Annotated in this window: 182 protein-coding genes, 5 pseudogenes and 1 riboswitch (2 of these 188 running past the window's edge); of the genes and pseudogenes, 101 read left to right on the top strand and 86 right to left on the bottom strand. The window is 64.5% G+C overall.

Annotated features, from left to right (window positions below):
• Nucleotides 1-210, top strand: partial view of an SLC13 family permease gene (locus WBP06_RS23615; RefSeq protein WP_395334516.1) — the final stretch only. The gene continues 1551 nt to the left of window position 1, outside the view; 210 of the gene's 1761 nt are visible here — the last part of the coding sequence; its start codon lies beyond the left edge, outside the window; it ends in the stop codon at nt 208-210.
• 65 nt (nt 211-275) lie between these two features.
• Here WBP06_RS23615 and WBP06_RS23610 read toward each other — a convergent pair whose 3' ends face one another.
• Nucleotides 276-1217: a LysR family transcriptional regulator gene (locus WBP06_RS23610; RefSeq protein WP_395334514.1), complete on the bottom strand. Its 942-nt coding sequence runs from the start codon at nt 1215-1217 to the stop codon at nt 276-278.
• 114 nt (nt 1218-1331) lie between these two features.
• Nucleotides 1332-2222 (bottom strand): aldo/keto reductase, encoded by an 891-nt coding sequence (locus WBP06_RS23605; RefSeq protein WP_395334511.1) that lies wholly within the window; start codon nt 2220-2222, stop codon nt 1332-1334.
• A 176-nt stretch (nt 2223-2398) separates the two neighbouring features.
• On the opposite strand from WBP06_RS23605, the gene WBP06_RS23600 reads away from it, so the two are divergent.
• The 7 genes from WBP06_RS23600 to WBP06_RS23570 all read left to right on the top strand — a co-directional run bounded on the left by WBP06_RS23600 (nt 2399) and on the right by WBP06_RS23570 (nt 7369).
• Complete coding sequence (locus WBP06_RS23600; protein ID WP_395334509.1) at nt 2399-2809, top strand: cupin domain-containing protein; 411 nt, start codon at nt 2399-2401, stop codon at nt 2807-2809.
• A 21-nt stretch (nt 2810-2830) separates the two neighbouring features.
• Nucleotides 2831-3826 (top strand): aldo/keto reductase, encoded by a 996-nt coding sequence (locus tag WBP06_RS23595; protein WP_395334507.1) that lies wholly within the window; start codon nt 2831-2833, stop codon nt 3824-3826.
• Between the two features lies 1 nt (nt 3827).
• A complete protein-coding gene (locus tag WBP06_RS23590) occupies nt 3828-4595 on the top strand; it encodes a glucose 1-dehydrogenase (protein WP_395334505.1) in 768 nt (255 codons plus the stop codon).
• 53 nt (nt 4596-4648) lie between these two features.
• Nucleotides 4649-5389, top strand: coding sequence for a carboxymuconolactone decarboxylase family protein (locus WBP06_RS23585; RefSeq protein ID WP_395334503.1), 741 nt, complete (start codon nt 4649-4651; stop codon nt 5387-5389).
• A gap of 71 nt (nt 5390-5460) precedes the next feature.
• Nucleotides 5461-5886: a cupin domain-containing protein gene (locus WBP06_RS23580; protein ID WP_395334501.1), complete on the top strand. Its 426-nt coding sequence runs from the start codon at nt 5461-5463 to the stop codon at nt 5884-5886.
• A 92-nt stretch (nt 5887-5978) separates the two neighbouring features.
• On the top strand, nt 5979-6887 hold the full coding sequence (locus WBP06_RS23575) for a LysR family transcriptional regulator (protein WP_395334499.1): 909 nt from the start codon (nt 5979-5981) through the stop codon (nt 6885-6887).
• A gap of 29 nt (nt 6888-6916) precedes the next feature.
• Nucleotides 6917-7369 carry a putative quinol monooxygenase gene (locus tag WBP06_RS23570; RefSeq protein ID WP_395334497.1) on the top strand — a complete coding sequence of 151 codons (453 nt, stop codon included), beginning with the start codon at nt 6917-6919 and terminating at the stop codon, nt 7367-7369.
• Nucleotides 7370-7814: 445 nt separating this feature from the next.
• On the opposite strand, the gene WBP06_RS23565 is transcribed toward WBP06_RS23570, so the two are convergent.
• On the bottom strand, nt 7815-9326 hold the full coding sequence (locus tag WBP06_RS23565) for a hypothetical protein (protein WP_395334495.1): 1512 nt from the start codon (nt 9324-9326) through the stop codon (nt 7815-7817).
• 288 nt (nt 9327-9614) lie between these two features.
• Here WBP06_RS23565 and WBP06_RS23560 point away from each other — a divergent pair.
• A pseudogene (locus tag WBP06_RS23560) lies at nt 9615-9911 on the top strand (transposase); the annotation flags it as partial.
• A 37-nt stretch (nt 9912-9948) separates the two neighbouring features.
• Here WBP06_RS23560 and WBP06_RS23555 read toward each other — a convergent pair.
• The 5 genes from WBP06_RS23555 to WBP06_RS23535 all read right to left on the bottom strand — a co-directional run bounded on the left by WBP06_RS23555 (nt 9949) and on the right by WBP06_RS23535 (nt 16260).
• A complete protein-coding gene (locus WBP06_RS23555) occupies nt 9949-10878 on the bottom strand; it encodes a response regulator (RefSeq protein WP_395334493.1) in 930 nt (309 codons plus the stop codon).
• The gene (locus WBP06_RS23550; RefSeq protein ID WP_395334491.1) at nt 10862-12412 is read right to left on the bottom strand and encodes a hybrid sensor histidine kinase/response regulator; all 1551 of its coding nucleotides are present in this window, start codon (nt 12410-12412) and stop codon (nt 10862-10864) included. The genes WBP06_RS23555 and WBP06_RS23550 overlap by 17 nt, the downstream gene beginning before the upstream one ends.
• 202 nt (nt 12413-12614) lie before the next feature.
• Nucleotides 12615-12950, bottom strand: a complete 336-nt coding sequence (locus WBP06_RS23545; protein WP_395334489.1) for a 2Fe-2S iron-sulfur cluster-binding protein — start codon at nt 12948-12950, stop codon at nt 12615-12617.
• Nucleotides 12947-13486 (bottom strand): CopG family ribbon-helix-helix protein, encoded by a 540-nt coding sequence (locus WBP06_RS23540; RefSeq protein WP_395337567.1) that lies wholly within the window; start codon nt 13484-13486, stop codon nt 12947-12949. Before WBP06_RS23540 ends, WBP06_RS23545 begins: the two co-directional genes overlap by 4 nt.
• A 293-nt stretch (nt 13487-13779) precedes the next feature.
• Nucleotides 13780-16260, bottom strand: a complete 2481-nt coding sequence (locus WBP06_RS23535; protein WP_395334487.1) for a TonB-dependent receptor — start codon at nt 16258-16260, stop codon at nt 13780-13782.
• Nucleotides 16261-16586: 326 nt separating this feature from the next.
• Between WBP06_RS23535 and WBP06_RS23530 the strand changes: the two genes are divergently transcribed.
• Nucleotides 16587-17579, top strand: a complete 993-nt coding sequence (locus WBP06_RS23530) for a sterol desaturase family protein (RefSeq protein WP_395334485.1) — start codon at nt 16587-16589, stop codon at nt 17577-17579.
• Between the two features lie 133 nt (nt 17580-17712).
• Nucleotides 17713-18360, top strand: a complete 648-nt coding sequence (locus WBP06_RS23525) for a hypothetical protein (RefSeq protein WP_395334483.1) — start codon at nt 17713-17715, stop codon at nt 18358-18360.
• A gap of 69 nt (nt 18361-18429) precedes the next feature.
• Here WBP06_RS23525 and WBP06_RS23520 read toward each other — a convergent pair whose 3' ends face one another.
• The 4 genes and pseudogenes from WBP06_RS23520 to WBP06_RS23505 all read right to left on the bottom strand — a co-directional run bounded on the left by WBP06_RS23520 (nt 18430) and on the right by WBP06_RS23505 (nt 21048).
• Nucleotides 18430-18576, bottom strand: a complete 147-nt coding sequence (locus WBP06_RS23520; protein ID WP_395334481.1) for a hypothetical protein — start codon at nt 18574-18576, stop codon at nt 18430-18432.
• 148 nt (nt 18577-18724) lie between these two features.
• Nucleotides 18725-18901 (bottom strand): annotated as a pseudogene (locus tag WBP06_RS23515) (tetratricopeptide repeat protein); the annotation flags it as partial.
• Between the two features lie 103 nt (nt 18902-19004).
• Nucleotides 19005-19985, bottom strand: a complete 981-nt coding sequence (locus tag WBP06_RS23510; protein ID WP_395334479.1) for an MBL fold metallo-hydrolase — start codon at nt 19983-19985, stop codon at nt 19005-19007.
• 7 nt (nt 19986-19992) lie between these two features.
• Nucleotides 19993-21048 (bottom strand): hypothetical protein, encoded by a 1056-nt coding sequence (locus WBP06_RS23505; RefSeq protein WP_395334477.1) that lies wholly within the window; start codon nt 21046-21048, stop codon nt 19993-19995.
• Nucleotides 21049-21340: 292 nt separating this feature from the next.
• Here WBP06_RS23505 and WBP06_RS23500 point away from each other — a divergent pair, with 292 nt between their 5' ends.
• On the top strand, nt 21341-21679 hold the full coding sequence (locus tag WBP06_RS23500) for a UrcA family protein (RefSeq protein ID WP_395334475.1): 339 nt from the start codon (nt 21341-21343) through the stop codon (nt 21677-21679).
• Between the two features lie 588 nt (nt 21680-22267).
• Here the strand turns inward: WBP06_RS23500 and cls are convergent.
• From cls to WBP06_RS23485, 3 genes are all read right to left on the bottom strand, one after another.
• Nucleotides 22268-23665, bottom strand: coding sequence for a cardiolipin synthase (gene cls, locus WBP06_RS23495; RefSeq protein WP_395334473.1), 1398 nt, complete (start codon nt 23663-23665; stop codon nt 22268-22270).
• Between the two features lie 73 nt (nt 23666-23738).
• Nucleotides 23739-24212, bottom strand: a complete 474-nt coding sequence (locus WBP06_RS23490; protein WP_395334470.1) for a MarR family winged helix-turn-helix transcriptional regulator — start codon at nt 24210-24212, stop codon at nt 23739-23741.
• Between the two features lie 91 nt (nt 24213-24303).
• The gene (locus WBP06_RS23485; RefSeq protein ID WP_395334468.1) at nt 24304-26211 is read right to left on the bottom strand and encodes an FAD-binding monooxygenase; all 1908 of its coding nucleotides are present in this window, start codon (nt 26209-26211) and stop codon (nt 24304-24306) included.
• A 209-nt stretch (nt 26212-26420) separates the two neighbouring features.
• On the opposite strand from WBP06_RS23485, the gene WBP06_RS23480 reads away from it, so the two are divergent.
• A complete protein-coding gene (locus WBP06_RS23480; protein WP_395334466.1) occupies nt 26421-27068 on the top strand; it encodes a DsbA family oxidoreductase in 648 nt (215 codons plus the stop codon).
• Nucleotides 27069-27292: 224 nt separating this feature from the next.
• Here WBP06_RS23480 and WBP06_RS23475 read toward each other — a convergent pair whose 3' ends face one another.
• The 5 genes from WBP06_RS23475 to WBP06_RS23455 all read right to left on the bottom strand — a co-directional run bounded on the left by WBP06_RS23475 (nt 27293) and on the right by WBP06_RS23455 (nt 33610).
• Nucleotides 27293-28396 (bottom strand): acyltransferase family protein, encoded by a 1104-nt coding sequence (locus WBP06_RS23475; protein ID WP_395334464.1) that lies wholly within the window; start codon nt 28394-28396, stop codon nt 27293-27295.
• Between the two features lie 23 nt (nt 28397-28419).
• Nucleotides 28420-29544, bottom strand: coding sequence for a glycosyltransferase (locus tag WBP06_RS23470; RefSeq protein ID WP_395334462.1), 1125 nt, complete (start codon nt 29542-29544; stop codon nt 28420-28422).
• Nucleotides 29545-29558: 14 nt separating this feature from the next.
• Complete coding sequence (locus WBP06_RS23465; protein ID WP_395334460.1) at nt 29559-30938, bottom strand: glycosyltransferase family 4 protein; 1380 nt, start codon at nt 30936-30938, stop codon at nt 29559-29561.
• A 51-nt stretch (nt 30939-30989) separates the two neighbouring features.
• Nucleotides 30990-32237 carry a DegT/DnrJ/EryC1/StrS family aminotransferase gene (locus WBP06_RS23460; RefSeq protein ID WP_395334458.1) on the bottom strand — a complete coding sequence of 416 codons (1248 nt, stop codon included), beginning with the start codon at nt 32235-32237 and terminating at the stop codon, nt 30990-30992.
• Between the two features lie 146 nt (nt 32238-32383).
• Nucleotides 32384-33610: a cell wall hydrolase gene (locus WBP06_RS23455; RefSeq protein WP_395334456.1), complete on the bottom strand. Its 1227-nt coding sequence runs from the start codon at nt 33608-33610 to the stop codon at nt 32384-32386.
• Nucleotides 33611-33805: 195 nt separating this feature from the next.
• Here WBP06_RS23455 and WBP06_RS23450 point away from each other — a divergent pair, with 195 nt between their 5' ends.
• The gene (locus WBP06_RS23450) at nt 33806-35146 is read left to right on the top strand and encodes a glycosyltransferase family 4 protein (RefSeq protein WP_395334454.1); all 1341 of its coding nucleotides are present in this window, start codon (nt 33806-33808) and stop codon (nt 35144-35146) included.
• A gap of 30 nt (nt 35147-35176) precedes the next feature.
• On the opposite strand, the gene WBP06_RS23445 is transcribed toward WBP06_RS23450, so the two are convergent.
• Genes WBP06_RS23445 through WBP06_RS23420 form a run of 6 tightly spaced genes read right to left on the bottom strand, consistent with a single transcriptional unit; the run spans nt 35177 to nt 42033 of the window.
• The gene (locus WBP06_RS23445) at nt 35177-36511 is read right to left on the bottom strand and encodes a glycosyltransferase family 4 protein (protein ID WP_395334452.1); all 1335 of its coding nucleotides are present in this window, start codon (nt 36509-36511) and stop codon (nt 35177-35179) included.
• A gap of 58 nt (nt 36512-36569) precedes the next feature.
• Nucleotides 36570-37535, bottom strand: coding sequence for a hypothetical protein (locus tag WBP06_RS23440; RefSeq protein WP_395334450.1), 966 nt, complete (start codon nt 37533-37535; stop codon nt 36570-36572).
• A gap of 19 nt (nt 37536-37554) precedes the next feature.
• Nucleotides 37555-38508 carry a CpsD/CapB family tyrosine-protein kinase gene (locus tag WBP06_RS23435; protein ID WP_395334448.1) on the bottom strand — a complete coding sequence of 318 codons (954 nt, stop codon included), beginning with the start codon at nt 38506-38508 and terminating at the stop codon, nt 37555-37557.
• On the bottom strand, nt 38505-40073 hold the full coding sequence (locus WBP06_RS23430) for a GumC family protein (protein ID WP_395334446.1): 1569 nt from the start codon (nt 40071-40073) through the stop codon (nt 38505-38507). The genes WBP06_RS23435 and WBP06_RS23430 overlap by 4 nt, the downstream gene beginning before the upstream one ends.
• Nucleotides 40070-41299 carry a hypothetical protein gene (locus WBP06_RS23425; RefSeq protein ID WP_395334444.1) on the bottom strand — a complete coding sequence of 410 codons (1230 nt, stop codon included), beginning with the start codon at nt 41297-41299 and terminating at the stop codon, nt 40070-40072. The genes WBP06_RS23430 and WBP06_RS23425 overlap by 4 nt, the downstream gene beginning before the upstream one ends.
• Entirely contained in the window at nt 41296-42033 is a 738-nt protein-coding gene (locus WBP06_RS23420; protein ID WP_395334442.1) for a polysaccharide biosynthesis/export family protein, read from the bottom strand. Before WBP06_RS23420 ends, WBP06_RS23425 begins: the two co-directional genes overlap by 4 nt.
• A gap of 377 nt (nt 42034-42410) precedes the next feature.
• Between WBP06_RS23420 and WBP06_RS23415 the strand changes: the two genes are divergently transcribed.
• The 3 genes from WBP06_RS23415 to WBP06_RS23405 are packed head-to-tail and all read left to right on the top strand — an operon-like array spanning nt 42411 to nt 46566.
• Entirely contained in the window at nt 42411-43325 is a 915-nt protein-coding gene (locus WBP06_RS23415; protein WP_395334440.1) for a WecB/TagA/CpsF family glycosyltransferase, read from the top strand.
• 59 nt (nt 43326-43384) lie between these two features.
• Nucleotides 43385-44893, top strand: a complete 1509-nt coding sequence (locus WBP06_RS23410; protein WP_395334438.1) for a hypothetical protein — start codon at nt 43385-43387, stop codon at nt 44891-44893.
• Nucleotides 44890-46566 (top strand): O-antigen ligase family protein, encoded by a 1677-nt coding sequence (locus WBP06_RS23405; RefSeq protein ID WP_395334437.1) that lies wholly within the window; start codon nt 44890-44892, stop codon nt 46564-46566. The genes WBP06_RS23410 and WBP06_RS23405 overlap by 4 nt, the downstream gene beginning before the upstream one ends.
• A gap of 25 nt (nt 46567-46591) precedes the next feature.
• Here the strand turns inward: WBP06_RS23405 and WBP06_RS23400 are convergent, their stop codons facing one another.
• On the bottom strand, nt 46592-47977 hold the full coding sequence (locus tag WBP06_RS23400) for an oligosaccharide flippase family protein (RefSeq protein ID WP_395334434.1): 1386 nt from the start codon (nt 47975-47977) through the stop codon (nt 46592-46594).
• Nucleotides 47978-48233: 256 nt separating this feature from the next.
• Here WBP06_RS23400 and WBP06_RS23395 point away from each other — a divergent pair, with 256 nt between their 5' ends.
• The 6 genes from WBP06_RS23395 (at nt 48234) to WBP06_RS23370 (ending at nt 63590) form a co-directional block, all read left to right on the top strand.
• Entirely contained in the window at nt 48234-49439 is a 1206-nt protein-coding gene (locus WBP06_RS23395) for a glycosyltransferase family 2 protein (protein WP_395334432.1), read from the top strand.
• Nucleotides 49436-50380, top strand: a complete 945-nt coding sequence (locus WBP06_RS23390; protein ID WP_395334430.1) for a glycosyltransferase family 2 protein — start codon at nt 49436-49438, stop codon at nt 50378-50380. Before WBP06_RS23395 ends, WBP06_RS23390 begins: the two co-directional genes overlap by 4 nt.
• Nucleotides 50381-50530: 150 nt before the next feature.
• The gene (locus WBP06_RS23385) at nt 50531-55267 is read left to right on the top strand and encodes a MupA/Atu3671 family FMN-dependent luciferase-like monooxygenase (RefSeq protein ID WP_395334428.1); all 4737 of its coding nucleotides are present in this window, start codon (nt 50531-50533) and stop codon (nt 55265-55267) included.
• Nucleotides 55268-55271: 4 nt separating this feature from the next.
• Nucleotides 55272-61793 carry an SDR family NAD(P)-dependent oxidoreductase gene (locus WBP06_RS23380; protein WP_395334426.1) on the top strand — a complete coding sequence of 2174 codons (6522 nt, stop codon included), beginning with the start codon at nt 55272-55274 and terminating at the stop codon, nt 61791-61793.
• Nucleotides 61790-62848 (top strand): glycosyltransferase family 2 protein, encoded by a 1059-nt coding sequence (locus WBP06_RS23375; RefSeq protein WP_395334424.1) that lies wholly within the window; start codon nt 61790-61792, stop codon nt 62846-62848. Before WBP06_RS23380 ends, WBP06_RS23375 begins: the two co-directional genes overlap by 4 nt.
• Nucleotides 62841-63590 (top strand): 4'-phosphopantetheinyl transferase family protein, encoded by a 750-nt coding sequence (locus WBP06_RS23370; protein WP_395334422.1) that lies wholly within the window; start codon nt 62841-62843, stop codon nt 63588-63590. The genes WBP06_RS23375 and WBP06_RS23370 overlap by 8 nt, the downstream gene beginning before the upstream one ends.
• 42 nt (nt 63591-63632) lie before the next feature.
• On the opposite strand, the gene WBP06_RS23365 is transcribed toward WBP06_RS23370, so the two are convergent.
• From WBP06_RS23365 to WBP06_RS23355, 3 genes are all read right to left on the bottom strand, one after another.
• Entirely contained in the window at nt 63633-63863 is a 231-nt protein-coding gene (locus WBP06_RS23365) for a response regulator transcription factor (RefSeq protein WP_395334420.1), read from the bottom strand.
• Between the two features lie 282 nt (nt 63864-64145).
• Nucleotides 64146-64979 (bottom strand): LuxR C-terminal-related transcriptional regulator, encoded by an 834-nt coding sequence (locus WBP06_RS23360; protein ID WP_395334418.1) that lies wholly within the window; start codon nt 64977-64979, stop codon nt 64146-64148.
• A gap of 416 nt (nt 64980-65395) precedes the next feature.
• Nucleotides 65396-65965 carry a CHAP domain-containing protein gene (locus WBP06_RS23355; protein ID WP_395334416.1) on the bottom strand — a complete coding sequence of 190 codons (570 nt, stop codon included), beginning with the start codon at nt 65963-65965 and terminating at the stop codon, nt 65396-65398.
• Between the two features lie 360 nt (nt 65966-66325).
• Here WBP06_RS23355 and WBP06_RS23350 point away from each other — a divergent pair, with 360 nt between their 5' ends.
• Nucleotides 66326-66502: a hypothetical protein gene (locus WBP06_RS23350; RefSeq protein ID WP_395334414.1), complete on the top strand. Its 177-nt coding sequence runs from the start codon at nt 66326-66328 to the stop codon at nt 66500-66502.
• Nucleotides 66503-66579: 77 nt separating this feature from the next.
• Here the strand turns inward: WBP06_RS23350 and WBP06_RS23345 are convergent, their stop codons facing one another.
• On the bottom strand, nt 66580-67758 hold the full coding sequence (locus tag WBP06_RS23345) for a class I SAM-dependent methyltransferase (RefSeq protein ID WP_395334413.1): 1179 nt from the start codon (nt 67756-67758) through the stop codon (nt 66580-66582).
• 499 nt (nt 67759-68257) lie between these two features.
• On the opposite strand from WBP06_RS23345, the gene WBP06_RS23340 reads away from it, so the two are divergent.
• The 3 genes and pseudogenes from WBP06_RS23340 to WBP06_RS23330 all read left to right on the top strand — a co-directional run bounded on the left by WBP06_RS23340 (nt 68258) and on the right by WBP06_RS23330 (nt 70930).
• On the top strand, nt 68258-69661 hold the full coding sequence (locus WBP06_RS23340) for an aldehyde dehydrogenase family protein (RefSeq protein WP_395334410.1): 1404 nt from the start codon (nt 68258-68260) through the stop codon (nt 69659-69661).
• A gap of 8 nt (nt 69662-69669) precedes the next feature.
• Nucleotides 69670-70038, top strand: a complete 369-nt coding sequence (locus WBP06_RS23335; protein WP_395334407.1) for a gamma-glutamylcyclotransferase family protein — start codon at nt 69670-69672, stop codon at nt 70036-70038.
• Nucleotides 70035-70930 (top strand): annotated as a pseudogene (locus WBP06_RS23330) (bestrophin family protein). Before WBP06_RS23335 ends, WBP06_RS23330 begins: the two are co-directional and overlap by 4 nt.
• 135 nt (nt 70931-71065) lie before the next feature.
• Here WBP06_RS23330 and WBP06_RS23325 read toward each other — a convergent pair.
• The 7 genes from WBP06_RS23325 to WBP06_RS23295 form a co-directional block, all read right to left on the bottom strand.
• On the bottom strand, nt 71066-71770 hold the full coding sequence (locus WBP06_RS23325) for a glutamine amidotransferase (protein WP_395334405.1): 705 nt from the start codon (nt 71768-71770) through the stop codon (nt 71066-71068).
• Nucleotides 71771-71787: 17 nt separating this feature from the next.
• Nucleotides 71788-71946 carry a YezD family protein gene (locus tag WBP06_RS23320; RefSeq protein ID WP_395334403.1) on the bottom strand — a complete coding sequence of 53 codons (159 nt, stop codon included), beginning with the start codon at nt 71944-71946 and terminating at the stop codon, nt 71788-71790.
• Between the two features lie 16 nt (nt 71947-71962).
• Nucleotides 71963-72916 carry a sulfate/molybdate ABC transporter ATP-binding protein gene (locus WBP06_RS23315; protein ID WP_395334401.1) on the bottom strand — a complete coding sequence of 318 codons (954 nt, stop codon included), beginning with the start codon at nt 72914-72916 and terminating at the stop codon, nt 71963-71965.
• Entirely contained in the window at nt 72913-73752 is an 840-nt protein-coding gene (gene cysW / locus WBP06_RS23310) for a sulfate ABC transporter permease subunit CysW (protein ID WP_395334399.1), read from the bottom strand. Before cysW ends, WBP06_RS23315 begins: the two co-directional genes overlap by 4 nt.
• Entirely contained in the window at nt 73749-74600 is an 852-nt protein-coding gene (cysT, locus tag WBP06_RS23305; RefSeq protein ID WP_395334397.1) for a sulfate ABC transporter permease subunit CysT, read from the bottom strand. The genes cysW and cysT overlap by 4 nt, the downstream gene beginning before the upstream one ends.
• A 44-nt stretch (nt 74601-74644) precedes the next feature.
• Nucleotides 74645-75661 (bottom strand): sulfate ABC transporter substrate-binding protein, encoded by a 1017-nt coding sequence (locus WBP06_RS23300; protein ID WP_395337566.1) that lies wholly within the window; start codon nt 75659-75661, stop codon nt 74645-74647.
• A gap of 358 nt (nt 75662-76019) precedes the next feature.
• Nucleotides 76020-76613, bottom strand: coding sequence for a hypothetical protein (locus WBP06_RS23295; protein WP_395334395.1), 594 nt, complete (start codon nt 76611-76613; stop codon nt 76020-76022).
• Between the two features lie 319 nt (nt 76614-76932).
• Here WBP06_RS23295 and kdpF point away from each other — a divergent pair, with 319 nt between their 5' ends.
• The 4 genes from kdpF to kdpC are packed head-to-tail and all read left to right on the top strand — an operon-like array spanning nt 76933 to nt 81412.
• Nucleotides 76933-77022, top strand: a complete 90-nt coding sequence (kdpF, locus tag WBP06_RS23290) for a K(+)-transporting ATPase subunit F (RefSeq protein WP_395334393.1) — start codon at nt 76933-76935, stop codon at nt 77020-77022.
• Nucleotides 77023-77035: 13 nt separating this feature from the next.
• The gene (kdpA, locus tag WBP06_RS23285; RefSeq protein WP_395334391.1) at nt 77036-78739 is read left to right on the top strand and encodes a potassium-transporting ATPase subunit KdpA; all 1704 of its coding nucleotides are present in this window, start codon (nt 77036-77038) and stop codon (nt 78737-78739) included.
• Nucleotides 78740-78749: 10 nt separating this feature from the next.
• A complete protein-coding gene (kdpB, locus tag WBP06_RS23280; RefSeq protein WP_395337511.1) occupies nt 78750-80798 on the top strand; it encodes a potassium-transporting ATPase subunit KdpB in 2049 nt (682 codons plus the stop codon).
• Nucleotides 80799-80809: 11 nt separating this feature from the next.
• A complete protein-coding gene (gene kdpC / locus WBP06_RS23275; protein WP_395337510.1) occupies nt 80810-81412 on the top strand; it encodes a potassium-transporting ATPase subunit KdpC in 603 nt (200 codons plus the stop codon).
• A 175-nt stretch (nt 81413-81587) separates the two neighbouring features.
• Here kdpC and WBP06_RS23270 read toward each other — a convergent pair whose 3' ends face one another.
• A complete protein-coding gene (locus tag WBP06_RS23270; protein ID WP_395337509.1) occupies nt 81588-82979 on the bottom strand; it encodes a PLP-dependent aminotransferase family protein in 1392 nt (463 codons plus the stop codon).
• Between the two features lie 92 nt (nt 82980-83071).
• Here WBP06_RS23270 and WBP06_RS23265 point away from each other — a divergent pair, with 92 nt between their 5' ends.
• Genes WBP06_RS23265 through WBP06_RS23255 form a run of 3 tightly spaced genes read left to right on the top strand, consistent with a single transcriptional unit; the run spans nt 83072 to nt 84271 of the window.
• Nucleotides 83072-83512, top strand: a complete 441-nt coding sequence (locus WBP06_RS23265; protein WP_395337508.1) for a DUF983 domain-containing protein — start codon at nt 83072-83074, stop codon at nt 83510-83512.
• Nucleotides 83505-83810 carry a hypothetical protein gene (locus WBP06_RS23260; protein ID WP_395337507.1) on the top strand — a complete coding sequence of 102 codons (306 nt, stop codon included), beginning with the start codon at nt 83505-83507 and terminating at the stop codon, nt 83808-83810. The genes WBP06_RS23265 and WBP06_RS23260 overlap by 8 nt, the downstream gene beginning before the upstream one ends.
• Nucleotides 83811-83815: 5 nt before the next feature.
• Entirely contained in the window at nt 83816-84271 is a 456-nt protein-coding gene (locus tag WBP06_RS23255; protein ID WP_395337506.1) for a c-type cytochrome, read from the top strand.
• Nucleotides 84272-84277: 6 nt separating this feature from the next.
• Here the strand turns inward: WBP06_RS23255 and WBP06_RS23250 are convergent, their stop codons facing one another.
• The 3 genes from WBP06_RS23250 to WBP06_RS23240 form a co-directional block, all read right to left on the bottom strand.
• On the bottom strand, nt 84278-85831 hold the full coding sequence (locus tag WBP06_RS23250; protein WP_395337505.1) for an alginate export family protein: 1554 nt from the start codon (nt 85829-85831) through the stop codon (nt 84278-84280).
• A 393-nt stretch (nt 85832-86224) separates the two neighbouring features.
• Nucleotides 86225-86764: a lipocalin family protein gene (locus WBP06_RS23245; RefSeq protein WP_395337503.1), complete on the bottom strand. Its 540-nt coding sequence runs from the start codon at nt 86762-86764 to the stop codon at nt 86225-86227.
• 218 nt (nt 86765-86982) lie between these two features.
• Nucleotides 86983-87729, bottom strand: coding sequence for a TetR/AcrR family transcriptional regulator (locus WBP06_RS23240; protein ID WP_395337502.1), 747 nt, complete (start codon nt 87727-87729; stop codon nt 86983-86985).
• A 76-nt stretch (nt 87730-87805) separates the two neighbouring features.
• Here WBP06_RS23240 and WBP06_RS23235 point away from each other — a divergent pair, with 76 nt between their 5' ends.
• Nucleotides 87806-88672 carry an aldo/keto reductase family oxidoreductase gene (locus WBP06_RS23235; RefSeq protein ID WP_395337501.1) on the top strand — a complete coding sequence of 289 codons (867 nt, stop codon included), beginning with the start codon at nt 87806-87808 and terminating at the stop codon, nt 88670-88672.
• Nucleotides 88673-88885: 213 nt separating this feature from the next.
• Nucleotides 88886-89473 carry a hypothetical protein gene (locus WBP06_RS23230; protein WP_395337500.1) on the top strand — a complete coding sequence of 196 codons (588 nt, stop codon included), beginning with the start codon at nt 88886-88888 and terminating at the stop codon, nt 89471-89473.
• A gap of 269 nt (nt 89474-89742) precedes the next feature.
• Here WBP06_RS23230 and WBP06_RS23225 read toward each other — a convergent pair whose 3' ends face one another.
• Nucleotides 89743-90732: a cytochrome-c peroxidase gene (locus WBP06_RS23225; protein ID WP_395337499.1), complete on the bottom strand. Its 990-nt coding sequence runs from the start codon at nt 90730-90732 to the stop codon at nt 89743-89745.
• 7 nt (nt 90733-90739) lie between these two features.
• Entirely contained in the window at nt 90740-91315 is a 576-nt protein-coding gene (locus WBP06_RS23220) for a homogentisate 1,2-dioxygenase (RefSeq protein ID WP_395337498.1), read from the bottom strand.
• A gap of 109 nt (nt 91316-91424) precedes the next feature.
• On the opposite strand from WBP06_RS23220, the gene WBP06_RS23215 reads away from it, so the two are divergent.
• Nucleotides 91425-93488, top strand: coding sequence for a TonB-dependent receptor plug domain-containing protein (locus WBP06_RS23215; protein ID WP_395337497.1), 2064 nt, complete (start codon nt 91425-91427; stop codon nt 93486-93488).
• A 19-nt stretch (nt 93489-93507) separates the two neighbouring features.
• Here the strand turns inward: WBP06_RS23215 and WBP06_RS23210 are convergent, their stop codons facing one another.
• From WBP06_RS23210 to WBP06_RS23195, 4 genes are all read right to left on the bottom strand, one after another.
• Nucleotides 93508-96708, bottom strand: a complete 3201-nt coding sequence (locus WBP06_RS23210; protein WP_395337496.1) for an efflux RND transporter permease subunit — start codon at nt 96706-96708, stop codon at nt 93508-93510.
• 4 nt (nt 96709-96712) lie between these two features.
• Nucleotides 96713-97855: an efflux RND transporter periplasmic adaptor subunit gene (locus tag WBP06_RS23205; RefSeq protein ID WP_395337495.1), complete on the bottom strand. Its 1143-nt coding sequence runs from the start codon at nt 97853-97855 to the stop codon at nt 96713-96715.
• Between the two features lie 5 nt (nt 97856-97860).
• Nucleotides 97861-99123, bottom strand: a complete 1263-nt coding sequence (locus tag WBP06_RS23200; protein WP_395337494.1) for a TolC family protein — start codon at nt 99121-99123, stop codon at nt 97861-97863.
• Nucleotides 99124-99301: 178 nt separating this feature from the next.
• On the bottom strand, nt 99302-99631 hold the full coding sequence (locus WBP06_RS23195; protein WP_395337493.1) for a hypothetical protein: 330 nt from the start codon (nt 99629-99631) through the stop codon (nt 99302-99304).
• A 227-nt stretch (nt 99632-99858) separates the two neighbouring features.
• Between WBP06_RS23195 and infA the strand changes: the two genes are divergently transcribed.
• The 5 genes from infA to WBP06_RS23170 all read left to right on the top strand — a co-directional run bounded on the left by infA (nt 99859) and on the right by WBP06_RS23170 (nt 107893).
• Nucleotides 99859-100128, top strand: coding sequence for a translation initiation factor IF-1 (infA, locus tag WBP06_RS23190; protein ID WP_395337492.1), 270 nt, complete (start codon nt 99859-99861; stop codon nt 100126-100128).
• Between the two features lie 751 nt (nt 100129-100879).
• On the top strand, nt 100880-101566 hold the full coding sequence (locus WBP06_RS23185) for a cold-shock protein (RefSeq protein WP_395337565.1): 687 nt from the start codon (nt 100880-100882) through the stop codon (nt 101564-101566).
• Between the two features lie 480 nt (nt 101567-102046).
• Nucleotides 102047-104080, top strand: a complete 2034-nt coding sequence (rpoD, locus tag WBP06_RS23180) for an RNA polymerase sigma factor RpoD (RefSeq protein WP_395337491.1) — start codon at nt 102047-102049, stop codon at nt 104078-104080.
• Nucleotides 104081-104839: 759 nt separating this feature from the next.
• Nucleotides 104840-107143, top strand: coding sequence for a catecholate siderophore receptor Fiu (locus tag WBP06_RS23175; protein ID WP_395337490.1), 2304 nt, complete (start codon nt 104840-104842; stop codon nt 107141-107143).
• A 72-nt stretch (nt 107144-107215) separates the two neighbouring features.
• A complete protein-coding gene (locus WBP06_RS23170; protein WP_395337489.1) occupies nt 107216-107893 on the top strand; it encodes a Fe2+-dependent dioxygenase in 678 nt (225 codons plus the stop codon).
• 56 nt (nt 107894-107949) lie between these two features.
• Here the strand turns inward: WBP06_RS23170 and WBP06_RS23165 are convergent, their stop codons facing one another.
• The 3 genes from WBP06_RS23165 to WBP06_RS23155 all read right to left on the bottom strand — a co-directional run bounded on the left by WBP06_RS23165 (nt 107950) and on the right by WBP06_RS23155 (nt 112349).
• On the bottom strand, nt 107950-108576 hold the full coding sequence (locus WBP06_RS23165) for a glutathione S-transferase (protein WP_395337488.1): 627 nt from the start codon (nt 108574-108576) through the stop codon (nt 107950-107952).
• A 96-nt stretch (nt 108577-108672) separates the two neighbouring features.
• Entirely contained in the window at nt 108673-109995 is a 1323-nt protein-coding gene (locus tag WBP06_RS23160) for a glycoside hydrolase family 1 protein (RefSeq protein ID WP_395337487.1), read from the bottom strand.
• Nucleotides 109996-110006: 11 nt separating this feature from the next.
• Nucleotides 110007-112349, bottom strand: a complete 2343-nt coding sequence (locus tag WBP06_RS23155) for a TonB-dependent receptor (protein WP_395337486.1) — start codon at nt 112347-112349, stop codon at nt 110007-110009.
• 168 nt (nt 112350-112517) lie between these two features.
• Here WBP06_RS23155 and WBP06_RS23150 point away from each other — a divergent pair, with 168 nt between their 5' ends.
• Complete coding sequence (locus WBP06_RS23150; protein WP_395337485.1) at nt 112518-113162, top strand: TetR/AcrR family transcriptional regulator; 645 nt, start codon at nt 112518-112520, stop codon at nt 113160-113162.
• A gap of 26 nt (nt 113163-113188) precedes the next feature.
• Here WBP06_RS23150 and WBP06_RS23145 read toward each other — a convergent pair whose 3' ends face one another.
• The gene (locus tag WBP06_RS23145) at nt 113189-114451 is read right to left on the bottom strand and encodes a dipeptidase (protein WP_395337484.1); all 1263 of its coding nucleotides are present in this window, start codon (nt 114449-114451) and stop codon (nt 113189-113191) included.
• Nucleotides 114451-115143 carry a helix-turn-helix domain-containing protein gene (locus tag WBP06_RS23140; RefSeq protein ID WP_395337483.1) on the bottom strand — a complete coding sequence of 231 codons (693 nt, stop codon included), beginning with the start codon at nt 115141-115143 and terminating at the stop codon, nt 114451-114453. The genes WBP06_RS23145 and WBP06_RS23140 overlap by 1 nt, the downstream gene beginning before the upstream one ends.
• A gap of 127 nt (nt 115144-115270) precedes the next feature.
• Here WBP06_RS23140 and WBP06_RS23135 point away from each other — a divergent pair, with 127 nt between their 5' ends.
• From WBP06_RS23135 to WBP06_RS23100, 8 genes are all read left to right on the top strand, one after another.
• A complete protein-coding gene (locus WBP06_RS23135) occupies nt 115271-117325 on the top strand; it encodes a serine hydrolase domain-containing protein (RefSeq protein ID WP_395337482.1) in 2055 nt (684 codons plus the stop codon).
• Nucleotides 117325-118323 carry a dipeptide epimerase gene (locus tag WBP06_RS23130; protein WP_395337481.1) on the top strand — a complete coding sequence of 333 codons (999 nt, stop codon included), beginning with the start codon at nt 117325-117327 and terminating at the stop codon, nt 118321-118323. The genes WBP06_RS23135 and WBP06_RS23130 overlap by 1 nt, the downstream gene beginning before the upstream one ends.
• Nucleotides 118320-119582, top strand: a complete 1263-nt coding sequence (locus WBP06_RS23125) for a peptide MFS transporter (RefSeq protein WP_395337480.1) — start codon at nt 118320-118322, stop codon at nt 119580-119582. Before WBP06_RS23130 ends, WBP06_RS23125 begins: the two co-directional genes overlap by 4 nt.
• 93 nt (nt 119583-119675) lie before the next feature.
• Nucleotides 119676-121916 carry a TonB-dependent receptor gene (locus tag WBP06_RS23120; protein WP_395337479.1) on the top strand — a complete coding sequence of 747 codons (2241 nt, stop codon included), beginning with the start codon at nt 119676-119678 and terminating at the stop codon, nt 121914-121916.
• A gap of 27 nt (nt 121917-121943) precedes the next feature.
• Nucleotides 121944-122987, top strand: coding sequence for a DUF1611 domain-containing protein (locus WBP06_RS23115; protein WP_395337478.1), 1044 nt, complete (start codon nt 121944-121946; stop codon nt 122985-122987).
• A gap of 13 nt (nt 122988-123000) precedes the next feature.
• Nucleotides 123001-124101: a hypothetical protein gene (locus WBP06_RS23110; RefSeq protein WP_395337477.1), complete on the top strand. Its 1101-nt coding sequence runs from the start codon at nt 123001-123003 to the stop codon at nt 124099-124101.
• Entirely contained in the window at nt 124098-125696 is a 1599-nt protein-coding gene (locus WBP06_RS23105) for a serine hydrolase (protein ID WP_395337476.1), read from the top strand. The genes WBP06_RS23110 and WBP06_RS23105 overlap by 4 nt, the downstream gene beginning before the upstream one ends.
• On the top strand, nt 125693-127417 hold the full coding sequence (locus tag WBP06_RS23100; RefSeq protein WP_395337475.1) for an amidohydrolase family protein: 1725 nt from the start codon (nt 125693-125695) through the stop codon (nt 127415-127417). Before WBP06_RS23105 ends, WBP06_RS23100 begins: the two co-directional genes overlap by 4 nt.
• 96 nt (nt 127418-127513) lie before the next feature.
• On the opposite strand, the gene pip is transcribed toward WBP06_RS23100, so the two are convergent.
• The 5 genes from pip to WBP06_RS23075 form a co-directional block, all read right to left on the bottom strand.
• A complete protein-coding gene (pip, locus tag WBP06_RS23095; protein WP_395337474.1) occupies nt 127514-128470 on the bottom strand; it encodes a prolyl aminopeptidase in 957 nt (318 codons plus the stop codon).
• Nucleotides 128471-128536: 66 nt separating this feature from the next.
• Nucleotides 128537-129421, bottom strand: a complete 885-nt coding sequence (locus tag WBP06_RS23090) for a 3'-5' exonuclease (protein WP_395337564.1) — start codon at nt 129419-129421, stop codon at nt 128537-128539.
• Between the two features lie 177 nt (nt 129422-129598).
• Nucleotides 129599-132451 carry a TonB-dependent receptor plug domain-containing protein gene (locus WBP06_RS23085; protein ID WP_395337473.1) on the bottom strand — a complete coding sequence of 951 codons (2853 nt, stop codon included), beginning with the start codon at nt 132449-132451 and terminating at the stop codon, nt 129599-129601.
• A gap of 332 nt (nt 132452-132783) precedes the next feature.
• Nucleotides 132784-133527, bottom strand: a complete 744-nt coding sequence (locus WBP06_RS23080; protein ID WP_395337472.1) for a GGDEF domain-containing protein — start codon at nt 133525-133527, stop codon at nt 132784-132786.
• A gap of 11 nt (nt 133528-133538) precedes the next feature.
• A complete protein-coding gene (locus WBP06_RS23075) occupies nt 133539-134030 on the bottom strand; it encodes a hypothetical protein (protein ID WP_395337471.1) in 492 nt (163 codons plus the stop codon).
• Nucleotides 134031-134240: 210 nt separating this feature from the next.
• Nucleotides 134241-134457: riboswitch (cobalamin riboswitch) on the top strand.
• A 173-nt stretch (nt 134458-134630) separates the two neighbouring features.
• Here WBP06_RS23075 and WBP06_RS23070 point away from each other — a divergent pair.
• The 4 genes from WBP06_RS23070 to cobJ are packed head-to-tail and all read left to right on the top strand — an operon-like array spanning nt 134631 to nt 137924.
• Nucleotides 134631-135776, top strand: a complete 1146-nt coding sequence (locus WBP06_RS23070) for a cobalamin biosynthesis protein CobG (protein WP_395337470.1) — start codon at nt 134631-134633, stop codon at nt 135774-135776.
• A complete protein-coding gene (locus WBP06_RS23065; RefSeq protein WP_395337469.1) occupies nt 135776-136405 on the top strand; it encodes a precorrin-8X methylmutase in 630 nt (209 codons plus the stop codon). Before WBP06_RS23070 ends, WBP06_RS23065 begins: the two co-directional genes overlap by 1 nt.
• Nucleotides 136402-137133 carry a precorrin-2 C(20)-methyltransferase gene (cobI, locus tag WBP06_RS23060; RefSeq protein WP_395337468.1) on the top strand — a complete coding sequence of 244 codons (732 nt, stop codon included), beginning with the start codon at nt 136402-136404 and terminating at the stop codon, nt 137131-137133. The genes WBP06_RS23065 and cobI overlap by 4 nt, the downstream gene beginning before the upstream one ends.
• Nucleotides 137130-137924 (top strand): precorrin-3B C(17)-methyltransferase, encoded by a 795-nt coding sequence (gene cobJ / locus WBP06_RS23055; protein ID WP_395337467.1) that lies wholly within the window; start codon nt 137130-137132, stop codon nt 137922-137924. The genes cobI and cobJ overlap by 4 nt, the downstream gene beginning before the upstream one ends.
• Here cobJ and WBP06_RS23050 read toward each other — a convergent pair.
• Nucleotides 137888-138649, bottom strand: coding sequence for a cobalt-precorrin-6A reductase (locus WBP06_RS23050; RefSeq protein ID WP_395337466.1), 762 nt, complete (start codon nt 138647-138649; stop codon nt 137888-137890). The genes cobJ and WBP06_RS23050 overlap by 37 nt on opposite strands.
• Between WBP06_RS23050 and cbiE the strand changes: the two genes are divergently transcribed.
• The 10 genes from cbiE to WBP06_RS23000 all read left to right on the top strand — a co-directional run bounded on the left by cbiE (nt 138648) and on the right by WBP06_RS23000 (nt 151934).
• The gene (gene cbiE, locus WBP06_RS23045) at nt 138648-139856 is read left to right on the top strand and encodes a precorrin-6y C5,15-methyltransferase (decarboxylating) subunit CbiE (RefSeq protein ID WP_395337465.1); all 1209 of its coding nucleotides are present in this window, start codon (nt 138648-138650) and stop codon (nt 139854-139856) included. The two genes, WBP06_RS23050 and cbiE, sit on opposite strands and share 2 nt — an antisense overlap.
• Complete coding sequence (locus tag WBP06_RS23040; protein ID WP_395337464.1) at nt 139853-140221, top strand: cobalamin biosynthesis protein; 369 nt, start codon at nt 139853-139855, stop codon at nt 140219-140221. Before cbiE ends, WBP06_RS23040 begins: the two co-directional genes overlap by 4 nt.
• Nucleotides 140218-141003, top strand: a complete 786-nt coding sequence (cobM, locus tag WBP06_RS23035; protein WP_395337463.1) for a precorrin-4 C(11)-methyltransferase — start codon at nt 140218-140220, stop codon at nt 141001-141003. The genes WBP06_RS23040 and cobM overlap by 4 nt, the downstream gene beginning before the upstream one ends.
• Nucleotides 140984-141763, top strand: a complete 780-nt coding sequence (gene cobF, locus WBP06_RS23030) for a precorrin-6A synthase (deacetylating) (protein WP_395337462.1) — start codon at nt 140984-140986, stop codon at nt 141761-141763. Before cobM ends, cobF begins: the two co-directional genes overlap by 20 nt.
• A gap of 127 nt (nt 141764-141890) precedes the next feature.
• On the top strand, nt 141891-142994 hold the full coding sequence (locus WBP06_RS23025; protein ID WP_395337461.1) for a MucR family transcriptional regulator: 1104 nt from the start codon (nt 141891-141893) through the stop codon (nt 142992-142994).
• 510 nt (nt 142995-143504) lie between these two features.
• The gene (locus WBP06_RS23020; RefSeq protein WP_395337460.1) at nt 143505-145649 is read left to right on the top strand and encodes a putative bifunctional diguanylate cyclase/phosphodiesterase; all 2145 of its coding nucleotides are present in this window, start codon (nt 143505-143507) and stop codon (nt 145647-145649) included.
• Nucleotides 145624-147447: a diguanylate cyclase gene (locus WBP06_RS23015; RefSeq protein ID WP_395337459.1), complete on the top strand. Its 1824-nt coding sequence runs from the start codon at nt 145624-145626 to the stop codon at nt 147445-147447. Before WBP06_RS23020 ends, WBP06_RS23015 begins: the two co-directional genes overlap by 26 nt.
• A 236-nt stretch (nt 147448-147683) precedes the next feature.
• Nucleotides 147684-148271: a (2Fe-2S)-binding protein gene (locus WBP06_RS23010; RefSeq protein WP_395337458.1), complete on the top strand. Its 588-nt coding sequence runs from the start codon at nt 147684-147686 to the stop codon at nt 148269-148271.
• Nucleotides 148268-150535, top strand: a complete 2268-nt coding sequence (locus tag WBP06_RS23005; RefSeq protein WP_395337457.1) for a molybdopterin cofactor-binding domain-containing protein — start codon at nt 148268-148270, stop codon at nt 150533-150535. Before WBP06_RS23010 ends, WBP06_RS23005 begins: the two co-directional genes overlap by 4 nt.
• Before the next feature lie 58 nt (nt 150536-150593).
• Nucleotides 150594-151934: a c-type cytochrome gene (locus WBP06_RS23000; RefSeq protein WP_395337456.1), complete on the top strand. Its 1341-nt coding sequence runs from the start codon at nt 150594-150596 to the stop codon at nt 151932-151934.
• A 68-nt stretch (nt 151935-152002) separates the two neighbouring features.
• Here WBP06_RS23000 and WBP06_RS22995 read toward each other — a convergent pair whose 3' ends face one another.
• From WBP06_RS22995 to WBP06_RS22980, 4 genes are all read right to left on the bottom strand, one after another.
• Nucleotides 152003-152839 (bottom strand): alpha/beta fold hydrolase, encoded by an 837-nt coding sequence (locus WBP06_RS22995; protein WP_395337455.1) that lies wholly within the window; start codon nt 152837-152839, stop codon nt 152003-152005.
• A 112-nt stretch (nt 152840-152951) separates the two neighbouring features.
• Nucleotides 152952-153611 (bottom strand): hydrolase, encoded by a 660-nt coding sequence (locus tag WBP06_RS22990; protein WP_395337454.1) that lies wholly within the window; start codon nt 153609-153611, stop codon nt 152952-152954.
• Between the two features lie 254 nt (nt 153612-153865).
• The gene (locus WBP06_RS22985; RefSeq protein ID WP_395337452.1) at nt 153866-154351 is read right to left on the bottom strand and encodes a hypothetical protein; all 486 of its coding nucleotides are present in this window, start codon (nt 154349-154351) and stop codon (nt 153866-153868) included.
• Nucleotides 154352-154511: 160 nt separating this feature from the next.
• Nucleotides 154512-155585: a hypothetical protein gene (locus tag WBP06_RS22980; RefSeq protein ID WP_395337450.1), complete on the bottom strand. Its 1074-nt coding sequence runs from the start codon at nt 155583-155585 to the stop codon at nt 154512-154514.
• Between the two features lie 165 nt (nt 155586-155750).
• On the opposite strand from WBP06_RS22980, the gene WBP06_RS22975 reads away from it, so the two are divergent.
• Nucleotides 155751-156239, top strand: a complete 489-nt coding sequence (locus WBP06_RS22975) for a DUF4136 domain-containing protein (protein WP_395337449.1) — start codon at nt 155751-155753, stop codon at nt 156237-156239.
• An 82-nt stretch (nt 156240-156321) separates the two neighbouring features.
• Here the strand turns inward: WBP06_RS22975 and WBP06_RS22970 are convergent, their stop codons facing one another.
• The 3 genes from WBP06_RS22970 to WBP06_RS22960 form a co-directional block, all read right to left on the bottom strand.
• Nucleotides 156322-156903 (bottom strand): outer membrane protein, encoded by a 582-nt coding sequence (locus WBP06_RS22970; RefSeq protein WP_395337448.1) that lies wholly within the window; start codon nt 156901-156903, stop codon nt 156322-156324.
• Nucleotides 156904-157033: 130 nt separating this feature from the next.
• Entirely contained in the window at nt 157034-158203 is a 1170-nt protein-coding gene (locus WBP06_RS22965; protein ID WP_395337447.1) for an amidohydrolase family protein, read from the bottom strand.
• Entirely contained in the window at nt 158200-159660 is a 1461-nt protein-coding gene (locus tag WBP06_RS22960; RefSeq protein WP_395337446.1) for an amidohydrolase family protein, read from the bottom strand. Before WBP06_RS22960 ends, WBP06_RS22965 begins: the two co-directional genes overlap by 4 nt.
• Before the next feature lie 87 nt (nt 159661-159747).
• Between WBP06_RS22960 and WBP06_RS22955 the strand changes: the two genes are divergently transcribed.
• The 5 genes and pseudogenes from WBP06_RS22955 (at nt 159748) to bglX (ending at nt 165371) form a co-directional block, all read left to right on the top strand.
• The gene (locus WBP06_RS22955) at nt 159748-160614 is read left to right on the top strand and encodes a LysR family transcriptional regulator (RefSeq protein ID WP_395337445.1); all 867 of its coding nucleotides are present in this window, start codon (nt 159748-159750) and stop codon (nt 160612-160614) included.
• Between the two features lie 158 nt (nt 160615-160772).
• Entirely contained in the window at nt 160773-161756 is a 984-nt protein-coding gene (locus WBP06_RS22950; protein WP_395337444.1) for a LacI family DNA-binding transcriptional regulator, read from the top strand.
• A gap of 210 nt (nt 161757-161966) precedes the next feature.
• A pseudogene (locus WBP06_RS22945) lies at nt 161967-162392 on the top strand (acyltransferase family protein); the annotation flags it as partial.
• Between the two features lie 49 nt (nt 162393-162441).
• Nucleotides 162442-162993, top strand: a complete 552-nt coding sequence (locus WBP06_RS22940; RefSeq protein WP_395337563.1) for an acyltransferase family protein — start codon at nt 162442-162444, stop codon at nt 162991-162993.
• A 68-nt stretch (nt 162994-163061) separates the two neighbouring features.
• Nucleotides 163062-165371 carry a beta-glucosidase BglX gene (gene bglX, locus WBP06_RS22935; RefSeq protein WP_395337562.1) on the top strand — a complete coding sequence of 770 codons (2310 nt, stop codon included), beginning with the start codon at nt 163062-163064 and terminating at the stop codon, nt 165369-165371.
• A 30-nt stretch (nt 165372-165401) separates the two neighbouring features.
• Here the strand turns inward: bglX and WBP06_RS22930 are convergent, their stop codons facing one another.
• Together WBP06_RS22930 and WBP06_RS22925 are read right to left on the bottom strand one after the other, a co-directional pair.
• On the bottom strand, nt 165402-166934 hold the full coding sequence (locus tag WBP06_RS22930; protein WP_395337443.1) for an MFS transporter: 1533 nt from the start codon (nt 166932-166934) through the stop codon (nt 165402-165404).
• 177 nt (nt 166935-167111) lie between these two features.
• Nucleotides 167112-168173 (bottom strand): LacI family DNA-binding transcriptional regulator, encoded by a 1062-nt coding sequence (locus WBP06_RS22925; protein WP_395337441.1) that lies wholly within the window; start codon nt 168171-168173, stop codon nt 167112-167114.
• Nucleotides 168174-168417: 244 nt separating this feature from the next.
• On the opposite strand from WBP06_RS22925, the gene WBP06_RS22920 reads away from it, so the two are divergent.
• From WBP06_RS22920 to WBP06_RS22900, 5 genes are all read left to right on the top strand, one after another.
• A complete protein-coding gene (locus WBP06_RS22920; RefSeq protein ID WP_395337440.1) occupies nt 168418-171219 on the top strand; it encodes a TonB-dependent receptor in 2802 nt (933 codons plus the stop codon).
• A gap of 250 nt (nt 171220-171469) precedes the next feature.
• The gene (locus tag WBP06_RS22915) at nt 171470-173284 is read left to right on the top strand and encodes an alpha-amylase family glycosyl hydrolase (protein WP_395337439.1); all 1815 of its coding nucleotides are present in this window, start codon (nt 171470-171472) and stop codon (nt 173282-173284) included.
• Nucleotides 173285-173306: 22 nt separating this feature from the next.
• Complete coding sequence (locus WBP06_RS22910; protein WP_395337438.1) at nt 173307-174899, top strand: alpha-amylase family glycosyl hydrolase; 1593 nt, start codon at nt 173307-173309, stop codon at nt 174897-174899.
• 222 nt (nt 174900-175121) lie between these two features.
• Nucleotides 175122-177203 carry a glycoside hydrolase family 97 protein gene (locus WBP06_RS22905; RefSeq protein WP_395337437.1) on the top strand — a complete coding sequence of 694 codons (2082 nt, stop codon included), beginning with the start codon at nt 175122-175124 and terminating at the stop codon, nt 177201-177203.
• 120 nt (nt 177204-177323) lie between these two features.
• The gene (locus tag WBP06_RS22900) at nt 177324-178391 is read left to right on the top strand and encodes a PepSY-associated TM helix domain-containing protein (protein ID WP_395337436.1); all 1068 of its coding nucleotides are present in this window, start codon (nt 177324-177326) and stop codon (nt 178389-178391) included.
• Nucleotides 178392-178432: 41 nt separating this feature from the next.
• Here the strand turns inward: WBP06_RS22900 and WBP06_RS22895 are convergent, their stop codons facing one another.
• The 3 genes from WBP06_RS22895 to WBP06_RS22885 all read right to left on the bottom strand — a co-directional run bounded on the left by WBP06_RS22895 (nt 178433) and on the right by WBP06_RS22885 (nt 182871).
• Nucleotides 178433-179821 (bottom strand): ATP-binding protein, encoded by a 1389-nt coding sequence (locus WBP06_RS22895; protein WP_395337435.1) that lies wholly within the window; start codon nt 179819-179821, stop codon nt 178433-178435.
• Nucleotides 179811-180485 carry a winged helix-turn-helix domain-containing protein gene (locus WBP06_RS22890; protein WP_395337433.1) on the bottom strand — a complete coding sequence of 225 codons (675 nt, stop codon included), beginning with the start codon at nt 180483-180485 and terminating at the stop codon, nt 179811-179813. Before WBP06_RS22890 ends, WBP06_RS22895 begins: the two co-directional genes overlap by 11 nt.
• 265 nt (nt 180486-180750) lie before the next feature.
• The gene (locus WBP06_RS22885) at nt 180751-182871 is read right to left on the bottom strand and encodes a TonB-dependent receptor (protein WP_395337432.1); all 2121 of its coding nucleotides are present in this window, start codon (nt 182869-182871) and stop codon (nt 180751-180753) included.
• 311 nt (nt 182872-183182) lie between these two features.
• Between WBP06_RS22885 and WBP06_RS22880 the strand changes: the two genes are divergently transcribed.
• The 4 genes from WBP06_RS22880 to WBP06_RS22865 all read left to right on the top strand — a co-directional run bounded on the left by WBP06_RS22880 (nt 183183) and on the right by WBP06_RS22865 (nt 187373).
• The gene (locus WBP06_RS22880) at nt 183183-183572 is read left to right on the top strand and encodes a hypothetical protein (RefSeq protein ID WP_395337430.1); all 390 of its coding nucleotides are present in this window, start codon (nt 183183-183185) and stop codon (nt 183570-183572) included.
• Nucleotides 183573-183595: 23 nt separating this feature from the next.
• Nucleotides 183596-183928 carry a hypothetical protein gene (locus WBP06_RS22875; RefSeq protein ID WP_395337428.1) on the top strand — a complete coding sequence of 111 codons (333 nt, stop codon included), beginning with the start codon at nt 183596-183598 and terminating at the stop codon, nt 183926-183928.
• Between the two features lie 74 nt (nt 183929-184002).
• The gene (locus WBP06_RS22870; RefSeq protein WP_395337426.1) at nt 184003-186024 is read left to right on the top strand and encodes a TonB-dependent receptor; all 2022 of its coding nucleotides are present in this window, start codon (nt 184003-184005) and stop codon (nt 186022-186024) included.
• 146 nt (nt 186025-186170) lie between these two features.
• A complete protein-coding gene (locus tag WBP06_RS22865) occupies nt 186171-187373 on the top strand; it encodes a phospholipase D-like domain-containing protein (RefSeq protein WP_395337425.1) in 1203 nt (400 codons plus the stop codon).
• A gap of 49 nt (nt 187374-187422) precedes the next feature.
• Here the strand turns inward: WBP06_RS22865 and WBP06_RS22860 are convergent, their stop codons facing one another.
• The 3 genes from WBP06_RS22860 to WBP06_RS22850 are packed head-to-tail and all read right to left on the bottom strand — an operon-like array spanning nt 187423 to nt 190420.
• Nucleotides 187423-188556: a CobW family GTP-binding protein gene (locus WBP06_RS22860; protein WP_395337424.1), complete on the bottom strand. Its 1134-nt coding sequence runs from the start codon at nt 188554-188556 to the stop codon at nt 187423-187425.
• Nucleotides 188553-189176 carry a DUF1826 domain-containing protein gene (locus WBP06_RS22855; RefSeq protein ID WP_395337423.1) on the bottom strand — a complete coding sequence of 208 codons (624 nt, stop codon included), beginning with the start codon at nt 189174-189176 and terminating at the stop codon, nt 188553-188555. Before WBP06_RS22855 ends, WBP06_RS22860 begins: the two co-directional genes overlap by 4 nt.
• The gene (locus WBP06_RS22850) at nt 189173-190420 is read right to left on the bottom strand and encodes a GTP-binding protein (protein ID WP_395337422.1); all 1248 of its coding nucleotides are present in this window, start codon (nt 190418-190420) and stop codon (nt 189173-189175) included. The genes WBP06_RS22855 and WBP06_RS22850 overlap by 4 nt, the downstream gene beginning before the upstream one ends.
• A 62-nt stretch (nt 190421-190482) precedes the next feature.
• On the opposite strand from WBP06_RS22850, the gene WBP06_RS22845 reads away from it, so the two are divergent.
• The gene (locus tag WBP06_RS22845) at nt 190483-190923 is read left to right on the top strand and encodes a MerC domain-containing protein (RefSeq protein WP_395337421.1); all 441 of its coding nucleotides are present in this window, start codon (nt 190483-190485) and stop codon (nt 190921-190923) included.
• A gap of 80 nt (nt 190924-191003) precedes the next feature.
• On the opposite strand, the gene WBP06_RS22840 is transcribed toward WBP06_RS22845, so the two are convergent.
• Nucleotides 191004-193151, bottom strand: coding sequence for a methyl-accepting chemotaxis protein (locus tag WBP06_RS22840; protein WP_395337420.1), 2148 nt, complete (start codon nt 193149-193151; stop codon nt 191004-191006).
• A gap of 466 nt (nt 193152-193617) precedes the next feature.
• On the bottom strand, nt 193618-194280 hold the full coding sequence (locus tag WBP06_RS22835; protein WP_395337561.1) for a GntR family transcriptional regulator: 663 nt from the start codon (nt 194278-194280) through the stop codon (nt 193618-193620).
• A 106-nt stretch (nt 194281-194386) separates the two neighbouring features.
• Between WBP06_RS22835 and WBP06_RS22830 the strand changes: the two genes are divergently transcribed.
• The 5 genes from WBP06_RS22830 to WBP06_RS22810 are packed head-to-tail and all read left to right on the top strand — an operon-like array spanning nt 194387 to nt 199254.
• Complete coding sequence (locus WBP06_RS22830; protein WP_395337419.1) at nt 194387-194986, top strand: amino acid synthesis family protein; 600 nt, start codon at nt 194387-194389, stop codon at nt 194984-194986.
• 2 nt (nt 194987-194988) lie between these two features.
• The gene (locus WBP06_RS22825) at nt 194989-195819 is read left to right on the top strand and encodes an alpha/beta fold hydrolase (protein ID WP_395337418.1); all 831 of its coding nucleotides are present in this window, start codon (nt 194989-194991) and stop codon (nt 195817-195819) included.
• Nucleotides 195816-197294 (top strand): aldehyde dehydrogenase, encoded by a 1479-nt coding sequence (locus WBP06_RS22820; RefSeq protein WP_395337417.1) that lies wholly within the window; start codon nt 195816-195818, stop codon nt 197292-197294. Before WBP06_RS22825 ends, WBP06_RS22820 begins: the two co-directional genes overlap by 4 nt.
• A gap of 14 nt (nt 197295-197308) precedes the next feature.
• Nucleotides 197309-197818: a flavin reductase family protein gene (locus WBP06_RS22815; RefSeq protein WP_395337416.1), complete on the top strand. Its 510-nt coding sequence runs from the start codon at nt 197309-197311 to the stop codon at nt 197816-197818.
• The gene (locus WBP06_RS22810) at nt 197815-199254 is read left to right on the top strand and encodes an NAD-dependent succinate-semialdehyde dehydrogenase (RefSeq protein ID WP_395337415.1); all 1440 of its coding nucleotides are present in this window, start codon (nt 197815-197817) and stop codon (nt 199252-199254) included. Before WBP06_RS22815 ends, WBP06_RS22810 begins: the two co-directional genes overlap by 4 nt.
• A gap of 91 nt (nt 199255-199345) precedes the next feature.
• On the opposite strand, the gene WBP06_RS22805 is transcribed toward WBP06_RS22810, so the two are convergent.
• Genes WBP06_RS22805 through WBP06_RS22795 form a run of 3 tightly spaced genes read right to left on the bottom strand, consistent with a single transcriptional unit; the run spans nt 199346 to nt 201080 of the window.
• The gene (locus WBP06_RS22805) at nt 199346-199741 is read right to left on the bottom strand and encodes a carboxymuconolactone decarboxylase family protein (RefSeq protein WP_395337414.1); all 396 of its coding nucleotides are present in this window, start codon (nt 199739-199741) and stop codon (nt 199346-199348) included.
• Entirely contained in the window at nt 199731-200036 is a 306-nt protein-coding gene (locus tag WBP06_RS22800) for a DUF1330 domain-containing protein (RefSeq protein WP_395337413.1), read from the bottom strand. Before WBP06_RS22800 ends, WBP06_RS22805 begins: the two co-directional genes overlap by 11 nt.
• A 6-nt stretch (nt 200037-200042) precedes the next feature.
• A complete protein-coding gene (locus WBP06_RS22795; protein ID WP_395337412.1) occupies nt 200043-201080 on the bottom strand; it encodes an LLM class flavin-dependent oxidoreductase in 1038 nt (345 codons plus the stop codon).
• A gap of 123 nt (nt 201081-201203) precedes the next feature.
• Between WBP06_RS22795 and WBP06_RS22790 the strand changes: the two genes are divergently transcribed.
• The 5 genes and pseudogenes from WBP06_RS22790 to WBP06_RS22770 all read left to right on the top strand — a co-directional run bounded on the left by WBP06_RS22790 (nt 201204) and on the right by WBP06_RS22770 (nt 208193).
• Entirely contained in the window at nt 201204-202601 is a 1398-nt protein-coding gene (locus WBP06_RS22790; RefSeq protein ID WP_395337411.1) for a purine-cytosine permease family protein, read from the top strand.
• 23 nt (nt 202602-202624) lie between these two features.
• A complete protein-coding gene (ribB, locus tag WBP06_RS22785) occupies nt 202625-203761 on the top strand; it encodes a 3,4-dihydroxy-2-butanone-4-phosphate synthase (protein ID WP_395337410.1) in 1137 nt (378 codons plus the stop codon).
• Nucleotides 203762-203863: 102 nt separating this feature from the next.
• Nucleotides 203864-205156 (top strand): hypothetical protein, encoded by a 1293-nt coding sequence (locus WBP06_RS22780; protein ID WP_395337409.1) that lies wholly within the window; start codon nt 203864-203866, stop codon nt 205154-205156.
• 959 nt (nt 205157-206115) lie between these two features.
• Nucleotides 206116-207353: pseudogene (locus WBP06_RS22775) on the top strand (mechanosensitive ion channel family protein).
• A 3-nt stretch (nt 207354-207356) separates the two neighbouring features.
• Complete coding sequence (locus WBP06_RS22770) at nt 207357-208193, top strand: hypothetical protein (RefSeq protein ID WP_395337408.1); 837 nt, start codon at nt 207357-207359, stop codon at nt 208191-208193.
• A gap of 163 nt (nt 208194-208356) precedes the next feature.
• Here the strand turns inward: WBP06_RS22770 and WBP06_RS22765 are convergent, their stop codons facing one another.
• The 4 genes from WBP06_RS22765 to WBP06_RS22750 form a co-directional block, all read right to left on the bottom strand.
• A complete protein-coding gene (locus WBP06_RS22765; protein WP_395337407.1) occupies nt 208357-208557 on the bottom strand; it encodes a ferredoxin in 201 nt (66 codons plus the stop codon).
• Nucleotides 208554-209858, bottom strand: coding sequence for a cytochrome P450 (locus WBP06_RS22760; protein ID WP_395337406.1), 1305 nt, complete (start codon nt 209856-209858; stop codon nt 208554-208556). The genes WBP06_RS22765 and WBP06_RS22760 overlap by 4 nt, the downstream gene beginning before the upstream one ends.
• Nucleotides 209859-210326: 468 nt before the next feature.
• On the bottom strand, nt 210327-211790 hold the full coding sequence (locus tag WBP06_RS22755; protein WP_395337405.1) for a GH1 family beta-glucosidase: 1464 nt from the start codon (nt 211788-211790) through the stop codon (nt 210327-210329).
• 35 nt (nt 211791-211825) lie between these two features.
• A complete protein-coding gene (locus WBP06_RS22750; RefSeq protein ID WP_395337560.1) occupies nt 211826-214144 on the bottom strand; it encodes a TIM-barrel domain-containing protein in 2319 nt (772 codons plus the stop codon).
• A gap of 538 nt (nt 214145-214682) precedes the next feature.
• Between WBP06_RS22750 and WBP06_RS22745 the strand changes: the two genes are divergently transcribed.
• From WBP06_RS22745 to WBP06_RS22715, 7 genes are all read left to right on the top strand, one after another.
• Nucleotides 214683-216014, top strand: coding sequence for a TolC family protein (locus WBP06_RS22745; protein ID WP_395337404.1), 1332 nt, complete (start codon nt 214683-214685; stop codon nt 216012-216014).
• Entirely contained in the window at nt 216011-217042 is a 1032-nt protein-coding gene (locus WBP06_RS22740; protein ID WP_395337402.1) for an efflux RND transporter periplasmic adaptor subunit, read from the top strand. Before WBP06_RS22745 ends, WBP06_RS22740 begins: the two co-directional genes overlap by 4 nt.
• Nucleotides 217042-220089 carry an efflux RND transporter permease subunit gene (locus WBP06_RS22735; protein WP_395337401.1) on the top strand — a complete coding sequence of 1016 codons (3048 nt, stop codon included), beginning with the start codon at nt 217042-217044 and terminating at the stop codon, nt 220087-220089. The genes WBP06_RS22740 and WBP06_RS22735 overlap by 1 nt, the downstream gene beginning before the upstream one ends.
• A gap of 78 nt (nt 220090-220167) precedes the next feature.
• Nucleotides 220168-221145 (top strand): efflux RND transporter periplasmic adaptor subunit, encoded by a 978-nt coding sequence (locus tag WBP06_RS22730; RefSeq protein WP_395337399.1) that lies wholly within the window; start codon nt 220168-220170, stop codon nt 221143-221145.
• Nucleotides 221145-224249 (top strand): efflux RND transporter permease subunit, encoded by a 3105-nt coding sequence (locus tag WBP06_RS22725; protein WP_395337398.1) that lies wholly within the window; start codon nt 221145-221147, stop codon nt 224247-224249. Before WBP06_RS22730 ends, WBP06_RS22725 begins: the two co-directional genes overlap by 1 nt.
• Complete coding sequence (locus tag WBP06_RS22720) at nt 224246-225631, top strand: efflux transporter outer membrane subunit (protein ID WP_395337397.1); 1386 nt, start codon at nt 224246-224248, stop codon at nt 225629-225631. Before WBP06_RS22725 ends, WBP06_RS22720 begins: the two co-directional genes overlap by 4 nt.
• A gap of 24 nt (nt 225632-225655) precedes the next feature.
• Entirely contained in the window at nt 225656-226330 is a 675-nt protein-coding gene (locus tag WBP06_RS22715; RefSeq protein WP_395337395.1) for a response regulator transcription factor, read from the top strand.
• A 250-nt stretch (nt 226331-226580) separates the two neighbouring features.
• Here WBP06_RS22715 and WBP06_RS22710 read toward each other — a convergent pair whose 3' ends face one another.
• Entirely contained in the window at nt 226581-226802 is a 222-nt protein-coding gene (locus WBP06_RS22710) for a hypothetical protein (protein ID WP_395337394.1), read from the bottom strand.
• On the opposite strand from WBP06_RS22710, the gene WBP06_RS22705 reads away from it, so the two are divergent.
• On the top strand, nt 226792-227718 hold the full coding sequence (locus WBP06_RS22705; RefSeq protein WP_395337393.1) for a sensor histidine kinase: 927 nt from the start codon (nt 226792-226794) through the stop codon (nt 227716-227718). The two genes, WBP06_RS22710 and WBP06_RS22705, sit on opposite strands and share 11 nt — an antisense overlap.
• An 11-nt stretch (nt 227719-227729) precedes the next feature.
• On the opposite strand, the gene WBP06_RS22700 is transcribed toward WBP06_RS22705, so the two are convergent.
• Nucleotides 227730-228509 (bottom strand): class I SAM-dependent methyltransferase, encoded by a 780-nt coding sequence (locus WBP06_RS22700; protein ID WP_395337392.1) that lies wholly within the window; start codon nt 228507-228509, stop codon nt 227730-227732.
• 87 nt (nt 228510-228596) lie between these two features.
• Between WBP06_RS22700 and WBP06_RS22695 the strand changes: the two genes are divergently transcribed.
• Nucleotides 228597-229082 carry an Rrf2 family transcriptional regulator gene (locus tag WBP06_RS22695; protein WP_395337391.1) on the top strand — a complete coding sequence of 162 codons (486 nt, stop codon included), beginning with the start codon at nt 228597-228599 and terminating at the stop codon, nt 229080-229082.
• On the opposite strand, the gene WBP06_RS22690 is transcribed toward WBP06_RS22695, so the two are convergent.
• Nucleotides 229025-229957, bottom strand: coding sequence for a LysR family transcriptional regulator (locus WBP06_RS22690; protein ID WP_395337390.1), 933 nt, complete (start codon nt 229955-229957; stop codon nt 229025-229027). The genes WBP06_RS22695 and WBP06_RS22690 overlap by 58 nt on opposite strands.
• Nucleotides 229958-230083: 126 nt before the next feature.
• Between WBP06_RS22690 and WBP06_RS22685 the strand changes: the two genes are divergently transcribed.
• On the top strand, nt 230084-230686 hold the 5' portion of the coding sequence (locus tag WBP06_RS22685; RefSeq protein ID WP_395337388.1) for an SDR family oxidoreductase. The gene runs 171 nt beyond the window's last position; only the first 603 of its 774 coding nucleotides appear in the window; the start codon lies at nt 230084-230086; the stop codon falls past the right edge of the window.

Raw genomic sequence — 230686 nt, 5'->3', positions numbered from 1 at the left:
GATCTGGGCTATCGCCCCGATGCCTTCCTGATGGCCACCGCGATTGGCGCCGGCTGCGATTTCCTGACGCCGATCGGTCATCAGTGCAACACGCTGGTGATGGGGCCGGGCGGCTATCGCTTCACCGACTATGCCCGGCTGGGCGCGCCGCTTTCGTTGCTGGTGCTGATCGTGGGGCCGCCGCTGATCATCGCCTGCTGGCCGCTTTAGGGCGGCGGCGTCAGACCGCGGTTCCGGGCCGTGAATCTCAGGCCGTGAATCTCAGGCCGTGAATCTCAGGCCGGGCCTCGCCGGGGCCGGCTGGCCGCGATCACGTTGCGGGCGATTTCCTCGAACGTTTCCCCGATGATCGGCCGCGCGGCTTCCACGTTGCGGCTGATGTAGACGGGCAGCACGCCCGGGTTTTCGAATTCCAGGAAGCGCACCGTGTCCGCATGGGGCTGCATCGCCGTGAAGCTGTCGACCAATGCCAGTCCCATGCCATTGGCCACGAAGGCCACCGCCGTTTCCGCGAAGCGGACATAGGTGGCGACTTCCAGTTCCTCACCGGCATCGGCGAACATGTCGGCGATGATCCGGCCATGCGGCGTATCGCCCCGGAATGACTGGATGCGTTCACCCTGGATATCGGCCACGGTCACCTGCTCACGCCCCGCCAGCGAATGATCGGCGGGCACCGCGCAGACCATCCGCCCGCTGCCGATACGGCTCGACAGGATATTCGGATGATCGATGGGAAACACCGTCAGCGCATAGTCGCCGCGCTGAAGGGCAAGATAATCGTCCGCCTGCTCCACCGAGAGAATGTCGAACTGGATGGTGAGGCCCGGATAATTGGCCGTCAGGCGAGAGAGCATCTGCGGCACCACCGAATGTCCCAGCGAGGGAGAGGCGCCGACGCGGAACGTCCGGTCGCTGCCCTTGGCCAGGCGCTGGATGACATGTTCCAGATCGGCAAAGCCCTTGTAGACGTGCTCGATCTCCTCGAACAGCGCCCGTGCCTCCTGGGTGGGCACCAGCCGGCCGCGCGTGCGGTCGAACAGGCGGAAGTGCAGGCGATCCTCTATATGCGCCAGCATCCGGCTGAGGCCGGGCTGCGATGTGCCCAGCATCCGCGCCGCGCCGCTCACCGTCTTGGTGATCATCACTGCGCGGAATATCTCGATCTGTCGGATCGTCAGCGGCTGGAAGTGCGAAGGGATCGGGTGGCTTTCCAAATTACCTCAGAGATTGAGGTAATTGTAGGGCTGTCACGGGCCAGGGAGGTTTTCAAGAAAAAATACGATGCAAACAGCGATACAGGTTTGCGGTCGACGTTGCATCTCAGTCGTTCAATGCCGTGCGTCCGGATGCCGCTTCTTGCCGAAGACAGGAAACGCGCTCGCCGCGCCGTAGTCCGTGTTGTCCGCAAGCTTCAAGGTTTCCATGTCCGCGCCGGAAATCTCGAAGTTCAGCGCCGCATTGCTGCGCATGTGATCGACGTTGGTCGTCTTGGGCAGAGGCAGCAGTCCGAGTTGCAGGCAGTAGCGAATGCATAGCTGTGCGATGCCCACTTCGTATTTCTCGGCCAGCGCAGCCAGCCGGGCGTTCTGCAGGACGGCCCCGTGGGCGACGGGCGAATAAGCCTCTACCAGCATGCCCTTGCTGCGGCTGTAGTCGATCAGATCGAATGGTGTGTTGCCGACATGGGCGAGGATCTGGTTGACCATCGGCGCGACGGTGCCGTTGTCCAGCAGGTTGTCGAGATCTGCCCGCTCGAAGTTGGACACGCCGATGGCGCGAAGTTTGCCGGCGGCGTAGGCGTCCTCAAGCGCGCGCCACGCCTCCAGGTTGCCTTCGTCGAACCGGGCGCCATCGCGAAACTCCGCCCAGGGCTGCGGACTATGAATCAGCATCAGGTCGACATGATCGACGCCCAACGTGTTGAGCGAAGTATCGATGCGCTGCTTTGCGTCGTCATAGCTTTTGGATTCAGCGGCAAGCTTGCTGGTGAGGAACACGTCGTCCCGCGCCATGCCGCCGACACTCAGAGCTGCGCGCAGACCTTCGCCGACACCGCGCTCGTTGGCGTAAGCTTGTGCGGTATCGATATGGCGATAGCCGACGCCGATCGCATCGCGCACGATCGAGACAACGGCGTCATCCGCAATGCGCCATGTCCCGAGGCCCAGCTTCGGGATCTCCACGCCGTTCGGAAGGGTAAATGTCTCTTCGAATATCATGGCTGGTTCCTTCGGTTCGCGGACACACGCCAAGAATAATTCCGCCAACTCTACAACACACCATGAGATTATCTCAACGTCGCATGGCAGCGATCTCATGACACACGAACGGCCCTTTCGTGTTCTTATTGCCGACAATGGAACACCGCTTCCGCCCGGTCATGAAAGGAACCGCAATGTATCTCAAGCGCGCTGGCAGCCAGCCCTCTCAGGTGGGCTCCGCAGAATTCTTCACCGGCACCGTGAGGATCGATCCGCTGAACGCACCGCCGGAACCCGCCCGCCACAGCTGCGCGGCGGTAACCTTTGAGCCTGGCGCCCGCAGCGCCTGGCATACCCATCCGTTGGGGCAGACCCTGGTCGTCACTGCCGGTTGCGGATGGACCCAGTGCGAGGGCGAGCCGATCGTCGAGATCCGCGCGGGCGACGTGATCTGGTGTCCGCCCGGCCACAAGCACTGGCACGGCGCCAGCCCGACCACCGCGATGACCCATATCGCGATCCAGGAGGCGCTGGACGGCAAGAACGTCGTCTGGATGGAGAAGGTGACTGACGCGGAATACTTCGCCGGTCCTCCCCAGAACTGATCAGAAAGTAGGGGAATTCACATGCAACAACGCGAACTGGGCGCAAACGGCCCGAGCGTGTCGACCATCGGTCTGGGCTGCATGGGCATGAGCTGGTCCTACGGCCCGCCCAAGGATCGGCAGGAGATGATCGCCCTCATGCGCAAGGCCGTGGAATGCGGCGTGACCTTCTTCGACACGGCGGAGGTCTATGGCCCGCGCCTCAATGAGGATCTGGTGGGCGAGGCGCTCGAACCCTTCAAGGGGCAGGTCTTCATCGCCACCAAGTTCGGGTTCGAGGCTGCTGCCGGCGATACGAACCGCTGGAGCCGGCTCAACAGCCGCCCGGAACACATCCGGAAGGTGGTGGAGGAATCGCTGGCCCGCCTGCGGGTCGATGCCATCGATCTCTATTATCAGCACCGCGTCGATCCCGATGTTTCGATCGAGGATGTCGCAGGGGCGGTGAGGACCCTGATCGAGGAAGGCAAGGTCAAGCATTTCGGCCTGTCCGAAGCCGGCGTCGCCACGATCCGCCGCGCGCATGCCGTCCAGCCGGTGGCAGCGCTTCAAAGCGAATATTCGCTCTGGTGGCGCGAACCGGAGGATGAAGTGATTCCGACGTTGCTGGAACTGGGCATTTCGCTCGTCCCGTTCAGCCCGCTGGGCAAAGGGTTCCTGACCGGTGCCCTAGGGGCCGACGCGGCGTTCGGTAGCGACGATTTCCGCAGCACGGTCCCGCGCTTTCAGGCAGAGAACATCAAGGCCAACCAGGCGCTGGTGGACGTCATTCGCCGCTTTGCGGCCCAGCGGGACGCAACCCCTGCCCAAGTGGCGCTGGCGTGGCTGCTCGCCAAGCAACCGTCGATTGTCCCGATTCCCGGCACCACGAAAGTGGACCGGCTTATCGAGAACCTGGGCGCTGCCACACTCGTCCTTTCGACCGACGATGTGGAGACGCTGGAGGCTGCATCCAGTCAGCTCCGCATCGCCGGGGACCGTTACTCGGCAGCGCAGGCCGCAATGGTGGGGCGCTGACATGACCGTGCATTATGACTTCTCTGGGCAGGTCGCTTTCGTCACCGGTGCGGGCAAGGGCATGGGGCTGGCCGCCGCGCAGGCCTTCGCCCGTGCGGGCGCCGCCGCTCTGCTGGCGGATATCGACGGCGAACTCGCCGAAACCGAGGCCGCCAAGCTGCGCGATGCGGGACACCGCGCCATTGGTGTCGCATGCAACGTGGCCGACGAAGCACAGGTGGCCGCCGCCGTCGATCGCGCCATGGCAGAGTACGGCCGGCTCGACATGGCATTCAACAACGCCGGTATCCAGGTGCCGCCCAGCGATGCCGCCGATGAGCCCGCGGAAAACTTCGACCGCGTGAATGCCGTCAACCTGCGCGGCGTCTGGGCCTGCATGAAGCACCAGCTTCGCCATATGCGCGCGCAGGGTTCGGGCGTGATCGTCAATTGCTCGTCGCTCGGCGGGCTGGTCGGCCTGCCCAGCCGTGCAGCCTATCACGCGTCCAAGCACGGCGTCATCGGCCTGACCAAGAGCGCCGCTCTCGAATACGCGCCGCGTGGCATCCGCATCAACGCCGTCTGCCCCGGCACGATCGACACCCCGATGGTTGCCGAAATGCTGGAGGGCCAGCCGGACGCAATGGCCGAAATCCTCACGATGCAGCCGATTGGGCGCCTTGGCCATGCGGACGAGGTGGCACAGGCCGTGCTCTGGCTATGCAGCCCGGGCGCCAGCTTCGTCCTCGGCGTTGCGCTGCCGGTCGACGGCGGCTTCGTCGCACATTGATCGGCGCCTTCCCGATGCGCCTCCTTCTCCCCGCCATGACAGGACTGATCCTCATGACCAACCCGGTTCAAGCCCAGCAGCCCCATGTCGAAGGCCGCCGTCTTTCACCCGAACAAGTGCGCAAGGTGGCGCCCGCGCTCGAAAAATACACGCAGGACCGCCTCTATGGCGAAGTGTGGAACCGCCCCGGCCTCAACCGGCGGGATCGCAGCCTCATTACGGTGGCCGCACTGATCGCACGGGGACAGGCGCCGGCACTGACCTATTACGCCGATCAGGCGATCGAGAACGGGGTGACCCCGCGCGAGATTTCCGAGACGATCACCCATCTCGCCTACTATTCGGGCTGGGGCGATGCGATGGCCGCGGTAGGCCCCGTTGGCGAAGTCTTTGGCCGGCGTGGGATCGGCGCAGACCAGCTTCCCGCCGAAACGCCGCCGCCGCTGCCCCTCGACGAGGCGGCCGAAGCCGTGCGCAAGCAGAGAGTCGGCGACCTGTATGACAGCGTTGCGCCGGGACTGGTCGGCTACGCTACGGACTATCTGTTCCGCGATCTTTGGCTCCGCCCCGATCTCGCCCCGCGTGACCGCAGCCTGGTGACGGTGGCCGCGCTGATCGCCGCCGGTCAGGTCGATCAGGTCAGCTACCATCTCGGCCGCGCGATGGATGCGGGCCTGACGCAGGAACAGGCTGCCGAAGTGATCACGCACCTGGCCTTCTACGCCGGCTGGCCCAAGGCCATGTCCGCGCTGGCGGTCGCCAAGGACGTGTTCGCCCAGCGCGCCGCGAAGTGAGCGGCGGCTCAGCTTTGCGCCTTGCCGGGACCTGCCTTGCCGGAGTGTGGGCGATCGCTGCGGTTTGCATCGTGCCTCCGGCGTGCGCGCAAACCGCGGTCACTTCGGTCAGCCGCGAAGCGGAGCGCGCCGCAAGGCCAGGGCCGGCCGCCAACTTTACCGGCACCGTCTCCGTACGCCCCATCTTTCCCGTCTCTCCGCCCAGCACGGTATCCGCCGGCGAAGTGACGTTTCAGCCGGGTGCCCGGTCGAACTGGCACCGCCACCCGATGGGGCAACACCTCATCGTCACTGCCGGCCTGGGCTGGACGCAGGCCGAAGGCGGTGCGGTTGTCGAGATGCGGCCCGGCGACGTGATCTGGTGCCCGCCCGGAGTGAAGCACTGGCATGGAGCCACCCCCGACCAGGGCGTCACCCATATTGCCATCCAGGAAACAGTCGCCGGCAGCAATGTCGAGTGGCTCGAACCGGTCACCGCGGCCCAGTACCGGCGATAGGACGCGGATCGCAGCCTATGACACGAACTCGCTTTGGATCGCGCGGAACCACTCCTATGAACAGACCCGCCATAGGAGTGCCCCATCCCGTCATGAGCTTCAGCCGATCGGACATAGCCAACCTCGGTTACTTCCTGGCCATCGCGCGGCACAGGAATTTCCGGCGCGCCGCGCTTGAACTCGGGGTTAGCGCCTCGGCGCTCAGCCACTCGCTGCGCGGTCTTGAAGAGCGGCTCGATGTGCGGCTGCTCAACCGGACGAACCGCAGCGTCACGCTGACGGCTGCTGGTGAGGCGCTGTTGGCCGAGATCGCCGATCCGTTTGAGCGCATCGATGCGGCCATCGACACGCTCAACCGTTTTCGCGGCTCCCCGGTAGGGCGTATCCGGCTGAACGTGCCGGACCAGGCTGCGATCCACTTGCTCGCGCCGGTGATGCCGGCGTTTCTCGACCGATATCCCGATATCGAGATCGACCTGTGCGTCAACAACAGCATCGTCGACATCGTCAACGAAGGCTTCGACGCGGGCATCCGCTTCGGCGGAACGGTGCCTGTGGACATGATCGCGCAGCGCCTGACCCGCGACTTGCGGTGGGTGGTGGCCGGATCGCCCGCCTATCTGGAGCGCTTCGGCATTCCACAGCATCCCCAGGATTTGCAGGCCCACCGCTGCGTGCAGATCAAGCTGGGTGACGAGCGGATCTATAGCTGGGAATTCGACCGGGGCGAGGAAGCTCTCTCGATCGCGGTACCCGGCCGCGTCTCGATGAATGACAGCGAGACGGCAGTGGCGCTCGCCCGGCATGGCGCGGCGCTGATCTATGCCACCGAAGAAAGCGTGGCGGAGGAAGTGGCGCGTGGGGAACTGCAACTGGTGCTGACCGAATGGGCTTCGCGCGATGAGGGGCTGCACATCTACTATCCCAGCCGCAGGCAGTTGCCTGTCCCCCTGCGGCTGCTGATCGACCTGATCCGCGAACTCAATCCGATCGGTGACTGAGACGGCGCAGGTCATAGCGGGAGACGACCATGAACACCCTGTCAGCGGCGGTGACCGCGCTGTCCTTGCTCTCCTTCACCATCGGCATCGCGACGGCATCAGCCCGGGAGCCAGTCGATCTGGATCTGGGCCCGGCGATGGTGCGCATGGCCGAACTCGAAATCGATCCTGCACAGCTCGATGCCTACAAGACGATCCTGGCTGAAGAGCAGGAAGCGTCAGTGCGGTCGGAACCTGGAGTGATCATGCTCCATTCCGTCGCCATCGCCGAGGATCCGACGAAGATCAGGCTGCTGGAAGTCTATGCCAGCAAAAGCGCCTACCAGAGCCACATTCGCTCGCCGCATTTCCTCAAGTACAAGACCTCGACGGAAAAGATGGTAAGATCGCTCCGGCTCGTCGATATGACGCCGATCCTTCTCTGCGCCAAGTCCACCAGTGCACCCGCAGGAAACGCCGCTTGCCTCAGTTCATTGAAGTAGCCGTTCGCGCGTTCCGATAAGATCGAGCATGCATCGCGGGGGCATTCATTCCGCATGGAGCCCACCGACATCTCGGCCAGCCCACCAGTTTCCTGGTCCCGGATGCAGTGAGGCTTTGTCCAGCGGATCGGGAAGCCGGCCTTGATACCGCAATCCAACGGCTGTTCCAGGACAGCAGGACGGCGGCTCCTGAAACAACGGGCTGCTCCCGTCCGCGCTGGCAGCTGGCGTATTTTGGGTCGGGTGCTGCCGAAATTGCGCTTTTCCGGTCAGTCCGATCCCCGGCGCTCTTCAGAAGGAAGCCGACGTCCTTGTGTTCCGAATGAGCGCTATCGTGAAAGACCGAAAGGCACTCGCCACTGACGAGCGCCGGGAAGCGATCCGAGAAAAAATGCTGTCGGTCATTCTGAAGAAGTGGCGTTGGTTTCGTGGAAGAAATATTCGTTTATTTTGATGCAATCGCGTAGACTGCGCTTTGGTTATTTGACCATACTAAGCGCAGTTGTGGGACGGAAGGTCGATCATTTGGACCAACCCCAAGCAACCAGACGTGATCAAATGCGTCATATGGAATTTGATCAATCCGTTCGGCCAGTTTGGGCTCAGGTCGGTCACAATCGGGCAGGCGAACAAGCGAGCTGGTCCCGTAAGCGAACTCACGTGGTATGGAGGGGCTGACCGCGACAAGCTGCGCACCTGGCATTTCAAATTGGGCATTAACGAACGCGTCGCGACGGACGATCGCCATACTGGCAAGGGAGGTGATGCGCGATCCTGACCAGCCACGTGGGCAATCCGGCGCAACGAGAGCGACAACCCGCGATCCCTTTGGAATGTGATCCAGGGCGAGGAGATAATTTTCCTGATCGTCGCTGGCCAGGACGTAGCTGTAAGTCATTGCTGCGGTTCGCACGCAGACGAAGACAAGCGCGGCAATTGCGAGCATTGCGGCAACTCGCTTGCCCATGATAGCCCGGGGCGCCAGTGCGGCGATGCCGATCGCCAGAAGCAACGGAGCAATGCGCATGTCGGCATAGATCAGGCCGTGAAATGCAAAAGGGATGAAGAGGTAGAAGGCGGTCAACACAGCGAGAATGGTAAGAAGTCGCGGATTCATCCTCAATGCGCCCACCAGTCCCAGGATGATCAGAGCTACGCAGCCAAGCGCGGACTGACCGTCCAATTGTACCCAACGGTCACGAAGAGAGCTTTCGATCCAACCCCACTTATGGAAAATGTCGAAATAACTGCTCGTTTCACCCCCGCTATCGGTGCTCCGCCACAATGCGATGAAAACAAGCGGCAGACAAAGTAGAAGTCCTTCCAAGATTATGTCACGAATTGCGGTCCGAGTCAGGCCATAATGTTTGAAATGACGGTAGAGTGAATTGCCGCCAACCATCAAAGCGAAAAACACCCAACCGAAGATGTGGGCAAAATAAATGGCAAGGCTTCCAAACAAGATAAGCAATCGCCAGGCTCGCGAACGCTCGAGCCTTTGGTATCGGAGCACAAGGCCAAAAATCAGTAGTGCCAAGCCAGAGGCCAGCCAGAAATTGACGAATCCGAACTGGAATGGATAGGCGTATGCGAGGGGTAAGGCGAATGCCGCCGTCGCCGGTATTTCGCCGTGCGCCTCCTTGATGACGATAAGAAGGCCGACCAACAACGTTATGATCAGCAAAATTATTGCCAATTTTGTTGCCAGTTCGATGCCCAAAACGGGTTGCAGCGCCAGAACGATTAAATCGATCCCGAGATTGCCAACGGGCATCCAATGAATTGAAAATGTTTCTGCCAGTGTTGGAGCGTCCGAGACGCCAGCCTGAATGCGAAAACGCCCCATGTGACCTGGCAAATCTTCCAATGGGATGACTGCCGGCCAAAGCAATGGCAGCACCATCAGCAAAATCAGAAGTGCATTGTAATCCCTACGAGACCACCACGGCACATGCATAAGAAGGCTTTTCCTGACTGATTCCCGAGATGGACCGCATTGTCATACTTGTTTTAACAGTCCGTTTGAGAATGCGCATGGATGAACAATTCTTCGGCGGCGGGGTGCCGATGGCGCGAACCCGTCCCAGGTTTGCTGGAGACCGTTGATAGTGAATGGCACGACCAGCCGACCGTCCGCTGGCGAGGATAGAAAATCTGAGGCTGAGTGTTCGGCTCAGGTGTTTAGGCTCAGGACCCATTGATTGGCTTGCGGTGATAGGATTCAGGCTCCGTGAAGAGACTGAGCATGAGCGACCTATACTGGTTGACGGCCGAGCAGATGGCGCGGCTGTCGCCATATTTTTCCAAGAGCCATGGGAAGCCGAGTGTTGCTGACCGGCGAGGGCTGAGCGGGATTATGTTCGTCAACCGCAACGGCCTGCGCTGGCGCGATGTGCCCAGGGAATACGGACCTCACAAGGCATTGTACAATCGCTGGAAGCGATGGGGTGAGATGGGCGTGTTCACACGAATGATGGAGGGTCGGTCTGCCCAGAGAGCCGAACCCCAGACCGTCTTCTTCTCTGTCCTCGCTCTCGCGGCCACCATCCTCTTCTGGCTCTGATCAACGAGTCCTGAGCCTAGTCCGCCAGTGTCGTGACCGCTATCGCTGTTGCTGATGCGCGGTTCTCGACCCCCATCTTTTCGAATATCTGTTCCAGATGCTTGTTCACGGTGCGCGGGCTTATTGCCAGAATTTCGCTTACTTCGCGATTTTGCTTGCCGCGGCTGATCCAGAGCAGAACTTCCGCTTCTCGGGCGGTCAGCCCAAGCTGGGCCGCCAATATGCGCTCCTCCTCGCCTTCGCGACGTTCTGCGAGACGGAATAGCCAGTGATTGGCGGACGTGCGCCGCAAAAGAGTGATCTCCAGTGTGCTCGAACCGCTTTTGACCGGTACGCAGCTTCCCGCCGCCGGGTCCATCTCCTGCAATTGCTCGATGGCGAGGCGCAGGGGGGCGGGCAATTCTCGGGCAATCGCCGGCCACTCAGGGAACAGCCGCTCCAGGATTTCGCGCGCCATCGGTGTCAACCAGAGGGGGCGGCCCGAAGCGTCGACCGACAGGGCAGGACGGCCACTTATGTCCAATGCGACCTGGCTCGCATGGGTGACACGTGCGTTCGCAAGATGGATGTGAATGCGGGCGAGGAGTTCCTCGACCACTATCGGTTTCCTGACGTAATCGACTGCGCCGGCCTTGAGCGCGCGCACGACATCGTCGCTTTCGGTCAGGCCCGTCATGAAGATGATCGGCAATTGCTGAAAGACGGAGTTCGCCTTGATCCGCCGTGTCGTCTCGAAGCCGTCCATCTTCGGCATCAAGGCGTCCATCAGGATCAGGTCAGGCGAAGCATGCTGCAGCAAGGTGATCGCGGCCAGTCCGTCTCTGGCAACCAGCGGCGTCATGTGGGCAAGAGAAAGGGTGGTGGTGAGAAATCGCAGGGAATCGGGGGTGTCGTCGACAACGAGGATAGTTGGCTTCTTCTCCGGGCCGTCATTGTGATCGTACATTTTCGATCTTCTCTATGATGGCGCCGAAGTCGAAATTGCCGAGGTCTTCCCGCAATGTCGCGGCGAACGACCCGATAGCCGGAACGCTCGCCTCGAAGTTGCCAAGCTGCGTTTCGAATTCGAGCACATGGCCGATTTGCGCAAGTCGTCTCAGCCGCTCCAGATAAGGCGCGGCTTCAAGGGGAAGAGCGGACACCGGCTCGTCATGGGCATGGGCGGCGTGCTGTTCCAAATGGCGCCACTCCAGCCCAAGCTCTTGCTGTATCGTTGCAAGCAGGGCGTCGAACGCGACAGGCTTGGCAACGAACGCGTCACAGATGCCATCATCCAGGTAGCGTGTGTCCGCAGCCGTCGTGTTGGCGGAAGCCATGACGATCTTCAGCGGCGCGCCGTGAGCACGGCGCAAACGCAATGCGGTCTCCCAACCGCTGATGCCGGGCATTTCGACATCGAGCAGGACGAGATCGGGTGCGTGCCGGGCGGCAAGTTCGATCCCCTCCATGCCGTTTCTTGCAGCATGAACGATGAAATCCAGCGATTGCAGCAAGGATTGCATGGCGGCTCGCTGCTCGGGGTCGTCCTCTATGATCAGAACGGTGCGGCACGAGCCGCGATAGCCCTCGATACGAAAGCTGGTTTCCTTGCCTGAGGCTTGGGCTGCAGGCGAAAGCATCAACTTCAAGCGGAAGCAGCTGCCTTCCCCCACCGCGCTCGTTACCGTTATATCGCCTCCCAGGACATGAGCGAGGACGCGGGTAATGGTCAGACCCAGTCCGATCCCCGGCTGGGACTGTACGCCGGTTGAACTGCCGCGCTCGAACGGCTCGAACACGCGCTCCATCTCATCCGTCCCGATCCCGATGCCTGTATCGACCACGTCGATGGTCGCGACCTCGCTGCGGTAGCTGACGGCGACCTCGATGCTGCCGGCTTCGGTGTATTTAATCGCATTGGAAACCAGGTTGATCAGCACCTGCCTGAGCCGGCTTTGGTCCGTCTTGACGAGCCTTGGCAGATTGTCGCTGATACGCAGCGTCAGAGTGAGGCCCTTTCCGATGGCCTGGGCCCGGAACATGGAAACGATCTGATCAAGCAAGGCGCGTATATCGACGACGCCCGACCGGATTTTCAGCACACCGCTTTCGATCCGGGATATCTCCAGCAGGCTTTCCGCGAGATTGGTCAGGTGATCAACCGATCGCCGGATCGCGGCGCCGGCTTCCGCCCCCGTAACCGCCTCGCCGCGCTCAAGCAATTGCGCGTAGCCGTAGATGGCATTCAATGGCGAGCGGATTTCGTGGCTGACTGCCACCAGGTAACGCGATTTGGCTTCATTGGCAGCTTCGGCCGCAGACTTGGCGCGCTGAAGTTCTGCGATCGCAGGATCCGACGCGATCGTAGCCGATTTGGGGTTTGTCGTTTCGGCATTCTGCCGCTGAGAGACGGATCTCCGGTCATCCCTGATCGGACGGCTGCCCGGGCGACGATTTTGGTCGCCTCGCTTCACCATCAGCACGCTCGAAACGGCCCGCATCGATCGATGAGGGGGCGCCTCATGCCCGCAGCGTCGTCCATTGCCAGCGCTGCGGCGGCCTCGCTCAAGATCAGACCCTTCATGGTCGACCACCCCATGGCAGACCCTTGGCCCATGCTGCCGCAGGTCTGACGCCGTCCTGAGGTGTTCGCCTGGCTTGGACGCTCATGGTTTCCCCCCGATCCATTCTGCGAGCTAACGCTCACTCCTGAGGTGCGATGGACACACGCATGCCGTTCATTTCGCTTGAGGCATGGACCTGGCAGGAGAGGCGCGAGCCTTCGGCACGATGCGCTGCACCTTCCAGCACATCGAATTCGTCTTCCGCCATCGTCGGCAGCAGTAACGCGAAGCTGGGATCGATATGGACGTGACAGCTGGCGCAGGAGCACGAGCCGCCGCAGAACGCAGGAATATCGTCAATCCCGGACCCCCGGATGATTTCCATCAGGGAACTGCCGATCTCGCCCTCGATTTCCCGATCGCTGCCCGAAAGATCGGTGACATGGATACGCACTTTTTCAGTCTGCAGGTTCATTGTCTTCCTCGTGTTTCTTCGATTGCCGGGTGATTGCCTGCAGCGCGTGGCGTCTGCGGCATGTTCGGTAGATCCCGCCCTCTGCTGGGTGAACCGCGGGCCGGTCCGAACAGTGGAGGCAGGAGTGCCGTTGTCGTGGTAAGCCGAAGTTGCTGAACACCCCGTACCTTGCGGATGGCATCGCTCAATTCGCGCAGCCGTCTGGCAGGGCCCTGGACGATCAGAACCTCCATCGATTGTTCGTCTTCGAGGAAGACGTGCTGGGAGGAGATCACTTCCTTGAGAAAGCAGGACTGCGTTCGGGCCAACTGGCGACGCACCCGTTCCGTATCTCCCCTGAAAACGATTGTAACCGTACCGGACAGCATTTGCTCCGGTCGCGGTGTTGTCCCGTGATTGGCAAGCTCGTTGCGGATCAGTTCCGCGATCCAATGGGATCGCGATGGCAGACCGAGCTCTGCCACAATCGAATTGAGATGACGGAAAAGCCGGCTTGGCAGTCTCATGCTGAGACGTGCGAGGCTGGCGTGCGACATGTTTTTCACGGGTGCTATCGCTACCGAATATTACGAATCATGTCAATCATAATACTGACAAATGCTGGCTAAAAGTGAAGCCCGGCGCTTGAACCGATGATGCCGCACTTCATTTGCCCGAACGGGCATCGTGCGGCTTTGAAGGGAATCGCACCTGCTCACGTGGCGATCAGGTGCTCTCGCAATGAAAATTGGGGCGTGATCCGAGAACATCGGACCACGCCCCAAACCTCTCTCTGTATCCTTTGATGGATTTCGAGCGATCGGCAGTCGTTGGAAAGGCGCTGGCCGGCTTAGAAGTGACCGCGCAGTTCAGCGCCCATCGTTCGCGGCTGGATTACACCGTAACCATAGGAGCGGATCAGAACGCCGTCGTTGCTGCGGGCCAGCGTATAGTCGTTGGAGACGCTGGAGACGGCGTACTTGTCAAAGACGTTGTTGACGAAAAGGGACAGTTCCAGTTTCGGTGTCTTGTAGGTGACCGAGGCGCGGCTGGTGGAATAGCCGGGGATCGCTTCGCCATAGCCGCGAAGGCCCGTCGTGGAGTAGGTATTGCTGCGCGCCGCCGTGCTCCACATGAGATCCACTTCGGTCTCATCTGTCATCGGCACGGTATAGGCGGCGGTAATCGATCCGGCATGCTTGGAACTGCCGGGCAGGCGGTCGCCGGCAAAGGCATCGCCTGCACCATCGATGTCGAAGCCGTTGCTGATGCCCCCGATCAGGCCCGGCGCGTCCTTGGTGAGCTTCGCGTCGAGATATGTGTAATTGCCTGACAGGTTGAACTTGCCGAGATTGAGCGAAAGCGTCGTCTCGACGCCGCGGCTGCGGGCACCGCCGGCATTGGCCGTGATGCCCACTGCACCGTTTGCGGTCTGGCTGCCCAGTTGCAGGTTGGTCCAGTCGATATTGTAGATGTCCACCGTGCCCTGGAGCATCTTGTCGAACATGTTGAAGCGGATGCCGAGCTCGTAGTTCCTGGTCTTGTCCGGTCCGTAGGACAATTCGTTCGGCAGCGCGCAGACGTTCTGGCCGGCGGGCAGCGGGATGATGCAAGGTGCCACGCGGTTGACGCCGCCAATGCGGTAGCCAGTGGAATAGGTCGCGTAAGCGAACAGTTCCGGGCTGAATTCGTAGGAGGCGTTGAGCTTGTAGACAAAGCCGTCATCATCGGTCGAACCGGTACGAATGCGTGCGGGATCGAACTGGATGAGCGGATAGGGCGTGCGGCGACGTCCGCCCGAGGTCAGGGGCGTGTCGGTCGCTCCCGAAATATAGGACTTGTACTTGTAGTAGCGAAGGCCGCCGGTGACCTGGAACTTCGGGGTGATGTGCCAGGTCGCCTCGCCGAATGCGGCCGCTTCCTTGGTGTATGTATCGGTGAAGGAGATGTATTCCAGCCCGTCCGGTCGGTAGATGCCTGCCCATTCGGGATAGCCCGGAATGCGCTCCGCGCTGAACGTGTAGCTCTTGTAGTGGTTGTAGAAGCCACCGATGAGCCAATCGATCGGCCCGCCATGGGTCGAGACCAGACGCAGTTCCTGGTTGAACTGCTTGGGCTTGCTGTTCGACGTGGTGGTGCCGGCAAAGGCGGGAAACAGCTCGTAATCGTAGTCGAGATCGAGAAGCAGGTCGGTGACATCGCTCTGGCTGTACAGGTCCTGCACGGAGTAGGCGGTGGCGGATACCAGCTGCGCGATGTCGCCGATGTCGGCCTCGATCTCGGCCGCGAACATGTCCACCTTGCGCGTCGCGGGTTGCGGGACGCGGGCGCCATTTTCATATTTGCCGGTGCCCAGCACGCCCTTGCAATCGGCGTAGACGCACTGGCCGTCCGGGAAGGGCACGCCATTGGGGTTCAGCGTGTATGTTGCCCCATAGCCGCCGTTGACCTGCGTCCCATGCGTCTTCGTCTGTTGGCGGATGTAGCTGAAAGTCGGGCGCAGCCAGCCGAAGTCGAAGCCCAGCTGTGCGCGTATGGAATAGGTCTGCTCGTCGTTCAGATCCTTCCCCCGATACAGATTGGAGGCAACCGCTTCGGGATCGCTGAAGTCCGGCTGCGGCAGCGATACGCCAAGCTGGCGGACGAGATAGGGCGAATCCATGAAGCCGGGATCGCGATAATAGCCGCCGGTTACGCGCAGGGCGACCTTGTCGCGCACGATCGGCAGGTTGACGGTGGCGTCGAACACCGAGCCTACGCCGCTGGAATGAGCGACATCGTAGACCCGGGCGTGCGCCTCCATCTCGAAATTGGAGAAGTTCGGCCGATTGGGGATGTAGCGGATCGCGCCTGCCAGCGTGCCAAGGCCGTAAAGCGTGCCCTGCGGCCCGAGAAGGGTTTCGACACGATTGATGTCGAGAAACTTGAAATCGACATAGAGCGGAATTTCACCGAGGTAGACGCCCACTGCGGTGCTGCGGTTGGAGCCACCGGGTCCGCTCGACGTGATACCTCGCATGATGATGTTGTTCGCCGTGCGCGGACCGGTGTCCGGCACGGTCAGGCCGGGCGTGTAGAGGCCGATATCGCCGACATCGTCGAGCCGCTTGGTTTCGAGCGAGGTGCCATCGAGAGCCGAGATGTTGATCGGCGCTGTCTGCAGCGAGACCGTGCGCCGTGTCGCCGTGACCTCGATTTCATTCAGGCCCTGCGCCTGCTCTTCCATCGCATCGGGCGCCATCTGCTGCTGTGCATGCACGGGCGCCGAAATGGCGCCTGCCAGAAAGGTTGCCGAAAGCAGCTGCAGCCGCGTTCGCATACGCTTGCTCATGTATTCCCCCTATTCGATCGACCCATCTGCCCAAGGCTCGCCCCCGCCAATGCGCCGGCACAAGGCTTCGCGGCACGTGCTCGATTTCGCATTGGAGCACTCAGGCTATGGAGCCCGGCAGCAGGGCAATATGTGTCGTTTGACGTAGGGGCCGGATCCTGGGGGGGCGAGGTCGTGCCATGGTTCGCTCGATCGGCACTTGGATGGCGGGATTCGGTCGCTTTGCAGCCGCCTACGTCAAACGACGTAAGGCGAGGAGAGGGGGCCTGCGCTAAAAGGGCGACCAAGAATTTTGCGGACTTCAACCTTTTTTCGCAGGGATTGCCATGAGCGAAACCATCGCTGCCGAGAAGCCGTCCTACATGGTAAGCGCTCCCATAACCCGTGGCCTCGACAATCTGGGGCGGGTTGAGGGCGGGCCTTTCAAGCGGCTGTTCTTCACCCACTTCCAGCCGGCGTTCCTGCTGGTCGTGATCGCGTTCTACTATTACGCGCCGGAAGCATGGATCAAACCGTCCGTGACCTTGTGGATCGGTTACGGCGTCAAGGTCATGATGTTGTCGATGGAGTGGATCTCACCCCGCTACAAGAGCTGGCAACACACCTGGAAGGAACTGGCGTGCGACACATTCTATGTGGCGATGGGCGCGATGTTCGTTCGGGTGGTGTTCGGCCCGATCAACAGCGATGCCATCATCACCTGGTTCCAGGATACGTTCGATCTTGCCAAGTTCGCCTGGTTCATGGGCCTGCCGCTGCTGGTTCAGGCCTTCATGATCTCCTTCATCGGGGACTATTTCCAATATTGGATGCATCGCGGGATGCACAACTGGTACCCGCTGTGGCTTGCCCATGCACCGCACCACTTCGTTACGCAGCTGAACGTCCAGAAGGGCAGTGTCGGCAATCCGATCGAAATCTTCCTGATCGGCCTCGGCATCGGCGGCCTGTTCGATTTCCTTCCCCGCGCGGCCTTGCTGGCAGGGGCTTTCGGCATGGCGGTCAGCAGCTATCAGCACTGCAACATCCGGTTCAACACGCCCCGGTGGTGGTTCAGGATCTTCAACACTACCGAGCATCACAGCCTGCACCACGCACAGGACTACGAGGCCACCCGCAGCAACTATTCCGGCACCTGGATCTTCATCGATCGCCTGCACGGCACCTGCCTTGACGGGGAAGCCGAACTGCTGGGGCAGGAAGGCGGGCGCCGCATGTCGATCTGGGAAACCATGCACTATACCCTCTCGGAGCCGTACAAGCTGCTCAGCCGGAAATGGGCAGCGCGTGGGCAGATGACGGCCGTTCCGGCGGAATGAGAAAAGGGCGCGATGGCAATGAGAGTCTGGCGGGAGGTTCCGGCCAGCGCGCATCACGCATCGAAGTGGTTCAATCTCCCGACAAGCCAAGGAAGAACCAGTGAAGCTGTCCTATATCGATTGGATATGGCGGGTGAGAGGCAGGCTGGTGATCCAGCCGAACTGCTCCGCCGTGCAGGCCTTTGACAAACTGGGGGACCTGTTCGAGGAAAAGAACACGACCTGCCGGATCGACGGTGACACGCTGGTCTTCACCAAGAAAAATGCACTTCCGCAGGACAAGATGTCGGTATTCGACAGTGGGACGCTTCAGGTCGGCAATGGCGTGCTGCGTTACAGCATGACCAGTCGTGCGCTTCTGGCCTGCTTTCTTGCCCCCTTGTTCTTCTTCGCACTCGGCTACACCGGTGTTGCCGTGGACAAGTGGCGCAATCCGCCCGAAGTCGCCAAGGCCAAGGCGGAGGCGGCAAAGAAGCGCTCGCTGGTGAAGGCCGAGGACGTGCCCATGAACCCGGTCGATACGCTCCTGCACGCCCCCAAGCCCGAAAAGAAGAAGGATGGCGAGGAAATCGGGAAGCGCAACCGCAAGCCCTCGATGACCACGGCCTACACCTACATGGGCATCTTCTTTGCCTTGTGGATTGCAGGCCGCATCCTCGAACACAGGCTCATCCACATTCGCTTTCGCAAGAGGCTGGCCGGGGATGGGGCGATTGCCGCCAATGGGTCGATGCACGAGGTTGATTTGATGACCGGCAAGGCCGTCCAGAACGCGCGATAGCACGCAGTGCGCAGTGGAGGATCGGCGAGGCGCGACGGGCGATCCTCACGCGTTCACCGCGCCGGGGCCTCACTCCACGACGATCCCCTGCGCGGCAAGGAAGCGACGCGCGGGTTCCAGCGCATCGGCATGAACGCGCCAGCGGCCAACTGCCTCGGAACTGATCGGGCGGCGCACCTGGGCAGCGCTCGGCAAATGGGGCAAGCGATCCTTCATGATCGCCGACCCGTGCCAGAACGCAGCCGATCGTATCCAGGCTGAATGCGTCGTCCGGGCCCATCGCCAGCGCGGCGGCGTCGCCGTCCTTTCGCCCCAGGCCCAGCAATCGCGCAAATTGCGCCAGGCGCTGCGGAGACGGATCCTGGCCGACGGCACGCCGCACCAGTGGCAGGGCGCGCGATACGCGGCCTGTTTCGGCCTCGGCGAGGCCGAGCAGGTACCAGCCGTCGGGCAGGTCGGGTCGCAGGCGGCATGCGGCCGAGGCCAATGCGGCGGCCTGCGCCACATCGCCGCCTTCAAGCGCTGCCGTTGCCGCGGCGATGCGTCATTCTACCGGGGGTCCTGCATGATGCCGACGCCCTGCGCATTGCCCATCGCTTGCTCTTCACCTGCCGTCCGACTGGGGGCTGAAGGCGGCTCCTGCCTCACTGGGTGGGGCGGGGCGCAACTGGGTATACGATGAAGTCTGCATGACGATCGATCGTGGGAGGGGACGCCGCGCCGGCCAGCGCATGCTGAAGTTCCACGATGACCGCAGGGGAAAGGGGCAGGGGATGTTCGGCCGGATGGCTGGGTGCCCGCATCGGATAATCCTGTCCCGGCGTGCCCGTCATTTCGATATGGGCGCCGAGCAGGGCGCGGATGCGGTGCGTTTCGGCGAATGCGGCAAGCCGGTTGGCGCTGGCACGGAATTCGGCAAGACGGTCCGTGGGTACGTAGAGCCTGCCGGGATAGAACATATCCCCGGAGAAGAGCAGTTGCGTCCTGGCGTCGTAGACCATGATATGTGCAGGCTCGTGCCCGGGCGTCGGAATGACCTGGAGCGTGCGGCCGCCCAGATCGTAGCGACCGATCCCGTTCGGCCATTCACGCACGCCGAAGAAGCGGGCGACCTCCTCCGGCTTGAGGCCGACAACGACAGTGTCCGGTCGATCGGCGAATTCGGTATCCCCAGCGTGGTGATCGCCATGGCCGTGAGAATGCGCTACGACCAGTTGGATAGAGCGGCCATGATGGCGTTGCTGCCAATCGGCCACCAGCCGATCGACGGTGGGGCGAATATGCAGGCCGCCCGCGCCCGTATCGAGCAGCAGTGCGCGGTCGCGGCCGAACAGCAGGTAGAGAAAGGGCGCTTCGAAATTCGTGGTGACCGATTGGCGGATCACCGCCGTGTCCGTATCGATCATCTGGACCTGAACTTCGGGTTCGCCCTGTATGGTGCCGTCGATCCACGCCGCGAAATGGGGCGGCTTGAAGGTTGCCGGCGTTGCCCCAAGCAGGCACGCCGCAGCGGCCGGCAGCAGCGCAAGGCCCAAGCCCCGTCTACAAACCGCCGAGAGACGGGCCCGGCTGCTTGCCGGATGGCCCATTCGGGCGCGGTGCGGCGCGATATCGGTCGATGTCACGTTTGGCTCACTTTCGGCCTTTGTCCGGGCTGCAATCGGCGGGCAGCCTGGCAAGCGGGATACGCGATACGGTGCCTGAGCGCAGGTTGGTGAGCCACACTGCACCGTGGCCGACATTGAGGGAATCCCCGCCATCGCCTTGCCACTGACAGAGCGGTTTGCCGGTGCGCGCGTCGCTTGCAGTGAGCGGCGTCCGCATCATGGTCGTCCAGACCCGGCCATCGGAAAAGGCGACATCGCCCCCATGGCCCGGTGTCTCGAGCGGCTGTGGAGTGGCGGCTTCCCGGTGTTTGGTGTCGATCCTGCTGAGCGAGCCGTCGCCCTGGTTCAATGTCCATACCGCCCCCGCGCCGGCGGCAGTGAAACGGGGGTTCGGGCCGACCTTGACAGTGGCCACCACGGAATTGGTCGTGGGATCCACCACCGAGACGTCGCCCCCATCCACGTGCGTCACCCATACCAAGCCGTCACTGAATACCGGATTGTACGAACCGGCGGGCAGCGCGATGACATGGAGCACTTTGCCGGTTTCGGGATCGATGCGTGCCAGCGACCCGGCCTTGTCCGTAACCAGCCACAGGCTGCCTGCGCCAATGGCGAGACTGCCTTCTCCTGCTGGAGGGCCGACGGTAAACACGCCCGCCAGGCGCTTCGTCTTTTGGTCGACTTTGGCGAGTTGCGGCGTCGCTCCGCATAACGGGATCCAGACGCTGCGCTTGTCGGCGGACAGTCCGGCGCAAGGCCGCCCAGGCAGGGCAATGGTGACGACGGCATTCGTGCGGGGATCGATCTCGTTGACGGCATTGGGACCCGTACTGCCGACCCAGACCTTGTTGCCGGTGATCGTGACCCAGTCGGCGGTCGTGCCGACCTTGATGGTTGCCTCGATGGGCAGTTCCGACATGTTTCGAATGACAGGACGCTCCGCTACGTTCGGCGCGGCAGTGTCGTCGGCGGCATTGGCCGGTGATGCCGAAAGGCTTGCGGTGCAGGCCAATGCGAAGATGAGAGCGGCTCTGCGGCTCGGGTTTGCCATGCGTCGCTCGATACGAGGCCTGCTCAAGACATTGGCTCCTTGATCATGGTGTCCGGGGAGGGAGAAAGCCGTGCCGACTGATGCAATGCGACAGCCATGGGGCCCATGCTTCGGGCAGGATCGTTGTTCATGACCAGCGGTGTCGCGGAAGGCGCGACATAGCCCTATACGCCGTTTGACGTAGGGCCCCTGCGGGCGATTACAGGCCAAGCCGGAAATAGGCCGCGCCATGACGACGTGTCGTTGTCATCCGGCGGCCGAAAGTTTATGCAATTGGCAGGGTCGACGAAGAACGGCCGGATAATTGCAGGAGACGAGAATGTTGAAGGCAACTTTGGCGGTTCTTGCCGCCTGCGTGGTCACCTCTGCCGCATATGCCGCGGAACCTGAAAATCCGCTCGCCAGAAGCAGCGTGACCCTGAAGCTCGATGGGCTGGATCTGTCGACCGTGGAAGGCCAGCGCACCCTGGACTTGCGCATGGGGCAGGCAGCGCGCGCGGTCTGCGGGGATCGGCTCGATACGATCCACCTCGCGCTTGCCGCGCAGAGCCGCGCCTGCCAGGCCGAGGTCAAGGCCGACATCCGATCGCGGATCGAGCAGCAAACTGCGGACGCAGGAGATGTTCGTCCGGCCTCGTACCGGCTCGCTCTGCGATAGCGCTTCGCCTACGGCCCCAACTGAAATCGCGGGACAGTTATGGCGTACCCTTGACTTGAGGCGGAGCCGCTCGCGTCGAAACGGGCCCCCGTCTGGGGACGGGTGATCTGCCGTGGGTGACGGTGACGCTACCTCGCGCGGTGCGTGCGCCATGCGGGGTGCACGGCTAGGCGCAAGGGCCGATGTTGGTCATCCCGCACCGCGCCGTAGAGGCCGCCTTCGCCGTCATGCTCGGACCGAGACGCCAAGCATGAAAGATTCGGTGACGACAGCGCCTTCTGCCGGAGATTTGCTCACGGCAGATTGAAATCCGGGTTAGTACGAATCTCGTGTAAGCGCTGGTTACGTCCCTGCAGTTCAATGGAATTGCCAGCGAACGCCATGATTTTCAGGCACTTCGACACACGTGGGCTGATGCCGGGGCTCGGTACGTATTGCGTGCCGTTCGCCAATCATGACTGGCGGGCCGGTCATGATAGCTAGCTGCCGGATCGTCAGCATGGTTCCGGCTAACACAGGTCGCGCCTGCCCGGCGATTGTCCGGACGATCAGCGTGGGACGAATGGAAATCAGTGGGCCGAATGGAAGTCAGAGCAGCGGGCTGACCAGCCGCGCAAGGTTTTCGGCGAAGCGTGCGGTTGCCGGGCGGCTTCGCCACTCGTCCAGCCCCAGTTCGTCGCTGTGCAGGATGTAGCCGCGCAGAACCTCGTCCAGCAACTCGGTCGGCTCAATGCCGCGCATCAGCAGGCTGATCTCGGCATTGAGCGCGAAGGAGCGCATGTCCGCATTGCTGGAGCCGACCACGGCGAACATTCCATCCACGGCAACCGCCTTGGTATGCAGCAGATAGCGGCGATAGCGATGGATCCGCGCGCCGGATTCCAGCAGTTCCTGATAATAGGAGCGCTGCGCGAAGTTGACGAGGCGCTGGTCCACCACTTGAGAGACGATCAGGTTCACCTCCACCGAGCGGGCGACGGCATTCTTCACGGCGGTCAGCAGGGCCTGATCGGGGATGAGATAGGGCGACACGATCGTGACGTTCCGCCGCGCGCGATGGACCAGTTCGACCAGCAGACGTTCGAACCCGGCGGTGCCGAAGTCCGGGCCGCTGGGCATGGCCTGCGCCTCGTCCGCTCCCGCTGGCGGCGGAATGGGCAGGGAGACCAGTCGCTCGCCGGTTTCGAGGTACCAGTCGCTGGCGAACATCGCTTCGAATGCGGCCACCACCGGGCCTTCGACATGGGCGACCAGTTCGTCGTTCACGATGCCGGGCCGGAAATCGCGATCGACGATGTTCTGCGATCCGACGAACGCGATCCGGCCATCCACCAGGCAAAGCTTGCGATGGTTGCGCAAGTCGGTGCGGGCGCGTCGCAGGGCGGCGAACCGCACCGGCAGGACCAGGCGGGCGGACACCCCGGCCGCGCGCAGCATCTTCATGCTGCGCTTGACCCAGGCGCGCGATCCCAGCGCATCGACCAGGACGTGCACCGCCACCCCGCGCTGATGCGCATGGCCCAGCGCTTGAGCCACGGTGTGTCCGGTACGATCGTCGGCGAAGATATAGGTCTGGAGGCGCACGCTGGTCTGCGCCGCGTCGATGGCGCGAACCATCTCCGCGATGGAGCCTTCGTAGTCGGCAAGCAGGCGCATCGCATTGCCGGTGCAGGCCGGGAAACCGCCGACCACCTCTGCCAGTTGGCCGATTTCGGTTGGCGGCGCGGTATAGGCGGCCAGCGCCTGGGCGACCTGTTGGCGGTAGGGCTGGTCGCTGGCGAAGCGCTGTTGACGCCAGCGTGGAAACTGGGCGCGGCCGATGAAGCGGTAGAGTATCACTGCCGGGACGGGCAGGAAAAGCACCAGCAGCAGCCAGCTGCGCGCGGCTTCGGGACTGCGGCGCATCGGCAGGACCACGACCATCACCAGCCGGATAACCCACTCAAGCAGCAGGTAGATCAGTGCAAGCCGCGAGGGTTCGAACATGCCCACAGCCTACCGGGCCTGCCCGACAATGGCCAGCCCCCGCCGTCCCGCACGGGCTGAAGGTCGATTGGTGTTAGGGCTTCTCTGCGCCGCGCAGGGGGGCGCGGCTGAGTTCGTTGCCGGCGCGGGTCAGCTTGGAAAGCAGGGTGACGAAGGTCTCCTGCTCGGCATCGGTAAGCCCGGCGAGAATATCGTCCTGCACCTGATCCACAAAGGGGATCGCGCGATCCAGCACCGCGCGCCCTTCGCCGGTAAGCGTCAGAATGCGGGCGCGCCGGTCGGTGGGGCTGGTTTCCCGCGCGACGAGGTCCTTCTGGACCAGACGATCGATCACGCCGCCCAGCGTCACCCGGTCATAGGCGATCAGGCCGGCCAGCGTCTGCTGGTCCAGCCCCGGATGATCGCGCAGCGTCAGCATGGCGGCGAACTGCACCGCCGTCAGGTCGATGTCGGCTTCGGCCATGCTGGCAGTGAACAAGGCAACCGCGATCTGCTGTAGGCGGCGGATCAGGTGGCCGGGCAAGGTTTCGAGATCACGGTGGCTCATACCCGCACCTAACGTAAATTCTGTGCGCTTCTCAAGCCCGTGGGGCCGATCGCACACACCGGCGTGTGGACGGCCCCGTTGAAAGGCGGGATCAGGCTTGCTGCTTCAGGATTTCCGCGAAGCAGGCAGACAGTTCCGCATGGGCTTCCAGCGGCAGTACATGGGCGATGTACTGATCGGGGCGGACCACGATCATGCAGCCCCGGTCGCGATCGATGCCCCGCATGTCGAAGATGTCGCCCGCCTGCGCATCGGCGCAGAACGCCTTTTCATAGTCGCGCAGGCCGAAGGTGCCCTTGCGCGGCCAGAGCAGGCCGGGCAGCTCGTCCATCGACAGCGACTGGTGCGATTGCTGGAACACCGCGCGCACGTCGATGGTGGAATCGATGTCCGCGCCGTTGGCGGTGTGGCGCAGCACCGGCGATGCGGGATCGCATTCCAGAAAGCGCGACAGCGCGTCGATCCGCGATCCGGCGGCATGCCCGTCCTTGCCCGCGAACATGTAGATCCGCCAGCGGCCATCCGCTTCGGCCACGTGGCCCAGATGCATCGGCTTGGCATCGGCCAGCCGCACCACCGGGGCCGAGTGGAAACGCATACCCACCGCGAACCCTTCGGCCAGGTGCTGATGCTGCGTTCCGCCGGTGAGGGCAGAGGGGCGATACTGGGTGGCGGTTCCGGCGGTGAAGCGACCCTGCTTGACGAAGTAGCGCTGGAACGCGGCGGGATCGACTCCGTCGTCCTCGCCTTCCGCCGTCTTCGGCTTGGCGCTGAACATCGCGGCGAATTCGCGGTCGAAATCGATCAATTCCCTGGCGATCGCCTGACGTTCCGCCGAGTAGCTGTGCAGCAACGTGGGCTCAGCTTGCCCCTGCAGCACGGCGGCCAGCTTCCAGCCGAGGTTGAAGGTATCCTGCATCGATACGTTCATGCCTTGCCCTGCCTTGGGGCTGTGCGTGTGGCAGGCATCGCCGGCGATGAACACGCGGGGCAGGCGGCTCGCTTCCTCTCCGAACGGCACATCGTCGAACTTGTCGCAGAGGCGCTGGCCGATCTCGTAGACCGACCACCAGGCAACCTGCTTCACATCGAGCACGTAAGGCTGCAGGATGCGGCCCGCCGCCGCGACCAACTGGTCCACGGTGATGTTCTTCGCGGCCACGCGCTCATCCTTGCCCAGCTTGTCCAGCTCTATGTACAGGCGGACCAGATAGCCGCCCTCACGCGGGATGATCAGGATATTGCCCTCGTTCGCGGAGTGGATCGCGCTCTTCAGGCGGATGTCGGGGAAGTCGCTGTAGGCCAGCACGTCCATCACGCCCCAGGCCTGATTGGCGGATTCGCCGGTCAGTTCACGGCCGATGGCGCGGCGGACCTGGCTGCGCGCGCCGTCGCAGCCGACCACGTAGCGGGCACGTACCGTTTCGGTTGCGGCAGCGCTTTCCGCGCCGACCGGGCGCAGGTGGACGGTGACGGGTTCCTGCGGATATTCCGGAACCGTAAGATCCGCGATTTCCATGCCATAGTCCGGCACCAGCCGGCTGGGCGAATTGCGCATGGCTTCCAGATAGAAGTCATGGACGCGGGCCTGATTGAGGATCACGTGGGGGAATTCCGAAAGGCCTTCCTCGGTATCGCGGATGCGGCCGTGGCGCGCAATCCGGCCGGCTTCGGCATCGTCCGGCTTCCAGAAGGTCGTCTCGTTCACCCAATAGGCTTCACGCGCAACGCGATCGGCAAAGCCGAAAGCATTGAACATTTCCATCGTGCGGCAGGCAATGCCATCCGCCTGACCGAGTTCCAGCGGGCCGGCCTTGCGCTCCACGATACGCGTGCGGATCGCCGGGAAGCGGGCAAGCTGGGCCGCCAGCGTAAGGCCGGCAGGGCCGCAGCCCACGATCAGCACATCGACATCTGCCCCGGTTCCGGTTCCGGTTTCGGGGCCAGCCGCGTGGACGTCAGGATCGCCGGTACGGAATCCGTTCAGGTGAAATTGCATGTCTGCATCCTCTGTGCACGGCGGCCTCGATGGGGGAGGGGCTGCCTTGGAGTTGATATAAGTAGTATACTACATAAATGAGTCGGTCAACGCGATCCGGAATAGGCAGGTTTCACAAACGGTTCCGTCCGCCCTATGCTGGCTGAACCGGATTCGCATGAAGCCGCGCGCCCGTAATTCCGGCCAAACCCCTGATTGGAACCCAGCCTATGCCCCAGCACCTGAAGATCGACTTCGTCTCGGACGTGGTATGCCCGTGGTGCGTGATCGGGCTGGCGGGGCTGGAGCAGGGGCTGCAATCGCTGGATGGCGTGGTGGAGGCGAAGATCCACTTCCAGCCTTTCGAACTCAATCCCGCGATGGGGCCGGAAGGTCAGGATATTGGCGAGCATATCGCCCAGAAATACGGCAGCACCCCCGAACAGTCGGCTGCCAATCGCGACATGATCCGCAAGCGGGCAGCCGATGTGGGCTTCACCATGACGATGGCGCCGGGTTCGCGGATCTACAACACCTTCGATGCCCATCGCCTGCTGCATTGGGCCGCCGATTCAGGCGGCCAGCGCGCACTGAAGATGGCGCTGTTCGAAGCCTATTTCACCCATGGTGAGAACGTTTCGGATCACGACGTGCTTCTCGACGTGGTCGGCCGTGCCGGTCTGGACCGGGCACGCGCGGCGGAAATCCTTGCGGGTGACGAATTCGCCGAAGAGGTCCGCCGGGACGAGGATCTCTGGCGCTCGCGCGGGATCAACAGCGTGCCGGCCGTGATCGTGAACGACCGCTATCTGATCTCCGGCGGCCAGCCGCCCGAGCATTTCGCCCAGGCCCTTCGCCAGATTGCCGAGGGTGCTTGATGCCCATGTCCAAGGCGCGGCGGGTCACGCTGGGCCTTGCACTTTCCATGGTTCCGGGTGGTGGGGCGGTCGCTGACCCATCCATGCGTTCTTGCGTCGTCTCGTTTGCGGAACCGACTTCGGTTGCCGTCTTCCGTTCCTGTCTTGCGAGTGGCTGAAAGCCGGTCGCGCCCGATGTGCGGGCCTTCGGCGACTGCGAAATCTTGACGCACGGGGCCTGATCTTCAGGCCGCAAGCCGGCGCGCGAAAAGCGTTGCTTCCTGCCGCCTCAGCCATCGGTCGACCGGGCGGTCGAACCAGCGATAGGTTGCGATCGAGGCGGCGACGGCCAGTGCCAGCATCGCGATGGCCAGCGCAAGGTCTTCGGCCACGCCCCGACCGGCCCAGCGCGCCGCGAAGAGGATGAGGGGGCGATGGATGAGGTAGAGGGCGAAGGACGCCTCCCCCAGCAATTGCAGTGCGGGATTGCGCAGCGCGCGGGAAATCACGCCCTCGCCATGGGCGAACACGAGTACCAGTGCGGCCATCGGCGGCATGAATGCCAACTGGTATCGGAAGACCAGCGGCACCGCGAACCATTCGGCCGCGATCATGGTGGCGGGCACCAGCAGGACCAGCAGCACTTCGGCGCCGCTGCCCGCCCATGACCGACCGACCCCATGCCTCCACGCCCGGCAGAGCAGGATGCCGGCCACGAATTCGCCCAATCGGGTCACCGGAAAGACATAGAACAGCCAGTCCGCTTGCGGAGAATAACCATCGACCCAAAGCGCGGCGAGCAGAGCGCCGGTGGTGATTGCCATCATCCCTGCAACGAAGGCGCGGGCCAGCACTTTGCCGTCCAGCTTCAACAGCAGGGGAAACAGCGCGTAGAAGAACAGTTCGTCGGACAGGCTCCAGGAAGGGCCGTTCATCGAATAGTGGACCAGCGGATCGGGAGACCAACTGTGCAACAGCGTCAGGTTGAGTGCGATGGCCTGCCCCGGCGGCGGATCGCCGCGCCAGAAAAGATAGGCCAGCACCGCCAGTGCGACGGCCAGATGCAGCGGAAATATGCGCGCCACGCGGCGGTAGAGATAGACCGGAGCCGACACTTCCCCGCCCGTCAATGCGCCTTCGTAGGCGTGGGTGAGGATAAATCCGGAAAGGATGAAGAAGAACGTCACCCCGCAGGCGCCTTGCCGCAGGAACAGGTCGTAACCGGCGCGGAGGGCAGGGTTGGCGCTCTGTTCGAAGAAGACCAGATGAGAGAGCATCACCAGCAGTGCCGCGAAGAATCGCAGGGACGTCAGCTGCGCCAGTCGCCTGTGTCCTTCGACCACGCGCATGGCGCCACTTCCCACGGAACGTCTCACGCGGCCGGCGTAAGCAGCTCAAGATAGCGGCTGGCCGAGGCACGGGTGGTGAACTGTTCCAGCCACGATTTCGGCACCGGGGCGGGGCGTTTGCGCAGCGCATCCATCATCGCGCCCGCCAGTTCGTCCGCATCCTCCACTTTCACCAGCTTGCCGAAGCGGCCGTTGTCCAGCGCCTCGGCCGGGCCGGAAGGGCAGTCGGTGGCGATGACCGGGGTGCCCAGCGCCATTGCCTCTATCACCACGTTGGCAAGGCTTTCGAACCGCGAAGACAGCACGAAAAGGCTGGCCTTGGCCGTATAGGCATGGGGATTAGGGGCAAAGCCGGGCAGCACCACATCGTCCGCCAGGCCCAGATCGTTGACCAGCCGCACCAGCATCTCACGCTCGGTCCCGTCGCCCAGGATCATCAGGCGGCAGCGCATCTGCCGGCGGACTTTGGCGAAGGCGGTGATCAGCGTTCCGAAATCCTTCTGATGCTCCAGCCGGCCGACGCCGATCACGATCGGCACGTCGGGATCGTGGAACCAGGGATGGTCGACCGGTGCCTGTCCGGATTCGATCAGCCCGTCGCTGACGATGGGGTTGTAGATGCAGTTGATCGATTTGGGGTCGATCCTGATGACTTTGGCCAGATCCTGCGCCGTGCCTTTCGATACCGCCACGATCGTATCCGCGAAGGGATAGAACACATGCGCCAGCCGGAAGAACCAGTAGCGCGATTGCCAGGGCTTGGCAGCGTCCAGATCGACCGAGGGAAAGCAGTGTTCGGTCAGCATCAGGCTGAAGCGGAAGCCGGCGATCCAGCGGACCATGATCGCGCAGATATTGGGAAAGCCGAAGCCGGTGCACATTACCGCGCGGGGCCGGGTCCGGCGCAGATAGGCGCGCAGCTTGACGATCCGCGCCAGCGCACCCTTTGCATCCAGCACGATGTACGGGACGTTCTTGGGGACCAGATCGCGGAAGGGGGACCAGGGATTGTCCATGTCCACCACGATCGCCGGCTTGATGCCGCGCGCCAGGAATTCCTCGGCCAGGTTGAAGACCACGCGGTCCACCCCACCGTTGTAGAGCTGCCGGGCGTAGAACACGATGTCGGGATTGTCGGTCTTTTCCATGGCGGGCCTTCTGCTCATGTTGCCGGTTGTCGGGACGTTGCCGATTGGCCGGACGTTGCCGCTTGGCGGGGCCGGGAAACGTCTCCCAGGATTTCCGCGACGGTGCGGGCCTTCACGGCCCAGTCATGGCCTTCGCGTTCAAGATGATGGCGGCCTGCGCGGCCAAGATCGCGGCGCAGTTCGGGCGAACTGGCCAGATGGCGCATCGCCGCGGTCAATCCGTCCACGAAGTCCGCCTGCGAGGATGGCGGCACCAGGATCGCGCAGTCGCGGCTGGCGTACTGCGCCGCGCCGCCCCAGTCCGTCGCGATCACCGGGACGCCGATCGCCATTGCCTCCATCATCGCGATGCCGCCGCATTCGCGCAGCGACGGTGAAACGAAGGCCCCGGCATCGTGAAGCAGTTCGATATAGCGTTCCAGCGGCACCCGGCCATGAAGGACGACATTCCGGGCAATCCCTTCGTCCTCGATCAGATGCTCGATCTCCGCGAACAGTTCGCCGTCGCCGACAAGGTCCAGCCGCACGTTGCCGGTACGCGCCAGCGGGGCGAAGGCCTTCACCAGCAGCGAAATGCCTTTCCAGTCCACGAAACGGCCGCAGAAGATGAAGGACATCGGGCCGCCCAATGCGGGATCCGAACTACGCGGCTGCCACCGTCCCAGATCGACGGCGCTTTCCATCACCTCGCGCACTTCGCCAGTGGTGTGGATGGGAAGCGCGGCGCGCGTGCGCTTGTTGGCGACCAGCAGCACGGCGGCGTTGCGCTTGCCGGGGATCAGCCGGTGCAATAGCCCGGTGGCGCTGCGCGATCCGGAGATCGCCAACCGCACCAGCGGCCCGTCCAGCCGGCGAAAGGCGGGGGGAAGATCCATTCCGCCGCTCATCGGCCCGATCACCACCGGCACGCCCAGATTGTACATCGAACTGACGGCTTTCACGGCGATGGGGGCGGGCTGGAACACCACGTCCACCGATCCCGCCGCTACCCGCGCCCGCGCCAGACCGCGCATCCGCAACTGCGTCAGCACCTGGATAAGCTGGTTGAACACAAGGTCCGCCACGCGATGCGGGAAAAGGCCGCTGACGCGGTGAAGCGCCTTTTGCAGCAGGCTGTCCTTGACGAAGGCGAAGCGCGCGAACGTGGCGGCGTCCAGTTCCGTCTTCAGCTGTTCGCGCACGCGTTCGTGGCAGATGACGCGAACTTCGTGCCCCTGGGCCAGAAAATGCGTGAGGTAGTAGTAGGGAAGAATGGTTTCCCCGCTGAGGTTGCGGGAGATGTTCTCCGCGATCATCAGGATGTTCAGCATGGCATCGTCACCATCACCGGGCCGGCGGGCGGTGCCGCCCTGCCAAGGCCGTGGAAGATTGGACGAGATCGGCTGAGCGGGCATTCCGCAAGGTTTCCTCGAAAGCGAAGTCAAGGCGGGAAAGGGCGGCGCGGGTCAGGACCGTCCGCCAAGGCGGGCGCTGAAATCCGCAACGATGCCGATCGCATTCTCGACATGGCGGGGCGCCAGGTCGGGATAGAGCGGCAGGCACAGGATGCGCTTTGCGAAATTGCGGGCGACCGGCATGTGCGTGGCGGCGGAGGGCAGGTGGCGATAGACCGAATGATCGCAGACCAGCGGCCAGAAATAGGGCCGTGCATGGATACCCGCCGCCAGAAGCCGCGCGCACAGCTCATCCCGGCGCGACGCCAGCCGATCGTCCAGCAGCAACGGATAGTAGGAATGGTTCAGCCGCCAGCCCGGCTCCGCCTCGAACAGCGTCACGCCGTCGATCGTGCGGAGGCCGGCGGTGTAGAGCGCGGCGATGGCACTGCGCCGGGCGACCACTTCGTCCGCGTATTTCAGCTGTAGCAGGCCGAAGGCGGCCTGGAATTCGCTCATCTTGGCGTTGGTGCCGATGGCGTCTACCGAGTAGGCATCGGTAAAGCCGAAATTGCGTAGCCGTCCGATGCGTGCCTTGGTCGCTGCATCGGCGCAGATTACCGCCCCGCCTTCGAACGTGTTGAACACCTTGGTGGCATGGAAGCTGAGGCAGGCCGCATCCCCGGCGCGCAGCAGGCTTTCCCCGTCCCGCCGCACGTTGAAGGCATGGGCGGCGTCGTAGATCACCTTGAGCCGGTGAACGCGGGCGATCTCGGCAATGCGATCGGTGCGGCAGGGATGCCCGAAGCAATGAACCGGCAGGATCGCGCTGGTCCGTTCGGTGATCGCGCGCTCGACCTTCTCGGGATCGAGGTTCCCTGTCTTCGGATCGATATCCACGAACACCGGCGTCAGACCGCGCGATTGCAGGGCATGGGTAGTGGCGACGAACGTGAAGGGCGTGGTGATCACCTCTCCACTCAGATCGAGCGCCTGCAGCGCCAGTTCCAGTGCGCTGGTGCCGTTCGACGTCAACGCAACGTGCTCCACGCCCAGATAGGCGGCCAGCTCTTCCTCGAACTGTTGGTGATAGGGGCCGGCATTGGTCAGCCAGCGATTGGCCCAGATGCCTTCCAGATAGGGCAGGAACTCGTCCAGCGGCGGCAGGAACGGCCGGGTGACCGGTGCATCGTCCAGATCGATCGGCGGCGCGCGACGCGCCTTCTTTGGGCGGCTTGCGCGTGCCGCTGCGGGAATCTCGACGAGGTCGTAGTCTTCGTTCGAAGAGCGCTCGTCACTTGTGCTGCGATGCAATTCCATTGCCGCTCCCACCATGAACGGGACAGGGGGCAAGAGTATCGCGCGGCAGGAACCCGGTGCAGTCTGCAATGCCACTACAGGTTTTCAGGGGGAGGGTTCTTTCGATCGGATAACCGCCCGGTTCAACCGGCCATTCAACTGGCCGTTCAACTGGAACGCCGCAGGCATTCCTCGGTGTTTACCCGGGGAAACTCTGCGCAATTCCACTGCGCGCGTCCACCCTGTCCACTGCTCTGCCCGCCGGAATGACGAACGAAGGTGAAGGATATGGCGTCCACCGCACTTCCCGGCAGCGGCAACGCCGTGGCGCGCCGCGAAGGGTCCGTCCAGCCGACGAAGCGACAGTCCGGCACCCCGGCGCATCGCTGTTCGGCCATGCGCACGAAACTGTCCGGACTGGCGCCGACCGGCAGGGAGACGAGGAAGACGCCCTGCTCCTGCAAAGTGGGCGGTACGGGCGCGGTTGCCGGGGCTTCGGTTGCGGCGTCGGCTGCAGCGCCGGCAATCGCCGCCAGGTCCTGCCCGGCGGATGCGTCGCCGGGCATTTCGCCGGAGAAGGCGTGCGCAGCGGAAAGCCCTGCCAGCCGGGCGATGCGCGGTTCGCCGCCGCCATAGTGGCGGGTGAACGCGCCGGGCGCTCCTGTGGCGCCGCGCCAGCGAAAGAACAGGTGCGTCTTGACGATGGCCAGCTTGTCCATCGTGCGGTCCCAGGGCGGGCTTACCCAGTCGGTATGGTAATGCGTAGCCTGACCCACGGTGGCGTCCACGCGGCCCAGCAGCATTTCGGCGGCGGTGCGGCGCGCCAGTTGCCAGGCGGTCGGGCTCGGTCGGCGCCGGGCCAACGAACCGTCGCAACTGAACGTGAACTGGCAACCGGTCGGCCGGTCGGCCCCTTCGAACACGACGCCGCAGATCGATGACGGAAAGGCGGCGTGGCGCACACGGTTGAGCACGACTTGCGCCACGGCGCGCTGGTCTGCCGGATCGCCCCCAGCCTCGTAGAAATCGGCGGCGGCAAGGCAGTCCAGCGCCCGCGCCCGATCCGCGAAGGAGGCATCGAGATAGAAGGGCTGGGCAGCGATCAACGCCCCGCGCGCCACCGGGACGGCGGCATTGAAGGCGCGGGCCAGGCGGGCCTGTGCATCGGCACCGGCCTGCGGTCGAAACCCGTCTGCCGCCGGCATGGTCAGAGCAGCGGGCGGCGTTGCCGGGCGCTCGGCAAGCCGCGCCGCCGGGGCGCCCGCACCGGGGCCAAGCAGGGCCGCCGCACCCAGCAGCGCACCGTGCCATCCTGGATGACGGCGTGCCGGTACGGCACCGTCAGGCGAGATCGAGCGCGGGCGCAATCTTGCCGATATCCGCGGCAAAGCCATGCTTGCTTCCTTTCGCGACGACCACTGCGCCATCCTGCCTCTATCGATCCGTCGGCCGTGCAAGCGCCGCGCGAAAGTTCGCATGACGCGCGCGCGGGCGCATCCGGGCGTTGGGGTTCCCACGGTCCACCAGCGAAAACCCATTGGGAAAATTCGCAATGACGTCCGGGTGTATGGTCGATCATAGTGGTGGGCATGACCGATATCGCAGGCCCTTCCGATGCGGCGCTGAACTGGGGCGCGACCTCCGTACTTTCGCGGCGCCAGAGTGGGGAAACGGAGCGGGCAAAGCGTCCGTCCCACGCGCCCACGGCTCAAATCGGGCAGGCCACGGCCGCGAGGCTGCGGGTGGCCTATCTCACCAACGTCTATCCTAAGGTCAGCCACAGCTTCATCCGAACGGAGATCGCTGCCCTGGAACGGCAGGGCCTTTCGGTAAGCCGCTTTACCGTACGCCGTTCGGACCAGCCACTGCCGGGTGCGCAGGATCGCGAGGAGGCGGCGCGGACGGTGGCCCTGCTGGACAATGCAGTGGCGCTTGCCGGCGCAGCGGCGGCCTGTTTTGCCACGCGGCCGCTGGCGGCATGGCATGCGCTGCGGCTTTCATGGCGGGTTTGCGGACCGGGCAATCGCCACCGCGCTGCGGCCTATTTCGCTGAGGCGGCGCTGCTGGCGCGGCGGCTGGAACGGGTGGGGATCCGGCATCTCCACGTTCATTTCGGCACCAATCCGGCTACCGTGGCGCGCCTTGTCGCGCGGCTGGCGCCGGTGACCTACAGTTTCACCGTCCACGGACCGGACGAGTTCGATGCGCCGCAGGCGCTGGACCTGCCGGGCAAGATTGCCGATGCGGCGTTCGTTGCCGGGGTTTCCAGCTTCGGGCGGGGGCAGTTGATGCGCTGGTCCGATCCCGCGCATTGGGGCCGGATACACGTCGTCCACTGCGCGCCGGACGCATCCTTTCTGGCCGACGGCGCCGTGGGGCCAGCCGCCGCCAAAGCCACCCGCTTCCTCTGCGTCGCGCGGCTGAGCGCGCAGAAGGGGCTGCCGCTGCTGATAGAGGCCATGGGCCGCATCGCCGCGCAACGGGTCATCACGCTGGACGTGATCGGAGACGGGGAGGACCGGGCGGCGATCGAAAACCAGATCGAGCGTCTTGGCCTGAAGCACAATGTCCGGCTGCGGGGTTGGGCGGGGCCGGAGGAGATCCGCCAGGCCCTGACGGAAGCGGATGTCTTCGTGCTGGCCAGCTTTGCCGAGGGGCTGCCCGTGGTGTTGATGGAGGCCATGGCCTTGCGCTGCCCGGTGATTGCCACGGCCATTGCCGGCATTCCCGAACTGGTGGACGATAACGTCGGCTGGCTGGTCCCCTCCGGCTCGGTGGAGGCCATCGTCGCCGCGCTGGAGGCGGCGTGCGATGCCCCGGCGGAAAGCCGAGCGGCGATGGGCGCGCGCGCGCGACTGCGGGTGCTGGAACGCCACGATCCCGATCGCAATGCAGCGGATCTGGCCGCGTTGCTGACGCCCTATTGCTAACGTGGCGGGATCGGCGCGGACCGGGGCTTTTCAGCCGATCAGCGAACTCATGCTTTCGCACAAGTTGCTGGCGTGCGTGCCGATCGCCGCCGCCAGTGCCGGGGCGATCCGCCGGGCGGAGCCGATTTCCTCCAGCAGCCGGTCGTACAGGCCGATCCAGGCCCGCAACACGTGGGGCCAGTCATAGCCCGCCTCTTCGGCGCGGGCGCGGGCCTTGCGCGAATAGTCCTCTGCCAGCGTGGGGTCGGTCGCCAGCTGGGCCATGGCGTCGGCCAGGCCGGCAACGATGGCGTCTTCCCCATGGGGCGGGATCAGAATGCCTGTATCGGGATCCAGCAGCATCTGCGGCCCGCCCCAGTCGACGCAGACGGCCGGAAGGCCCAGCATCATCGCTTCCTGAATCACTGTGCCGCTGGCTTCGGCAAGGGTGGGGAAGACGAAGCCGCGGAACGCACGCAACCGTTCGAACAGCGCGCCGCGTTCGGTGCTGTATGGGCTGAACGTGACGCGATCGGCCACGCCTTCGCGTTCCGCCAGCGCGCGCAAATGCGCCCCGTCCGGCCCGTCACCGATGATCTCCAGCCGGGCCAGCGGCACGCGGGTCAGCGCGCGGATTACCAGATCGCAGGCCTTGTAGCGGACCAGCCGGCCCAGGAAGACGAAGTTCCAGTTGGTCCCTTCATGAGTGATGCGCGGATGGTCCCGCAGACGCGGGTCGATGCCGCTGTTGAGTACGACGACCATTTGTTCGCGCCGACAGCCGCCCAATTCCAGCGCCTGCGCGGTACGCTCACCGCCGGATACGAACAGACGGGCATGAAGCTTGCCGCGAAAGAGCAGGCGGCTGACCCGCTGCACCGGCCACATGAGCCAGGATCCGGCCCGTTTCCCGCGGCTTTCGCGGAACATCAGGCTGGGCGGGTGAAGGATATTGCCGTTGAGCGGGCCGATCACCACCGGCGCGCCCCGGATCGGAAAGCTGATCCGGTTGGGGGAGATCGGTGAGGTGAAATGGACCAGCCACGGCGATGAAGCGTCGATCTGTTGCTGCACCGCACGGTGGAGCAGCCAGCTGTCCACCACGGCCAGCAGCCAGTAGAGGCGGGTGCGGTGCAGCCAGATCTGCACCGGCCCGTCCTGCACATAGACCACGCCGCTGTCGATGCCGTATTCCAGCAGTTCGTCCTGCACGCGGGCATGGGTCACTTGCGTGACGTCTAGCCCCATCTCGCGATAGCCCAGGAAGACCGAAAGCGCCTTCAGCGCCTCTCCCCCCATCGCGCGCGACAGATTGGGAGAGGCAAGGACGATGCGCGGGCGTTCAAGGACGGGCGCGAAGGGTGCGTCGCAGGGAATGGTCGTCATGGGAATGGCATCCGTTCGATGCGGCGGGTCAGGGCAGCTTGGCGGGCGGGATGCGGGATCACAGGCTGTGGCGGGGGATCAGGCGCAGCAGTGGCGGAACCTGCCGCCGCCAAAGCGCCGCCGCGCGCTGCCGTCCGGTCAGGTCGCTGGCCAGACCGGCGATCTGGGCCCGCGACAGGCCGGTGCGTTCGCAGAAGAAGGGATGGCGCGGCGGATTGGCGAAGAAGCTGTAGAACAGCGCGGCGCGGTCCCGCGCGGTCGCCGGCTTGCCGCGATGGAAGAAGCGGGCGGTGTCGCAGAACACCACGGTGCCGCGCGGTCCGGTGCAGCTGACCACGTCTTTCTCTGGCGATCGGCCCAGGATGCGCTCAAGTTCCGCATCGTCGGCCAGATCGTAATTGAAACCGCCCCGGTCGCTCTGCAGCGTGTCGTGGCGCGAGATCTGTTCGAACGGACCGCCTTCGGCATCCACGTCGTGCAGATAGACGGCCACTTTCAGCACCCGGCGATCTTCCCAGTCACGATGCCACTTGCGGGTGGAGATCGCGCGGCCGTCCGCCACCGTATAGTTGATCGCCACGCCGTCATAGGCGACCGGAAGGCCGATATAGGCCTCCGCTATGTCCAGCAGGCGATCCTGCAGGCCCCAGAGATAGATGTCCGGATGGCGCGCGATGTCGGCCGGTGGCACGATGATGAAGTCCCTGCCGCCGCGCGCAAGCGCGCGCGCCTCTTCGACGAATGCCTCTGCCAGCGCGCCGGCCTGTGCCAGCAGCGCGTCCGCGCCGGGCAGGGCCAGCCGGTCGAGCGAAGTCACGCAGATGCCGTTCGTGTCGAGCGCCTCGACGATCGCGGCATCCCCTTGCGCCAGCCCGGGCAGGGCATCGCGATGACGGTGCAGCGCGCGGGCGTGGCGCTGCCCCAGCCATAGGCGCACATGGCGCATGTTGGTGAATTTCAGCGCGCTGCGCGCGGGAAAATCGCGCAACCAGCGGGCCGCAGATTCGCGTGGGGAGCCCGTCATCGTCGTGTTCTCCGTCGCATCAGGCGCCAGGGGCGGAGGCGGCATCGTCGCGATAGTAGTGGTAGCCATAGGTGTTCTGGCTGCGCGGCCGGGTGATCGAATTGTTGAGGATGGTGCCGACGATCGGTGTCGGATTCAGGGCGTTGATGGCCTCTACGATGTCGCCCTTGCGGCTGCGCGCCTCCTCGACCACCAGCAGCACGCCGTCGATGCCCCGAGCGATCAGCACCAGATCGTCGCTGACCAGCGCGGGGGGCGTATCGACGATGCAGATCGGTCCGTTGCCGTTGGCGCGGAACTGCCGCAGGATCTGCGCCAACGCGGGCGAGGCCAACAGTGGTTCCGCATTGACCCGTGCGCGGCGGACGCGGTGCACGGTGAGGTCGAAGCCTTCGATCGGAACGGCGGTATCGGCCCACTCCGCCTCGCCCGACAGGTAATCGTCCACGCCGGGCGTATCGGCGGCAAGGCCAAGGCGCGTGCCCAGTTGGGGCTGGCGCAGATCGAGTTCGATCAGCACGGTCGGATGGATCCGGCTGAGAGTTGCGGCCAGGTTGGTCGCGACATGGGTCTTGCCGTTGCCCGCCTGTGCGGATGTGACCGCAAAGACGCGCTGGTGCGTGGCGACGGCGTGGTTCAGCAATGCCGCGCGCAGCATGAAGAAGGGATGGACATCCTCGTTCATCGATCCGAACCCGACGATGCGATTGTTTGCAAGCACGGCGGGATCCAGAATCCAGGGGGCCGGGAGGACGGGCGTGCCGGCCGGCGCAGGGGCGGGAAGGGCGGCGGCATCGTCAGCCGAGACCTGGACTGCCGCTGCGATGGCTTCCGCTTTCGCTTTCGCTCTCGACTTTGTCCGCGATTTCGCTTTTGCGGCGGATGTCGCGGCGGGCTTCGGCGCCGGGGAGGAGCCGGCCGGTGTCGGGGCCAGAGTTGCGGGTGGTTGGGCGATGCCGGTTTCGGCTTTCATCGTGCGGCTCCTGCAGTATCGGGCGAGGCGGCGGGGCGCGCCATGGGAAGCCAGCGGGAAAGGGCGCTGCGCAGTCCTTCGGGTATCCAGTCGGGAGCCCGCCAATTTCGCACCGGATCGGGTACGCGGCCCAACCAGAGATCCTGCCATCCCGGCTGGCGGGGCGCGGGCACCACGCCCAGGATGGGAACCTGCGTGGTCCGCGCAAGGGTGTGTTCGCCGTGGATGGTGCCGTTCGCGAATTCGTAGACGAAGATCAGGAACAGCCCCAGGCCGCCGCCGCCGATCACGCCCATCATCAACAGCAGGATCGGCTTGGCGCCCAGCGGTTCCAGCGGCAGGTTGGGCTGGTCCACCACGGTAAAGCGTTCGCCCTTGTCCTCCGTCTGCAGATTGGCGGCGACTTGGGCATCCAGCTGCTTTTCACGCAAGGAATCGTACTGGCGCTTGATGTTGTCGTACTCGCGCTCGATCATGTTCAGTTCGTAGGCCGCCTCCGGCGCCTGGGCGGCGCGGCGATCCAGTTCGGCCATCGTGCGCACCAGTTCGGACCGGCGGCTGGCCAGCACGTCGATGCGGTTGCGGCCGGCAGCGATTTCGGTCTGGACGAGGTTGGAGGTCGGGATCGGATTTTCGCTGACAAGCGTCTTTTGCCGTTCGACTTCGGCCTTGGCGGCGATCACGTCCGGGAACGTGTCCGAATGGGTCGACTGAAGCTGTGCCAGCCGGACTTCGGCGGTGCGCAGACCGTCGGTGCCCGGCGGCGGGCTTTGCGACAGTTCCTGCTGCCGCGATGCCAGCATTCCGTTCTGCTGGATGATGCCCTGCGTTTCGGAATCGGTGCGCGAAATCTCCGCCCGCAGCGCGGAACTGGATTGCGAGCTGAGCGCCACGTCGCTGGGCAGCGCGCCGGCATAGCGCGCCTCCACATCGCGGCGCTTGTCTTCCAGCGCACTCAGCTGCCGGCGCAGCTCTTCCGATCGGTGCTCCAGGAACGAGGCGGTGCCAGTCGCCTGTTCGGTGCGAAAGCGCTTGTCTTCCACCAGGAACATCCGCGTCAATTGCTCGGTCACGGCCTGCGCCTTGTGCGGATCGGCGTACTTGTAGGACAGCGTGAAGGCGATGGTGCTGCCGCCGTTGCGCCCCTGGTTCGCCGCCACCAGGTCGACGCCGATGTCGTTGCGCATGATCTCCAACAAGGCCGGCGCATCGATCTTGCCGCGCACGGCGGGATAGAGGTCGTTGGCGCGGATCAGCCCGGCCAGACTGTCTCGGCTGACGATCTGCTGACGGATCTTGGCGATGCGCTCGTCCGCGATGTCGGTCAGGGGGGAGGCGACAAGCGTGGTGGGGATCTGCGGGGAATCGATCAGCAGCGTCGCGGCGGACAGGTAGACCGGCTTGCGGAGCGCGATGGCGGTGCACGCCGCCAGCAGGCCCAGTACCAGCGGCACGATCAGCCAGCGCCATCGGCGCTGCAGCATGGCCAGTATTTCACGCGGATAGATGCCGATCCCGTCGGGATCGGTCTTGGGCAGTACGGGCGGCTTGATCGGCAGGGTCATTGGTGCGGAATCCCGATTGTAATCCCGATCTGGAACTGGGCGGAGTGAACGGTCTGGCCGCCCACACCCGTCCTTCGGTAATATTCTGGCCCGGCGAACAGCACGACCTGTCCGTTGAGCCGATAGTCGTAGCGGGCGGCCAGCCGCATCGTGTCGATGTCGGCGGCGGGCGCGGACTGGGGTGAGCGGCGGTAGTCGGCATTGGCGGTCAGCGTGCCGCGTTCCGTCAAGCGCCAGTTGAGCGAGGCGCCCACTGCGGTCTCGCGGCGGATGCCGCCATAGGAACTGATGACCGGCTGGACCGATGCGGTGATGCAGGCCGAAACGTGGCCGGGTTCGTGGCACAGCAGGGTGTTGCCGGCGAACTGCACGCCGCTGCCCTGTCGCTGGCCAAGATTGTTCAGCTGCGATGTGCGCGTGGCGCCGAGCGCGATCTGCGCGCGCCAGCCATGCCCCATGCGCCGTTCGGCGGTGAGCTGGGCGGTCCAGGCATGGGGATCGTCGCCTGAACTGGGGCCTGAGCCTGAGCCTGGGCCGGTGCGGGACCATGTCATTACCGTCACCGCACCCAGCGTGGTCAAGGGATCGATCTGCCGCTTGGCATTGAGCGTCAGCGCCAGGGCGGAGGTGGACTGCAGCAGGGTGGATCCGTGCGGGTCCAACCGGGTCCAGCCCAGCCTTCCGCTCACCGTGGAAAGCGCGTCGCCATGCCAGGTGACGGTCTGCGCCAGCTGGTAATTGTCCTGCAGGCTGAGCGGATCGACGGCGGAATCGATGCTGCTTCCCTGTGCCTCGGTCGGCAGCACGCGCTCGTAGGAGGCTTCGCTCAGGAACGAGAGATATTCGTTGTGGCGATGATCCAGCGCCAGCGCGGCGCGGCCCGTCAGGAAGTTGCCGTATTTGCGGCTGTACTGGCGAAACGCGACGGCGCCGTCGGCATCCAGGTTCGTGCCGGGCGCCAGTTGCCAGTCGGTATGCCCTTTCGCGGCCAGTGCGATGGCGGCGGTAAAGGCATCGTCATCGGTTTCCAGGAACGGGTTGCGGGCTGCAAGAGCGATCACGTCCACCTCGAACGGCGATTGGCGCGCCGGCGAAGGGGGCGGCAGTTGGGACTGGGCGGCGGCGGGACCGGGCAGAAGCACCGCGAAGGCCAGCGCGACGGCGGAAACGGCCGTCGCGGCATGGGGGACAACGCTGGGGATCGGTCCATGCTGGCGGCCCCTCACGGAATGACGAGGACGTCGCCGCTCGAAAGTGTCGGCAGGGGTTTGTCGAGGCCGCCGGCCTCAAGCGCGCGCCGCCCTTTGAGAAGCTTGTTGAGCGCCACCGGTTCCACCACTTCGCCCTGCGGCGTCTGGCGCAGGATCACCGCGTTCTTCACGTCGGCAAAGTCTGCCGTGCCGCCCGCCATGCTCAGGGCCTGCAGGATGTTCGGCGCCGTGCCGCTGGTGAAGCTTCCGGGCGAGCGCACCTTGCCCACCACGTAGAAGCGCATTCCCGTCGCCTCGCGCACCGAAACGGTGACGTCGGGCACGGTGCCACGATAGTTGAGCGAGATGCGCTCGCGAATTTCGCCGGCAATGTCGGACACGTTGCGGCCGCTGGCGCGGATCGTCCCGGCCAGTGGGAAGGCGAACGTGCCGTCCGGCTGCACCCGCACCGCGCGTTGCATGCGGTCCTCGCCCCAGACGAAAACGTCCAGTTCGTCGCCCGCGTTCACGGTGTAGCGCGGCCCGGCCAGCCCGGTGAGCGGGGCGGGAACGGCGCCGCCCACCGCCGCCGCCTCGGCAACGGTGCTGGGCTGCTGGGCCATGACGGGCGGGGCAAGGCAGACCGATGTCAGGCAGGCCGATGCCAGGAATGGTGCGATCAGGGCGATCCGGCCCGATTGCGTCAGGCTTTTGCCCAACCCGTGCGGAATACGCTGCCGGTGTCGAAACGGATCGATTGCGATGCGCACTAGTGCCTCCCTCGTGCGGAACCGGTCCAGCGGCGTGCAGCCCTGTTCCCGATCGTGCCTGAAAGCTTAACGAATTGGGAAAAGTCGCGAAATCGTACGAAGAGTGTGCGGTCTTACCCCCTCGGAAAAATCGCAAGCAGCCGTGGCAACCCAGTTGCGGCGGCCGGATTCGGCATCGACGCCAGGACCGGATTCCAGCTTGCGCGGCGCGAATGCGCGGTCAGGGAATGGGGAAAATGCCGCCGCTGATTGTCCCTGGGATTTTTCCGAAGCGATTCCCTGTAGGCGCGATGCGGAGCGCAGTTGGGCGAGCAGATCGCGGCGTTCGCCCGCGGCATAGTGCGCGGCATAGTGCGCGTGGGAGGTCGAGCACGACCATGTACAGGATGCAGCAGGATTTCGATGGACCCGCCATTCCGGCCGTTGCCGCCATCCCGGCGGCGAGCATCGGCCAGGCGCTGGAACATTGGCAGACGCCGGTGGTGGCTTCGCCCGACCCGGTCGAATTCCTGGAACTGGCCTTCACGCCGATCGACATGGAAACCGCGCTGGATGCGATCGTGCGCAGGGCCCCCTCCGCGCGCTTTACCTATGTGGTGACGCCCAATGTCGATCATGTGGTGCGCCTGCAGTATCGCCGTTCCGACCTGTGGCCTGCCTATCGCGGGGCCTGGATGACGCTGTGCGACAGCCGTATCCTGGCGCGGCTGGCGCGTACCGTGGGGCGTGACCTTCCGGTCGTGCCCGGCAGCGATCTGACCGCTGCGCTGTTCGAACGCGGCATCGCGGCGCAGGGACCGGTGGCGATCCTGGGCGGCAGCAGCGCCAAGGTGGAGGAAATCACGCGGCGCTACGGCCTGACCGATGTGCGCCACTACAACCCGCCGATGGGTTTCGTGCGCGATCCGCGCGAGCTGGCACGGGCGGTGCGTTTCCTGGTGGAAGCCAAGGCGCGCTACAGCTTTCTGGCGGTGGGATCGCCCCAGCAGGAGATCGTCGCCCGTCGCGTGGCCAAGGCGCGCGGCGCCTGCGGCATCGGCTTCTGCGTGGGTGCCAGCCTTGAATTCCTGACCGGGGAGCAGCACCGCGCGCCGGTGGTGATCCAGAACATGGCGCTGGAATGGCTCTATCGGCTCTGTTCCGATCCCCATCGCCTGTGGCGTCGCTATCTGGTGGAAGGCCCGCAGATCTTCCGGATTCACCGCACCTGGTGCCGCAATGCGTCGCCCGCGCAGCCTCCGTTGCTCCCGCCGTCTGCCATGCAGATAATGGCTGGAGGCGGCCCGTCCTGAAGCGCCCGTTCCTGTACCTTTCGGCACTTTCCATTGCCGTTGCCGGGGCCGCACTGTCCATGCACCTTGGCGCAGCGGGCCGTGCCCTCACACTGGATCGGGCGTCTTCGGATCCGGCAGGAACACATCGGGCGGCAGCCGATCCGGCGCGACGGCCCACGGTATTGGGCGTCAATCTCTACGGGTTGCAGACCTTCAATCGCCAGCCGGTTTTCGCCAACCTGATGGCGCAGGGCGAATGGATGTCCTCCCGCGGGGAAAGCTGGACCGGCCTGCCGGCCGAACAGTTGGACGCATCCGGCTGGGTGCGGTTCCTCCGCCCGGGAGAGAAGGCTCCGCACATGCTGATGTTGCCCTCCGCCCCGTTCCGCCCGACGACGGTGCACTGCACTTATGCGGGCAAGGGCGAACTGACGGCCGACGGTGTGGCCAGGATCGTCGCGCGGGAGGCGAACGGCATGACCCTGGCGCTCGATCCCACCGGCAAACCGGACGAGATGGCCTGGATCGAACTGCTCCGCACCGATCCCCAGGATCCGATCCGCAATATCGACTGCCGGCGGGAAGGCGTTTCGCCGGAAGCCCGGTTCGATCCGGAATTCCTGTCCTTCCTGTCCGGCTTCAAGGTGATCCGTTTTCTGGACTGGCAGCAGGTGAACGACAATCTGCAGGTGGAATGGGCGACGCGGACGGTGCCGTCCTCCGCATCGCAGGCGGGGCCGGCGGGCGCCTCCATCGAGGATATGGTAGACCTTGCCAATGCCGTGGGCGCCGATCCCTGGTTCGTCATGCCCTATAATGCCGATGCCGAATATCTGCGCAATTTCGCGCGGCTGGTGCACGGGCGGCTGGATCGCCGGCGCACCGTCTACGTCGAATTCGGCAACGAGGTGTGGAACGGCATGTTCGGCGCCGCGCAGCAGGCAGAGCGAGAGGGCATGGCGCTGGGGCTTGGCGACGGCCATCCCTTCGCCGCGCAGGCGGAACGCTATTCCGAACGCATGGTGGAAACGATGCAGATCTGGACTGCCGTCTATGCGGACCGGCCGGGCGCACTGGTGCGTGTCTGCTCCGCGCAGAACGGCGTTCCGGAGATGGTGCGCATCGAACTGCGCCATCGCGATGCGGCGCAGTGGGTGGATGCGGTGGCGGCTGCGCCTTACATCGGGTTCGATCTGGCCGGCTTTGCCGCGACCGGTCCGGATGTCGATCGGATCTTTGCCGGCCTGCCGGGGGCGATCGACCATGCTTTCGAAATGGCCGATGCCAACCGGGCCGTCGCCGCCGAATTCGGCAAGCGCTTCGTCACTTACGAAGGCGGGCAACATCTGGTCACCGGCGATCTGGAACTGGCGCGCGCGGTCCAGCGCGATCCGCGCATGGGCGCGGTCTATGCCCGTTACATCGACGGATGGCAGCAACGTTTCGGGGATACGCTGATGCTTTATGCCTCCACCGCGCCCATCGCGGGATACGGTTCCTGGGGCCTGCGCGAATATGCCGGGCAGCCGATGGCCGAAGCGCCAAAGCTGGCGGCCGTGCGGCGTTTCCAGCGAGCCTATCAATGACGAACGCAGGATCGATCCCCGGATCGAAGGGGGGTGAACTGAACCCCCAGGCATTGCTGGCGTGCGTGGGTGCGCTGGGGGTGCTGGGGCTCGGCGCGGTGGTCTGGGCGTCGAGCCACATGGCCGTTTATGCCGCTTTGGTCGGCACGTCCGGCGTCGCACTGTTCCTGTTCTCGCTACGCCGGGAATTCCGGCAGGATATGGCCGCGCGCGCTTTGCTGGGTACCTTCCTGACGCCGATCGTCGCCTGGGTGCTGCCGCATGTCCTGCTGCTGTTTCTGGTCATGTGTTTCTGGGTGCCGGCGATGGCCGGGCGGCGGGACCGGATTGCCGGGGTCTACTTGTGCTGCATGTTGCTTCTGCCGGCGCTGGACGTGCCGATCGCGATCGGGTCGTTGAAGCTGGTGGCATTCAATGTGCAGGACGGGCTGGTGCTGGGCAGTGCCTTTGCCATTGCCCGCAATCCGGTGCGCCATCCGGGACGCTTCATCGCCGATCGATGGGTGATCGCGCTGCTGGTGCTGTTCACCGTGGTGTTCGGCCGCGATACCAGCAGCACCAACCTGTTGCGCGTGGCGTGCAGCGTGGTGCTGAACCTGGGGCTTCCCTACTACGTGCTCAGTCGTGGCATCGCGAACGCGACGGAGCTTCGCACCACCATCCGCTGGTTCGCCTGCGGGGGTGTGGCGCTGGCCGCGCTGATGCTGTTCGAGGCGGTGCGCGCGTGGAGCCTCTACAACGAACTTTACCAGCACTACGGATTGCCGAACATGTTCTACCTGAAGGTGCGCGGCGGCATCGTGCGGGCAGCGGGGCCGTTCATGGAATCGACCTCGGCCGCGCTGGTGCTGGCGCTCAGCCTGGCGGGGATGTGGTTGCTGCGCGCCGATTTCCGGTCTCGGCTGCGTCATTACGCGCTGGCGGCGGTGATGTTCCTGGGCATGTCGGTGCCGCAATCGCGCGGCGCGTGGATGGGCGTGCTGGTGGGCTGGCTGCTGGTCGACCTCTATCGCCGCGACTATGCGGCGTTGGCCCGGCGCTGCATGGTGATGGGGCTTCTGGCCGCCGTGGTTCTGGCCCTGGCCAGCCTGTCGCCGACCTTTGCGAACGCAGTCGGATTTTCACCCGGATCGGCGGACACGGCGGAATATCGCAAGCAGCTGTTCCAGCGCGGCATGGAGCAGATCAGGTTGCGCCCCTTCACCGGCTATTCGATGCCCCAGCTGGATGTCGTCATGGCGGACATGCGGCAGGGTGAGGGGATCGTCGACTACGTCAACAGCTTCATCTGGGTGGCGCTGGTATCGGGCATTGGCGGGCTGGCGCTGTTCTGCGGCAGCTTCATGGCGCCGATGATCCAGTCCTGGACGCGGTGCCGGGACTGGGCACTGGCCCAAGGCCGCGATGCCGGTGCATTCCTGTTCGCCGGGCTGGCGATGTTGATCGTGATGTTCGCCTTCACCTCGTTCGGCGCGCGTCCGGCCAGTGTGACGTTTGCAATGTTCGGTTTCGCCTGCGCGCTGCGCGGCATCGAAATCCGCAGCCGAACGGCGCGGGAGGCCGAACCGCTGCTGCCCTCGCTCGCGCAGGTGGCGCCGGCGGCTGCCGTGCCCCTGGCGGAAACCGCGCCGCGGGCAAGGTCACGCGATCAGGCCGCGTCGATCTCTCTCTGAATGTGTGCGAAACTAAAGGATCGGATCAACCCAGGATCCGGGCCGCGATCGCGTTGACCAGCAGCCCTGCCGCGATGCCCGCCGGGGCGGCCGCCAGGATCAGCAGTTCTTGCCGAAGATCCAGCAGATCGAAGGTGCTCAGCCGTTGCCAGCGGAGCAGTAGCGAAGGCAGTTCCATCAACCCCACCGCCACGATCAGCCCGAACGCGCCGTAGGACAGGAAACCGATGCCGCCGGCCAGGACCAGCCAGGCAAGTTTGGCTGTGTTCGCCTCCAGAAACGCGCGCGCGTTGCCTACGGCGGTCAGCGTCTCGTGCGCGGCATAGGAAGACAGCGCCAGCAGCGAGGAAATGCCCAGGATCTGCAGATATACCGCAGCCTCGGCATAGCGCGCGGTGTACAGGAACCGCACGATCGTGGGGGCCGCGCCGATGATGCCGCCGCTGGCGAAAACGTAGAGTAGGGCGGGCACCCTTCGGCGGGCGTAGAACCGGGCTTTCAGGTCAGCCTCGCCTTCCCGCCACATCTGCGCGTAGGCGGGGTAGAGCACGCGGGTGTTGTAGGCCGCGGCAAAGCCCAGCGGCGCGGAGGCGAGATTGCCGGCCAGCACGTAGAAGCCGAAATCGTCCAGCGGCATCATCTTGGCCAGCACCAGCTTGTCGCATTGCGAGATGATCAGGAAGATGATGCTGGACCCGGTCACATAGCGGGCGAAGGACCACAGTTCGCGCAGAGTTTCGCGATCGAGGCGGAGCCTGCGAACGGAATCGTCGAATGCCACGTAGCTCATGGCCATCCTGAACGCGCCGTTGGACAGCATTCCCACCAGGATCGCCCAGTAGCTGCGCCAGAAGTAGGCCAGCACCGCGCTGACTGCGATCTGCACCACTTGCGCGGCAATATCGATGATCGACAGCTTCAGCACCATGCGTCTGCGCAGCGCGGTCAGCAGCGTGGTGGAGGCCAGCCCATCGAACAGGAAGGTCAGGCTGGAGGCTGCGATCACCGGCGTCAGCTCCGGCTTTTCCAGCAACATGGCCAGCGGCTGCGCCAGCGCGACCAGTGTCAGGCCGAGCAGGATCGAGCGTACCAGCGCCGCCGTCCACACGGTATCGAGGAAGCGCGGATCGTCGCCGTTCTGATGGCGCACCACGAAAGGCTGAAAGCCCAGGTCGGTCGCCAGCGTGACGGTGAACTGGATCGATCCGATGATCCCCGAAATGCCGAATACCTCGGGCACCAGCAGGCGCGTCAGGATCATTCCGCTGACGGCGCGCAGCAGGTTGTTCAGGATGACCGCGACGACCACCACGTTGGTATCGCGCAGGGCCAGTGCCTTGATGCGATCTGTCAGCGTCGGTCGTGGCGGCGAGCCGGTTTCCGCGGCCTGCGCCGCATTGGAGAATGGCATCAGGCCGCGACCCGGGGGCACGTTTCGACTGGTGAGCCTGTTTCGAAAGGCACGCGCAACTCTCCGTCGGAATCTCGTCCCGAAAATCTATGGCGCGCCATGGCGGGTGTCGATCATGAGAACTTCCAAGGGAGTTTCAGGTCTGCCCCGCCGCACCGCTTGCGATCTATGCTGAAGCATCCGGTGCGTGCCGGTGCAATCCGGGAGACAGTGCGACGATGGCCATTCCGGGAATGGACTGGAGCCCCCTGACGCCATGATCCTCGCGCTCGCCTGGATACTGGCCGGTTCCGTGGCAGTGCCCGCGCTTGTGCTTGCGCTGGAATGCGCGGTGGGTGCCTGCCGGTCCGTGCGGCCCGGCGGAATTCGCGAAGCGGACCGCCTCCCCTGCATCGTCCTCATGCCCGCGCATGACGAGGCGCGCGGCATCGCTGCCGCCGTCGCGGCAGTGCTGGCCCAATTGCGCGGGCAGGACGAACTGGTGGTGGTGGCGGACAATTGTACCGACGATACCGCCGCCATCGCCCGCTCTCTGGGGGCGACGGTCATCGAGCGGGTGGACCCCGTGCACCGGGGCAAGGGCCATGCGCTGGAATTCGGCCGTGCCTTCATCGAAGGGCAGCGCGCCGGTCATCCCTTTGCCACCGTCATCGTGATCGATGCCGATTGCCTGCCGCTGGCCGGAGCCATTCGCGCCCTTTCGGCCGCTTCGACCCGACGCGACGCAGTGGTGCAGGGCGCTTACCTGATGACATCGCCCGCCGATGCGGAGCCTGTGGTGCGCGTCTCCTGCTTCGCCTTCCTGATCAAGAACCTTGTTCGCCAACTGGGGCTGGACGGGCTGGCCGGTGCGGCGCTGCTGCAGGGATCGGGCATGGCCTTTCCGCGGCCGGTCTTTGCCGGGATGCGCTGGTCCGCCGCATCGCTGGTGGAGGATCTGGACATGGGCGTCGACCTGCTGCTTGCCGGGCAGCGCGTGGTGTTCGAAGGCGCGGCGGGATTTACCAGCGCGGCCAGTTCCGCGCGGGGGACCGCCGGGCAGCGTCGCCGCTGGGAACACGGGATGATCCAGAGCGCCACGCGCTTCGTGCCGCGCCTGATCGCGGCGGCATGCGCCGGGCGTCCGCGTCTGGCCTTCGTTGCGCTCGATCTGCTGGTTCCGCCTACCGTCCTGCTGATCGTGCTGCTGGCCGGGGCGACGGCGCTTTGTCTGGCAACTCTGGGTCTGGCAACGCTGGGCCTGACGACGTTGGACCTTGCCGGGCCGACGCTGTTGCTGCTGGGTGCGGGGCTGGCGCTGGCGGCGACGCTGACCGCCGCCTGGTGGCGCCACGGCCGCGCCGTGCTGCCGGCAGCAAGCCTGGGGCGAATACCGGGATACGTGCTGTGGAAACTGCCGCTGCTGGTCCAGTTCGTGACCCGGCGTGAACGCAACTGGATTAGAACGGAGCGGGGGCCATGATCGGTGGGAACAGTGACGAGGTGGGCTTCGTCATTATCGGCCGTAACGAGGGGGAGCGACTGGCACTGGCCATTGCCAGCGTGCAGCGCCAGGCCGCGCGCGCGGTCTATGTCGATTCCGGATCGATCGACGGCAGCGTGAAGCTGGCGGTCGAACGCGGCCTGCCGGTGGTGGAGCTTGATCCCGGCATTCCCTTCACCGCCGCCCGCGCGCGCAATGCGGGGTTCGGCTGGCTGGTGCGCCACTATCCCGAGCTGAAGTTCGTGCATTTCATCGACGGCGATTGCGAACTGGTGCCCGGCTGGCTCGATTACGCACTGGGCGTGCTGCGCGCGGATGAGCAGGCGCAAGGCGAACTGGCCGGGGTCTGTGGACGCCGGCGGGAACGCGACCCCCATGCCAGCCCCTACAACCGACTTTGCGACAACGAATGGAACACCCCGGTCGGCATCACACACAATTGCGGGGGCGATGTGCTTTTCCGCGTGGCGCCGTTGCGGTCGGTCGGCGGTTATCGTGAGGACCTGATTGCGGGAGAGGAGCCGGACCTGTGTTCCCGCCTGCGCCGCAGCGGGTGGACGGTCCGCCGGCTGGATGCCGAAATGACGATCCACGACGCCGCGATAATGCGATTCTCGCAATGGTGGCAGCGCAACCGCCGCAGTGGCTATGCCATGGCCGAAGGGCTGGCGCTGCGCGGCGAACATGAACCGGGCTTGCGGCGCGGGGTTGTCAGCAATCTGGTATGGTCGCTACCGCCGATGTGGCTGATGTGGCCGGTATTGTGGACCCGCGTGTGCCTGCGCAGCGGCCCGCTCGCCGCCAGCTTCATCACGCTGGGAAAGCTGCCGCATTGTCAGGGCCAGTCCGACTACTGGCGCCGCAGCCGCCGTGAAAGGGCGGACCGGCCCGCAGCCACGCGGCTGATCGAGTACAAGTGATCGGATCGGGCGGTTTCGGACCGCGCCGCTGCCCGCCATTTCCGCCGCAAATTCGACCTACGCGTACCCCCACCATGAAATTCCGGACCGAGTTGATGAAATGGCCGGGCCGTGAAGGAGGCGATAGGCTGTTCGGCAAGGAGGAAGCCCATGGGTGGGACGGCTAACGTGACTATCGATCCTCTTTTCGAAATTTCCATTGGCGGAACTGACGGAAAACGCCCCTTCAAAGCCAGCACGATACTTGTCGGCAATGAAACTCTTCTTGCCGAATGCGGGGAACTGCTGCGCGCGGATGGGCATCGCATCGTTGCGGTGCTTGCGGAGCCGGCCTCTCCTGCGGCTGGCTGGGCGCGGCGTTGCGGCGTTCCGCTCTATTCCAGGCAAGGCGATCTGCTCGCCGCCGGGATCGGCCCGGTCGACTGGTTGTTCAGCATTTCCAACCTTTCGGTGCTTTCCAGCGCGGTGCTGGAACTGGCTTCGCGCGGCGCGGTCAATTTCCATGACGGCCCGCTGCCGGACCGGGCAGGATTGAACACCCCGGTCTGGGCGCTGTTGAACAATGCGCCGACCCACGGCGTGACATGGCACCTGATGACGCGCGAGGTCGATCGCGGCGCGGTGCTGGCGGCGGAAGCCTTCGCGATTGCCGAGGGGGAGACCGCGCTTTCGCTCAACACCCGCTGTTTCGAGGCGGGCCTGCGCAGCTTCGCCACGATCGTTGCCGATCTGGACGGCGCCGTGGCAACCGCCTTGCCGCAAGCCCAGTCCCCTTTGCGGATGTTCGGCCGGGCGGACCGGCCGGTTGCCGCCGCGACGATCGACTGGACCCGTCCCGCCGCCGAAATCGCCCGGCTGGTAGGCGCGCTGGACTATGGCACCTACGCCAACCCGATGGGTGCGCCCAAGGCGCTGCTGGGCGACCGGCTGCTGCTGGTGAAGGGCGTGACCGTGCTGGACAGCCATTCGGGCGCCGTGCCGGGCACCATCCTTCGCTCCGGTGAGGCACCTGTGGTGGCGACGGGCCATGGCGATATCCGGGTCGACGCTCTGACCGATCTGGATGGAGAGCCGCTGGAGATGCCTGCCGCCGGGATGTTCGCCACGCTGGATGCAGAGCGGCGCGCCAATCTGGAGATGCTGGACAGCGCCGCCGGTCGGTTCGAGGCATGGTGGCGCCGCCGCCTTGCCCAGCGCGAGAGCCTGCAACTGCCCGCATTCCGCCCGTCTTCGCCGGAGACCGGTCCGGTCTGGACCACGATGGATATGCCGCTGCCTTCGGGATGCGGCGCCATGGCGACGCTTACGGCGATGATTGCCTGCCTTGCCCGCTGTGCCGACCGGGACAGCGTGGAAATCGGCTATGGCGATGAGGTGGCCCGGTCCCGGCTGGAGGACACCGCCGCATGGTTCGCCGGCGAAGTTCCGTTCAAGGTCCGCGTCGATTTCGACGCGCCGCTGGCCACGCTGCGCGAGGCGGTGGAGCGGGAGATCGCGGATCTGCACCGCCATGTCGCGGTGTCGCGTGACCTTGTCGCGCGCAGCCCCGAACTGCGTGGCGGGGCGGGTTTTACCCATCCGATCCGCGTCGATCTGGTCGACAGCCTGCCTGACGCCAGGAACTTCGATGCAGGGGCCAGGGGAGGCGTGTTGACCATCGCGATCTGCGCGGCGCAGGGGCGTTGGCGCTGGACTTTCGACGCCACCCGCTTCCTGCCGGACGCAGTGGACGATCTGCGCGCCGCTTTCGATGCGATGCAGACTGCTGCCGGCGCCTCACCCGAACGGCCGGTGGGCGAGTTGCCGTTGCTGACCGAGGCGGAACGCGATCGCGTGATCGTGCAGTGGAACGCGACGCAGGCAGCCTTGCCCGCCATCGCCGCATGGTACCAGGGCTTTGCCGCGCAAGTCGCCCGCACGCCGGACCGTACGGCGGTGACGGCGTGTGGCACCTCGCTTTCCTATGCTGCGCTGGATGCGCTTTCCAATCGCATCGCCCATGCCCTGATCGCGCGCGGCGTGGGGCCGGAGGCGCTGGTGGGCCTGCACCTTTCGCGCTCGGTGGAGATGCTGGCCTGCCTGATCGGCGTGCACAAGGCGGGCGGCGGCTACGTTCCGCTCGATCCGTCCTATCCGCGCGACCGGCTTGCCCACATGGTTGCGGATTCGGGGATGCGGCTGATCCTTACCGAAGCGGCGCTGGCGGGCGAGCTTGCCCCCGGCGATGCCGAAGTGCTGCGGTTCGAAGACTTGCGCGCAGAGCTTGCCGCGCTCCCCGATACCCCGGTGGAGCGGCGCGCGAACGGCGATCACCTGGCCTACATGATCTACACCTCCGGCTCGACCGGGCTGCCCAAGGGCGTGATGGTTGAGCATCGCAACCTGCTGAACTTTTTCGCCGGCATGGATGCGAAGCTGGAGCATGAGGGGACGTGGCTGGCAGTCACGAGCCTCAGCTTCGATATCTCGGTGCTGGAACTGCTCTGGCCGCTGATGCACGGTTATCACGTGGTCATCGCCAACGAGCGCGAGGTGCGCGGCGATGTGCGGCCTGTGGCAGCGCAGCGCGACGTGGGTTTCAGCCTGTTCTACTTCGCCAGTTCCAGCGCGGGCAGCGCGGCGGAGCAATACCGCCTGCTGCTGGAAGGCGCGCGCTTTGCCGATACCCACGGGTTCGAGGCGGTGTGGACGCCAGAGCGCCACTTTCACGCATTCGGCGGGCCCTATCCCAACCCCTCCGTCGCGGCAGCGGCCATTGCCGCCAGCACCACGCGCGTGCAGATCCGCGCGGGCAGCGTGGTCGGCACGCTGCACCACCCGCTGCGCATTGCCGAGGAATGGGCGCTGGTGGACAACCTTTCCGCCGGCCGCGTGGGCGTCGCCTTCGCATCGGGCTGGCAGCCGGACGACTTCGTGTTCAACCCCGCCGCCTTTGCCGACAAGGCTGGCACGCTGCGCCGCTGCATGGACGACGTGCGCGGCCTCTGGCGCGGGGAGGCGCGATCCTATCCGGGGCCGCTGGGCCACGATGTGGAAATCCGCACCTATCCCCGGCCGGTGCAGCCCGAACTGCCGGTCTGGATCACATCGGCCGGGAATGTTGCGACGTTCATCGAAGCCGGCCGCGTGGGCGCCAATGTCCTGACCCACCTGCTGGGCCAGTCGATCGAGGAAGTGGCCGAAAAGCTGGCCGCCTATCGCACCGCCTGGCGCGAGGCGGGGCATCCCGGCGAAGGCCATGCCACGCTGATGCTGCACACCTTCCTGGGCGAGGACGAGGCGACGGTGCGCCGGATCGTGCGCGAACCGCTGCTGGAATACCTGCGCACGGCCACCAACCTGCTGAACCAGTATGCCTGGTCGTTCCCTGCGTTCAAGCGCCCCGATGGCGAAGTGGAAGCGATCAGCCTGGACACGCTGAGCGCGGAAGAGACCGACGCGCTGTTGGAACATGCCTTCGCGCGCTATTTCGAAACCAGCGGCCTGTTCGGCACGCCCGAGGACAATCTGGACCTGATCGCCCGGCTTTCGGCCATCGGCGTGGACGAGGTGGGCTGCCTGATCGATTTCGGCGTGGCGGTCGATACGGTGATCGAACACCTGCCCGTGCTCGATCGGCTGCGCGCCCGCGTGCAGGGTAGGCAGGGCGGGCAGGATTTGGCGGACACGCCGCTGCACGAACTGATGGCGCGCCACGGCGTCACCCATCTTCAGTGCACGCCTTCGCTTCTGCAGGTGCTGGCCGGCGATCCCTCCGCACGCCCTGCGCTGGCCGCGCTGCACCGGCTGATGGTGGGGGGAGAGGCTTTCCCGCCGCAACTGGCGCAGGACATGGCCGCGCTGGTCCAAGGCCGGGTGATGAACATGTACGGCCCGACCGAGACGACCGTCTGGTCCGCCGTGCATGTCCTGGAAGCCGGGGAGGCAGCGCCGCCGCTAGGCCGGCCGCTGGCCAACCAGCAGGTCTACATCCTTGACCGCCGGCAACAGCCGGTGCGGCCGGGAACCCCGGGCGAACTGGTGATCGGCGGGGCCGGTGTCGTGCGCGGATACCATGCGCGGCCCGAATTGACCGCAGAGCGCTTCGTGTCGCACCCCTTCGCGGCGGGTGAGCGGGCCTACCGCACCGGCGACCTTGCCCGCCAGCGCGCGGACGGCACGCTGGAATTCCTGGGCCGGCTTGACCATCAGGTGAAGATCCGCGGCTATCGCATCGAACTGGGCGAGATCGAGGCAGCGCTGACCGCGCATCCAGCCGTGGCGGAGGCGGTCGTCGTGGCCCGCCGCGAAGGCGCGGCGACGCGGTTGATCGGCTATCTGTCGCCGCGCGGGGCACCCGCGCCGGTGGAGAGGCTTCGCGAGCATCTGCGCGCCGGATTGCCCGAATTCATGGTTCCCGGCACGTTGGTGGTGCTCGATACCCTGCCGCGTACACCGAACGGCAAGATCGATCGCCATGCGTTGCCCGATCCCGCCATGGTAACGGTCGCTGCCGGACGGCCGGCTGCCGAAGCGGCCGAAACCGCGCCGCTGAACGAGATAGAGGCCCAGATCACCGCGATCTGGTGCGATCTGCTGAAAGTGCCGCACGTGGGCCGGGGGGATAACTTCTTCGACATCGGCGGCCATTCACTGCTGGCGATCCAGGCGCACCGCCGCCTTGCCGCCATCGCGCCGCGTCCGCTGGCGCTGACCGACGTGTTCCGTTTTCCCACCATCGCCGCGCTGGGCGCCCACCTTTCCGCCGGCCCGGCCGGGCAGGAGGGCGATCCGGACGCCCCGCGTGAGGTGAACGAACGCGCGCTGGCCCGCCGCTCCGCACTGCTGCGGCGCGGTGCCGTGCGGGTGGGGCCGCGCGTGGGCACGTCAATCGGATCGGGGTTCTGATATCATGCACCAGTCGTTCGGCTCTTTCGACGATGGCGCGCTGGCCGCGGCCGGATCGTCCATCGCCATCGTCGGCATGTCCTGCCGCTTCGCCGGTGCCCGCGATCCGGCGGAGTTCTGGACCCTGCTGCGCGAAGGGCGCGAGGGGATAGAGACGCTGGCAGAGGCGGATCTGCTGGCCGCCGGCGTTCCCGCCGCGCTGCTGCGCAATCCCGACTATGTGCGCCGCGCCGCCCCGCTGGCCGACATGGAATGCTTCGATGCGGCGCTGTTCGGGCTGAGCCAGCGCGACGCGGCGATCATGGATCCGCAGCACCGCCATTTCCTGGAATGCTCCTGGGAAGCGCTGGAAGATGCCGGGCACACGCCACAGGGCTTCGCCGCCGATACGGGAGCGAATGGCGGAACCGGGGGCACCATCGGCGTCTTCGCCGGATCGGGCCACAACGCCTACATGCCCTACAACCTGCTGACCAATGCCAAGCTGGTGAAGGACGTGGGCCTGTTCCTGCTGCGCCACACCAGCAACGACAAGGATTTCCTGACCACCCGCGTCTCCTATCTGCTGGACCTGAAGGGCCCCAGCATCAATGTGCAGACCGCATGTTCCACTTCGCTGGTGGCGATCCACATGGCGATGCAGAGCCTGCTTTCGGGCGAGTGCGACATGGCGTTGGCCGGGGGCGCCTCCATCGAACTGCCGCACCGGCAGGGCTATCTCTACGAAGAGGGTGAGATCCTGTCGCCGGACGGGATGTGCCGCCCGTTCGACGCGGCATCGAAAGGCACCGTGTTCGGCAGCGGGGTTGCCGTGCTTGCACTGCGCCGGCTGGAGGATGCGATTGCCAGTGGCGACCATATCCACGCCGTGCTGCGCGGGTCTGCCATCAACAACGACGGCAGTGGCAAGGTGGGCTATCTGGCGCCCAGCGTGGACGGACAGGCTGCCGTCATTGCCGAGGCACTGGCAGTGTCCGACGTGGACCCCGCGGAGATCGACTATGTGGAGGCCCACGGCACCGGCACCCCGATCGGCGATCCGATCGAGGTGGCTGCGCTCACCCAGGTCTTCACTGCCGCCCCCAATCCCGCCCAGCGCTGTGCGCTGGGCTCGGTAAAGGCCAATATCGGCCATACCGACACGGCCGCAGGCGCCGCCGGCGTGATCAAGGTGGCGCTGGCCATGCGCCATGGCGAGATCCCGGCGGTTCCGCATTTCACCACGGCAAATCCCGATTGCGCGTTCGATGCCGGTCCCTTCACGGTACCGGCATCGAACGTGCCCTGGCCCCGGCGCAGTCACGCCCCCCGACGCGCCGGGGTCAGTTCGCTTGGCGTGGGCGGCACCAATGCCCACGTCGTCATGGAGGAAGCGCCCCTGCGCGGGCCCGGCAGCGCCAGCCGCCGCCGCCATCATCTGCTGCTGGCCTCCGGCCAGGGTGCGGACGCGGCACGTGCCAATCTGACGGCGCTGGCGCGGCATTTCGCGGACCATCCGGATACCGCGCTGGCGGACGCGGCCTTCACCCTGACGGTGGGCCGCCGCCATCTGGCATCGCGGCGCTTCGCCGTTGCGACTGACGCGGCGGAAGCTGTTTCCGCGCTGGAAGCGGCGGCGCTGGATGCGCCGGGCCGTTCACCGTCCATGCCGTCGGTCATTCCGGGGCGCCCGGTCGCCTTCATGTTCTGCGGCGGCGGTCCGCAGCACGCGGACATGGCGCGCGGCCTCTATGAGACGGAACCGCTGTTCCAGGCCGAGGTCGATCGCGGCCTTGCGCTGGCGGCGGCGATCGGCGTTGCGGATTTGCGGCGCTGGCTTTTCCCTGTCGAGACAGACCGCGCCGCCGCGGCCGAGGCGCTGGAGCGCCCCTCGATCGCGCTGCCCGCGCTGTTCATCGTGCAGACTGCGCTCGCGCGGCTGTGGATGTCGCTGGGGATCGTGCCGTCCGCGATGATCGGGCATAGCTGCGGCGAATATGCGGCGGCGCACATTTCCGGGGTGCTGGATCTGGAGACGGGGCTGCGCATCGTCCATGCCCGTGGCCGCCTGTTCGAAACCACGGGCGAAGGGGCGATGCTGGGCGTGCCACTGTCGGAGGCGGAACTGGCGGAAATCCTGCCGCCGGACCTTTCGATCGCCACGATCAACGCGCCGCGCCTGTGCGTGGTATCGGGTGCGGCGGCGGCGATTGCCCGCTTCCAGCAGGCACTGGCCGCGCGCGAGATAGAGGCGCAGCCGATCCCGATCACCGTTGCCGCGCATTCGCCGATGCTCGATCCGATCCTGCCCGAATTCCGCCGCGTGCTGCAGGGAATGGACTTGCGCGCGCCAACGATCCCCTTCGCCTCCAACCTGACGGGCGACTGGGTGCGGGCCGAAGAGGCGCGCGATCCCGAATACTGGGTGCGCCACTTGCGCCAGCCGGTGCGCTTCACCGATGGATTGCAGCGCCTGCTGGACGATCCCGATCGCGCGCTGCTGGAAGTGGGCCCCGGCCGAACGATGGCCAGCCTCGCCCGCCATCATCCCGGCCGCCGGGCCACCCAGCCGGTGATCAGTTCGATGCGCCATCCAGACCAGCAGGTGGCGGACGATGCCTGCTGGATGCAGGCGCTGGGCGAATTGTGGTCGTCCGGGGTGGAGGTGGACTGGAAGGCGTGGTGGGGTGCCGAACGGCGCCTGCGCGTGCCGTTGCCCACCTATCGCTTCCAGCGTCAGCGCCACTGGGTCGAACCCGGCAGCAGCCTGATGAACGCGGCCAGCGAACCTGCGGAGGATATCCGCCTGGACCTTGCCGATTGGGCGAACGAGCCGGTCTGGTCCCGCAATGCCTTGCCCACCGAAGCGGCGCTGGACGGCCCGGCGCTGGTGCTGTGCGACGATGCCGGCTTCGGCGATCGTCTGGCCGCGCGGCTGCGCGCCAAGGGCGTGCGCGTGGCCACCGTGAGGGCGGGCAAGCGCTGCCTGGAAACGGCGGAAGGTGCCTATGTCGTGCGTCCGGGTCTGCGGATGGATTGGGGGTGGCTGCTTGGCCGCCTAGCCGAGCGGGATCTGCTGCCGCGTCAGGTCCATCACTGCTGGCTGGTATCGGGCGATCCGCGCGCGGCTGCCTATGCCCTGACCGATGGGCCGGCGAAGCAGGCGGCGCAGTGTCTGGAAAAAGGGCTCTACAGCCTTGCCGCACTGGCGCCCGAACTGGCGGATGCCTGTGATGGCGCCGAAGTCGCCATCGCGCTGGTCACCAACCATGCCCAGTGCATCGGTGGGGAAAGCACTGCCGCGCCGTTGAAGGCAACCGCCATCGGCGCTGCGCGCGCAATCGCGGCCGAATATCCCGGCCTGCAAATCCGGGCGATCGACGTCGACGATGTTGCCGGGCGGCATCCCCGCTCGATCGCGGCGACGGCCGACTGGGTGATCGCCGCGATCGGCGATGCCGACCGTCGCGATCTGGCGATCCGCGCGGGAGAGGGCTGGGTGCTCGATCACCGCATGGTCGCGGGCGCCCTTCCTGCCGACCGGCCGGACTGGCTGCGCAAGGACGGAACCTATCTCATCACCGGCGGGCTTGGCGGCATCGGCCTTACCGTAGCGCGCGATCTGGCCAGCCGATACGGCGCGCGGATCGTGCTGGTCGGCCGCACGCCGCTGCCGCCGCGCGATCGCTGGGCTGCGTTGCTGGCCCGCGGCGAACTGCCGGTGGCGACCGAAGAAAAGGTGCGCAAGCTGCTGGCACTGGAAGCGGCGGGTGGGCAAGTCGAACTGGTGGTGGCGGACGTTGCCGATGCGCGCGCGCTGCGCCGGGGCCTGCGCCGCGCGGTGGAGCGCTTCGGGCCGATCACCGGGGTGTTCCATGCCGCCGGCACGCTGGACGATGGGCTGATCGAAACGCGCACCCGTGCGGAGATGCAATCGGTGCTGCGTCCGAAAGTGGATGGCACGCTGGCGCTGGAACAGGCCCTGAAGGGTGCGTTCGGGGATCGGGCGCCCGAATTCCTCGTGCTGTTCTCATCGATCAGCGCCTTCGCCGGTATTCCCGGCCAGGCGGATTACGCGGCGGCGAACGCTTTCCTGGACGCCTATGCCCGCGCGCGCCGCAACGATCCGGCCACCCGCGTGCTCTCGATCGGATGGAGCCAGTGGGCGGAAGTGGGCATGGCCGCCGCGATGAACCGTGCGGACAGTGTCGTGGGCGATATGCCCGCCGATCTGGGGCCGGGCGCGCCGGTGGCGCATCCGTTCCTGGAGGCGATCCATACGATTTCCGGGCAGGAGTTTGTTGTTACCGGCACGCTCAGCCCCCAGCAGGATTGGCTGCTTGACGAGCATCGGGTCGCCGATGCGGGGGCGCTGCTGCCCGGGACCGGCTATCTTGAGCTGGCCCGGGCTGCAGTTGCGCTGGTCCTGACGGGGCCGCTGGAGTTTTCGGACTTCTCGTTCCTGCGCCCGTTCCGCGTGGCCGATGGTGAGGCGCGCGCGCTGCGCATACATGCCCGCCGCCGGGAAGAGGGGGGATGGCGTATCGCCATCCTTGGCCGGCCGGCACAGGACAGCGGCGATTGGGTGGAGCATGCGCGCGGGCAAGTGCGCAGCCACGCCGCCGCGCCGCTGAACGCCACGCTCGACCTCGACGCGATTGCAGAGCGCTGCCGCCCCGGCAGCGGCGGCAGCGCCGATCAACCCGGAATGCGGTTCGGCCCGCGTTGGCAGAACCTTTCCCGCACCCTTATCGGCAAGGGAGAGGCCTTGTTGCAGCTTGACCTGCCCGAGCGGTTCCGGGGCGATCTGGAGCAGATCGCGCTGCACCCGGCGTTGCTGGACTTTGCTACGGCGGGGGCGCAGGCCCTGATCCCCGGGCGCGATCCGCAGCGGGATTTCCATGCCCCGTTCACTTATCGCCGGTTCCTGCTGCACGCCCCGCTTCCGGCCGAGATCGTCAGCCACGTGCGGTTGCGTGGGGGCGAGGATGGCGGGCAGACTGCGGTTTTCAACGTCACCATCACCGATCGGGATGGCATGGTGCTGGCCGAAGCCTGCGAATTCACGATGATCCGCGTTGCCGATACCGGCCTGCTGGGGCGCGAGGGCACTGCCGCCGCGCCGCGGCCCGAGGGCTTCATGGCGCAGGCGATCCTGCCCGAGGAAGGTCTGCAGGTGGTCCACCGGCTGCTGTCCGGGCAGGGCCGTCCGCACACGGTGATCTCTCCCTATCCGCTGGCTGGCGTGCTGGCGCGGCTGCGCAAGCCGATGCGGCGGGCGCCCGCAGGCAATGCAGGTAGCAGCGGCGAATCCGCCGATCTTCCTGCGACCGAGGCGGAGAGGACCATCGCCGAATTGTGGTGCGATCTGCTGGGCATGGACGCGGTGGGGCGGCACGACAATTTCTTCGACCTTGGCGGCCATTCGCTGCTGGCCGTGCAGTTCACCAACCGTCTGCGCCGCAAGACCGGGCAGACGCTGCCGCTGGCGGCGATGCTGGGCCAGCCAACCGTTGCCAATCTTGCCGCGATCATCGATCCGGACAGCCGCGCCATCGGCAATGTGACCGCAGCGGCGGCGGATGCCGGGGAAGAGGGCGTGATCACCATCCGCAAGGGAGGCCAAGGCACGCCGCTGTTCTTCATTCATGACGGGCTGGGCGAAACGCTGCTCTATCGCGGGCTGGCGCTGCGGCTCGATTCGACACGGCCGATCCTGGGGCTGGAGCCGCTGCGCAGCGCGGACGGCAACTATGCCCACACCCGAATAGACGAGATGGCCCGTCACTTCGTCAGCCGGATCCGGCAGGCGCAGGCCACCGGCCCCTACCTGCTGGCCGGGCTCTGTGCTGGCGGCGTGATCGCCTTCGAGGTCGCCCGGCAGTTGCAGGACTTGGGCGAGCAGGTGGCCTTCGTGGGCATCATCGATGCCGCCGATGTGGAAGCGGGGCGGCTGCGGTTCCGCAATTCGCGCCTGCGGCTGGCGCGCGTGCGGGCGCAGGTATCCGGATTGGGTGCCGGACAGGCCGCAACCGAGCTGGGGCGGCGGGCCTGGAACATGGTGCGCTGGGAAGTGGGATCGCGGGTTCGCCGGATACGCGATCGCCGCGCGGTGCAGGCGCTGCGTGCCGAAAGCGGCGTGGTCTCTGCCACTGCCGCGCCGCGTCCGGCCATGTCGTTCCTGAAGCTTTATGAAGTGGCGCACCGCGAACACCGGCCGCACGGCATCTTCGAAGGCGGCATGGTGGCCCTGTTCAAGGCCAGCGACCTGACCGACCTGCCGGACGACCTGCCTTATCGGATGACCTATCGCGACTATGCGCTGGGCTGGGGCAAGCGCGTGCGCGACGAGATCGTGATCGTCGATGTGCCGGGTGGGCACGGCAGCAATCTGCAGGAACCCCATGTCGAGACGCTGGCGCCACTGTTCCAGGAAGCACTGGACACGGCGCTGGCCGAAAACGCCGTACGACTTGCCGATGCCGTCGGGTCGCAGGCGCCGGACATGTCCGTGCCCATCGAAATGCTGGGAGTTGCCGCTGAATGAATCCGGTTCCTGCGGCAGACGCCAGCGTGCCTGGATCCGACACGCCCGTGCTCAGGCCCATCCCCACGCCGAGCATCGACGTCGTGATCGTGAACTATCGCAGCGGGCCGCTGGCGATTTCCTGCTTGGAAAGTCTTGCGGCTGAACGCACGCCGGGGCTTCGATTGCGGGCTTTCGTGGTCGACAACGCGTCGCCTGACAATTCCGCGACCGTGATAGAGCAGGCGATTGCCCGCCATGGCTGGGATTGGGCGCGGCTGATCCATTCGCCGGTGAACGGCGGCTTCGGCGCCGGCAACAATCTTGGCTTCGCCGCCGTGCTGGCGCAGGAAACTCCGGCCGACGTGGTGTGGCTGCTCAATCCCGACACCCGAGTGATGCCCGGCGCGGCAAAGGCGCTGGCGCGCTTCATCGCGCAAATGCCCGCAGCCGGGATAGTCGGCACCGGGCTGCTGGAGGCCGATGGCGCGCCTTGGCCCCATGCATTCCGTTTTCCCAGCATCCTGGGGGAGTTGGAGCGCGGCCTGCGATGGCGCGTTGCGTCCCGCCTGTTGGCGCGCAGTGCCGTTTCGCGCCGCATGGGTGGCGATCCCGCGCCGGTGGATTGGGTCAGCGGCGCCAGCATGGCGATCCGCCGAGAGGTGCTGGAGGCTGGCCTGCGGTTCGACGAAGGCTTCTTCCTCTATTTCGAGGAGACCGACTTCTGCCGCATGGCGCGGGCCGAAGGTTGGCAGTCGTGGTATCTGCCGCAGGCGGTGGTGCTGCATATTTCCGGGCAGAGCACCGGGGTCACCGCAAAGGACGCGGGCCGGCGGCGGATGCCGGGTTACTGGTTCGATTCGCGCCGCCACTACTTCCTGAAGAACCATGGCCGCGCCTATGCCGTTGTCGCGGACATGGCCTGGATGATGGCCCATGCGACGTACACGGCCAACAGGATGCTTGCGCGCAAGCCGCAGGTCGATCCCGATCGGCTCATGTTCGATTTCGCCCGGCATAGCGCCCTGGTCCCGCAAGGACGGCGGGGGCGGTTGCGCGCATCTGGCCGTGGCTAGCGTCTCGCCGGCCTGGATAGGCGCCGAAGCATGGCGCGCGGGCAGCGCGCTGAAGCGGGCAGGCCTGGCAGGACGCCGTATAGAGGCGCCGTTCCCGCTATGGCTGGTGACGGTGCCCGACGCGCTGGATGCGGATCTCGTGGCCTGTCTGGACAGAGCCGAAAACGCCCGCGCGCATCGATTTTCCACCGCCTTCCTGTCGCGCCGCTATCTGGCCGCACATGGCGCCTTGCGGGTACTGGGGGAATACTATTTCGGGGTGCCGGCGGCACGCCAGCGCTATGTTCCCAACGCATTCGGCAAGCCCTGTCTGCACGGGATCGCGGGATCGGTCAGCGGGGCGCAGTGCAGCATCAGCTACAGTCGCGGGGCGATACTGGTGGCGTGGTCGGCCGATGGCGATATCGGCGTGGACGTGGAAACCGTGCGTCCGATCGCGGATGCGGCGGACCTGGTGACGCTTCACTGTACGGCGGCCGAGCAGGCCGCATTGAAAGCGGCGGGCCCTTTGACCGATCTGGGCTTCCTGAGCGTGTGGGTCAGGAAGGAGGCCTGCATGAAGGCGCTGGGCAAGGGTTTCGCGTGTCCGCCGTCATCGTTCGACTGCGGCGTAGGCCACGGCCTCGGTTCCGGTTTCGGAACTTGTGCGGTGGAAATCGAAGGACACCACATGGATTGCGGTAATTACGACCTGAAGGGCGACCTTGCGGTCGCTTGGGCCCGGCTGCGCCTTGCGGGCTGACCGAGACCATCGGCAAGAGAGTCCGTTGGTATAAGGATCTACTTATTGTTGGGGCTGCAGCAGCCCTTCCTGGATGACATGAGCGATCATGTGCGCGCGATTGCGGGTCCTGGTCTTCAGGCGCACGTTTTCGACGTGGCGTTCGACCGTGCAGGGCGCAATATTCAATTCGATGGCAGTTTCTTTTGCTGAACGGCCCATCGCTACGTAACGAAGAACGTCCATTTCCCGTGCAGTCAGTTGCACGGCATCATCATTGCCAAATCGGTGCATGAAATTCCCCCATTAATTGATGAGGTCAACTTGGCCTCCTCTGTAGTGTTACCTAGAGGCGGGGGTGAGTCACGCTATATTTTGGGCACGGAATCGGCCGTATGGATTTGTAGCAGGCCATCATTTGGATCGCATGAGCTTGCGATGTTCATCCAAAATTGCCGGTTGCGAGTGCAGGCTGATTCCGGAGAGTTATGTTGACGTTTGCACACAATGCGCAGGACAGCGCTTGCCAGCAGACGGTCGAACGGCAGGGGAGGGAAGGAAAAGTTAGGCCCTGGACTAACAAAAGCCGGTGTCTGGCAAGGGCTTGCGTGGAGCGGCCAACCGTTCCCTGGCAGCGGCGAATCGGGCCTGGCCAAGCACTCGGCCGCCGTTTGGCCGGCCGGCGTCTGCATGCCCTGCGGCCGGCGGGCGCAGGGGGTCGGCAAGTGCCAGTTCCCCTGCCAGCACGGCTGCCTGGGTCCGGTTGCGAACGCCCAACTTCTTGAGAATGGACTTCACCGTTGCCTTCATGGCGGATTCGCTGACGCCCAGATCGCGCGCGATCGCCTTGTTGGGTAGGCCCTGTCCCAGATGGGCAAGCACCCGGCGTTCGCGATCGTTCAGGTTGTAGGCGTCGACCGCGGGGCGTGGGGGCGGGCAACTGGCGATCAACTGCATCTTGTCCAGCAGGTCCACCAGTTCGGGCGGCGCCACCTTCTGGCCCACCGCCACCATCTGCATCATCGCCACCAGCGATTGATAGGGAACGTGGTCAAGGAAGTAGGCATAGGCGCCTGCCGCGTAGATCGCGACCATCTGCGAAAAGTCGAAAGTATCGACCAGGGTAACGATCCGCGCCAGGGGAAAACGCGTGTGCAACGCCGATACCGTGCCAGCGCCATCGATGCCCAGCAGCGAACGGTCGATCACCACGATATGCGCGTCGCTGGATGATTGGGGCAAAGGCTGCGTCAGCGATGCGGGCTGCGTCAGCAATACCGGCTGGGCGGGCGCAAGTTCCGCCAGATTGTCGACGGTTTCGATGATCTCGAACCAGGAATCCGAAAGGATACGGCGCACGCCTTCGCGTACCAGTGCATTGCGTATCGCCAGGGAGACTGCGGTAGCCATCAGGATCGATCGCCTCTGCTTTCCAATGCGCCAGGGAGTGCAGCGCCTCAGACGAGGTGGCCGTATGTACTGCTTCGACAAGCAGTGAGACTTTGAATTTAAGTTCGGCCCACTCTATAATCGTTAACGATTCATCGCAATCGGCGCATGTCTATTTGCGTTCGGCAAATAAGGACTAGAACGTCGATAGTCGACGATCGAATTGCGGCAGAAAAGGCCATTGTCGGTTGGTGCGGCGCATCGAGATACTCACCCTATTCCGTTCAGGATTTGGGGAGGGTGAAATGCGGGATAGAGCAGGGACAAAGAGGCGGGCAAAGAGCGGCGCGCGCCGTTGCTGCCCTTGTGCAGGCGGCCCGATGTCGCGCTGCATGTGCCCTTTCGGGCATTTTTCAATCAAATGGACTTTGCGCGGATCAGCCGGCGCTGCTGTCGTCCTCGTCGCTGGCGGCGGCGATGACGGTTTCGGTCGAACCCGTGTCGGTCGTACCGGCTTCGGCATAGATGAACCCGAAGACCGGGTTGGTGCGGGAACCCAGGCCGCCCGACGGGGCATACCAAACGCGCACTTCGCTCCAGTCGCCAGCGGCCGAGACGTCCTCGGCCAGCGCGCCGCGCTCAATGCGGCCGGGCGAGGACCAGTTGGCATGGTCGAGCAGGATGTGGCGCGAATCCACGATCTTCTCCACCACCGCGACATGGCCCAGCGGCATCGCCTGCGACGGGGCCATGGCCAGCACGGCGCCGATCTTGGGCGCATTGCCACGGGCGTAGATGCCGCGCGCCTTGTCCCACCAGGTCCAGGCATTGCCGTGGATGTCGATGCCCGAATGGTCGCGGGCATAGGGCACGCACTGCAGCGGCGAAGCCAGCGCCTGGGCCGAAAAACCACCGGTCAGGCTGACAGTGGCGGCCAGCGCCAGCAGCGCGCGCCGCACGAACGAGCGCGCCGAAGTATTGGCTGGAGTATTGATCGTGTTGTTCATGCTACCCGAAGATGCTTTGACAAAAGAGACCCACTCGCCGTTGCCGGCGCCACCCACATTTCTTTCACGAAGCCCTCCCGGCGACCCGCTGACGATGTCGTGCGAAGGACATCACGGACAGGAAAGCATTTCCAAACGGTCTGCCCTGTTTCGATCGCAGTTGATCGAAGGGGCCGATTCGTTCGGTGGACCCGGAAAAGCAGTCCGGCCGACGGTTGGCCATCGCCATGCCTTGGATGGAGGCGCAAGCGCGGCGAATGGAGTGGGTGGCGGGAACCAATGTGCGGTTAGGTGCCGTTCAGGTACGCGGCAGGTATTCGCCCCTAGAGGGCGGCCTTGGCCTGCTGCGAAAGGATTCCTGTGGTCGCTATCGGATGCCTGGCGCTAGTCGTCCTGCCGCTGCTGGGGCTTGCTTTCGGCGGATTTCTAGGCGGCGCGGCCGGGGCGCGGTGGGGCGCGTCGATCGGATTTCTTCTGGCGCTCACGCTCTGCGGGGTGAGCGGCTATGCGCTGGTGAAGGCCGCCCGTCGCCACTAGGGCAGTGGATCCGATGCGGTCGGATCAACTGCCCTGGCGAACCTCAAGCGGCAAGCGCAGCAAGATCATTGCGATCTTCAAAGCGCATCGGCAAGCAGGTACTGATGATAGGGGTTGTAGGCCAGAAGGCTGTCAATGCTTTCGGAATCGCGGGCGAATAGGCCCAATTCTCGCACGCGGCCGGTGCCGCTGGTCGTGCGCAGGCGGCGATAGGCATTGAAGCCGGTATGTCGCTTCATGAATTCGATTTCGCGGGCGGCGTTGGATCCGGATTCCCAGAAAAGGAAGTGCGACACATGGCTGTCGATCTTTTTGGCGATCTTCAGCGCGATGTCACCCTTGTCGAGGAAATGGTACAGTACGGTAAGCACAATCGCCACTTCGAATACCTGGTTGCCCAAATCGACGTTTTCTGCGGTATCCTGGCGGAAATCGCACTTGGTATTGAAAAGTTCGTTGAGCATCGAGGCAGTGCTGAAATGGCAATCCTGGGGTTCCACGCCAACCACCTGCGCGCCCATGCGGCTGAAGTGACGGGAAAAATATCCAGCGTTGCAGCCAATATCGAGCACACTTGCCGGCCGAATATAGCCCAGCGTGTCCGCTATGCAGCTGAGGCGGTTGGGGAAGAAATTATCCCGGTGGGCAAAGGGAATGTGAAATTGCGGATGCTCGATAGGAGCATAGGGTTGGCTATAGCCGATCTTGTCTACGTGCTGACGGATTCGTTCGCCAATGGACGGCTCGAATAACGCCGAATAAGACGAATGCGACATGCGCACATTGGCCCAACGTTCGCGACGCGCAATCAAATAGCAGGTACGATGATGGCCGTCCCGCAGGATGAACCGGCCAGTCGATGCATCGTATTCACCTTCCAGAGTAAACGCATCGTCATCAATGCCATTCTCCGCATAGCGTGCATTGAGGTGATTGAAGTAGTCGTAACGTTGGGCAACCTGCTGCGTGGCGCTGTGCGGCAGGGCAATGCCCATCGTGTGATGGATGGTATTCCACCAGCTCTCGTAATAGCTGGCATCAAGCTGCGAAGGCTCGAAGAAGCCTTCGAACAGCCGCATGTGCGATCGCAGGCTGACGATTGGCAGGCCGTCGGTGATATTGTGCTGCTGATGCCATAATTGCGGACGCTCCACATAAGCGTTATGGCCGTGAATAAAGTCGTTGCTTTCGCAGAACAACATTTCGATTGGCACGCGGCAAATGTACTTATCGCCGACATTGTATGGTTTAAGCATTGTGTTTCCCTACAATCCAGGAAATTTCGACGATGGTAACGAGGCTGAATTCTTGTCGATTTGGCTAAGTTTCAGGAAAAGCGCATCGCCAAATCTGTACCGGCGCACCGCAAGATGGAATTTACGTCAACGCCGACAGGGCAATCCGGGCGCGCAATGATGCAATCCGCCCGATGGACGACAGCGAGCCGTCGCCTCGACTATCGGCTCAAGCATGGCGGAGACTTGGAAATTCATCTCTGACAACCTCATCAAATGGAGCGCAGGGAAGGAGCGGTGAAGTGCCTGCGCGCCGCTCGCGTGTTCGCTTGCTTCTGCATTTATAGGAGGGTGGAGGGATAATCGGTCAGCGCCGACGGAAGCCGGCCCCAACGGCGATAAAAAGGGTATGGGGCGGATGGCGTCACTTCTTGGTTTACGGTGCAGACCACTTGCCCTTGGCGGCCGCTTGGCGCATGTCGGCAGTCCCCCCGAACCAAGCCCCTAGGACGCATCGCGCATGGACTACGCACTACTGATCGATGGCAAGCTGGTGCCCGGCGCTTCCACGTTGGAAGTCGTCAATCCCGCTACCGGAGCCCGCCTCACGCTGGCCCCGCGTGCGGATGAAGCACAGGCGGAAGCTGCCATCTCGGCCGCCGAACGGGCATTCCCGAGTTGGGCAGCGCGCAGCTACGCGGACCGGCGCGGGTATCTGGAACGTCTGGCCGCGGCGATGACCGATCGTGCCGAGGATTTTGCCCGCGTGCTGACGCAGGAACAGGGCAAGCCACTGGATCAGGCGCGCGGCGAAGTCGGCGCCGCGATTGCCGCGATTGCCTATTATGCGGAACAGGAATTGACGCCGCGGACCCTTCGGGAAACCGACGATGTGCGGATCGTGGAGCAACGCTATCCGTTAGGCGTGGTCGCGGCGATCACGCCGTGGAACTATCCGCTTCTGCTGCTGGTCGTGAAGATGGCACCCGCGCTGATCACCGGTAACACCGTGATCGCCAAGCCCGCGCCGACCACGCCGCTGACCACGCTGCTGCTGGGCGAGATTGCCGCCGAGATCCTGCCCGCCGGTGTGTTCCAGACGCTGGTGGACCAGAACGATCTGGGCGCCTTGCTGAGCGGGCATCCCAAGGTCGCCCACGTCAGCTTCACGGGTTCGACGCCGACTGGCAAGAAAGTACTGGCCAGCGCTGCCGATACGCTGAAGCGCTTTACGCTGGAACTGGGCGGCAACGATGCTGCGCTGGTGCTGGACGATGCCGACGTCGCCCATGTCGCACCGCGCATCTTTGCGGGCGCGACCACCAATTCCGGGCAGATCTGTCTGGCGATCAAGCGTGTCTATGCCCCGCGCAAGATGGTGGATGCGCTGTGCGACGCGCTGGCGGAGCAGGCGGGCGAGGCCGTTGTGGGCGACGGGCTGGAGCAGGGCACCACGATGGGCCCGATCCAGAACCGCGCCCAGTATGAAAAGGTGCTGGGCTTCATCGCGGAAGCCAAGGGGCAGGGCACGCTGGTGGCCGGTGGTGAGCCGATCGAGGGCGACGGTTATTTCATCGCCCCGACCATCGTGCGCGATCTGCCCGATGATGCCCGCCTGGTGCGGGAAGAGCAGTTCGGGCCGGTGCTGCCGGTGCTGGCCTATGACGATCTGGACGATGCGATTTCGCGCGTGAACGACAGCGACTACGGCCTTGGCGCCACCGTCTGGACGTCCGATGTGGAGCGCGGCATGGCCGTTGCTTCGCGGATCGAAAGCGGCACCGTCTGGGTGAATCGCCATCTGGACCTGCCGTTCGACGTGCCGTTCGGCGGCGCCAAGCAGTCCGGCATCGGCCGGCAGCAGGGGATCGAGGGCATGGAAGACTTCACGCAGCCGCGCGTCGTCAACGTGGCACTTTCCTGAGGGCGCAGGTGCAGGACGAGACCGAAGCGGGCATCGAGCGGAGCTTCCTGCTCTTCTCCTACGGCACCTTGCGCGATCCGGATGTGCAGACGTCGCTGTTCGGCAGGCTGCTCGACGGCGAGGCTGACGCCATTCCGGGCTGGCAGCAACGCATGATCAAGGTCACCGATCCCGATGTCATCGCCAAGAGCGGCACCTGCTGGCATCCGATGGTGGAACGCAGCGAAGATCCGGGCGATGCGGTGGAGGGCACGGTATTCCGGCTGACACAGGCTGATATTGCTAGCGCCGACGCCTACGAAGTGGACTATGTGCGCCGCGAAGTGCGTTTGCGGTCGGGTACCGTCGCGTTCATCTACGGCGACCCCACGGAATGATCGTCCGGCCGAAGCCGGGGCTTTGGGAAGTGGCCTTCGCGGTTCGCGGCTCCATCCTGCCACGGATCGCTGGGCGAATGGCCTCCATCGCGGCGGTCTGCATTCTCGCCATCGTCGCCGCGCATGTGCGGCCGGGGCAGTTCGCACCGATCGGCGCCATTCCTTTCGCGCTGATCGGCATTGCCCTGTCGATCTTCATGAGCTTTCGCAACAACGCCTGCTATGACCGTTGGTGGGAAGGCCGAAAGCTGTGGGGTCGCTGGTCATCGCCTGCCGGTCGCTGGCGCGGCGCGTGGGGACGCTGGACCAGCGCGATCGCGCGTTCGTTCTGCGGGGAATGTGCGGTTTCGCCGCCGGGCTGGCAGAGCGGTTGCGCGAAGGGGACGAAGTCGGCGCCATTGCGGCCCATTGCGGTGAAGGGCCATGGCGCGCTGCGGTCAATCCCTGCGATCGGCTGCTGGCGGAGATCGGGCACCGCTTTCTGGTGCTCGCAGAGGAAGGGCGGATTGGCCCGATCCACCATTCGCTGATCGAGGAGCAGCTCCATCTCCTGGCGCAAGTGCAGGCGGGCTGTGAGCGCATTGCCTTGACCCCGGTGCCTTTCAGCTATTCGCTGCTGTTGCACCGGACGGCTTACATCTTCTGCCTGGTTCTGCCGTTTGCGCTGGCGGGATCGCTGGGCTGGTGGACGCTGCTACCGGTGCTGCTGGTCAGCTACACCTTCTTCGGGCTGGACGCGCTGGGTGACCAGTTGGAGGATCCGTTCGGACTGGAACCCAACGACCTGCCGCTGGCCGCCATGGCGCGGACGGTCGAGCGGGAGATGCTCTGCGCGCTGGCCGAAGGCGATCTGCCTGCGCCCATCGTACCCGTCGGATACGTGCTGAACTGATCCGCATTCAGTATCCGAAGACGCGCTTCACGTCGTTCCGCTTCCACGCCCGGCACCTCGCCTGCGGGCTCGTGCGGCAGCCATTCGGCCATCTGCGGCGCGACGAGTGAAAATTAGCGCGAACCTTCCCTGTATTCAGATCAGACCCCGTAGCCATTCCTCGATCATCGCCCGTCCGGCCTCCACGGCGGCGGGGCCGAGTTCGGTGTGGGCGCGGCGCAGCGAAGCCTCGTCCCCGCCCGCTTCCACCACGGCGCCGGGCCATTGTTCGATCCACGCATCGAAGCGCGGATCCATGCCCATTTCCGCATGGAACTGCAGCGCAAGGATATTGCTGCCGCGCCGGAAGGCCTGATGGTCGTAGACATGGCTGGATGCCAGCAGTTCCACATTGTCGGGCAAGGTGAAGGTATCGCCATGCCAATGCAGCACCGGCACCCCGGCAAGGTGGCGCAGCGGCCCGTCCAGCGCATTGTTTCGCACCGTCACCGCATGAAAGCCCACTTCCTTTGCAGGGCCGGCATAGACGTGCGCCCCCATGGCGGCGGCGATCATCTGCGCGCCGAAGCATACCCCCAGCGTGGGCCGGTCCGCCTCAAGCCGGTGGGCCAGGCGGCGCAACTGGCAGGAAATCCACGGATGGGTGTCCTGCTCGTAGACCCCCATCGGCCCGCCCATCATGATGAGCAGGTCCGGCTCGCACAAGTCGAGCGAGGAGAAGGCCGGATCGGTCACGTCGATCCGATCGACCAGATAACCGTGATCCTCGATGGGTTGGCGGTAGCCGGCAACGCCCTCGTGCGGGACGTGCCGGATGATCAGCGCGTGCTTCTGCGGCATTGTCGGTGGGATGCGCCTTACTGGAATCGCTTCTTTTCGGTGACGTCGATCTGCACGACGCGGCCATCGTGGACGGTCAGTGAGATATTGCCGTAGCGCAGGTTCTGCAATGCCTCGCGCACGGTGGCGATGTTTTCCTCCAGCTGTTTCTCGGACTGGGACGAATTGGCAGTCATCGGGGGGCTCCTTGAATCAGCTTGCGAAAGTCCGCGCGCGGCGGGCCTCTATCCGCACGGTCTGGCCGATGGCGGGGGGGACTTCGTTGGCGTCCACATCGATCTCGATGATCGATGCGCTGGCCGCCAGGCGGCCTTCCACGCGCCATGCGCTGCCCTTGCGGAACACGTTGGCGACTTCGATCGCCTCGCCGCCCTCGGCAACGATGGCGATATCATGCGGACGCACGTGGCGGCCGTCGGGCAGGCGGTTGGTCTCACCCACGAAGTGCGAGACGAAGGCCGTGGCCGGCTCCATGTAGACCTGTTCGGGCGTGCCGACCTGATCGATGCGGCCATGGTCCATCACCACCACCCGGTCGGCCAGTTCCAGCGCCTCTTCCTGGTCGTGCGTCACGAAGATGGAAGTCAGCCCCATCTGCTTGTGCAGATCGCGCAGCCAGCGGCGCAGGTCCTTGCGGACCTTGGCGTCCAGCGCGCCGAAGGGTTCGTCCAGCAGCAGCAGGCTGGGCTCGATGGCCAGGGCGCGGGCGAGCGCCACGCGCTGGCGCTGACCGCCCGAAAGCTGGCCGGGGTAGCGCCCGCCAAGGCCCTCAAGCTGGACGATGCGCAGCAGTTCCTCTGCCCGGTCGCGGATTTCGGCTTTCTTCGGCCGGTGCTTCGCCTTGCGCACGTTCAGGCCGAAGGCCACGTTGTCGGCCACGGTCATGTGCTTGAACAGCGCATATTGCTGGAATACGAAGCCGACGTTGCGCTTGCCGACCGGGATGTGAGACACATCCTCGCCGTCGAAGTAGACGTGCCCTTCGTCCTGGAATTCCAGGCCTGCGATGATGCGCAGCAGGGTGGTCTTGCCGGAACCCGAGGGGCCGAGCAGGGCGATGAATTCGCCCGGCTGGATCTCAAGGTCGATGCCGTGGAGCGCGGCGTAGTCGCCAAAGCGCTTGGTGATGTTCTCGACGCGGATCAATGCTTTGCTCCCGAGTGAAGGTCGAAGCGCCATTCGAGCACGCTCTTGAGGACGAGCGTGACGAGGGCGAGGGCGGCCAGCAGCGAGGCGACCGCGAAGGCTCCGATGAAATCGTATTCGTTGTAGAGGATCTCGACATGTAGCGGCATGGTGTTGGTCTCGCCCCGGATATGGCCGGAGACGACCGAAACCGCGCCGAATTCGCCCATGGCGCGCGCGTTGCACAGCAGCACGCCGTAGAGCAGGCCCCAGCGGATGTTCGGCAGGGTGACGTGCCAGAATGTCTGCCATCCGTTCGCGCCAAGCGAGACGGCGGCTTCCTCGTCATCCTTGCCCTGTTCCATCATCAGCGGGATCAGTTCGCGGGCAACGAAGGGGAAAGTGATGAACACGGTGGCCAGGATGATGCCGGGCACCGCGAAGATGATCTTCAGGCCGTGGTCCGCCAGCCATGGCCCCAGCAGGCCCTGTGCGCCGAACAGCAGCACGAAGATCAGGCCCGAGACGACCGGCGAGACCGAGAACGGCAGGTCGATCAGCGTCAACAGCAGGTTCTTGCCGGGGAAGCTGAACTTGGTGATCGCCCAACTGGCGGCAAGGCCGAAGATGACGTTCAGCGGCACGCTGATCGCGGCGATGAACAGCGTCAGCCGGATGGCGGCCAGCGCGTCGGGATTGACCACGGCTTCCAGGAATGGCTCCAGCCCCTGTTTCAGCGCCTCGCTGAACACGGCGACCAGCGGTAGGACAAGGAAGAAAGCCAGGAAGGCGAGCGCTAGGCCGATCAGCACGATTTGCGTGGAACGGCGTTCGGTGCCGGGAGAAATGTGCCTCATGCGCCAAGCCTCCTGCGACGGGCGGACTGCAGGGCGTTCAGCACGAACAGCACCGCGAAGGAGATCAGCATCATCACCATGGCAATCGCGGTGGCGCCGTCATAGGCGTATTGCTCAAGCTGGGTGACGATCAGCAGCGGGGCGATCTCGGTCTTGCCGGGCATGTTGCCGGAAATGAAGATCACCGATCCGTATTCCCCCACGCCGCGTGCGAAGGCCAGCGCCGCGCCGGTGAACAGGGCGGGCATGATCGCGGGGAAGATCACGCGGAAGAAGGTCTGGAAACGGTTTGCGCCCAGCGTGGCCGCGGCCTCCTCCACATCCTTGCCCAGATCGGCCAGCACCGGTTCGACCGAGCGGACCACGAAAGGCAGGCCGATGAAGACCAGCGCGATGGTGATGCCCAGCGCCGTGAAGGCAACCTTGATGCCCAGCGGGTCAAGGAACTGGCCCACCCAGCCCGAAGGTGCGTAGAGCGAGGTGAGGGCGATGCCCGCAACCGCCGTCGGCAGTGCGAAGGGCAGGTCCACCAGCGCGCTGACCACGCGCTTTCCGGGAAATTCGTAGCGGACCAGCGTCCAGGCGACCAGCAGGCCGAACACCGCATTGACCAGCGCCGCTGCCGCCGCCGTGCCGAAGCTGAGGCGATAGGCCGCCATGGCGCGGGCGGAAAAGCCCACTTCCACGAAAGCGTGCCAGCCCATGCCTGCCGATTTCAGGAACAGGGTGGAGAGCGGGATCAGCACGATCAGCGACAGCCAGGCCAGGCTGAACCCGAAGGTCAACCCGAAGCCCGGCAGTACCGAGGGTTCGCGCCAGCGCGATTTGCGCTTTGCGTTTGAAGACATCTGCAGTGGCCTGCTCGATTGGGGGCGCCCCGAAGGGCGCCGGTTCACTTCTTGGTGTAGATCCGGTCGAACGCGCCCCCGTCGTCGAAGTACGCTTTCTGAGCCTTGGTCCATCCGCCGAAGTCCTTGTCGATGGTCACCAGATTGACCTTGGGGAACTGGCCGGCGAACTGCGCGGCAATCTTGGGGTCGCTGGGGCGGTAGAAGTTGCGGGCGATCGCGACTTGCGCCTCGGGCGTGTAGAGATACTCAAGGTAGGCCTTGGACACTTCCTCGGTACCGTGCTTCTTCGCGTTCGCCGCGATCACCGCCACCGGCGGTTCGGCCAGGATCGAGACCGAAGGCACAACAATCTCGAACTTGCCCGCGCCCAGCTTCTTTTCAGCCAGCAGCGCCTCATTCTCCCAGGCCAGCAGCACGTCGCCGATGCCGCGCTCGACGAAGGTGGTGGTCGATCCGCGTGCACCGCTGTCCAGCACTGGAACGTGCGAGAACAACTGCTTCACATAAGCTTCGCCGGCCGCTTCCGAACCACCGCCCGCCTTGCGGCCATAGGCCCAGGCCGCCAGGAAGTTCCAGCGGGCGCCGCCGCTGGTCTTGGGGTTCGGGGTGATCACTTCCACGCCGGGCTTCACCAGGTCGCCCCAGTCGCGAATGCCCTTGGGATTGCCCTTGCGGACCAGGAAGACGATCGTCGAGGTATAGGGGGAGCTGTTGTCGGGCAGTGCCTTCTGCCAGTCCGCCGGAAGCAGTTTGGCCTTGGTGGAGATCACGTCGATGTCATAGGCCAGCGCCAGCGTGGCGACATCGGCATCCAGCCCGTCGATGATCGCGCGGCTCTGCTTGCCGGAACCGCCGTGGCTCATCCGGAAGGTCACATCCTGCCCGGTCTTCTTCTTCCAGTACGCCGCGAAAGCCGGGTTGATGGCCTGATAGAGTTCGCGAGTCGGATCGTAGGAGACGTTGGTAAGCTGCACGCTGTTCCCGGCCTTGCTGCCGCCGCCCGAACATCCCGCGATCGACGCGGTGAGTGCGGTGGCGGCAGCCACGGCCAGAAACATGCGGCGATGGAATTTCGGCGTATTCATCGTGACACGTCTCCCGTTCAATGACGTCTGCCTAATCTCAATTGATTTGGTTGACATTAAAGTTCTTGTTGCAGGGATACAAGCAGGGTTTTGGAGGCATGGCATCGCCCATGCGGGGGAGGCAGCGGCTCAGGCGCGGCGGGCTGGTCGGATTTCCGGACGCACGGCGGCACCGGCCCGATTTTCCGCCATTTCGCCCGTCATTTCAACTGACAACGGCCGTCATCCCGGCGAACCGCACACAAGCGAGGTCGGTCCCGGGCGATCGGGATCGCCGGGAGGATGGATCCGAAAATGATGGAAAACCCGCGCGCAGACGGGGTTTCGCGGGTCAGTCGGTACGGGCCTGCTGGATCAGGTGATAGGCCTTGCCCATCAAGTTCGTCACTTCCTCTGCGCCTAACACGTATTGCGGCTCGTACGTCAGGCCCTGCTGGGCAGTGCGCTTCCAGAGATCGACGTAGAGCCCCTTGCCAGGACCGAAGACCAGATCGACATGGCGCGAAAGCCGCGCCGGCCCTTCCGCCGAATAGGCGATGCGGAAGATGGAGATATCGACGATGTAGGGGCCGACCATCACCCACACGTGGCCATTCCAGGCCTGCTCCGGTTCACCGAACACCGCCGCGCCGTCGAACAGTTGCCGATCGCCGAACACCGGCACGCCTTCGACCGAGAGCGTACCCGCGACGACCTGTACCGGCGCGTTCAGGCGGCTTTCCAGATGCACTGCCAGTGCCGCGCTCATCATCGCGCTAGAGTCGGGAACGGGCGGAAACACCGTCAGCAGGTCGACCGCGCACTTCGAAAGGGTAGCGCGGTCGGCGTCCGTCATCTCATAGGACTTGAACGCCTTGGCTGCCGGCCAGCCATGCTGCGCGGCGATGTGCTTTCCCAGTTGGGCGAGGTCTTTGGCAATCGACATGGCCGGCCCTTAGCGCCATGCCTACGCGCAGGCCAGACCCGTGGTGCCGCAAACGTCCGCGATGCCGAGGTTCTGCGTGCCTGTCGCCGCGAAACCTTATGAAAACTTTACGCATCCGGGCAAATCTCCCCCTCGAATTTTAACGGGGGCAGCTCTTACTGGAGCCCCTGCAGACGAATCCATCGCGACTTTCACGTCGATGGGTCTGCGGGAGCATTCACGATGCAGGACATCCTCTGGATTGGCCTCTTCCTTACCTTGCTGGCGGCGAGCCTTGGCTACGCGGCGCTGTGCGACCGCGCGTGAGGAGCAGGCAATCATGACTATCGATCTGTGGCTGGGCGCGGTGACCGCGCTTGGCCTTCTTGTCTATCTGGTCGCCGTGCTCGCGCGGCCCGAACGCTTCTAGGAGGCGGGATCCCATGACTATTCAGGGATGGCTGCTGATCGCAGCCTTCGTCGGCATCCTGCTGGCGCTCACCAAGCCCGTGGGGCTCTGGCTTTTTGCACTATACGAAGGACGGCGGACGCCGCTTCACGCCGTGCTTGGCCCGGTGGAGCGGGGGTTCTATCGCTTGTCCGGGATCGATCCGGAGGAAGATCAGAGCTGGCGCCGCTACGCGGTGCACATGCTGATATTCAACGCCGTGCTTTTGACGCTCACGTATGTCGTGCTGCGCGCGCAGGCCGTGCTGCCGCTGAACCCACTGGGCTTTGCCGGCGTTGGCGAGCATCTGGCCTTCAACACCGCCATCAGCTTCACCACCAACACCAACTGGCAGAGCTATGCCGGGGAATCGACGATGTCCAACCTCAGCCAGATGCTGGGGCTGACCATTCACAACTTCCTCTCGGCCGCGACTGGGATTGCGCTGGCCTTCGCGCTGTTTCGCGGTTTCGCGCGCCGTAACGCCAAAGGCATCGGCAATTTCTGGGCGGATATGACGCGGGTGACACTTTACCTGCTGCTGCCGCTCTGCGTGGTGCTGGCGCTGTTCTACATCGCCAGCGGCGTGCCGCAGACCCTGACCGGATCGGTGGACGTGTCGACGCTGGAAGGCGTGAAGCAGACGCTGGCGTTGGGCCCGGTGGCTTCGCAAGAAGCGATCAAGATGCTGGGCACCAATGGCGGCGGCTTCTTCAACGCCAATTCCGCCCATCCGTTCGAGAACCCGACCGCGCTGACCAATCTGGTGCAGATGCTGTCGATCTTCACGATCGGCTTCGGCCTCACCTACACTTTCGGCAAGGCGGTGGGCAACACGCGGCAGGGCTGGGCGATCCTGGCGGCGATGACGGCGCTGTTCCTGATGGGCACCACGGTGACGTACTGGCAGGAAGCGGCCGGCAATCCGGTGCTGCATCACCTTGGCGTCGCCGGCGGCAATATGGAGGGCAAGGAAGTCCGTTTCGGCATTGCCGCATCCTCGCTATTCTCTGTCGTCACCACGGCTGCTTCATGCGGTGCGGTCAACGCCATGCATGACAGCTTCACCGCGCTGGGCGGGCTGATCCCGCTGTTCAACATCCAGTTGGGCGAAGTGGTGGTCGGCGGCGTGGGCGCGGGTATCTACGGCTTCCTGCTGTTCGCCATCCTCGCCGTCTTCGTGGCGGGCCTGATGGTGGGACGCACGCCCGAATACGTGGGCAAGAAGATAGAGAGCCGGGAGGTGAAGCTCTCCGTGCTGGCCATCGCCGTGCTGCCGCTGGTGATCCTGGGCTTTACCGCGATCGCGTCGGTGGTTCCGGCCGGACTTGCCGGGCCGCTGAACAAGGGGCCGCACGGGTTCTCCGAGATCCTCTATGCCTTCACCTCGGCCGTGGGCAACAACGGTTCCGCCTTTGCCGGCCTGACTGCCAATACCCCGTTCTACGATGGCATGCTGGGCGTGGCGATGTGGATCGGCCGCTTCTTCATCATCATTCCGATGCTGGCCGTGGCAGGCAGCCTGGCCGCCAAGAAGCACACGCCGGAAACGGCGGGCAGCTTCCCCACCACGGGGCCGCTCTGGACCGGCCTGCTGATCGGCATCGTGCTGATCGTCGGCGGCCTGACCTTCCTGCCCAGCCTTGCGCTTGGTCCCATAGCCGATCATCTCGCGATGATCCGTGGCCAGCTTTTCTAAGGATCACCCCATGGCCCGGTCCTCAAAGACTTCCGAAAACAAATCCCTGTTCACGGCTGACCTGATTGCTCCGGCGATCGGCGATGCCTTCCGCAAACTCAACCCCAGGGAACTGATCCGCAACCCGGTGATGTTCACCACTGCCGTGGTGGCGACGCTACTGACCGTGCTGCTGATCGTCGGCCACGACGGTCTTGCCGCCGGTTTCAAGATCCAGCTCGTGCTGTGGCTCTGGCTGACGGTGCTGTTCGGCACTTTTGCCGAGGCATTGGCCGAAGGGCGCGGCAAGGCGCAGGCCGCCTCGCTGCGCGCCACCAAGGCGGAACTGACCGCCAAGCGCCTGAAGGGTGACGGTTCGCGTTTCGACAGCGTGCCCGCCAGCCAGCTGAAGAAGGGCGATGTCGTCTTGGTGCAGACCGGCGACCTGATCCCCTCGGACGGTGAAGTGATCCAAGGCGTCGCCTCCGTCAACGAAGCCGCGATTACCGGGGAATCCGCGCCGGTGATCCGCGAGGCGGGCGGTGACCGCTCGGCCGTGACGGCCGGCACTCGCATCATCTCGGACGAGATCCGCGTGCGCGTCACCGTCAATCCCGGGCAGGGCTTCCTTGATCGCATGATCGCGCTGGTCGAAGGGGCGGAGCGTCAGAAGACGCCGAACGAGATCGCACTCACCATCCTGCTGGTCGGACTGACGATCATCTTCCTGATCGCGGTGGGCACGATCCCGGGTTTTGCCAGCTATGCGGGTGGCAGCATCCCCGTCTCTATCCTGGCGGCACTTCTGATCACCCTGATCCCCACCACGATCGCCGCGCTGCTCTCGGCCATCGGCATTGCCGGCATGGACCGTCTGGTGCGCTTCAACGTGCTCGCCAAGTCGGGACGCGCGGTGGAGGCGGCGGGCGACATCGACGTGCTGCTGCTGGACAAGACCGGCACGATCACCATCGGCGATCGTCAGGCCACCGAGTTCCGCCCGGTCGGCGGGGCAAGCGTGAGCGAACTGGCCGAAGCGGCGCTGCTGGCCAGCCTTGCCGACGAGACGCCGGAGGGCCGTTCCATCGTCGTGCTGGCGCGGGAGAAGTTCGGGTTCAGCGGCACCACACTGCCGGAAGGGACCGAGATCATCCCGTTCACCGCGCAGACCCGCATCTCCGGCGTCGATACCGGCGGCCGCGTGATCCAGAAAGGCGCGGTGCAGGCGATCCTGCGGGCAAACCCGGATGCGGGCAGCACCGCAGCCGCTACCGAACTGCGCCGGATTACCGACGAGATCGGCCGCGCCGGCGGCACCCCGCTTGCCGTTGCCGCCGATGGCCGCCTGCTGGGCGCGATCTTCCTGAAGGACATCGTCAAGGCAGGCATTCGTGAGCGTTTCGGCGAACTGCGCACCATGGGCATCCGCACGGTGATGATCACCGGCGACAACCCGCTGACCGCCGCCTCCATCGCGGCCGAGGCAGGCGTGGACGACTTCCTTGCCGAAGCCACGCCGGAGGACAAGCTGGCGCTGATCCGCAAGGAACAGCAGGGCGGCCGCCTTGTCGCCATGTGCGGTGACGGTACCAACGACGCTCCTGCCCTTGCGCAGGCGGATGTGGGCGTTGCCATGAACACCGGCACGCAGGCCGCGCGCGAGGCGGGCAACATGGTCGATCTCGATAGCGATCCGACCAAGTTGATCGAGGTTGTTGGCCTCGGCAAGCAGCTGCTGATGACGCGCGGCGCGCTGACCACGTTCTCGGTCGCCAATGACGTTGCCAAGTACTTCGCGATCATCCCGGCCATGTTCATCGTGCTCTATCCGGGGCTGGCGGTACTCAACGTGATGCATCTGGGCACGCCGCAGAGCGCGATCCTTTCGGCGATCATCTTCAACGCGCTGATCATCCCCTGCCTGGTGCCGCTGGCGCTGAAGGGCGTGAAGTACAAGCCGATGGCGGCAGGGCCGCTGCTGGCGCGCAACCTTGCGGTCTATGGCCTTGGCGGCATCGTCGCGCCGTTCATCGGCATCAAGCTTATCGACCTGGCCGTCAACGGCCTAGGCCTCGCCTGAGGAGGCGGACAATGACCAAGGACATACTCACATCGCTGCGACCGGCCATCGTCATGACGGTGCTGTTCGCGATCCTGCTGGGCATCGCCTATCCGCTGGCGCTGACGGGCATCGGGCAGGCCATTTTCCCCAGCCAGGCCAACGGCAGTCTGGTGCGGGAGAATGGCCAGAAAAATGGGCGGGTGATCGGCTCCACCGTGATCGGGCAGGCCTTCACGTCGGACCGCTATTTCCAGACGCGGCCTTCCGCCGCCGGCAAGGGTTATGACGGGCTGGCCTCTTCGGGATCCAACTACGGCCCCACCTCGCAGGCGCTGGTTGATCGGGTCAAGCCGCAAGTTGCCGCGATGAAGGCGGCGGAGCCTGCCAAGGCGGTTCCGGCCGATCTGGTCACCGCATCGGGTTCGGGCCTCGATCCCGACATCACGCCCGAGGCGGCCTACTATCAGGTCGATCGTGTCGCCCGCGTGCGCGGCATCGATCCGGCTACGCTCCGCCATCTGGTGGACGAAAGCGTCGAGCAGCCCCTGCTGGGCATTCTGGGCGAGCCCCGCGTCAATGTCTTTGAACTCAATCGCCGGTTGGATGCACTTTCCGGCAAGCCCAAGGCCTGACGAAAACTGCCGGGCCGGTCCGTTACACCAACGGGCTGGCCCAAGGCCTGACGAAAACTGCCGGGCCGGTCCATTACACCAACGGCCTGGCCCAAGGTCTGACGAAAACTTCCGGGTCGGCCCGTTACACCAACGGGCTGGCCCAAGGTCTGACGAAAACTGCCGGGTCAGCCCGTTACACCAACGGGCTGGCCCGGCCTCCGCGATGGTGCAGCATCGCTTCGGTGACTTCCAACGCGCGCCGTAGCCGCTGGTGATCGACGCTGCCGCCGATCGACAGCCGCACGGCGTGCTCCTGCACGGCGGGATCGACGCGGAACTGCTCGCTCGACACGGCCGAGACGCCCAGGGCACGCATTGCGCTGACCAGTTCGAACGCGCGCGTCTCGCCCTCCAGCGGTATCCAAAGATGATAGCCCGCCGGCGCGGCGCGATAGGAGCCTGCCGGCAACACGTCCCGCACGATGGCCTGTCGGGTCAGGCATTCCGCCCGCACTTCGTCCACCAGTTCCGCCCATGTCCCCTCGTTCAGCCAGCGCGCGCAGGCGGCAAGGTTCAACGGTGGCGGCATGACCGTGGTCTCGTGCGTATCCGTCGCCAGTCGCAGCGCGTCCCGCAGCAGCGGCGCCCGCAAATAGGCGATGCGCAGCGCGGGGGAGATCAGCTTGGACAGGCTGGCGACGTGCCATGTCCGCTCCGGCGCCATCGCGGCCAGTGGGGGAATTTCGGTTTCCGCCAGGCGCGAATAGGGATCGTCCTCGATGATCAGGACATCGTGCCGGCGAGCGATGTCCACGATCCTTTCCCGGCGTTCGCGGTCCAGCGTCGCGGTGGTGGGATTGTCGTTGTCCGGAACGATGTAGACGGCGCGGATCGTGCCGAGGCTGCAAGCCTGCTCCAGCGCATCGGGATCGATCCCGGAACGGTCCGCCGCAATGGGGATCAGCTTGATACCCAGCCGGCGACAGATCGCGGTCCAGCCCGGATAGACGAAGGGGCCGGTGCAGACGGCATCGCCGCGTTCCAGGATGGAACTTGCGATCGCGTGCAGCGCGGTCTGTGCGCCGCTGGTGACGACCACATTGTCCTCGTCCGCCGCGATGCCTTGTGCCGAAAGCCATTGTGCACCGGCCAGCCGGTCTTCCGGGGCGCCACCGGCAGGCTGGTATTGCAGCCGGTTCGCGGCCGAAGGACCTTCGAGTACCGTCTGGAGCGTTGCGGCGAAGCGAGCGGAAAATGTCCCGTCGGCCGGGATCGGCGGCAGGTTCATTCCGGTGTCGAAAGGTGGCACTTGCGCCGTCGCCTTGCGCGGCAATCCCCGAACGAAGCTGCCGCGTCGCCCTTCCGCGTCGATCAGGCCCTGCCGTCGGGCTTCCGCATAGGCGCGCGTCACGGTGCCGGTGTCGATGCCCAGCGCTTCGGCCAGTTCGCGCTGCGGGGGAAGGCGATCGCCGGGGTTCAGGCGTCCCTCATCAAGATCGCGCCCGATCGCCGCGCATATGGCGAGATAGACTGGGCCATGTGCCTGTCCGATATCCGGCAGCCAGCTTTGCGACGTGGTTTGCATTGACTTTGTATGCATACAAAACCCATATAACGCAAGACAGCGACTGCAAGGACGCGTTTACGTCCGAGTCGAAGCAACATGCGGATCGAACCATGACGCAACCAGACACATCGCAGACGGGAAAACAGGGCGATAAGGGCCGTTGGATATTTCACTGCGGGCTCAAAGGCTTGTGCCCACGTTGCGGCAAGGGCCCGATGTTCCGAAAGTGGCTGAAGCTGCAGGATATCTGCCCCAATTGCGGGCTGAACTATGGCTTTGCGGCGCCTGATGACGGGCCGGCGTTCTTCTCGCTGTGCATCGTCGCCTTTCCGCTGACGTTCTTCGCCGTCTGGCTCCAGGTGGCGTTCGACCCGCCATTCTGGGTGCATCTGGTGACCTCGTTCCCGCTGCTGGGGATCGGCTGCATCCTGCCCTTGCCCTATATCAAGGGATGGCTGGTTGCATCGCAATACGTGAACAAGGCGCAGGAGGCTGGAACCGAAAAGCTCTGGGCCGAACTGAACGCGCGCGCGGAAAAGCACGATGGCTGAGGGGATGGACCTCGCGCGGATGTTCGTGGCCGACTATTTCGATGCCACCGGCCGCGCGGACTTGTCCGGCATGGTGCTCGCCGGCGAAGGGGATGACTTTCCGGAGACCCGGGCCGCTGCCGAACTGCTTTCCGCGCAGGCGGGGGTCGTGGCGCGCTATCGCGAAGCGCTCAACCAGTATGCGGATCCCGGCTTCTGGGATGACGCCACCCCGGGTGGCGCGCTGGCGTTGCATGATGGCGGCCTGATGGCCCGCAATGTCCTGAGCGGCCGGCCTGCATTCTTTCACCGCGACTGACCGGGATGTCCGTTTTCAAGGCAATCGCCGCGCCTGCCGTCATGGCGGTGGCACTCATGCTCGCCGGCTGCGGTGACGACCATCATGACGATCGTCTGCGCCAGGCTGGCCCGCACCCGGCGCTGGCCGACCTGATGAAAGTCGCCAGCGCCGACGCGGGCGCGCGCAAGTTCCGGCAATGCGCCGCCTGCCACAGCATCATGGAAGGCGCGATGGACCGGGGCGGGCCGAACCTGTTCGGCGTCTTCGGCACGAAATTCGCCACCAATCGTGCGCGCTACAGCTATACCGCCGCTCTCGCCAAGGCCGGCGGAAAGTGGGACGAACGGGCGCTGGACGTCTGGATGACGGATCCGCAGGCATTCGTTCCCGGTACGACGATGCAGTTCCGCGGCGTTCCCGACGCGCTCGATCGTGCCGATCTGATTGCCTACCTGCGTACGCAGCAGCCCTCGCGCTGATCTCGATCAGAACCTCACGGTGGTGAACAGGTTGAAGTAATCCAGGTTGTGCCCGTCCGGCACCTGCTTGATGAAGCGGCCTTTCTGGACATGGTTGAAATAGGTGCCGACCACCCAGAACGGAGAGATCGCATAACGCGCGCCCAGCGTGCCGCGTACGCCCACCTGCCGCGCGGTGCCTTCGTCGGCCTTGATGATCAGCTGGCCGGGCGCGCCGTAGAGACCATCCTGCAGAGAGGTACGCCAAAGGCCCATCACCGTGGCGTCCACCGTCAGCTTCTTCATCGGCGTAATCGTGGCGGTCGGGCCGAAGGTGATGAGGTTGGCGCGTCCCAGTTCGCCGTTGATCGTCAGCGGGCGGGCGAACAGCTGGTAATAGGTGTTCATCCGATTGTCGGACTTGTCCTTGTCGCCCGAGCCGATCTCGAAGCGCAGGCCAAGGCGCGGGGCTGCGGGCAGGGCCAGGCCATAGCTGGCATAGGCGGTCAGGAACCCGGCGCGCACGGACTGGTCGCCCCAATGGCCGGTCTGGCCGATGGCCTCCACATCCCATTCCAGCTTCTTCTGCTTGCCGCTGAACCGCAGCGAATAGGTGTCGCGCGCTTCTGCGGCGGAGCCGGCGTCATATTTGGCCACCGGCCGACGCGTGTGGACCCACAGTCCTTCCAGCCTGCCGCCGGGAACGATCGATCCCAGATCCCGCGCCACTCGTGCGCCCCAGAACGGCGCCTCGTAATTGGTGCTGTTGTCGAAGGCGGTGGTGGTTTCGGTGATCGTGAATCCGCCCAGCACTTCGGCATCCCACGGCCCCTGCGTAAAGCGGATGCGCGCTGCGTCGAAGGAGCGGCGCACGTTCGGGCCATCGCGCATGTCGAACAGGCGGAACCCGCCGATGCCGATCTCTTGCCGGCCCACGCGGAAGCTTAGTGTGCCGTCACCGGCCGGGGCATGGACTTCGACGAAGGCCTGGGCAAGGTCGATGGTCTTTTTGTCGGAAACCAGTTGCTGACCGCTGTAGCCCGCCTGCAACCCGCTCTTGAGTTCGCCGAACACGCGCAGATGATCGCCCAAGTGCAAGTCGGCCCAGAGCCTGATGCGCTGCTCGTAATTGCCGTTGTCGTCCTGCTTGCCGCCGCCGAAGCGTTCTTCGTTGCGCAGTTCGAAGCGCCAGCGCAACTCGCCCCCGACGGACAGATAGCTGGCATCGGTCAGCGGGATGTACTTCAGATTGGCCCAGAGCCCCTTGCGCTTGGCCGGATCGGCAAAGTCACTGTAATCCTCGTCATAAGGCAGCGCCTGCGCGCGAGGAGTGCGTTGAAGTTGCACGTCGGAACCCATCGGCGGGTTCTCGACCGCTGCTTTCGACAGATCGGGCGGGGCGGTAGGCGGAACCGGCAGCGGCACGCGCGGCGGCTTTGCGGGGACCGCAATGGGCGGGGGCGCCATCGGCACTTGCTGCAGTTCGTCCTGCGGGGCGGCGGCAAGGGTGGTTGTTGCGACAGGGGCAGTAGAATTCAGGGGCGCAGCCGTAGCCGCGGCCAGAACCAGAAGGCTGACCATCGTCTCTCTCCGATGATGTTCGTGCTTAAGCGGGGGCGAAGCTCTCGGGGCTTCCCGTCAACGCGCTCTAAAGCTGCGATAATTCGGAGCGGGCAGGTGAGTTCGGCGCGGGAATCCCCGCGAGGGTCATGGCGACCACGGCATCTTCTCCATCGTCATTTCTTGTTTTGTCGGATGCCGCCGCGCGGACGCGGATGCTCCTGCCGATGAAACTACCGTTCCATGCTCCGCACGGCCAAGACCAATGCAGTATCCGCGCGATACCCCACGCGGGGAACGCAGCCTTGGGTCAATCCGACTGCCCTGACTGTCAGAACCTACCGTGCGGAATCGATGGCAAACCGCGATGGGCTCGGGGCTCGCCAGCCGCCTGGCGCGCGGGCAGGAACAGGCCTATTGCTGCGTCCGTCGGACGAGCGACCAGTCATAACCCAACGCCTTTACCCGTGCCTCCAATCTTGACAGCAGATCAGCGTCAGGGCGGGCTTCGCGGGTAAGGACCCACAAGTATCGGCCGGAAGGCTCACCAACGATAGACCAGTCGTACTCATCGCCGTGGTCGAGTACCCAGTAGTTGCCGTAGAACGGGCCGAAAAACGATACTTTCAACCTGGCGTTCGTGGCGGTGTCGACAATCGTTGCCTTGCCCGTGCTTTCCTTCCACTTGCCGTTTCGCAGCCCGCGATTGACTACCTTCACTGTGCCGTCGTGGTTCAGCGAGTAATCGGCCGTGACGCTCTCCATGTTCTTTTCGAACGAGGCTTCGTAGCGGTACTGTTCGTACCAACGGCCCATGTAGCGCTTCACGTCGATCGGCTTTGCAGGCATCGGAACGGCGCCATTTCCGACTGGCCCCGCCCTCGGGATCGAAGCGCAGGCACCTACCAACAGCGAGGTGCCGGCCAACGCGAAGGCGATCGTCGATTTCCGCATAAACGCTCCTGTGTCTCCAGGCCTAATAAACCTTGGAAGGCGGTTCGGTTTCGCCGATCTCGTCACGGAAACGTTCGCCGAGGCTCGACCGCGAACTGGCGGTGCCATCACTCAGGGGTGTTGCTTTTTGGACGTAAAAGTAAAAGTCGCGCAGCGATGGATCGGCGCTGGCAACGGCTGGTCGAACAAGATCGCGGCCCGGCGATTCCGCGCCACGTCTAGGCGCTGGGTAGGCACGGCATCGCATCGCCGGCGCGCGTCTCCATGATTTCTTCGCCTTCGCATTGCGTCGAAGCGCAGTCGGAGTTGACGGTCGGCGTCTGCGGCTCAGATTGGGCGCGCGATCCAATGGCCTGAAGATAGCTGGAGAGCAGCAGGACAAGCTGCTCCCTCAAGGCCCCTTCGAAACCTGGCGGGGCGTGGCCATCCAACACGGCACGCACGTTGCCCGCCATGGTGCTGAGCACAACGGTGGCCACCGCCAGCGGATCGTCGATCCGCGCGTCCGAAGCGCTTTTTAGCATCGTGGCGATCGCTGCGATCATGCGTTTGCTGAGGCGCTCGACCAGTTCGGCGCCGCCCCGCTCCCCGGCTATGGCATAGAGTGCCTGCGACGTGCCGGGATTATCCAGTTTAAGGGCGAGGAAGGTCTTGGCCAGACTTGCTGCCATCCGTGCAATCCGGCCGCCCTGTTGGTCGCGGCATAGCGCCTCCACACCTTCGGCAAGGGCGGTCAGATGGTTCTCAAGAACCGCGGCGAGCAGCGCATCGCGGTTCGGGTAATATTGATAGAGGCTGCCCACCGACATGCCCGCCCGCTCGGCGATGCGTGTCGTCGTGCAGCGCAGGAGGCCTTCTCGAATCAAAAGCTGAATCGCGGCGGTATGCAGGATCTCGATGGTGGCTTGTGCGCGCGCCTGATGCGGCGTTTTCCGGGGGCTCAGCGCAAGCGAGGTGGGGTTCATGGAAAGCGAATTCCGAAACTGAAGAATCCTTCATATATTGGCCGAACTCATCGAGGCAACCACGGAAAACCACTCCATGCCCCATTTGGACAACACCGCCACTTTCCAACTCGGTGACCGCACGGTGAAGCGGATCGGCTATGGCGCCATGCAGCTTGCCGGGCCCGGTGTGTTTGGCCCGCCCAAGGATCGGTCAGCGGCCATCGCCGTCTTGCGCGAAGCCATTGCGCTGGGCGTCGATCATATCGACACCAGCGATTTCTATGGTCCGCATATCACCAACCAGATCATTCGCGAGGCGCTGCATCCTTATGGCCGCGACCTGACGATCGTCACCAAGGTCGGCGCACGCCGCGACGATCAGGGGAACTGGTTGCCAGCCTTCTCGAAGGAGGAACTGGCGAGCGCGGTGCATGACAATCTGCGCAATCTTGGGCTGGACGTGCTGGAGGTCGTCAATTTCCGGGCGATGCTCGGTGTCGGCGGTCCGGGCGAGGGCTCGATCGAGGCGCCGCTCACCGCGCTGGCCGAATTGCAGCAGCAGGGGCTGATCCGCCATATCGGCATCAGCAATGTCACGGCGACGCAAGTGGCCGAAGCGCGGGAAATCGTGTCGCTGGCCTGCGTCCAGAACCTCTACAATGTGGTCCATCGCCAGGATGATCCGATGATCGATGCGCTGGCCCGCGATGGCATTGCCTTTGTCCCGTATTTCCCGCTTGGCGGCTTTACCCCGCTGCAATCCCAGACCTTGACCGACCTTGCCCAAAGGCTGGGCGCCACGCCGCAAAAGATTGCCCAGGCCTGGCTGCTGCGTCGGTCGCCCAACATCCTGCTGATCCCGGGCACATCGTCGATCGCGCACCTGCGCGAGAATATCGCGGTGGCCGATCTTGTTCTGCCCGATGAGGCGTTCGAAGCGCTCAACGCGCTGGCCGATTAAGCCACTGGCTGCAGAAGCGCTGAGCGGCGGGCATGACTTGCCGTTCAGCGCGTGGGCAGCAGCCGACACCCAGCGCTGCTCCTGGAAATGTCGGCTATCCCGTGTCCGTCGCCCTGAAGCTGTCAGTCTCTTCGCGCCCCAAAGCTGCCACCGCTCGACACATCCGTTTGGGTCGGTATCACGCTAAAAGGCAAAGCCGGCTGCAGCCATTTCATGACCGGAGCAATCGATTTGATTTCAGCGCTTCTCTTGTTAGCGGCTTCATCCGCAGGCAGCGGACAAGATGACAAGTTTGACGATCCCGCTGCGCGAGCTTGCCGAGCTTCGCTCAGTGTTGTTCAGTCGATAGTGAACAGTATGGGTAGTAATCTCATATTCGGAAGCTGGGTTGGCCAATCCTCATCGCAGGCACTTGATGCCGAGTATCAATACGACTGGGCAAAAGTTGGCCGACCGAGGCGGGGCGTTAGCCCCCCCGGTGCATCGGAAATGCGTTTAATGAAGCCTAAGTCGGGTTTCAGCGCGGTAGAGCGGTGCCCGGAAATCCGAGATTATCTAAGGCGCAACCGAATACAGTTTGGTGAGGAAGCGGTGCGGCAAGCATATGCATCGCGTTCTCCGTCAGGCGTGACGTTTGTCAGTGTGTCACTCGCGATCATCGCACCAACTGGTAACACCTCTGTGATCACCACCAGTTTCGGAAGCCTCGAACTCGGCGGCGGTGGTTGGGTTAGTGTTTATTCCCGCGCGAACGATGCTACCTGGGTCGAGGCGTACATAGCACCAACTTCGATCGGCTGATTGCTCGGCGGGCGGTAAAAACGATCCCTCCGTAATGGCAGCTGCAATTCGTGCCGCCGGGACCGACCTTGACATTCGCCACAACCAGACGTTGCCTGAGGCGCTGGCCTGGAAAAGCTGCCGGCCAATGCCAGTTCCATGCTCTGATGCGGGGAGCGCTTCGTCCATGACCGGAATATCGGCATGACGAAACCGGCTGCGAAAAGGCGTTTGCGCACTGTCGCTGTCGGGCGGCCGGAGCAGGATGGTCATAGTAGGGACGAGATGTCCTAAAGGGGCCGGCCGCAGGCCTCCATCGGCAGCGAGAAACGCGGATCGGTCAGGAAAGTGCGGTCCGTCAGACCGTTCAGGAACGCCAGCAAGGCGGGGATGTCGGCATTGACTGAAAGCTCTTCATGCGCAGCGATCGCGTCGGTCAATGTTGGGGCAGATCCGTCATGAAGATAGGGCGCGGTCACTGCGATATTGCGCAGGCTGGGCGTCCGAAATTTACCCGTGTCGTCCGGCAAGGCAGAGACTTCGGCCAGTCCATGGTCGCTGCCCGCCGCCTGAATCCGATGGAACTTGGTGTCCGTAAGGTCACGCCCCGAATGGCAGGACGCGCAATCGCGTTGGAACACCGCCAGCCCATGCCGCGCAGCGCCGGACAGCGCATCCGGGTTCCCACCCACAAACCGATCCCAATCGCTGCCGCGCGAGATCAGCGTCCGTTCGAAAGCCGCCAGCGCCTTGACAGTGTGGGCATAGTCGATCCGGCCGCCATCGCGGGGAAATGCCTTGCGGAACATGGCGCGATAGCAGGGATCGAGGCCGAGCCTGCGGCCAATCTCCGCCTCATGCCCCTGCATCGCCATTTCGACCGGGTGGTCGCCCAGGATCGGCACCGCTGCCTGCTGTTCCAGCGTGGTCTGGCGCGGATCGGCCCATGTCAGCGGCGAAAGCCAGGCAAGGTTCTGAAGCGCAGGCACGTTGCGCCGCCCCGGATCGTCCAACGCGCCGGGATGGGTGCGATTGCCATCCGCGAAGGCGTGATGCTGCTCATGGCAGGTCGCGCAGGACATCGTGCCGTTGATCGAAAGGTCGGCGTCGTAGAATAGCCGCCTGCCCAGCGCGACTTTATCCAAGCTCATCGGATTGTCGGCCGGCACGGGCGGCGCGGCGATACCTGCGCCCCAGTTCCAGCTATCGTGCTTTTCCACGGCAAGGACGCCTGAAAACGCCGTGGCGATCAGCGCCAGCCCCGTGAGGGCATGTCGCATCGCAGCCTCAGGGCAATCGGGTGACGAGCAGCGGCAGTTTCGCCTCGGGATTGGCTGAAATCTGCAGCAGGTATTCGCCCGGTTCCAGCGAGAAATCGACCATCTTGCGAATGCCGGAGCAGTCCGGCCCATGTCCGTGGGCGATCGACGTTACCGCCGCGCCGTCCTTGACCACGTCGATCCATGCCGCCGATCCCAGCGCGACGCGGTACTTGCCTGCATCCTTGACTGAAAAGGCATAGATTCCGCCGAAACTCACCGATCCGCCGGGCTTTTCGGGGCGCAGGGCAAAGCGCACCTGCGGCGTCGGGTGAAGGCCGCCGTCCACTGCCTTGCCCAATTCCAACCGCGCGGCGGTGCGGGCATCAGCCCCGGCCGAAAGGGCCGCGCGCGCGTTCCAGCCGGCCAATTCGGCAGGCGGCGCCACCGGCGTTGCCGGACAGGCTATCGGCGAGGGCGCCACCTTGGGCATCTCCGGCATGTCCTGCGCATTCGCCCAGCCTGCGGGCGTCAGAACCAGCGCTGCCAGTGCCCCGACCGTCCATCTCCACCGCCGCGAAATACCCAAGCTGCCTCCCGCCATCGTGATCCCCCTCTATTCGTTCCACTTTTGCGTCATGCAAAAACTATATACGGCCGGATATAGCGAATCGCCAGAGCGGCGAGAGAACAAAAACATGGGGGTATCAGTCATGCGTCTTGCATCCGCTTTCGCGGTTACTCTTTCCTGCGTCCTCGCCACGCCCGCGCTGGCGCAAAGCACTTCGCCATCCGATCCCGCTACAGATCAGGCGGATCGCGGCGACGCGTTCACGCTGGGCCAGATCATCGTCACCGCCCGCTCTCCGTCCGCCCCGTCGATCACCTCCTCCACGTTGGATGGGGAGGCGATGCGGGTATTCAACCGCGCCAGTCTGGACGATGCGGTGAATCTGATGCCGGGGGTCTCAACGTCGAACAGCGGGGGATCGCGTAACGAGCGGCTGATCAATGTGCGCGGGTTCGATCGCTATCAGGTGCCGCTGTCGATCGACGGAATCCGCGTCTACCTGCCGGCGGACGGACGGCTCGATTACGGTCGCTTCCTCACGGCCGACATCGCGCAAGTGCAGGTGGCCAAGGGCTACGCTTCGGTGCTGGATGGCCCGGGCGCGATGGGCGGGGCGATCAACCTCGTCACCCGCACTCCGACCAAGCCAATCGAGGCCGAGGCACGCGGCACCCTGAACCTTGGGCGTGAGGCGGAATACGCCGGATACAATGTCTTCGCCCTGCTCGGTACCCGGCAGGACAAGTGGTACGCACAGGCCAGTTATACCCGCAACTTCACCGATCACTGGGACTTGCCGGGCAGCTACGACCCCACGCCGGGTTCGGCCGAGGATGGCGGCCACCGGGGCTTTTCGCGCAGCGAGGATTGGCGCGTGAACGCCAAGGTGGGATTCACCCCCAATGCCACCGACGAATATTCGCTGAGCTATACGCGGCAGGAAGGCTCCAAGAACGCACCGCTGCACATCACCGATCCGGTATCGACCCAGCGCAACTGGTCCTGGCCGTACTGGAACATCGATAGCATCTACTTCCTGTCGACCACCGCGCTGGGCGATCTGGCGACCTTGAAGACGCGCGTCTACCGCAACAGCTTCGACAACCTGCTGAGCGCGTTCGACGATGCCACGCAAACCACCCAGACCAAGCCGCGCGCCTTCAACAGCTATTACGCGGACAGCGCCTGGGGTGGCTCCGCCCAGCTCGACCTGCAGGTGACCGGCGCCGACCAACTGAGCGTCGCGGCCCATTACCGGCGCGACAAGCATGTGGAATGGCAGCAGGTCTTCCCCTCCGGCGCGACCGAGCCGAAGCAGACCAGCGTGGAGGAAACCTACAGCATCGCCGCCGAAAACCGGTTGGACCTTTCGCCGCAATTGAACTTCACCGCCGGGATCAGCTACGACTGGCGCGATCTTTCCCGGGCGGAGGACTACGCCAACAATGCGTTGATCGAATATCCGCTGCACAATGGCCAGGCGCTCAACGGGCAGGGCCAGCTCACCTGGCGGCCCGATGCGGCCACCAGCCTCCACGCCAGCATATCCTCGCGCGCGCGGTTCCCGACGATTTTCGAGCGCTTCAGCTCCCGCTTCGGCGGCGCGGTCTCCAGCCCCGACCTCAAGGCGGAACGCGCCACCAATTACGAGATCGGCGGCGCCCGCGATTTCGGCCCGGTCCATGTCGAAGCGGCCGCGTTCTATTCGCACCTGACCGACGTGATCGTCGCCTTCCCGCTGATCTACCAAGGCCAGTCGGTCACCCAGAGCCGCAACCTTGGCAGCGGCAATTACTACGGCGGCGAGATTTCCTTGACCGCGCAGCTTGCCCGCACCTTCAGCCTGGGAGGCAACTACACCTACACGCATCGCGATCTGGACGATCCCACCAACACCGCGTTCCAGCCGACCGGCGTGCCGACGCACAAGGCGTTCCTCTGGGCCGATTGGTCGCCGATCGACGCTCTGCACGTTCGCCCCAATGCCGACATCGCCTCGAACCGCTGGACGGTGAACACTGCCGGCACGCGCTATTATCGCACCGGCAGCTATGCACTGGCCAATCTTGCGATCGACTACACGCTCTATCGCGGCGTCGAACTGGGCGCGGGTGTGCGTAATCTGTTCGACGACTATTACATCCTGACGGACGGCTTCCCGGAGCCAGGCCGCAGCTTCTACCTGAGTTTCCGGTACAAGTACTAGGGCTGACCCCGGTTCGCGGTTAGGTAACGGGCTCGGCGTCCTTTGTGATCATGTCCTTGCGGCCATACCGCGCGTAGAGCGTGGGCAGCACGAACAGGGTCAGAAGGGTTGCCGAGCCAAGACCGCCGATCACGACTGTGGCGAGCGGTTTCTGGACTTCCGCACCCGCGCCGGTGCCCAGCGCCATCGGCACGAAGCCAAGGCTGGCGACCAGGGCGGTCATGACGACCGGGCGCAAGCGTTGCAGCGCGCCGAGGCGGGCGGCCTGCGTACGCGGCGTGCCGGTTCGCATGAGGTCCTGGATCGAGGAGACCATGACGAGGCCGTTGAGCACGGCGATGCCGGACAGCGCGATGAAGCCCACCGCGGCCGAGACCGAGAAGTCCATGCCGCGCAGGAACAGTGCCAATACGCCGCCGACCAGCGCCAGGGGAACGCCGGTGAACACGATCGCCGCATCCCGTACCGATCCGAGCGCGCCGTAAAGCAGCAGGAGGATCATCACGAAGCAGGCCGGGATCACCAGTTGAAGACGGTGGCGTGCCGATGCGAGGTTTTCGAACTGGCCACCCCATTCAAGGTAGCTGCCAGAAGGCAGGCGCACATCCTTGGCGATGGCGGCCTGGGCATCTTCGACCACACTGCCGACGTCTCGTCCGCGCACATTGGCCTGAACGACGACCCGGCGTTTGCCGTTTTCGCGGCTGATCTGGTTCGGTCCGTCGACGATCCGGATATCCGCGACGCTGGCAAGCGGCACGAACTGACCGCCGGGGGTCGGCACCGGCAACTGTTCCAGAATCGAAAGGTCGGCGCGCTGCGCTTCGTCAAGCCGTATGACCACCGGGAAGCGGCGGTCGCCTTCGAAGATCGTGCCGGCCTGTTGCCCTCCCACCGTTGCATTGACGATGTCATGCACGCCTTCCGCTGTGACGCCGAGCCGGGCCATGGCATCGCGATTGACCCGAATGTCCAGCATCGGCAGGCCGGTGGTCTGCTCCACCTTCACATCGGCGGCGCCTTTCGTGCGGCGCAGCACATCCGCGATCTTCACGGCCGTGGCGTTCATGGCGTCGAAATCGTCACCATAGACTTTCACCGCGATATCGCCGCGCGCGCCGGCAATCAGCTCGTTGAAGCGCATCTGGATGGGCTGGGTGATTTCGTAAGTGTTACCGGGGAATTTCGAGAGATTTTTCTCGATACGGGCAACGAGATCATCCTTTGACAGCTTCGGATCCGGCCATTGGGAGCGATCCTTCAGGATCACGAACATGTCGGTGGCGTTGGGTGGCATCGGGTCCGATGCCAGTTCGGCCGTGCCGGTCTTGGAAAAGACGAACTTCACTTCCGGTTGCTTCGACATCATCCGTTCGATCGGCACCTGCATCGCCTGACTTTGCTGCACCGAAGTTGCCGGGATGCGCAGCGCCTGAATCAGCAGATCGCCTTCGTCGAGCTGCGGCAGGAACACCTGCCCCAGCGACAGGAACGCAAGGACCGCGGCAAGGAACGCGCTGATGCCCACGCCAACGGTGAGGGCCGGCCGCTTCATCGCCCGGTCAAGGCCCGGTTCGTAGCGGGCCTTGAGCCAGGCCATGATCCGGCCTTCCTTCTCCTCGATCCGCTTCGAAAGCCACAGGGCGATCATGGCGGGGACGAACGTGAGAGAAAGGACGAAAGCACAGGCCAGCGCGATGATGACGGTAAGCGCCATCGGCACGAAAGTCTTGCCCTCCACCCCGGTCAGGGTGAGCAGCGGGACGTAGACGAGAATGATGATGGCCTGCCCGTAGACCGACGGCCTGATCATCTCGCGCGTGGCAAGCGCCACGGTGTCGAGCCGCTCCTTGACGGTGAGCAATCGCCCCTCGCCATGTTGGCGTTCGGCCATGCGCCTCAGCGCGTTTTCGACGATGATCACCGCACCATCGACGATAAGCCCGAAATCGAGCGCGCCAAGGCTCATGAGATTGGCCGAGACGCCGGCTTTCAACATGCCGAAGCCGGTCAACATCATGGTGATGGGGATGACGAGCGCCGCGATCAGCGCGGCGCGGAAATTGCCGAGCAAGGCGAATAGCACGATGATAACGAGCAGGGCGCCTTCACTCAGGTTCTTGCCCACCGTCCCGATCGTCGCATTCACCAGCGTGGTACGGTCCAGCACCGGCTGCACGACGACATCGGGCGGTAGCGAGGCATTGATGCTCCGAAGGCGATCGGCCACGGCCGTTGCCACCGTTCGGCTGTTCTCGCCGATCCGCATGACGGCGGTGCCGACCACCACTTCGGTGCCGTTCTCGGATGCCGATCCCATGCGGATGGCTTGGCCGGTGCGGACCTGCGCGACCTGGGCTAGCGTGATGGGCACACCCTCGCGAGTGGCGACGACGATCTGGCTCAACTCACCCGCGTTGCGGACGAGGGCATCGGCGCGAACGGCCAGGCCTTCACCATTGCGTTCGACGAAGCCGCCGCCGACGCTGACATTGTTGCGTTCGAGCGCACTGCCGAGTTCGGCAAGCGTGATGCCCATCGAGGCAAGGCGCTGCACGTCCGGCACGACGAGGAATTGCTTGGCATAACCGCCGATGGAATCGATGCCGGCAAGGCCGGGAGTATTCTTCAGCAGGGGCGCCACGATCCAGTCCTGCGCGGTGCGCAGATAGGTCGCCTTCTCAATATCGTTGGTCAGGCGCTCACCCTCTGGCGTGATGTAGCTGCCGTCTGGCTGCATGCCCGGTTCACCGGGCTGGTGCTTGTCATCCTTGCGGTGATCGAGGCGGACGGTCCACATGTAGACTTCGCCGAGGCCCGTGGCGATCGGGCCCATTTCCGGGTTCACGCCGGCGGGCAGGTTTTCCTTCACCCCGGTCAGCCGTTCACCCACCTGCTGGCGTGCGAAGTAGATGTCGGTCGAATCCGAAAAGACGGCAGTGACTTGCGCAAAGCCATTGCGGCTGAGCGAGCGGGAGTATTCAAGCCCTGGAATGCCCGCAAGCGCGGTCTCGATCGGGAAGGCGACCTGCTTCTCGACCAGTTCGGGCGAGAGTGCCGGCGCCCGGACGTTGATCTGAACCTGATTGTTGGTGATGTCGGGAACCGCATCGATCGGCAGCCGCGAGAGGGCGACCGCGCCGACGACCGCGGCGATGGAGAGCAGAAGGAGCACAAGCCAGCGCTTGTGGACCGCCCAGTTGACGACGGTGGCGATCATTGACTCAGTCCTCCTCGCCGGCTTCGCCCTTGCCGATTTCGGCCTTGAGCGTGAAGCTGTTGATGGTGGCGATCTGTTCGCTGCCGGACAGGCCTGACCTTACGATCACGCTGTCGCCGGCGCGGTCCCCCAGTGTCACCGGCGAGACCTTGAAACCGTAGGAAGTGCGCACGAATACGGCGGGTTTGCCATCGATGGTCTGGATGGCAGTCGAGGGTACGCGGATGGCGCTATCCGCGCCGGTTCCCGTCAATGTTACAGAGGCCGTGACCGGCTCGCCGACACGCCATTGCCCGGCGCGATTGTCGAGCGTGGCGATGACCGGCACCTGGCGCGTCGCCGCGTCGAGGGCAGGCGAAACGTATGAGACGCTGGCCGTCGCCTCTCGGCCGGCTGCCTTTACCGTCACGGTGGCGCCGGGGCGGACGCGGCCGGCGTCCCGGGGCTGGAGGTTGAACGAGAGCGAGAGGCTGGAGAGATTGGCCACGCGAAACAGTTCGGCGTCGGCGGCGACCGTCTGCCCGAGCATCACGCTACGGGAAATCACCTGACCGGAAATCGGCGCGGTGATGCCGATGCGGTTGAGCGCGCCGCCTCCGGTACCGGCCGCGGAAACCTGCTGCTGGGCCAGACGAAATGCAATCCGCGCCTCGGTTGCTGCCGTGCGGGCAGCGATCAGGTCCTGTTCGGGCGAGACGCGCTGGGAAAACAGGCGCTGTTCGCGCGCGAGATTGGAATTTGCGAGCGACAGGCGGGCCCGTGCCGCTTTGAACTCGGCGTTGAGTGAGGCCGCCTCGCGGCTTTCGATCACTGCCAGCGTCTGGCCCGAACCAACCGACTGGCCCAGGTTTCGCGTAAGCGAGACGATCCGGCCGCCAATGGAGGCGGAAACGACCTGGGTTCGGTCGGGATCGCCCTCGATCATCGCCGGTAGTTCGACGGTGGCGCCGCCGCCGACCATGGGCCGGCCAATTTTCACGCCTGCAGAGGCGATCTGCTCGGCGCTCAGGGTGATCTTGCCTTCGTGGGAGGGGCTCGTTTTGGCTGAGGCAGCCTCGCTTGCTCCGTCCGAACTACCCCCGCATGCGGCGAGGATGAGGGCAAGCGGCAGTGCCAGGCTGGCGGACGCGATTGTTCGCGAATTCATGACTATCAGTTCCCCTGTTGCGGCGCGGGCGCGGTCAGGCGCTCCAGCTGCGCGCGTGCGTTCTGGTAAGCGACGAGAGCATCGATCGCGGCGAGCCGGGTCTCGGCCAGCGTCCGTTCGGCATCGAGCAGATCGAGCTGCCCGAACTTGCCTTCGCGATAACCGATGCGGGCAATCCGCGCGGCTTCCTGGGCCGCAGCAAGGGCTGGGCCGGTTGCCGCCCGCGCGGTTACCGCGGCGTTGTCCGCATCGGCGCGGGCATTGGTGATGGCCTGCTCGACATCGAGCGCGGTCATCCGGGTTTGCGCTTCTGCCTGAGCGCGTTCCGCGCTGGCCTGCGCGACCGCCGCCCTGCCCGAATTGAACAGCGGGATCGGCATCGAGATGCTGAACACGAGCGCGGTATCGTTCGTCTGCGACAGCCTGCGCAGACCCGGCCCGGCATTGAGATCGGGCACGCGTTGCGACCGGACGAGACGAACTTGGGCATCGGCAACCGCAAGATCGGCCCGTGCCGCCGCCATCGCCAGCGTGCTATCGGCCGAGGCGTCGATCTCCGGGCCGGCCGCGTTCGGCAATCGGTCCAGCCATTGCGCATCGATGGCCCCGTGAAGGGGCGTGCCGATCCGTCGAGCGAGATTGACCTGCGCTGCTTTCGCAAGGCGGGCGGCGCGCTCGACGCCGGCCTCGGCGTTGATGCGGGCAACGTCCGCGCGCTGCTCCTCGATGGGAGAGGCGCGACCGGCCTGGACGCGGACACGCGCGGCCTGGGCCACATCGCCGGCGATCCGCGACTGGTCGCGGGCGGTCAAGAGCCGCCGCTGCGCTGCGGCGGCTTCGATGTAGAGTTGCGTCACCTGCAGGCGAATGTCCGCCTGCGTGATGGCTGCGCTCAGTTCGGCTCGGTCGGCCTGGCCATCGGCCACGGCAATCCGCGCGGAACGCTTGCCGCCCAGTTCGATGGGTATGGCAAAACTGACGGTCGTTTCGGCGCTATCGAAACCGCGATACTGCCCGGATCCGGCCAGGTTTTCGATCTGGCTCTGGACGGAGGGATTGGGGCGCAGTGCGGCGACGGCCCGTGCGGCCCGTGCGGCTTCAATCCCGGCGCGCCCGGCGTCCGTGGCGGGGGAAGATCCGCCTGCCGCTGCCACGGCCTGATCCAGTGTCAGGATCGGCGTGGACGAAGCAGTCGAGGTCATGTGCTGCGCTTGCGCCACGGCGGCGCAAGACGTGGCAGCCAGCAAGGCTGCGAATAGGCGATACATGGGAGATTATCCTGAGCAAAGGGCACGAATGGCCGCTCGCCTCGACAAGGCATGGAGCGGCGGCCTAGAGCGCCTTCCAATCAGGTGGAATTACCTGACGATTTGGAAAACGCGCCAAACCAGTGGCTTGGAGCAATCGATCCGATGCTGTCGGATCGGAAACTGCACCAGGGCTATGTCAGGCGATGGGAGGGCGCAGATCCGGGCCCACGGCCCAGCGCTCTACGGCAGGTGTATCGAGCAGGCGGTTCGGCAGCTTGGCCGGACGCAGGACCAGCAGGTCATTGGCGATTTGCGGCGCGGCGGCAAAGCTTGTGTGACAGTTTGCGTGATGGTGGGGCACGCCTTTGTCGGCATCGCCTTGCGATTCGTCGGGATCGCCTTTGTCATGCACGAACCCGGAGCAATCGAGGGCTGCCGTCATCGGGAATTCCTGCGCATGGACCGCCGTCGCCGTCAGCACAGACGCTGCCAGAAGCCAGAGGATGATGTGCCGGAACACGCGCATGAAGCCGCCGTAAGGCAAAAGTCGGGGTGAGTCACGGCGACCTTCGGCTTCAGCCTCCCGCTCATCATTGAAAAATCGCCAGCGATCGACTATATGGGCATCGCTGCGTCGTTCACGACGGACAATGGGCCCGTAAACAGGGGCCGTTTTCATATATCAGCCGGATCTCGTGAATGCCGTATTGCGGATGTAGTGCGGCGCGTCCGGCACGCTAAGGACATCGTGGATTGGCCAAGGAAGAATTGCTGACGATGGAGGGGTATATCGAGGAAATTCTTCCCGATGGCCGCTTCGCCGTCCTGCTCGATAATGATCACCGGATCATTGCCTACACCGCCGGAAAGATGCGCAAGTTTCGCATTCGATCGGTGGCGGGCGATCGGGTTCATGTCGAAATGACGCCCTACGATCTCTCGAAAGGACGCATTGTCTTTCGAGAACGTACTCCGGGCCAGTCCGGTGGTCCGCCGCAGCGTCGCAGCGGTTTCAAACGATAAAAGGACGCGGCCTTCCGCCGCACGATACAGGTTAGAATGCATAATTACACAACGGGGGCGTCGACGCCCCTAAAGTCCAATACGCAAAGCTCCACCCGCACAGCTGCTCCGCAGACGGTGCAAGCCGCAGGCCTGCTGACCAAGCAGCATTTGCAACATCTCGTTGCCGCGATGGTGGACTGAGCAAGGCGCCAAGCAAGGCACCAGACAAGGTAGGGAGGTGATGGTGCGGGTCAGCCCCGTCCTCTCCTCCCGGATCTTTCAAGGCCTGACTTGGAGCAGTTTTCGATCCGATTGGATCGGATCGACTGTTCTAAGATTTCGGTTTTCCGAGTCATCAGGTGATTCCACCTGATTAGAAAACGCTCTAAGGCGGGAACCCTGCGTATTCGTACTTGGGAAACCTTCCGGAACTACGATCGGCGCCGAATACTGTACGCAGGCCCCAAAAACGGCCTGCCGGATCAAGGCGATGATTGTGCCTCTTGGCGTGGAAGATTTGTCGAGCTTGGAGGAGATTTTCCGGCATCACCGGGCGGTGTATTCGAAATTCTGATTTCTGGAGAAATCGGATGCAACGGCGCCCATTGCGATGCCAAGTAACGCCGGCTTTGGACATATCGATTTTCTGAGTTACATTGGATACAGTCAGGGCAGATAAATCCTTGGGCTGATTGTCCTGACACCCTGCGTGCTGCGTTCACGCGCACGGGTAATTTTTTCCGAGCGCAACGAAGGTACGTTTTTATTCATGTCATTTGACAGAGGAAATCGCGGTAACGGCCGTGACAGGTTCGGTGGCGGCAATGGCCGCTTCGGTGGCGGCAACGACCGCTTCGGAGGGGGCAACGATCGGTACGGCGATAACGACCGATTCGGTGGCGGCGACCGATTCGGCGGCGGCGGTCAGCGCGGCGGCGGCTTCGGTGGCCCGCGCGGCGGCGGCGCACCGGCGCAGGTCATCGGCGAGGGCAGCGGCGTGGTGAAGTTCTTCAACCCGGATAAGGGCTTCGGCTTCATCCAGCGCGAAGATGGCGGCGACGATGCATTCGTGCACATCAGCGCTGTTCAGGACGCCGGCCTCACCACCCTGGCCGAAGGCCAGCAGCTTGAGTTTCAGCTGGTCGATCGTGGCGGCAAGGTCTCTGCGACCAACCTGTCGATCGTCGGCGAAGTTATCGTTGCCACGCGGCGCGAATCGGCTCCGGCACAGCGCCAGCTGACCGGCGAACGCGCCACCGGCACCGTCAAGTTCTTCAACGCCACCAAGGGCTTTGGCTTCATCACCCGTGATGATGGCCAGCCTGACGCGTTCGTGCACATCAGTGCGGTCGAGCGTTCGGGCCTGTCCGGCCTGTACGAAGGCGACCAGCTTGAGTTCGAAATCGAGATCGATCGTCGTGGCAAGTCCTCGGCGGTGAATCTGGTCCAGCGCTGAGGTTCAAGGCCTTGGCGCGCGTTTGCGCGCCAAGGCCTCGTCCTTGCGAGAGGCGGTTTGGGCGGAATGCCGCTCAATCGATTCGCCTCTGCACCTCAAGATCGACTGGATTCTGCAGGCGTTTCGCTGGCTTCGGCCTGCGCGAGGTCGCTTTGCGGTCGGTGTAGGAATTCGAGGCGAAGCTGGGGCGTGCTGCAAATTGCCTGGAACGCGCCGCGTCGAATCACGTTTCATTGATGCGCTACCAGCGAGGCTCTCGGCCTCAAGGCAACTATTAGCATTTGCCGGAATCATCCTGTCATCGGGTGATCCCTTGCTGAAGGGGCTGTTTCGGACGCCGCGTCTGGCAGCGAAGGCCAAATTTACCAGTCGTGAAGGCTGGCGCTTTGCGGCCATGTCATGCAAGGCGCTTCCAAGACCCACGTCTCTGTCTCGGTGGAGCGATCACCGCGGCGGAGGGCATCCGAAGAAGGCTATCGAATGAGTAACGACGATCACAGCGCGGAAGATGACGCACCGCTGATCGACAATGATCGCGGTGCGGTCAAGCGACTGATCGCGAAGGCCAAGCGCCTTGGAGTGATATCGGTCAGCGAGTTGAACGCAGCGCTGCCCCAGGATCAGATGACGACCGACCAGATCGAGGACGTCATGGCCGCGATCTCGGAGATGGGCGTCAGAATCGTCGAGAATGAAGACGAGGACGAAGAGGGCGCCGCCGATTCCGATTCGAGCCAGGATGCCGACGAGGATCAGGACGGGGAGGGCGAATTCGCCGAGCGCGGCGAAGGCTCTCGCCGGCGGAGTGCCGATGGCAAGGCTGCGGACCTCGGACGTAGCGACGATCCGGTGCGGATGTACCTGCGCGAAATGGGCGCGGCAGAAATGCTCAGCCGCGAAGGCGAAGCGGCCATTTCCAAGCGCATCGAGGCCGGCCGCGACATGATGATCCTGGGCCTCTGCGAGAGCCCGATCACCTTCCATGCGATCATCCAGTGGTCCGAAGCGCTCAACAACGGTGAGATGCAGCTGCGCGAGATCCTCGATCTCGACGCAATGCTGTCCAAGGAACCGGCGCCCGAAAGCCTCAACGAGGACGGCGAGAGCGACGACGATGCGGAAATCAGCGAAGCGACCGCCGGCCCCTCGTTCAAGGAAGAAGACGATTCCGACGAGGACAACTCCGAGGAAGTCGACGAAGACGGCAACCCGATCCCGAAGCGTCGCGCTGAGGAAGAGGAAGAGGACAACACCCTCAGCCTTGCCCAAATGGAAGCGGCCCTCAAGCCCGAAGCGCTTGAGAAGTTCACGCTCATCACCGAACTGTTCCAGGCTTTCGAGCGCTTGCAGTCGGAGCGTCTCGAGGCGCTGGCGCTGGGCATCGACTTCCCGGCCGCCAAGGAAGAACAGTACCAATCGCTGCGCGAGGAACTGACCGCGCAGGTCGAATCGGTGAAGTTCCACGCGGCGAAGATCGAATATCTCGTCGATAACCTTTACGCCTTCAACCGCCGTCTGACCGCCCTTGGCGGCCAGATGCTGCGTCTGGCAGAGCGTCACAAGGTGAAGCGTGCCGACTTCCTCGACGCCTATATGGGCCGCGAGCTGGACGACACCTGGCTGTCGGAAATGTCCAAGAAGGACAAGAAGTGGGCCGCCTTTGCGGACGCGGAAGCCAATGGGGTGGAGCGGATCCGCCTGGAAGTCTCGGACATCGCGGCCGCCACCGGCATGCAGCTGGCCGAGTTCCGCCGTATCGTCAACATGGTCCAGAAGGGTGAGCGCGAAGCGCGTATCGCCAAGAAGGAAATGGTCGAGGCGAACCTGCGCCTGGTGATTTCGATCGCCAAGAAGTACACGAACCGCGGCCTGCAGTTCCTGGACCTTATCCAGGAAGGCAACATCGGCCTGATGAAGGCGGTCGACAAGTTCGAGTATCGCCGCGGCTACAAGTTCTCGACCTATGCCACCTGGTGGATCCGTCAGGCGATCACGCGTTCCATCGCGGATCAGGCCCGCACGATCCGTATTCCGGTGCACATGATCGAAACGATCAACAAGCTGGTCCGCACCAGCCGCCAGTTCCTGCACGAGCAGGGCCGCGAGCCCACGCCCGAGGAAATGGCCGAGCGTCTGTCGATGCCGCTCGAAAAGGTGAAGCGGGTCCTCAAGATTGCGAAGGAACCTATTTCTCTCGAAACGCCGATCGGCGACGAGGAAGACAGCAGCCTGGGCGATTTCATTCAGGACTCCAACGCAGTCATCCCGGTCGATGCAGCGATTCAGGCGAATCTGAAGGAAATGATTACCCGCACGCTGTCATCGCTCACCCCGCGTGAGGAACGCGTGCTGCGCATGCGTTTCGGTATCGGCATGCATACCGATCACACGCTTGAGGAAGTTGGCCAGCAGTTCTCGGTCACCCGTGAACGTATTCGCCAGATCGAGGCGAAGGCGCTGCGCAAGCTCAAGCATCCGAGCAGGTCGCGCATCATGCGCGCCTTCCTGGATTAAAGTGCATTTGCGTCCGTCAATGGAGCCCCGGCAACGGCTCGGGCTCCATTGACGGAACGCTCATTTACCCCCGCCTTCGCGCTCGGCAGGCCAGTTGCCTTGGGGCGCCATCACTTCCAGCGTTGCGTCGTACGGCATTGGGCGTGTTCCGGTGCAATTTTCGCCGTAGTTCTCATCTTCCGCGACCGCGCAGATCCAGTACATTTCCGGCCGTGAGCCGGTTGATCGACGTCACGTCCTCCGCGCCGGTGTGCTCCGACGCGCCGGTTTCGTTTAGATAGCGATCGCATCCGACAATCACCGTAACTTTTGACGCCGGCGGTCGGCTTTGCCGCCGATCAGGACGCGAAAGCGCGCCAATTCGCTCACCGCGACCGAGTTTGGATGGGACGAATTCAAGGCCCTGAACGCTACCACATCGCTCCTGCCGGCTAGGTTTGTCGTCGAAAGCAGGATGAAAGAGTTGTCTGCCCGGGGTGCCGTCGTAGCCAGACCTGCAGGTTGACCGATCCGACCGGTAGGGCTCCGAGGTCAACGTGGGTGGGCGGGAGCGCGGAAAGGCCACGATTTTCGCCGATCCAATTCGGATATGCCGCATTGCCCAAAGCCAAGCCTATACACTTGCTGCCTGTCAAAATGTCGCAACTGCGATGCATTTGCAACACTAGGCAACAAATCCTCCAACCTCTCTTGCAGCTATCGCGAATCAGTCGCATTAGCGCTTCCAGATTTTAGCTCTTCGGAAACAAGGGGGAAACATTGTCCATCTCACGTCTGCGCAGCTCTCTGGCCGGCGCATCGCCCGCGTATCTCGCTCTCTCGTGCTTCGGTCTTGCCACCACCCCCGCCCTTGCGCAGGAAAAGGACGCCGTGAGCGATGCCAAGCCCGCCCGTCTGGGCGGCGTGACGGTCACCGATACGGCGGTGGACGACACCATCAAGGTGGATCATGTCGCCTCGCCCAAGTTCACCCAGCCGCTGCAGGATACCCCGCAGACGATCCAGGTGATCAGCAAGGAATTGTTCAACCAGCAGGGCGCGACCACGCTGACGGAAGCGCTGCGCAATTCACCGGGCGTGGGCACCTTCTATGCAGGTGAGAACGGCAACACCTCGACCGGTGACGCTGTCTACATGCGCGGCGTGGACAGCTCTGGCAGCATCTTCGTCGACGGCATCCGCGATATCGGCACGATCTCGCGCGATACCTTCAACACCGAGCAGGTCGAAGTCGAAAAGGGCCCTGCCGGCACCGACAACGGCCGCACTTCGGCGGGCGGATCGATCAACATGGTCTCCAAGCGCGCCAATATGGATACGGCGGTTTCCGGAACCGCCACGGTCGGTACCGATGGCCAGAAGCGCGGCACGGCGGACTTCAATCAGGCGATCGGCGGCATCCCGAACGCTGCCGTTCGCTTCAACGTGATGTGGCAGGATAGCGACGTTGCCGGCCGCGACCACGTCAACAACAGCCGCGTCGGCGTGGCATCCTCGTTCGGCTTCGGTCTTGGCACGTCGACCCGCGCCTACCTCAACCTGATGTATGTCGATCAGGACAATGTTCCGGACGGCTTCGTGCCGACCATCGGCATCAAGTACTGGCAGCCGCAGGCGGGTATCGAGCAGCTTGCCGGTCATCCGGTGGATTCCACCAACTTCTACGGCACACGTCAGGATCATGACAATGTGACGGCGAAGATGGCCACCTTCATCCTGGAGCATGACTTTTCCGACTCGGTAAAGCTTACCAATAGCGCGCGCTGGGGCCGGACCGACCAGGATTACCAGCTCACCTCGTTCATGACGACGGCGGCGAACATCAAGTGGACCGACATCAACGATCTGTCGACCTACACGATGGCCCGCAGCAACGTGAATCTGAAGGATATCTCCAACAAGATCCTGACGGACCAGCTGAACCTGCGCGCCGATTTCTCGACCGGTGCGATCGAGCACAACCTCAGCGTCGGTGTCGAATTCACCAGCGAGCAGCAGTACCAGCGCACGATGGCGGGTACCGGCACCCTGCCGCGCGCCAGCCTTTACGATCCCAACTGGAACGATGCGAACACGTACGTCGCTTCGTTCACGGGTGGCCATTCCAAGGGTAAGACCAATACCCAGTCGTTCTATGCGTTCGACACGGCGAAGTTCTTCAACGACATGCTGCTGGTGACCGGCGGCCTGCGCGTTGATCACTACAAGCTGACCTATTTCGTGAACGCGCCCTGTGCCACTGCCGCCGCGTGCGGCACTTCGCCCACCGGCACGGTCCTTCCCACCACCGACCTGAAGGACAAGGACACCCTCTTCAACTGGAAGCTGGGTGCGGTGTTCAAGCCGGTCTCGGCGGTCAGCCTCTATGTCAACTACGCCCTCTCGCAGCAGCCTCCGGGCGGTGCGAACTTCACGCTCAGTTCCGCGGTGAACAACGCCGCCAACCCGAACATGGATCCGCAGAAGGCCGATACCTTCGAAGCCGGCGTGAAGTGGGGCGCATTCGGCGGTGCCCTTGCCGTCAACGCAGCCGTGTTCCGCACGAAGATCAGCAACGAGATCAACAGCAGCGACCTGGACGACAACGGCAACCCGACGCAGACCGGCAAGAAGCGGGTCCAGGGCGTGGAGCTTTCGGCCGTGGGCAACATCACCGATGCCTGGCAGGTCTCGGCGGGCTATACCTATCAGGACGCCAAGGTCACCAATGGCCCGGACGTGGCGCAGGATGGCACCAACTACCTGACCTACACCCCGAAGAACGCGGCGACGATGTGGACCACCTACAGCTTCCCGTTCGGCATCCAGGCCGGTGGCGGCGTCCGCTACGTCAGCAGCCTGCATCGCGGCACCGACGGTGCGGTCGGCACTCCGGTCAAGACCGACGGCTACACCGTGGTCGATGCGATCCTGTCCTATGCGCTGACGCAGAACATCAAGTTGCGTGCCAACGCCTACAACCTGTTCGACAAGCACTACATCCAGGCCATCAACAAGAGCGGTTACCGCTATACCCCGGGAACGCCGCAGACGTTCCTGTTCAGCGCCGACTTCCAGTTCTGATCAGGTTCGGCCACATTCGAACGGCGGGAGTCGCACCTCCCGCCGTTCTGTCTTCTCCAACGGATTATCGCGATGCTCTTGCACATCCCCCAGGTTTTGACACCGGACGAAGTCGCCGAATTCCGGCTCAGGCTTGACGGTGGGGACTGGACGGACGGGCGGGAAACCGTTGGTGCGCAGGGTGCCAAGGTCAAGCGAAACGAACAATTGCGAGACAACTCTCCGCTCAAGGCCGAATTGGGCGACGCCCTGCTGCGCGCATTGAAGCGCAGCCCGCTGTTCTTTGCCGCCGCCCTTCCGCGCCGGATACTGCCGCCGCGCTTCAACCGCTACGCCGGCGGGGGTGAGTACGGATTTCATGTCGACGGCGCGGTGATGAGCCTTGGTGGTGACGATCAACTGCGCTCGGACATTTCGTGCACCGTATTCCTCAACGATCCGGACGAATACGATGGCGGCAGGTTGGTGATCAGCGATACCTATGGCGAGCATGTCGTGGCAAAGCCGGCAGGCGACGCGGTAATCTATCCATCCAGCAGCCTGCACCGGGTCGAGCCGGTGACGAGAGGCGAACGGATCGCTTCATTTTTCTGGATACAAAGCCTCGTTCGCGACGACGCGGAGCGGCGCATGTTGTTCGAACTCGACACCACCATCCAGAAGCTGACGATGGACGGTGCCGATCAGGATGCCGTTCTGCAACTCACCAGCGTCTATCACAATCTTCTCAGGCGCTGGTCTGAGATATAGTCCGTCGGGTAATCTGACCACTGCCTGTAATTCAAGGGTGAGGTCCGGCGCCGGGCCTATGCCGGAAAGTACACCGGCCGTGCTCCGGGCGACCATACCGGCACGCGCACCATCGCGTCTGTGAACAAGGGCGATGTCAGATAGTCGGCCAGCCATGTTTGTAGGTGGGGAAGCTGCTGCCGCGCGAACCACTCGGCATCCACCGCACTGTATTGTCGGACGAAGGGGACAATGGCGGCATCGGTCAATCCGCGCGAATTGCCGCTGAGATAGGGAGTCTGCGCCAGCCTGGCCTCCAGTTCCTGCAGGAAATCCAGGCCACTCGCCCTGTACGCCATGGCGTCTCCGTCGTGCCGTTCCGGGTATTTGTAGCGATCGAGATCATGCTTGAACGGGCCGTCGTTGACCGCGATCAGCGCTGCATCGTCGCGATCAAGCCAGCCTTCGGGATCGTTCCGCGTGAGGGCGGCGCGCATGATGTCCAGGCTCTGATCGATGGTCTCCCCACTCGCCTGCACCAGCACCGGCACCGTACCCTTGGGCGAGGCCTGAAGCATCGCGGACGGCTTTGCGGACAGTTTGACCTCCCGCAATTCGCAGCGGGTGCCGCTGACTGCCAGAGCCAGCCTTGCCCGGATCGCAAAGGGGCACCTGCGGAAACTGTAAAGGATCGGCTCAATCATATAGGCCCCGCTTGCTTCGCTGGCTTTCGGGGCCGCCTTGGGGGTCCGTGGCGCCCAATGCAAGCGTCAGCACGCAGCGAATTTTCAAACGGTATCTTAAAGGCGATTGTCTGCCGCGTACCGCCCCAGGTGTAATGCGCTTGGCTTCACGGTTCGGGCAAAGGTCTGCCGGTCTACGGAAACGAGGCCGAATTGTGCGGTGTAAGCGCGGTTCCATTCGAAATTGTCGAGCAACGACCAATGGATGTAGCCGCGCACATCGACGCCTGAGGCCATCGCCCGGCCCAGGCCGGCAAGGGCGCGGTCGATGTAGACGACGCGGCGCTTGTCATCGGCGGTTGCAACGCCGTTTTCAGTGACGATGATCGGCCGCCCCGTCGCCCTGGCCACCCATTTCACCGTGGCTTCCAGCGCCTCGGGATAGAATTCCATGCCGGTCTGCGTGCGTTCGACTTGGGGAGGGGGCGGAAGGTCCGCGTCGCGGCCCACGATGTTGCGGCCATAAGTCTGGACGCCGACAAAATCGTCCTTCTTCACCGCATCGAACCAGGGGGTGTAGACCGCCGCGATCTTGCGTTCCAAGGCACTGTCGCCGGCCGCGGCCTGTTCGTCCGCCATGGCCAGGCTCAAGCCCAGTTGCAGGTCGGGGCGGATCGTCTTGATTGCCTCGACAGCGCGGTGATGGGCGGCAATCTGGTTGGGGACGACGCGCGCGGGATTGGCTGTCAGCGTGGAGGAGAAGCGATCGGATCCCACCATCCTTGCCGCTGCCGCATTGCCCATCGCGAATAGCGACATGGCCTGCCGGAAATCGGGTTGCCAGGAAAGCTGCGCGGCAAGATTCGGTTCGTTGAAGGTCAGGGCGTGGCTGTAACCGGTGCCAAGAGCGCGCGCTGCCTTCTCGCAAAAGCGGACGAACGGGTCCACGTTGGCCGCCTCTTCCCAACCGCCGGCGGCGGCAAACCAGCGCGGGACGGTGAAATGCGAATAGGTCACCATCGCACGCAGGCCCAGCTTTGCGCAATATTCCAGCATCTGGCGATAGTGGGCGAGGGCGGCCAAGGACCATTCTCCCCGCTCGGGCTCTATCCGCGACCACTCGATGCCGAAGCGATAGGTGTTCAGGCCGATGCGCTTGACGATATCGATGTCCTCTCGCCAGCGGTTCCAGCTGTCGCAGGCATCGCCGGAAGGCTCTGCAAAGGCGCTGGGCGTCAGGTGCTCAGAAACCCAGCTGTCCGAATTCACGTTGCCGCCCTCCACCTGATGGCCTGCCGTGGCTGCCCCCCAGAGAAAGCCGGGGGGCAGGCGGTGCGCATTCTGCGCGGCGGTCGCGCCAAGCAGGGGCGAGGCGGCGGCTGTTACCACACCGGCGCCGGCGGATTGCAGCAGCCTGCGGCGCGACATACGGTCGATCACACGCCTATCCTTCAAAAACGGAACTGGATGGAAGCGCCGATGGTGCGCACGGAATCGAAGCCGAACTGCTGCTGATAAGTGGCGATCCCGGCGACGGAATCTCCGGAATCCAGCCCGATGAAGTTCGGATTGTAGGCGCTTGTGCAGTTCTTGCAGAACACCGAGATTCGCATCCCGTTGTCCAGGCGGACGCCGGCGCTGGCGCCGATCAGGTCCATCGTCGGCACGCCGGCACCGGGCGCGCGGTTGATCAGATAGTTGATCGAGGAGCGATGATACCAGTTCGCCTCGATAAAGGGGTGCCAGCTGCCCGATGTCTGGAATTCGTACATGCCCTGAAGCGATGACGTGAACTTCGGTGCGGTCGGCGTGCGGTAGCCCTTGGCGTTGAACGATCCGGTCGTCAGGCAACTGGCATCGCTCTGGCCCGGGTAGCATTCGGCCCCGGCGAAGTCCCCGAAGCGGGAGTTGAGCAGCGTTGCAGAGGCGTTGATGGTCAAGCCGGGCAGCGGGGCCGCGTTGATGGTCGCCTCGATACCCTTGCTGGTTACCGAGGCTGCGTTCTGGACCACGAAGGCCTGCAGCGCGGTATCGAGCGACTGGACCTGATAGTTCTTGAACCGGGTGTGGAAGGCGGAGACGTTGAATACCAGTTTGCGCTGGAACCAGCTCGTCTTGAAGCCGATCTCGGCCGTTTCGGACGTCTCGCCATGCACCAGAAGGTCGGCATCTGTGGAGGCGGCGGTATCGTTGAACCCGGGCCCCTTGTAGCCGCGGCCATAGGACGCATAGACCATCGCGTCCCGCGTCACTTCGAACTGGCCGCCGGCGCGCCAGCTGAAGTTCGTATGGCCATAATCCTGCGCGAAATGTCCCGGAACGCCCAGCGGTACGAAGTAGGTATCCTGGATCTGGGTGAGGTCGATCGAAATCTCGTCCCGCGTCACGCGGCCACCGGCAAAGACCTTGAGGGCATCGGTGATGGAATAGGTCAGCTGCCCGAATGCGGCATAGCTGTCCGTCGTCATCCGATAGCTGTTGTCGCGGCCCAGGAAATAGCTGTTGCTTGCCGCGCAGCCGGTCGCCGCGCTGCCGCCGACGCAGAAGGGGAAATTGGGCAGCGCGAAATCCGGCACATAGTTGTTGCCCGCGATCTGCCCCTGCTGATCGATGGTCGACCGGAAGTAGTAGAGGCCGGCTTGCCCGGACAGCGTGTTGCCTGCCGGCAGCGCGATGCGAAGCTCGTTGGAGAACTGGTCGTAATCGGCATGCGACCAGTTTCGACTGGCGCCGTTGCCATTGGTGAAATCGGTATCGAGCTGCGCATCGTAATTGTAGAACTTCCACGCCGCGATGTTGCTGATGACGATGCCGCCGGGGCTGGTCCACGCCAGCGAGGCCTGCGCGCCGCCCAGCTTGAGATCGCGCCAATAGCCGCCATCGCCTGCGAAGGTGAAATTGTCGTCGCCCGGCACGATGCCCGATGCCGCCAGGGGGGCGGCATTCGCGCTGCCGGTTCCCAGCGAGCGATAAGTGCGATCGTAGATGCCGGCGATCCCGTGCGATTCCGCATAGTCGCCGATCACGTAGAGTTCGAGCGAGGGCGTGATCTCCTGCAGATACTTGGCCCGCACGCCATACTGTTCGCGATCAAGATCGTTGCGCCGATCGCGCAGGCCCACGAACGTCGTGCCCGGCTCTTCGTGGGAATAGGTTCCGTTGATGCGCAGCGCGCCGTTCTGGCCGATGGGCACATTGACCGTCTGGCGGGCGATTGCCGACCAGGATGCCGCATCGCTCCCCGGCGTTTCGCGGTTGTCGAGTTCCAGGCTGGTCTCGCTTTCCAACTGGCCCAGCTTCGGTCGGGTGGAGATCACGTTGAGCAGGCCGGCGGAGGCGTTCTTGCCGAACAGCAGCCCCTGCGGGCCGTTCAGCACTTCTACGCGCTCCACATCATTGAACAGGCCTTGCGCCAGGAAGGGGCGGCCGAGATTGACGTCGTCCAAAGACGTGGCGACGCTGGAATCGATGGTGGTGGCAAAGGCCTGGGTGCCGACGCCGCGGATCGCGAACGTGTTGTCGTTCCCCACCTGAAGACTGGGGGCCGCCAGCGCGACTTGCGTCAAATCGTTGACGTTGCGCGACCGCAGCGTGTCGGCACTCAGCGCCGTGACGCTGATGGGAACATCCTGAAGACGTTCGGTGCGGCGCTGGGCGCTGACGACGATTTCGGGAACGCCGCCTTCCTGTACTGCCTGCGCGCTTTCGTTTGCGGATTGGGGCTCCGGTTGCGCAAGAGCCGGAGTTGCCATGGCGACCAGGCTGACGCCCAAGATCAGTGCTGTCTTGTTCATTTGGAATCCCTCCCGAGGATGCGCCGGTTGGCCAGCGCTTGACCGTCGGGATAGGGATCGTACATACAAACAGTCAAGCATGAATGTTTTTAATGACTGGCTATCGGTTTTGCGGTTGGATACCTCCGGAAAGCTTGGGAGACAGCAGTGCAAGGCGCGCGAGAACTAATGACAGGTATCGCCAAATCACGCCGCACTCAGGAAGAGCGGACGGCGCAGACTCGTCTCGCTTTGATTGAGGCCGCGATCGCAACCATCCACGATCTTGGATACACCGGCGCCGTCACGGCCATCATTTCCGAGCGGGCCGGCGTATCGCGCGGCGCGATGCTCCATCATTTCGGCACGCGTGCTGCATTGATGGCGGAGGTGGTGCGGCACGTCTTCGAGCGTGAAATGGCGGAATACGAGGAAACGCGTATCGCGACCGGACTGGGTGACCGCCTTGACGACTGGCCCAGAGTATTATGGGCCGTATTGAATCGGCCAACCGGTCTGGCGGTGCTGGAAATTCTGCAAGCCACGCGAAGCGATGCAGAACTGGCGGCGCTGGTTGTGCCGATGCAGGAAGAAGTGGAGCAATCCGCCCTTGTCGTCATGCGGGGCGCGTTCGGCGGGGACGAGATCCTGGCACGCTCGGTCATGCGGCTGATGGTGTGGTCGGTACGCGGGTTGTCGATTGCCGAGCGCTATCTCCCGCATCGGCAGGAGAATGAAGCAGCGATCAGGTTGCTTTCCCAATTGATCAAGCTGGCGGCGCCTGACGGCAAAATGACCGGGCTGGGCCCCTTTACAGAGGGCGATCTCGACTGAGCGCCCTCTGCAAAGGGGAAGCTGCTTCAGGTGGCCGGCTTGGCCTCGGCCGCGACGCGTTCGGCGGCTTCCATCACGCGCAGCACGTTGCCGCCGGCCAGTTTGGCGATATCCGCATCGCTCCAGCCCCGGCGCATCAGTTCGGCCAGCAGGGCGGGGTACGTCGAAACGTCGCCAAGCCCGCGCGGCAGTTCGTTGCCCACACCGTCATAGTCCGAACCGATGCCGACATGGTCCACGCCGGCGATCTTGACGATGTGCTCGATATGATCGGCCACTTCGCCCAGCGCGACCGGCGGTTTGGGGTGGGCCTTCAGCCAGGTTGCGTAATCGGCGGCGGCCTTGTCCGGCTGGCCGATGTCCAGGCCGCCGTAGGGGGGTGAATTGAGCCGGATCTTTTCCGCCGCCGAATCCGCCGACCAGCGGCGATAGGCATCCGAAACGTAGAGCGAGGCGTAGTTGACCATGACCACGCCGTCATGCGCGGCGATCAGGCGCAGCACATCGTCGGACACGTTGCGCGGATGGTCGTTGATGGCGCGCGCGCTGGAGTGGGAGAAGATCACCGGCGCCTTCGATGTGGCGATGGCATCGCGCATCACCGCTTCGCTCACATGGCTGACGTCCACCAGCATGCCCAGCCGGTTGAGCTCGAGCACGACCTGCTTGCCGAACGCCGTCAGTCCGTTGTGCTCGGGATTGTCGGTGGCGGAATTGGCCCATGCGATGTTGCGCGTGTGGGTCAGCGTCAGATAGCCGGCCCCCAGCGCGGCATAGCTGCGCAGGACCGACAGGCTGCCGTCGATCTGGCCGCCGCCCTCCACCCCGATCATCGAGGCGATGCGGCCCGCGGCATGGGCCTTGCGCACGTCCTCCGCCGTACGGGCCAGTGCGAAGGTTTCCGGGTAGCGCGCGACGATCGATCGCACGAGATCGATCTGTTCCAGTGTCTCCACCACCTGCTGGTCGCCCGGCAGATCGGGCGAGACCCAGACCGACCAGAACTGACCGCCCACAAGCCCTTTGCGCAGCCGCGCAACGTCGGTGTTGTAGTGCGCCGGGCTGGCGGAAAGATCGCGCAGGTCCATCGTCCAGCGCTTGTCGCCTTCGGTCTCGCGCAGCATTTCCGGCCAGTCGTTATGGCCGTCGATCAGCGGCGTCGTGCGCAGCACATTCGCGACCCGCGCCGCATAGTCGGTGGCCGGCTTTGCCGCAGTCTTGGCGGAAGCGGTTGAGAGAGAGGTGGATGCGAGCAGCAGGGTCGAGAGCAGTACAGTGGCAGCGCGCATCACTTCACCTTTTTCTTGCGGGCGGGGCGGGTGGCAGGACCATCTTCGTTGGCGGGGATGGCATTCTGCCGCTGTTCTTCGTGGATATGCAGCATGGCTTCCATCAGCGTGTCGTCCGAACTGGACATGACGCCCAGCACTTCGGCCTCATCGCAGCCTTCCGCCGCCAGATAGGCGTGGCCCATGCTGGAATCGATGTAGAGCGACTGGCCGGCCTCCAGCGTGATCCGATCGTAGAATTCGGTTTCGACGACGATGCTGCCGCTCAGCACATAGATGAATTCCTCGCCCGAATGGCGCACCAATTCGCCGAACTGCTCGGCCGAACGGGCGCGGATCTTGGTGATCACCGGGATCATCCGCTTCCGGCGCAGTTCCGTGCAGAGGTAATAGTAATCGTAGTTCGCCGTCTCCACGCGCACCGAATGCGCGATATCGCCGATGCTGCGCCGCGCGGTCACGGGCTGCGCGGTGTCCTCTCCCTCTTCGGCAAAGAGTTCGGACATGCGCATGCCCAGCCGCTGCCCCAGCAGCTGAAGCTTGTCGTAAGTCAGCGTAAGCCGGTCATGCTCAACTTTGGAGAGGGTGGAGACGGGGATACCACTCCGCGCGCTCATTTCCTTCAGCGTCCATCCTTCCCGCGCGCGCAGTCCGCGCAACAGGGCTCCGAGCGTCGACGGAGTATCGGGCAAACTGGATTCCTTTCAGCCCATTGACGAATTTTCCAATCAGGATAACAATCACCCAATTGGAGAAACTTTCCCCAACTGTATCGACGCATCGCGTCGCGCGCAACGGGGATACGAAAGGGTGGGGCCAATGAACCGGGGACGTACGAAGGGGTTTCTTGCCGCAGGACTGATTGCCGCGATCGCTACCGGCGGCGCGATGGTGACGGCACAGGTGCCCGAAACCAAAAGCGGGGTGCCAGTGGGCAAGCCCGTGCTGCCAACGGACAGCGCCCGGCCGGCATCACCGATCGTTCTGCCGCCCGCGCCCGCCGCCGGCGCACGCGATCTGAACGGCACCGATGTCGACGCCTGGCTTGATGGCTACATGCCCTTCGCCCTGCGCTCCAATGACATTGCAGGTGCCGTTGTGACCGTGGTCAAGGACGGTCAGGTCATCGCCGCGCGCGGTTACGGCTATGCCGATATCGCGCACCGCAAACCGGTCGATCCCGCCACCACGCTGTTCCGGCCCGGCTCGGTTTCCAAGCTGGTGACCTGGACTGCGGTGATGCAGCAGGTGGAAGCAGGCAAGATCGATCTCGATGCGGACATCAACACCTACCTCGATTTCAAGATTCCGCCCCGCAACGGCAAGCCCGTCACCATGCGCCAGATCATGACGCACACGGCCGGATTCGAGGAGGCGATGAAGGACCTCATCACCGACAAGCAGGATGGCCTGATCCCGCTGGGCGCCTATATCAAGCGCTGGACGCCCACGCGCATCTTCGATCCCGGCACCACGCCCGCCTATTCCAATTGGGCCACTTCGCTGGCCGGCTATGTGGTGGAGCGGACCTCCGGCATGGCGTTTGACGACTATGTCGATGCCCATGTCTTCAAGCCGCTCGACATGAAGACCGCCAGCTTCCGCCAACCGCTGCCGGCCAGCCTGAAGCCGCTGGTGGCGACCGGCTATCCGCGCGCATCGAAGGATGCGGAGCCGTTCGAGATAGTGATTCCGGCGCCGGCCGGTTCGCTGTCCGCCTCCGGCCTCGACATGGCGAAGTTCATGATCGCGCATCTCCAGAACGGGAAGGGCCTGCTGAAGCCCGAAACTGCGGCGATGATGCACAACAGCCCGCTGGACAAGGTCAATCCCGTCTCGCTGGTGCCGCCGTTGAACCGCATGGAACTGGGCTTCTTCGAAACCAACATCAACGGCCGCGAAGTCATCGGTCACCTGGGCGATACCGGCAATTTCCACACTTCGCTGCACCTGTTCATGCAGGAGGGCGTGGGCTTCTACGTCTCGTTCAACAGCGCAGGCAAGGAAGGCGGCGCGCACACCGTGCGCCAGCAGCTGTTCCAGGATTTCGCCGATCGCTACTTCCCGGCGGCGCCCGCCGCCAAGGTGGCGAAGGTCGATGCGAAGACCGCTGCGGAACATGCGAAGATGATGGCAGGGCTGTGGGACGGCAGCCGTCGCGGCCATTCCAACTTCGTGGATGTGCTCAACCTTTTCGGCCAGACCGAAGTCGGCGTGGACAAGGATGGCGGCTTGTTGGTGCCTTCGCTGAAGACGGCCGGCGGCGGCATCGAGAAGTGGGACGAGGTCGAACCGTTCGTCTGGCATGAGCGCGGCGGCCACGATCGCCTTGCCGCGCAAGTGGTGGATGGCAAGGTCGTGCGGTGGAGTTTCGACCTTGTCGCGCCCTTCACCGTGTTCGATCGGGTGTCCGCATGGCGTTCCTCCGCATGGCTGATGCCGGCGATCTACGCCAGCCTGGCGATCCTGCTGCTGACGTTCCTTTCGTGGCCGGTCACCGCCTTCACGCGGTGGCGCTTTGCCGCGCCGCTGAAGGTGGAGGGCAAGGCCCGCATGGCCTATCGCGCCACCCGGTTGGGCGCACTGCTGACGCTGGCCGCGGCCGGTGGATGGACGGCCTTCATCATCAGCGCCTTCTCCAACCTTTCGGTGCTCAGCGCTGCCAGCGACGGCATTCTCTGGTTCCTGAAGGGTGCCAGCGCCCTGGCTTTCTTCGGCGCGGTGGCCGCCGCTGTCTGGAATGCCGTGCTCACCTGGCGTGATGGTCGTCGCTGGCCGGCGAAGACGTGGAGCGTGCTGGTCGTGCTGGCCGCACTAGTGCCGCTCTATGTCGCGCTGACCTTCCACCTCCTCGCGCTCTCGGCGATGTACTGATGCTGCGGCTGGAGGTCGAAACCGATACGCTGCGGCTGGCCGAGCCGTTCCGCATCGCGGGCTATGTCTTCGAGACGGCCGACGTGCTGGTCGTCACGCTGGATGATGGCACGCATCGCGGACACGGCGAGGCAGCCGGGGTCTATTACCTTGGCGACGATCTTGCCCACATGCGCGCCGAGATAGAGGGGGCGCGGGCAGCGATCGAAGCGGGCCCCAGTCGGGAGGAGCTGCGTGCGATCCTGCCGCCTGGCGGCGCGCGCAATGCGGTGGATGCGGCGCTTTGGGAGCTGGAGGCGGCGCGCGCCGGTAAGCCGGTCTGGGCGCTGGCGGGGCTGAAGGACGCACCCAAAGCCATCGTCACCACGTTCACGGTCAGTGCCGACACGCCCGCGGCGATGGCAGCCAAGGCGACCAGCTACGTCGGCGCTCGCTCCATCAAGGTGAAGCTGACCGGAGAGCTGGAACTGGATCTGGCGCGCGTCGCCGCGATCCGGGCGGCGCGGCCCGATGTATGGCTGGGCGTGGACGGCAATCAGGGCTTCCAACGCGGCGATCTGGATGCGCTTGTCGCGGGTCTGGTCGTAAACGGGGTGGCGCTGCTGGAACAGCCGCTGGCGCGCGGGGCGGAGGCGGAACTGGAAGGCTTCGTCTCGCCCGTGCCCATCGCCGGGGACGAAAGCCTGATCTATCTTGCCGACGTGGCCGGCGCAAAAGGCCGCTTCGACGTCGTCAACATCAAGCTCGACAAGTGCGGCGGGCTGACCGAGGGGCTGCTGATGGCCGCCGAGGCCCGCCGGCTTGGGCTGGGGGTGATGGTGGGCACCATGGTAGGCACCAGCCTGGCAACCGCGCCCGGCTTCGTGCTGGGCCAGATCGCCGACCTTGTCGACCTCGACGGGCCGACCTTCCTGGAGCAGGATCGCCGGCCTTCGGTGACCTATGCCGACGGTACGCTCTACGCCTCCGATGAAGTCTGGGGATCGGGCCGTTCATGACGGAAGCACGCGCGCGCACATGGTTCGGTCAGCCGCGCGGGCTGACCGTGCTGTTCCTTACCAACATGTGGGAGCAGTTCTCCTATTACGGGATGCGCGCGCTGCTGGTCTATTACATGACCCGCGAGCTGTTGCTGGGGCAGGAAAAAGCCTCGATCATCTACGGAATCTACACCGCCTGCGCCTATTTCACGCCGATCGTCGGCGGGGTGGTGGCGGACCGGTATCTCGGCAAGCGGCGCGCCATCGTCATCGGCGGGTCGATCATGGCGCTCGGCCATTTCATGATGACGTTCGAGCCGCTGTTCTATCTGGCGCTCACCACCATCGCGCTGGGCAACGGGCTGTTCCTGCCCAGCCTGCCCAGCCAGATCGACGACCTTTACGAGCCGGGCGATCCGCGCGTGGGATGGGCCTACAACGTCTACTACGTCGGCGTGAATATCGGCGGCTTTCTGGCGCCGTTGATCTGCGGAACGCTGGGTGAGCTTTACGGCTGGCACTGGGGGTTCGGGGCGGCGGGCATCGGCATGGTGCTGGGCCTCTGCATCTACCTCTGGGGACAGCGACACCTGCCGGAGCAGGCGCGGCATCCGGTGGTGGAACATCATGCGCTGCCCCGCGCACGCTTCCCCCGCAGTACCATGCTGCTGCTTCTGGCCGTGGCACTGTCCGTCACCGTGTTTCGCGGCGCTTATGAGCAGGTGGGCAATACCGTCGCCCTATGGGCGGACAGCGGCGTGGACCGTCGACTGGGCGGGTGGGCCATCCCGATGACCTGGTTCCAATCGCTCAACCCGTTGCTGGTCATGGCGATGACGCCTTCACTGCTCGCCTTCTGGCGTCGCCGTGCCAAGGCGGGCGGCAGCGAGCGGCCCGTGCGGCGCATGGCCATCGGCGCGTTGATCGTGGGTGGTGCCTACCTGCTGCTGGCCGCGATCGCGGCGATGGGCGGTGCGGCCTACTGGTTGTGGCTGGCGCTGTTCTTCGTGATCCTGACGCTGGGTGAATTGTTCATCCTGCCAACCGGGCTGGGCCTTTTCGCACGCCTCGCGCCGGAAGGGCTGGGTGCCACCACGGTGGCCGCCTGGTATCTGGCGACATTCGCGGGAAGCCTGTTTGCCGGGCTGGTCGGCACGCTGTGGAGCGGGATGCCGCACGCGGTCTACTTCCTGCTCCTGGCGGTCATCGCAGCCACGGCGGCGCTCCTGCTGGCAGGGATAGACCGGCGGGGGAACCGGCTTATCGAATCTGTTTGACAATTTTCTGAATGAGACAATAAATTTCCAATTGAGACAAAATGCGCCGGCGTGACCGGCCAGCGGCACCAGGGTTCTAGGGGGACACAGGTCATGAAGAGGGTTCGGAAAACGGTTCGGCTCGTTCTGTCGATGTCATGCAGCGTGGGGGCGCTGTTCGCAGCGGGCACCGCCCGCGCGGACGAGGCGCCGGGGCAGGCGAGCGATCCCACCGAGATCATCGTCACCGCGCAGAAGCGCGCGCAGAACCTGGTGGACGTGCCGCAGGCGGTGTCCGTCGTCACCGGGGACGCGCTGGAACGCAACGGCGCGGTGACCTTCCAGGACTATCTCAAGCTCGTTCCCGGCCTGCAGGTTTCGCAGAGCAACCCCGGTGAGGCGCGCGTCGTTCTGCGCGGCATCAACACCGGCGGCGCCACCGCCACGGTTGCCACTTATGTCGATGAAACACCGTTCGGATCGTCCAGCGGGCTGGTGAATTCGGCTATCCTCTCCGGCGAACTCGATACCTTCGACGTCGCCCGCATCGAGGTGCTGCGCGGGCCGCAGGGCACGCTTTACGGCGCCAGTTCGCTGGGCGGCGTGATGAAGTTCGTGACCACGGAACCGCAGATGGACGGCTTTGCCGCCCGCGCGCGTGGCAGCGTGGAAAGCACGGATGGCGGCAAGGCGTCCTACATGGGATCGGCGCTGGTCAACGTGCCCGTCTCGGACAATCTGGCGATTCGCGCCTCCGGCTTCTATCGCAGCTATGGCGGCTTCATCGATTCCATCGGCACGGGCGGTTCGGATCTGGCGAAGAACATCAATGATACGAAAAGCTATGGCGGACGCGTTTCGGCGCTGTTCAAACCGAACGACGGCTTTTCCATCCGCCTGACCGCGATCCTGCAGAATCTGGACAGCGACGCGGGCAGCGTGGTGGAGGCCGATCCCGCGCGCCTGACCCCGCTTTACGGCGGCCTCACCCAGTCGCAGTTCGTGCCTGAATACACCAACATCGCGTACCGGCTCTACAACGGCACGGTAAGCGCCGACCTCGGCTTCGCGGACCTGCTTTCGACCACCAGCTACAGCACGCTGGAAGAGCATCTGCGCGACGATTACACCGTGCAGTACGGTACGCTGCTGGGCCTCTATGATCCGGTCAGCGGCACCGCCGCCGCCGATATCGGCCTGACGCAGCAGACCAATATGAAGCGTGTGACCCAGGAACTGCGCCTTTCGTCCAAGGGCGAAGGCATGTTCGAATGGATGATCGGTGGTTACTACAACCACGAAAAGGGCGCGATCCTGCAACTGCTGCAGGTTTTCGATGCTGGCACGACCACCCCGATGACCGGCTTCCCGCTGCTGGCCGACATCTTCCTGCGATCGAAGTATGAGGAATTCGCCGGCTTCGCGAACGGCACGCTGCATCTGGGCGACCAGTTCGACCTTACCTTCGGTGGTCGGTACAGCCACAATGACCAGAGCGCCTCGCAAGGGGGTGAGGGATTGCTGGCGGCCGATGCGCTCAGCGCCAAGTCGAAGGAAGGCGTCTTCACCTGGTCCGTCGCGCCGAAGTTCAAGTTCAGCAAGAGCGCGTCGCTCTACGCGCGCGTGGCCAAGGGTTTCCGGCCGGGCGGCCCCAACCTGATCCCGCCCGGTGCGCCGGTGGGCACGCCTTCCACTTACGATTCGGATTCGCTGATCAGCTACGAACTGGGCGTGAAGGCGGAGACGGTTGACCGCACCTTCTCGATCGACGTTGCCGCCTTCCATATCGACTGGAAGGACATCCAGTTGCTGGCCGTGGTCAACAATTACGGCGTCAACACCAATGGTGGCTCGGCCAAGAGCGACGGCTTCGAATTCACCGCCAGCATGCGCCCGGAACGCGGGCTGACGTTCTCGCTCAACGGTGCCTATACCGATGCCCGCCTGACCGCCGATACCGATCCGCTGCTGGTGGGTGGCGGCAAGGGCGATGCGCTGCCCTTCGTTCCCAAGTGGAGCGTAAGCCTGAATGGCGACTATGAATGGTCGGTCGGCAAGGATGCATCGGCGTTCATCGGTGGGTCGATCCGCACGCTCAGCCAGCAGAGCGGCAATTACAATCCCACCTACCTTGCCACCTTCGGCCGCCAGATCACCTTGGGCGCCTATGACGTGATCGACTTGCGCGCCGGCATCGACTTCGGCCGTTTCTCGGTCACCGCTTATGCCAAGAACCTTGGCAACAGCCACGGGTTGATCAGCGCGGACTATACTGGCGGCTATCCCAATGGTGCTGCGGGCGTCGGCGTGATCCGGCCGCGCAGCTTCGGCCTGACCCTTGATGCCTCGATGTGAGATCCGACCTTCATGGTGAATTCCGCAATGTCCGTGGGGGGACGCGAGGGGGGCAGCGCGCTGACGCACGCGCTTCCCTCGCCCTACCTGCTGTTCCTGGGCGATACGACCATTCCCGGTTTCGCCAAGACCGCTTTCGGCCTGCGCGACTGGGCGGGTGATCGCTGCATCGGCGAATATGCCTTGCCCGCCGCCACCGTCAGCACCGGGCTGACCCGGCTCACGCCGCAGGAAGCGGCGGCGCGCGGGGCCAAGGCGATGGTCATCGGCGTTGCCAACCAGGGCGGGGTGATCCCGGATAGCTGGATGCCTGCCCTGCTGGACGCGCTGGAGGCGGGGCTGGACCTTGTCGCCGGGATGCACGCCCGAATGGCCGACATTCCGGCCTTGCGTGATACGGCGGCCCGGCTTGGGCGCGGCTTGCACGATTTGCGCACGCCGCCGCCCGGATTGCCGATCGCCAGCGGCCACAAGCGCTCCGGCCGTCGGATCCTCACCGTTGGCACCGATTGTGCGCTGGGCAAGAAATACACCGCGCTCGCCATCGCGCGGGGCCTGTCTGCGCGCGGTCTGGACGCCAGCTTCCGTGCCAGCGGACAGACCGGCATCATGATTGCGGGCGAGGGGCTGGCGCTGGACGCGGTGGTGGCGGACTTTGCCGCCGGCGCTGCCGAATTGCTCAGCCCGGCGGCCGCGCCCGATCATATCGACGTGATCGAAGGGCAGGGATCGCTGTTCCACCCCGCCTATGCGCCTGTTTCTCTTGCGCTGCTGCTGGGAAGCCAGCCGGACTTGTTCGTGGTCTGCCATGAGCCGGGACGCACCGCGATACTGGGGCACGCGCACTATCCGGTGCCGTCGATCTCCGAAGTGATCGAGCAGACGGTCTCGGCGGGCAAGCTGACCAATCCGGCGATCCGCTGCGCCGGGATAAGCCTGAACACCGGCGCATTGTCGGATGCAGATGCCGCTCGCGTGATCGCGGAGACTGCGCAGGGGATGGGGCTGCCCACGGCGGACCCCATGCGTGGCGGTCCTGCCTTCGATCAGTTACTTGACGCCTGCTACTGATGGAGATGCAGGAGTGAGCCGCGCCGCCGATCGCTTTCGCCGCTTCCTCCTGCCCGGGCTGGCCTTCAAGGCAGTGATCATCGGTGGCGGCTATGCCACGGGGCGCGAAATCGCCCAGTTCTTCCTGCCGGCAGGGCCATGGGGCGGGCTGGCGGCGATGGCATTGGCGATGGCGATCTGGTCGCTTGTCGCCGCCGCCACGTTCCGCTTGGCCCATGCGATCGGCGCGCGCGACTATCGCCATTTCTTCGAAGCGCTGCTCGGCCGCGGCTGGGTGCTGTTCGAGATCACGTACGCGGTGTTCATCGTGCTGATCCTTGCCGTGTTCGGCGCGGCGGCGGGCGCCATCGCGGCGGCCACGCTGGGCGTACCGGCGATCCTGGGCACCTTGGCGCTGATGTTCGCGATCGTCGCCTGCGTCGCCTTCGGCAATCGGGGGGTGGAGCGGGTCTTCCTGTGGGTCTCGATCCTGCTCTACGCGACATACGCGGTGTTCTTCGTGCTGATCCTGTCCGGCACGGGGCAGGGGATCGCCAATGCCTTTGGCGATGCTTCCGCCCCTTCGGGCAACTGGGCAAGCGGAGGGGTGATCTACGCCGGCTACAACATCATTGGCGCGGTGATCGTGCTGCCGGTGACGCGCCATTTCCGCAAGGGCAGCGATGCGGTAGTCGCCGGACTTCTGGCGGGCCCGTTGGCGATGATCCCGGCGCTGATCTTCTTCCTGGCGATGACCGCGTTCATGCCGGGCATTGCCGACGCGGTTCTGCCATCGGATTACATGCTGACGCGGCTGGGTCATCCGGCCTTCCATCTGCTGTTCCAGTTCATGATCTTCACCGCCCTGCTGGAAAGCGGCACCGGCGCGGTTCACGCCGTCAATGAGCGCATCGCACGAACCGGCGCCGTGCTGGGCCCATGGCTTCGCGCCTGCACGGCGCTGGCGGTCCTTGCGCCCTGCATGCTGATCGCCGACCGGGTCGGTCTCGTGACCCTGATCGCCTCCGGGTACTCCGCGCTCGCCTGGGCGCTGATCGCCCTTTACGTCGCCCCGCTGCTGTTTGTGGTCCTGCTGCGTCGTCGGCCCGCCACCCCTTTGGAGATCGCCCAATGACACTCAGATCCACAGCCGCATGGGGCACGGTCCTGCTCGCGGCCATCGCTCAGCCAGCGCTCGCCGCGCCGCCACCGAACCTTGACGCGCGGATCGAGGAAATCCGCGAAAAATCCGGCACGCCGGGCATGTCGGTAGCGATCGTCGAGCACGGACAGGTGGTCTTCGCCAAGGGCTTCGGCGTGCGCAAGCTGGGATCGCCGGAGAAGGTGGATGCCGATACCCTGTTCATGATCGGCTCCACCGGCAAGGCATTCACCAGCGCCGCGCTGGCGCGACTGGTGGACGCGGGCAAGCTGAACTGGGACGACAAGGTGATCGATCACCTGCCCGATTTCCGCATGTACGATTCCTGGGTCACGCGCGAGATGACCGTGCGCGATCTGCTGGTCCACCGCAGCGGGCTGGGCCTGGGCGCGGGCGATCTGCTGATGGTGCCGCGCGGCAAACTTTCCCGGGCCGATATCGTCAAGCGGCTGCGCTACATCAAGCCGGCCACGAGCTTCCGCTCCGCCTATGCCTATGACAACATCCTCTACATCGTGGCCGGTGCGGTGATCGAAGCGGTAAGCGGGCAAAGCTACGAAGACTACATGCGGGACAATGTCTTCAAGCCCGCCGGCCTGCCGGATGCCACGGCCGACATGGCGGTGCAGCTTTCCACGCCGGACCGCGCGCAGCCGCACGCGCGCTATGGCGAAATGGTGCGCGGCACAGGGCCGATGAAGCTGCTGGATGAGCATGATCGGCTGGGCCAGGCGGGTGCACCGGCGGGGCTGCTGGCCGCCAGCGCCAACGATCTGGCGCGTTGGCTGCAGATCCAGCTGGCGCATGGTGCATTGCCGGACGGCAAGGGGCGCCTGTTCAGCGAAGCCGCTGGACGCGAGATGTGGACGCCGGTGACGCCGATCCCGATCTCCCCCATGCCTGCGCCGATTTCCGGCATTACGCCGGGCTACGATGCCTATGCGCTGGGTTGGGAAGTGCGCGACTACAAGGGGGCCAAGCTGGTCTGGCACGCGGGCGGCCTGTTCGGCTTCACCACGATCGTCGTGATGATCCCCGAACGCGACGTGGGCTTTTCGATCACGGTGAACAGCGAGGAACTCGAACCCCGCATGGGTCTGATGTACGAGCTGATCGACCACTACATCGGCCAGCCCGCGCAGGATTGGCCCAGCCGCTTCGGCGAATTCCGTCGCGCCCGCATCGCCGGGGCACTGGCGGCCGTGCAGCAGAAAAGCGCCGCGCCGGCGAAAGTCGGTCCCTCGCTGCCGGTCGCGCGTTATGCCGGCAACTATGCCGATCCGTGGTACGGCACACTCAAGGTCGTTCCGGATGGGAAGGGGCTGGCGGTCGATTTCACCACTACGCCGGGCATGACCGGCAAGCTGACGCATTATCAGTATGATACCTTCATCGCGAAGTTCGACGATCCGGCCATTGAGCCGGCCTACCTGACCTTCAACCTCGACGCCGATGGCAAGGTTTCGCAGATCACCGCGAAGCCGGTTTCGCCCATCGCCGATTTCAGCTTCGACTATCAGGACCTGCTGTTCACGCCGCAACCTGCTGCCACAGACGCAGCCCGATGAAGCGCGCGCTGCTGGCGCTGGCCCTGTCCGCCGCGTCCGTTGGGCTGATCGGTGCGGCACCGCCGGAGCCTTATGACCTGATCATCCGCAACGGCACGATCTACGACGGGTCGGGCGGCACGCCGTACCGGGGCGACGTCGCCCTTCGCGGCGACCGCATTGTGGCAGTGGCGCCGCATGTGGACGGGCCTGCCAAAGCGGAACTGGACGCCAGCGGCAAGGCCGTGGCGCCCGGCTTCATCAACATGCTTGCGCATCCCGAACAGAGCCTGCTGATCGACGGCCGCGCGCTGTCTGATCTGGCGCAGGGCGTGACGCTGGAGGTCATGGGCGAAATCTCGATGGGCCCGCTGAGCCCGGCGATGAAGAAGGACATGATCGACCAGCAGGGCGACTATCACTACCCCGTCGACTGGACCACGCTGGGCGAATATTTCAAGCGGCTTGAGGCGCGATCCTTCGCGCCCAACGTCGCCTCTTTCGTCAGTGCGGGGACGGTGCGTGAAGCCGTGCTCGGTGCCGACGACGTGCAGCCCGACGCGGCGCAACTGGCCACGATGCAGCGCCTGGTGCGCGAAGCGATGGAGCAGGGCGCACTGGGCCTGACCGATGCGCTGATCTACACGCCGGCCACTTTTGCCAAGACCGATGAACTGAAGGCGCTGGCCAAGGTTTCGGCACAGTGCGGCGGCATCTACACGGTTCATATGCGCAGCGAGGGCGACCGCATCGAGCAGGCGGTGCAGGAAACCATCGACATTGCCGAATATTCGGGCGCGCCGGCTGAAATCTACCACTTCAAGCTGGCCGGGCGCGATAACTGGGGCAAGTTCGACAGCGTCGTCGGCATGATCGATGCGGCGCGGGCGCGCGGCACGCGGATCTCGGCCAACATGTACAACTACACTGCCGGCGCTACCGGCCTGGATGCCGCGATGCCACCCTGGGTGCAGGCGGGCGGGTATCAGGCATGGGCGGCGCGGTTGAAGGATCCGGCCACCCGCGCGAAAGTCGCCGCGGACATGCGCACCGCGCATCCGGCCAACTGGGAAAACCTTTATGCCGGCGCGGGGGCAGAAGGCACGATCCTGCTGGCGTTCAAGAACCCGGCGCTGAAATCGCTGACCGGCAAGAGCCTTGCCGAAGTGGCCCGGATGCGCGGCAAGAGCCCAGAAGAAACGGCGATGGACCTGGTCGTGGAAGACGGGACGCGGGTGGGCGTGGCCTATTTCCTGATGAGCGAGGACAACGTGCGGCGCTCCATCCGGCTGCCGTGGATGAGTTTCGGCTCCGACGAGGAAGCACCCGCGCCCGAAGGCGTGTTCCTGCTTTCCAAGCATCACCCGCGTGCCTACGGCAACGTGGCGCGACTGTTGGGCCACTACGTTCGCGATACGAAGGATCTGACGCTGGCCGAGGCTGTGCGCCGTTTGACCAGCCTGCCGGCGGACAACCTTTCGCTCTCCGACCGTGGGTGGCTGAAGCCGGGCATGTTCGCCGATGTCGTCGTGTTCGACCCCGCCACGATTGCAGACCACGCGACCTATGATCAGCCCGAACAACTGGCAACCGGCGTGCGCGACGTGATCGTCAATGGCGGCTTTGCGCTGCGCGACGGCAAGGCGACGGGCGCCGCCACGGGCCGCATCCTTCGGGGGCGCGCGGCACAGCCTGGTGGCAGCTGCCGTGACAGCGCCGCCGACTGGAAATGGAGTTCATGACGCAGCTTCCGGTCCGATGGGATCGGAAAACGCTCTAAGCTTTGGATTGCCGCGTTTTCCGAGCCATCAGGTGTTTCCACCTGATTGGAAAATGCTCTAGGCGCCGGGCTTGTTCGCGTATCGGTCGGTCGCACGGAGCAGGCGATCCAGGATTCCTGGCTCCGAATAGGCATGTCCGGCGCCCTCGATCAGATGGAATTCCGCTTCGGGCCATTCCTTGTGCAGCGCCCAGGCGTAATGGGCGGGGCAGGGCATGTCGTACCGTCCGTGGACGATGGTGCCGGGGATTGCGCGAATCTTGTGGGCATCGCGCAGAAGCTGGCCGGGTTCGAGCCAGCAGTCGTGGACGAAATAGTGCGTTTCCAGACGGGCGAAGGCCAGCGCGAAATGTCCGTCGTCGTGCTGTTCGGACATGGCGGGATCGGGCAGCAGCGTGATCACCTCACCTTCGTAGAGGCTCCATGCGCGGGCAGCCTCCACCTGTTCCTCGACCGGGCCTGACGTCAGGCGGCGATGGTAGGCGTGGAGCATGTCGCCGCGCTCGCCCTCCGGGATCGGCGCCAGGAAGCGTTCGTACTTGTCCGGGAACATCTGGGACACGCCGAACTGATAGAACCAGTCAAGTTCCGGCCGCGTGCACATGTAGATGCCGCGCAGGATCAGTTCGCTCACCCTTTCAGGATGTGTTTGCGCGTAGGCGAGTGCCAGCGTGGAGCCCCAGGAGCCACCGAAAACCAGCCATCGGTCCACGCCGGCGAGCTGGCGCAGACGCTCTATGTCGTCGACCAGATGCCAGGTCGTGTTGTTTTCCAGCGAGGCATGGGGTGTCGACCTGCCGCAGCCGCGTTGGTCGAACAGCAGCACGTCGTAGAGTTCCGGATCGAACAAACCCCGGTGCGCCGGTGAAATGCCGCCGCCCGGACCGCCATGCAGGAAGACCGCGGGTTTGGCACCCGGCGTTCCGCAGCGCTCGTAATAGATGCTGTGGCCATCGCCGGTATCGAGCATTCCGGTCGCGTAGGGTTCGGTGAGCGGATAGGGTTGACGTAACATCTCCCATTCCTCGCCGATTTTCCCGGCGAAGGAAAGGGGTGTCGCCGGACCTCCCGTCCGGTCTGTTCACGACCTTGTATGGCGATCGCAGGCCGTTACCGGAATGAACGCAGGCGCGCCGTGGCCGATGTAGACGTCGCTTTCCAGCCAGGCCCGCTCGGCGAGATGATCGGCCTCGGCAATCTCTTTCGACCAGAACCGCATGGGGGCGTTCCAGCGGTACCCTCTTGCCTTCAGAAGGTCTTTGGTTTCGAAAGGGGCGTCGATCGCATTGACGCGGTAGGAGGGGCGGTCAGAGGCTGCAACCAGCTTGGCAAGGACGGTCTCTCCGCCCGGCAGATCGTGCGCCAGAAGGTAGATCAGCGCCAGAATGTCATTCTCGGCGCGATGCCCCTCGTAGAACCACCCGCATTGCGAAACGAGGTGGGCGAGTGCCTTGCCGTCGAAACCGAGTTCCAGCCAGTCCAGTTCGGCCATCGAGCAGGCCCATGGCTTGCCGGCGATCGCCGGCAATCTCTTTTCGACGAAAGGGCGATCGAAACCCGCATTGTGCGCGATGATGAGGTCCGCCGAATGCAGGATGTCGACGGCGAGGCTGTCGTCGATGGCCTGACCTGCCAGGGCCGCGTCGGTATGGCCGGTCAATTTCGTGATCCGCGGATCCAGCGGCACGCCCGGATCTTCGCGCCACACCCGCGGCTGCCCGATCTGGACGATACGACCCGCATCGTCGAAGCGGAAGCGCTGGATCGCGAGTTCGATGATCTTGTCATTATCGTGATCGAGCCCCGTCGTCTCCACGTCGATGGCAACGCCGATGCGGCTGATTCCGCCCGGCTTGGGTGTGTGCAAGCGCTCGACAGGCTGGAGGCGACGCAGAACTTTGTAATCCGGGCTTTGGCCTAAGAATTGAGCTGCACTGTTGAGAGCCGTGGGGGAGGGGAGAGACATCGGGGAGGGGCGGGACATGGCGCAGCGCATAGCCGTGTCATTGGCGCGCGAAAAGGTGGATGGACGCCAGCTTGCGATCTGCTGCGGGGGGAGCCTTGGCGGCTCAACATCGGGATCGATTTCGGCCCGGCACCAGTGCGCTGGAGCCGGGCCGGCGTGGAAAGAAGGGACAGCGCTTCAGAGCTTGATGCGCAGCCCTGCAAGGAAGGCGCGTCCGATCGGATCGTCACTGAGGGCAAAACCGTCACGCAACCCGGCACGGGTGCCGTTGCCTGAATAGGCGGCCGCTGGTGGCTTGGCGTCGAACAGGTTGGTGACGTTGACGAAGAACTCCGCCTTGCCGAAGCCGGCGTCGGCATCGAAGGTCAATGTCAGGTTCGTCGTCGCGAACGAGGCGACGTGATTGCTGACCCAGTATTGCGTCGAATCGCCGCCGAGTTTCATTGCGCCGCGCCAGCGTTCGAGCAGGTCCACGGTCAGGTGTTCGGCCGGCTTGAACTGCGCGAAGGCGCTGATGCGCCATGCCGGGCCGGCGGAGAGACCCAGCGGACCGAAAGCGACATTGCCCTGATCGAGCGTGCTGGTGCCCTGCTGGCGATAATAGACGTGCGGCTGCCATGAGGTCAGTACGCGCAGCGAGGCGGGGCGTCCGAACAGGCTGGCGCGATAGTTGCCCTCGACGTCGATGCCCCACGTCTCGACTTGCGCAAGGTTCATGTAGAGCGTGTACCAATGCGTCACCGCATTGGCGGCGCTGGTGTCGGCGTAGCCGTTGGGACGGTCCTGCAACGAGCAGTAGAACGAGGTGCCGCCGCTGGCATAGCAGGCTTGCTGATAGGCGGTAGTGGACCCGGCAATCTGCGTTACAGCATCGTCTATGGTGATGTGATAGGCGTCTACCGCGATGCTGGCGCGCGGCGTCGGGGTCCAGACCACCCCGCCAGTCAGGGTATTGGCGATTTCGGCCTTGAGGTCGGGGTTCGACAGGTCGGTCTGCTGCACGCTGGGGCTGGTATTGGTCAGCAGGTCGACCGGGTTGACCGGCACCGAGTTGGCCGGCGCGAAGAGTTCGTAAAGCGTAGGCGCCCGGATGTCGCGCGATCGGGTGCCGCGGATGCGCAGTGTGTCGGTAACGTGCCAGTCCAGCCCGGCCTTCCAGGTCCAGTAGGTGCCCGAAGTGTTGTAATGCGTATAACGCGCCGCGCCGTTGAGGTTCAGCGCCTGGATCAACGGCACGTCCTTCAGCAGCGGCACGTCCACTTCGAGCGCGGCCTCGTAGACGGTCTGGCTGACCTTGGGCGATGCGGCGAAGCTGTTGAGCCAGAGCTTGGTGGTAGAGGTGCAGTTGTAGCGCAGGCCGGTGCAATCGGCATATTGGTTGGGGTCGGTGTCGCTATCCGCCTCGAAACTGACCTTGCGCCATTCGGCCGAAAGTGCGGCGTTGATCGGGCCCGCCCAAGTGCTGAGCGGCGAGCCGGCGATGCTGCCCGAAATGTCGTTCATCCGCGTCTGCGCCCGGTAATGCGTGCTGGGCATGACATAGGCGAGCGCGGCCTGGCTGGCGGCAGTCGGTCCGAACACATTCAGCGGCACGCAGCCCGGCATCTGGCCGGGGTTGGTCAGCGTGACGCGGCAGACGACATTACCCGTCGCCGGATCGGTGACCGCGTCCAGCGCGGCGGAGAGGTTCTGGTTGTTGACGTTGTTGTTCAGCGTGGTCTTCAGGGTGGTGACGCCCCAGACGTAATCGAGCTTCCAGTCGAAGCCTCCCAGCTTGCCGTCGAAACCGGCATTGGCGGTCCACTGGTCGGTATGCGAAACCGAATTCAGGCGTCCAGATTCATTGACCATCTCGCCGAACTTGAAGCTGCCGACGCCGGCCATCGCGGTCTGATAGGCTTGCGGCAGGAAGGCATTGGTGGAGCTGATCGTCGCGCCCGAAAGGCGCAGCGGATCGGCCCAGTTCTGGTTGCTCTTGATGTCCCCTGCCACTTGCGCGTGGAAGTGGACCTTGTCGCTGACGTCGAAGTCGAAGCGGCCGAAGATCTGGTTGAATTCCAGCGGGGAGACCAGCGAACTGTCGTAATAGCCGCCATCACCACCGATTTCGAGGCCGCTGGTGCCGGTCGCGGTGCCGTGGACGAAGGGGCGCAGCACGCCGTTTTCGCCAAAGATCTGCCCGGCCAGCGGGCCGCTGGTGATGAGACCGCCGAATGGCGTATTGGCCTGGCGGACATCGTGCTGGAGCACGTAGGGATTGGCGGCAGTGCCGGTGCCGGTCACGCCGATGTTGTCAAGGTAATCGCGCGAGGATCGGTACTTGATGCCGCCTTCCTTGCGATACTCGTAGCTCGCCTCGATATGGCCACGTCCGCCGAACAGGCTGGTGCCACCGGCGACGCCAACATCATATTGCGAAGCGTCTCCGCGCTGCGAAATGCCGCTGCTGGCCTGCATTTTCAGGCCGTTGAAGCCCTTGTCGATGATGTAATTGACAACGCCGCTGACCGCGTCCGAACCGTAAACGGCCGAGACGCCGCCGGTCACGGTGTCGACGCGCTGAACCAGCATCTGCGGGATGATGTCGACATCGACGACACCGTTCAGCAGCGTCGGCGGCACACGCAATCCGTCCATCAGCACCAGGGTGCGGGTGGGGCCGAGGTTGCGTAAGTTCAACTGGTTGGCCGACCCATTGCCGGCGCCGCCGCTGCCGGTCGATGTCGGGTTGCTGGTGCGTCCGCGCGCACCGGCGAACACCGGCAACGTATTGAGTGCATCGGCCAGAGTCCCCGGCTGGACCGCGAGGAGGTTCGAGGGCTGCACCACTGTGACGGGTGAGGGCATGGAATCGCCATTGCGGATGGCACGCGATCCGGTGACGATGATGTCCTGGGCGGGGACCGCCGGTTCCGCATCAGCCGGTTCTTCTTGCGCGGAGGCGGCGGCTGCATCCTGTGCCAGCGCCGGCATGGCGTGCAAAAGACTGGCGCCACACAGTAGTGCGGCAGCCCGGTGGGCTTTCCTCATCACTTCCTCCCATTCGACCGGCGAATTCATCCGCCGCAAGACCACAGACCGGCACCTTGCGAGCGTGCCGTCATTTTTCTGTTTTGTTGCACTATTGTTAGCGGCCTTCGGGAGATGACCGTGATTGAAACAGGTGCCCTGGGTATTCACAACGGCACTTCGGAAATGGCGGTGCGGGGTGGCGCGCGCCAAACTCCATCTGGATATGACCAGCGACGGCGTTCAGGCCGTGCAACTGGGCAGTATCCGAACCAGTTGCACCGGATCAACGGTTCCAGGATTTTGAAGTCATCGAATAAGGAGAGCCCGATCTTGGCGTTGGCCAATCGCATTCAGGGCAATGTCGCCCGGTATTTGCGCGTTCGCGCTGGAAGGACGTTGCCAAGCCCTTCGGCTGATGGTTGCGCCGGTTCGATCCGATTGCGTCCGCTGACTTTCGCCCGGTAAAGTGCAGCGTCGGCCGCCAGCAGAAGTTCTGCAAGGTCGTTCCCGTCGCGGCTCAGTTGCGCAAGGCCGATGCTGACCGTGGCCTTGATGCCCAGGCCTTTTGACCGGTCGATCACGATCTCCGCAAAGCCACTTACCACGGCCTGCGCAACGGCCGACGCGTCCGCATCGGATTTGCAGGACACCAATGCTGCGAATTCCTCGCCACCGATCCGGGCGAGAATTGTATCCGGCCCGACGATCCCGCGCGCGAAGCCTGCGAACAGCTTGAGCACTTCATCCCCCGCCGCATGGCCGAACCGATCGTTGATAGCCTTGAAATGATCCAGATCGAACGCGAGCAGAAATATATCCGCGTCGGCGCGGGTGTTGTGAATATGCCTCTCTGCTTCCTCGAAGAACCAGCGTCGATTGCCCAGGCCGGTGAGGTAATCGGTGTGGGATGCTTTCAGCAGTTGGTCGTGCGTTTCCTCGCGCAGAAGCGCGATCAACGCCATGGGCAGGCCCACCGAGTACAAGACACCCTCGTACATCGTGAAGATGCTGGAGATACCCAGCAGCGTTGATCCGGAACTGGGAGCGATCAGCGGGAGAATGCAGGCCCGTCCCAGGTAAAAGAGGCAGTGCATGGCAGCGAAGCCTACCGCGATGCGGCGCGATCGCAGGAAACGAAGCGGCCGTTTGCCCACAATTCCCAAGCGGTCAGGCCGCTGGCCAATGCAATGGGAAATGCGCTGACATAGTTCCAGACAATGTCCTGCCAGCGCCCGCCAATGAAGCACCAGACCAGTGCCTGAAAAACCCAGATGGCCAGCGCAATCTTGCCGCGCTTTCGGCCTGCCAGGCCGGCTGCGCCCCAGAAAACCAAAAGGTACCCGCCCAGCAAGATCATATTGGCCAAGCTGGCGCCAAGGGGGGCGGCGAACATGGTACGCCCCATCGCCAAGGCGCATCCGCCGGCCAGCATCGCATACCCGGTGGCAAGGATACCGAGTCCACTTTTGCGCAATGGTTGCGCGTGTTGGGGGCCTGCGTACTGGGGCCGCGCGTGTCGTTCCCAAAGCGTCATGACGGCGCTGAGAAGCAACGTGCCTATGGCAAGGAAGTACAGGGTGGGGAGATCAAACCGCATCACAGGCACCGAAGATTGCCCGGCCCTTTACCCGCAATCTCGAAATTTCCTACCTATTAATGATCGCCGTTAATGATCCGCCTGCCTCAGGGCGCCCATCCCGCCAGTTCGGGCAGCGCCGCGCCTGCGCCCCGATCGTCGCCAAAAAACGATTGGCCCGCCTTGGTGATCGCTGTAAGGAGCGCCGATCGGCGGCGGAGCGATCCGCTGTCCGACCATGATCGCGCCGGTGCTCCAAGCGGAGCTTAATCGGGAATGCGGTGCGGGGGCTTGCTCCCAAATCCGCGGCTGTCCCTGCAACTGTAAGCGGATAGCGCGATGCACGGGCCCTTTGCGAAGGGCGGCCACTGGACCCTGTGGTTCGGGAAGGCGTGCATCAAGCTGTGACCCGCGAGCCAGGAGACCTGCCGGCGCACCGGTCGCTCTTGCCTTGATCCAGGGGATGATCACGGCACGGTAATACTTCCGTCTGGGCGGCGAAGCTGTGCGGCTGGGGCTGCACGTGCGCGTGTCGCCGGGTGTTATGCGCCCGCCCGTCGACCCGCGTCGGTCGGCCTTGCCGGCAAGCCCCATCCAAGGTTCCGCCCGGCGCGGGGTGAGATGGCTTTGAGCTCGCAGGTGGAGGGCGTCGTCAGGGGCTGGTGTCCCGACGCATGGCGGCCGATGATGGCTGGCGACGGACTGCTGGTGCGGGTGAAGCCGCATCTTGGCCGAGTGAGCGTCGCGCAGGCGATCGGTCTGTGCGAGGCGGCGCTGACTTATGGCAACGGCCTTCTCGACCTGACGCGGCGCGCCAATTTCCAGCTGCGTGGGGTGGACCACCTGCAGTGGCCAGCCCTGCTCGAACGTCTGCAAGCGCTGGATCTGGTGGATGACGATGCCGAGCGGGAGGGGCGCCGCAATCTTCTGGTCGCGCCGGAATGGCAAACCGACGATGACACCGTCCGGATCGCCAGCGAACTGTATGGCCGGCTGCACGATCTGCCCCGGTTACCCGGCAAGATCGGCTTCGTCATCGATGCCGGTCCGGCTCCGGCGCTGATATGTGAGCCGGGCGATTTTCGCATAGAGCGCGCGTGTAGCGGAAGGCTGATGCTGCGGGCTGATGGCCGGTCGGAGGGCGTGGAACTGACGGATGGCACGGAAGTCGATGCCCTGCTGGCGCTGGCGCGGTGGTTCGTGGACAGCGGTGGCCTGCAGGCGCGGCGGATGGCACGACATTCCGCCGCGCTACCTGATTGGGCCATCGGCGATGTGCGTTCAGCGCAGCCGCTTCGGTCCATGCTGCCGGGCGAACGAACCGGCGGCACGGCTTACGGCCTGCCGTTCGGCCGGGTTGAGGCATCCACGCTGATGAACGTGATGGAGAGGCCCGGTGTCACGGGGCTTCGCCTCACGCCGTGGCGCGTGATCCTGGTCGAAGGCGCAGCCGGCATCGACATTCCCGGCTTGTCGACCGACCCCGCCGAACCGCTCCTGCGCGTCGATGCCTGTCCTGGCAAGCCGGCCTGTTCGCAAGCCAGCGTGGTAACCCGCGAACTGGCGCGCCGGATCGCACCGCTCGTCAGGGGGCGGCTGCATGTGTCCGGCTGTGCCAAAGGGTGCGCCAGTTCGCAGCCGGCCGACGTGATGCTGACGGGGCGCGATGGCCGATACGATCTTGCCTTTAACGCCCGTGCCGATGCCGAACCGCTTTTCCGTGGGATGGACAGCGCCGACATTCCCGGCAGACTTGGAGCCTTCTGATGCCCTATACTTACGAGAAGGACGGTGCTGCGATCTATCGCCAGTCCTTTGCCATCATCCGCGCGGAGGCCGATCTATCGCGCTTTTCGGTCGATGAGGAGCCGGTGGCGGTGCGCATGATCCATGCTGCCGGCATGGTGGGCCTTGAAGCGCATGTCCGCTTTTCGGATCGCTTTGCACTGACTGCGCGGCACGCCCTCTCCACCGGGGCGCCGATCCTGTGCGATGCGCGCATGGTTTCCGAAGGCATTACCCGCGCGCGCTTGCCTGCGGACAATCGCGTGATCTGCACTCTGGCCGATCTGGAGGTGCCGGAACTGGCCAGAAGCATGGATAATACCCGTTCCGCCGCCGCGCTGGAGTTATGGCGCCCGCATCTGGACGGGGCGGTGGTGGCGATCGGCAATGCGCCGACGGCCCTATTCCATTTGCTCAACATGCTGGAGGATCCGGATTGTCCGCGCCCTGCCGCAATCATCGGTTGTCCGGTCGGTTTCGTCGGCGCCGCCGAATCCAAGGATGCCCTTTGGACGGCATCGCCGGTTCCCTGCTGCATCGTGGAGGGGCGCCTTGGCGGCAGCGCCATCACGGTGGCAGCGGTGAACGCGCTGGCGAGCCGCGCGGAATGACCGGCGGTTACGGCACCATCCACGGCGTCGGCCTGGGACCGGGCGCGGCGGATCTGATGAGCGTGCGTGCAGACCGGCTGGTGCGCGGCGCCCGGCAGGTCGCCTATTTCCGGAAGCAAGGCAGGCCGGGCCATGCCCGGCGCATAGCCGAAGGCCTGTTGCGGCCGGACGTGGTGGAGATCGCGATGGAATACCCGGTCACCACGGAAATACCGCTGTCCGATCCGCGCTATAACGCCTGCCTTGGCGCGTTCTACGCCAGCTGCACCGAGCGATTGATGGATGCGGCCCAAGGCGGTGAAGACGTGGTGGTGCTGTGTGAGGGCGATCCGTTTTTCTACGGCTCCTTCATGCACTTGCATAGCCGATTGGCGGGTCGGGCGTCGGTGGAAGTGGTGCCGGGCATTACCGGCATGGCCGGCGCGTGGAATGCATCCGGCCTTCCCATCACCTGGGGCGACGACGTGCTGACCGTTGCCATGGCCACCCTTCCGGAAGAGGAACTGGTGCAGCGCATCCGCGATACCGATGCGCTGGTGGTAATGAAGATCGGCCGCAACCTGCCCAAGCTGCGCCGCGCCGTTGCTGCGGCGGGGCGTGAGGATGCCGCGTGGCTGGTCGAACATGCCGCCATGGAAGGGCAGCGCGTGACGCGCCTTTGCGACATCGAAGCTGCGGTGCCCTATTTTTCGATCCTGCTGATCCACGGGCAGGGGCGTCGCCCATGACTGACAGTGGCATTGGTGGCGAGGACGCCAGCGCAGGCTGGATCGCCGTCGCGGGCCTTGGGCCGGGTGACGATGCGCTTGTGACGCCGGAAGTCACCGCCGCGCTGGCGGAGGCGACCGACGTCGTCGGCTACATCCCCTATGTCGCGCGCGTAAAGCCTCGTCCGGGGCTTGTCCTGCACGCTTCGGACAATCGGGTGGAACTGGACCGGGCGGCATTGGCGCTGGAACTGGCTGCGCAAGGGCATCGGGTGGTTGTGGTTTCGTCTGGCGATCCGGGCGTGTTCGCCATGGCGTCCGCGCTGTTCGAGGCGTTGGAGGCGGGGCGCCCGGCATGGCGCGAACTGGATATCCGCGTGCTTCCCGGAATTACCGCGATGCTGGCCGCCGCAGCGCGGGCTGGTGCCCCGCTTGGCCACGATTTCTGCGCCATCAACCTGTCGGACAATCTCAAGCCCTGGAGCGTGATCGAAAAGCGCATTCGGCTGGCGGCAGAGGCGGACTTTGCCATGGCCTTCTACAATCCGCGATCGCGGGCAAGACCCCAGGGCTTCGTGCGAGTGCTGGAAGTGCTGCGGCAGACCTGCGGGGAGGATCGGCCGATCCTGTTCGCTCGCAGTGTATCGACGGAAGAGGAAAGCCTGCAGATCGTGTCACTTGGGCAGTCCCATGCCGAAATGGCCGACATGCGCACGATGGTGATCGTCGGATCGAGCACGACCCGGGTCATCGAACGGGCGGGGAGAGCGATCCTCTATACGCCGCGCTCGTTGCCGAAAGATGCTGCATGATCGATCCAATCGAGCACATCTTGCGGGCGATGGAATTCCAGGCGGTCAGGCAGGGCCGGGCGATCGATCATCAGCACGGGAAGGTGCAGATGCCGCGCCGCGGCGAGCTTCGCCTGCGCGCCGCTGCCGCCGGCGTTCTTGCAGACCACAAGGTCGATGCCACGGTCACGCATCAGGCGGATATCGCCGTCGATGCCGAAGGGCCCGCGATCGACCACCAGGCTGTGGTTGGGCAGGGTGATCGGCTGGCTCGGCGCATCGACGAAGCGCAGCAGGTAGTGATGGTGCGGCTGGGCGGCAAAGGCATCCGCATGCATCCGGCCGAGGGCCAGCATGACGCGGAGCGGTGGAACGGCCAGAGCGTTAACGGCGCCGGCAATGTCGGCCACACTGCGCCAGTCGTCACTGGGCTCCGGACGCCAGGCCGGGCGGCTGAGTGCAGCATGAGGCACGCCGGCAATCCTGGCGGCTTCTACCGCATGCGCGCTCATCGTCGCGGCAAAGGGGTGCGTGGCGTCTACAAGGTGCGTCACCCGATGATCGCGGAGATAGGCGGCCAGCCCCGACACGCCGCCAAATCCGCCGATCCGGATGGGCACGGGCTGGGCACGCGGGTTTTCGGTGCGGCCGGCATAGCTGAATGTCGCCGAAACGTCGCGCTCAGCCAGCAGGCGGGCCAATGCACTCGCTTCGGTCGTGCCGCCCAACAGCAGGATGTTCGGCATGGCTGACAGAAACGCCTCCCCTTGGCTGACGATCGTGGGCATCGGCGAGGATGCGGCGGATGGACTGTGTGCGGGCGCCCGCACGGCACTCGATGATGCGGATCTGGTGATGGGGGCAGCCCGTCACCTCGCCCTGTTGCCGGGCCTTAGAGCGCCGACACGGCAATGGCCAGTTCCCTTCGCGGACGGCGTGCCCTTGCTGTTGGCCGAACGAGGCCGCAAGGTAGTGGCGCTGGCCTCGGGCGATCCGTTCTGGTTCGGCGCGGGCAGCAGCCTGACCCGTGACCTCGATCCCGGCGAGTGGATCGCCTATCCGGCACCGTCCACGTTTGGCGTGGCCGCGGCGCGGCTGGGCTGGGCGATCGAGGAATGCACCTGTCTTGGCCTCCATGCGGCGCCGTTGCAGCGGATGCGGCCGCATCTTGCCAGGCGCCGCCGTGTGCTGGCCCTCGTTCGCGACGGCGCAGCTGTGGGTGCGCTGGCCGATTACCTGGTCGAACGTGGCTTCGGCGCCTCCATGCTTCATGTGCTGGAAGCCTTGGGCGGTCCGCGCGAGCGGATACGCTCCACCCCGGCCGAAGCGCTGGACTTTTCCGATATCCGCCATCCGGTGGCGGTGGCTATCGAGGTCGACGGTGCCGGCTCTGCATTGCCGGTCACCGGGGGGCTGCCCGACGACCTGTTCGAGCACGACGGCCAGATCACCAAGCGTCCATTGCGGGCGTTGACGCTGAGCACCCTGGCCCCGCGACCGGGAGAGCGATTGTGGGATATCGGCGCGGGCTCCGGCTCGATTGCGATCGAATGGTTGCTTGCTCACCCCGCCAACAGTGCCTGCGCTGTGGAGGCGGACGCATCGCGCGCGGAGCGGGTCCGCACCAATTCTGCGGCGCTGGGCGTGGATCGGCTGCAAGTGCTGTGCGGTCTCGCACCGCAGACTTTGCCGGACGGACCGCTACCCGACGCAGTATTTATAGGCGGCGGCCTTTCGCACACTCTGCTCGAAACCTTGTGGCAGCACTTATCGGCCGGCACGCGATTGGTGGCCAATGCCGTGACCCTCGAATCCGAAGCGCTTCTGGCGCAGTGGCATGGCCAGCGTGGCGGCACGCTGCTGCGCATCGAACTGGCCGACGCCGTGCCGCTGGGAAGCCGGCGCGGCTGGCGCGCGCGCTATCCGGTCGTGCAATGGAGCGTTGTCCTGTGATCGTGGCGGGCTTCGGCTTTCGGGCGCAGGCCAATGTCCATTCGCTATGCTCGGCCTATCAACTGGCGCGCGAGGGGATGCCGCCAATCACCCACGTCGCCACGTTGGCCGAAAAGGCGCATCTGCTGGCAGAGCTGTCCAACCTGCTGGGCCTGCCGTTGATCGCGGTGCCGCAGGAACGGCTCGCACAGGCCAGGACTCTGACCGCATCCGCAGCGTCCCGGGCCGCAAGGGGCGTGGACAGCGTTGCCGAAGCCAGCGCCTTGGCCGCCTTGGGGGCGGACACCGCCGTCCTGCTCGCCCGCCGTCACATTTCACGCGACCGCATGGCGACGTGCGCCATCGCTTCGGGAGTACATTCATGACCGTTCATTTCATCGGCGCCGGCCCCGGCGCGGCGGACCTTTTGACCCTGCGCGGCAGAGACCTGATCGCAACCAGCCCGGTGTGCCTCTACGCTGGGTCGTTGGTGCCGGCCGAAGTGCTCGATCATTGCCCGCCGGATGCCCGCGTCATCAATACCGCGTCGATGGATCTGGACGCCATCATGGACGAGATTGTCCGGGCCCATGCGGCCGGCCAGGATGTCGCGCGCCTGCATTCGGGGGATTTGTCCGTCTGGTCGGCGATGGGGGAGCAGCTGCGCCGCCTGCGCGGGCTGGACATTCCGTTTACCGTGACACCGGGCGTGCCGGCGTTCGCCGCCGCCGCTGCAGCGTTGGAAGCGGAACTCACGCTGCCGGCGCTGACCCAGTCGGTGGTGTTGACCCGCACGCCCGGCCGGGCAAGCACGATGCCCCCTGCTGAAAGCCTTGCCAACTTTGCGGCGACGGGGGCCACGCTGGCCATCCATCTGTCGATCCACAATCTGGACCGCGTCGTCACCGATCTTGCGCCGTTCTACGGCAACGAATGTCCCGTTGCCGTTGTATGGCGGGCGAGTTGGCCCGATCAACGCATCGTGCGTGCCACGCTGAAGACCATCGAAGCGGCCGTGGCCGGCAGCATGGAACGCACCGCACTGATTCTGGTGGGACCCGTTCTGGCTGCTGATGACTTTCTGGAAAGCAGCCTCTACGCCAAGGGCTACGATCGCCGGTTTCGACCGCAGCACGCAGGGTCGCGCTATGCCGCCACTACCGAGTGAGCAAGGCACGATCCAGCTGGATCTCATCGGCATCGGTACGGGCAATCCCGATCACCTGACGGTTCAGGCGATACGCGCCATGAATGCGGCCGACCTGATCCTGTTGCCGCGCAAGGGCAGCGCCAAGGCGGACTTGCTGGATGTACGGCGCGCCATTTGCGAAGCGGTGCTGGAGCAACCTGTGCGCATGGTCGAGTTCGACTTGCCAACGCGCGATAGCGCCGGGGACTATATTGATGGTGTGCAGGCTTGGCACCGCGCCATCGCCGCCGCCTGGGCACGACAGATCGCCACGCATCTGCCGAAAGGCGGCAAGCTTGCCTTGCTTGTCTGGGGTGATCCCTCGCTTTACGACAGTACCTTGCGCATTGCCGGCCAGTTGATTGGCGAAGGTATGGCTGTCGACGTCCGGGTCGTGGCGGGTATCACCAGTATCCAGGCCCTCACTGCTGCCCACGCCATTCCGCTGAACCGCCTTGCCGACGCAATCACCATCACCACCGGCCGATTGCTGCGTGCGCATGGCTGGCCGATGGGCGTCGGAACGATCGTGGTAATGCTCGACGAGGGCGGGGCGTTTCAGGCGCTGGATCCCGCCGACGTCGAAATCTGGTGGGGGGCATATCTCGGCATGAAGCAAGAGGCTCTGATCGCGGGACGATTGGCGGATGTGGGCACGGAAATCATGGAACGAAGATCGGCGCTGCGTCAGAGGCATGGCTGGATCATGGACGTCTATCTGATGCGTAAGTCGACGTAGGCCAATGCGTCTCGACCGGATTTGCAGCCTACCTATAGGCGGCGGTTCGCGAACATTGAGCTTTACTTGCCCGTCTTTTGGCCCAACAAGGACTTGATCCAAATGCGCCCAGAAGAGGGAGACGTCGATGTCCGATACAGAGCAGTCCGAGCTTGCACGACTGACGGTTGAACTGTTGAGCGTGTTCGTAGCGAACAACACGGTGACCAGTGACGCCCTTCCGGGGCTGATCGAAGCCACGCGTTCGGCGCTTTCAGGCAAGTCCGGAGAAACGGCGCCGCAGGAGCCGGAGTTCAAGCCGGCCGTCTCGATCGAGGAAAGCCTCGCCTCGCGCGATCACATCATCAGCCTGATCGATGGCAAACCCTACAAGGCGTTGAAGCGTCATCTTGCGAACAACGGCCTAACACCCGAAGAATACCGCGCGCGGTATAGTCTTCCGGTCAACTATCCGATGGTTTCGCCGAACTATTCGGAGCGCCGCCGTGCCTTCGCGAAGGCGGCAGGACTGGGTGGGCGTACCGTGGCAAATCCGGCCGCCGGCGTTGCTCCGGTGGTTGCTGCCCCAAGTGCCGCAAAGCCTGTGAAGGTGACTGCGAAGAAGGCCCCATCCGGTGCCAAGTCGAGGGGCAAGCTTGCGTCCCCGGCCAGTGTCAAAACTGGCGTCGGCGTGATGGACAAGGCATCGCAGGCCCCAGTAGCGCAGCCCTCTGCATCGTCGGGTGCGGCGGTGATTGCGTCAGACGTGCCGAAGCCCACGCCTGCGCCGAAAAAGCCCGCGGCCAAGAAAGCGAGCCGGCCGGCCAAGGCAGTCGCCAAGCCGGTGGCGAAGGCGGCAAGCCAGCCTGCCGTGAAGGCGGTGCCAGAGCCGAAGTCGGAGTCCGGAGAGAAGATTCCAGGCAAGCCGGCCCGTCGCATGGCTCGAATGCCCGCAAGTGCAGAATCGGCCGCGATTTCCGCTGGCGTCGATGCCGCACAGCCTGCCAAGGCGGCGGCAAAGCCAGTGGCGAAGCAGCGTGCGGGCAAGGATTTGCCCAGCGTAGCCGTGCCTGCATCCACGAAAAGTGAGGCTGAAACTGCTCCGAAAGTCGGCGGCGCTGCGCTGGCGGGCGGTGTAAAGCTTGCGCCCGTCAAGAAGGCGAAGGCAGCGGCACCCAAGGCAGGCAGCGCGAAGGCTAAAGCTCAGGCTTCGAAAAAGGTTGAGGTCAAGTCGACACCGGAGCAGTCTTAACCGACATTGGGGCGACGATTTCGGGCGAAAATCTGCGGTAGACTGTTCGCCCGAGCACATGACGAACCGGAACAACCGGGTGGCCTTCCGATGTGGGACGGCTGTCCGGGTTCCGGCCACGGCCGGCAAGTTTCCCCTCTGATACTGGAATTACAGGCTTGGCGGTGCCGTCGCCCCTCATATGTCGAGTTTACAGCATGCTCATCCTCATCGGCGGGTGTCCAGATCGTGCGGATGAGTGGCGCCACGGCGAAGGCTTCGGAGAAGAGCCGGCCGGCCCGATCTGACGTCGGGTCGCGATGGCGGACTGGGCTGTAATCGGAGCCGTTCAACCCGCGAACGCCTGTCATCACGCGCGCGCGAATTGCCCTGAATGCCTCGCCGCATCGAACCAAAGCGCATCCTTTTGTCGGGTGGAAAATGAGGATAATTCGCTCGATAGAACCGCAGGCCCGTCAAAGCGCCTATTTTAGAGATAATGTGGAGTGCGCTGCGCGAACAAGGATCGGAATGGATACCCCCCGCCATTATCCCGCTGCAAGGCGAAGCTACGGAGCGATCGCCGCCATCATCGTCATGACGCTGTGCGGTGCCGTGGCGCTTTGCGTTGCTGCCGCCGCGCTGAACCGTAATGCGTCACAGCGCCAGCGCGAACAGGTGCGAGAGGCGGTGGAGCGGGCGAAGCATAACTCCGATGCGCAGGCCAGGGCCCTTGGGCAACGCCTCGAACTCGCGCGCCAGCTTGCGGCCATGGGGCCAGACGCGGCTGCGGGGTATCTGGACGAGGAACTCGGCCGGCCCGTCACTTCGACCGTCGGGGCAAAGGCAGTGCTCATCGTCGGGCCTGATGGCCCTCTCTATGGATTTACCAAGAACGGGCGTGCTTCCTCAAGGGAGATGAACGCATTGACCGAAGCGGTGGCCGATATCGCCCGTCCGCTTCCGTCAGTGCCCTTGCCGCGCGCCGATGCGTCCACCACCGATATCAGGAGCATCAGCGGAAATCTGGCGATCGTTTCCGCTGCCAGGATCGCTTCGTCCGGCCAGCCCCTGGACATCGTCACATTCACCTATCTGGACGATCCCACCGTCGCGCGTTTGGGCAGGGCCTATATGCTGGACGGGCTTGTCCTCCTTTCACCATATCGGCCGGTCGCTGTGGGGTGGGATCAGCAACTCCTGCAGGGAATTGGCCGGGATACCGTCGGCCGGCTGGTCTGGATGCCGGACCGGCCGGGCGATGTGCTTACCCGCTACGTATTGCCCGCCGAATTGGTTTTTGGCGCCATTGTCCTGGCCTTGTTCTGGGGCATTGCCCGCCGCGCTCTGACTTCGAGCACGCGGGCGATTTTTCTGGAAAGGTATGATCCGGTAACCGGGCTGGTCAATCGGGCGACCTTCATGACCCGGCTCGATCAGATTGCCGGCAGCCATCCCTGCCAGCTCCTCCGGCTCGATATCGATGATTTCAGCGCGATAAACGACGCCTTCGGCCTGCCCGGAGGCGACGATGTCATTCGCGAATTCAGCAAGCTGCTGGTCAAGGTCTTCAGCGCGGATCGCTGTATGATTGCCAGGCTGGATGGAGACGAATTCGCCATCCTCGTGGTCGGGACGGGGAATATCCATTCGCTTGGGCACAAGGCAACGCAGATTTCGGTAAAGAAGCGCAAGCGTGGCCATCCCGTGATGGTCGCGACGCTTTCCGTCGGTATCGCTGCCGCGCCCGAGCATGGGCATACGGCCACCGATCTCATGCAGAATGCGGACATTGCGCTCGGCGCGGCGAAGGCGGCAGGGTCGGCCCACCATGTCATCTACGACCGCGCGCTTGGTCACGCCTTCAAGTCGCGGAAGGATCTTGAAGCCCAGATGAAGCAGGCGATCGACGATCAGGGGTTCGAGTTGTTCTATCAGCCGATCGTCGACCTTCGGTCCATGCGTCCCGCCGGTGTCGAGGCGCTTCTGCGTCTGAAAGAGGGCGCGGCCACGCCTGCGGAGTTCGTCCCGGTCATCGAAAAGCTGGGCCTGATGCCTCAACTTGGCGAATGGATCATTGCCCAGGCCTTCGCGGACAGCCGGAAATGGCTGGGGTTGCGCACGTCCATCAACCTCTCACCCCTGCAACTGGAAAATCCGGGGCTGCTGGAGCAGATCGATTTCCATCGCGCCCGCTACAACGTCAGCCCGCAGTCGATCGGGTTCGAGATCACCGAGGGCATTCTGCTTGCCGATTCCGATGTTGTCCGCAGCAATCTCATAGGTTTGCGGCAGCGCGGGTATACGCTGGCGCTCGATGATTTCGGCACCGGCTATTCGTCGCTCAGTTATCTGTCCGAATTCGATATCCAGCGCCTGAAACTTGACAAGAGCTTCGTCAGCGGCGGCCGCACCCAAAGCGAACGCAGCGCCGCGCTGGTGCAGGGTGTGATCGACATTTGCCATCGCCTTGGCATTCAGGTGGTGGCCGAGGGTATCGAAACGGCGGAAGAAGCGGAAATCCTGCAAGGCTGGTCGTGCGACTATGCCCAAGGGTACTATTTCGGCCGCCCGGCGCCGGTCTGGGCGACGCGGCGCAATATCGTGACGCTCAAGCAGCAGGCCTCCTCCCTTGTGGAACTGGGTGTGCATGAACTGCGCCTGGTGGTGGTCTGATGCCCGAAGTGCTGCTCCCGTCATTGGCGAACGCAATCCGTACACGCGCAGGTCGATGATTTTGCCTGGGTTCAGGGAAAAATTGCTGGCGGCGTTCCTGCTGCTGACGATGCTGGCCTATTTCAGTGTCGGGTCGACCCAGGTGCTCGATCCCGACGATATTCGCAGTTCCTGCTGGGCGCCCGGCAGCACCGCGGAAAGCGTCGCCGCAATCGCGCAGACATCTGGGCGCTGGTCTTGCAGTGGGCAAAACCTTTCCATCGAGGCGGAGCGGGTGCTGCTGCGCTTCGACATGCGCGCGGACCGGGCACTTCCCCGATACTTCCTTTCACGGCGCAGTGCGCTGAAGGCAGTTCATGTGCTTGCAGTCGATGGCGATGGCGCGATCCGGGAAAGCATCGTCCCCGCCTCCGCACTGGCCAGTTCGATGGCGGGGGGATACTTCAAGGTTCCCTTGCCGAAAGTGACGCGGGCAACCCGGCAGGTCGTCGTCGCGGTGGACTTGCCCAGCCATCGGATGACGCTGGAGAATGCTTACCTTGCGCCAAGGGACGCGGCCGGCGGCGTTGGCGACATGCAATTTCTGCTCATTCTGGCCGGACTTGGCGGCATGTTGGTCATGCCCCTGTTTTTCAATGCAGCTTTCTATCGCGCCCTGCGCGAACCGTTCGTTCTCTGGCATTCGGCCCTCGCGCTTTCGCTGCTGATGACCATCCTGGTTTCATCCGGCCTGTCGGTCATGTTCTTTGATCCTCCCGCAATGACGTTGAACTGGATGACGGCGTGGCTCTTCGGGATGACGATCGCATCCGGAACGATGTTTACGTACAGTTTCATCGAGCCGGGGCTGATGCATCGGACCTTGCGGCGATTGCTGCCCGGCTGCGCGGCATGGGCGATTGCGCTTAGCGCCTTTCATGCGACGTTCCCGTTCGTTGCCCGGCCCATACAGTCGAGCCTGTACACGGCGGCGTTTGCGCCTGTTCTTGCCATTTTCATCGTGTCGATGATCGACGCTCTGCGCAGGGGAAGCCGCGCCGCGAAGTTCCAGACCGTGGGCTATATGCCGATGGTGCTGGTGGGGCTGATCAGGCTGGCAACGGGGCTGCTCCCCTGGTCGCGCAGCTTCGATGCCATGGTGCTGTTCTACGTCGGCTGCATATGCGAGGTGCTCTTCACCACGCTTGGCATGGCGGACCGCTTCGTGACCATGAGGCGGGAACGAGACCGGGCTCTGAGCGAGGCGGACGTGCTGGAACGCTTGTCGGAGACGGACCCGCTGACCGGATTGCTGAACCGGCGCGCGATAAAGCAGCAATTCGAACGGCTTCGAACCCAGGGCTTCACCAAGTTGGCAGTGATCGATCTGGATAATTTCAAGGCGATCAACGACCTGAATGGCCATGCCGTGGGCGATGCGGTGTTAAGGGCCGTGGCCGATGCCCTTCAGGCGGGGCCGGGGGTTCGCGCCTATCGTTTCGGCGGCGAGGAGTTCGTGCTCCTGCTGCGCGGCGATGATGCCGAAATCCTGGCCGAACGGTTGCGCAAGACGATTCCCTCGGTCGTCTCCCGTATGGTTGCGGGTTTGGAAGGGCCGGTGACTGCCAGCATGGGCGTGACGGATATCCTTGCCGACGAAGGTTTCGCAAAACCCTATGAACGGGCCGATAACCTGCTTTACGCGGCCAAGAGAGCGGGGAAAAATCAGACCCGCAGCGCCATCGGGCAGAGTGCCGATCAGGATATCCCGGCGGCTAGAACAGTTTCCGATCTGATGGCATCGGATCAACTGCTCTAGGATTTTGTTTGCCGCGTTGTGGCGGCGTCGACCATTTGACGGGATTTTCGGGCTTGTTCCGAAAGTGCAACGATGAGCCCTGCTCACCGTATCATGGATCGGAATATTCTGGACGCCGCGTTCCGGACAGAGCTATCATTCACAAATACATATAATCGACAAGCAGGACAGGGACGGCTGAATCAGGGGCGCTGCCATCGGCGCTTCGTGCCGTGCTGTGTCCGAACGAGAAGGCCATGATGCAGCTTAAGATCAACGATCAGGTCCATGACGTGGATGCCGATGACGAGACCCCGCTGCTCTGGGTGATCCGTGACAATCTGGGCATGACGGGCACGAAATACGGCTGCGGCATCGCCCAGTGCGGAGCTTGCTCGGTGCTTGTCGATGGTACGTTGACCCGTTCATGCGTGACGCCGGTGGCCAGTGTGGCGGGCCGAAATATCACCACGATCGAAAAGATCGAGGAGGACCCGCTGGGCAAGCGCGTGGTCGATGCATGGGTGCGGCATCAGGTGCCGCAGTGCGGATATTGCCAGTCCGGCCAGGTCATCGCGGCAACCGCGCTGTTGCGAGAGGCGCCCCATGCAGGAGAGGCCGAGATCGAAGCGGCCATGGCGAACCTGTGCCGCTGCGGCACTTACAATGCGATCCGGGCTGCCCTGCACGATCTTGCGGGGACTGCGCCTGCCACGGCGGAAGCTTCAGTGATATCGGATGGCCAAGGCGGCAGCGCCTCCCCGGCGATCGCTTTGGGCGCCTCGGCTGCCATCGCGGTCGCGGCGGTCGGCGCGATGGGCAAAGCACCGGCAGGTGAAGCATGAGCAGCGACATGGTCGCGCTCGCGGATCATCCCGCCGTATCCGACTTTCCCGTTGCGGAACCCGTCAATATTTCGCGGCGCGGTTTTCTGGTTCGCACGGCCGGCGCCAGTGCCGGCGCACTCGTACTGGGTTTCGGCCTGCCGGTCGGATCTGCCCGGGCAGCGGCGGTCGCCGGAAGCGTCAAGCCCGGCACGCGCATTCCCGCCTTTCTGGAGATTCGCGCGGATGGCACGGTGCGCCTGCTCAGCCCGTTCATGGAAGGCGGGCAGGGGATCTATACCGCGCTGGCGCAGATCATCGGTGAGGAGATGGACGCTGATCCGGCCAGTTTCGTGGTCGAAACGGCCCCGCCCGGGCCCGACTACCTGGTCATCAAGGATACGATGCGGATCACCGGCGGCAGCATGTCGGTGCGGACCAGCTATGAAACCATGCGCAGGCTGGGCGCGACGGCGCGCGCCATGCTGCTGCGGGCCGGTGCCGCGCGTCTGGGTGTGCCGATGGCGCAACTTGCCACCGAGCCGGGCCGGGTCGTTCATGCCGCCTCCGGCCGGTCCATTGCCTATGGCGATCTGGCACTCCACGCGCTCGATATGCCGGCGCCGCCGCCGGGCAGCGTGCACCTGAAGGACAAGGCTGCGTTCCGGTGGATCGGCAAGCCGGTCGCCCGGTTGGACATGCATGCCAAGGCCACCGGGCAAGTCGAATATGCGATCGATACCAAGGTGGAGGGCATGGTCCATGCGGCCGTGCAGCACGCACCGCGGCTTGGGCTGACCGTCAGCGCGATCCGCAACGAGGATCAGATCAAGGCCATGCGCGGCGTGCTTTCGGTCCATCGCCTGCCCGGCGCGGTGGCGGTGGTGGCCGAACGCTGGTGGGACGCCAAGCGGGCCGCGGACACGGCTCTGGTGGATTGGCAGGAGCCGCCCTCGCGAGAGGGGATGCGCTATATGCCGGCGGATTTCGACAGCACCGCTTTTCGTAGCGGTCTGGCCACGCTGCAGGGCAAGGAGGATGTTGCCGAGCACGAAGGCGATGCCGGCAAGGCGCTGGGCGATGCGGCCAGCAAGGTAGAGGCCGTTTATCACAGCCAGTACCTGGCCCACGGTCAGTTGGAGCCGCCTTCGGCAACCGCGCGCTTCAATGCCGATGGATCGCTGGACCTGTGGTTTCCGAACCAGGCGCCGGAAGTGTTTCAGGCGGACATTGCCAAACGCACTGGCCTGCCTCTCGACAAGATCGCGATCCATTCGCCGATGCTGGGCGGGTTCTTCGGCCGGCACTTCCTCTATGAAACGGCCAATCCCTATCCGCAGGCGATCCAGTTGGCGAAAGAAGTGGGTCGTCCGGTCAAGCTGATCTGGAGCCGGGAGGAGGAATTCCTGCGCGATGCCGTGCGCCCGATGGCCAGTGTGCGGTTCCAAGGCGGACTTGACGCAAAGGGTATGCCGGTCGCGCTCAATGTCGTCAGCGCCACCGAGGGGCCGGGCGAGGCCATTGCCAACGAGCGTGGCAAGGAGCTTGATTCCTCCGCGCTGGAGGGGATTACCGGCAAGCAATACGCGATCCCGAACCGTCGGATCGCGCAGCTCTACGTCAAGAACCCGACCGTGATGGGTTATTGGCGTTCCGTCGGCAATTCGATGAACGACTTCTTCTACGAATGCTTTCTTGACGAAATGGCGGATAAGGGCGGGCAGGACCCGTTCGATCTGCGCCTGAAGCTGCTGCGCGACAACCGTCGTTTGACGACGCTGCTGCGCGCGGCGGTCGATCTTTCCGGCGGGTGGAAGCGGGGGCCGTTCGTGGCGGCGGATGGCAGCCGCCGCGCGCGGGGCATCGCCATGGCTTCTCCCTTCGGCACCGAGACGGCAGCCATTGCCGAAGTCTCGATCAAGGAGGGGCAGGTTCACGTCCACGACGTGTGGCAGGCGATCGATCCGGGCAGCATCGTCAATCCGGCGATAGTAGAGGCGCAAGTGAATTCGGCGGTCGCGCTGGGGGTTTCCCAAGTGCTGCTGGAGGAGATGGCCTACCAGAATGGCCAACCCGTCGCCCGCAATTACGACATGTACCCGATCCTCCCCCTGGATCGGATGCCGCGCGTGCATGTGCGCATCGTCGAAAGTGGAGAGACGATGGGCGGCGTTGGGGAGCCGGGCCTTCCGGCGGTGCCGCCGGCGGTTGCCAACGCGGTCTCTCACCTCACCGGCGAACGGGTTCGCAGCATGCCGCTTTCCCGCCTGAAGTTCGAGGCTTGAACGCAGCCCTACCGATCATGGACGGCCGCGAAGGCCGCATGTCAGACTGGAACGTCGCTTGAAAAAGACGCTGAAAATCCTCCTGCCGACGGCCGTCATCGTGGCGGCAGGGGCGGCATGGTTCTCCACCCGCACGCCGGCATCGAGCTTCGACGGGGTGAGCGTGGACACGAAATCCCCGGCACTTGTCCAGCGCGGCGAATATCTGGCGCGCGCCAGCGATTGCGTGGCCTGCCACAGCACTATCGGCGCGCCGGCCTATGTCGGCGGCCTGAAGATGCCGACGCCGATGGGCGCGATCTACGCCACCAACATCACGCCGGACCGGCAAACCGGCATCGGCACCTACACGCTGGCCGATTTCGACCGTGCGATCCGCAAGGGCGTGGCGAAGGACGGGCACCGGCTCTATCCGGCGATGCCCTATCCCTCCTACGCCAAGCTGGAGGATGGGGACGTGCGCGCCCTCTATGCCTATTTCATGAACGGTGTGCGCCCGGTCCGGCAGGAGAACCGCAAGAGCGACATTTCCTGGCCGCTCAACATGCGCTGGCCGCTGGCGTTCTGGAACGCCGCCTTCGCGCCGGGCGCGCCGTACATGGCCGATGCCTTGAAGGATGCGCAGTGGAACCGGGGCGCCTATCTGGTTCAAGGGGCGGGCCACTGCGGCGCCTGCCACACGCCGCGCAGCGTCACGATGAACGAGCGCGGGCTTGATGGCGGCAGCGCAACCTTCCTTTCGGGCGCGCTGATCGACGGGTGGTACGCGCCAAGCCTGCGCGGCGATTACAACACCGGTCTTGCCCGCTGGAGCGAGCAGGACATCTACCAGTTTCTGAAAACCGGCCGCAACGCCCACGGCGTGGTTTACGGTTCGATGGCGGAGGCGTTCAACAACTCCATCCAGTTCCTGACAGACGAGGATCTGCGCGCCATTGCGCATTATCTGAAATCCCTGCCGGGCGACCCCGCGCGCGATGGAGCAAACTGGCGCTACGACAATGCCACCGTGCGGTCGCTCACCGTCGCCAGTACAGACCCCGGCGCGCGGGTCTACATGGCCAAGTGCAGCTTCTGTCACGGGGCGGACGGACGCGGGAAAGCGCCGTGGATACCGCCGCTGGCGGGTACAGCCTCCTCGCTGGGCAAGGAAAATGCCTCGACCATCAATGTGACGCTGAACGGGTCGGACCGCGTGGTCGCCGCCAATGTGCCCGATGCCTATCGCATGCCGGCGTATCGCGATCAGCTTGGCGACCGTCAGATTGCCGATGTGGTGACCTTCATTCGCAAGTCCTGGGGCAACCACGGTGGACCCGCCAGCCCGGATGACGTGCGCAAGCTGCGGGAGGATACGAAGGCGGCCGGATACAGTCCCAAGGTCCTGCCCGCGCACTGATACTGCGCCAGACGCGCGGAAGGCCCGTTGATGCGTTTTAAGGCATCAACGGGCGATGAGTTTCAGTTTCAGCCCTGGATGAAGGCGAGCAGGTCCGGATTGATGGTATCGGCGTTGACGGTCAGCATGCCGTGCGAGAAGCCTTCGTAGATTTTCAGCGTGGCGTTCGGCAGGATCTCGGCCTGGAGCACGCCGGCGTTCTTGTAGGGCACCACCTGATCGTCGTTACCATGCAGGACCAGCGTGGGGACGGTGATCGCCTTCAGATCGTCGGTCTGGTCTGTTTCCGAGAAGGCCTTGATGCCTTCGTAATGCGCCTTGGCGCTGCCCATCATGCCTTGGCGCCACCAGTTGTCGATCACGGCGGGAAGCACGTTGGCGCCATCGCGGTTGAAGCCGTAGAACGGGCCGGCGGCGACATCGCGGAAGAACTGGGAGCGGTTGGCGGCAAGTCCGGCGCGCAGACCGTCGAACACTTCGATCGGCAGGCCGCCGGGGTAACGTTCGGTCTTCAGCATGATCGGCGGCACGGCGCTGACCAGCACGGCCTTGGCGACGCGGCCCTGCGGGATGCCGTAGCGGGCGACATAGGCGGCCACTTCACCGCCGCCTGTCGAGTGGCCGATGTGGACGGCGTTCCTGAGGTCCAGATGTTCCATCACGGCTGCGGCATCGGCGGCGTAGTGGTCCATGTCGTGACCCTCGCTCACCTGTTCCGATCGGCCGTGGCCACGGCGGTCATGGGCGACGACGCGATAGCCCTTGGAGAGGAAGAACAGCATCTGGGCATCCCAGTCGTCCGACGAGAGCGGCCAGCCATGGTGGAAGACGATTGGCTGGGCATCCTTCGGGCCCCAGTCCTTGTAGAAGATTTCGACGCCGTCCTTGGTGGTTACATATGCCATGATGCTGATCCTTGAATGAGATGGGAGAGATTGGGAGAGAAAGAGAGGGTGGGGACCGGCCGCCTTCGATGAGGGCCGGATGGGGGGATCGGCCGCCGGTCCCGAGCTGAGTTCAGTGACCGCCTTCGGAAGCGCCGAACATGGTCTTGGCGTAGTTGATGCCCAGGCCGTAAGCGCCGCCCCACTTGCGGGCGATGCCGGTGGTGCTGTCGTAGGTTTCGGTGCGGGCCCAGTCGCGCTGCAGTTCGAGCAGGTACTGGAGCGAGGTGATCGGCACCGCGCCAAGCTGGATCATGCGCTCCACCGCACGCTCATGCGCTTCGGGAGAGATGTCGCCGCTGGCGTCGGTGATGACGTAGGCTTCGAAACCCTGGTCGATGGCGGAGGCAACCGGTCCGACGATGCAGACAGAGGTCCAGAGGCCGGCAAAGACGATGCGCGGCTTGCCGATGCGGTTGACCTCTTCGATCACGGCTTCGTCCTCCCAGGTGTTCATGCTGGTGCGGTCGAACATCGGCTGACCTTTGAAGGCTTCGGTGATCTCGTCGAACATCGGGCCGGAGAAGCTCTTTTCAGCGACCGTGGTGAGGATCGTGGGGACGTTGAACGACTTGGCGCCACGCGAAATCAAGGCGGCATTGTTGCGGAGCAGTTCGGGAGCGATCGACTTGGTGGCGAAGGCCATCTGCGATTGGAAGTCGATCAGGACAAGTGCGTGATTGTCGTTCGAAAGCAGCGACTTGCCGGGCTTTGCGGTGGCGGTGATGGTCATTGGTAGGCTCCTGTCCTTGTCTGGTGAGGCAGGATTAGCTGCAGTGCTAAATTCAAGAAATCCTGATAAAATCATTTAACATGTTCGAAAAAATGGAAATGTTGAGATCGCCCATTGAAGCAAGGGAAAGCCCGCGAAAGCCGGGTGGGCTTCGCGGGCTTGGCGCCGTCTATTTCTCTCTCAGCAGCCAGATTGTCGCCGGGATCGAATGACGGGGCGCCGGGGCATCAGCGCAAACTTCAATAACCTGCGGATCAGCGCTTGATCGCCAAGGCTATCGCCCAGACAATTTCGCGGAATATCAGGTATGGGATCAGCGCCAGCGCAATTGCCATCACCAAAGCTTCGACGGGGAAGAATCGATCGAAGACGCGCACCTGATAAATCAAATCCATGATCAGCCCGAGCAGCAGGATGCGCGCGGTGGCGTCCAACGCTTCCCGCAAGCGGCCGGTGCGCATTTTGGGGTTGACCAGCGTGGCCCATATAAAGCCGACGCGTCCCTCCTTCGCGTCGCGGATACCGGCGGGTACCGCTGCCGCGAGGGCCATGGCGGGCTGCAGGAAGAACCGAAATGTCATCGGCCCGCCAAAACGGGCGAAAATGTCTGTCCAGAAATGGGTTCCGACGCCGGTCGACAGTCCGTACCTGACGATACCCCACACCAGAAGCGCGGCGGCCAACACCAGGAACACCCAGACGAGGGCATGGCTTTGGCCGGATGGAGAGGTTTTATTCATCGCGGCTGCACATCCTCGCCTGGCAAGTCTGCTGACTCTATTGCGGCCAGCCTATGGAAATTCGCGGGCGGCGGTATCGGGTCAAACCCCGAGAGTCTGGGCATCGTTTGGCTTGCCCGCAGGCAGGCAGCTCGATTCAGAAAGCATGATGCATGCGGGGTCAACCGGTGGGAATGGTGACGAGCGGCGCATTGTTGTTCGCGCTGCTGGAATCGTTCAGCGACAGCAGGATCTGCGTGATCAGGAACATTCGCTTGGATTCGGTGTCCGTGCCGTCGATCCAGAACCAGTTGCCGCGATATCGGATGGCGACATGCGCATCGACGGGGCGGTTGGGGCCGGAATGGATGCGGACCAATGGAGATCCGGCGGAATCGGCTTGCCCGCCGGTGGCCCTGCCATTGCGGTCCTTGTCCGGCAGGTCCACGCCTTGGGCCATTTCCGTGAATATCTCGAACATGGACCGGGAACCGATCGCAAGCTGGCCGGGGGCTGGCTGGGCAGCACCGAAGCGGAGCGCCAGTTCCTTGGCGTCACCGGGCAGATTGAGCGTCCGCCTGATGAAATCGAGATCGGTGCGATCCCGCTCGGTAGGTGTCCGCGACAGGATCGCCCGCGCCGTGAAATGCGATTTCTCGTCACGCTCGATATGCATGGCGATGCCGCCGCTACGCTGCAGGCGCCCGATTGCTTCGATGATCAGCGGAAATTGCGGATCTCCCACGCCGGCGAACAGCGGATCGTGGCTGCCCGCCCGAACCCCGTTGATCGATCGTGCCGAGAGCCGGAGCAGATATTCCGCCGACCACCCCGCCTCCATCATCGCCAGCAGAGAGGCGGGAGGAATGGGCGATAACATGCTGCGAGAGAAGCGCTCGCCCGACAGCGGCGCATAAGTGATCGTGGGTGTTTCCCGCAGGAGCAGGTTGGCACCGGCCGACCCGTCCGCGTCGTCCGGCGCGGGATGAATGCCGAAATCGGCGTGAACCGAACCTTCGCGCGTATACTGGCTGATGACCGAGCTGACTTCCAGGAATGCAGGGGCATCGCCGTAACGGATCGCCACGATATTGAGCAGCAACTGCTCCTTGTTGTTCTGGAGCAGACGCATCGAATAGTCGGAACGATCGATGCCCATGCGCTGGGCGCCGATGGAGGTGCACCCCGTTGCCGTCAGAGCAAGCAGCGGCAGCAAGAAAGAGAACTTCAGCCCTCCCGCGCCGCCGTCTTCCATGGCTCATCATCCCCGGGGTTTCACCATGTCACTGATAGATGGAATTGCGGACGATACCCATCGGGAGTTCCCCGTCTCCATCTCGGGTAAAACCTCGATAACCGAGGGGTTTTACCTGCTTATACTGTCCACGACATGACGAATTGGATGCGACGGAGCTTGAACATGAAAAGGCTTGCACTTGCCGCCGCGCTGGCGGCCATGATTGCGACACCGGTCGTCACGCTGGCGAAAGTCTCGTCCGACGCGACGCCGGGCGTGAACTTCGCCAATTACAAGACGTTCTATTTCGTGAACCCCGGGCCGCCGGCCGGCATGGATCCCGTTGCCTACGAACGCATTCGCATGGACATCGAACAGAGCCTGACGGGCAAGGGTTATGCCAAGGGTTCGACGGGCGATCTGGCCATCGTCATAACCGTTGGCGCCAAGGACAAGACCGATATCGAGACCTGGGGTGCCTTCGGGCGGCAGGTGGATGTGCACCAGTACCGGGAAGGGCAGCTTTCCGTCGATGCATTCGATGCCAAGACCAAGCGCCCGCTCTGGCACGGGCAGGCGGTTGACGACGTTGGTACCAAGCTCAATCCCGAAAAGGTGGAGAAGGAAGTCGGCAAGCTGATGGCGCAGTTCCCCGCCCGCACTGCGGCGTGACCGGGGCGCAACTGTTTCCAGAATGACAGAGCAGCGATAGGAAAAGCCGGGCGCGGACATGCGCGCCCGGCTTTCGTCCATGTCAGAAGTGGTAGGCGACGCCGACCAGGGCCTGATGGCGGTCGAAACCGTTGCCGTTGCTGCCAAGGTCCGAATAGCGATATTCGATGCGTGCGGTCACATTGTCGAGCACTGCACGCTCCACGCCGCCGCCGACGCTCCAGCCATCGAAGGTCTCATGGCCCTGCGCGATGCCGTCCGAAACACGGGCGCGCATGTTCTCGTAACCGCCGCGCACGTAGAGCATGGTCTTCGGCGTGACGAGGTAGCCCGCGCGGGCCGACAGGTCGAACGCGTAGTTGGGATCGACAACCGCCGCACCACTGCGCATCGCGTCGTCCGCGCCAAGATTGAAGCCGCCTTCGGCACCAATCACCACATTGGGCGTGATCTTGTAGTTGTAGCCGGCAAAAGCGCCGCCGATGAAGGAGTCACGGCTATCGCGAACATCCAGGTCGCCGATGTCGGTATCGGCGCCGCGCACGCGGTCATGGTTCCAGCCGGCCTGTACGCCGACGTAAGGGCCCTGAAACGCATCCGCGAAGGCCGGTGTGATAGAGAACACCGATGCGGCGGCCAGAATCCCTGCTACGAACGTCTTCATTCTTGTTATCCCTGTATTGCTGTCCTCGGGGGACGGCGGCGATATGCTCCCGCAAACGGGCAGGGATAATTCCTCAAGAGTTCGACAGACTGATTCCTTTCGGGAGACAATCGATGGAGCGTCGCCGGGTTCAGGACGGCGCCGAAACCATGCCGCGATGGACCAGGATGCGCTCGGCGGGCGGAGCGGCGACGGCCGCCGCCAGCGTGTCGGCCTGCAGGGCGACGAAACTGGCCGGCTTGCCGATGTCCAGACCGGGCACTTCCAGGCCGATCGCACGTGCCGCCTCTTCCGTCGCCATGGCCAGCGCGATGGCAAGGTCTTCGTCCCGGTAGAAGCCCGAGCGATAACCGATCAGCATTGCCCGCTGGAGCATGTCGCCATTGCCGTACGGCCACCAGGCATCGCGGATATTGTCGCTGCCAGTGAAGACCCGCACGCCATGCTGACGCAAATGCAGCACTGGCGGAAAAGCACGATCTCCCGGGGCGTTGGTCATGATCGCCACGCCCGCATCGGCAAGCGCGCGGGCGATGCCGTCAAGCATCGCACCGTCCACATCGCCCAGTGCATAAGCGTGGCTGACCACGACGCGGCCGGCCAGCCCCAGTGCGCTGGTGCGCGCGGCGATGCGGTGCAATTGCGCAATCCCGTCCGGGCCGCCTTCGTGGAGATGGATGTCGATTCGGGCGCCGCGCCGGTCGGCCAGGCCGAAGACGACATCGAGATGTCCGTCGGAATCGCCGTCCATACCCTTCGGGTCGATGCCGCCGACCACTTCGACGCCTTCGTCGATCGCGGCGGCGAGAATGTCGGCAGTGCCCGGGCAAGTGAGGATACCGGCCTGGGGGAAGGCGACCAGTTGGATGTCCATACGCCCACGCCACTTCTCACGCGCTTCCATCACTGCGTGAAGGTGGGAGAGGCCGGTGGTGGCATCGACATCGACGTGGCTGCGCATGGCCACTGTGCCGAAGGCCGCGACTTGCGCGATCAGGGCATCGGCGCGCTGGGCGGTCGGGCGCATCCCGGCCAGCAGGGCTTTCTCGGCGGCAAGCCTCTCCCGCAAGCTCGCGGCCGGGCGATGGGGCTGCCAGGGTTCGCCGACGAAGCTCTTGTCGAGATGGATATGGCCGTCGACGAAACCGGGCAGGATCAGCCTGCCACCAAGGTCGACGGTCTCGGTCGCCGCATCGATGGGAAGGTTGGCCGTGATAGCGGAAAAGCGTCCGTCTCGCACGGCAAGGTCTACCGACCGGCCATCCGGCAGGACGGCGTTGGTGAAGATGCGGTCGGTCATTGCGCGGCTCCGTTGCTTTCCGCGGCATTCCACGCCGCGACTTTGGCGCGGGTATCGGCCAGCATGGCGTCGAGTGCGGCACGGTCATGCAGCTTGCCCCGCATCACCACCGCCCGGATCGCACGCGTTGCGGAAATGTCCTTCAGCGGATCGCGGTCCAGCAGCACCAGATCGGCCGCCATGCCGCTTTTTACCGCGCCGTAGCGATCGAGCAGGCCGAACCAAGCCGGCCCGGCGCGGGTTGCGGCAGACAGCGCCTGCGCGGGAGTAAGCCCTTCCTTCACGAACAGCGAAAGCTCGTCATGCAGGCCGATGCCGGGATAGTTGAAGGAGTTGAGGAAGCCCGCGTCGGTGCCGGCGATCACCGTCATGCCGGCCTTTTCCAGCATCGGCAGCACGGCTGCCTCATGCTCGAAATGGACGTGGCGCGCCTCAATGGCCGCCGCATTCGCCTGCGCCGCGCGCTGGATGCGCCAATCGTAGGTCTTGCGCAGTTTCGGGCCGATATAGGCAAGGTAGGGATCGTGGGCATGGTCGTCCGCGTCCAGCCAGGCGAGCACGCGGCCGCCGTTGAGCGTGGGCGTGACGAAGACGCCCTTCTGCGCAAAGTTGCGGTAGGACGCCATGGCGGTGGCGGGATCGAACCCGGCGTCAAGCCGGCGGTTCGCTTCCGCGCGGTCGATCCGGCCGGCCGCGAAGTCCGCCGCGATCGCGGCCTCGTCCTTGACGCCGGCCTTGTAGGCATAGTCGATGTGCTCGATCGAACTGATCCCTGCATCTACCGCCTGTCCGACGGTCAGGGCCATCGGGATGTGGCCGGATGTGCGCAGACCACGCGCCTTCGCCTGGGAGACGGCATAGAGGAACAGTTGCGGATCGAGCGTGCTGTCCGTGATCTTCACGAAGTCCACCTTGTCGCGATCCTGCAGGCGGGCGAGCGCGGCATCGACATCGGCCTTGCTGCCGACTTCGATAGTGCCCTTCCACACCGGCTTGATGCCCTCGATCTTCGCGCCCGAGGTGAACAGGCGCGGGCCGAACAGGGTGCCGCCGGCGATTTCGCCGCGCCAGGCCAGCACCTGGTCGGGCAGGTCGCCCGAACAGTCGCGGATCGTGGTGATGCCGTGCGCGACGTAGAGCGGCAGCAGCGCCTTGTTCTCCTCGATCAGGTCCGGGCCGCCGCCGAAGTGGACGTGCATGTCCCACAGGCCGGGGATCAGGAAGCGTCCCTTGCCCTCAACCACATCCTGCACATGCCACCGGCGGGACACTTCGGAATCGCCCCCCACTGCGACGATATCCGCGCCGCGCAGCACCACGGCCTGATCCTTCACTTCACGCGCATGTTCCACGTCGATCACGGTGACGTGGCGGATCATGAGGTCGCCCTCGTCGGCCGCCAGAGCAGGCGATGTGGAGGCCATGAGGCCGGCGATCAACGGGGCAAGAAACTTCATGGGCACCTGTCTCCTTTGTCGTTGCATTAGGAGATAGCCGGATTATTCACAAATTAGATGTTATAATGTATTTCATTTGATATATGAATGAACATGATGCTCGATCCCCGGCTTCTTCGCAGTTTCGTGGCCATCGTCGATACCGGCCATTTCACCCGCGCGGCGGAGCTGCTGGGGATGACGCAGTCGACGATCAGCCAGCAACTGGGCCGGTTGGAAGAGGCGACGGGGCATCCGTTGATCGACAGGACGGCGCGCCCGGTGTGCCCCACTGCCATGGGGGAGCGCCTGCTTGGCCATGCCCGACGCATCCTGCAGCTGGATGAGGAGGCCCGCACTCTCCTGCGCGATCCGGCCGGAACGGCGAGCGTTTCCATCGGCCTTCCCGAAGATCTGGCAACGCCGGCGATGGCGCAGCGCCTAGCCGGTTTCGCGGCAGCCAACAGCCGCATTCGCCTGGATGTCGTCACCGGCCTCAGCCGCGATCTGGCCGCGCGCTACCGGCAGGGCGAATTCGACCTCGTCGTCGTGAAGGAAGACCGCCCGGCGGCCGACTGCCGCGCCAGCTACCCCGAACCGCTTGGCTGGTTCGCCGCACGCGATCATGCGGTAGAGGGCCGCGATCCGGTGCCGCTGGTAACCTTTCCTCCGGGTGGCCTTTACCGAGAAGCAATGTTCCGCGCGCTCGAAGCTGCAGGGCGGCGATGGTACGTCGCCTTTTCAGGCAGCAGCCTGCAAAGCGTTCTGGCCGCGACCGAGGCCGGCATGGGGCTGTCGCTGCTGCCGCGTTCGGTGGTGGAGGGCAGGGCCTTGCGCCGATTGACCGGATTGGGCGAGGCGGCCCCGATGGTGGTGTCGCTCTACGCGCGTGAGAATGCGGAGCCGATTGGCGAATTGATGCGCATGACGCAGGACGTGCTGGAGCAGCGCGAGATGCTGGGAAGCAGAAGCTGAAGGCAAGCGGTGGGCGTTTCATACTGGGCAAACCATGCATGAACCGGGTGCTTGCCAGCGGTCGATCCTTCGACCAATGCTGGCCCCGGTTATCGGTATGGAATAGCGAGTGGATGGGGCGCCCCCGGCAAGACGAAAATCGCGTCACGATCCAGGCCGTGGCAAGGCATGCCGGCGTATCGGCCATGACGGTATCGAACGTCATCAACAGGACCGGGCGCGCCAGCCCGGACACGCGTGAGCGTGTAATCAAGGCGATCGCCGATCTTGGCTATGTTCCCAACCAGTCGGCCCGAAGGCTGGTGGGGGCGAGTGTCGCCTGCGTCGGTCTGATCTACTCCGCAGTGGAAAGCGTCTTCGTGGAGGCCACTCTGGCTGCCGTGGCGGTAGTGGCGGCGGAAAAGGGCATTCAGTTGCAAATCCGCTCCGTGGAACATGGCGCTACCGGCGACGTGGCCGACGTCGCACGCGACATGATCCGCAAGGGTGCACAGGCTTTGTTGCTGATGCCGCCTTATGCCGAAATGCTGGGCGAACAAGCCGGAAGCGAGGGGCTTGGCGTGCCGGCGGCAGCCATCGCCACCGCCATGGCGCTGCCGCACATCGCCACCGTCCGCATTGACAACCGCGCCGCCATGCGGACGATAACCGAGCGGCTGATCGCCCAAGGCCGGACACGGATCGCCGTGATCGCCGGTCCGCCGCGCCATTCGGACAGTCTTGCGCGGCTTGAAGGGTACCGCGACGCGCTGCGGGCGCATGGATTGCCGGTCGATCCAAGGCTTCAGGCGGAGGGCGATTTCACCTTCCAGTCCGGCCTTGCCGCTGCCGAGCAGCTTCTGAACCTGTCCCAGCGTCCCGATGCGATTGTTTCGACGAACGACGACATGGCGGCCGCCGTGCTCTGGGTGGCGCATCAGCGCGGCGTGCGCGTGCCCATGGACATTTCGATCACCGGCTTCGACGATACCCTGATCGCCACCCGCGTCTGGCCACCGCTGACGACGGTCCGCCAGCCGATCCGGGACATGGCGGCCGAAGCGATGGAATGGCTGGCCCGCGCCGTCCGCCATCCCGATCGCCACGATGCACCGCAGGACATCGTGCTGCCCTTCGCCATGATCGAACGGCAATCGACCTGAGCCAAAATTTTTGTCTTGTGGTTTATCGTTAAATCACCCAGTCGCTCCTGCAAGCAAACGAAAGGGGTGAGGGTGACGGAGGTCGCGGGGCAATTGGGATCGGCAGGGGTGCCGGCGGTGGAAAGGCGCGATGCCGCCACGGCAAACGACCGGACGGCCACGGGAAAAGCCCATTTCGAAGTGTTGGACGGCCTTCGCGGAACCGCGGCGATGCTGGTCGTCCTGTTCCACATCCAGGGCATCACGGTGTTCTGGGATGGCGCGAAAGTGATTCTCCATCACGCGCCGCTGGCCGTGGATTTCTTCTTTGCCCTGTCCGGCTTCGTGATCGGCTATGCCTATGACGATCGCTGGGATCGGATGACGGTGCGCGAATTCCTGACGCTTCGCCTGATCCGCCTGCACCCACTGGTGATCCTGGGCGTGCTGCTGGGCTTCGTTAGCTATCTGTTCGATCCGCTTGCCGGAACGGCGCAGGATGTGCCGTTCCGCAGCGTACTGCTGGCACTGGTGCTGGGCCTGCTGCTCCTGCCCGCGCCGTCGATGCCGAACCGCTGGACGGACACGCATCCGCTGAACGGGCCGTGCTGGAGCCTGCTTCAGGAATATATTGGAAATATCGCCTATGCCTTTGTCTTGCGGTATCTTTCCACCCGCACGCTGGCGGTAATTGCAGCGCTGAGCGGTGCTACTGGTCGGCTGCGTCGGCTACCTGGGCAGCATCGATCAGGGATCGGCGTGGGACAGTTTCTGGATGGCCCCCGTTCGCCTTTGCTTCCCCTTCGTGGCTGGCCTCTGGCTTTATCGCGTTCGCGAGAGGCTGCCCGCCATCCGCCTGGGGTGGTTGCCGCTGACCGTCATCATGGTGGCGGCCATGGCCTTTCCGACTCTGCCGGTGATCGGGGGCGTGAAGCTCAACGGATTCTACGAAGGGGCCTGCATCATCTTGCTTTTTCCATTCATTATCGTGGCGGGCATGCATTCGAATGCCGGGCCGGGGATGATGGCGCTGTGCAAGGCCAGCGGGCGCATCTCCTACCCGATCTACATCACCCACTTCCCGTTTCTTTACGTCTGGATGAACTACGTCGCGAACGGGAACCCCACCGATGCCCAGCGGCTTGGCGTCGGCCTCGCACTGATCCCGCTGCTGCTGGCCGTGGCCTGGGCGGCCTATGCCTTCTGGGACGAGCCGATCCGTCGCCGCCTGCGTGTGGCCCTGCTGCCGCGCCGCTAATCCTTTCCCTACCCACCCCGACCCCCACCCCCACCGGTTCCCCCGGAGCACAACATCATGGGAGCAAGATGAAACACCTGCGCAAGATTCGCCGCGCCGCCCTGGCCGGCGCCGCCCTGATCGCCACGCTTGGCGCACCCGTTCACGCGCAAGGCGCCGCGCCGAACCGCCCGCTCAGCGATGAGGAAGTGCGCGCCCGCGCCGATGCCCTGATCGCGCAGATGACGCCGGAGGAGAAGGCGGGGCAGATCACCCAGTATTTCGACTTCACCAACGCGGCCGAGGAATCGAAGCGGGTGACGGACGAGATGGCCGCGGCGCGCGCGGGATCGCTGCTGTTCGTCAACGATCCCGTGGAGTTGGACCGCCTGCAGCATATCGCGGTGGAGAAGACCCGCCTGAAGATCCCGCTGCTGTTCGGCTATGATGTGATCCACGGCCTGCGCACGATCATGCCGGTGCCGATCGCCGTGGCCGCCAGCTGGGATCCCAAGGTGGCGGAGGATGGCCAGACCGTCGCCGCGGCAGAGGCGCGCGCGGTGGGCCTGCATTGGGCCTTCGCGCCGATGGTGGATATCGCGCGCGATCCGCGCTGGGGCCGCATCGTCGAAGGCGCGGGCGAAGATCCCTATCTGGGCGCCGCCATGGCCGCCGCGCAAGTGCGGGGGTTCCAGGGGGGTTATCTGGGCGCACCGGGCCACATCATCGCCGGGCCCAAGCACTTCGCCGGTTACGGCGCCGCACTCGGCGGGCGCGACTATGACGAGGTCAACCTGTCCGACAGCGAACTCCGGAACGTCTACCTGAAGCCGTTCAAGGCTGCCGTAGACGCCGGGGCGGGTAATATCATGAGCGCCTACATGGGCCTGAACGGCACGCCCGCCACGGGCAATCGCTGGCTGCTGACCGATGTTCTGCGCAAGAGCTGGGGCTTCAAGGGCTTCGTCGTCACCGACGCGGGCGCCGCGCATGACCTGATGACCCATGGCTTCGCCAGCGACAATCAGGATGCCGGCGTGCGGGCCCTGACGGCCGGCGTCGATATGGAAATGGCGCCGCCTTTCGGCATTTCCGCGTTCAAGACGCTTCCCCAGTCGCTGGCCGAGGGCAAGATCACCACGGCGCAACTGGATGATGCCGTGCGCCGCGTGCTGGAAACGAAGATCCGCATGGGGCTGTTCGAAAAGCCCTATGTCGACGTGAAGGCTGCCCAGCGCGTGCTCGACGATCCGGCGCACCGCGTCACTGCCCGCATTGCGGCCGAGCGTACCGCCGTACTGCTGCGCAACGAAGGCGGGCTGCTTCCGCTTGACCGCAAGGCCGTGAAGTCGATCGCCGTCATCGGCCCGCTGGCCGATTCCGCGCGCGATACCGTGGGCCCCTGGGTGTTCGACCAGAAGGACGATGAAACCGTCACCATGCTCGCCGGGATCAAGGCGAAGCTGGGCGCAGGCGTCCGTGTCGACTATTCGCCCGGCGTCACCCTGCCGAAGCGGTTGCATGCCTCGATCTTCGAGACCGGCCCGCACGCCGCGACCGCGCGGCCGCAGATCGACGATACCGCTGAAATCCAGCGTGCGGTGGGGATGGCGAACGGCGCCGACGTCACCGTTCTCGTCCTGGGCGAGGGGTGGAGCATGATCGGCGAGCAGGCGTCCCGATCTTCTCTGGACCTGCCGGGCCGTCAGCAGGACCTGCTGAACGCGGTGGTGGCGACGGGCAAGCCGGTGGTGGTGCTGCTGATGAGCGCCCGTCCGCTGGACCTGAAGGGCAGCAAGCCGCAGGCGCTGATGGACATCTGGTATCCGGGATCGCAGGGCGGTGCGGCGGTGGCCAACCTGCTGTTCGGAGAAGTCTCGCCCGGGGGCAAGCTGCCGTACAACTGGCCGCGCAACATCGGCCAGATTCCGCTGCCCTATGCGCATCTGACCTCATTCCAGCCCAAGACGGCGGAGGAGCGCTATTGGAACGAGCCGAACTCGCCACTCTATCCGTTCGGTTACGGCCTCAGCTATTCGACTTTCGCGTTCTCCAACCTGAAGGTCGGCAAGGCGGTCGTCGCGCCGGGCGAAGGCGTGCCGGTGACGGTGGATCTGAAGAACACGGGCACGCGCAAGGCGGACGATGTGGCGCAGCTCTACATCCACCAGCAGCATGGCACTGCGGCGCGGCCGGTGCGGGAGCTCAAGGGCTTCCAGCGCGTGACGCTGGCGCCGGGCGAAACCCGCACGGTGTCGTTCATGCTGAAGCCGGAAGACCTGACCTACTGGGCATCCTCCACCCGCAGCTTCGTGCAGGATGAGACCACTTTCGACGTTTATGTGGGCGATGATTCCACCGCATCGCTGACCGGCACGTTTGACGTGCGCAAGCCTTGAGGTTCATGGGGGCGGCGGAAACGTCGCCCCCTATCGCGCCTCTGCCTTAGAAGGGGCGGCAATCCGCAGCGCGGCAAGGGCGGCCACCAGCAGCGTTCCGGCGGCGAAGGCCATTGTCCAGATCGGTTCGTGCGGGAAGAAATGCTTCATGATGGAGCCCATCACGGTGGCCACCAGAAGCTGCGGAAGCACGACAAATACGTTGAACAAGCCCATGTAAATGCCCAGTTTCGATTGGGGCAGACTGCTGGCCAGAATGGCATAGGGCATGGCGAGGATGGAGGCCCAGGCCACGCCGATGCCGATCTCCGCCAGGATCAGCGCATCGGGATCGCGCAGCACGAAAAACCCCGCAAATCCCAGCGCGCCCAAGGTCAGGCAGAGCGCGTGGGTGCGGGCCTTGCCGATGCGGCGGGCCAGCCAGGGCAGCAGCGCCAGCGCTGCAATCGCGGCGACGCCGTTGTAGACGGAGAACAGCACGCCCACCCAGTTGCCCGCTTCCTGATAGGCGGAACTGGCGGGGTCGGCTGATCCGAAGTGGTACTGCGCGACGACCGGCGTGGTGTTGATCCACATGATGAACAGGGCGGACCAGCTGAAGAACTGCACGAAGGCCAACCGCTTCATGATCGGCGGCATTCCCCCGAAATCGCCGACGATTCCGGCCAGCATGGAGGCACTGCGGCCCGACCGGGCCAGCAGGATCGCCGCGATCACCGCCAGTCCGTATCCGGCAAGCAGGCCGGCCAGCAGGTAGACTTCCTTCTCCAGGGCCCACTGCCACACCGCCAGCGCGACTGCCGCGCCGGCGGCGACCCAGGCAAGCCCGCCCAGCGGACTGCGACGGGCCAGCGCGGCCGCAGTCGCGGCCGCGTGGTGATCGTCGCTGCCGTCGAAAGCGGCCTGTTCGTCGGGTGAGTATTCGCGGGTGGTCAGCACCGTCCAGAGCACGGCGACCAACAGCGCCAGTGCCCCGGCGCGGAAGCTGAAGCGGACGGTGTCCGGAATGCCGCCCGGACCGGCCACGTTGCTGATGCCCATATGGTCCAGAACGTAGGGAAACAGCGATCCGACTACTGCGCCCACGCCGATGAAGGCGGTCTGCACGGCGTAACCGGCGGTGTGCTGATCCTTGCGCAGCATGTCGCCCACGAAGGCGCGGAACGGTTCCATCGAGATGTTCAGGCTGGCGTCCAGCATCCACAGCAGCATCGCCGCCATCAGCAGGCCGGTGCTTTCCGGCATGACCAGCAGCGCCAGCGTGGCCAGCATCGCGCCGCCCAGAAAATAGGGGCGGCGGCGGCCGAGGCGGCCCAGCCATGTCCGATCAGACAAGTGGCCCACCACCGGCTGCACCAGCAGGCCGGTGAGCGGGGCGGCGATCCATAGCGCGGGCAGGTCGTCTATCGAGGAGCCCAGCGACTGGAAGACGCGGCTCATGTTGGCATTCTGCAGCGCGAAGCCGATCTGGATGCCGAAGAAGCCGAAGCTGATGTTCCACAGCCCGGCCCAGCTTTGCCGCGGCTTTTCAGCCCTGATTGCGCCCGAGACCGCCTGTTCCATCACGTCCTTTTCCCTGAGTTCCGCAAGGCTTCACGGCCTGTCGGTTGTGTGATTTCGGGCCTCGCACGGGGCTCGGTTCACGGCAACATGCATACGAATGCTTAGGAGCTTCGTTTGAATTTCGGGGGAGCGGGCTGGTGCCGCATCAGATGCTTGCCAGCATTTTGCAAACAGCACCTAGACGGCACCTAAAGCGACCTTGGCGGCACCAAGCGTGCTCTGCCGCGCGATCAGGCGAGAGGGCAGGGTGGTCGCGGGCAGCGGCTTGTCCTCGATCAACGCGGCCAAGGTTTCGACCAGTCTTTCGCCCGCGCCCTTCAGGTCCTGCATCACTGTCGTCAGCGGCGGGTTGGTCATGCTGGCGGCTGGCAGATCGTCGAATCCCATCACCGCCACATCGCCGGGGATCGCGCGCCCGGCGGCGGCGAGGGCGCGCATCGCGCCGATGGCGATCAGGTCGCTGGCGGCGAACACCGCGTCGAACTGCGCCCCGCTGTCGAGGATGTCCTGCATGGCCTGCTGGCCCAGTTCCTCATGGCTGATCGCATCGCGCTGAAGGGCGGGGTCGCAGGCCAGTCCCGCCTCCGCCAGCGCGGTGCAGAGGCCGTGGTAGCGGTCGGCGAATTCTGGATAGTGCTCGTCCGCCTGGCCCAGAAAGGCGATACGCTTGCGGCCCAGGCCGATCAGATGCTCGCCCGCCAGCTTCCCCGCGCCGAAATTGTCCGAACCCACGGTGGCGCCGATGTTCTTTTCGTCCACCGATCCCCAGCGCACGAACTGCGTGCCCTGACCCACCAGTTGCTCCAGCCGGCTTTCGTAGAGTGTGTAGTCGCCATAGCCCAGCAGGATCAGCCCGTCCGCGCGGTGGCTGTCCTGATAGCGCACGTGCCAGTCGTCCTCCATCTTCTGGAACGAGATCAGGAGGTCCAGCCCCCGATTCGCGCATTGCCGGGTGATCGATCCCAGCATGGCCAGGAAGAAGGGGTTGATCTTCGAATCACCCGGCGTCTGCTCCTCGAAAAACAGCAGCGCGATCGTGTTGGAGCGCTGCGAACGCAGCGACGATGCGTTCTTGTCGACCGAATAGTTCAGTTCCCGGGCGATTTCCTCGATCCGGGCGCGGGTGGCGGCGCTGACGGACTTCGATCCCCGCAAGGCGCGGCTGACCGTGGGCTGCGAGACCCCGGCAAGGTAGGCAATATCGAAGCTGGTCGGCCTGTTGCTTGGCTTGCGTCCCACCTTGTTCTCTTCCTTAAAAACCCAGCATTTCCGCCGCACTACGCGGTTCCACGGAGGTGGCAGAACTGCAACGCTCCGTGGCTTCCCGACACTTGCGTATACGTATGCCATATTATGCATTCGTCTGTCCCGCCCTAAGCGATGGGGGAACGGGAACGTCACGGTCGACAACGGCCGGGCTTTCCACGGTCGCCGATGGACGGACATCCGAAGCGGCGGCCGGTCACACTGGAGGAGGACACCGATGTCGCTTCACGAACGAATTTCGCGCCCGCTTGCCGTATCCGCGCTGGCGCTGACCGTGGCCCTTGCCGCCGCCCCGCAGGCTGCTGCCGCACAGGATGCAGAGGCTGCGGAGCCCGGCGACGTCACCAGCGATGCGGCCAGCCAGTCGATCACCGTCACAGGTTTCCGCGCCAGCCTTGAATCGGCGGTCAACCGCAAGCGCGAGGCGCAGCAGATCGTCGAATCGGTTTCCGCCGAAGACATCGGCAAGCTGCCCGATGCCTCGATCGCGGAATCCATCGCCCGCCTGCCGGGCCTGACATCGCAGCGCGTCAACGGCCGGTCCAACGCGATCTCCATCCGCGGTTTCGCGCCGGACTTCTCCACCACGCTGCTGAACGGCCGCGAGCAGACCTCCACCGGAGACAACCGCGCAGTCGAGTACGACCAGTATCCGTCCGAAGTGATCAACGCGGTCAACGTCTACAAGACGCCGATGGCCAGCCTGGTCGGCCAGGGCCTGTCGGGCACCGTGGACATGCGCACGATCCGCCCGCTCGATGCCGGCAAGCGCATCATCACCGTGGGCGCACGCGGCGTCTATGCCGACCTTGGCAAGCTGAACAAGGGTTCGGACGACAAGGGCTATCGCGTCAACGGCATGTACGTGGACCAGTTCGCCAACGACACGCTGGGCATTGCGCTGGGCGCCAGCTATACCGATGAACCCTATCAGGTGCAGGAGTTCAACTCCTGGGGCTATGCCGATGCAGCCGATGGCAATCAGGTGATCGGCGGGTCGAAGTCCTACAACACCTCCAGCAAGTTGAAGCGTCTTGGCCTGAACGGCACGCTGCAGTGGCGCCCGTCACCGAACTTCACCTCGACCATCGATGCGTTCTATTCGAACTTCAAGGATGACCAGATCAAGCGCGGTATCGAACTGCCGCTCTACTGGTCGTCGGCCACGCTGAACCCCGGCTATACGGTCGAGGATGGGCTGATCAATTCGGGCAGCTTTTCCAATGTGAAGGGCGTGGTGCGCAACGACGTGTTCCAGCGCCATGCCAATCTCTATTCGTTCGGCTGGAACAACACCTGGAAGGGTGACGATGGCTGGACGGCGATGTTCGATGCCAGCTATTCGAAGACCGATCGCAACGAACTGACCATCGAAAGCTATTCCGGCACCGGCCGCGCGGGCGAGGGGGCGACCGACACGATCGGCTTCACCAGCGCATCCAAGGGCACCACCTTCACCCATCAGCTGGATTACGGCGACTGGAACCAGATCCTGCTCACCAGCCCGCAGGGTTGGGGCGGCAACCAGATCGGCACCGACGGCACCGCGATCTACAACGGGCAGGACGGCTACTACAACAACCGCAAGATCAAGGACGAACTCTGGCAGTTCCGTACCGAGGTGACGAAGGAGTTCAACGGCTCGTTCTTCAACTCGATCCAGGCGGGGATGAACTACACCAACCATTCCAAGACGCTGACGCCCGAGGAATACTTCCTGGGTCTGGCCGCCAATACCGATGGAACGGTGAGCGTGGCCGTGCCCGAGCAGTATCGCCTGGGCACCACCAACCTCAAGTACCTCGGCCTGGGCAATGTCATCAGCTACAACCCGCTCGATCTGATCCGCGACGGCATTTACAATCTGGTGCCGAACCCGACCGGCGACGTGGTGTCCAAGGGCTATGCGATCCGCGAAAAGCTGATGACCGGCTATATCCAGGCCAACATCAAGTCGCAGATCGGCGCTTCGGAACTGACCGGCAACATCGGCGTGCAGGCGATCTGGACCGATCAGAACTCCAGCGGCGGCAGCGCGGCGCCGAACCTCGATCCGGTGACGGGCCAGCAGATCGTGAACGCCAACGGTTCGCCCGCCTATATCTACAGCACCCGCAAATCGAGCACCGACTATCTGGACGTACTGCCCAGCCTGAACCTGTCGCTGCGGATGCCCAGCGAGTTCGTGATCCGCTTCGCCGCCGCGCGTGAGATCATCCGCCCGCGTCTGGACGACATGCGCGCCTCGCTGGAATATGGTTATACCTTCACCAACGGGGTGGCGCAGGTGACGGGTTCTTCGGGCAACCCCGATCTGCGCCCGTGGCGCGCCAATGCGCTGGATCTGACGTTCGAGAAGTACTTCGCCGCCAAGGGCTACATCGCCGCGCAGTTCTTCTTCAAGGACCTGAAGAGCTACGTCTACAATCAGGACGTGGTGATCGACAGCTCCACGCTGGCGCTGCCCAATCCGGGTAACGGCTATACGATCTCGCCCACGGCGGTGATCAACATCCCGGTCAACGGGCAGGGCGGCAACCTCTACGGTGTGGAAGTGGCGGGCACGCTGCCGTTCGACGCGTTCACCTCGGTACTGTCCGGCTTCGGCGTAACCGGATCGGTGGCCTATACGGAATCGAAGATCCATCCGACGCCGGGCGAGGCTGCGTCGGCACTGCCGGGCTATTCGAAGTGGGTCGCCAACGGCACTGCCTTCTTCGAGAAGTGGGGCTTCAATGCGCGTGGTTCGGTGCGCTATCGTTCGACCTTCATCGGCGAAGTTTCCGGCTTTGCGGCCAACCGCGTGCGGCGCCGTGCCCAGCCGGAGACGATCATCGACGCGCAGATCGGTTATGACTTCCAGCCGGGCAGCGCGCTGGAAGGGCTGTCGCTCTACATCCAGGGCCAGAACCTGACCAATGCGCCGTTCGTGACGACCAACCCGGGCGATAGCCGCCAGATCATCGACTATCAGCGCTATGGCGCGCGGTATCTGGCGGGCTTCACGTATAAGTTCTGAGCCCATCCGGGCTCGGGTAAGTTCTGAGGCCGTCCGGGCTCGGGTAAGTTCTGAGCCCATCCGGGCTCGGGCAAATTCTGAGCCCAACCAATTCGGTGCTGCTTGGGGAATCTCCTCCTCCCCGGCGGCACCGCACAAGCGGAACCGGGAAGACCCTCTCCCTCCCTTCCCGGTTCCGCTTCCCCCGAAGGTGTTTCGGGGCGACGTTGAAGCAAAACATTGGGACGCGAAACATCGGAGAGTGCCTGAGATGAACCGCCTGCTTCCTTCTCTCCTGGCCTTGGCCGCGTCGCTGGCCGGCTCCACCGCGATCGCCGGGCCGCTGGAAGACCTGCGCGCGCGTTCGCCGGAGCAGGAAGTGATCTACTTCGTCCTGCCCGACCGGTTCGAGAACGGCGATCCGTCGAACGATGCGGGCGGGTTGAAGGGCGGCAAGCTGGTCACCGGCTTCGATCCGACGGACAAGGCTTTCTATCACGGCGGCGACCTGAAGGGCCTGACCGTACGGCTGGGCTATATCCAGGGGCTGGGCGCGACGGCGATCTGGGTGGGGCCGATTTTCCGCAACAAGCCGGTGCAGGGCCCGAAGGGCAACGAGAGCGCGGGCTATCACGGTTACTGGATCACCGATTTCACCCATGTCGATCCGCATTTCGGCACGGACGCGGACTTCAAGGCGCTGGTCGATGCCGCCCATGCGCGGGGGATGAAGGTCTACATGGACATCATCGTCAACCACACGGCGGATGTGATCCAGTACCGGGAAGGTGTGGCAGAGGGCTATCCGTACCGTTCCAAGGCGGACTACCCGTTCTCGCGCAAAGGCGGCGTTGCTGGCGCGGCGATCAATCCGGGCTTTGCCGGTGACGGCGATGCCAGCGCGGCCAATTGGGCGAAGATGGTCGATCCGTCGTTCGCTTATACGCCGTACGTGCCCAAGGGCGAGGAGCGGGTGAAAGTGCCCACCTGGCTCAACGATCCGATCTATTACCACAATCGCGGCAATACCGACTGGAAGGGCGAGAGCGCGCAATACGGCGATTTCGTGGGCCTGGACGACCTGGCGACCGAGAACCCCCGCGTGCTGGAAGGCATGATCGCGATCTATGGCGACTGGATCGACAAGTACGGCGTGGACGGCTTTCGCATCGACACCGCCAAGCATGTGAACCCGGAATTCTGGCGCCAATTCGTCCCCGCCATGAAGGCGCGCGCAGCGGCGAAGGGCATTCCGAACTTCCACATCTTCGGCGAAGTGATGACCGGGGATTACGACCCCGCGCTGCTTGCGAGCTGGACGCGCAATGCCGGGCTTCCCGGTGTGCTGGACTTCGCCTTCATGCACGCGGTTCTGAAAGCAGCGGGCGGTGGTAGCAGCGAGGAACTGGCGCGCCTGCCCGATGATGACGGGCTCTACGCGGGCGGCAGCAAGGCCGCGCTGCAATTGCCGACCTTCCTGGGCAACCACGACGCCGGGCGCGCGGCGATGTTCCTCAAGGCGGCGAACCCGGCGATCAGCGCGGACGAACTGCTTAAGCGCGACGAGCTGGCCCATGCCATGCTGCTCACCCTGCGCGGCGTGCCGACGATCTACTATGGCGACGAACAGGGCTTTGCCGGCACCGGCGGAGACCAGCTTTCGCGGCAGGACATGTTCGCCAGCAAGGTGGCGATCTACAATGGCGAGGCACTGGTGGGCGCCGCGAAGACCACCGCGACAGAGAGCTTCGATACCGCACATCCGCTCTATCGCCTGATCGCGCAGCTTTCCGCGCTGCGCGTGAAGACTCCGGCATTGAGCGAAGGCCGCTCCGTCACCCGTGTGGCCTCGGACAAGCCCGGCCTCATCGCCGTATCGCGCTTCGATCCGAAGACGGGGGCTGAGGTGCTGCTGGCCTTCAACACCTCCACCGCACCGGTTTCCGCACAAGTCGCCGTCGATCCGGCCTCGCTTGCCTTCGAAACGCTGGCGGGTACGGCCTGCGCCGCCAAGGCCGGCGCGCCCGGCTCTGTCCGCGTCGAACTGCCGCCGCTGGGCTTTGCGGTCTGCGCGGCGAAACCCTGATCCACTCCCCCCGGAAAAGACCATGACAACACCTGCCGAATGGTGGCGCGGTGCCGCCATCTACCAGATATATCCCCGCAGCTTCGCCGATGCCAATGGCGATGGCATCGGCGACTTGCCCGGCATCGCCGCAAGGCTGGACCATGTGGCCCGCCTTGGCGTCGAGGCGGTGTGGATTTCGCCCTTCTACGCCTCTCCCATGGCCGATTTTGGGTACGATATCGCGGATTACTGCGCGGTCGACCCGATCTTCGGCACGCTGGAAGACTTCGACGCGGTGATCGCCCGCGCGCGCGACCTCAAGCTGAAGATCATCGTCGATCAGGTCTATGCGCATACCTCCGACAAGCATGCGTGGTTCGTGGAGAGCCGCGCCAGCCGCGATAACCCCCGCGCGGACTGGTACGTCTGGGCCGATCCCAAGGAGGACGGCACCCCGCCCAACAACTGGCAGTCGATCTTCGGCGGACCCGCATGGCGCTGGGACGCGCGGCGCGGGCAGTATTACATGCACAACTTCCTGGCCGAGCAGCCGCAGCTCAACTGCCACAATCCGGAAGTGCAGGACGCGCTGCTGGGCGTAGCGAAGTTCTGGTTGGACCGGGGCGTCTCCGGCTTCCGCATCGACGCGCTGAACCATTCGATGCACGACCCGCTGCTGCGCGACAACCCGGCGTTGCCAGATGACGGCAAGGTCCGCACGCGGCCCTACGATTTCCAGATCCAGCGCTACAACCAGTCGCACCCGGATATCCTGGCCTTCATCGAACGGTTGCAGGCGCTGATCGCGTCCTATCCCGATACTTACTCGCTGGCCGAAGTGGGCGGCCTCAATGCCGGGGTGGAGATGAAGGCCTTCACCCAGGGGCCCGCCCGTCTGAACAGCGCCTATGGCTTCGACTTCCTCTATGCCGAGAACCTGACCCCCGCGCGTGTGGCTGCCGCGCAGGACTTCTGGCCGGAAGAGCCCGGTATCGGTTGGCCGAGCTGGGCTTTCGAGAACCACGACGCCCCTCGCGCGATCTCGCGCTGGTGCGCGCCGGAGCACCGCGATGCCTTCGCCCGCATGAAGACGATGCTCCTGCTCTCGCTGCGCGGCAATCCGATCCTGTTCCAAGGCGAGGAACTCGGTCTGGAACAAGACGAGGTGCCGTTCGAATTGCTTCAGGATCCAGAGGCGATCGCCAACTGGCCGCTCACCCTTTCGCGCGATGGCGTACGCACGCCGCTGCCGTGGAAGGCGCAGGACGAGCACGGCGGCTTCACCGGCGGCACCCCGTGGTTGCCGCTGTCCGAAGCGAACCTCGCCCGCGCCATCGACCGGCAGGAGGCCGATCCCGGCTCGCTGCTGCATCTGACGCGGCGCCTCGTGCACGTGCGGCGTGAAGATGCGGCGCTGCGCCGGGGCACTTGCGAGGTGCTGCTGGCCGACGAGACCCGTCTTGTCCTTCGGCGTGCGGCGGAGGGGCGATCGGTGCTGGCGGTGTTCAACATGAGCGAGCGAGACGCGGCTTGGCCGGATGGCGTGCCGAGGACGGGCAAAGTCCTAGCCACCGTCAACGACACTGCGCCGGGCACGCTTCCCGCATGGGCCGCGATCTGGATCGAGGAATGACCTCGTCCGGAATGGTAGGTGATCGGGATCGATCACCATCCACCATCGTCGCCCCCGCGCAGGCGGGGGCCCCGCTTCCTTCTGCGACCTCTCGTTTGGCCGCAAGAACAGCGGAATCCCCGCCTTCGCGGGAATGACGGGGTCTTTTGGGTGCGAGGAAGCGGTTGGACGCATCGCATCGGCCGCCGCCGCATCAGTACAAATTTCAAAAGGAGATCGGGCATGAAGCCTTTCCGCCTGCTGGCCCCCGCCAGCTTTCTAAAAGCCGGCATCCTCGCCGCCGCGCTCGCGCCGCTTTCCGCTCATGCGCAGGACGCGCACCCCAGCGTCACGGCATCCTCGCCCGATGGCTCGATCGTGCTCACCGTCAGCACGGACAACGACAGCCGCCCCACCTGGTCGCTATCGCGCAAGGGCAAGCTGCTGATCGCACCCAGCAAGCTGGGCTTCGTGCTGACCGACGGCGTCAACATGGTGCGCGGCTTTGCCATCTCCGGCAGCGAAACCGGCACGCAGGACGATACCTGGCAGCAGCCCTGGGGCGAACGCACCAATGTGCGCGATCACTATAACGAGGTGACCGTTCACTTCCGCCAATCCGCCGCGCAGGGCAGCCGGTTGATGGACGTGCATTTCCGTCTTTTCGATAACGGCGTGGGCTTCCGCTACGAACTGCCCGAGCAGCCGGCGATGAAGACGATGAAGATCGCCGACGAGACCACCGAGTTCGACATCGTGCCCAAGGGGACGGCATGGTGGATCCCGGGCGGCGAATGGAACCGGTACGAGCAGGTCTACCAGAAGACCGCCATCGACGCCGTCTCCACCGCGCATACGCCGATCACCATGAAGCTGGAGGATGGCACCCACCTGTCGTTCCACGAAGCGGCGCTGGTCGACTATGCGGGCTACTGGTTCAAGCGCGCGGATGGGCAGAAGTTCCGCACCACGCTTTCGCCGTCCTCACGCGGGGCGCGGGTGGAGCGCGACCTGCCGTTCAACACGCCCTGGCGCACGATCCGCATTGCCGACAATGCGGCGGGCCTGGTCGAGAACGATCTGGAACTCAACCTCAATGAACCCAACAAGCTGGGCGATGTCAGCTGGGTGAAACCGATGCGCTACATCGGCATCTGGTGGGGCATGATCCGCGGCGACTGGACCTGGGCGACCGGCCCCAAGCACGGCGCCACCACCGCGCGGGCCAAGCAGTACATCGACTATGCCGCCCGCCACAATTTCGGCGGCGTGCTGATCGAGGGCTGGAACAAGGGCTGGGATAGCGACTGGTTCGGCCACGGCGACTTCAGCTTCACCGAAGCGACGCCGGACTTCGATATCAAGGCCGTGACCGACTATGCCCGGAAGAAGGGCGTGGTGCTGATCGGCCACCACGAGACGGGCGGCAATATCGCCATTTACGAAAAGCAGATGGATGCAGGCTTCGCGCTCTATGAGAAGCTGGGCGTCACTTCGGTGAAGACCGGCTATGTCGCGGACGGCGGCGGCATCATCGCCGATACCTGGCATTACGGCGAAAAACCCGGCGAAACACACATGGAATGGCACGATGGCCAGCGGCAGGTGAACCACCACCTCGACGTGGTGAAGCTGGCCGCGCAGCACCACATTTCCATCGACGCGCATGAGCCGGTGAAGGACACTGGCCTGCGCCGCACCTATCCGAACTGGGTCAGCCGCGAAGGCGCGCGGGGCATGGAATACAACGCCTGGGGTGCTTTCGCCAACGGGCCGGACCATGAGCCGACGCTGGTCTATACCCGGATGCTCTCCGGCCCGATGGACTTCACGCCGGGCGTGCTGAGCCTGGAAGGCGCGAACCACGATCCGCTGGCCTCCACGCTGGCCAAGCAGTTGGGCCTCTACCTCGCGATCTATTCACCGATCCAGATGGCGGCGGACTTCGTCGAGAACCTCGACAAGTATCCGCGCGAGATGGACTTCATCAGCCACGTCCCCACCGACTGGTCCGAAAGCCACCTGATCGCCGGCGAAGTGGGCGACTATGCGGTGTTCGCGCGCAAGGATCGCAAGAGCCCCGAATGGTTCGTGGGCGGCGTGAATGACGCGACGGCGCGCAACGTCACGCTCTCGTTCGATTTCCTCGAACCGGGCAAGACCTACAAGGCAACGATCTGGAAGGACGGGGAGGGCGCAACCTACCTGACCGACGCCCGCCACAGGATCGCCTATGAAACGCGCACCGTGAAGAAGGGCGACACCTACAACCTCTGGCTTGCGCCGGGCGGCGGCGCGGCGATGCGCCTGGTGCCGGGTAAGTGAGCAAGCGGGGCGGTCTTCGGGCCGCCCCTATCTGCCGGCAGTTGCAAATGACTTGCAAGAGCGGGGTAAGAAGCTAGGGAGAGGCGGTCGCACCGTTTCGAGCCTGGAAATCTGCCTGTGATGAAAGTTCTGGATACCCTCCATCGATGGACCGGAGGATTGATCGGCCTTGTCCTGGCCATGCTGGGCTGCACCGGGCTGCTGCTCATCCACGAAGACCTGTGGATCCGCCTGCCCCATGCCGGGGACGCGCAAGTGCAGGAAACCGGGGCATTGGCCGATGCGACGCAGCGGATCATGGCCGATGCCACGCGGCGCCCGCAGTCGATCCTCTATGCCAGTGCGGATTTCGGCCTCGACCGGCTGAGCTATGGGGGCGGCAGTAATGGGGGCGGCGCTTACGTCACCCAATCCGGGGCGCCTGTCGTCACCTGGAACAGCGCGTGGCAACGCCCCGAAATCTGGATGGTCAATCTCCACCGGCGGCTGCTGGCCGATGAAGCGGGCGAAACGGTGATCGGTATCGCCGGGCTTTGCGGCGTGTTCTTCGTGGTCAGCGGGGCTTTCCTCTGGTGGCGCACGCGCAAGACTTACGAATTCCGCCTCTGGCCCGCGCGCATGAGCCGGCCCGCCATCGTCCGCCATCACCGTGATCTGGGCATCGTCGTCGCGCCGCTGCTGCTGCTGTCGTTCGTGACGGGTTCGGTGCTGGTGTTCCGGCCGCTTTCGGTGGTGCTGTTCGGGCCCGGAGCGCCAAAAGAGATCACCCAGTCGCTGGCGGCGCCCGAAGCGGCACAAGCGCCGGTGGGCCGGAACCTCGATTGGGCAGGCATGGTGCGACAGGCGCGGACGCGGTTTCCGGATGCCGAACTGCGCACGCTGTCCTTGCCGCGCAAGAACAGCGGCGTGATCACCCTGCGTCTGCGTAACCCCGGCGAGTGGCTGCCGAACGGGCGGACCACGGTATGGTTCGCGGCGGACACCGGGCAGATGATCGGCGCGCGCGATGCCGCCGATCTTCCGCGCGCAGTGCGCGGGTACAGTATGCTGTTCCCGCTGCACGCCGCCAAGGTGGGCGGGCTGCCTTACCGTCTCGTCATGTCGATTTCCGGGCTGGCGCTGGCCCTGCTGGGCACTTTCGCGGTCTGGACCTTCTGGTTCAAGCGCCCGAAGCCGAAGCGTCGGTAGAGGAGACAATCCCGCGTCAATTCAGCGGCCGCTGCGGCGCGCTATTTCGTCAGGGCGGCGTCCGGGAACCGGATGCGCACGCGCAGTCCGGGATCGTTGTCCGCCAGCGTGAGATCGGCGCCGTGCAGCGTGGCGATGGCGTGCACCAGCGATAGGCCCAGGCCGGAGCCGGGCGTGCTGCGACTGGCGTCCAGTCGGTAGAAACGCACCAGCACTTTCTGGCGCTCGTCCTCGGGAATGCCGGGTCCGCCATCCGCCACTTCGCCAACGATCGCGTCGGCAGATCGGGCCACCGCCATCGTCAGGGCCGTGCCGGGCGGCGTGTGGACAAGGGCATTTTCGACGAGATTGGTGAACATCTGCGCCAGCAGTTCACCATCCCCCAGCACATGCAGGCCGGGTTCGATGGTCACGCGTAAGTGCTTGCCGGCATCCTCCACAACGGGTTCGTAAGCCGCCCCCACGCGCTCGACGATCTCGCTCAGGTCGACCGTCGTCAGGCGGCTTCGTCCCGCGCCGCCTTCCAGCGATCCGATGCGCAGCAGTGCGCGGAAGATCGCGAGAATCTCGTCGGTCTGTTCCAGCGCGGCATCGATGCCGGCGTCGTAGGCGTCCACGCTCTTCTGGCCGCGCAGCGCCTCCAACTGCTGGCGCAGGCGGGTAAGGGGCGTGCGAAGATCATGGGCAATGTCGGTGGAAACCTGCCGCAGCCCTTCCATCAGGCTCTGCATCCGGTCCAGCATGTGGTTGAGATTGTGCGACAACTCGTCAAACTCGGGCCCCATGCCGATGGCCGGAAGCCGCTGGTCCAGCGCGCCGGACATGATGCGGTTCACCGAAGTATTGACGCCGTGCAGCCGCCGCACGAACAGGCTGCCGACGAAATAGCCGCCGATCAGCGCGAACAGCGTGATGCCAAGGCCGCAGGCGAGGGTGAAGGTGCGCAGCCGCTCCATCAGCGCGCGCACGTCGAACGTATCGGTGCCCACCACCAGGCGCAGCCCGTGCGGCAGCGGCGTGCCCAGCGTCCGGAACGTCTCGCGCGCCTCTCCGCGCACCGCCACATCCACTTCGCGCACTTCCAGCGTGCCCGGTCCGTCCAGCCTGGCCGCGGCCGGAAGGTCGCCGGTTATCAGTCGGCCGGCATCGTCCACCAGTCGATAGCGGAATTGCGGATCCTTGCCGGTATGGGAATGGCGCGCGATTGCGTCAGTCAGGCCGGAAATGCCAAGCGCCTCGTACTCGGCGGCGAGAATCCTCGCTTCGTTGCGCAAGCTGCCCTCGGTGGCGGCGGTCGCATAGTTTTCGATCTGTTGCTGGACCGTGATCAGCACCAGCAGGGAGCCGACGGCGAAAATCGCGGCGAACAACAGGGCGAAGCGGAACGTGCCGCTTTTCAAGACGCTGCGGCGCAGCGGTTCAGCCGCCATCGATGCGATATCCCGATCCCCGGACGGTCTGGATCAGTTCACGATCGAACCCGCGATCGACCTTGGTGCGCAGGCGGCTCATGTGGCTTTCGATGATGTTGCTGCGCGGGTCGAAATGGAAGGACCAGACGTTTTCCAGCAGCATCGTGCGCGTCACCAGTTCGCCTGCGTGGCGCATCAGGTATTCCAGCAGCTTGAATTCCTGCGCCTGCAAGTCGATCCGCTGGCCCGCGCGGGTGACCGTGCGGCGGATGAGGTCGATCTCCAGATCGGCGACCTTCAGCACCGGCGCGGCATCGGGGATCGGCGGGCGACGCATCAGGGCATTCAGGCGCGCGAGCAGTTCGGTAACGGCGAAAGGCTTGACCAGATAGTCGTCCGCGCCCGCTTCCAGCCCCTCTACGCGGTCTTCTACCCCGTCCATCGCCGTCAGCAGCAGCACCGGCGTACGGTTGCCGGCCACGCGCATGGCCTTCATTACGCTCAACCCGTCGACGCCGGGAACCATGCGATCCAGCACCAGCACGTCATAGGCATTGCTCATCGCCAGGAACAGCGCGTCGGCGCCGGTGGAGCAGCTGTCGACCACGTGGCCGGCTGCTTCCAGCGCCCTTTCGACATGCCGCCCCAGTTCTTCGTCATCCTCGAGGAAGAGGATTTTCATCAAATGCCATGTCCTGTCGCAACGCGCTTCGTCGCAGGGCTTATGGCACAGAGACCCTATCGCCTGACAAGCCGGGAATTGCGGGAAATCCAGTGTATTCTCGTTGGAGCAATTTCGCTCGCTCCCCAGTGGCTGCCCAGTGGCTCCCCAGCGGCTTCAACCACTACCGCTCTCATTTGGTAGGTGGCAGGCGGTACAATCGGCAAACCGGGCTGGGAGGGAGCCCCCCCAACCCGGCTGTTGCCATCACGCCCGTGCGTGCGCTTCAGAAGCTTACGCGCGCGGTAACGCGAATGTCGCGTCCAGACAGGGGCGCGTAGTCCTTGAGGAACGACGAGGCGCGGCGGGCGACGACATCGAAGATGTTGTTCGCCGACAGCGCGAAGCTGAGCGGACGATCCTTGCCCCAGGGGCGGATGTTCACTTCGGCATTGACCATCGTGTAGCCGGGCGTCGCGGTTTCGAATTCGGCGATGCGGTCCTGCCGGGAAACGCGCTCCACTTCCCCGCGAATGTCGAACTTCGTGGCCTGATAGCTGAGGCCGCCCAGCAGGCGCAGGGGTGGAATCCGCGGTGCAGGGCCCACGCTCTTGACCTGCGCGCGGACATAGTCGCCCAGCGCATCGGCCACTACCTTGCCGTCACCGATGCGGGCGAGAGTCAGCGATCCCTGCACTTCGAAGCCGTAGTAGCGGGCATCGGCCTGGCGGAAGGCATAGACGGGCAGGCCGTCCTCTTCGTCTCCGGTCAGGTCCTCATAGATGAAGTTCGAGAACCACGTGTGATAGGCCGAGGCTTCGAACGTATAGTTTGTGCCGCTGCCGCGCAGGATCGCCTCGATGCTGTTGGCTTTCTCCAGCTTGAAGCCGGCATCACCCACTTCGTAGGCCTGCGTGCCCGCGTGCGGGCCGTTGGCGAACAGTTCCTCTGCCGCCGGGGCGCGTTCGGTGTGCGAGAAGTTCAGGCCTGCGCGCCAGTTTTCGCCAAGACCGTAAGAGGCCCCGAGAGATCCCGAAAAGGCGTTGAAGTTGCGTGTGCCATCGAAGAACTGATCCTGGTCGCTCAGCGGACGGGACGACAGGTAGGTGTGCTCATAGCGGCCGCCGGCTTCGAACTTCAGCGCGCCGTAATCCAGCTGCTGAAGAGTGAACAGGCCGACCTGGGTGGTGGTGTTCTTGGGCAGGAACGCTTCCTCACCGATCACGTTGAAGTCGCGGTTGTAGAACTGGACGCCGGTGACGCCGCGCCAGGCGCCGTGTTTGGCCTGCGTGAATTCCAGTCGGCTTTCCATGCCCTTGTTGTAGAACGCGGTGCCGACGGAGCCGTCTTCCTCAAGCTCGGCGTGCGTATAGTCGGCATAGCCGAGGCGCAGCGAAACCTTGTCCAGCACGTTGCCGTCGCCGTTCAGTTCGGCGCGCATGTCGATGCGATCCTGCTTGAGGCTGAGGCGCGGCGCTTCCTGTTCCTGCCCCGGCAGGGTCGCGAAGCGGATCGGCACGCCGTAGAGACTGTCGTAATGGCTGTACGAAACGCCGATGTTCCCGCCGCTGCCGATGTAGGCAAGGCCGGCGCCTGCGGTCCAGGTCCTGGCGGCCGAGTTGGGCAGTTTGCCCTTCACGGCGGCATTCGCGGCATAGTCGATCGCTTCTTCGCCGTCCTCTGCCGGTTCGGCGGGCAGCTGGCTGGTGGCCAGCGCTTCGTCGCGCAGCGCGGGGGTGAGGGCGTGGCCGCCGATCCGCATGTTGTCGCTCTTGAGGTAGCTGCCGTCGGCATGGGCGACCCAGCCACCGGACAGAGGCACGTCGATCGATCCCGCGCCCGAGCGTTCATTGGCCGCGGAACCGTAGGTGCCCATGGCGTCGATGTGGACGGCTTCCTCCGGCACGGACGTGGGGATACGCTTGTCGATGACGTTGACGACGCCGCCGATCGCGGAGGAGCCGTAAAGCAGCGACTGGGGGCCACGGAGGACTTCGATGCGTTCCGCCAGCAGCGGGTTGACCACCGCCGCATGGTCGACCGAGGTGTTCGACACGTCGATCGAGCCCAGTCCGTTGGTCAACATGCGCACGCGTTCGCCCTGAAGGCCGCGCAGCACCGGGCGCGAGGCGCTGGGGCCGAAAGAGGTGGCCGAGACGCCGGGTTCATGCGCCAGCGTTTCGCCGATCGAGGGGCGAACCGCCTGGGCCAGATCCTTGCCCTCTACCACCGCGACGCTGGACAGCATGTCCTGCCGCCTGGTCGGCAGCACGCCGGAGACTACGATCTGCGAGCCTGGCGCCTGGTGATAGGTATCGGATGCCGTTTCCGTGGTCGATTGCGCGTTGGCGGCGATCGGATGCGCAAGAACGGCAAGCGCACAGCCCGAGAGAAGGTGGAATTTCATGGGTACGACACCTTGCATTGAATGTTGTAACATCTCATAAATTGGTCGTGCGATGCACAGCCCAGGGGCGAGACACAGATGGTGTCTAGGGATGTTTTGTAATGGTACAACATATCATCGCGATCCGGCGATAAATCCGCATAAATTGCTGCCAATGTGATGTAATAATATCACATTATCATCCGCGAGCGGTCTGCACTGGTCCACCTTTCGCGGCAGGGTCGGCGGCAAGATTACTAAAATGACATGTTGTAACATTACATTATCTGGGTATACCCGCAGCCAACCCGAATGGCGGATATCATCACGAAATGTCGAACAGGCGTCCCGGCGAGATCGAACGCATCATCGAACAGATGCTTGCCGAGCGCGCTGGGCCTGTCGCGGCCTATGAACTGCTCAAGCGAGCGGCCGAATGCGGGATCAGGCTCTATCCGGCCCAAATTTATCGCGCGCTTGCGAACCTTGTGGCCAGGGGCAAGGTCAACCGCGTAGAGGCGCTCAATGCCTATTGCAAAGCCGGCAGCGAGGCATGTGCATTCAGGGTCTGCCGCGATTGCGGCAGGGTCGATCCTGTCGAACTGGGCGATCTGCACGAAGCGTTGAGCGCGCGCCTTGCCGCTTCGGACTTCGTGACAGGGCGTCTCGTCATCGAGGCGCTGGGGCACTGCCAGCAATGTGGGCCAGCCAGTAACCGATGATGCGTGGTCTTGCCTCCCGCGCCATGCTGCTGCTCGTGGCGTTGCTGCTGTGGCAGGGCGAAGCCGTGCGTGTTCATGCGGTAGGGCATTTGCACGCGGAAACGGCGCGTCGTCTGGCGCGGGATACGGCAGTCCACCTTTCGCATTCCCAACGCGATCGAAATCAGGACGAGGCGGCTTGCCCGTTCTGTCAGGAAGACACGGCCTTCGGGCACTACATTACCCCGCACACACCGGAACTGATTGCAGTTTGGCAACACCGGATCGCCATCGCGCCGGCACCGCCGATGGCGCCGTTCCGGGCTGCGCCGACCACGCGCTTCAGAATTCGCGGACCGCCGCTTCCCTCCGCCTGAACCCAGCAAACCACAGACAATTCCCGGCGTCGGCGGCGTGTCCGGCCGGCGCAAGGTTCACGGAGTCATTCCCCATGCGTACCCTTCTTCTTGCGGGGGCGGCCGTTGCCGCCTGCGCACCCTCGCTCGCCCTCGCGCAGGCTGCCGATGCGGATGTCGCCCCGGCGAAAGCCAGGAGCAATGCATCCCCAAAGGCGCCCGCGCAGATCGTCGTGACGGCGTCGCCCTTCGATGCGCGCATCGATGATACGCCCGCCATCGCCGCGAAAGTCGGGCGCCAGCAGGTTCTGCTGGCGGGCGGCGCCAGCATTGCGGACGCGCTGAAAGACGTGCCGGGCATTTCCGCGACCGGCTTTGCCGCCGGTGCCAGTCGCCCGATCATTCGCGGGATGGATGCAACCCGCGTGCGTATCCTGGAAGACGGCATCAGCAGCGCCGACGTGTCCGACATCGGTCCGGACCACGGCGTTCCGATCGATCCGCTCGCCGCCCGCGATATCGAGGTGGTGCGCGGTGCCGGCACGCTGCGGTATGGCAGCCAGGCCATCGGTGGTGTCGTCAACGTCCTGAACAACCGCGTGCCCATGACATTGCCCGACGCGCCGGTCTCTGCCGAATTGACGGGGGGGTACGGCACCGCCGCCAATACCGCCGAGACATCGGGTCTGGTCGATGCACGGGTGGGCAATTTCGCCATCCATGCCGACGCGTTCTACCGCCATGCCGACGATTACGACACGCCGCTCGGCACGCAGGATAATTCGTGGTTCCATGGCCACGGCGAATCCGGCGGACTGTCGTACTTCTTCGGGGACAGCCATGTCGGCGGTGCAATCGACCAGTACAACGCCAGCTACGGCATCCCCAGCGATGACACCCATATCGTCATGAAGCAGACCAAGTACCTGACGCGCAACGTGTTCGATCTGGGCGACGGGCTGCTTCGCTCGATCTCCATCGATGCCGGCTACGTCGATTACCAGCACAGCGAGGTGGAGGAAGACGGTACGGTCGATACCACATTCAGGAACAAGGAGTTCGATGGCCGCGCGGAACTGAAGCTGGGGCCGATCGGGCCACTGTCGAACACGGCGGTGGGCTTCGAATACGGCCATCGCAAGTTTTCGGCGGTGGGCGCGGATTCCTCCTACCTTTTCCCGACGACGACCGAGAACGAGGCCGGATACCTGTTCACCGAATTGCCGGTGACCGGCGCCATCAAGCTTCAGGCCAGTGGGCGTGTCGAACATGTCGGCGTTGCCGGAACGCCGGCCGACGATCTCCGCACCAAAACCTCCTACACGCCCGTCAGCGGCGCGATCGGGGCGCTCTGGACGGCATCGGACGCGATCAAGCTGGGACTTACGTTCTCCAGTACCGGACGTGCCCCGGCACAGACGGAACTCTTTGCGCGCGGCGGCCACGATGGCCCGAACACTTATGAAACCGGCGATCCGACGCTGAAGATCGAACGCGCCAATTCGCTGGAGGCAAGCCTGCGGGTTCACAGCGGGCGTTTCCGGTTCGAGGGCAGCGTCTACAGTACCTGGTTCCACAACTTCATCTACGGCGACCTTACCGGCCGAACCTGCGATGACGATGGCCTGTGCGCGGATGGCGATGGCGGCGAGTTGAAGGAGCTGTTCTATCGCCAGCAAGGCGCCCACTTCCGTGGTGCCGAGGCTCAGGCCAGCTATGACATCGTGGATGACGCCTCGGGAACCTTCACGTTCAAGACCATGGCCGACTATGTTCGCGCGACGCTGGATGATGGCGGCAATGTACCGCGCATTCCGCCGTACCGGATCGGCGCAGGGTTCGACTGGACGAGCAAGCGTCTCGATGCCGGGATGATGCTCAAGTACGTGGGCCAGCAGGACAGGTTCGGCGCATTCGATACGGCGACCCCCAGCTACTACGACCTCGGCGCGCAGATCGCCTGGCGACCGTTCACCGATCATCAGGGCATCGAATTCGCCATCGTCGGGCAAAATCTGACCAACGACGTGCAGCGCGATGCGGCCGCCTTGAACAAGGAGGACGTGGTCATGCCGGGACGCAACATCCGCTTCGTCGTAAAAATCGCGACTTTCTGACAAGGGTAACGGGCCGTCGCGGCTTTACCGATCGAGGCGGCCCGAATCCTTGTAAAGGTCCTTGGCGGTATCGTTGAAGACGCCTTCCCAGAACCCTTCATCTTCCTTAGGAAGTCCATGACCATGCCTGGAAAACACAGCCAAAAATGATTGGAGCCCTTGCCCTTCTCGCCGCTCAGGTGACGGCGCCGCTTGCCGGTTACGAGTTGATCCACAACGCGCCAGAGGGGACGACGCTGGCCACCCCCGACTTGCGCGAGCCGGCCACGGTCTGGTGTGCCATGCTCAAGGACGCGAGGCATGAGGCGGATTTCGAGCAGTTCTATGTTGCCGGCAAACCGGGTGAAGCGCTCGACCGGGTGATCGGCTGCATGGAGCAGGCGGCCAGGCGCGGCGTGAAAATCCGCTTTCTGATGGAAGGGCAGGGCGTGAAGATGTCGGACGCGCCGACACTCGCGCGGCTGCGTGCGATCCGCAATCTGGATTTGCGCATCCTCGATTTTGCCAAAGTGAGCGGCAGCGGCATCATCCATGCCAAGTTCTTCGTGGTCGACGGCAAGAGTGCCTATGTCGGCAGCCAGAACTTCGACTGGCGCTCTTTGAGGCACATCGACGAGACGGGCGTGAAGATCGACGATCGCCACGCCGTTGATCAGCTAGGCGCGATCTTCGCGCATGACTGGGCGGCGCAGGCGACGCTGGCGGCGGGCGGCAAGGTGGCGCCGACCAACAGTGGAGAGGCCGTGGCGGATGACACGGGCCCTGCCACGCTGGTGGCCAGCCCCAATGCCTTCAACCCGGCGGGCGTGGGCGATTCCCAGGCCGAGCTGGTGCGTCTGCTGGGCCAGAGCCAGCACGAGATCCGCATCACGGTCATGACCTATGCTCCGCTGAGTTATGGCGGTGGGTATTACGGCGTGATCGACAACGCGCTGCGTGCCGCCGCCGCGCGGGGCGTGTCGATCAAGCTGATCGTTGCAGACTGGAATTTGTCGCGCACGAAGACGCCATGGCTGGTGAGCCTTGCCGCAGTGCCCCATGTCGAGATCCGCGTGGCGACTATTCCGGAGGCCGCCGAAGGCCCCATCCCGTTTGCCCGTGTCATTCATACCAAGACGATGGAAATCGACGGGCAGATCGCGTGGGTGGGGACAAGCAACTGGGAAGGGGGCTATCTCGACAATTCGCGCAATGTCGAACTGGTGTTCCGCGATGCCGGGATGGCCGAGCGGATTGCCGGGATGCACGAGAGGCTTTGGGCATCGACTTACGCCGAGCCGCTTGATGCGGCGATCGTGCGGCGCCTGGCAGAGGACGGACAGAAAGCTGCAGCACCGGCCGGGAACTGACCCGGCCGGTGCTGACGGGCGCGAGGGCTATGCTCGCCCCAAGGCGCCGTCATCTCTGCAATTGCGTCAGCAGGCCGGAAGGCGGGATATCCTGAACGAGGCCCTGTAACCCGTACTGGCCCAGGCCGATGGTCATGAGCGCCAGCGTTCCCCGAAGCTCGTCGGCGCTGATATTGCGGGTGATGAAGACAAGCCGGGTGCGCCGGTCATCCGAAGGCCACGCGTTCAGCAATATCGGTGGGTGGAACACGTGTTGCACGCCGTGGATCACGATCGGGCGGTTCTCCTCGGCAAGATGGACGATGCCTTTTACACGAAGGATGTCCGCACCCTTCAGCGCGGTGAGAATATCCAGCCAGCGTTCGAAGGCGTGGGCCCTCAGAGGTTCGTCGAACGTCAGGCAGGTGGCCTGGATCGACCCATCGTGGCGGTTGACGTCGTGATCGTGGTGGACATGTCCGTGCTCCCGATGTCCATCGACGTGGTCTTCGTAAGCTTCGGCCCTGAGCCAGCGCCGCACATCGTCGCTCTGGGAGGCGGGATCGTAGAGCCCGGCATCGAACAGCAAATCGGGTTCGACCTTGCCGTTGGTAGCGATGACGATGGGTGCGGCCGGATTGAGATCCGCAAGACGCGCGGCAAGGCGGCTGCGCTGTTCGGGGGAAACCAGATCGCTCTTGGTCAGCAGGATGCGATCGGCAACGGCGGCCTGCTTGACCGCTTCCTTTTGCGTATCAAGCGTGGCCTCGCCCGCCGCCGCATCGACGGTGGCGATTACCCCGTCGAGCCGGTAGAGCGTCAACAGCCGTTCGTCGGTCATCAGCGTGTGCAGGATCGGTGCAGGATCGGCAAGGCCGGTCGTCTCGATGACGACACGGTCGAACCAGCATGTGCCGCCGCGGCTGAACCGCCAGGGTGCGTCGCGCAATGCGGCCACAAGGTCGCCCCGGATCGTGCAGCACAGGCAGCCGCCCATCATCTCAACGACCAGATCCTCGGTCGAACGCGCGACGAGATCGTGGTCGAGCCCGATCGCGCCGAACTCGTTGATGATGATCAGGGCACGGCTCATCCGCTCCGATTGGACGAGGTGGTTGAGCACGGTGGTCTTGCCGCTACCGAGAAAGCCGGTGAGCACCGACACCGGGATCAGCGATTGCGGACCGGTGAGGAGGACGCTCATGATGCTTCGCCTTCGGGAACCTGCAACGGCCCGTCCAGCACCAGCAACAGCCGGGACAGGCCCGTTCCGGCAATCGGCGGCGAGCGATGCAAAATGGCTGGGGCCTCTGCCCAGATGCGCCCTTTGAACAAGCCGACTTCGCCGGCATGGAGATGGTTGACTGGTGTGTCCGGTCCGCCGTCCGCCTCGATCCACTGGGTGCCGGGTTCCGTCAGCGGCATGAGGAGGCGCGCGGTGACATTGTCCATGTGGAATTTGCGGCAGGCATCGGTCTCGACCACTTCGAGACGCAGGCGGACGCTATCGCTTTGCATGATATGCGCGAACCGGCCCGTCAACGCCGCGATCTCGGTAGCGAGCACGGCCGCGCGCACGCCCGCGGGATAGCCTGCGGCTTCGAGCGCGGCGGGAAGCGCGCTGCCCAAGTCGCTTGCTGCGAGCGTTTCCTGCACATCGTCGATCTCATCGAAATCAAGCGTGTCCAGCCAGTCTAGCCCTTTCGGGCGAGGCCGCGTCCACAAAGCCAGATGGACCGACTGTTCACTGATACGCTCAAGAACGGCGGGATCGTCGGACGCGATCCATGCCGTGCGAACGGACTGCAGCGTGGAGAGACTCACCGTGTAGCCTCCAGTGCGGGGGAGCCCCAGAGAGGGAAGGGATCGACCAGATCCCGCCATAGCGCGGGCGTGAACGTCTCGGCAGGCAACAGGCACGCGTCCAGACCGGCGCGGATGCGGGCCTCGTCCATGCCGATGCCGATGAAGACCAGTTCCTGCCGCCGGTCGCCCCAGTCCGGGTGCCAGTGCTGCGCGACGAAGCGCTCGAAGCGATCGTCCTCGGGCCATTGATGCTTGGGAATGCCGGCCCACCAGCGGCCCATCCGCGCCGTCTCGGTCTGCGCGCCGGCAACGGCGAGTTCACCGACCCAGTCGGGCCGGGTGGCAAGCCAGAAATGACCCTTGGCGCGGACCACGGCGTCCAGGCCGTCGCCGGTCAGGAAGGCATGGAAGCGCAGCGGATCGAACGGGCGGCGGGCGCGGTAGACGAAGCTCTCGATCCCATACTCTTCGGTTTCGGGCCTGTGCTCGGCATAGCCGTAGAGTTCCTTGGCCCAGAGCGGATTCTGCGCGGCCTTCTCCTCGTCGAACAGACCGGTATCGAGGATCGCGCCGAGCGGCAGCTGACTGTGATCGCAGGTCAGGATGCGGGCATCGGCATTGAGGCTGGCGACGAGTTTCTTCACCACCGCAAGCTGGTCGGCAGAGACGGACGAGGCCTTGTTGATCACGACCACATCGGCAAATTCGATCTGCTCCACCAGCAGGCCCACAAGGCTGCGGGTATCCTCCTCACCCAGTGCCTCGCCGCGATCGGCAAGGAAGTCCCGACTGGAATAGTCCTTCAACAGGTTGATCGCATCGACGACGGTGACCATCGTGTCGAGCCGGGCGACATCGCCGAGGCTCTGTCCGTCCTCGTCGCGAAACGAGAATGTGCTGGCCACCGGCAGCGGCTCCGAAATGCCGGTGCTCTCGATGACGAGATAGTCGAAACGGCCAGCCTTGGCGAGCGTGCGCACTTCCTTCAGCAGATCGTCGCGCAGGGTGCAGCAGATGCAGCCGTTGGTCATTTCGACCAGCGATTCCTGCGCGCGTGCCAACGCGGCATCGCCGCCGCGCACGAGGTCGGCATCGATGTTCACTTCCGACATGTCGTTGACGATCACCGCGACCCGGCGCCCTTCCCGATTGGCAAGGATGTGATTGAGCAGGGTGGTCTTTCCGGCACCGAGGAAGCCGGAAAGGACGGTGACCGGGAGTTTTGCCGCCGGGCTGTTCGGATCGGGGCGAGAGAGTGTCATGGGGATCCTTGCAATCAATGATATGAGATATCATAACATAACGTAGCATTGAGGCTGATCAGATGGAAGGTCCCATGTTGAAAATCGATTTGAGGAACGTTGCGGACAATTGGCTCGATGGCGCGGCAACTTGCGCTTCAGCGGCGTGCCTGGTGCATTGTCTGGTGTTGCCGCTGGTCATTGCGCTCTTGCCGACGCTGGCGGGTAGCCTGGATCCCGGTGAAGGCTTCCATACCCTGATCCTGCTTTTCGCAGTGCCGACAAGTGCCTTGGCCCTGGTGCCGGGGTGGCGCAGAGGTGGCGCGATCGGACCGTTGGCGGCCGGCGTGGTCGGGCTGTTCCTGCTTTCGGCGGGCGTTGTCGTTTCCGGCGGCCCGATCCTGGAGCGTGTTGTGACGGTGGCCGGCAGTCTTCTGCTCGCCGGTGCCCATATTGCCAACTGGAGAATGCGCCGAACGGCCTGTTCGGCACAGGTGCGGGGTAGTGGCGGTTGCTCTTGCTGATCGTTTCCGATGATCGATGCGGCGGAGAACACGGGGGTGTTCTCCGCCGCATCGGCAGAGGTCAAGGTGGGCCTGCTTCGTCAACCGACCAGGGTCAGACGGGCGGCTTTGCGCTGTTCGCCGGTGTCGAAGCGAGCGGCTTGATCGTTAAGCGATGCGGCTTCGCTTGTGAGATTTCGCGCCGCAGCTGAGGTTTCCTCGACCATTGCGGCGTTTTGCTGGGTTGAATGGTCCATCGTCGAGACCGCCACGCTGATCTGCGTGATCGCGGTGGACTGCGCCTGGTTGTCCTGTGCCATCTGGCCCAGCAGCATGTGCACTTCGGTGACATCGCCCGAGATGTTCTCGAAGGCGCCGTCGACACGCTGGACGGCCTGGACCGCGGTGCCGATGTCGGTCTGCGTGGCGGTCAACTGCTCGCGAGCCCGCTTGGCTTCCTCTTCGGAGCGCATGGCGAGCGCCGAGACAAGGTCTGCCACGACCGCGAAACCGCGACCGGCATCGCCCGCACGGCCGGCTTCGACGGCGGCGTTCATCGCCAGAACGCGCGTCTGGAAGGCGATCTTGTCGAGCCCTTCGATGACCGAGTCGATGCCCTTGGCACTCTCGCTTACGCGGCCCATCGCCTGCACGGCTTCGTCCGCGATCTCGCGGCCGCCTGCAACGGTGGACAGGGCCTCGTCGGCCCGGAGCACCGTCTGCGAGGAAGCCACCGCCGATGCCTTGAGACGTTGGTCGATCTGGACGAGCGCGGCGGAGGTTTCCTCCAGGCTTGCCGCATTCGCCTCGGTGCGGCGGGCAAGATCCTCCGATGCCTGCGCGATTTCTGCGGAGCCGGTCTGGATGCCGCCGGCGCTGTTGGCGACGGCGCCGATCATGCGGCGAAGCTCGGCAAGCGCGGCGTTGAAGTTGTCCTTCAGCGCGGCATAGCCGGTGGGGAAGGGTGCGGTAATCTCGCGCGTAAGGTCGCCTTGGCGCAGGGCGTCGAGGCCCTGACCCACGGCGCCGGTGACGATCTTCTGCTCTTCCGCCGCGCGATGATCAGCCTCGGCGCGGTCGGCAGCAGCCTGGCGGAACACTTCGGCAGCGCGGGCCATGGTGCCGATTTCGTCCTGGCGGTCGAGCGCGGGGATCGTGGAGTTTTCCCCCTGGGCGAGCCGGTCGACGGCTTCGCTCAGCTTTGCCATCGGACGGCCGATGATGCCGCCGGCGGCGTAGAACAGGCTGGCAAGGACGGCTGCCACAATGACCAGGCCGCCGATCACCAGCTGCCACGCCATGCTACGGGCCGGTGCCGCGATCGTCGCCTCCGGAACATCAAGGACAAGCGCCCAGGTGGCGTTCAAGCCCTGAAATGGGATCGGGCGGATCACCCGGCGCGTCGCTACGCCATCGACATCGATATCGGTCAGTACGCGCGTTTCGCCACTGGCGATCGCCGCCTTCACCACGTCGAGGCCCGGATCGGCATAGAGTTTGCCGAGGCTTCCGGCATCTGGATTGGCGACCCAGATCGCGCCTTCGGACAGCAGCATGACGCGGCCGGTGTCAAACGGCTTCAGGTTCGACAGACGCTCGGAAATGCTGCTCAGTTCCATGTCGAGACCTGACACACCGATCACGCGGTCTCCGGCGCGAACCGGCTGGGTGATCGAAGTCATCAGCACCGTTCTGCCACCCGCATCGAACTGGTAGGGGTCCATGATCGCGCCATCGCCGCTCTCGAACGACTTGCGGAAAAAGGGCTTGTCGTAACCTTCGGCCTCGTTGTTCGGGATCTGCGCCACCGTGCCGTTGTTCTTCACCCAGTAGGGACGGAAGTTGCCGTCTTTGCTGGTACCTGGCTGTCCGCCCTTGCCGGCGTCCGGCCCGTCCCACTGGTTCGGGGCGATCATGGTCCAGGCGCCGAGGGCAACCTTGGACGTGAGCAGGTCGGTCTTGAGCACGTTCGTCGCGACGCCGCGATCCCGGGCGCCGCTTCCATGCAGGTTGCTCATGGTGGAGCCCAGAGTGCGCGCGGTCGCTTCGAACGTGGCGATATCCATTTTGACCTGATTACCTTCGGCATCAGCCTGGGCGATCGCCGATTGATCGGACAACTTGCCCACCTGCGAGCCAGTCTCGAAGACGACGGCGGTGAAGCCGAGGAGCAGGAGGACGGCGATCGCCAGGCCGGCGACCGTCATCAGCTTGCCCGCAATGTGCATGCGGTTGAACACGTCTTTCATTTTCCAGCTCCTGGAATGTCATGGAAAGCCGCAGAGCGGGCGACGCCGGACCCTGAAAAGGGCGCATAGGTCTGCACCGAGGGATGCTCGGTAGAAGGAAGAAACTGCATAGCAGTCCCGCTTTGGACAGTGTGCAGTCTTATCATAGGATGGTATGCCATTGATCGGATCAAGTGCGTCTTGATCCGGCCTGAAAACTGTCGATCCCGGCTTTCGTCGGCGGACGGGGGGCATTGATCGTCCGGCGTTCAGTTGTGGCGGATGCATTCTGCGATGCCGCAAAAAGGCAACTTGGGTTGCAAACGCTGCAATTGCGAGGTCGCGATGAACAGGCGATAGGGCGCCTGCCTTTCAGGCATCCTCTCCCAAAACCTATTCCAGCCCGTCCTTGTGACGGGCTTTTTTTTGGAGGAGTGGCGCGGGAAAAGCCTATCGTTCCCGCGCGTTCCGGTCACAGGTTACGGGCTTATTTGCCCTTCAACATCTCGATGGCGATGAGCGACGCCTCGTGCACATGCTCACGGCAGGCCTTCGCCGCAGCTTCGGCATTGCGGCTGGCGATGGCGTCTACGATCTTGGAAAGGCGCTTGAGACCGGCCGCCTGACGGCCGACAACGGACAGGGTCATGGCGCGCATCTGACTAATGCGGCTGTTGAGGCGCTGCACGATTTCCCAGGCGATCTCGTGCCCCCCGGTGGTGAAGATGACCTCGTAGAAATGGGTGGAGGCCTCCAGGGCGGCGATGGGGTTCTTCTCGCTATGCGCAGCTTTGATCGCGTCCAGCGCTTCACGCAGGCTGGCGACGGTTTCCGTCGATGAGCGTTCCGCGCAGGCCGCCGCCGCAGCGGATTCAAGCTGCATGCGGATATCGTAGATCTGTTGCGCCTGTTCGGGAGAGATCGTCGAGAGGCGGGGGCCCGAGGGTGTGCTCTCCACCAGCCCTTCTGATTCGAGATTGCGGATGACTTCGCGGATGACCGAGCGGCTCACACCAAGTCGTTCGCCGAGGGTACGCTCCACGAGCCGTTCGCCGGGTGCGATCTGCCCCTGCATGATCGCGTCGCGCACACGATCCAGCGCGATAAGCCTCAAGGTCTGTGGCCGCGCTTCGATCCGTTCCAAACTCATCCTCCACAAGGGTTTCGCTACTCTTGAAGCCCTCATGACAAGAACCGTTGCATGTGTCCAGTCTTCTGGTATACCACCATACAACATTCCAGAGGAGGTTGCCGCGATGGCCCTGAAGATTCGCAAGCTTGTGTCCTATGTCGAGGAAGTCCGGATCGAAGGCGGCAAGGATGCCGAACGCCCGGTGACGACCGTTCTTGTGGCTGCCGTCGTGAAGAATCCCTGGGCCGGTCGCGGCTTCGTGGAAGACCTCCAGCCCGAGATCCGCGCCTATGCCTCCGACCTCGGCGCGCTGATCGTCGAGAAGCTGACCGCCACGATCGGCGGGGCGGACAGGATCGAGGCCTATGGCAAGGCGGCCGTCGTCGGCGGCGCGGGCGAAATCGAGCATGCCTCGGCGCTGATTCACACGCTGCGCTTCGGCAACCATTTCCGCGAGGCGGTGAACGCCAAGTCCTACCTCAGCTTCACCAACAAGCGCGGCGGCCAGAATACCTCGATCCAGGTGCCGATGATGCACAAGGACGACGAAGGTCAGCGCTCGCACTACATCACCGCCGAGTTCGCCATTTCCGACGTGCCGCTCGACGATGAGATCGTCATCGTGCTCGGCGCTGCCGATGGTGGCCGCGTGCATCCGCGTATCGGCAATCGCTACCTCGACCTGGAAGCCATTGCCGCGGAGAAGGCCGCGCAGCAGGGCTGACCGTGGTCGCGGACATTTTCCCCACCGCATACGAGGATGTGGGCGAGGACAGGGGCGGAAACAATCCGCCCGTGATCCTGATCCACGGCGTCGGCCTGTCGCAGGCGATGTGGAGCGCGCAGAAAGCGGCGCTGCAGCACGCCTACCGGGTCATCACACTGGACATGCTCGGCCACGGCGGTAGTGCGGCTCCGGCCGATGATGCCGGGCTGGACGATTATGCCGATCAGGTTGCCGGGCTGATGGACCGTCTGGGCATCGACAAGGCTATCCTCATCGGTTTCTCGATGGGCGCCCTGGTCGCGCGAGCGTTTGCCCTGCGTTTTCCCGGCCGTCTGTCGGGACTGGTCCTGCTCAACGGCGTGTTCAACCGCTCCGAGGAAGTGCGCGCCACGATTTTGGGCCGCGTGGACGAAGTGCGGCAGGCCGGCCCGGCCGCCAATTCCGACGCGGCGATCGAACGCTGGTTCACTCCAGAGTTTCGCGCGGCCGAGCCGGGCTACATTGCCGATCTGCGCGCCCATATGGCGGCCAACGACTATCACGGTTATCTGACGTCCTATGGCCTATTCGCCAGCCAGGACAACTTCGGTGCCGATCGACTGGGGGAGATCGCCGTGCCTACCCTGGTGGCCACCGGAGAGTTCGACATCGGCTCCACGCCGGAGATGACCCGTGAACTGGCCGCCCGCATCCCCGGCGCCAAGGCGCACGTCGTTGCTGATGCGCGCCACATGATGCCGGTGGAAATGCCGGAAGAAACCAATGCCCTGCTGCTGGGCTACCTCGATGCGATAACCCAGTCGCCCATAACTGCCGGAGAGGCTTCATGACGACACGGAAATTCCAGATGCTGGTGGACGGCGCGTGGATCGACGCGGCTTCCGGGCAGACGTATGAATCACGCTATCCCGCCACCGGCCAGGTCTGGTCGGTCCTGCCCGACGCCGACGAGGCGGATGCCGACCGCGCCGTGCGCGCTGCCGACGCCGCCTTCCGCAGCCCGGCGTGGCGTGGGCTTACCGCCACCGCGCGCGGCAAGTTGCTTCGCCGCCTGGGCGACCTGATCGCCGAACACGCCGGCGAACTCGCCGAGCTGGAAACGCAGGACAACGGCAAGCTGATCCGCGAGACGCGCGGCCAGCTGGCCTACCTGCCCGAATTCTTCCACTACAGCGCGGGCCTTGCCGACAAGCTGGAGGGCAGCACGCTGCCGATCGACAAGGCGGACATGTTCGCCTTCACCGTGCCCGAGCCGCTGGGCGTGGTGGCCGCGATCATTCCCTGGAACAGCCCGCTCTACCTGACCGCCATCAAGCTCGCGCCCGCACTGGCGGCGGGGAACACGCTGGTCATCAAGCCGTCCGAACATGCCTCGGCCAGCATCCTGCGCTTTGCGGCGCTTGTAGAGGAAGCCGGCTTCCCGGCGGGTGTGGTCAACGTCGTCACCGGCCTAGGCCCCAGCGCGGGCGCGGCGCTGACCAGGCACCCGCTGGTGCGCCGCATCGCCTTCACCGGTGGCCCTTCCACTGCCCGTCACGTCATCAAGGCCAGTGCCGAGAACTTCGCCAAGCTCTCTCTGGAACTGGGCGGCAAGTCGGCGAACATCGTTTTCGACGACGCCGATCTGGAGAGCGCGGTGAACGGCGCCGTTGCGGGGATCTATGCCGCCTCTGGCCAGAGCTGCGTCGCCGGTTCGCGCCTGCTGGTGCAGGACGGCATCTACGACCGCTTCGTGGCGGCCCTGACCGAACGCATGGCCCGCATCCGCATCGGCGACCCGCTCGATCCGAATTCGGACATGGGCCCGATGGCGACCGAGCAACAACTGGGGGTCGTCGAAAGCATGGTCTCCCGCGCCCGTGACGAAGGCGCCGAAGTGCTGGCAGGCGGCAAGCGTCATGCCGCCGGCGAAGGCTGGTATTACGAGCCGACCCTGCTCGCCTGCAGCTCCGATCAGCTCGACGTGGTGCAGAACGAAGTGTTCGGCCCCGTCGCCGCGATCATGCGCTTTTCCGACGATGCCGAGGCGCTCGCGCTGGCGAACGGCACCGAATACGCGCTCGCGGCGGGTATCTGGACCCGCGACATCGGCCGCGCCCACCGTTTCGCGCGTGATGTCCATGCCGGGATCGTCTGGGTGAACACCTACCGCGCGGTCTCGGCGATGGCGCCGATCGGCGGCTTCGGCGCGAGCGGCTACGGACGTGAGGGCGGCATCCATGCCGTGCTCGATTACACCGAACTGAAGACCGTCTGGGTCAACCTGTCGGAACAACCGATGGGCGATCCCTTCGTGATGCGGTGAGAGGATATAGCAAGATGACGAAAAGCGTGATCGATCCGGCCGAGTTCCGGAAGGCCATGGCCGAATTCCCCTCGGGCGTCACGGTGGTGACCGCTCTCGACGAGCAGGGTGGACTGGTGGGCTTTACCGCCAGTGCCTTCTCCTCGCTGTCGCTGGACCCACCGCTGGTGCTGGTATGCCCGGCGCTGACGTCTGCCACTTACCCGCACCTCGTGCGCGGCGGCCGTTTCGGGATCCATATCCTCGCTGCCGACCAGCAGGATATCGCCATGGCTTTCGCCTCGAAGGGCGCGGATAAAGTGGCGGCGCTGGAATGGGCGCTCAGCGATCTTGGCAATCCGCTGCTGGAAGGCGCGAGCTGCGTACTGGAATGCAGCCTCTGGCGCGAATACGAAGGGGGCGACCACGCTATTCTCGTGGGCGAAGTCCTGCGTATCGATCGCTGCGAGAGCGGCGTGCTGCTCTATCATCGGGGGCGCATGAGCAACCATGCTCTCCCGGACGCGGAGGTTGCATTGGCATGACCGTCCGCAATCTCCATCCCTTCCGCGACCAGGCCTTTGTAGGCGGTATCTGGACTTCGTCTGCAGACACCGTGCCGGTGATCGACCCGGCCACCGGCGAGGTCATCGCTGAGGTACCATACCTCGGCGCCGCTGAGACCCGCACCGCCATTGCGGCTGCCCAGAAGGCCCAGGCCGAATGGCGTACCCGCCCCGCGGGCGACCGCGCGGACCTGCTGCTACGCTGGCACGCTCTCATGCTGGAACATCAGGACGCGCTCGCCGCGATCCTGACGGCGGAACAGGGCAAGCCGCTGGCCGAAGCGCGCGGCGAAGTGCTCTATGCCGCCAGCTTCGTGCGCTGGTTCGCGGAAGAGGCGCGCCGGGTCGAGGGCGAGGTCATTCCTGCGCCCCGCTCCAACCAGCGCATCCTCGTCTGGAGCGAGCCGGTCGGCGTCGTCGCGGCGATCACACCGTGGAATTTCCCCGCAGCCATGGTGACGCGCAAGGTGGCGCCCGCGCTGGCGGCGGGCTGCGCGATCATCGTCAAGCCCGCGCCGGAAACGCCGCTCACCGCGCTTGCCCTGGCGGCTCTGGCCGAAGAGGCGGGCCTTCCCGAAGGGCTGCTCAGCGTCATCACCGGAGAGGCTGCCGCCATTGGCGAGGCTTTCATGAGCAGCGATGTCGTACGCAAGCTCTCCTTCACCGGCTCGACCGGCGTGGGACGCAAACTCTATGAGCAGTCGGCACCGACCTTGAAACGGCTCTCGTTGGAACTGGGTGGAAACGCACCGTTCCTCGTCTTCGACGATGCCGATATCGACGCGGCGGTCGAGGGCGCGCTCCTCGGCAAATACCGCAATGCCGGGCAGACCTGCGTCTGCGTGAACCGCTTTCTGGTACAGGACGGCATTCACGATGCTTTCGTCGAGCGATTGCGGCAGCGGGTCGAAGGCCTTGTCGTCGGCCGGGGCACGGAAGCGGGCGTGACGATCGGTCCTCTCATCAACGACCGGGCAGTCGAGAAGGTCGAGCAGCACGTCGCCGATGCGCTGGCACGCGGCGGTCGCCTGCTGGCCGGCGGCCAGCGACAGGACGGGCTGTTCTTCCCGCCGACGCTGATTGCGGACGTTCCGCGCGATGCGCTGGTGGCTTCGGAGGAAACCTTCGGGCCGCTGGCCGCCGTGATCCGTTTCGAGACCGAGGAAGAGGCGATCCGTATGGCCAACGACACCGAGTTCGGCCTGGCCGCCTATGCCTATACCCGCGACATCGGCCGCGCCATGCGCGTCGCTGGCGCGCTGGAGTACGGCATGGTCGGGCTGAACGAGGCGGCGATCTCTACCGAAGTCGCACCGTTCGGCGGCATCAAGGCCTCCGGCATGGGGCGCGAAGGATCGCGGCACGGCATTACCGACTATCTCGAACTGAAATACGTGATGATGGGCGGGCTTTAACCCCCACGTTACGGACCCTTGGGTCGCACAAGAATAAGCCCCGGCATCCACGGATGCCGGGGCTTATTCCGTTTACAGGGAAGGGAGAATGTCAGGTCTGCGCGTCGATTTCCGCAATGACCTCGCGCGCCAGGCGGAAGCTGTCCACGCCTGCCGGGATGCCCACATAGACAGCGATCTGCAGCAGAACTTCGCGGATTTCCTCACGCGTCAGGCCGTTGTTCAACGCACCGCGGATGTGCGCCTTGAACTCGTGCCCGCGATTGAGCGCGGCGATCATGCCCAGGTTGAGGATCGAACGGCTGCGGCGGTCGAGGCCCGGGCGGTTCCAGATCTCGTCCCAGCAGTACTTCGTCGTCAGTTCCTGCATCGGCCAGTTGAAATCGTCCGCGCCGTCCAGCGCCTTGTCGACATAGGCATTGCCCAACACCGCGCGGCGGGTGGCGAGGCCGCGCTCGAACTTTTCGTCCTGCGGCTTATCGGTCATCTTGTTCCAGTCCTTCCACGATCAGGATTTCCACCTCGGCCGCGCCTTCCCGCTTCGCGCGGGCGGCACTGTATGCGGGCGAGGCATGGCAGGCGAGGGCGGCTTCCATGCTCGGAAACTCGATCACGACGGTGCGCTCGAACGGCTGCGGCCCTTCAAGCGCGACCGACCGGCCACCGCGCGACAGCAAAGTCCCGCCGCCCGCGATCAGGGCGGCGGGTCCAAGCGCCATGTAGCCGGTATAGGCTTCCGGGTCGGTCACGTTGACCCGGGCGATCCAGTAGGCTTTGGCCATGGTCGATCAGGCGAAAGCCGGAAGCACTTCATCGATGAAGAGGCGTAGGGATTCACGCTTTTCCTCGAACGAAAGGCTGTTATCGACCCAGATGCTGTATTCGTCGACGCCCAGCGCCTCGTAGCCCTTCAGGCGCTCGATCAGTTCGTCGGGCTTGCCGATCATGACATTCTTGCGGAGCGTTTCCGGCACGTATTCGGGGAACTTTTCCGGGTTGATCGGCGGCACGGCGGTCTGGAAACCGTTGACCGGCGGCGTCTTGTTGCCGAACCACGCACCGAACGAGCGGAAGAAGAACGAGATGCCTTCGGCCGCGGCCTGCCAGTCGTCGTCGCCGGTGTGGACGTGGGCGTGCTGGAGCACCATGATCTTGGGCCGCTCGGTGATTTCCGGCGCAGCTTCTATCGCGTTTTCGAATTTGCCCATCAGATCGGCCACTTCGGCGTCGCCCTTGGCGAGCGGCGTGACCATTACGTTGCAACCGTTGGCGACCGCGAACTTGTGCGAATCCGGGTCGCGCGCGGCGATCCACAGCGGCGGACGGGCCTGAACCGGCTTGGGCACGCTGGTGGAGGTGGGGAACTTCCAGATATCGCCATCGTGCTCGACGTCGCCTTCCCACAGCGGTTGGAGCAGGGGCACCATCTCGCGCAGATAGCGGCCGCCATCGGTGGCGGATACACCGTTGAGCATGCGGTCGAACTCGAACTGGTAAGCGCCGCGCGCTAGGCCCACTTCGGCACGTCCGTTGCTGATCACGTCAAGCAGCGCGGCTTCGCCCGCCATGCGGATCGGATGCCAGAACGGGGCGATGAAGGTGCCGGCGCCCAAACGGATGCGGCTGGTGCGCCCCGCGACGGCCGCGAGCAGCGGAATCGGGTTCGGCGAGATGGTGTATTCCATCGAATGGTGTTCGCCGATCCAGACTTTGTCCATGCCGCCGGCTTCCGCCATGTCGCACAATTCCAGCAATTCCTGGAAGAGCTTGGGGTGCGAAACCGAAGCGTCGTAGCGCTCCATGTGCAGAAAGATCGAGAACTTCATCGTCCATCCTTTTCCCTGCCTCGCTCTGGACGAGGCTTAAAATTTCTCTTGCGACTCGCTCGAAGCAAGAATACCGTCCGATGGTATACCACAAAAACGATGGTGCAAGAGGATAACTGAAGCATGGCTAAAGCGGGCGATACCTCGGCCGGCGTGATCGAGGAAAACAGCATTGGCTTCGTGCCGCTGACCGAGCGGCACGGGAAGGTGCGCGATCTCTTCACGCTCTGGTTCACGACCAACATCGCTCCGCTGCCGGTGGTTACCGGCGCCATGGCCGTGCAGGTCTATCACCTGCCGCTGACCTGGGGCATTTCCGCGATCATTCTGGGCCATCTTGTTGGCGCTCTGGTTCTCGGCGCCTGCTCCGCGCAAGGGCCGCAGATGGGGCTGGCGCAGATGATCCAGAGCCGGGGGCAATTCGGCCGCTACGGCGCACTGCTGGTGGTGACCTTTGCGACGTTGCTCTACGTCGGGTTCTTCATTTCCAACATCGTTCTGGCCGCCAAGTCGGTTCATGCGCTGCAGCCCGCCGTGGGCCTGCCGGTCGGTGCCGCGCTTTGCGCGCTAGCCGCCGCAGGTATCGGCATCCTGGGCTACAATGTGATCCACCTGCTCAACCGCGTGGGCATGTGGTTCATGGGTGCAGGCCTGATCTTCGCTTTCGCCAACCTCGTGGCGCTCATGCCGTCCGAACTCTGGACGCAGGGCCAGGGGTCCATGATCGGCTGGCTGGCGATGTTCTCGCTCGCAGCGGTCTGGCACATTTCCTACGCCTGCTACACCTCCGACTATTCGCGCTATCTGCCGCCCAGCGTCGGTATCCGCGCGCCATTTCTGGCCAGCTTCGCGGGCGCTGCCCTCGGTGCAGGCGCATCGTTCACCCTGGGCGCCGTGGCCGTTGCCGGCGCTCCTGCCGGCGCCGATCCCATGGCCATCGTCAGCGGCGCCACGGGCATGCTGGCACCGGTGTTGATGGCGCTCTTCGTCTTCAACATCGTCAGCCACAACGCGCTCAACATCTACGGCGCAGTGCTGTCGCTCATCACGATGGCACAGACTTTCTTTGCCTCGTGGCAGCCGGGCCGCAAGGCGCGCGTCGTGCTCTCGACCCTGGTGCTGGCGGTTTGCCTGGTCATCGCGACGACCTCAGCCGACGACTTCGTTCCCCGCTTCATCGGCTTCGTCATCGGCCTGATGGTCGTGCTGGCGCCCTGGGCCACGATCAACATCGTGGACTTCTACTTCATCCGGAAAGGCCACTATGACATCGACTCGTTCTTTCGGGCCGACGGCGGCATCTACGGCCGGATCGATCTGAAGGCGGCGGCGGCCTACATCGCCGGCATCGCGGTGCAGCTGCCGTTCCTTGCCAGCGGCATCTACACCGGTCCTCTCGCTGCGGCGATGGGCGGTGTCGACGTGGGCTGGCTGATCGCCCCGATCGTGACCACGGCGGTCTACCTTGCCCTTGGCGCCGGCCGGAACGCGGACGCCGCGCAGCCGCTGCCGGCCGAATGAACACGCAAACCTGGGAGAGCGACATGGCCACTATTGCCCCCGAACACGATATCAAAGCCTTCCTCTCGAGTGCGGAGGAAATCATCGACGAGGCCCGCAACGGCCGCATGTTCATCCTTGTCGACGACGAGGACCGCGAGAACGAGGGAGACCTTGTCATTCCCGCGCAGATGGCAACGCCGGAAAAGATCAACTTCATGGCGCGCTATGGCAAAGGCCTGATCTGCCTGGCCATGACGGAGGCACGGGTAAGCCAGCTTGGCATCGGCCTGATGAGCCCCAGCAACGGAACGCAATATGGCACGGCTTTCACCACCTCTATCGAGGCGCGAGTCGGCGTCACAACCGGCATCTCCGCGGCGGATCGCGCGCGCACTATCGCCGTCGCCATCGACGGTACGAAGGGCAGTGAAGAGATCGTCACGCCCGGGCATGTCTTCCCGTTGATCGCCCGCGAAGGCGGTGTGCTGGTCCGCGCGGGCCATACCGAGGCAGCGGTCGACGTGGCGCGGCTGGCAGGGCTCAACCCCTCGGGCGTGATCTGCGAGATCATGAACGAGGACGGCACCATGGCCCGGCTTGGCGATCTGCTTGCCTTTTCGCAGCTTCACGGCCTGAAAGTCGGCACGATCCGCGATCTCATCGCCTATCGCCGCCGCCACGACAATTTGATCGAGCGTACAGCCCAGGCCCGCTTTCACAGCCGCTGGGGCGGCGAATGGCAGGCCATCACCTATCGCAACCGCGCCACCGATACCGAGCAGATCGCGCTCGTGAAGGGCAGGATCGATCCTGCCCGGCCGACGCTCGTGCGAATGCACGTCATCTCCACGCTCACCGATATCTTCGCCGGTGAAAATGGCGGATCGGGCGTCCTTGAAACCGCCATGCAGACGATCGCGGAGGAAGGCAGCGGGGTGGTGATCGCCATCAACCGCGCGCGCAACGACCGTTTCACGATGGCCCTGAAGGCGCAGGCAGGAACGCTGTCGCCGGCGGACATGGACGAACTGCGCGATTACGGCGTGGGCGCGATGATCCTGACGGACCTGGGGATCGAGAAGATGGTCCTGCTGACCAACACGCATCGCACCCCGGTGGCGCTGGCCGGCTATGGGCTCTCTATCGAAGGCGAGCGGCCGATAAAACCGGGCCAATAAAACCGCGTCATAGGGCCCGGCCCCGCAAGGGCGCCGCCTAAAACGCATATTCGACATTCCCGTCATCCCCCGCTGCGGCTGCCCTGCGGCAAAGGAACAGTCATGCTCCCCGTCCTCGCTCCCGTGATCCTGGTTGCTTCGGCACCGGCGACGATCCCCGATTGCACCCCCGGCGCCACCGATGGCACGACCTGCGCGCCTCCGACTGTAGAACCCGCACCGCCCGTTGAACCTGCTCCGGCCACGCGATCGGACGCGCCCACGAAGGCGAAGCTGAACATCGGCGCGGCCTTGCGCGGTCGCTACGATTTGCGCTTCAACGATGTCGACGGTGCGGGCCAGCGGCGGACCTCCAACCACCTCTCGTTCGATACGCTGGCGCTTACCGCCGACTACGATTCCGCGAAGTTCTTCGGTGCCGCGCAGTATCGCTTCTACGGCGCCAGCTTCCTCTACGGAAAGAACGGCGGTTACGAGGGCTATCCCGGCGAAGTCCAGTTCCTGATGTACGCCTATGCCGGTGCCAAGCTGAGCAAGGAGGACAGCGTCACGGTTGGCGTTCAGCCGGTGCCGTTCGACGACCGTTACTGGGGCTCCTCGATCCTCGACGACCTCGGCTTCGTCTATGGCATGGAGGAAGTCTACAACCTCGGCATCAAGTACAAGCGCCAGACTTCGAACCTGCGGGCCGAGCTCGGCTTCTTTCCCGGTAGCGGGCCTGCCGTGATGGGCATCAGTCGCGACGCCGCGCGCTATTCGACGAACATCGCCAGGGCTGATAGCTATGTTCCCAACGGCTCACAGAACGATGAGCGGAAGATGGTGATCGGCAATGTCCAGTATGCATTGGTCAACCAGCCGAATACCACGCTGAAGGCAACCGCCTCCGCCTGGGTTTCGAGTATCTACAACTTCGACACCGGCAAGGAAGGCAGCAAGCACCTGTTCGCCTTCAGCCTGACGGGCAGCCACGGCCCCTGGAGCGCCAAGGCACTGGTCGCGCGGCAGGACATCGATCCGCGCAATCCCGGCCGAAATGACATTATTACGGTCGGCGGCTTCGATGCCAGCTACAACATCGCCGCCAAAGGTACTTATGCTTTCGGAGAGATCGGCCGAACCATCAATACCGGCACTCTGCCGTTCGACGTGCTCGTCTATGCCAACTACGGTCGCTTCATGAAGGACGCGGCCGGGTTCAAGGACAGCGAGCGTTTCGACCTGGGCGCAGTTTGGACCGCCAAGGACAAGGGCAGGATCAAGGTCTATTCCGAGTTTCTGGTCGGCCGCAACGATCCCTACGTCGGGGCAGGCCAATTCATCTCCGGCGCGGCAGAGGGCGGCGACAACAAATGGAAGGCCGCTTTTATGATGATCTTCGGATATTATTTCTAAACAACCCGTGGAGTGCAGGGCCGTTATCCAATCAACCGTCCTTCACTACCGGTAGAGGCAAAAATGCACGCAGAATGATGGCCCGAAAGGCCCGTCGCGTACTTTGATAGGCGCGATGCGCTTTCCGGTTCGCTTCCTGTAACGACGAAGTTCGGAACGCCACCGTGGACCTCGCCGATGGAGCTTTGGCAAACATGGCCTGGAAGTCCGGGCTATTCGCGCTCTGCTTTTCAAATTAAGCAATATCTAGAGCGATATCTTGTTGGTGATTGCGGCAGCAAACTGCACCATGACTGGTTATCGACGGCGGGATGGTTTCCAACCAGAGTTACCCCCGCCGCCATGCATGCCAGGATTGCGCCGCTCCGCGATCATATCACTTCGCTCGTCTGGATCCTGCTGATTGGGATCGGTCGCTGGATGTGAGGAAACGGCTTCATGCACGCCGTGCTTTGGGGCATATTTGGGTTCCCCATCGTTGCCTTCGGATGGCTTTCGGCCCGAGGCGTTTGTGGGCGTTCGACTATCCATGGTCGCTCTCCTTGGTAACGGAACGGAGCGGCGGGGGCGATAGTTCCGCATTTGATCGAAAACGCCGGTTGTCTCCGGCAGCGAAGCTGCTCAATCCTCTCCATGACCTCGCCATGAGCCCCGGATCGGTTACCGATATCTCGTCTTTTTTTGTCGGACCTACCCCTTGCGAAGCTCTTGTGGTAATGGATGCAAACCCAGTGCGATTGGCAGCCGCCGCCGTCGTCGGTCTGGATCGGCGCTGATCGCCGCCTGTTCTGCAGCTTTTAGCGCTGCGCTTGAAGCCGGATGCGCCGGCAAACCCTTTCCTCGAACCCCAACCGCCAATATCCCGTCATCCTCCTTCAGGATTTTCCTTGCCTTCCCAGACTTCCGCATCGACGTTTTCATTCCTCGGCATTGATCTGCCCTGGGCCAGCCAACCCTGGATGCAGACGGGCCTTGCCCTGCTTGCGCTGACCGCAGGTGCCTGCCTTGCGAACTGGGTAGCCAAGCGCATTGTACTCAGGGGTGTGCTGCGCGTGCTCGGACGCAGCCCGTTCGAGGCCGAAGCGCGACACGTGGGCGCGATTGTCGCGCGACTTTCCAGTATTCTGCCCGCTCTGATCGTCCAAACCGGGATCGCTGCAGTTCCGGGCCTGCCGGTCGATCTGGTTGGCTTCGTGCACAGCCTTTGCGCCGCTTTCATCATCCTGACCCTGGCGCTAGCGCTGACCGCGACGCTCACGCTCGGCAACGAATTGTACCAGCGACGGCCCGATGCGGGAAACAGGCCCATCAAGGGCTATGTCCAAGTCGCCAACCTGCTGGTCTATGCCGCCGGCGCGATCCTGATGCTGGCGGCGCTGATGAACCAGTCGCCGCTATTGCTCCTCTCTGGGCTTGGTGCGATGGCTGCCGTGCTGCTGCTGGTGTTCAAGGATACCATCCTCTCGCTGGTCGCCTCGGTTCAGATCGGCTCCAACGACATGGTGCGCGTGGGCGACTGGATCGAGATGCCGAAACTCGACGCGAACGGTGATGTGATCGACATCGCGCTCCATACGGTGAAGGTCCAGAACTTCGACAAGACGATCACGACAATCCCAACGCATCGACTGATCACGGAGAGCTTCCGGAACTGGCGGGGAATGTCGGAATCAGGTGGGCGTCGTATCATGCGTGCCCTGATGATCGCCAGAACTCGATCGGCTTCCTTGATGAAGCCGGGCTTGCCAACCTCGCGCGTTTCGGTGTGCTCGACGATTATCTGCGCGATCGTCAGGAACAGATACGCCGATGGAACCACGTGCACGCGCCGAAGGAAATCCTGGATGCACGGCGTCTCACCAATATTGGTACCTATCGGGCCTATGCACTGGCGTACTTGAAGGCCCGGCCTGACATCGCCGACGACAAGACCCTGCTGGTGCGGCAACTCGCACCCGGTGAGCATGGCCTGCCACTTGAAATCTATGCTTTCGCCGCAACCACTGTCTGGGCACAATATGAAGATATCCAGGCCGATATCTTCGATCATCTGATTGCGATCATGCCCGAATTCGGTCTCAAGATCTTCCAGCGTCCGACAGGATCGGATTTTGCCTTTCTCGGGCAAGCTGTAGGGTTTAGCGCGGAACGCCAATTCCGCTCGCCCGCCACCCCACCCATCCAACAGGACCTTTGATCCATGCGTGCCCTTCGTCAAAATCTGCTGACCGGTCTCGTCGCGATGGCCTGCTCGATCGTCCCGAACATCTCGCTTGCCCAGGTCCGATCCGGTTCGGCGGATCAGGGGACGTATGTGGACACGGTCGAACTTTCGAAGAAGGCCGCGATGGTCGTATTGGCGCGGGTGACGCATCTGGAACCGGTGACTGCCGCGGCGCCAGGTTCGCTTTCGTCGACCCATCGGCGCTATTACGCCGAAGCCCGCACGCGTGCGCTGCTGTACGGCCAAAGCGGCATCGGCGGCTCGCTGCGCTACCTGGTGGATCTGCCGGCAAATTCGGCATCGGGGGCAACGGATCTGGAAGGAAAAGATGTTTTCCTGTTCGGTGCACTCGTTCCCGGGCATCCGCAGGAGATAAAGCTGGTTGAACCCACGGCGCAGCAGTTCTGGTCCCCCGAGAGGGAGAGCCGATTGCGTTCCGTTCTTCGCGCCTTGGTATCGGCCCCGACATCCGCGCCGGTAACGCGGGTCAGGGAGCTCAACTACGTAGCTGGAAATCTTGCCGGGCAGGGCCGCACGCAGATTTTTCTCGATACCCAAAGAGGGCCTGCCACCATCGCCGTGCGTCATGTTCCCGGCCAGCCGGAAACCTGGGGCGTATCGTTTTCCGAATTGACCGGAGGCGATCTGCATCCGCCTGCTCCGGACACGCTCGATTGGTACAATCTGGCCTGTTTCTTGCCGGCATCACCGCAACAAAGTGCCTACACGTCGGCTACGTTTGCGGCGAAGGAACAGGCCTACTCGGATTATCGCATGGTCGTGGCGGCGCTGGGTCCATGTGAGCGCAGCTAGAGCGCTTACCAATCAGGTGGAATCGCCTGAAGACCCGGAAAACGCGGCAAAATCTTACAGCCGTTGATCCGATGCAATGGGGTCCGAAATTGCTCTGGAAGGCGCCGAACCGATCGGTGGCGGTCCGGCTCCAAGGATCGCCAATTTGATCGTGGAATGTATCCTACCCGACGTCCTCACTGATGGATATTGCATTCGAAGGGCATTGGCTGACCGCTCTGCGCACAAGGTCCTCGAACTCGCTGGGCACCTGCTCGCTCAAGACCACGGCGTAGCCATCGTCGTGGATTTCGAACAGTTCGGGCAGGATGCCCAGGCAGACCCTGAAGCCTGCGCAGATTTCCTCATCGATGCGAACTTTCATACCGGGTCGAACTCCAGGCCGAGATGGGTCAATCCGCGCAGGATGAATGTCGGCAGATAACCGTAGCGACGCGCTCCACGCGGTCCATGAACCTCTTCGGAGATCCGAATGTTGCCGGTGCGGTCGAAGAAGCGGTTGAGGGCAACGATCGTCTCGGCACGAGCCAGCGGCGCACCGGGGCAGGTATGACGGCCGCGGCCGAAAGCGATGTGCAGTTTCGCGTTCGCCCGCTCGATCTGGAATTCGCCAGGCTGCTCGAACATCCGGGGATCGCGGTTTGCTGCACCGTTGGCGATGAACAGGAATGTGCCTGCCGGTATATCGACACCGCCGAGGGTGGTCGGCTTCTTGGCCAGGCGGAAATCGCCCTTCACCGGGCTTTCGTGGCGCAAGCATTCCTCGACGAAATTGGCGATCAGGCTGCGGTCCGCACGTAAGCGCTGTTGGAGGTCAGGCCGCTCTGCCACCTGCTGGAAGGCATAGCTGAGCAGGCGCACTGTCGTTTCCTGGCCTGCCGCGAAGAGATTGGCGGCGATCCGCGCGACGTCGAGCGGCGTCGGTTCGGATCCATCCGGGAAAGTGGCTTCGGCAAGCCCGGTCAGCACGTCTCCACGCGGATTGCGGCGGCGATCTTCGATGTATCCGGAGAACTTCTCATAGAGCCATGCAAGCGGCAGGTGTTCCACCTCCTTCTCGCTGGTGCCACCCACGACGGCGCCGCCACGCTCCTGTTCCTGGCGAAGCAGGTGTTTGCGGAACTCCTGCCGATCTTCGGCCGGCACGCCCAGCAGATCGGAAATCACAAGCACGGCGAAGGGCCCGGCGAAGTCGCCCATGAACTCGCACTTTCCGCGGGCCAGGAACGTGTCGATCTGCTGGTCGGCCAGTTCCCACATGAACTCTTCGTTCTTCTTGAGGCGCAGCGGCGTAATCAGGCGCATCAACAGAGCCCGATGGTCGCTGTGGACAGGCGGGTCCATGGTCGGCAGTTGGTCGCTAAACGGCGTCCTGTCCCGATACTCCTCGATCAGTTGCGAGATGTCATCGTTTTCCCGTCCCTCCAATGGGATGGGAACACCTGCGATCGGTCCCGTGGTAGACATGCAGGACGAGAAGTTCTCGATGTCGTTGTAGACCGTCAGCGCTTCTTCATAGCCGGTGACCATGACGATGCCCTGGTGAGGTTCGCGCACCACAGGGCCCGTTTCGCGCAGGTAATCGAAATAGGCATAGGGATCGTCGATAAATTCGTTGCTGCGGAAGAAGTCATACTCTTCGAATTTGCGCTGCATCCCGTTCATGCCAATCTCCCGGGCTGACTCTGATTTTCCGCTGTACAGCCGTTCAACATCTTCTAGCCCATTCGGCGATGTTGAGAACCCGATAATTCTTGTCAGTGTTCTGGCGATCCGCGGCTGGGGCTGAATTCGCCCATGCGATTGAGCCGGACAGCGCGGCTTGCCGCCAATTGGCGGATCATTCCCGCAAGAACCACTGTCCCTGGCGATGGGCCTGGGTGCAATCTTGGGGGATGGGTGATCGTCGAACGCTATCGCGTGGAGCCAGCTCCCGTTTGAGCGAAGCGTTCGACCGAATACAGCTTAGAGCCCGTTTGAAAATGCCTTGATGGGGCATTTTAAGAGCCGCAAAATTCGCTTTTGGCGAATTTTCAAACGGACTCTTACGTCGACAATTGGAAATCGGCCGGGAAAACTCTAAAAGCTAACGGCTTGATCGCTGATGCCGATCAAGCCGTAACCCACATCATTTCAAACCAGCTTGTTGGCCTTGATCAGTTCGCGGTACCAATCCGCACTGAGTTTCGGTGTGCGCTTCTGGGTCTGGAAGTCGACATGGTGGATGCCGAACAGCTTGGTATAGCCGTCTTCCCATTCGAAGTTGTCCATCAGGCTCCAGAGGAAGTAGCCTTGGATCGGATACCCTTCGCTTACCGCCCGGTGCATGTGGGTGATGTAGTTGCGCAGGTACATGACGCGATCCGCATCGTACACCTTCCCGTCCTGGGCAACTGGGTCGTCGGCCGAGCAGCCGTTTTCCGAGATGTAGAGCTTCTTTGGCTTCCACAGTTCGCTGACCGTGCGGATCGACCAGTACAAAGCTTCTGGCGTCACGTTCAGCCACGGCGAGGCCATTCGCGGCGAGTTGGCGAGGTGCGGCAGGATCTCATAGCCGCTCGCCGTGTCGGCGGCGCGCACGGTATTGGAGGTGTAGACGTTGAGCGAGACGAAATCGAGCGGGCTGCCGATCGCCTTCATGTCTCCGGCCTGCACTTTGGGTGCATCCTTGCCCTGTGCGGCAAGGTAGCTGTCGATGTAGCGGCCTTCCATGATCGCGGTGAGGAACATGGCGTTCTCCTCGCGCATGGCCTTCTTGGTCGCTTCGATGTGCTCGGGCGTCTCGATGGCGGGCACGAAGATCGTGGCGTTATCGGCAAGGCCGACCTGCGTACCGGCCTTCGCGTGCGCGCGGATCGCCTGCACGCCGAGCCCGTGCGCCAGCACGCCGTGATGGCGGACCTGGTTCACCTGATCCATCGGCAGCCGTAGGGCAGGGGCCTTGTTGCCGTTCCAGTAGGCAAGGTCGGTAAAGCAGCGCAGTTCGTTTACCGTCATGAAGTGCTTTACACGGTCGGACATCTTGCCCGCCATGAAACCGGCATAGTCGGCAAAAGCATAGGCGGTATCGCGTGACTGCCAGCCGCCCTGAAGGCCGGTCGGCAGGTCCCAGTGGAACAGCGTCATATGCGGTTCGATGCCGGCCGCCAGCAAACCGTCGACCAGGCGGTTGTAGTAGTCGAGCCCCTTCTGGTTCGGCTTGCCCTTGCCAGAGGGGAAGATGCGCGACCACGCCACCGAGAAGCGGTATGACTTGGCGCCCAGCGCCTTCAGTAGCGCAATATCTTCCTGATAGCGGTGATAGCTGTCGCAAGCCACGTCGCCGGTGCCGCCGTCAGTGGTCTTGCCGGGCGTATGGGCGTACACGTCCCACACCGTTTCGCCGCGGCCATCCTCCTTGACGCCGCCTTCGATCTGATAGGCTGCGGTAGCGCAGCCCCACAGGAAGTCCGACGGGAAAGCAAGGCCATCTGCGGCCGCGCCGGCAGTCGGCGCGGTTGCCAGCGCCTGCGCGGTCGCACTTTGTCCACCCAGCGCTGCGCCCAGCGCGGCGGCGCCAATGCCCTTGCCGAACTGGCGGCGGTTAAATCCGGTCATTGATCCTGTCTCCCTGAAATGTCGGCGATGCGGGCTTACTGCCCGGCCATGATCTTGACGAGACCGTCGAGCGATTGCCCGGTGGGCAGCGCCTGACGGCTAGTGAGCTTGCCCGCCTTGTCGTCCCACACGAGTTCTGCCTTGCGGCCGCCCTTGCCGTTCGCGCTGCGGTAGGCATTGGTGGTGCCGTCATCGTCGTAGAGCGTGAAGGTGGCATTGGCGCCCGGATAGACGCGGATGGATTCGAGCGCCTGCTTCGAGGCGGTGCTCGGGATTTGGGCGCCCACCGGCACGATCGAGCCGGCCTTCACGAAGACGGGGATATGCTCGATCGGTGCGTCTGCCTCGATCGTCTGACCGCCTTCATATCGGCGGTTGGTCCAGTAGTCGTACCAGGCGGAGCCGGCAGGCAGATAGACGGAGCGCTTCGTCTGCCCCTGTTCGGTCACCGGGGCCACCAGGAACGCAGGGCCGAACATGTACTGATCGCCGATCGTCGCCACCTTGGGGTCGTTCGGGAAGTCCATGAACAGCGCGCGCATGAACGGAGCGCCGGTTTCGTAAGTGTGCCGGCCCAAGGCGTAGAGGTAGGGGATCAGGGCATAGCGCAGACGCAGGTTGTCGGCGAGGATCGGCTCGGCGGCCTTGCCGTATTGCCACAGCGCCGTGCCGGGGCGCTGGCCGTGGATGCGCAGTGTCGGCGTGAAGACGCTGTATTCGAACCAGCGCACGAACAGCTCGGGATAGTCCGCATAGTCCGGCGCCATTGCCGTCGCGCCGGTCGGGTCGACAAGCAGGGGATGCTGCGCCTTGGGGCCGTTGGGCCACTGCCAGCCGCCAATGTCGCTGCCCCAGTAGGCAAGGCCGGTCGCGGTGAAGCCAAGGCCCGCCGGCACCTGGCGCTTCAGCGCGTCCCATGTCGAGCGGACGTCGGACGACCAGAACAACCCGCCAGTCCGCTGCGAGCCGAGATAGGCCGCGCGCGAGAGGATGAGGTTGCGGAAGTTCGGGCGATCCCGCTCGGTGCCTTCGGCAACGCCGCTGGTGTGAAGGAGGGGGAAGAGGTTGTGGTAGCGGTCACCCGAACCGATCGAATAGAAGAAGCCGTCCGGTACCAGATCGGGCTCGGTCTCATCCAGCCAGAACCAGTCGAAGCCTTGCGAGGCAATATTGTCGCGCAGCTTCCCCCAGAACCATGCGCGGGCATCGGGGTTGGTGCTGTCGATCAGTGCGCCGGCGCGATCCGAGCGAACCGGCAGTCCGTCAACGACATTGCCGTCCTTGTCCTTGAGCAGCCACCCCTTTGCCGAAAGCATGTCGAAGTAACGCGATTCACGTTCGAAGCGCGGCCATACGCTGATGATCGAACGCATGCCCATGGCCTTGAGCTGATCGTTCATGCCCTTGGGATCGGGGAAATAGGTGGGGTCGATATCGAGCTGGCCCATGCGCGACCAGTAGAACCAGTCGAGCACCATGACATCGAGCGGCAGGCCGCGTTGGCGGTAGCCGTTCGCGATATCGAGCAGTTCCTTCTGCGTTTCGTAGCGCGCCTTGCTCTGGATCAGGCCGAACGCGGCCTTGGGCGGCAGAGGGGTCTGGCCGGTCAATTTCGCATAGCCGGCGTAGAGTTCATCGGTGGTCTTGCCGGTGATGACGAAGAACGAGACGCGCTCGCCCACTTGCGACTGGAAGCGGGTGCTGCCGTGAAGGCCCGGCCAGACGGTCGTGCGCGCAGGATTGTCCCAGACGATCCCGTAGCCCTTGTTGGTGACCATGAACGGCACGCACACGGTTTCGCCTGCCGGTGCGTCGTAATTGTGCGCGCAATCGATCTGGCGGCCGCGAAGGTCCAGCGTGCCTTCCTGGTTCTGGCCGAGGCCGTAATAGTGCTCATCCTGCGGCGCATCGAAGCTGGCGCCGACCTTGAAAGTCTTTTCGCCGTTCACGGTGACCGGCGCCATTTCCCAGCCGTTCATACGAGTGAGCAGCGTGCCGTCGGCACCGGTTACCGAAAGGCTGACCGGCGGCAGAGAGGGTGCGAAGTACCGCTCCATCATCGACGGAGCAGGCGGATAGGGCTTGGCGTCGATCGTAAGCGTCAAGGCCGAAGAGGCGTAGATATCGCCTGAAGCGTCGGCACGGTGCGTCCATCCGGCGGCGTCGGACTTGGCATTCGGTCCTTCGCCGGGCGCGCCGCTTGCAAGCGCGGGATCGAGGGCGATGGTCACGCGCACGATGTTCGGTGCGTAAGGCTCAACCGAAACGCGGCTTCCATTGCGGTCCAGCAGCGCAAACGGCTCAGCATGCGCAACGCCAGCTCCGAGCGCCATCCACGAAAGGCCCAGGCACATTGCGGCCTTGCTTGCGATGCGGACAACTGGTGAAGTCATGTCGTACCTTTCCCGATTTCTTATGGCGGCGCTGGATGCGCATCTGGAGGGGAGGCTGGCGATCAGGTTGGTCCCGTAACCCCCCGCAGAGATTTGCTCCACGGATGTTCCGGCATCCTGCCCCCCAGACTGCTCTTCGTTGAGTGTCTGGTAGCGCTATCAAATTTCAATGTCGAGGGGGCGTTCCTTGGATTTTCTGGAATAGGCCGACAAAATTGCAGGCTCGTTCCGGAGCGGCAATTTCGTACCTGAACCACGCAGGCTTACATGGCATTGGGGTGATGGCACCCGCAGCAATTTGCTAGGCTACGCCACCCCATTTCGATTGCCGTAAAATAAGAAACAACAAGGAAAATATCTCTGACACGCGCCCTGATCGGGCCGTCCGAAACATTAGGAATTCCCAATGTTGGGATCACCAAGGGCAAACCTTCCTTGCGATAAAGCCGTGCCCATGAAGCGCCGAAACGGAACGGGCATGACAGGAGTGCGGGCTGGAATGACGGTCAGGCTGATACCCTGCGCCGCAATCGCGGCGCTTGCCGGCTGTGCGCACTATTCGCCCTTGCCGCTGCCGGAATCGGCACCGCTGGCAGGCAGCGCGCGGGAGCTGGCCGCAGCGCCTGCATCGATTGCCCCGCTGGGTGTCGAGGATGTGGTCGCGCTGGCACTGGCCAACAATCCCGATCTCAAGGCGGCAAGGCTGGGCCGCGATGTTGCTGCGGGGCAGACCAGGCAGGCCGGAATCCTGCCTAATCCGTCGCTGACGGCGGCGTTCCTGCCGCTGATCTCCGGCGCGGGAAGCGTGCCGGGCTGGAACTTTGGCCTGGCGCAGGATGTGAAGGCGCTGATCACGTACAAGTCCCGCCGCCGGTCCGCGCAGGATGCGGAAGGGCAGGTCGCGGCCGATGTAGTGTGGCAGGAATGGCAGATCGCCGGAAAGGCACGGCAACTGGCCACCGACCTCATCATGGGCGCACGCGCACGCCCGCTTTATCTGGCCGCGTTCGAACAGTTGCAGGACAGGAACGCCCGGCTGGAGAAGGCGCTGGCCGCGCGTACGGTGACGCTTTCGGACGTTGCGCCGGATCGCGTCGCTCTCCGGTCGGCGCGGAGCGCGCTGGATACGTTGGATCAGAATCAGCTTGCATTGCGGCATCAGTTGAATGCTCTGCTCGGTCTGCAGCCCGATGCCGAATTGCGGCTGGCGGACAAGGTGGACCTGCCCGCTTTCGATGCGGCGGGGATCAGGGCCGGGCTTGGCGATCTTCCGCGGCGCCGGCCGGACCTGCTGGCGCTGCGGCTGGGCTACGCGGCGGCCGACGAGAATGTGCGACAGGCGATCCTGGCCCAGTTCCCGGACCTGGTACTGGGCGGCAGCATCGCCAGCGACAATTCGAAAGTGATCAGCGGCGGGCCGGACGTCACGCTGGGGTTGCCGATCTTCGATCGCAACCAGGGCAATGTCGCCATCGCCAACGCCAGTCGCGCGCAGCTTCATGCCGAATATTCCGCGCGACTGGCGGCGACCACCGGCGAAGTCGGCGCGATGCTTTCCGAAGCCGAACAGCTTTCGGCCCAGTTGCAGGTCGCCCGGCACGATCTGCCCGCCGTCCGCGCTGCTGCCGACAACGCCCAAAAGGCCTTCGCCACATCCCATCTCGACGAGCGGGCCTACCTCGATCTCGTCTCCAACCGCTTTGCCCGGGAACAGGAAGTCATGACGCTGGAGACAGCCTTGCTCGATCGCCAGATCGCCATTCAGACGCTGGTGGGGGCTGGCCTGCCGACCATGGATCTGCCGGCCGAGCCCGTGGAGGCGCGCCGATGAGCGCGGGCAGGCTGGCGTCCGTCGCCGCGCTGCTTGCGCTCGCGGCATGCAGCGGTGGCGAAAAGCAGGAAGGTGCGGCCACGCCCAGCGTCTTGGTCACGCTAGCCCGGCCGGTGCGCGGCACTCTGCCGGCGACGATCACTGCCTATGGCTCCGCCGCGCCGTCGGAAGCGGGCATGGTGACGGTCAGCATGGCGCAGCCGGGGCAATTGACATCGCTTGCGGTGACGCCGGGCACGGCAGTGCGGGCCGGGCAAGTGCTGGGCACCTTCGCTGTCGCGCCGACCGCGCGCAGCGCCTATCTGCAGGCGGTCTCTGCGGTGAAGGCGGCCGAACAGCAACGCCGCTCCACCGTCGACCTCCTGTCACAGCACCTTGCGACCAGCGATCAACTGGCACAGGCGGACAAGGCGCTTTCCGATGCACGCACCACCCTGGCCGGACTGGCGGCGGAAGGGGCAGGGGCTTCGACCCATACGCTGACGGCGCCGTTCGCGGGGGTCGTCTCTTCCGTCACCGCCGCTCCCGGGGATCGCACCCAGCCGGGCGCGCCGATCATGACGATCGCCCGCGCGGGGGGCATTCTGGTGACGGTGGGCATCGATCCCGCCGATCGCGGCAGGGTCGCGGCGGGGCAGAAGGCCGAGATGAAGCGGCTTTCGGGCGGTACCGGCGTTCCCGGGCAAGTGGTGCGCGTGGACCAGATGCTGAACGCCAAGACACGCATGGTGGATGTCGACCTGAGCTTTCCAACCGGTGCGCTGCTGCCGGGCGAAGGCATGGAGGTGGCCATCCACACCGCCGACGTGGCGGGCTGGGTCGTGCCGCACGCTGCGGTGGTCACTGCGGGTGGCCCTGCACGCGTATTTCAGGACATGGGCGGCAAGGCCAAGGCGGTGCCGGTGCAGATCCGTCTGTCCACGCCGCAGGGGGACGTGGTGGAGGGCGCGATCGATGCCGGTCGGCCGATCATCGTCGAGGGCGCCTATCAGGTGAACGACGGTGATGCTGTGCGGCGGGGGCAATAATGATCGAACGCCTGCTGCGCTCGCAATCGCGAGCCTTCATCCTTGTCGCGCTGGCGATGGCGCTGGCCGGCCTGATCGCGGCCTATTCGCTGCCGATAGGGCTGTTCCCCCAAGTCTCTTTCCCGCGCGTGGTGGTGGACCTTGATGCGGGCAGCCGCCCGGCGGACCAGACCGCGCTGACCGTGACCCGCCCGGTGGAGGAAGCGATCCGCGCGGTGCCCGGCGTGCAGGATGTTCGATCCGAAACCAGTCGCGGTTCGGCGCAGATTTCGATCGACTTCGGCTGGGGCCGGGACATGGTTTCCAGCACGCTGATGGTCGATTCCGCCATCGCACGCATCCTGCCGACGCTGCCCACCGGCACGCAGTACGACGTGCGGCGCATGGACCCGACGGTCTTTCCGATCATTTCCTACGCGCTGGTGTCCGATGGCTCCGATCCGGTGGCCCTGCAGGACTTCGCCCGCTATCAGATCACGCCGCTGCTCTCCTCGATCTCCGGCCTTGCGCGCGTGGGCGTGCAGGGGGGCGAGACGGCCGAAGTGCAGGTGCTGGCCGATCCGCAGCGACTGGCGGATCATAATCTGGCGATGGCGGACCTTGCTGCTGCCATCCGCGGCGGCAACGTCCTGAGCGCGGTGGGGCAGGTGCAGGATCGCGGCCGCCTTTCTCTGGTGATCGCTGATCGCAGCGTACCGAGCGCGGAACAGGTCGGCGAGATCGTCGTCCAGTCCGATCCTGCTGGAATCGTGCGCGTGCGTGATGTGGCAACGGTGCAGAACGGCACGGTCCCCCAATGGCAGCGCATCGTAGAGGATGGCAAGCCGGCGGTGCTGTTCAACATCTATGAGCAGCCGGACGGCAATGCCGTGCAGATCTCGCAACAGGTGCAGGACAAGCTGAAGGCCCTGAAACTGCCGTCGGGCGTGCGGCTGGTGAACTGGTACGACCAGAGCGAGCTGGTCACCCATTCGGTCGCCAGCGTGCGCGATGCCGTGCTGATCGGGCTGGTATTGGCCGGGCTGGTCCTGCTGTGGTTCCTGCGCAGCTGGCGGGTGACGCTGGTGGCGGCGATCGTGGTGCCGGCGACACTGGCGGCAACGGTTCTGGTGCTGAGCGCGCTGGGCATGTCTTTCAACATCATGACCCTGGGCGGCATCGCGGCGGCTGTGGGCCTGCTGATCGACGACGTCATCGTCATGGTCGAACATATCGCCCGGCGCGCCGGCGCCGTCGGGCAGGATGGTGCAGTTGCGGGCGAGACGGCTGTATTCCCCGCCGCGCGCGAATTCATGGCGCCGCTCACCGGATCGAGCCTGGCCACGCTGATCGTGTTCCTGCCGCTCTCGTTCCTGACCGGGGTGACCGGTGCGTTCTCCAAGGCGCTGTCGGTAACGATGGCCGCGGCGCTGGCGATATCCTGGGCGATGACCGCTTTCGTGGTGCCGGTATTGGTGCGGTGGCTGGTCGATTTCGACAAGTGGCGCGATCCCGGCGCGGCGGGAGAGGGGCGGCTGGGCCGCACGCACGACCGCGCGCTCGATGCGCTGGGCCGCAAGCCATGGCTGCTGGGCGTGATCCTGGTGCCGCTGCTGGTGATCGGCTACATCGGGTACAGCAACGTACCCACCGGGTTCATGCCCAAGGTCGACGAAGGCGGCTTCGTCATGGACTATTACACCGCGCCCGGCACGTCGCTGGACGAAAGCACGCGCCAGATCGCGCAAGTGGACCGGATCCTGCGCGACAATCCGGAAGTGCTGACGTTCTCTCGCCGCCTCGGCACCGGTCTTGGCGGGGATCTGGGACAAAGCTACCACGGCGACTACTTCGTGCGCCTGAAGCCGGATCATGCGACACCGACCGAAGACCTTGCCGCCGCCGTTGCCGATGAAGTGGCAGTGAAGGTGCCCGGCGTCGAGGTCGAAGTGGCGCAACTGATGGAAGATCTGATCGGCGATCTCACCGCCGTTCCGCAGCCGATCGAGGTGAAACTGTTCTCCTCCGATCCCTCCGCTCTGGAGGCGCAGGCGCAGAAGGTTGCCAAGGTCATCTCCGGGATTTCCGGCGTGGTGGAGGTGAAGGACGGCGTGCAACTGGCGGGGGACGCGATCGACGTGGCGGTCGATCCGGTGCGGGCAGGGCTTGAGGGCGTGGCCCCGGCCGATGTCGAGACGCAGCTTTCCGACGCGCTTACCGGCACCGTCGCCACCACTTTGCCGCAGGCCAGCAAGAGCGTGGATGTGCGCGTGCGCCTGCCCAATGCCACGACCATGAGCGAGACCGAACTGGCGCGCCTGCCGATCCGGGCGAGCGACGGGCACCTGTTCCCACTCTCGCGCGTCGCCACGCTGACGCCGGTGGCGGGCCAGCCGCAGATCGCGCGTGAGAACCTGGAACCGATGGTGGCGGTCACCGGGCGTATCCAGGGGCGCGGGATCGGCACCGCGGTTGCGGACGTTACGGCCGCGCTGGACAAGCCCGGCGTGTTGGCCCCCGGCGCGCGGTATGAGATGGGCGGCCTTTATCAGCAGCAGCAGATCGCCTTCGCCGGGCTGATGCGCGTGTTCGGCGCGGCGCTGATCGCGGAGTTCATCCTGTTGCTGGTGCTCTATCGCCGGCTGTGGCTGCCGGTGATCATCATCGGCTGTTCGCTGCTCTCGACCACGGCGGTGTTCACCGCGCTGTGGCTGGCGGGCGTGGACCTCAACATCACGGCCTTGATGGGGATGACGATGATCATCGGCATCGGCACCGAGATGGCGATCTTCTACGTCTCCGAGTTCGAGGAAATGTCCCGCCACATGCCGCCCGCGCAGGCCACGCGGGAAGCAAGCCGCAACCGTGTGCGGCCAATTACGATGACGACGCTGGCGGCGATCCTGACACTGCTGCCGCTGGCACTGGCGATCGGGCAGGGATCGGGCATCCAGCAGCCGCTGGCCATCGCCATCATCGCCGGGCTGCTGCTGCAATATCCGCTGGTGCTGCTGGCGATGCCCGTGCTGGTGCGCCTGACCTTGCCGAAGGAGGCTGCTGAAGTCTGAGGTTCCCCTCGGCACCAACATTGGGAAATTGTATAGTGGCTTCCAGCATGTCCCAATCGAGGCCGGTTAGGGCAGGCCATGCGCCAATTGCTTTTCCTTGTCGTGCCGATGGGCCTTGCCGCTTGCAGCCAGCCATCGTCGCAGTCCTCCACCCCGCCTGCCCATGCCGAGCCGGTCGCCAATGAAAGCGAACTGCTGAAGCTGACCCTGACGCCGCAGGCGCAGCGGCGGCTTGGCATCGTCACCGTGCGAGCGGGCGGCGGTTCCGCGCAGACGGTGCGGCAGGTGGCGGGGGAGATCGTCGTCCCGCCGACCTCGGCCAATGGCGTGCCGACCGGATCGCTCGCCAACCTGCAGCAGATCGGCGCGCAACAGGCGGCTGCCGACGGCGAAGTGGCCCGCACGCAGGCACAGGCGCGGTTGGCCCGCATCGCGCTGACCCGCGCCGAAAACCTGGTGCGAGAGGAAGCCGGCAGCGTCCGCGCGCGGGATGAGGCGGCGGCGGCGCTGGCGGCGGCGCAAGCGGCGGCCGATGCGGCGCGGCAGCAGCGCGGTCTGCTCGGCCCGGCAGTCGGTGCCCTTGGCAATCAGGCAAGGCTGTGGGTGCGCGCCTCGGTCTTCGCGGGCGACCTTGCCGGGCTGGCCCGTGGCGCGGCCGTGACGGTACGGCCGCTTGGCGGCGGCGCGGCGCGAAGTGCGCTGGCGGTGCAAGCGCCGCCTTCCGCCAATGGCGCGGCGGGCACGGTCGACCTCTATTACGCCATCGACAACCGCGACCGCGCGCTGCGCGTCGGCCAGCGCGTTTCGGTGGACCTGCCGCTGGCGGGCAAGACGGAGGGCCTTGCCATCCCGTCATCCGCCGTCGTGCGCGATATCGACGGCGGCGAATGGGTCTATCGGAAGCTGGCGAAGGATACGTTCCTGCGGCAACGCGTCGAAGTCGCGTCGGAGAGCGCGGGGCAGGCGCTGCTCGCGCGCGGGCTGGACGCGGGGGCCGAAGTGGTGACGGTGGGGGCAGCCGAACTGTTCGGCACCGAATTCGGGGCGGCACACTGATGCTGGCCTCGCTCGTTCGCTTCGCGCTGCTCCAGCGCGTTCTCGTGCTCGCACTGGCGGCGGTTCTGGTCGTGCTGGGCATCCGGGCTGGTCGGGATGTTCCGTTGGACGTCTTTCCCGAATTCGCCCCGCCCATGGTCGAAATCCAGACCGAGGCGCCAGGTCTTTCGACCGAGGAAGTGGAAAGCCTTGTCACCGTGCCGATCGAGACGGCGGTGAACGGCGTGCCGGACCTGATGACGCTGCGATCCAAGTCTGTGCTGGGCTTGTCCTCGGTTCAGATCCTGTTCGCGCGCGGAACCGATGTGATGCGTGCGCGGCAGATGGTGGGGGAACGCATCGCGCAAGTGCAGCCCCGACTGCCGCTCGCCGCGCGTCAGCCGGTGCTGATGCCGCCGCTGTCCTCCACCAGCCGGGCGATGAAGATCGGGCTGACCTCGCAAAAGCTGGACCAGATGAAGCTGTCCGAACTGGTGCGCTGGACGATCCGGCCGCGATTGATGGCGGTGCCCGGCGTCGCCAATGTCGCCGTCTGGGGCCAGCGCGACCGGCAGTTGCAAGTGCTGGTCGATCCCGACCGCCTGCGCGCGGCGGGGGTGACCCTGGCCGAAGTGCGCACGGCGGCGGGCGATGCGGTGCTGGTCGGTGGCGGCGGCTTCGTCGATACGCCCAACCAGCGTCTGTCCGTGCAGCAGGCGGGCAGCGTTCAGGACGCGGCCCAACTTGCGCAGGCGCTGGTCAAGCAGGCCGGCGATGCGCCCGTGCGGCTTGGCGATGTGGCGCGGGTTGTGGAAGGCCATGCGGCGCCGATCGGCAATGCGATCATCGACGATGTACCCGGCATCATGCTGATCGTGGAAAAGCAGCCGACCGCCAACACGCTGGAACTGACCCACGCGGTGGAGGCGGCCCTGGCTGAGTTGAAGCCCGGCCTTGCCGACGTGAAAGTGGACACCACCATCTTTCGCCCCGCGACTTTCATTGAGCGGTCGATCGACAATCTCACCCGCGCCCTGCTGATCGGCTGTGTGCTGGTGGCGGCGGTGCTGTTCCTGTTCACGCGCGATTGGCGGCAGGCAGCGATCAGCCTCACCGCCATCCCGCTCTCGCTGCTGGGCGCAGGGCTTGTCCTGTTGTGGAGCGGGGCGACGATCAACGTCATGGTGATCGCCGGCCTCGTCATCGCCCTGGGCGAAGTGGTGGACGATGCCATTATCGACGTGGAGAACATCGCCCGCCGCCTGCGGCTGAACCGGGATGCAGAAAGCCCACGGTCGCCATTCGCCGTGGTGCTGGCGGCTTCGCTGGAAGTACGTTCGGCCGTGGTCTTTGCCTCGTTGATCGTGATGCTGGTGTTCCTGCCGATCTTCTTCCTGGGCGGCGTGGCCGGCACATTCTTCCAGCCGCTGGCAGTGGCTTATGTATTGGCGATCGCGGCATCCCTGCTGGTGGCGCTGACGGTGACGCCAGCGCTCTGCCTGCTGCTCCTGCCCAACGCGCCGCTGGCGCCCGATCAGGATACCCGCCTCGTACGCGGGCTGAAGCGCGGATACATCCGTCTGCTGCCCGGCGCCGTAACGCGCCCGCGCGGTGCGGTGGCGGTCGTGGCCGGCGGCCTGCTGTTGGCGGGGCTGGGCTATGCCGGCTTCAAGGACCAGTTCCTGCCCGATTTCCGCGAGACCGACTTCCTCATGCACTTCGTCGAGAAGCCCGGCACCTCGATCGAGGCGATGGACCGGATCACCATCCGTGCCTCGAAGGAATTGCGCGCCATTCCCGGAGTGCGCAATTTCGGCGCCCACATCGGCCGTGCCGAACAGGCGGACGAAGTGGTAGGCCCCAATTTCACCGAACTGTGGATCAGCCTGGATGAGAAGGCCGACTATGACGCGTCCGTCGCCCGCATCAAGACGGTGATAGACGGCTATCCCGGTCTGTTTCGCGACGTGCTCACCTATTTACGAGAGCGGATCAAGGAAGTGCTGACCGGCGCCGGTGCCACCGTGGTCGTACGCATCTACGGTCCCGATCAGGATGAGCTGCGCGCGGCCGGGCAGCGCGTGCGCGATGCGGTTGCCGGGATCGACGGAGTGGCTGACCTGAAGCTGGAGAGCCAGGTGCTGGTGCCCCAACTGCGCATCCGGCCGAAGCCGGAGGAACTGGCGCGGCTTGGCCTGACTGCGGGCGAAGTGCGTCGGCAGGCGCAGACCCTGGTCGCCCAGCAGAAAGTGGGTGAAATCTATCGCGACCAGAAGGCCTTCGACGTGGCCGTCTGGGGTGAACCGGCGGTGCGCGACAACGTCGACGCCCTGCGCGACCTGATGATCCATTCCCCCGCCGGCGCACCGGTCCGCCTGTCTGACGTGGCCCGGATCGAGATCGTTCCCGCGCCGAACGAAGTGAAGCGCGAGAACGGCCAGCGCCGCCTGGATGTGACGCTGAACGTCTCCGGCGCCGATCTCGGCACGGTGGCGCGCGCGGTGGAGGCGGCGGTCGCGAAAGTGCCCTTCGCGGCCGGCTATCACCCCGAAGTGCTGGGCGAATACGCCGCGCTGAAGGAATCGCGCCAGCGGCTCTGGACCATGGGCGCGCTTTGTCTGATCGGCGTGTTGCTGCTGGTGTGGATCGAGTTTCGCTCCCGCCGGATCACGGCGCTGGTCGCCGTCAGCCTGCCGTTCGCACTGGTGGGCGGGGTCGTTGCCGTGGCCTTGACCGGCGGGGTGCTTTCGCTGGGATCGCTGGTCGGTTTCGTCACGGTGATCGGCATCGCCGCGCGCAACGGGATCATGCTGCTGTCGCACTATCGCCATCTTGAGCGGGAGGAAGGCATGGCCTTCGGTAACGAACTGGTGCTGCGCGGGGCGGAGGAGAGGCTGGTGCCGATCCTGATGACGGCGACCTGCGCCGGACTGGCGCTGGTGCCGCTGATCGTCGCCGGTAATGCGCCGGGGCATGAGATCGAGCATCCGATGGCCATCGTCATCCTGGGCGGCCTGATTTCCTCCACGGTGCTCAACCTGTTCCTGATGCCCGCGCTCTATGCTCGTTTTGGTGAGGAGCGCGGGAAAACGCCCGAGGCCCCGGCACAGGAGGTACTGGCATGAAGCGCCAGCTTCTTCGCTTCGCCGCTCCGCTGACGGCACTGGCTACCGCGGCCTGTATGACCGCGCCGGCGCCGCCGCCCACTGTGGCGCCGGCATCCGCAACCGGCCCGTTCATAGCGGTGCCCGTGGCATCGATAGATCCGCTGCCGGACGACTGGTGGCGGCTATACGAAGACCCGCAGCTTGACGCGCTGGTGACGGCAAGCCTTGTCGCCAATGCCGATCTGCGCGTTGCCTACGCCAATCTGGACGCTGCCCGCGCGGCCTTGCGCGGGGCGAAGGCTGCTCGGTTGCCGACGACCACGATCGAAAGTGCACTGACGGTTGACGATCCCAGCAACCAGCCCAGCGCCGCGTCGGTCTCGGCCAGCGACTGGGACGTGGCGGCCACGGTCGGTTGGGATATCGATCTGTTCGGCCGCTTACGCTCCGGTGCGCTGGCCGCGCAGGCGGATGCAGCGGCGCAGGCGGCGGCCACCGATGCGGTGAAGGTCGCAGTGGTGGCCGATACCGTGCAGGCCTATGCCGATCTGTGCGGCGCGGGTCAGGCCATGGGCGAGGCGCAAGCCGTTTCCGCCGCGCAGGAGCGTTCGCTGGCGCTGGTCCGTGATCAACTGGCGGCAGGCGAGGTATCCCCGCTGGAAGTTTCACAGGCGGCCGCACTGGCAGCCTCCACGCGGGCGGAGATCGCCCCGTTTGCGGCGCAGCGCGCCAATGCGCTCTACCGGATCGCCGCTTTGCAGGGCCGTCCGCCGGCAGAGGCACGCAGCTTCGTGTTCACTTGTACTACCGCGCTGCGGCTTCGAACGGCGGCTCCGGTGGGCGACGGCACGGCGTTGCTCCTGCGCCGCCCCGACATTCGCGAAGCGGAACGCAAGCTGGCCGCCGCTGCCGCCCGGATCGGTGTGGCGCGCGCGGATCTCTATCCCCGCATCAATCTGGGCGGAGCGCTGGGCCTGCTGGCGGGCGGCTTCGACGCCGCTGCATCGCCGCTGGTCAGTTGGGCCTTTCCCAACCAGGGGCCGGCCCGCGCGAAGCTAGCCCAAGCGCGCGCGGGTGAACAGGCGGCGCTGGCCGGCTGGGATGTCGCCGTCTTGAAAGCGCTGCGCGAAGTGGAAACCGCGCTGGCCGCCTATGATGCCGAGGTTCGCCGCAACCGTGATCTGGCCGCTGCCGTGACGGAAGCGCAGGCCTATGCCCGGCGTTCCGCCGCGCGCGTGCGACTGGGCGATGCCTCCAGCCTGTTGCAGGTCGATGCGGAGCGCGGCCTTGCCGGTGCCCGACTGGCCAAGGCGCGCAGCGATCTGGCGGTTTCCGCCGCTGAGATCACTCTGTTCCGCGCGCTCGGTGGTGGCTGGCGCGTTGGGGGTGGGCCGGGCTAGGCTGCGCGCCATGAGAATCTTGTCATGAGAATCCTTGTCGTTGAGGATGATGGGGAAACCGGCCGCTTCGTCACGCGCGGGTTGGAGGAGGCCGGCCATGCTGTCGTGCTCAGCCCCGATGGTCGCGACGGGTTGTTTCAGGCCACCGGTGGCGGATTCGACGTTATCGTCGTCGATCGGATGCTGCCCGCGCTCGACGGCCTCTCGCTGGTCAAGGCCCTGCGCGCGGCATCCGATGCGACGCCGGTGCTGATGCTGACCGCCATCGGCGGCATCGCCGATCGCGTGGAGGGGCTGGAAGCGGGCGCCGACGACTATCTGGTGAAACCCTTCGCCTTCTCGGAGCTTTCGGCGCGGATCAGTGCGCTGGGCCGCCGTCCGCCCGTTCGTGCCGAGGCGCACCGGCTAGAGGTGGGCGACATCGCGATAGACCTGCACCGCCGCACGGTGGAGCGCGCGGGCACGCGGATCGCTCTGCAACCGCGCGAATTCGCGTTGCTGGCCGAACTGATGCGCAATCCAAGGCGAGTGATGACGCGCACGATGTTGCTCGAACGCGTGTGGGATTTCGATTTCGATCCGAAGACCAACATCGTCGAAACCCACCTCAGCCGCCTGCGATCGAAGCTTAACGCCGGGTTCGATCAGGACGCGATCGAAACGGTGCGGGGCGCCGGCTACATGATCCGGGGCGGTTGACATGCGCCGGCTCTGGCGGACGACGTCCGGCCTTGTCGCGATCATGGCGTTGCTGCTGGCGTTGGCGACACTCATCATCGGTGCCGTCGCCTACGAAGTGACGCATGAGGCGCTGGAACGGCAACTGGACCATCGCATCGCGGCGGAGACTGCCGGGCTGATGGCGGAAGCGCATCGTGACGGGATGCCCGCACTGGCTGCCGCCATTCGACGGCGCGAGGCGGCACGCGCCACATCCAGCCTCGATTACCTACTGGTGGACGATGGCGGCAATCGTCTTGCGGGATCGCTGGAGGCGCAAGTGCCGACACGCGCGGGGTTCGAGGAATTCCTGCACTATCGCCGCGTCGGATCGATAGAGGCAGGCATCGCGCAGGCCCTGACGACCCATCTGCCGCAAGGTGTGTTGATAGTCGCGGCGGACCGTTCCGACCTTGACGAGATCGAACCGGACGCTGGCGATGCTGTTCATCGGCGCTCTCGCGGCGGTGCTGGCTGTCGGGCTTGCGGCGGCGGCGGCGGTCGGTTGGCTGACGCAGCGGCGCCTCAGCCGGATCGATACCGCGGCGCAGGCGATCATTGCCGGCGACCTTGGCCGACGGATCGTGCGCGACGGATCGGGAAGCGAATTCGACCGACTGGCCGAAACCTTGAACCGGATGCTCGACCGGATCGAGGGGCTGATGGACAACCTTCGGCAAGTCTCCGGAGACATCGCGCATGACCTGCGTACGCCGCTGACGCGCCTCTATGGCAGTCTGGACCGCGCGGCGGATGAGGCAGACGGCGCGGTGCGGTCCGACCTGATCGCCAAGGCGCGCGCGCAGGCATCGGAACTGCTTGAGATATTCGCCGCCCTCCTGCGGATTACGGAGATCGAGGGGCTGTCCGAACGATTGGCGCGGCCCCGCATCGATCTGTCGGCACTGTTGCGGCAGATGGCGGAAACCTACGCGCCCGATTTCGAGGATAGCGGGCGCACGCTGCACTGGGTGATCCCGCCTGACCTGCATGTGCATGGGGACCGTCGCCTGCTCAGCCAGGCAGTGGCGAACCTGCTGGACAATGCCCTGCGCCACACCCCGAAGGGGACCGTGGTGGAACTGGCGGCAAAGGTGGAGAGGGGGGCGGGGAGGGACGAACTCGTGCTGCTGGTTTCCGACGATGGCCCCGGCGTGGCGGAGGAAGACCGCACCCGTCTGTTCCGGCGCTTCGCCCGCGCCGACCGGGCGCGCAGCACCGAGGGGCATGGGCTAGGGCTCAGCATGGTGCAGGCCATCGCCAATGCGCACGGCGGTGCGGCGCGGATATTGCCCGCCGGGTCCGGCTGCGCGGTCGAACTGCGGATGCCGGCCTCGCCCGGGGAGGACGAGGCCGTAGCGCCCTGAAGCCGGTCGGTTCAGCGGAAGGCCACGCCGATCAGCGCCGTGGAGGGAATGGGCAGCATGGCACGCCCCGCCGCCATGTGCCGCACTTCGGCAATCACCGCCTGCTTTTCCGCATCGGTCAGGCTTGCCCAGTCGGGCGACATGCCGAACAGGCTGTCAGGCGCGGCAAGGGCCGCCATGTCGAGTTCGTAATCGTGCGTGACAGGCTCGATCTGCGGATCGCGATAGCCGGCCGCGATCAGTTCGCGCGCGAAATCTTCGGGCTGGCTGAGGGCCTTTACCGCTGCGGGCATCGTCATCCCATCCCGCTCCGGAAACAGTTTTTGGCGAATCTGGCCCAGCAGGAGGAAGGTGGCGGCGCCGCGATCCTGCCAGGTTGCCACCACGCCATGCCCGCCTGGGCGTGTGACGCGGGCCATCTCCGCCAGGCCCTTGCGCCAGTCCGGGAACATGATGACGCCGAAGATCGAGAACACCGCATCGAAGCTGGCATCCGCCAGCGCAAGCGCCTGTCCGTCCATCACCCGCGCCTCCACATTGGGCAGTCCGGCTGCGGCGATGCGGGCGACCATGCCGGGCGAGAAATCGGTGGCCAGCACTTGTGCGCCGGTCCCCGCCGCCATCAGGGCCAGCGCGCCGGTTCCGGCGGCGACGTCTAGGACGCGGTTGTCGGGCGTCAACGCCACGCGCGCCAGTGCCGCTTCAGCAAAGCGGGCGGTGAAGGGGTGCGCCGTCTTTTCGTAATGCAGGGCGGCCGTGTCCCAATGGTCGGGGTTTTCGAATTCAGCCATATCGGATGCTCCACGAATCATGTAACATGATAAGTATCGTGATGTTTGAGGCTTGCCAATCCCTGCCCAGATGCGAAGGAACCTGCCGTGCGTAACGACAGCCGCCTTTCCCGCATGCTCCACGTGCTGCTTCATATGGCGCGGCACGATGGGCCGATGACGTCCGATGCGATTGCGCGGATGCTGGGAACCAACCCTGTGGTGGTTCGGCGCACGATGGCCGGCCTGCGGGATGCGGGCTATGTCCGTTCCGAAAAGGGCCATGGCGGCGGCTGGGCGATCGCGGCTGATCTGGAGGCGGTGTCGCTGCTGGACATTCATCGCGCCGTCGGCGGGCCGCGCATCTTCGCGATCGGCAGCGATCACACGAATTCGAACTGCGCGGTAGAGCAGGCCGTCAATGCGGCGTTGGAGGACGCCTTGCAGGAGGCGGAAGCGCTGCTGGTGGCGCGGCTGGGTGCCGTGACTCTGGCCGAATTGGCGAGAGGGTTCGATGCGCGATGCGGCGCGGAGGGTCAGCCGTCCGCGCCGTCTGCCGCTACGGCATCCAGCTCGGACGTGAAGAAGGGCTGATCGGCATAGTGATCGATGAAGGCACGCTGCGCCGCCGACATGCCCTTCCGGGTGGCAAACACCATGTGGATGATGCCTTCCGCCGTGTGCCATCGGGGCAGAATTCGTTCCAGTCGATTGCCGGCCATATCGTCCCGGCATGCGCGTTCGTGCAGCAGGGCGATGCCAAGCCCGTCCAGCGCGGCATCGCGCACGATGCTGGAATCGTTGGTGCAGAGGCGCGGCTGGTGCAGCACGCGATGCTGTTCGCCATCATCGCTGACCAGATCCCAGCGATGATGCTCGGCATGTTCTCCCACCGATAGCGTGGGGAACCATTGCAGCGTCTCGATCGTCACAGGTTCCACTTGTGCGGCCAGGAACTCAGGGCTGGCCACCAGGATACGCTGCCCCCTGCCAAGCTGGCGCATGGTCAGCGAGAGGTCCGTTTCCTTTTCCACGTCCACGCGCAGGGCGATGTCGTACCCTTCGCGGATGATGTCCACGCGGCGACTGGTCAGGTGCATGTCAACGCGGACCAGCGGATAGCGGGCCAGGAACGAGGCCAGCCGTTCGGCGCCTAGAAAACGGGCCAATCCGGGCGGGCAGGTGATGCGCAGCACGCCGCTGACGTCTTCCCGCGCCCGTTCCGCAATCGCGCGGGTCGCGGAAACGCCCTCGGCTATGATCTCGCACTGGCGGTAGACCTGCCGCCCCACATCGGTGATCCGCACATTGCGCGTGGACCGTTCCAGCAGCCTTGCGCCAAGCTCTCGCTCCAGCTTGGCGACCCGTTTGGAAAGCTTGCCCCGCGCCTCGCCCGTGGCGCGTTCGGCAGCGGAAAAGCCGCCGTGGCGTACGACCATGGCAAAACTGCGCAAGTCGTCGAGATCCATCCGATGCGTCCTTTCGTGGCTGCGAAGCGCTGCCATTCCCCCACCGGGGTCCGATTGCAAGCGCCATCGCCGAACAGTTCGGGCCGAAGACTGGTCGTGCGGCCTTCGGGGCTGTAACGGGAGGCGATGAAAACGCAGGATCCCACCCCCCCATTTTTGAATGCCGGTCAACTGACGGGCAAGATCGCGCTGGTTACCGGAGCCGCGGGCGGCCTGGGCCAGGAAATCGCGCACGGGCTGGCAGCGGCCGGCGCGCATGTTCTGGCCCACGGCCGAAATGCGGATCGTGCCGAACAAGGGGCCGCAGGGATCGCGAAGGCGGGGTTCACCGCGGAGCCGGTTGCGTTCGACTTGTGCGATGGCGCAGCCATGGAAGCGGCGATGGCGAAGCACGCAGCGGTAGACATCCTTGTCAACAATGCCGGCCATCGCGACCGCCGGCCGATCGAGGAACTGGATCGTGACGCCGTCCGCCTCATGCTGGAGGTCAATCTGGTCGCCTGCTTCGATCTCGCCCGGCTGCTGGCGCCGCGGATGGCGGCGGGCGGGCGGATCGTGAACATCACTTCCATCGCCGGCCCCATCGCGCGCCCCGGCGATGCCGCCTACACCATGGCGAAGGGTGGGCTGGAGGCGCTGACCCGTGCGCTGGCGGCGGAACTGGGCGGGCGGGGCATTACCGTCAATGCCGTCGCCCCGGGCTTCTTCGCAACGGCGGCGAATGCCGCC

It is taken from the genome of Novosphingobium mississippiense, from assembly GCF_044029535.1.
Lineage (GTDB): Bacteria > Pseudomonadota > Alphaproteobacteria > Sphingomonadales > Sphingomonadaceae > Novosphingobium.
Note: the sequence above shows the minus strand (reverse complement) of the source record. Positions and strands in the feature narration are given on the sequence as shown.

What these genes read in the sequence shown, in the direction of transcription:
- WBP06_RS23015 (WP_395337459.1), top strand. Translation starts at nt 145,624, where the DNA reads ATGAACTGCGCCTGGTGGTGGTCTGATGCCCGAAGTGCTGCTCCCGTC.
- WBP06_RS22975 (WP_395337449.1), top strand. Translation starts at nt 155,751, where the DNA reads ATGAAAAGGCTTGCACTTGCCGCCGCGCTGGCGGCCATGATTGCGACA.
- ribB (WP_395337410.1), top strand. Translation starts at nt 202,625, where the DNA reads ATGGCCACTATTGCCCCCGAACACGATATCAAAGCCTTCCTCTCGAGT.
- WBP06_RS23255 (WP_395337506.1), top strand. Translation starts at nt 83,816, where the DNA reads ATGTCCGTTTTCAAGGCAATCGCCGCGCCTGCCGTCATGGCGGTGGCA.
- WBP06_RS23165 (WP_395337488.1), bottom strand. Translation starts at nt 108,576, where the DNA reads ATGATTGAGCCGATCCTTTACAGTTTCCGCAGGTGCCCCTTTGCGATC.
- WBP06_RS23365 (WP_395334420.1), bottom strand. Translation starts at nt 63,863, where the DNA reads ATGCACCGATTTGGCAATGATGATGCCGTGCAACTGACTGCACGGGAA.
- WBP06_RS22805 (WP_395337414.1), bottom strand. Translation starts at nt 199,741, where the DNA reads ATGACCGATAAGCCGCAGGACGAAAAGTTCGAGCGCGGCCTCGCCACC.
- WBP06_RS23070 (WP_395337470.1), top strand. Translation starts at nt 134,631, where the DNA reads ATGGCTTTGAGCTCGCAGGTGGAGGGCGTCGTCAGGGGCTGGTGTCCC.
- WBP06_RS22865 (WP_395337425.1), top strand. Translation starts at nt 186,171, where the DNA reads ATGATTGGAGCCCTTGCCCTTCTCGCCGCTCAGGTGACGGCGCCGCTT.
- WBP06_RS22990 (WP_395337454.1), bottom strand. Translation starts at nt 153,611, where the DNA reads ATGACCATCACCGCCACCGCAAAGCCCGGCAAGTCGCTGCTTTCGAAC.
- WBP06_RS23195 (WP_395337493.1), bottom strand. Translation starts at nt 99,631, where the DNA reads ATGCGCGTGTTCCGGCACATCATCCTCTGGCTTCTGGCAGCGTCTGTG.
- WBP06_RS23530 (WP_395334485.1), top strand. Translation starts at nt 16,587, where the DNA reads ATGAGCGAAACCATCGCTGCCGAGAAGCCGTCCTACATGGTAAGCGCT.
- WBP06_RS22760 (WP_395337406.1), bottom strand. Translation starts at nt 209,858, where the DNA reads ATGAACGGGATGCAGCGCAAATTCGAAGAGTATGACTTCTTCCGCAGC.
- WBP06_RS23230 (WP_395337500.1), top strand. Translation starts at nt 88,886, where the DNA reads ATGACCGGAGCAATCGATTTGATTTCAGCGCTTCTCTTGTTAGCGGCT.
- WBP06_RS23600 (WP_395334509.1), top strand. Translation starts at nt 2,399, where the DNA reads ATGTATCTCAAGCGCGCTGGCAGCCAGCCCTCTCAGGTGGGCTCCGCA.
- WBP06_RS23320 (WP_395334403.1), bottom strand. Translation starts at nt 71,946, where the DNA reads ATGACTGCCAATTCGTCCCAGTCCGAGAAACAGCTGGAGGAAAACATC.
- WBP06_RS23100 (WP_395337475.1), top strand. Translation starts at nt 125,693, where the DNA reads ATGAAGCGCGCGCTGCTGGCGCTGGCCCTGTCCGCCGCGTCCGTTGGG.
- WBP06_RS23325 (WP_395334405.1), bottom strand. Translation starts at nt 71,770, where the DNA reads ATGCCGCAGAAGCACGCGCTGATCATCCGGCACGTCCCGCACGAGGGC.
- WBP06_RS23200 (WP_395337494.1), bottom strand. Translation starts at nt 99,123, where the DNA reads ATGTATCGCCTATTCGCAGCCTTGCTGGCTGCCACGTCTTGCGCCGCC.
- WBP06_RS23225 (WP_395337499.1), bottom strand. Translation starts at nt 90,732, where the DNA reads ATGCGACATGCCCTCACGGGGCTGGCGCTGATCGCCACGGCGTTTTCA.
- cobF (WP_395337462.1), top strand. Translation starts at nt 140,984, where the DNA reads ATGCCGCCACTACCGAGTGAGCAAGGCACGATCCAGCTGGATCTCATC.
- WBP06_RS23115 (WP_395337478.1), top strand. Translation starts at nt 121,944, where the DNA reads ATGTCCGTGGGGGGACGCGAGGGGGGCAGCGCGCTGACGCACGCGCTT.
- WBP06_RS22895 (WP_395337435.1), bottom strand. Translation starts at nt 179,821, where the DNA reads ATGGCGGCTGAACCGCTGCGCCGCAGCGTCTTGAAAAGCGGCACGTTC.
- cysW (WP_395334399.1), bottom strand. Translation starts at nt 73,752, where the DNA reads ATGAGGCACATTTCTCCCGGCACCGAACGCCGTTCCACGCAAATCGTG.
- WBP06_RS23445 (WP_395334452.1), bottom strand. Translation starts at nt 36,511, where the DNA reads ATGACGACCATTCCCTGCGACGCACCCTTCGCGCCCGTCCTTGAACGC.
- WBP06_RS22810 (WP_395337415.1), top strand. Translation starts at nt 197,815, where the DNA reads ATGACCGTCCGCAATCTCCATCCCTTCCGCGACCAGGCCTTTGTAGGC.
- WBP06_RS22835 (WP_395337561.1), bottom strand. Translation starts at nt 194,280, where the DNA reads ATGAGTTTGGAACGGATCGAAGCGCGGCCACAGACCTTGAGGCTTATC.
- WBP06_RS22995 (WP_395337455.1), bottom strand. Translation starts at nt 152,839, where the DNA reads ATGGCATATGTAACCACCAAGGACGGCGTCGAAATCTTCTACAAGGAC.
- WBP06_RS22830 (WP_395337419.1), top strand. Translation starts at nt 194,387, where the DNA reads ATGGCCCTGAAGATTCGCAAGCTTGTGTCCTATGTCGAGGAAGTCCGG.
- WBP06_RS22980 (WP_395337450.1), bottom strand. Translation starts at nt 155,585, where the DNA reads ATGGAAGACGGCGGCGCGGGAGGGCTGAAGTTCTCTTTCTTGCTGCCG.
- WBP06_RS22690 (WP_395337390.1), bottom strand. Translation starts at nt 229,957, where the DNA reads ATGGATCTCGACGACTTGCGCAGTTTTGCCATGGTCGTACGCCACGGC.
- WBP06_RS23395 (WP_395334432.1), top strand. Translation starts at nt 48,234, where the DNA reads ATGATCCTCGCGCTCGCCTGGATACTGGCCGGTTCCGTGGCAGTGCCC.
- WBP06_RS23170 (WP_395337489.1), top strand. Translation starts at nt 107,216, where the DNA reads ATGCTCTTGCACATCCCCCAGGTTTTGACACCGGACGAAGTCGCCGAA.
- WBP06_RS22790 (WP_395337411.1), top strand. Translation starts at nt 201,204, where the DNA reads ATGGCTAAAGCGGGCGATACCTCGGCCGGCGTGATCGAGGAAAACAGC.
- WBP06_RS23465 (WP_395334460.1), bottom strand. Translation starts at nt 30,938, where the DNA reads ATGCCCGCTCAGCCGATCTCGTCCAATCTTCCACGGCCTTGGCAGGGC.
- WBP06_RS23125 (WP_395337480.1), top strand. Translation starts at nt 118,320, where the DNA reads ATGACGGAAGCACGCGCGCGCACATGGTTCGGTCAGCCGCGCGGGCTG.
- WBP06_RS22730 (WP_395337399.1), top strand. Translation starts at nt 220,168, where the DNA reads ATGCGCCAATTGCTTTTCCTTGTCGTGCCGATGGGCCTTGCCGCTTGC.
- WBP06_RS22700 (WP_395337392.1), bottom strand. Translation starts at nt 228,509, where the DNA reads ATGGCTGAATTCGAAAACCCCGACCATTGGGACACGGCCGCCCTGCAT.
- WBP06_RS22960 (WP_395337446.1), bottom strand. Translation starts at nt 159,660, where the DNA reads ATGAAGTTTCTTGCCCCGTTGATCGCCGGCCTCATGGCCTCCACATCG.
- WBP06_RS23135 (WP_395337482.1), top strand. Translation starts at nt 115,271, where the DNA reads ATGAACCGGGGACGTACGAAGGGGTTTCTTGCCGCAGGACTGATTGCC.
- WBP06_RS23540 (WP_395337567.1), bottom strand. Translation starts at nt 13,486, where the DNA reads ATGTCGCACGCCAGCCTCGCACGTCTCAGCATGAGACTGCCAAGCCGG.
- WBP06_RS22875 (WP_395337428.1), top strand. Translation starts at nt 183,596, where the DNA reads ATGCTGCTGCTCGTGGCGTTGCTGCTGTGGCAGGGCGAAGCCGTGCGT.
- cobM (WP_395337463.1), top strand. Translation starts at nt 140,218, where the DNA reads ATGACCGTTCATTTCATCGGCGCCGGCCCCGGCGCGGCGGACCTTTTG.
- WBP06_RS22795 (WP_395337412.1), bottom strand. Translation starts at nt 201,080, where the DNA reads ATGAAGTTCTCGATCTTTCTGCACATGGAGCGCTACGACGCTTCGGTT.
- WBP06_RS23345 (WP_395334413.1), bottom strand. Translation starts at nt 67,758, where the DNA reads ATGCTTAAACCATACAATGTCGGCGATAAGTACATTTGCCGCGTGCCA.
- WBP06_RS22740 (WP_395337402.1), top strand. Translation starts at nt 216,011, where the DNA reads ATGAGCGCGGGCAGGCTGGCGTCCGTCGCCGCGCTGCTTGCGCTCGCG.
- WBP06_RS22735 (WP_395337401.1), top strand. Translation starts at nt 217,042, where the DNA reads ATGATCGAACGCCTGCTGCGCTCGCAATCGCGAGCCTTCATCCTTGTC.
- WBP06_RS23270 (WP_395337509.1), bottom strand. Translation starts at nt 82,979, where the DNA reads ATGCAAACCACGTCGCAAAGCTGGCTGCCGGATATCGGACAGGCACAT.
- WBP06_RS23570 (WP_395334497.1), top strand. Translation starts at nt 6,917, where the DNA reads ATGAACACCCTGTCAGCGGCGGTGACCGCGCTGTCCTTGCTCTCCTTC.
- WBP06_RS23355 (WP_395334416.1), bottom strand. Translation starts at nt 65,965, where the DNA reads ATGAACAACACGATCAATACTCCAGCCAATACTTCGGCGCGCTCGTTC.
- WBP06_RS22770 (WP_395337408.1), top strand. Translation starts at nt 207,357, where the DNA reads ATGCGTGCCCTTCGTCAAAATCTGCTGACCGGTCTCGTCGCGATGGCC.
- WBP06_RS23535 (WP_395334487.1), bottom strand. Translation starts at nt 16,260, where the DNA reads ATGAGCAAGCGTATGCGAACGCGGCTGCAGCTGCTTTCGGCAACCTTT.
- WBP06_RS22890 (WP_395337433.1), bottom strand. Translation starts at nt 180,485, where the DNA reads ATGAAAATCCTCTTCCTCGAGGATGACGAAGAACTGGGGCGGCATGTC.
- WBP06_RS23545 (WP_395334489.1), bottom strand. Translation starts at nt 12,950, where the DNA reads ATGAACCTGCAGACTGAAAAAGTGCGTATCCATGTCACCGATCTTTCG.
- WBP06_RS23120 (WP_395337479.1), top strand. Translation starts at nt 119,676, where the DNA reads ATGAAGAGGGTTCGGAAAACGGTTCGGCTCGTTCTGTCGATGTCATGC.
- WBP06_RS23090 (WP_395337564.1), bottom strand. Translation starts at nt 129,421, where the DNA reads ATGTCTCTCCCCTCCCCCACGGCTCTCAACAGTGCAGCTCAATTCTTA.
- WBP06_RS23145 (WP_395337484.1), bottom strand. Translation starts at nt 114,451, where the DNA reads ATGCGCGCTGCCACTGTACTGCTCTCGACCCTGCTGCTCGCATCCACC.
- WBP06_RS23490 (WP_395334470.1), bottom strand. Translation starts at nt 24,212, where the DNA reads ATGAGCCACCGTGATCTCGAAACCTTGCCCGGCCACCTGATCCGCCGC.
- WBP06_RS22955 (WP_395337445.1), top strand. Translation starts at nt 159,748, where the DNA reads ATGAACATGATGCTCGATCCCCGGCTTCTTCGCAGTTTCGTGGCCATC.
- WBP06_RS22885 (WP_395337432.1), bottom strand. Translation starts at nt 182,871, where the DNA reads ATGAAATTCCACCTTCTCTCGGGCTGTGCGCTTGCCGTTCTTGCGCAT.
- WBP06_RS23470 (WP_395334462.1), bottom strand. Translation starts at nt 29,544, where the DNA reads ATGGAAAAGACCGACAATCCCGACATCGTGTTCTACGCCCGGCAGCTC.
- WBP06_RS22900 (WP_395337436.1), top strand. Translation starts at nt 177,324, where the DNA reads ATGAAAGTTCTGGATACCCTCCATCGATGGACCGGAGGATTGATCGGC.
- WBP06_RS23440 (WP_395334450.1), bottom strand. Translation starts at nt 37,535, where the DNA reads ATGACGGGCTCCCCACGCGAATCTGCGGCCCGCTGGTTGCGCGATTTT.
- pip (WP_395337474.1), bottom strand. Translation starts at nt 128,470, where the DNA reads ATGTTACGTCAACCCTATCCGCTCACCGAACCCTACGCGACCGGAATG.
- WBP06_RS22800 (WP_395337413.1), bottom strand. Translation starts at nt 200,036, where the DNA reads ATGGCCAAAGCCTACTGGATCGCCCGGGTCAACGTGACCGACCCGGAA.
- WBP06_RS22880 (WP_395337430.1), top strand. Translation starts at nt 183,183, where the DNA reads ATGTCGAACAGGCGTCCCGGCGAGATCGAACGCATCATCGAACAGATG.
- WBP06_RS23485 (WP_395334468.1), bottom strand. Translation starts at nt 26,211, where the DNA reads ATGCAATTTCACCTGAACGGATTCCGTACCGGCGATCCTGACGTCCAC.
- WBP06_RS23360 (WP_395334418.1), bottom strand. Translation starts at nt 64,979, where the DNA reads ATGGCTACCGCAGTCTCCCTGGCGATACGCAATGCACTGGTACGCGAA.
- WBP06_RS23385 (WP_395334428.1), top strand. Translation starts at nt 50,531, where the DNA reads ATGGGTGGGACGGCTAACGTGACTATCGATCCTCTTTTCGAAATTTCC.
- WBP06_RS23215 (WP_395337497.1), top strand. Translation starts at nt 91,425, where the DNA reads ATGCGTCTTGCATCCGCTTTCGCGGTTACTCTTTCCTGCGTCCTCGCC.
- WBP06_RS22745 (WP_395337404.1), top strand. Translation starts at nt 214,683, where the DNA reads ATGACGGTCAGGCTGATACCCTGCGCCGCAATCGCGGCGCTTGCCGGC.
- WBP06_RS23300 (WP_395337566.1), bottom strand. Translation starts at nt 75,661, where the DNA reads ATGTTTCTGGCCGTGGCTGCCGCCACCGCACTCACCGCGTCGATCGCG.
- WBP06_RS23435 (WP_395334448.1), bottom strand. Translation starts at nt 38,508, where the DNA reads ATGAAAGCCGAAACCGGCATCGCCCAACCACCCGCAACTCTGGCCCCG.
- WBP06_RS23295 (WP_395334395.1), bottom strand. Translation starts at nt 76,613, where the DNA reads ATGTCGATTGCCAAAGACCTCGCCCAACTGGGAAAGCACATCGCCGCG.
- cobI (WP_395337468.1), top strand. Translation starts at nt 136,402, where the DNA reads ATGACCGGCGGTTACGGCACCATCCACGGCGTCGGCCTGGGACCGGGC.
- WBP06_RS23220 (WP_395337498.1), bottom strand. Translation starts at nt 91,315, where the DNA reads ATGGCGGGAGGCAGCTTGGGTATTTCGCGGCGGTGGAGATGGACGGTC.
- WBP06_RS23455 (WP_395334456.1), bottom strand. Translation starts at nt 33,610, where the DNA reads ATGGCTTTGCCGCGGATATCGGCAAGATTGCGCCCGCGCTCGATCTCG.
- WBP06_RS23210 (WP_395337496.1), bottom strand. Translation starts at nt 96,708, where the DNA reads ATGATCGCCACCGTCGTCAACTGGGCGGTCCACAAGCGCTGGCTTGTG.
- cobJ (WP_395337467.1), top strand. Translation starts at nt 137,130, where the DNA reads ATGACTGACAGTGGCATTGGTGGCGAGGACGCCAGCGCAGGCTGGATC.
- WBP06_RS22725 (WP_395337398.1), top strand. Translation starts at nt 221,145, where the DNA reads ATGCTGGCCTCGCTCGTTCGCTTCGCGCTGCTCCAGCGCGTTCTCGTG.
- WBP06_RS23340 (WP_395334410.1), top strand. Translation starts at nt 68,258, where the DNA reads ATGGACTACGCACTACTGATCGATGGCAAGCTGGTGCCCGGCGCTTCC.
- WBP06_RS23185 (WP_395337565.1), top strand. Translation starts at nt 100,880, where the DNA reads ATGTCATTTGACAGAGGAAATCGCGGTAACGGCCGTGACAGGTTCGGT.
- WBP06_RS23020 (WP_395337460.1), top strand. Translation starts at nt 143,505, where the DNA reads ATGGATACCCCCCGCCATTATCCCGCTGCAAGGCGAAGCTACGGAGCG.
- WBP06_RS23500 (WP_395334475.1), top strand. Translation starts at nt 21,341, where the DNA reads ATGTTGAAGGCAACTTTGGCGGTTCTTGCCGCCTGCGTGGTCACCTCT.
- WBP06_RS22840 (WP_395337420.1), bottom strand. Translation starts at nt 193,151, where the DNA reads ATGAAAGACGTGTTCAACCGCATGCACATTGCGGGCAAGCTGATGACG.
- WBP06_RS22905 (WP_395337437.1), top strand. Translation starts at nt 175,122, where the DNA reads ATGAAGCCTTTCCGCCTGCTGGCCCCCGCCAGCTTTCTAAAAGCCGGC.
- WBP06_RS22820 (WP_395337417.1), top strand. Translation starts at nt 195,816, where the DNA reads ATGACGACACGGAAATTCCAGATGCTGGTGGACGGCGCGTGGATCGAC.
- WBP06_RS22815 (WP_395337416.1), top strand. Translation starts at nt 197,309, where the DNA reads ATGACGAAAAGCGTGATCGATCCGGCCGAGTTCCGGAAGGCCATGGCC.
- WBP06_RS23105 (WP_395337476.1), top strand. Translation starts at nt 124,098, where the DNA reads ATGACACTCAGATCCACAGCCGCATGGGGCACGGTCCTGCTCGCGGCC.
- WBP06_RS23245 (WP_395337503.1), bottom strand. Translation starts at nt 86,764, where the DNA reads ATGCGGAAATCGACGATCGCCTTCGCGTTGGCCGGCACCTCGCTGTTG.
- bglX (WP_395337562.1), top strand. Translation starts at nt 163,062, where the DNA reads ATGAAACACCTGCGCAAGATTCGCCGCGCCGCCCTGGCCGGCGCCGCC.
- WBP06_RS23025 (WP_395337461.1), top strand. Translation starts at nt 141,891, where the DNA reads ATGTCCGATACAGAGCAGTCCGAGCTTGCACGACTGACGGTTGAACTG.
- WBP06_RS22930 (WP_395337443.1), bottom strand. Translation starts at nt 166,934, where the DNA reads ATGGAACAGGCGGTCTCGGGCGCAATCAGGGCTGAAAAGCCGCGGCAA.
- WBP06_RS23205 (WP_395337495.1), bottom strand. Translation starts at nt 97,855, where the DNA reads ATGAATTCGCGAACAATCGCGTCCGCCAGCCTGGCACTGCCGCTTGCC.
- WBP06_RS22715 (WP_395337395.1), top strand. Translation starts at nt 225,656, where the DNA reads ATGAGAATCCTTGTCGTTGAGGATGATGGGGAAACCGGCCGCTTCGTC.
- WBP06_RS23265 (WP_395337508.1), top strand. Translation starts at nt 83,072, where the DNA reads ATGACGCAACCAGACACATCGCAGACGGGAAAACAGGGCGATAAGGGC.
- WBP06_RS23475 (WP_395334464.1), bottom strand. Translation starts at nt 28,396, where the DNA reads ATGCGCGTGGTCGAAGGACACAGGCGACTGGCGCAGCTGACGTCCCTG.
- kdpF (WP_395334393.1), top strand. Translation starts at nt 76,933, where the DNA reads ATGACTATCGATCTGTGGCTGGGCGCGGTGACCGCGCTTGGCCTTCTT.
- WBP06_RS23520 (WP_395334481.1), bottom strand. Translation starts at nt 18,576, where the DNA reads ATGAAGGATCGCTTGCCCCATTTGCCGAGCGCTGCCCAGGTGCGCCGC.
- WBP06_RS23480 (WP_395334466.1), top strand. Translation starts at nt 26,421, where the DNA reads ATGCCCCAGCACCTGAAGATCGACTTCGTCTCGGACGTGGTATGCCCG.
- WBP06_RS23595 (WP_395334507.1), top strand. Translation starts at nt 2,831, where the DNA reads ATGCAACAACGCGAACTGGGCGCAAACGGCCCGAGCGTGTCGACCATC.
- WBP06_RS23150 (WP_395337485.1), top strand. Translation starts at nt 112,518, where the DNA reads ATGACAGGTATCGCCAAATCACGCCGCACTCAGGAAGAGCGGACGGCG.
- WBP06_RS23375 (WP_395334424.1), top strand. Translation starts at nt 61,790, where the DNA reads ATGAATCCGGTTCCTGCGGCAGACGCCAGCGTGCCTGGATCCGACACG.
- rpoD (WP_395337491.1), top strand. Translation starts at nt 102,047, where the DNA reads ATGAGTAACGACGATCACAGCGCGGAAGATGACGCACCGCTGATCGAC.
- WBP06_RS23555 (WP_395334493.1), bottom strand. Translation starts at nt 10,878, where the DNA reads ATGTACGATCACAATGACGGCCCGGAGAAGAAGCCAACTATCCTCGTT.
- WBP06_RS23250 (WP_395337505.1), bottom strand. Translation starts at nt 85,831, where the DNA reads ATGGTCAGCCTTCTGGTTCTGGCCGCGGCTACGGCTGCGCCCCTGAAT.
- WBP06_RS23565 (WP_395334495.1), bottom strand. Translation starts at nt 9,326, where the DNA reads ATGCATGTGCCGTGGTGGTCTCGTAGGGATTACAATGCACTTCTGATT.
- WBP06_RS22910 (WP_395337438.1), top strand. Translation starts at nt 173,307, where the DNA reads ATGACAACACCTGCCGAATGGTGGCGCGGTGCCGCCATCTACCAGATA.
- WBP06_RS22870 (WP_395337426.1), top strand. Translation starts at nt 184,003, where the DNA reads ATGCGTACCCTTCTTCTTGCGGGGGCGGCCGTTGCCGCCTGCGCACCC.
- WBP06_RS23605 (WP_395334511.1), bottom strand. Translation starts at nt 2,222, where the DNA reads ATGATATTCGAAGAGACATTTACCCTTCCGAACGGCGTGGAGATCCCG.
- WBP06_RS23050 (WP_395337466.1), bottom strand. Translation starts at nt 138,649, where the DNA reads ATGCCGAACATCCTGCTGTTGGGCGGCACGACCGAAGCGAGTGCATTG.
- WBP06_RS23155 (WP_395337486.1), bottom strand. Translation starts at nt 112,349, where the DNA reads ATGAACAAGACAGCACTGATCTTGGGCGTCAGCCTGGTCGCCATGGCA.
- WBP06_RS22985 (WP_395337452.1), bottom strand. Translation starts at nt 154,351, where the DNA reads ATGAATAAAACCTCTCCATCCGGCCAAAGCCATGCCCTCGTCTGGGTG.
- kdpA (WP_395334391.1), top strand. Translation starts at nt 77,036, where the DNA reads ATGACTATTCAGGGATGGCTGCTGATCGCAGCCTTCGTCGGCATCCTG.
- WBP06_RS23380 (WP_395334426.1), top strand. Translation starts at nt 55,272, where the DNA reads ATGCACCAGTCGTTCGGCTCTTTCGACGATGGCGCGCTGGCCGCGGCC.
- WBP06_RS22850 (WP_395337422.1), bottom strand. Translation starts at nt 190,420, where the DNA reads ATGACACTCTCTCGCCCCGATCCGAACAGCCCGGCGGCAAAACTCCCG.
- WBP06_RS23005 (WP_395337457.1), top strand. Translation starts at nt 148,268, where the DNA reads ATGAGCAGCGACATGGTCGCGCTCGCGGATCATCCCGCCGTATCCGAC.
- WBP06_RS22750 (WP_395337560.1), bottom strand. Translation starts at nt 214,144, where the DNA reads ATGTGCCTGGGCCTTTCGTGGATGGCGCTCGGAGCTGGCGTTGCGCAT.
- kdpB (WP_395337511.1), top strand. Translation starts at nt 78,750, where the DNA reads ATGGCCCGGTCCTCAAAGACTTCCGAAAACAAATCCCTGTTCACGGCT.
- WBP06_RS23415 (WP_395334440.1), top strand. Translation starts at nt 42,411, where the DNA reads ATGTACAGGATGCAGCAGGATTTCGATGGACCCGCCATTCCGGCCGTT.
- cbiE (WP_395337465.1), top strand. Translation starts at nt 138,648, where the DNA reads ATGGCTGACAGAAACGCCTCCCCTTGGCTGACGATCGTGGGCATCGGC.
- WBP06_RS22845 (WP_395337421.1), top strand. Translation starts at nt 190,483, where the DNA reads ATGGAAGGTCCCATGTTGAAAATCGATTTGAGGAACGTTGCGGACAAT.
- WBP06_RS23130 (WP_395337481.1), top strand. Translation starts at nt 117,325, where the DNA reads ATGCTGCGGCTGGAGGTCGAAACCGATACGCTGCGGCTGGCCGAGCCG.
- WBP06_RS23075 (WP_395337471.1), bottom strand. Translation starts at nt 134,030, where the DNA reads ATGCGGTTTGATCTCCCCACCCTGTACTTCCTTGCCATAGGCACGTTG.
- WBP06_RS23400 (WP_395334434.1), bottom strand. Translation starts at nt 47,977, where the DNA reads ATGCCATTCTCCAATGCGGCGCAGGCCGCGGAAACCGGCTCGCCGCCA.
- WBP06_RS23410 (WP_395334438.1), top strand. Translation starts at nt 43,385, where the DNA reads ATGCACCTTGGCGCAGCGGGCCGTGCCCTCACACTGGATCGGGCGTCT.
- WBP06_RS23085 (WP_395337473.1), bottom strand. Translation starts at nt 132,451, where the DNA reads ATGAGGAAAGCCCACCGGGCTGCCGCACTACTGTGTGGCGCCAGTCTT.
- WBP06_RS23390 (WP_395334430.1), top strand. Translation starts at nt 49,436, where the DNA reads ATGATCGGTGGGAACAGTGACGAGGTGGGCTTCGTCATTATCGGCCGT.
- WBP06_RS23575 (WP_395334499.1), top strand. Translation starts at nt 5,979, where the DNA reads ATGAGCTTCAGCCGATCGGACATAGCCAACCTCGGTTACTTCCTGGCC.
- WBP06_RS22720 (WP_395337397.1), top strand. Translation starts at nt 224,246, where the DNA reads ATGAAGCGCCAGCTTCTTCGCTTCGCCGCTCCGCTGACGGCACTGGCT.
- WBP06_RS23430 (WP_395334446.1), bottom strand. Translation starts at nt 40,073, where the DNA reads ATGACCCTGCCGATCAAGCCGCCCGTACTGCCCAAGACCGATCCCGAC.
- WBP06_RS23550 (WP_395334491.1), bottom strand. Translation starts at nt 12,412, where the DNA reads ATGCGGGCCGTTTCGAGCGTGCTGATGGTGAAGCGAGGCGACCAAAAT.
- WBP06_RS23260 (WP_395337507.1), top strand. Translation starts at nt 83,505, where the DNA reads ATGGCTGAGGGGATGGACCTCGCGCGGATGTTCGTGGCCGACTATTTC.
- WBP06_RS23405 (WP_395334437.1), top strand. Translation starts at nt 44,890, where the DNA reads ATGACGAACGCAGGATCGATCCCCGGATCGAAGGGGGGTGAACTGAAC.
- WBP06_RS22755 (WP_395337405.1), bottom strand. Translation starts at nt 211,790, where the DNA reads ATGACCGGATTTAACCGCCGCCAGTTCGGCAAGGGCATTGGCGCCGCC.
- cls (WP_395334473.1), bottom strand. Translation starts at nt 23,665, where the DNA reads ATGTTCGAACCCTCGCGGCTTGCACTGATCTACCTGCTGCTTGAGTGG.
- WBP06_RS22920 (WP_395337440.1), top strand. Translation starts at nt 168,418, where the DNA reads ATGTCGCTTCACGAACGAATTTCGCGCCCGCTTGCCGTATCCGCGCTG.
- WBP06_RS22860 (WP_395337424.1), bottom strand. Translation starts at nt 188,556, where the DNA reads ATGAGCGTCCTCCTCACCGGTCCGCAATCGCTGATCCCGGTGTCGGTG.
- cysT (WP_395334397.1), bottom strand. Translation starts at nt 74,600, where the DNA reads ATGTCTTCAAACGCAAAGCGCAAATCGCGCTGGCGCGAACCCTCGGTA.
- WBP06_RS23460 (WP_395334458.1), bottom strand. Translation starts at nt 32,237, where the DNA reads ATGGAATTGCATCGCAGCACAAGTGACGAGCGCTCTTCGAACGAAGAC.
- kdpC (WP_395337510.1), top strand. Translation starts at nt 80,810, where the DNA reads ATGACCAAGGACATACTCACATCGCTGCGACCGGCCATCGTCATGACG.
- WBP06_RS23065 (WP_395337469.1), top strand. Translation starts at nt 135,776, where the DNA reads ATGCCCTATACTTACGAGAAGGACGGTGCTGCGATCTATCGCCAGTCC.
- WBP06_RS23585 (WP_395334503.1), top strand. Translation starts at nt 4,649, where the DNA reads ATGACCAACCCGGTTCAAGCCCAGCAGCCCCATGTCGAAGGCCGCCGT.
- WBP06_RS23590 (WP_395334505.1), top strand. Translation starts at nt 3,828, where the DNA reads ATGACCGTGCATTATGACTTCTCTGGGCAGGTCGCTTTCGTCACCGGT.
- WBP06_RS22915 (WP_395337439.1), top strand. Translation starts at nt 171,470, where the DNA reads ATGAACCGCCTGCTTCCTTCTCTCCTGGCCTTGGCCGCGTCGCTGGCC.
- WBP06_RS22965 (WP_395337447.1), bottom strand. Translation starts at nt 158,203, where the DNA reads ATGACCGACCGCATCTTCACCAACGCCGTCCTGCCGGATGGCCGGTCG.
- WBP06_RS22780 (WP_395337409.1), top strand. Translation starts at nt 203,864, where the DNA reads ATGCTCCCCGTCCTCGCTCCCGTGATCCTGGTTGCTTCGGCACCGGCG.
- WBP06_RS23080 (WP_395337472.1), bottom strand. Translation starts at nt 133,527, where the DNA reads ATGCACTGCCTCTTTTACCTGGGACGGGCCTGCATTCTCCCGCTGATC.
- WBP06_RS22765 (WP_395337407.1), bottom strand. Translation starts at nt 208,557, where the DNA reads ATGAAAGTTCGCATCGATGAGGAAATCTGCGCAGGCTTCAGGGTCTGC.
- WBP06_RS22970 (WP_395337448.1), bottom strand. Translation starts at nt 156,903, where the DNA reads ATGAAGACGTTCGTAGCAGGGATTCTGGCCGCCGCATCGGTGTTCTCT.
- WBP06_RS22705 (WP_395337393.1), top strand. Translation starts at nt 226,792, where the DNA reads ATGCTGTTCATCGGCGCTCTCGCGGCGGTGCTGGCTGTCGGGCTTGCG.
- WBP06_RS23235 (WP_395337501.1), top strand. Translation starts at nt 87,806, where the DNA reads ATGCCCCATTTGGACAACACCGCCACTTTCCAACTCGGTGACCGCACG.
- WBP06_RS22710 (WP_395337394.1), bottom strand. Translation starts at nt 226,802, where the DNA reads ATGAACAGCATCGCCAGCGTCCGGTTCGATCTCGTCAAGGTCGGAACG.
- WBP06_RS23450 (WP_395334454.1), top strand. Translation starts at nt 33,806, where the DNA reads ATGACCGATATCGCAGGCCCTTCCGATGCGGCGCTGAACTGGGGCGCG.
- WBP06_RS23240 (WP_395337502.1), bottom strand. Translation starts at nt 87,729, where the DNA reads ATGAACCCCACCTCGCTTGCGCTGAGCCCCCGGAAAACGCCGCATCAG.
- WBP06_RS23010 (WP_395337458.1), top strand. Translation starts at nt 147,684, where the DNA reads ATGATGCAGCTTAAGATCAACGATCAGGTCCATGACGTGGATGCCGAT.